222 protein-coding genes, 1 pseudogene and 2 riboswitches (2 of these 225 cut by a window edge) are annotated in these 224,670 nt (G+C 72.7%); of the genes and pseudogenes, 146 read left to right on the top strand and 77 right to left on the bottom strand.

Annotated elements, in window-relative coordinates:
* Together fusA and tuf are read left to right on the top strand one after the other, a co-directional pair.
* Positions 1-520, top strand: partial view of an elongation factor G gene (gene fusA / locus OIE69_RS17740; protein WP_326572872.1) — the final stretch only. It extends 1,610 nt beyond the left edge of the window; the window shows 520 of its 2,130 coding nt (coding positions 1,611-2,130); its start codon lies beyond the left edge, outside the window; its stop codon occupies positions 518-520.
* 160 nt (positions 521-680) lie between these two features.
* The gene (gene tuf, locus OIE69_RS17735) at positions 681-1,874 is read left to right on the top strand and encodes an elongation factor Tu (protein ID WP_089226439.1); all 1,194 of its coding nucleotides are present in this window, start codon (positions 681-683) and stop codon (positions 1,872-1,874) included.
* A 123-nt stretch (positions 1,875-1,997) separates the two neighbouring features.
* Here tuf and OIE69_RS17730 read toward each other — a convergent pair whose 3' ends face one another.
* A complete protein-coding gene (locus OIE69_RS17730) occupies positions 1,998-4,043 on the bottom strand; it encodes a PIG-L family deacetylase (protein WP_326572871.1) in 2,046 nt (681 codons plus the stop codon).
* A gap of 229 nt (positions 4,044-4,272) precedes the next feature.
* Between OIE69_RS17730 and OIE69_RS17725 the strand changes: the two genes are divergently transcribed.
* The 33 genes from OIE69_RS17725 (at position 4,273) to truA (ending at position 23,551) form a co-directional block, all read left to right on the top strand.
* On the top strand, positions 4,273-5,454 hold the full coding sequence (locus OIE69_RS17725; protein ID WP_326572870.1) for a S8 family peptidase: 1,182 nt from the start codon (positions 4,273-4,275) through the stop codon (positions 5,452-5,454).
* A gap of 392 nt (positions 5,455-5,846) precedes the next feature.
* Positions 5,847-6,155 carry a 30S ribosomal protein S10 gene (gene rpsJ, locus OIE69_RS17720; protein ID WP_014144312.1) on the top strand — a complete coding sequence of 103 codons (309 nt, stop codon included), beginning with the start codon at positions 5,847-5,849 and terminating at the stop codon, positions 6,153-6,155.
* A gap of 14 nt (positions 6,156-6,169) precedes the next feature.
* Complete coding sequence (gene rplC, locus OIE69_RS17715) at positions 6,170-6,814, top strand: 50S ribosomal protein L3 (protein ID WP_018558869.1); 645 nt, start codon at positions 6,170-6,172, stop codon at positions 6,812-6,814.
* Positions 6,815-6,818: 4 nt separating this feature from the next.
* Positions 6,819-7,469 carry a 50S ribosomal protein L4 gene (gene rplD / locus OIE69_RS17710; RefSeq protein ID WP_326572869.1) on the top strand — a complete coding sequence of 217 codons (651 nt, stop codon included), beginning with the start codon at positions 6,819-6,821 and terminating at the stop codon, positions 7,467-7,469.
* Complete coding sequence (gene rplW, locus OIE69_RS17705; protein WP_018558871.1) at positions 7,469-7,795, top strand: 50S ribosomal protein L23; 327 nt, start codon at positions 7,469-7,471, stop codon at positions 7,793-7,795. The genes rplD and rplW overlap by 1 nt, the downstream gene beginning before the upstream one ends.
* 47 nt (positions 7,796-7,842) lie before the next feature.
* Positions 7,843-8,679 (top strand): 50S ribosomal protein L2, encoded by an 837-nt coding sequence (gene rplB / locus OIE69_RS17700; protein ID WP_018558872.1) that lies wholly within the window; start codon positions 7,843-7,845, stop codon positions 8,677-8,679.
* Between the two features lie 12 nt (positions 8,680-8,691).
* Entirely contained in the window at positions 8,692-8,973 is a 282-nt protein-coding gene (gene rpsS, locus OIE69_RS17695; RefSeq protein WP_018558873.1) for a 30S ribosomal protein S19, read from the top strand.
* Positions 8,974-9,022: 49 nt separating this feature from the next.
* Positions 9,023-9,370: a 50S ribosomal protein L22 gene (gene rplV, locus OIE69_RS17690; protein ID WP_018558874.1), complete on the top strand. Its 348-nt coding sequence runs from the start codon at positions 9,023-9,025 to the stop codon at positions 9,368-9,370.
* Positions 9,370-10,194 carry a 30S ribosomal protein S3 gene (gene rpsC, locus OIE69_RS17685; protein WP_089226444.1) on the top strand — a complete coding sequence of 275 codons (825 nt, stop codon included), beginning with the start codon at positions 9,370-9,372 and terminating at the stop codon, positions 10,192-10,194. Before rplV ends, rpsC begins: the two co-directional genes overlap by 1 nt.
* 5 nt (positions 10,195-10,199) lie before the next feature.
* Positions 10,200-10,619 carry a 50S ribosomal protein L16 gene (gene rplP / locus OIE69_RS17680; protein ID WP_018558876.1) on the top strand — a complete coding sequence of 140 codons (420 nt, stop codon included), beginning with the start codon at positions 10,200-10,202 and terminating at the stop codon, positions 10,617-10,619.
* Complete coding sequence (rpmC, locus tag OIE69_RS17675; protein ID WP_018558877.1) at positions 10,619-10,843, top strand: 50S ribosomal protein L29; 225 nt, start codon at positions 10,619-10,621, stop codon at positions 10,841-10,843. Before rplP ends, rpmC begins: the two co-directional genes overlap by 1 nt.
* Positions 10,843-11,127, top strand: coding sequence for a 30S ribosomal protein S17 (rpsQ, locus tag OIE69_RS17670; protein WP_018558878.1), 285 nt, complete (start codon positions 10,843-10,845; stop codon positions 11,125-11,127). Before rpmC ends, rpsQ begins: the two co-directional genes overlap by 1 nt.
* 149 nt (positions 11,128-11,276) lie before the next feature.
* A complete protein-coding gene (rplN, locus tag OIE69_RS17665) occupies positions 11,277-11,645 on the top strand; it encodes a 50S ribosomal protein L14 (protein ID WP_004946682.1) in 369 nt (122 codons plus the stop codon).
* 3 nt (positions 11,646-11,648) lie between these two features.
* Positions 11,649-11,972: a 50S ribosomal protein L24 gene (gene rplX / locus OIE69_RS17660; RefSeq protein ID WP_018558879.1), complete on the top strand. Its 324-nt coding sequence runs from the start codon at positions 11,649-11,651 to the stop codon at positions 11,970-11,972.
* The gene (rplE, locus tag OIE69_RS17655; protein WP_018558880.1) at positions 11,972-12,529 is read left to right on the top strand and encodes a 50S ribosomal protein L5; all 558 of its coding nucleotides are present in this window, start codon (positions 11,972-11,974) and stop codon (positions 12,527-12,529) included. Before rplX ends, rplE begins: the two co-directional genes overlap by 1 nt.
* 3 nt (positions 12,530-12,532) lie before the next feature.
* Positions 12,533-12,718: a type Z 30S ribosomal protein S14 gene (locus tag OIE69_RS17650; protein ID WP_003948630.1), complete on the top strand. Its 186-nt coding sequence runs from the start codon at positions 12,533-12,535 to the stop codon at positions 12,716-12,718.
* A 196-nt stretch (positions 12,719-12,914) separates the two neighbouring features.
* Positions 12,915-13,313: a 30S ribosomal protein S8 gene (gene rpsH, locus OIE69_RS17645; protein ID WP_326572868.1), complete on the top strand. Its 399-nt coding sequence runs from the start codon at positions 12,915-12,917 to the stop codon at positions 13,311-13,313.
* A 21-nt stretch (positions 13,314-13,334) separates the two neighbouring features.
* Entirely contained in the window at positions 13,335-13,874 is a 540-nt protein-coding gene (rplF, locus tag OIE69_RS17640; RefSeq protein WP_326572867.1) for a 50S ribosomal protein L6, read from the top strand.
* A 3-nt stretch (positions 13,875-13,877) separates the two neighbouring features.
* Positions 13,878-14,261 carry a 50S ribosomal protein L18 gene (rplR, locus tag OIE69_RS17635; protein ID WP_326572866.1) on the top strand — a complete coding sequence of 128 codons (384 nt, stop codon included), beginning with the start codon at positions 13,878-13,880 and terminating at the stop codon, positions 14,259-14,261.
* Positions 14,262-14,301: 40 nt separating this feature from the next.
* The gene (gene rpsE, locus OIE69_RS17630) at positions 14,302-14,907 is read left to right on the top strand and encodes a 30S ribosomal protein S5 (protein WP_003998815.1); all 606 of its coding nucleotides are present in this window, start codon (positions 14,302-14,304) and stop codon (positions 14,905-14,907) included.
* Positions 14,907-15,089 carry a 50S ribosomal protein L30 gene (gene rpmD / locus OIE69_RS17625; protein WP_018558884.1) on the top strand — a complete coding sequence of 61 codons (183 nt, stop codon included), beginning with the start codon at positions 14,907-14,909 and terminating at the stop codon, positions 15,087-15,089. Before rpsE ends, rpmD begins: the two co-directional genes overlap by 1 nt.
* Position 15,090: 1 nt before the next feature.
* Positions 15,091-15,546, top strand: a complete 456-nt coding sequence (rplO, locus tag OIE69_RS17620; protein WP_018558885.1) for a 50S ribosomal protein L15 — start codon at positions 15,091-15,093, stop codon at positions 15,544-15,546.
* A 223-nt stretch (positions 15,547-15,769) separates the two neighbouring features.
* Positions 15,770-17,083, top strand: coding sequence for a preprotein translocase subunit SecY (gene secY / locus OIE69_RS17615; protein WP_326572865.1), 1,314 nt, complete (start codon positions 15,770-15,772; stop codon positions 17,081-17,083).
* Entirely contained in the window at positions 17,083-17,757 is a 675-nt protein-coding gene (locus tag OIE69_RS17610) for an adenylate kinase (RefSeq protein ID WP_326572864.1), read from the top strand. Before secY ends, OIE69_RS17610 begins: the two co-directional genes overlap by 1 nt.
* Positions 17,758-17,849: 92 nt before the next feature.
* A complete protein-coding gene (gene map, locus OIE69_RS17605; RefSeq protein WP_018558888.1) occupies positions 17,850-18,686 on the top strand; it encodes a type I methionyl aminopeptidase in 837 nt (278 codons plus the stop codon).
* A gap of 153 nt (positions 18,687-18,839) precedes the next feature.
* Positions 18,840-19,061 (top strand): translation initiation factor IF-1, encoded by a 222-nt coding sequence (infA, locus tag OIE69_RS17600; RefSeq protein ID WP_003956442.1) that lies wholly within the window; start codon positions 18,840-18,842, stop codon positions 19,059-19,061.
* A gap of 28 nt (positions 19,062-19,089) precedes the next feature.
* Complete coding sequence (gene rpmJ, locus OIE69_RS17595; RefSeq protein WP_003956441.1) at positions 19,090-19,203, top strand: 50S ribosomal protein L36; 114 nt, start codon at positions 19,090-19,092, stop codon at positions 19,201-19,203.
* A 188-nt stretch (positions 19,204-19,391) separates the two neighbouring features.
* Entirely contained in the window at positions 19,392-19,772 is a 381-nt protein-coding gene (rpsM, locus tag OIE69_RS17590; protein WP_089226450.1) for a 30S ribosomal protein S13, read from the top strand.
* A gap of 67 nt (positions 19,773-19,839) precedes the next feature.
* Positions 19,840-20,244 (top strand): 30S ribosomal protein S11, encoded by a 405-nt coding sequence (gene rpsK, locus OIE69_RS17585; RefSeq protein ID WP_018558890.1) that lies wholly within the window; start codon positions 19,840-19,842, stop codon positions 20,242-20,244.
* A 36-nt stretch (positions 20,245-20,280) separates the two neighbouring features.
* Positions 20,281-20,907, top strand: a complete 627-nt coding sequence (rpsD, locus tag OIE69_RS17580) for a 30S ribosomal protein S4 (protein WP_089226451.1) — start codon at positions 20,281-20,283, stop codon at positions 20,905-20,907.
* Between the two features lie 106 nt (positions 20,908-21,013).
* Positions 21,014-22,036: a DNA-directed RNA polymerase subunit alpha gene (locus OIE69_RS17575; RefSeq protein WP_326572863.1), complete on the top strand. Its 1,023-nt coding sequence runs from the start codon at positions 21,014-21,016 to the stop codon at positions 22,034-22,036.
* Positions 22,037-22,117: 81 nt separating this feature from the next.
* Positions 22,118-22,621 carry a 50S ribosomal protein L17 gene (rplQ, locus tag OIE69_RS17570; RefSeq protein ID WP_326572862.1) on the top strand — a complete coding sequence of 168 codons (504 nt, stop codon included), beginning with the start codon at positions 22,118-22,120 and terminating at the stop codon, positions 22,619-22,621.
* A gap of 72 nt (positions 22,622-22,693) precedes the next feature.
* A complete protein-coding gene (gene truA, locus OIE69_RS17565) occupies positions 22,694-23,551 on the top strand; it encodes a tRNA pseudouridine(38-40) synthase TruA (RefSeq protein ID WP_326572861.1) in 858 nt (285 codons plus the stop codon).
* Between the two features lie 41 nt (positions 23,552-23,592).
* Here the strand turns inward: truA and OIE69_RS17560 are convergent, their stop codons facing one another.
* Together OIE69_RS17560 and OIE69_RS17555 are read right to left on the bottom strand one after the other, a co-directional pair.
* Positions 23,593-25,443: a hypothetical protein gene (locus OIE69_RS17560; protein ID WP_326572860.1), complete on the bottom strand. Its 1,851-nt coding sequence runs from the start codon at positions 25,441-25,443 to the stop codon at positions 23,593-23,595.
* Positions 25,444-25,470: 27 nt separating this feature from the next.
* Complete coding sequence (locus OIE69_RS17555; RefSeq protein ID WP_326572859.1) at positions 25,471-26,511, bottom strand: hypothetical protein; 1,041 nt, start codon at positions 26,509-26,511, stop codon at positions 25,471-25,473.
* A 66-nt stretch (positions 26,512-26,577) separates the two neighbouring features.
* Between OIE69_RS17555 and OIE69_RS17550 the strand changes: the two genes are divergently transcribed.
* The 4 genes from OIE69_RS17550 to glmM all read left to right on the top strand — a co-directional run bounded on the left by OIE69_RS17550 (position 26,578) and on the right by glmM (position 30,966).
* The gene (locus tag OIE69_RS17550) at positions 26,578-28,200 is read left to right on the top strand and encodes an ATP-binding cassette domain-containing protein (protein WP_326572858.1); all 1,623 of its coding nucleotides are present in this window, start codon (positions 26,578-26,580) and stop codon (positions 28,198-28,200) included.
* Between the two features lie 276 nt (positions 28,201-28,476).
* On the top strand, positions 28,477-28,923 hold the full coding sequence (gene rplM / locus OIE69_RS17545; RefSeq protein WP_089229083.1) for a 50S ribosomal protein L13: 447 nt from the start codon (positions 28,477-28,479) through the stop codon (positions 28,921-28,923).
* Between the two features lie 39 nt (positions 28,924-28,962).
* On the top strand, positions 28,963-29,463 hold the full coding sequence (gene rpsI / locus OIE69_RS17540; protein ID WP_089229082.1) for a 30S ribosomal protein S9: 501 nt from the start codon (positions 28,963-28,965) through the stop codon (positions 29,461-29,463).
* A gap of 144 nt (positions 29,464-29,607) precedes the next feature.
* Positions 29,608-30,966, top strand: coding sequence for a phosphoglucosamine mutase (glmM, locus tag OIE69_RS17535; protein ID WP_326572857.1), 1,359 nt, complete (start codon positions 29,608-29,610; stop codon positions 30,964-30,966).
* 74 nt (positions 30,967-31,040) lie between these two features.
* On the opposite strand, the gene coaA is transcribed toward glmM, so the two are convergent.
* The gene (gene coaA / locus OIE69_RS17530; protein WP_326572856.1) at positions 31,041-32,033 is read right to left on the bottom strand and encodes a type I pantothenate kinase; all 993 of its coding nucleotides are present in this window, start codon (positions 32,031-32,033) and stop codon (positions 31,041-31,043) included.
* A gap of 161 nt (positions 32,034-32,194) precedes the next feature.
* On the opposite strand from coaA, the gene OIE69_RS17525 reads away from it, so the two are divergent.
* From OIE69_RS17525 to OIE69_RS17480, 10 genes are all read left to right on the top strand, one after another.
* Entirely contained in the window at positions 32,195-33,169 is a 975-nt protein-coding gene (locus tag OIE69_RS17525) for an ATP-binding cassette domain-containing protein (protein ID WP_326572855.1), read from the top strand.
* A complete protein-coding gene (locus tag OIE69_RS17520) occupies positions 33,166-33,972 on the top strand; it encodes an ABC transporter permease (protein ID WP_326572854.1) in 807 nt (268 codons plus the stop codon). Before OIE69_RS17525 ends, OIE69_RS17520 begins: the two co-directional genes overlap by 4 nt.
* Positions 33,973-34,070: 98 nt before the next feature.
* Positions 34,071-35,918 carry a glutamine--fructose-6-phosphate transaminase (isomerizing) gene (glmS, locus tag OIE69_RS17515; RefSeq protein ID WP_326572853.1) on the top strand — a complete coding sequence of 616 codons (1,848 nt, stop codon included), beginning with the start codon at positions 34,071-34,073 and terminating at the stop codon, positions 35,916-35,918.
* Between the two features lie 7 nt (positions 35,919-35,925).
* Positions 35,926-36,294: a holo-ACP synthase gene (locus OIE69_RS17510; RefSeq protein WP_326572852.1), complete on the top strand. Its 369-nt coding sequence runs from the start codon at positions 35,926-35,928 to the stop codon at positions 36,292-36,294.
* Between the two features lie 1,248 nt (positions 36,295-37,542).
* Positions 37,543-39,015 (top strand): NAD(P)H-hydrate dehydratase, encoded by a 1,473-nt coding sequence (locus OIE69_RS17505; RefSeq protein ID WP_326572851.1) that lies wholly within the window; start codon positions 37,543-37,545, stop codon positions 39,013-39,015.
* Positions 39,016-39,095: 80 nt separating this feature from the next.
* Positions 39,096-40,100 (top strand): L,D-transpeptidase family protein, encoded by a 1,005-nt coding sequence (locus OIE69_RS17500; protein ID WP_326572850.1) that lies wholly within the window; start codon positions 39,096-39,098, stop codon positions 40,098-40,100.
* 35 nt (positions 40,101-40,135) lie between these two features.
* Positions 40,136-41,272 carry an alanine racemase gene (gene alr, locus OIE69_RS17495; RefSeq protein ID WP_326572849.1) on the top strand — a complete coding sequence of 379 codons (1,137 nt, stop codon included), beginning with the start codon at positions 40,136-40,138 and terminating at the stop codon, positions 41,270-41,272.
* A gap of 32 nt (positions 41,273-41,304) precedes the next feature.
* The gene (locus tag OIE69_RS17490; RefSeq protein ID WP_326572848.1) at positions 41,305-42,585 is read left to right on the top strand and encodes an alpha/beta fold hydrolase; all 1,281 of its coding nucleotides are present in this window, start codon (positions 41,305-41,307) and stop codon (positions 42,583-42,585) included.
* An 11-nt stretch (positions 42,586-42,596) separates the two neighbouring features.
* Entirely contained in the window at positions 42,597-43,121 is a 525-nt protein-coding gene (gene tsaE, locus OIE69_RS17485; protein ID WP_326572847.1) for a tRNA (adenosine(37)-N6)-threonylcarbamoyltransferase complex ATPase subunit type 1 TsaE, read from the top strand.
* 124 nt (positions 43,122-43,245) lie between these two features.
* Complete coding sequence (locus OIE69_RS17480) at positions 43,246-43,416, top strand: hypothetical protein (RefSeq protein WP_326572846.1); 171 nt, start codon at positions 43,246-43,248, stop codon at positions 43,414-43,416.
* Between the two features lie 109 nt (positions 43,417-43,525).
* On the opposite strand, the gene OIE69_RS17475 is transcribed toward OIE69_RS17480, so the two are convergent.
* Positions 43,526-44,068 (bottom strand): hypothetical protein, encoded by a 543-nt coding sequence (locus OIE69_RS17475; RefSeq protein ID WP_326572845.1) that lies wholly within the window; start codon positions 44,066-44,068, stop codon positions 43,526-43,528.
* Positions 44,069-44,232: 164 nt separating this feature from the next.
* On the opposite strand from OIE69_RS17475, the gene tsaB reads away from it, so the two are divergent.
* The 5 genes from tsaB to OIE69_RS17450 all read left to right on the top strand — a co-directional run bounded on the left by tsaB (position 44,233) and on the right by OIE69_RS17450 (position 47,545).
* Positions 44,233-44,886, top strand: coding sequence for a tRNA (adenosine(37)-N6)-threonylcarbamoyltransferase complex dimerization subunit type 1 TsaB (gene tsaB, locus OIE69_RS17470; RefSeq protein WP_326572844.1), 654 nt, complete (start codon positions 44,233-44,235; stop codon positions 44,884-44,886).
* Between the two features lie 17 nt (positions 44,887-44,903).
* Positions 44,904-45,398: a ribosomal protein S18-alanine N-acetyltransferase gene (gene rimI / locus OIE69_RS17465; RefSeq protein ID WP_392567664.1), complete on the top strand. Its 495-nt coding sequence runs from the start codon at positions 44,904-44,906 to the stop codon at positions 45,396-45,398.
* Positions 45,391-46,494, top strand: coding sequence for a tRNA (adenosine(37)-N6)-threonylcarbamoyltransferase complex transferase subunit TsaD (tsaD, locus tag OIE69_RS17460; protein ID WP_326572842.1), 1,104 nt, complete (start codon positions 45,391-45,393; stop codon positions 46,492-46,494). The genes rimI and tsaD overlap by 8 nt, the downstream gene beginning before the upstream one ends.
* Positions 46,491-46,751 (top strand): hypothetical protein, encoded by a 261-nt coding sequence (locus OIE69_RS17455; RefSeq protein ID WP_326572841.1) that lies wholly within the window; start codon positions 46,491-46,493, stop codon positions 46,749-46,751. Before tsaD ends, OIE69_RS17455 begins: the two co-directional genes overlap by 4 nt.
* 140 nt (positions 46,752-46,891) lie before the next feature.
* Positions 46,892-47,545, top strand: coding sequence for an HAD family hydrolase (locus OIE69_RS17450; protein ID WP_326572840.1), 654 nt, complete (start codon positions 46,892-46,894; stop codon positions 47,543-47,545).
* A 6-nt stretch (positions 47,546-47,551) separates the two neighbouring features.
* Here OIE69_RS17450 and OIE69_RS17445 read toward each other — a convergent pair whose 3' ends face one another.
* On the bottom strand, positions 47,552-48,748 hold the full coding sequence (locus OIE69_RS17445) for a THUMP-like domain-containing protein (protein ID WP_326572839.1): 1,197 nt from the start codon (positions 48,746-48,748) through the stop codon (positions 47,552-47,554).
* 329 nt (positions 48,749-49,077) lie between these two features.
* Between OIE69_RS17445 and groES the strand changes: the two genes are divergently transcribed.
* Positions 49,078-49,386, top strand: a complete 309-nt coding sequence (gene groES, locus OIE69_RS17440; protein WP_018562788.1) for a co-chaperone GroES — start codon at positions 49,078-49,080, stop codon at positions 49,384-49,386.
* Between the two features lie 124 nt (positions 49,387-49,510).
* A complete protein-coding gene (groL, locus tag OIE69_RS17435) occupies positions 49,511-51,139 on the top strand; it encodes a chaperonin GroEL (protein ID WP_089229067.1) in 1,629 nt (542 codons plus the stop codon).
* Positions 51,140-51,205: 66 nt separating this feature from the next.
* Here groL and OIE69_RS17430 read toward each other — a convergent pair whose 3' ends face one another.
* The 3 genes from OIE69_RS17430 to OIE69_RS17420 form a co-directional block, all read right to left on the bottom strand.
* On the bottom strand, positions 51,206-51,991 hold the full coding sequence (locus OIE69_RS17430; RefSeq protein ID WP_326572838.1) for an SDR family NAD(P)-dependent oxidoreductase: 786 nt from the start codon (positions 51,989-51,991) through the stop codon (positions 51,206-51,208).
* Between the two features lie 10 nt (positions 51,992-52,001).
* Positions 52,002-52,661 (bottom strand): MOSC domain-containing protein, encoded by a 660-nt coding sequence (locus OIE69_RS17425; protein WP_326572837.1) that lies wholly within the window; start codon positions 52,659-52,661, stop codon positions 52,002-52,004.
* A gap of 71 nt (positions 52,662-52,732) precedes the next feature.
* Complete coding sequence (locus OIE69_RS17420; protein ID WP_326572836.1) at positions 52,733-53,788, bottom strand: aminotransferase class V-fold PLP-dependent enzyme; 1,056 nt, start codon at positions 53,786-53,788, stop codon at positions 52,733-52,735.
* Between the two features lie 84 nt (positions 53,789-53,872).
* Here OIE69_RS17420 and OIE69_RS17415 point away from each other — a divergent pair, with 84 nt between their 5' ends.
* Positions 53,873-54,796 (top strand): LysR family transcriptional regulator, encoded by a 924-nt coding sequence (locus tag OIE69_RS17415; RefSeq protein ID WP_326572835.1) that lies wholly within the window; start codon positions 53,873-53,875, stop codon positions 54,794-54,796.
* Positions 54,797-54,864: 68 nt separating this feature from the next.
* Here OIE69_RS17415 and OIE69_RS17410 read toward each other — a convergent pair whose 3' ends face one another.
* Positions 54,865-55,179, bottom strand: a complete 315-nt coding sequence (locus OIE69_RS17410) for a WhiB family transcriptional regulator (protein ID WP_018562793.1) — start codon at positions 55,177-55,179, stop codon at positions 54,865-54,867.
* 470 nt (positions 55,180-55,649) lie between these two features.
* Between OIE69_RS17410 and OIE69_RS17405 the strand changes: the two genes are divergently transcribed.
* The 4 genes from OIE69_RS17405 to OIE69_RS17390 all read left to right on the top strand — a co-directional run bounded on the left by OIE69_RS17405 (position 55,650) and on the right by OIE69_RS17390 (position 59,969).
* On the top strand, positions 55,650-56,261 hold the full coding sequence (locus OIE69_RS17405; protein ID WP_003948568.1) for a response regulator transcription factor: 612 nt from the start codon (positions 55,650-55,652) through the stop codon (positions 56,259-56,261).
* 261 nt (positions 56,262-56,522) lie between these two features.
* On the top strand, positions 56,523-57,137 hold the full coding sequence (locus OIE69_RS17400) for a sigma-70 family RNA polymerase sigma factor (protein WP_026251686.1): 615 nt from the start codon (positions 56,523-56,525) through the stop codon (positions 57,135-57,137).
* A 99-nt stretch (positions 57,138-57,236) separates the two neighbouring features.
* Positions 57,237-58,739 carry an IMP dehydrogenase gene (gene guaB / locus OIE69_RS17395; protein WP_326572832.1) on the top strand — a complete coding sequence of 501 codons (1,503 nt, stop codon included), beginning with the start codon at positions 57,237-57,239 and terminating at the stop codon, positions 58,737-58,739.
* A 108-nt stretch (positions 58,740-58,847) separates the two neighbouring features.
* Positions 58,848-59,969, top strand: a complete 1,122-nt coding sequence (locus OIE69_RS17390; RefSeq protein ID WP_326572831.1) for a GuaB3 family IMP dehydrogenase-related protein — start codon at positions 58,848-58,850, stop codon at positions 59,967-59,969.
* Positions 59,970-60,042: 73 nt separating this feature from the next.
* On the opposite strand, the gene OIE69_RS17385 is transcribed toward OIE69_RS17390, so the two are convergent.
* The gene (locus tag OIE69_RS17385; RefSeq protein WP_326572830.1) at positions 60,043-61,278 is read right to left on the bottom strand and encodes a nucleotide sugar dehydrogenase; all 1,236 of its coding nucleotides are present in this window, start codon (positions 61,276-61,278) and stop codon (positions 60,043-60,045) included.
* Positions 61,279-62,593: 1,315 nt separating this feature from the next.
* Here OIE69_RS17385 and OIE69_RS17380 point away from each other — a divergent pair.
* The 6 genes from OIE69_RS17380 (at position 62,594) to OIE69_RS17355 (ending at position 73,525) form a co-directional block, all read left to right on the top strand.
* A complete protein-coding gene (locus OIE69_RS17380; RefSeq protein ID WP_326572829.1) occupies positions 62,594-64,300 on the top strand; it encodes a glycerol-3-phosphate dehydrogenase/oxidase in 1,707 nt (568 codons plus the stop codon).
* 102 nt (positions 64,301-64,402) lie between these two features.
* Positions 64,403-66,019: a serine/threonine-protein kinase gene (locus OIE69_RS17375; RefSeq protein WP_326572828.1), complete on the top strand. Its 1,617-nt coding sequence runs from the start codon at positions 64,403-64,405 to the stop codon at positions 66,017-66,019.
* 121 nt (positions 66,020-66,140) lie between these two features.
* Positions 66,141-68,027, top strand: a complete 1,887-nt coding sequence (locus OIE69_RS17370) for a serine/threonine-protein kinase (RefSeq protein WP_326572827.1) — start codon at positions 66,141-66,143, stop codon at positions 68,025-68,027.
* Positions 68,028-68,108: 81 nt separating this feature from the next.
* Entirely contained in the window at positions 68,109-70,001 is a 1,893-nt protein-coding gene (locus OIE69_RS17365) for a serine/threonine protein kinase (protein WP_326572826.1), read from the top strand.
* Between the two features lie 138 nt (positions 70,002-70,139).
* Positions 70,140-71,741, top strand: a complete 1,602-nt coding sequence (locus OIE69_RS17360; RefSeq protein WP_326572825.1) for a succinic semialdehyde dehydrogenase — start codon at positions 70,140-70,142, stop codon at positions 71,739-71,741.
* Positions 71,741-73,525, top strand: a complete 1,785-nt coding sequence (locus OIE69_RS17355) for a GMC family oxidoreductase (RefSeq protein ID WP_326572824.1) — start codon at positions 71,741-71,743, stop codon at positions 73,523-73,525. Before OIE69_RS17360 ends, OIE69_RS17355 begins: the two co-directional genes overlap by 1 nt.
* A 523-nt stretch (positions 73,526-74,048) precedes the next feature.
* Here the strand turns inward: OIE69_RS17355 and OIE69_RS17350 are convergent.
* Entirely contained in the window at positions 74,049-74,327 is a 279-nt protein-coding gene (locus OIE69_RS17350; RefSeq protein ID WP_326572823.1) for a chorismate mutase, read from the bottom strand.
* A gap of 278 nt (positions 74,328-74,605) precedes the next feature.
* Here OIE69_RS17350 and guaA point away from each other — a divergent pair, with 278 nt between their 5' ends.
* From guaA to OIE69_RS17335, 3 genes are all read left to right on the top strand, one after another.
* Complete coding sequence (gene guaA / locus OIE69_RS17345) at positions 74,606-76,189, top strand: glutamine-hydrolyzing GMP synthase (RefSeq protein ID WP_326572822.1); 1,584 nt, start codon at positions 74,606-74,608, stop codon at positions 76,187-76,189.
* 90 nt (positions 76,190-76,279) lie between these two features.
* Complete coding sequence (locus tag OIE69_RS17340; RefSeq protein ID WP_326572821.1) at positions 76,280-77,071, top strand: class II aldolase/adducin family protein; 792 nt, start codon at positions 76,280-76,282, stop codon at positions 77,069-77,071.
* A 118-nt stretch (positions 77,072-77,189) separates the two neighbouring features.
* Positions 77,190-77,708 carry a DoxX family protein gene (locus tag OIE69_RS17335; RefSeq protein WP_326572820.1) on the top strand — a complete coding sequence of 173 codons (519 nt, stop codon included), beginning with the start codon at positions 77,190-77,192 and terminating at the stop codon, positions 77,706-77,708.
* Here the strand turns inward: OIE69_RS17335 and OIE69_RS17330 are convergent.
* Both OIE69_RS17330 and OIE69_RS17325 read right to left on the bottom strand, forming a co-directional pair.
* The gene (locus tag OIE69_RS17330; protein ID WP_326572819.1) at positions 77,646-77,909 is read right to left on the bottom strand and encodes a hypothetical protein; all 264 of its coding nucleotides are present in this window, start codon (positions 77,907-77,909) and stop codon (positions 77,646-77,648) included. The two genes, OIE69_RS17335 and OIE69_RS17330, sit on opposite strands and share 63 nt — an antisense overlap.
* On the bottom strand, positions 77,906-79,159 hold the full coding sequence (locus OIE69_RS17325) for a PspC domain-containing protein (protein WP_326572818.1): 1,254 nt from the start codon (positions 79,157-79,159) through the stop codon (positions 77,906-77,908). Before OIE69_RS17325 ends, OIE69_RS17330 begins: the two co-directional genes overlap by 4 nt.
* Positions 79,160-79,268: 109 nt before the next feature.
* On the opposite strand from OIE69_RS17325, the gene OIE69_RS17320 reads away from it, so the two are divergent.
* Both OIE69_RS17320 and OIE69_RS17315 read left to right on the top strand, forming a co-directional pair.
* The gene (locus OIE69_RS17320; RefSeq protein ID WP_326572817.1) at positions 79,269-80,570 is read left to right on the top strand and encodes a PspC domain-containing protein; all 1,302 of its coding nucleotides are present in this window, start codon (positions 79,269-79,271) and stop codon (positions 80,568-80,570) included.
* Entirely contained in the window at positions 80,567-81,238 is a 672-nt protein-coding gene (locus OIE69_RS17315; protein WP_018561203.1) for a LuxR C-terminal-related transcriptional regulator, read from the top strand. The genes OIE69_RS17320 and OIE69_RS17315 overlap by 4 nt, the downstream gene beginning before the upstream one ends.
* A gap of 18 nt (positions 81,239-81,256) precedes the next feature.
* Here OIE69_RS17315 and OIE69_RS17310 read toward each other — a convergent pair whose 3' ends face one another.
* A complete protein-coding gene (locus tag OIE69_RS17310) occupies positions 81,257-82,324 on the bottom strand; it encodes a C40 family peptidase (protein WP_326572816.1) in 1,068 nt (355 codons plus the stop codon).
* A 340-nt stretch (positions 82,325-82,664) separates the two neighbouring features.
* Between OIE69_RS17310 and OIE69_RS17305 the strand changes: the two genes are divergently transcribed.
* Entirely contained in the window at positions 82,665-83,018 is a 354-nt protein-coding gene (locus tag OIE69_RS17305; RefSeq protein WP_326572815.1) for a hypothetical protein, read from the top strand.
* Between the two features lie 34 nt (positions 83,019-83,052).
* On the opposite strand, the gene OIE69_RS17300 is transcribed toward OIE69_RS17305, so the two are convergent.
* Positions 83,053-84,189 carry a C40 family peptidase gene (locus tag OIE69_RS17300; RefSeq protein ID WP_326572814.1) on the bottom strand — a complete coding sequence of 379 codons (1,137 nt, stop codon included), beginning with the start codon at positions 84,187-84,189 and terminating at the stop codon, positions 83,053-83,055.
* Positions 84,190-84,197: 8 nt separating this feature from the next.
* Positions 84,198-84,355: riboswitch (cyclic di-AMP (ydaO/yuaA leader) on the bottom strand.
* A gap of 318 nt (positions 84,356-84,673) precedes the next feature.
* Between OIE69_RS17300 and pcrA the strand changes: the two genes are divergently transcribed.
* On the top strand, positions 84,674-87,112 hold the full coding sequence (gene pcrA, locus OIE69_RS17295) for a DNA helicase PcrA (protein ID WP_326572813.1): 2,439 nt from the start codon (positions 84,674-84,676) through the stop codon (positions 87,110-87,112).
* Between the two features lie 48 nt (positions 87,113-87,160).
* Here the strand turns inward: pcrA and OIE69_RS17290 are convergent, their stop codons facing one another.
* Together OIE69_RS17290 and OIE69_RS17285 are read right to left on the bottom strand one after the other, a co-directional pair.
* Positions 87,161-88,465, bottom strand: a complete 1,305-nt coding sequence (locus tag OIE69_RS17290) for a M23 family metallopeptidase (RefSeq protein ID WP_326572812.1) — start codon at positions 88,463-88,465, stop codon at positions 87,161-87,163.
* Between the two features lie 141 nt (positions 88,466-88,606).
* Positions 88,607-89,425 (bottom strand): esterase/lipase family protein, encoded by an 819-nt coding sequence (locus tag OIE69_RS17285; protein WP_326572811.1) that lies wholly within the window; start codon positions 89,423-89,425, stop codon positions 88,607-88,609.
* Positions 89,426-89,667: 242 nt separating this feature from the next.
* Here OIE69_RS17285 and OIE69_RS17280 point away from each other — a divergent pair, with 242 nt between their 5' ends.
* Positions 89,668-90,081 carry a cobalamin B12-binding domain-containing protein gene (locus OIE69_RS17280; protein ID WP_326572810.1) on the top strand — a complete coding sequence of 138 codons (414 nt, stop codon included), beginning with the start codon at positions 89,668-89,670 and terminating at the stop codon, positions 90,079-90,081.
* 91 nt (positions 90,082-90,172) lie between these two features.
* On the opposite strand, the gene OIE69_RS17275 is transcribed toward OIE69_RS17280, so the two are convergent.
* Together OIE69_RS17275 and OIE69_RS17270 are read right to left on the bottom strand one after the other, a co-directional pair.
* Positions 90,173-91,714, bottom strand: coding sequence for a DUF5691 domain-containing protein (locus OIE69_RS17275; protein ID WP_326572809.1), 1,542 nt, complete (start codon positions 91,712-91,714; stop codon positions 90,173-90,175).
* Between the two features lie 55 nt (positions 91,715-91,769).
* Positions 91,770-93,137 carry an SWIM zinc finger family protein gene (locus OIE69_RS17270; protein WP_326572808.1) on the bottom strand — a complete coding sequence of 456 codons (1,368 nt, stop codon included), beginning with the start codon at positions 93,135-93,137 and terminating at the stop codon, positions 91,770-91,772.
* A 164-nt stretch (positions 93,138-93,301) separates the two neighbouring features.
* On the opposite strand from OIE69_RS17270, the gene OIE69_RS17265 reads away from it, so the two are divergent.
* The 5 genes from OIE69_RS17265 to sucD all read left to right on the top strand — a co-directional run bounded on the left by OIE69_RS17265 (position 93,302) and on the right by sucD (position 100,343).
* Positions 93,302-94,390 carry an ATP-binding protein gene (locus OIE69_RS17265; protein ID WP_326572807.1) on the top strand — a complete coding sequence of 363 codons (1,089 nt, stop codon included), beginning with the start codon at positions 93,302-93,304 and terminating at the stop codon, positions 94,388-94,390.
* Positions 94,387-96,717 (top strand): DUF5682 family protein, encoded by a 2,331-nt coding sequence (locus tag OIE69_RS17260; protein WP_326572806.1) that lies wholly within the window; start codon positions 94,387-94,389, stop codon positions 96,715-96,717. Before OIE69_RS17265 ends, OIE69_RS17260 begins: the two co-directional genes overlap by 4 nt.
* A gap of 80 nt (positions 96,718-96,797) precedes the next feature.
* Positions 96,798-97,919, top strand: a complete 1,122-nt coding sequence (locus OIE69_RS17255) for a vWA domain-containing protein (protein WP_326581222.1) — start codon at positions 96,798-96,800, stop codon at positions 97,917-97,919.
* A gap of 345 nt (positions 97,920-98,264) precedes the next feature.
* Positions 98,265-99,440 (top strand): ADP-forming succinate--CoA ligase subunit beta, encoded by a 1,176-nt coding sequence (sucC, locus tag OIE69_RS17250; protein WP_326572805.1) that lies wholly within the window; start codon positions 98,265-98,267, stop codon positions 99,438-99,440.
* A gap of 18 nt (positions 99,441-99,458) precedes the next feature.
* Positions 99,459-100,343: a succinate--CoA ligase subunit alpha gene (sucD, locus tag OIE69_RS17245; RefSeq protein ID WP_089224403.1), complete on the top strand. Its 885-nt coding sequence runs from the start codon at positions 99,459-99,461 to the stop codon at positions 100,341-100,343.
* Between the two features lie 118 nt (positions 100,344-100,461).
* Here the strand turns inward: sucD and OIE69_RS17240 are convergent, their stop codons facing one another.
* Positions 100,462-101,370, bottom strand: a complete 909-nt coding sequence (locus tag OIE69_RS17240; protein ID WP_326572804.1) for an RNA polymerase sigma factor — start codon at positions 101,368-101,370, stop codon at positions 100,462-100,464.
* A gap of 112 nt (positions 101,371-101,482) precedes the next feature.
* On the opposite strand from OIE69_RS17240, the gene OIE69_RS17235 reads away from it, so the two are divergent.
* The gene (locus tag OIE69_RS17235) at positions 101,483-102,871 is read left to right on the top strand and encodes a cell division protein PerM (protein WP_326572803.1); all 1,389 of its coding nucleotides are present in this window, start codon (positions 101,483-101,485) and stop codon (positions 102,869-102,871) included.
* Between the two features lie 34 nt (positions 102,872-102,905).
* Here the strand turns inward: OIE69_RS17235 and OIE69_RS17230 are convergent, their stop codons facing one another.
* Positions 102,906-103,610 carry a hypothetical protein gene (locus OIE69_RS17230; protein WP_326572802.1) on the bottom strand — a complete coding sequence of 235 codons (705 nt, stop codon included), beginning with the start codon at positions 103,608-103,610 and terminating at the stop codon, positions 102,906-102,908.
* 229 nt (positions 103,611-103,839) lie between these two features.
* Between OIE69_RS17230 and purN the strand changes: the two genes are divergently transcribed.
* Together purN and purH are read left to right on the top strand one after the other, a co-directional pair.
* The gene (gene purN, locus OIE69_RS17225; RefSeq protein ID WP_326572801.1) at positions 103,840-104,454 is read left to right on the top strand and encodes a phosphoribosylglycinamide formyltransferase; all 615 of its coding nucleotides are present in this window, start codon (positions 103,840-103,842) and stop codon (positions 104,452-104,454) included.
* Positions 104,451-106,004, top strand: coding sequence for a bifunctional phosphoribosylaminoimidazolecarboxamide formyltransferase/IMP cyclohydrolase (gene purH, locus OIE69_RS17220; protein ID WP_326572800.1), 1,554 nt, complete (start codon positions 104,451-104,453; stop codon positions 106,002-106,004). Before purN ends, purH begins: the two co-directional genes overlap by 4 nt.
* 69 nt (positions 106,005-106,073) lie before the next feature.
* Here the strand turns inward: purH and OIE69_RS17215 are convergent, their stop codons facing one another.
* Together OIE69_RS17215 and OIE69_RS17210 are read right to left on the bottom strand one after the other, a co-directional pair.
* Positions 106,074-106,670: a hypothetical protein gene (locus OIE69_RS17215; protein ID WP_326572799.1), complete on the bottom strand. Its 597-nt coding sequence runs from the start codon at positions 106,668-106,670 to the stop codon at positions 106,074-106,076.
* Between the two features lie 57 nt (positions 106,671-106,727).
* Positions 106,728-107,408 (bottom strand): RDD family protein, encoded by a 681-nt coding sequence (locus OIE69_RS17210; RefSeq protein WP_326572798.1) that lies wholly within the window; start codon positions 107,406-107,408, stop codon positions 106,728-106,730.
* Positions 107,409-107,509: 101 nt separating this feature from the next.
* Here OIE69_RS17210 and OIE69_RS17205 point away from each other — a divergent pair, with 101 nt between their 5' ends.
* From OIE69_RS17205 to OIE69_RS17170, 8 genes are all read left to right on the top strand, one after another.
* Entirely contained in the window at positions 107,510-108,364 is an 855-nt protein-coding gene (locus OIE69_RS17205; RefSeq protein WP_326572797.1) for a bifunctional methylenetetrahydrofolate dehydrogenase/methenyltetrahydrofolate cyclohydrolase, read from the top strand.
* Complete coding sequence (locus tag OIE69_RS17200; RefSeq protein ID WP_326572796.1) at positions 108,361-108,804, top strand: DUF3017 domain-containing protein; 444 nt, start codon at positions 108,361-108,363, stop codon at positions 108,802-108,804. Before OIE69_RS17205 ends, OIE69_RS17200 begins: the two co-directional genes overlap by 4 nt.
* Before the next feature lie 84 nt (positions 108,805-108,888).
* Positions 108,889-110,106 carry an NADP-dependent isocitrate dehydrogenase gene (locus OIE69_RS17195; RefSeq protein ID WP_326572795.1) on the top strand — a complete coding sequence of 406 codons (1,218 nt, stop codon included), beginning with the start codon at positions 108,889-108,891 and terminating at the stop codon, positions 110,104-110,106.
* 297 nt (positions 110,107-110,403) lie between these two features.
* Positions 110,404-111,582, top strand: coding sequence for a sensor histidine kinase (locus OIE69_RS17190; protein ID WP_392567663.1), 1,179 nt, complete (start codon positions 110,404-110,406; stop codon positions 111,580-111,582).
* A complete protein-coding gene (locus OIE69_RS17185; protein WP_326572793.1) occupies positions 111,579-112,277 on the top strand; it encodes a response regulator transcription factor in 699 nt (232 codons plus the stop codon). Before OIE69_RS17190 ends, OIE69_RS17185 begins: the two co-directional genes overlap by 4 nt.
* 94 nt (positions 112,278-112,371) lie before the next feature.
* Complete coding sequence (locus OIE69_RS17180; RefSeq protein WP_326572792.1) at positions 112,372-113,220, top strand: helix-turn-helix domain-containing protein; 849 nt, start codon at positions 112,372-112,374, stop codon at positions 113,218-113,220.
* 85 nt (positions 113,221-113,305) lie between these two features.
* On the top strand, positions 113,306-114,190 hold the full coding sequence (locus OIE69_RS17175) for a helix-turn-helix domain-containing protein (protein WP_326572791.1): 885 nt from the start codon (positions 113,306-113,308) through the stop codon (positions 114,188-114,190).
* A gap of 356 nt (positions 114,191-114,546) precedes the next feature.
* The gene (locus tag OIE69_RS17170; protein ID WP_089224389.1) at positions 114,547-115,536 is read left to right on the top strand and encodes a malate dehydrogenase; all 990 of its coding nucleotides are present in this window, start codon (positions 114,547-114,549) and stop codon (positions 115,534-115,536) included.
* A 79-nt stretch (positions 115,537-115,615) separates the two neighbouring features.
* On the opposite strand, the gene pdxR is transcribed toward OIE69_RS17170, so the two are convergent.
* Positions 115,616-117,091, bottom strand: a complete 1,476-nt coding sequence (gene pdxR / locus OIE69_RS17165) for a MocR-like pyridoxine biosynthesis transcription factor PdxR (protein ID WP_326572790.1) — start codon at positions 117,089-117,091, stop codon at positions 115,616-115,618.
* Between the two features lie 49 nt (positions 117,092-117,140).
* On the opposite strand from pdxR, the gene OIE69_RS17160 reads away from it, so the two are divergent.
* Complete coding sequence (locus tag OIE69_RS17160) at positions 117,141-117,659, top strand: carboxymuconolactone decarboxylase family protein (RefSeq protein ID WP_392567523.1); 519 nt, start codon at positions 117,141-117,143, stop codon at positions 117,657-117,659.
* Positions 117,660-117,718: 59 nt separating this feature from the next.
* On the opposite strand, the gene rocD is transcribed toward OIE69_RS17160, so the two are convergent.
* Positions 117,719-118,924, bottom strand: coding sequence for an ornithine--oxo-acid transaminase (gene rocD / locus OIE69_RS17155; RefSeq protein ID WP_089224387.1), 1,206 nt, complete (start codon positions 118,922-118,924; stop codon positions 117,719-117,721).
* A gap of 131 nt (positions 118,925-119,055) precedes the next feature.
* Positions 119,056-119,142, top strand: a riboswitch (ZMP/ZTP riboswitch).
* A 30-nt stretch (positions 119,143-119,172) separates the two neighbouring features.
* Here rocD and OIE69_RS17150 point away from each other — a divergent pair.
* Positions 119,173-120,615, top strand: coding sequence for a glycine hydroxymethyltransferase (locus OIE69_RS17150; RefSeq protein WP_326572789.1), 1,443 nt, complete (start codon positions 119,173-119,175; stop codon positions 120,613-120,615).
* Positions 120,616-120,665: 50 nt separating this feature from the next.
* Here OIE69_RS17150 and OIE69_RS17145 read toward each other — a convergent pair whose 3' ends face one another.
* The 3 genes from OIE69_RS17145 to OIE69_RS17135 form a co-directional block, all read right to left on the bottom strand.
* A complete protein-coding gene (locus OIE69_RS17145; RefSeq protein WP_326572788.1) occupies positions 120,666-121,388 on the bottom strand; it encodes a hypothetical protein in 723 nt (240 codons plus the stop codon).
* Between the two features lie 116 nt (positions 121,389-121,504).
* Entirely contained in the window at positions 121,505-122,245 is a 741-nt protein-coding gene (locus tag OIE69_RS17140) for a hypothetical protein (RefSeq protein WP_326572787.1), read from the bottom strand.
* Positions 122,242-122,802 carry an RNA polymerase sigma factor gene (locus OIE69_RS17135; RefSeq protein WP_392567522.1) on the bottom strand — a complete coding sequence of 187 codons (561 nt, stop codon included), beginning with the start codon at positions 122,800-122,802 and terminating at the stop codon, positions 122,242-122,244. Before OIE69_RS17135 ends, OIE69_RS17140 begins: the two co-directional genes overlap by 4 nt.
* Before the next feature lie 145 nt (positions 122,803-122,947).
* Between OIE69_RS17135 and trpS the strand changes: the two genes are divergently transcribed.
* The 4 genes from trpS to OIE69_RS17115 all read left to right on the top strand — a co-directional run bounded on the left by trpS (position 122,948) and on the right by OIE69_RS17115 (position 127,152).
* On the top strand, positions 122,948-123,961 hold the full coding sequence (gene trpS / locus OIE69_RS17130; protein ID WP_326572786.1) for a tryptophan--tRNA ligase: 1,014 nt from the start codon (positions 122,948-122,950) through the stop codon (positions 123,959-123,961).
* Between the two features lie 170 nt (positions 123,962-124,131).
* The gene (locus tag OIE69_RS17125; RefSeq protein WP_326572785.1) at positions 124,132-124,734 is read left to right on the top strand and encodes a 2'-5' RNA ligase family protein; all 603 of its coding nucleotides are present in this window, start codon (positions 124,132-124,134) and stop codon (positions 124,732-124,734) included.
* Positions 124,735-124,782: 48 nt separating this feature from the next.
* Complete coding sequence (locus OIE69_RS17120; protein ID WP_326572784.1) at positions 124,783-126,180, top strand: pyridoxal phosphate-dependent decarboxylase family protein; 1,398 nt, start codon at positions 124,783-124,785, stop codon at positions 126,178-126,180.
* 33 nt (positions 126,181-126,213) lie between these two features.
* The gene (locus OIE69_RS17115; protein WP_326572783.1) at positions 126,214-127,152 is read left to right on the top strand and encodes a YihY/virulence factor BrkB family protein; all 939 of its coding nucleotides are present in this window, start codon (positions 126,214-126,216) and stop codon (positions 127,150-127,152) included.
* Between the two features lie 23 nt (positions 127,153-127,175).
* Here the strand turns inward: OIE69_RS17115 and OIE69_RS17110 are convergent, their stop codons facing one another.
* Both OIE69_RS17110 and OIE69_RS17105 read right to left on the bottom strand, forming a co-directional pair.
* Positions 127,176-127,748 carry a 3'-5' exonuclease gene (locus OIE69_RS17110; RefSeq protein ID WP_326572782.1) on the bottom strand — a complete coding sequence of 191 codons (573 nt, stop codon included), beginning with the start codon at positions 127,746-127,748 and terminating at the stop codon, positions 127,176-127,178.
* The gene (locus OIE69_RS17105; RefSeq protein WP_326572781.1) at positions 127,724-128,206 is read right to left on the bottom strand and encodes an ATP-binding protein; all 483 of its coding nucleotides are present in this window, start codon (positions 128,204-128,206) and stop codon (positions 127,724-127,726) included. The genes OIE69_RS17110 and OIE69_RS17105 overlap by 25 nt, the downstream gene beginning before the upstream one ends.
* A 70-nt stretch (positions 128,207-128,276) precedes the next feature.
* Here OIE69_RS17105 and OIE69_RS17100 point away from each other — a divergent pair, with 70 nt between their 5' ends.
* Together OIE69_RS17100 and OIE69_RS17095 are read left to right on the top strand one after the other, a co-directional pair.
* Positions 128,277-129,086, top strand: coding sequence for a helix-turn-helix domain-containing protein (locus OIE69_RS17100; RefSeq protein ID WP_326572780.1), 810 nt, complete (start codon positions 128,277-128,279; stop codon positions 129,084-129,086).
* Positions 129,083-129,286, top strand: coding sequence for a DUF397 domain-containing protein (locus OIE69_RS17095; RefSeq protein WP_326572779.1), 204 nt, complete (start codon positions 129,083-129,085; stop codon positions 129,284-129,286). The genes OIE69_RS17100 and OIE69_RS17095 overlap by 4 nt, the downstream gene beginning before the upstream one ends.
* A 6-nt stretch (positions 129,287-129,292) precedes the next feature.
* Here OIE69_RS17095 and OIE69_RS17090 read toward each other — a convergent pair whose 3' ends face one another.
* From OIE69_RS17090 to OIE69_RS17080, 3 genes are all read right to left on the bottom strand, one after another.
* The gene (locus OIE69_RS17090) at positions 129,293-129,652 is read right to left on the bottom strand and encodes a DoxX family protein (RefSeq protein WP_326572778.1); all 360 of its coding nucleotides are present in this window, start codon (positions 129,650-129,652) and stop codon (positions 129,293-129,295) included.
* A 66-nt stretch (positions 129,653-129,718) separates the two neighbouring features.
* Positions 129,719-129,937 carry a hypothetical protein gene (locus OIE69_RS17085; RefSeq protein WP_018561246.1) on the bottom strand — a complete coding sequence of 73 codons (219 nt, stop codon included), beginning with the start codon at positions 129,935-129,937 and terminating at the stop codon, positions 129,719-129,721.
* Positions 129,938-130,232: 295 nt separating this feature from the next.
* Complete coding sequence (locus tag OIE69_RS17080) at positions 130,233-131,693, bottom strand: D-alanyl-D-alanine carboxypeptidase (protein WP_392567521.1); 1,461 nt, start codon at positions 131,691-131,693, stop codon at positions 130,233-130,235.
* A 185-nt stretch (positions 131,694-131,878) separates the two neighbouring features.
* Between OIE69_RS17080 and OIE69_RS17075 the strand changes: the two genes are divergently transcribed.
* From OIE69_RS17075 to OIE69_RS17065, 3 genes are all read left to right on the top strand, one after another.
* Positions 131,879-132,127, top strand: coding sequence for an SCO4848 family membrane protein (locus tag OIE69_RS17075; RefSeq protein ID WP_326572777.1), 249 nt, complete (start codon positions 131,879-131,881; stop codon positions 132,125-132,127).
* Entirely contained in the window at positions 132,124-133,404 is a 1,281-nt protein-coding gene (locus OIE69_RS17070) for a metallophosphoesterase (RefSeq protein WP_326572776.1), read from the top strand. Before OIE69_RS17075 ends, OIE69_RS17070 begins: the two co-directional genes overlap by 4 nt.
* Positions 133,405-133,537: 133 nt before the next feature.
* Entirely contained in the window at positions 133,538-133,942 is a 405-nt protein-coding gene (locus OIE69_RS17065) for an ATP-binding protein (RefSeq protein ID WP_089224374.1), read from the top strand.
* 42 nt (positions 133,943-133,984) lie between these two features.
* On the opposite strand, the gene OIE69_RS17060 is transcribed toward OIE69_RS17065, so the two are convergent.
* The 4 genes from OIE69_RS17060 to OIE69_RS17045 all read right to left on the bottom strand — a co-directional run bounded on the left by OIE69_RS17060 (position 133,985) and on the right by OIE69_RS17045 (position 137,059).
* On the bottom strand, positions 133,985-134,704 hold the full coding sequence (locus OIE69_RS17060; protein WP_326572775.1) for a TetR/AcrR family transcriptional regulator: 720 nt from the start codon (positions 134,702-134,704) through the stop codon (positions 133,985-133,987).
* 10 nt (positions 134,705-134,714) lie between these two features.
* Positions 134,715-135,263, bottom strand: coding sequence for a thiol-disulfide oxidoreductase DCC family protein (locus OIE69_RS17055; protein WP_326572774.1), 549 nt, complete (start codon positions 135,261-135,263; stop codon positions 134,715-134,717).
* A 5-nt stretch (positions 135,264-135,268) separates the two neighbouring features.
* On the bottom strand, positions 135,269-135,679 hold the full coding sequence (locus tag OIE69_RS17050; RefSeq protein WP_326572773.1) for a hypothetical protein: 411 nt from the start codon (positions 135,677-135,679) through the stop codon (positions 135,269-135,271).
* 129 nt (positions 135,680-135,808) lie between these two features.
* Positions 135,809-137,059 (bottom strand): MFS transporter, encoded by a 1,251-nt coding sequence (locus OIE69_RS17045; protein WP_326572772.1) that lies wholly within the window; start codon positions 137,057-137,059, stop codon positions 135,809-135,811.
* A 68-nt stretch (positions 137,060-137,127) separates the two neighbouring features.
* Between OIE69_RS17045 and OIE69_RS17040 the strand changes: the two genes are divergently transcribed.
* Entirely contained in the window at positions 137,128-137,655 is a 528-nt protein-coding gene (locus OIE69_RS17040) for a MarR family winged helix-turn-helix transcriptional regulator (protein ID WP_326572771.1), read from the top strand.
* Between the two features lie 143 nt (positions 137,656-137,798).
* A complete protein-coding gene (locus OIE69_RS17035; protein ID WP_326572770.1) occupies positions 137,799-138,242 on the top strand; it encodes a DUF4234 domain-containing protein in 444 nt (147 codons plus the stop codon).
* A gap of 58 nt (positions 138,243-138,300) precedes the next feature.
* Here the strand turns inward: OIE69_RS17035 and OIE69_RS17030 are convergent, their stop codons facing one another.
* Together OIE69_RS17030 and OIE69_RS17025 are read right to left on the bottom strand one after the other, a co-directional pair.
* On the bottom strand, positions 138,301-138,717 hold the full coding sequence (locus OIE69_RS17030; protein ID WP_326572769.1) for a DUF3592 domain-containing protein: 417 nt from the start codon (positions 138,715-138,717) through the stop codon (positions 138,301-138,303).
* A 265-nt stretch (positions 138,718-138,982) separates the two neighbouring features.
* Entirely contained in the window at positions 138,983-140,161 is a 1,179-nt protein-coding gene (locus OIE69_RS17025) for a D-alanyl-D-alanine carboxypeptidase family protein (protein WP_326572768.1), read from the bottom strand.
* Positions 140,162-140,340: 179 nt separating this feature from the next.
* Between OIE69_RS17025 and OIE69_RS17020 the strand changes: the two genes are divergently transcribed.
* Positions 140,341-141,702, top strand: coding sequence for a DUF4132 domain-containing protein (locus OIE69_RS17020; protein WP_326572767.1), 1,362 nt, complete (start codon positions 140,341-140,343; stop codon positions 141,700-141,702).
* 177 nt (positions 141,703-141,879) lie between these two features.
* Here OIE69_RS17020 and OIE69_RS17015 read toward each other — a convergent pair whose 3' ends face one another.
* The 5 genes from OIE69_RS17015 to OIE69_RS16995 all read right to left on the bottom strand — a co-directional run bounded on the left by OIE69_RS17015 (position 141,880) and on the right by OIE69_RS16995 (position 145,958).
* Positions 141,880-142,638, bottom strand: coding sequence for a succinate dehydrogenase iron-sulfur subunit (locus OIE69_RS17015; protein WP_018561261.1), 759 nt, complete (start codon positions 142,636-142,638; stop codon positions 141,880-141,882).
* Positions 142,638-144,392 carry a succinate dehydrogenase flavoprotein subunit gene (gene sdhA, locus OIE69_RS17010; RefSeq protein WP_326572766.1) on the bottom strand — a complete coding sequence of 585 codons (1,755 nt, stop codon included), beginning with the start codon at positions 144,390-144,392 and terminating at the stop codon, positions 142,638-142,640. The genes OIE69_RS17015 and sdhA overlap by 1 nt, the downstream gene beginning before the upstream one ends.
* A 28-nt stretch (positions 144,393-144,420) precedes the next feature.
* The gene (locus OIE69_RS17005) at positions 144,421-144,891 is read right to left on the bottom strand and encodes a succinate dehydrogenase hydrophobic membrane anchor subunit (protein WP_326572765.1); all 471 of its coding nucleotides are present in this window, start codon (positions 144,889-144,891) and stop codon (positions 144,421-144,423) included.
* A gap of 8 nt (positions 144,892-144,899) precedes the next feature.
* On the bottom strand, positions 144,900-145,280 hold the full coding sequence (sdhC, locus tag OIE69_RS17000) for a succinate dehydrogenase, cytochrome b556 subunit (protein ID WP_078620037.1): 381 nt from the start codon (positions 145,278-145,280) through the stop codon (positions 144,900-144,902).
* A 126-nt stretch (positions 145,281-145,406) separates the two neighbouring features.
* The gene (locus tag OIE69_RS16995) at positions 145,407-145,958 is read right to left on the bottom strand and encodes a 2-oxo-4-hydroxy-4-carboxy-5-ureidoimidazoline decarboxylase (protein ID WP_392567520.1); all 552 of its coding nucleotides are present in this window, start codon (positions 145,956-145,958) and stop codon (positions 145,407-145,409) included.
* A gap of 301 nt (positions 145,959-146,259) precedes the next feature.
* Between OIE69_RS16995 and OIE69_RS16990 the strand changes: the two genes are divergently transcribed.
* The 5 genes and pseudogenes from OIE69_RS16990 (at position 146,260) to OIE69_RS16970 (ending at position 151,028) form a co-directional block, all read left to right on the top strand.
* Positions 146,260-147,822: a family 20 glycosylhydrolase gene (locus tag OIE69_RS16990; protein WP_326572764.1), complete on the top strand. Its 1,563-nt coding sequence runs from the start codon at positions 146,260-146,262 to the stop codon at positions 147,820-147,822.
* 239 nt (positions 147,823-148,061) lie between these two features.
* A pseudogene (locus OIE69_RS16985) lies at positions 148,062-148,587 on the top strand (RNA polymerase sigma factor).
* 51 nt (positions 148,588-148,638) lie between these two features.
* Positions 148,639-149,271, top strand: coding sequence for an RNA polymerase sigma factor (locus OIE69_RS16980; protein ID WP_326572763.1), 633 nt, complete (start codon positions 148,639-148,641; stop codon positions 149,269-149,271).
* Positions 149,268-150,314, top strand: coding sequence for a hypothetical protein (locus OIE69_RS16975; protein WP_326572762.1), 1,047 nt, complete (start codon positions 149,268-149,270; stop codon positions 150,312-150,314). Before OIE69_RS16980 ends, OIE69_RS16975 begins: the two co-directional genes overlap by 4 nt.
* Positions 150,315-150,602: 288 nt before the next feature.
* Positions 150,603-151,028, top strand: coding sequence for an SRPBCC family protein (locus OIE69_RS16970; protein WP_326572761.1), 426 nt, complete (start codon positions 150,603-150,605; stop codon positions 151,026-151,028).
* Here OIE69_RS16970 and OIE69_RS16965 read toward each other — a convergent pair.
* Positions 151,019-151,912, bottom strand: coding sequence for a L,D-transpeptidase family protein (locus OIE69_RS16965; protein WP_326572760.1), 894 nt, complete (start codon positions 151,910-151,912; stop codon positions 151,019-151,021). The genes OIE69_RS16970 and OIE69_RS16965 overlap by 10 nt on opposite strands.
* A 124-nt stretch (positions 151,913-152,036) precedes the next feature.
* On the opposite strand from OIE69_RS16965, the gene OIE69_RS16960 reads away from it, so the two are divergent.
* Entirely contained in the window at positions 152,037-153,617 is a 1,581-nt protein-coding gene (locus OIE69_RS16960) for an acyl-CoA mutase large subunit family protein (protein WP_326572759.1), read from the top strand.
* A 1-nt stretch (position 153,618) separates the two neighbouring features.
* Here OIE69_RS16960 and OIE69_RS16955 read toward each other — a convergent pair whose 3' ends face one another.
* The gene (locus tag OIE69_RS16955; RefSeq protein ID WP_326572758.1) at positions 153,619-155,079 is read right to left on the bottom strand and encodes an FAD-dependent monooxygenase; all 1,461 of its coding nucleotides are present in this window, start codon (positions 155,077-155,079) and stop codon (positions 153,619-153,621) included.
* Between the two features lie 66 nt (positions 155,080-155,145).
* Here OIE69_RS16955 and OIE69_RS16950 point away from each other — a divergent pair, with 66 nt between their 5' ends.
* Positions 155,146-155,805, top strand: coding sequence for a TetR/AcrR family transcriptional regulator C-terminal domain-containing protein (locus OIE69_RS16950; protein WP_326572757.1), 660 nt, complete (start codon positions 155,146-155,148; stop codon positions 155,803-155,805).
* A gap of 97 nt (positions 155,806-155,902) precedes the next feature.
* Here the strand turns inward: OIE69_RS16950 and OIE69_RS16945 are convergent, their stop codons facing one another.
* Positions 155,903-157,246 (bottom strand): polysialyltransferase family glycosyltransferase, encoded by a 1,344-nt coding sequence (locus OIE69_RS16945; RefSeq protein WP_326572756.1) that lies wholly within the window; start codon positions 157,244-157,246, stop codon positions 155,903-155,905.
* Positions 157,246-158,226, bottom strand: a complete 981-nt coding sequence (locus OIE69_RS16940; RefSeq protein ID WP_326572755.1) for a glycosyltransferase family 2 protein — start codon at positions 158,224-158,226, stop codon at positions 157,246-157,248. Before OIE69_RS16940 ends, OIE69_RS16945 begins: the two co-directional genes overlap by 1 nt.
* Positions 158,227-158,413: 187 nt before the next feature.
* Here OIE69_RS16940 and OIE69_RS16935 point away from each other — a divergent pair, with 187 nt between their 5' ends.
* Genes OIE69_RS16935 through OIE69_RS16920 form a run of 4 tightly spaced genes read left to right on the top strand, consistent with a single transcriptional unit; the run spans position 158,414 to position 163,109 of the window.
* A complete protein-coding gene (locus tag OIE69_RS16935) occupies positions 158,414-159,721 on the top strand; it encodes a DUF6716 putative glycosyltransferase (RefSeq protein ID WP_326572754.1) in 1,308 nt (435 codons plus the stop codon).
* Positions 159,722-159,750: 29 nt separating this feature from the next.
* Entirely contained in the window at positions 159,751-161,037 is a 1,287-nt protein-coding gene (locus OIE69_RS16930; RefSeq protein WP_326572753.1) for an acylneuraminate cytidylyltransferase, read from the top strand.
* Positions 161,034-161,990, top strand: a complete 957-nt coding sequence (locus OIE69_RS16925) for an N-acetylneuraminate synthase family protein (protein WP_018561279.1) — start codon at positions 161,034-161,036, stop codon at positions 161,988-161,990. The genes OIE69_RS16930 and OIE69_RS16925 overlap by 4 nt, the downstream gene beginning before the upstream one ends.
* 3 nt (positions 161,991-161,993) lie before the next feature.
* Positions 161,994-163,109 (top strand): hypothetical protein, encoded by a 1,116-nt coding sequence (locus OIE69_RS16920; protein ID WP_326572752.1) that lies wholly within the window; start codon positions 161,994-161,996, stop codon positions 163,107-163,109.
* A gap of 22 nt (positions 163,110-163,131) precedes the next feature.
* Here OIE69_RS16920 and OIE69_RS16915 read toward each other — a convergent pair whose 3' ends face one another.
* Genes OIE69_RS16915 through OIE69_RS16905 form a run of 3 tightly spaced genes read right to left on the bottom strand, consistent with a single transcriptional unit; the run spans position 163,132 to position 166,095 of the window.
* Positions 163,132-164,016, bottom strand: a complete 885-nt coding sequence (locus OIE69_RS16915; RefSeq protein ID WP_326572751.1) for a SecDF P1 head subdomain-containing protein — start codon at positions 164,014-164,016, stop codon at positions 163,132-163,134.
* A complete protein-coding gene (locus OIE69_RS16910) occupies positions 164,009-164,386 on the bottom strand; it encodes a hypothetical protein (protein WP_326572750.1) in 378 nt (125 codons plus the stop codon). The genes OIE69_RS16915 and OIE69_RS16910 overlap by 8 nt, the downstream gene beginning before the upstream one ends.
* A complete protein-coding gene (locus OIE69_RS16905; protein ID WP_326572749.1) occupies positions 164,386-166,095 on the bottom strand; it encodes a hypothetical protein in 1,710 nt (569 codons plus the stop codon). The genes OIE69_RS16910 and OIE69_RS16905 overlap by 1 nt, the downstream gene beginning before the upstream one ends.
* Before the next feature lie 347 nt (positions 166,096-166,442).
* Here OIE69_RS16905 and OIE69_RS16900 point away from each other — a divergent pair, with 347 nt between their 5' ends.
* The 8 genes from OIE69_RS16900 to OIE69_RS16865 all read left to right on the top strand — a co-directional run bounded on the left by OIE69_RS16900 (position 166,443) and on the right by OIE69_RS16865 (position 176,634).
* Positions 166,443-168,005 carry a glycosyltransferase gene (locus tag OIE69_RS16900; protein WP_326572748.1) on the top strand — a complete coding sequence of 521 codons (1,563 nt, stop codon included), beginning with the start codon at positions 166,443-166,445 and terminating at the stop codon, positions 168,003-168,005.
* A 298-nt stretch (positions 168,006-168,303) separates the two neighbouring features.
* Entirely contained in the window at positions 168,304-169,506 is a 1,203-nt protein-coding gene (locus OIE69_RS16895; protein WP_326572747.1) for a M20 family metallopeptidase, read from the top strand.
* 154 nt (positions 169,507-169,660) lie between these two features.
* Positions 169,661-170,716 (top strand): BMP family lipoprotein, encoded by a 1,056-nt coding sequence (locus tag OIE69_RS16890; RefSeq protein WP_326572746.1) that lies wholly within the window; start codon positions 169,661-169,663, stop codon positions 170,714-170,716.
* A 257-nt stretch (positions 170,717-170,973) separates the two neighbouring features.
* Positions 170,974-172,524, top strand: a complete 1,551-nt coding sequence (locus tag OIE69_RS16885) for an ABC transporter ATP-binding protein (protein WP_326572745.1) — start codon at positions 170,974-170,976, stop codon at positions 172,522-172,524.
* A complete protein-coding gene (locus OIE69_RS16880; protein ID WP_326572744.1) occupies positions 172,521-173,636 on the top strand; it encodes an ABC transporter permease in 1,116 nt (371 codons plus the stop codon). Before OIE69_RS16885 ends, OIE69_RS16880 begins: the two co-directional genes overlap by 4 nt.
* Positions 173,633-174,922, top strand: a complete 1,290-nt coding sequence (locus OIE69_RS16875; protein ID WP_326572743.1) for an ABC transporter permease — start codon at positions 173,633-173,635, stop codon at positions 174,920-174,922. Before OIE69_RS16880 ends, OIE69_RS16875 begins: the two co-directional genes overlap by 4 nt.
* A complete protein-coding gene (locus tag OIE69_RS16870; RefSeq protein ID WP_326572742.1) occupies positions 174,919-175,341 on the top strand; it encodes a cytidine deaminase in 423 nt (140 codons plus the stop codon). The genes OIE69_RS16875 and OIE69_RS16870 overlap by 4 nt, the downstream gene beginning before the upstream one ends.
* 15 nt (positions 175,342-175,356) lie before the next feature.
* Positions 175,357-176,634, top strand: a complete 1,278-nt coding sequence (locus OIE69_RS16865) for a thymidine phosphorylase (protein ID WP_326572741.1) — start codon at positions 175,357-175,359, stop codon at positions 176,632-176,634.
* A 72-nt stretch (positions 176,635-176,706) separates the two neighbouring features.
* Here the strand turns inward: OIE69_RS16865 and OIE69_RS16860 are convergent, their stop codons facing one another.
* A complete protein-coding gene (locus OIE69_RS16860) occupies positions 176,707-177,993 on the bottom strand; it encodes an MFS transporter (protein ID WP_326572740.1) in 1,287 nt (428 codons plus the stop codon).
* 63 nt (positions 177,994-178,056) lie between these two features.
* Here OIE69_RS16860 and OIE69_RS16855 point away from each other — a divergent pair, with 63 nt between their 5' ends.
* Complete coding sequence (locus OIE69_RS16855; RefSeq protein WP_392567519.1) at positions 178,057-179,037, top strand: LysR family transcriptional regulator; 981 nt, start codon at positions 178,057-178,059, stop codon at positions 179,035-179,037.
* A 92-nt stretch (positions 179,038-179,129) separates the two neighbouring features.
* Here OIE69_RS16855 and OIE69_RS16850 read toward each other — a convergent pair whose 3' ends face one another.
* The gene (locus OIE69_RS16850; RefSeq protein WP_326572738.1) at positions 179,130-179,915 is read right to left on the bottom strand and encodes an alpha/beta hydrolase; all 786 of its coding nucleotides are present in this window, start codon (positions 179,913-179,915) and stop codon (positions 179,130-179,132) included.
* 101 nt (positions 179,916-180,016) lie between these two features.
* Here OIE69_RS16850 and OIE69_RS16845 point away from each other — a divergent pair, with 101 nt between their 5' ends.
* Both OIE69_RS16845 and OIE69_RS16840 read left to right on the top strand, forming a co-directional pair.
* Positions 180,017-181,210, top strand: coding sequence for an adenosine deaminase (locus OIE69_RS16845; protein ID WP_326572737.1), 1,194 nt, complete (start codon positions 180,017-180,019; stop codon positions 181,208-181,210).
* A gap of 165 nt (positions 181,211-181,375) precedes the next feature.
* Entirely contained in the window at positions 181,376-181,705 is a 330-nt protein-coding gene (locus tag OIE69_RS16840; RefSeq protein ID WP_018561296.1) for a hypothetical protein, read from the top strand.
* A gap of 78 nt (positions 181,706-181,783) precedes the next feature.
* Here OIE69_RS16840 and OIE69_RS16835 read toward each other — a convergent pair whose 3' ends face one another.
* The 5 genes from OIE69_RS16835 to OIE69_RS16815 form a co-directional block, all read right to left on the bottom strand.
* Positions 181,784-181,984, bottom strand: a complete 201-nt coding sequence (locus OIE69_RS16835) for a PspC domain-containing protein (protein ID WP_018561297.1) — start codon at positions 181,982-181,984, stop codon at positions 181,784-181,786.
* An 84-nt stretch (positions 181,985-182,068) separates the two neighbouring features.
* Positions 182,069-182,557, bottom strand: coding sequence for a VanZ family protein (locus OIE69_RS16830; protein WP_326572736.1), 489 nt, complete (start codon positions 182,555-182,557; stop codon positions 182,069-182,071).
* Between the two features lie 53 nt (positions 182,558-182,610).
* Entirely contained in the window at positions 182,611-183,270 is a 660-nt protein-coding gene (locus OIE69_RS16825; RefSeq protein WP_326572735.1) for a hypothetical protein, read from the bottom strand.
* Positions 183,267-184,820: an ATP-binding protein gene (locus tag OIE69_RS16820; RefSeq protein WP_392567518.1), complete on the bottom strand. Its 1,554-nt coding sequence runs from the start codon at positions 184,818-184,820 to the stop codon at positions 183,267-183,269. The genes OIE69_RS16825 and OIE69_RS16820 overlap by 4 nt, the downstream gene beginning before the upstream one ends.
* Positions 184,817-185,494: a response regulator transcription factor gene (locus OIE69_RS16815; protein WP_026251393.1), complete on the bottom strand. Its 678-nt coding sequence runs from the start codon at positions 185,492-185,494 to the stop codon at positions 184,817-184,819. Before OIE69_RS16815 ends, OIE69_RS16820 begins: the two co-directional genes overlap by 4 nt.
* Positions 185,495-185,681: 187 nt before the next feature.
* Here OIE69_RS16815 and OIE69_RS16810 point away from each other — a divergent pair, with 187 nt between their 5' ends.
* A complete protein-coding gene (locus OIE69_RS16810) occupies positions 185,682-186,458 on the top strand; it encodes a SigE family RNA polymerase sigma factor (protein WP_326572734.1) in 777 nt (258 codons plus the stop codon).
* Positions 186,459-186,600: 142 nt separating this feature from the next.
* Here OIE69_RS16810 and OIE69_RS16805 read toward each other — a convergent pair whose 3' ends face one another.
* A complete protein-coding gene (locus OIE69_RS16805) occupies positions 186,601-187,224 on the bottom strand; it encodes a uridine kinase family protein (protein WP_326572733.1) in 624 nt (207 codons plus the stop codon).
* Positions 187,225-187,397: 173 nt separating this feature from the next.
* On the opposite strand from OIE69_RS16805, the gene OIE69_RS16800 reads away from it, so the two are divergent.
* On the top strand, positions 187,398-187,748 hold the full coding sequence (locus OIE69_RS16800; RefSeq protein ID WP_326572732.1) for a hypothetical protein: 351 nt from the start codon (positions 187,398-187,400) through the stop codon (positions 187,746-187,748).
* Positions 187,749-187,871: 123 nt separating this feature from the next.
* Here OIE69_RS16800 and OIE69_RS16795 read toward each other — a convergent pair whose 3' ends face one another.
* The 3 genes from OIE69_RS16795 to deoC are packed head-to-tail and all read right to left on the bottom strand — an operon-like array spanning position 187,872 to position 191,279.
* Positions 187,872-188,795, bottom strand: a complete 924-nt coding sequence (locus OIE69_RS16795; protein WP_326572731.1) for an aldehyde dehydrogenase family protein — start codon at positions 188,793-188,795, stop codon at positions 187,872-187,874.
* A complete protein-coding gene (locus OIE69_RS16790; RefSeq protein ID WP_326572730.1) occupies positions 188,785-190,275 on the bottom strand; it encodes an aldehyde dehydrogenase family protein in 1,491 nt (496 codons plus the stop codon). The genes OIE69_RS16795 and OIE69_RS16790 overlap by 11 nt, the downstream gene beginning before the upstream one ends.
* 8 nt (positions 190,276-190,283) lie before the next feature.
* Positions 190,284-191,279: a deoxyribose-phosphate aldolase gene (gene deoC, locus OIE69_RS16785; protein ID WP_326581211.1), complete on the bottom strand. Its 996-nt coding sequence runs from the start codon at positions 191,277-191,279 to the stop codon at positions 190,284-190,286.
* A gap of 130 nt (positions 191,280-191,409) precedes the next feature.
* Here deoC and OIE69_RS16780 point away from each other — a divergent pair, with 130 nt between their 5' ends.
* The 3 genes from OIE69_RS16780 (at position 191,410) to OIE69_RS16770 (ending at position 193,692) form a co-directional block, all read left to right on the top strand.
* The gene (locus tag OIE69_RS16780; RefSeq protein ID WP_326572729.1) at positions 191,410-191,997 is read left to right on the top strand and encodes a SigE family RNA polymerase sigma factor; all 588 of its coding nucleotides are present in this window, start codon (positions 191,410-191,412) and stop codon (positions 191,995-191,997) included.
* Positions 191,994-192,956, top strand: coding sequence for a hypothetical protein (locus tag OIE69_RS16775; RefSeq protein ID WP_326572728.1), 963 nt, complete (start codon positions 191,994-191,996; stop codon positions 192,954-192,956). The genes OIE69_RS16780 and OIE69_RS16775 overlap by 4 nt, the downstream gene beginning before the upstream one ends.
* A gap of 88 nt (positions 192,957-193,044) precedes the next feature.
* Positions 193,045-193,692, top strand: a complete 648-nt coding sequence (locus OIE69_RS16770) for a PH domain-containing protein (protein WP_326572727.1) — start codon at positions 193,045-193,047, stop codon at positions 193,690-193,692.
* Positions 193,693-193,784: 92 nt separating this feature from the next.
* Here OIE69_RS16770 and OIE69_RS16765 read toward each other — a convergent pair whose 3' ends face one another.
* From OIE69_RS16765 to OIE69_RS16755, 3 genes are all read right to left on the bottom strand, one after another.
* Positions 193,785-195,512 carry a phospho-sugar mutase gene (locus tag OIE69_RS16765; RefSeq protein ID WP_326572726.1) on the bottom strand — a complete coding sequence of 576 codons (1,728 nt, stop codon included), beginning with the start codon at positions 195,510-195,512 and terminating at the stop codon, positions 193,785-193,787.
* A gap of 281 nt (positions 195,513-195,793) precedes the next feature.
* Positions 195,794-196,627, bottom strand: a complete 834-nt coding sequence (locus tag OIE69_RS16760) for a purine-nucleoside phosphorylase (RefSeq protein WP_018561312.1) — start codon at positions 196,625-196,627, stop codon at positions 195,794-195,796.
* Positions 196,628-196,761: 134 nt separating this feature from the next.
* Positions 196,762-197,199, bottom strand: a complete 438-nt coding sequence (locus tag OIE69_RS16755) for a gamma-glutamylcyclotransferase (protein WP_326572725.1) — start codon at positions 197,197-197,199, stop codon at positions 196,762-196,764.
* Positions 197,200-197,262: 63 nt separating this feature from the next.
* Between OIE69_RS16755 and OIE69_RS16750 the strand changes: the two genes are divergently transcribed.
* Together OIE69_RS16750 and OIE69_RS16745 are read left to right on the top strand one after the other, a co-directional pair.
* On the top strand, positions 197,263-198,711 hold the full coding sequence (locus OIE69_RS16750; RefSeq protein ID WP_089224323.1) for an NAD(P)H-quinone dehydrogenase: 1,449 nt from the start codon (positions 197,263-197,265) through the stop codon (positions 198,709-198,711).
* A gap of 340 nt (positions 198,712-199,051) precedes the next feature.
* A complete protein-coding gene (locus tag OIE69_RS16745) occupies positions 199,052-200,041 on the top strand; it encodes a DeoR/GlpR family DNA-binding transcription regulator (protein WP_392567662.1) in 990 nt (329 codons plus the stop codon).
* Between the two features lie 83 nt (positions 200,042-200,124).
* Here the strand turns inward: OIE69_RS16745 and OIE69_RS16740 are convergent, their stop codons facing one another.
* Entirely contained in the window at positions 200,125-201,897 is a 1,773-nt protein-coding gene (locus tag OIE69_RS16740; protein ID WP_326572723.1) for an acetyl/propionyl/methylcrotonyl-CoA carboxylase subunit alpha, read from the bottom strand.
* A gap of 377 nt (positions 201,898-202,274) precedes the next feature.
* On the opposite strand from OIE69_RS16740, the gene OIE69_RS16735 reads away from it, so the two are divergent.
* Positions 202,275-202,736, top strand: a complete 462-nt coding sequence (locus OIE69_RS16735; protein WP_326572722.1) for a hypothetical protein — start codon at positions 202,275-202,277, stop codon at positions 202,734-202,736.
* Positions 202,737-202,794: 58 nt separating this feature from the next.
* Here OIE69_RS16735 and OIE69_RS16730 read toward each other — a convergent pair whose 3' ends face one another.
* The 4 genes from OIE69_RS16730 to OIE69_RS16715 all read right to left on the bottom strand — a co-directional run bounded on the left by OIE69_RS16730 (position 202,795) and on the right by OIE69_RS16715 (position 205,454).
* A complete protein-coding gene (locus OIE69_RS16730) occupies positions 202,795-203,406 on the bottom strand; it encodes a Maf family protein (RefSeq protein ID WP_326572721.1) in 612 nt (203 codons plus the stop codon).
* Positions 203,407-203,420: 14 nt separating this feature from the next.
* Positions 203,421-203,552, bottom strand: a complete 132-nt coding sequence (gene mmpB / locus OIE69_RS16725) for a morphogenic membrane protein MmpB (RefSeq protein WP_018561319.1) — start codon at positions 203,550-203,552, stop codon at positions 203,421-203,423.
* A gap of 90 nt (positions 203,553-203,642) precedes the next feature.
* Positions 203,643-203,849: an acyl-CoA carboxylase subunit epsilon gene (locus OIE69_RS16720; RefSeq protein WP_326572720.1), complete on the bottom strand. Its 207-nt coding sequence runs from the start codon at positions 203,847-203,849 to the stop codon at positions 203,643-203,645.
* A 15-nt stretch (positions 203,850-203,864) separates the two neighbouring features.
* Positions 203,865-205,454, bottom strand: coding sequence for an acyl-CoA carboxylase subunit beta (locus OIE69_RS16715; RefSeq protein WP_326572719.1), 1,590 nt, complete (start codon positions 205,452-205,454; stop codon positions 203,865-203,867).
* A gap of 217 nt (positions 205,455-205,671) precedes the next feature.
* Here OIE69_RS16715 and OIE69_RS16710 point away from each other — a divergent pair, with 217 nt between their 5' ends.
* From OIE69_RS16710 to hutH, 5 genes are all read left to right on the top strand, one after another.
* Positions 205,672-206,514, top strand: coding sequence for a biotin--[acetyl-CoA-carboxylase] ligase (locus OIE69_RS16710; protein ID WP_326572718.1), 843 nt, complete (start codon positions 205,672-205,674; stop codon positions 206,512-206,514).
* Between the two features lie 91 nt (positions 206,515-206,605).
* The gene (locus OIE69_RS16705; RefSeq protein WP_326572717.1) at positions 206,606-207,754 is read left to right on the top strand and encodes an adenylate/guanylate cyclase domain-containing protein; all 1,149 of its coding nucleotides are present in this window, start codon (positions 206,606-206,608) and stop codon (positions 207,752-207,754) included.
* Positions 207,755-207,824: 70 nt separating this feature from the next.
* Positions 207,825-208,628: an enoyl-CoA hydratase/isomerase family protein gene (locus OIE69_RS16700; RefSeq protein ID WP_089224316.1), complete on the top strand. Its 804-nt coding sequence runs from the start codon at positions 207,825-207,827 to the stop codon at positions 208,626-208,628.
* 98 nt (positions 208,629-208,726) lie between these two features.
* The gene (locus OIE69_RS16695) at positions 208,727-209,878 is read left to right on the top strand and encodes a sensor domain-containing diguanylate cyclase (protein WP_326572716.1); all 1,152 of its coding nucleotides are present in this window, start codon (positions 208,727-208,729) and stop codon (positions 209,876-209,878) included.
* Positions 209,879-210,028: 150 nt separating this feature from the next.
* Positions 210,029-211,579, top strand: coding sequence for a histidine ammonia-lyase (gene hutH / locus OIE69_RS16690; RefSeq protein WP_326581209.1), 1,551 nt, complete (start codon positions 210,029-210,031; stop codon positions 211,577-211,579).
* Positions 211,580-211,625: 46 nt separating this feature from the next.
* Here the strand turns inward: hutH and OIE69_RS16685 are convergent, their stop codons facing one another.
* Positions 211,626-211,916 carry a hypothetical protein gene (locus OIE69_RS16685; RefSeq protein WP_245938835.1) on the bottom strand — a complete coding sequence of 97 codons (291 nt, stop codon included), beginning with the start codon at positions 211,914-211,916 and terminating at the stop codon, positions 211,626-211,628.
* A 189-nt stretch (positions 211,917-212,105) separates the two neighbouring features.
* On the opposite strand from OIE69_RS16685, the gene OIE69_RS16680 reads away from it, so the two are divergent.
* The gene (locus OIE69_RS16680; RefSeq protein ID WP_326572715.1) at positions 212,106-212,516 is read left to right on the top strand and encodes a hypothetical protein; all 411 of its coding nucleotides are present in this window, start codon (positions 212,106-212,108) and stop codon (positions 212,514-212,516) included.
* Between the two features lie 249 nt (positions 212,517-212,765).
* On the top strand, positions 212,766-214,055 hold the full coding sequence (locus tag OIE69_RS16675; protein ID WP_326572714.1) for a L,D-transpeptidase: 1,290 nt from the start codon (positions 212,766-212,768) through the stop codon (positions 214,053-214,055).
* Between the two features lie 90 nt (positions 214,056-214,145).
* Here the strand turns inward: OIE69_RS16675 and OIE69_RS16670 are convergent, their stop codons facing one another.
* The 3 genes from OIE69_RS16670 to xylB form a co-directional block, all read right to left on the bottom strand.
* The gene (locus OIE69_RS16670; RefSeq protein WP_326572713.1) at positions 214,146-215,033 is read right to left on the bottom strand and encodes a prohibitin family protein; all 888 of its coding nucleotides are present in this window, start codon (positions 215,031-215,033) and stop codon (positions 214,146-214,148) included.
* Positions 215,034-215,181: 148 nt separating this feature from the next.
* Complete coding sequence (locus tag OIE69_RS16665; RefSeq protein WP_326581207.1) at positions 215,182-216,333, bottom strand: ROK family transcriptional regulator; 1,152 nt, start codon at positions 216,331-216,333, stop codon at positions 215,182-215,184.
* Between the two features lie 169 nt (positions 216,334-216,502).
* Positions 216,503-217,915 (bottom strand): xylulokinase, encoded by a 1,413-nt coding sequence (gene xylB, locus OIE69_RS16660; protein WP_326572712.1) that lies wholly within the window; start codon positions 217,913-217,915, stop codon positions 216,503-216,505.
* 73 nt (positions 217,916-217,988) lie between these two features.
* On the opposite strand from xylB, the gene xylA reads away from it, so the two are divergent.
* Positions 217,989-219,158 carry a xylose isomerase gene (xylA, locus tag OIE69_RS16655; RefSeq protein WP_326572711.1) on the top strand — a complete coding sequence of 390 codons (1,170 nt, stop codon included), beginning with the start codon at positions 217,989-217,991 and terminating at the stop codon, positions 219,156-219,158.
* 53 nt (positions 219,159-219,211) lie between these two features.
* A complete protein-coding gene (locus tag OIE69_RS16650; protein ID WP_326572710.1) occupies positions 219,212-219,709 on the top strand; it encodes a GNAT family N-acetyltransferase in 498 nt (165 codons plus the stop codon).
* Positions 219,710-219,918: 209 nt separating this feature from the next.
* On the opposite strand, the gene OIE69_RS16645 is transcribed toward OIE69_RS16650, so the two are convergent.
* The gene (locus OIE69_RS16645) at positions 219,919-220,764 is read right to left on the bottom strand and encodes a hypothetical protein (protein ID WP_326572709.1); all 846 of its coding nucleotides are present in this window, start codon (positions 220,762-220,764) and stop codon (positions 219,919-219,921) included.
* Between the two features lie 351 nt (positions 220,765-221,115).
* Positions 221,116-222,453, bottom strand: a complete 1,338-nt coding sequence (locus tag OIE69_RS16640) for a hypothetical protein (protein WP_326572708.1) — start codon at positions 222,451-222,453, stop codon at positions 221,116-221,118.
* Positions 222,454-222,789: 336 nt separating this feature from the next.
* Between OIE69_RS16640 and OIE69_RS16635 the strand changes: the two genes are divergently transcribed.
* Complete coding sequence (locus OIE69_RS16635; protein ID WP_326572707.1) at positions 222,790-224,238, top strand: ABC transporter permease; 1,449 nt, start codon at positions 222,790-222,792, stop codon at positions 224,236-224,238.
* A 48-nt stretch (positions 224,239-224,286) separates the two neighbouring features.
* On the top strand, positions 224,287-224,670 hold the 5' portion of the coding sequence (locus OIE69_RS16630) for an ABC transporter ATP-binding protein (protein ID WP_326572706.1). Its footprint extends 303 nt past the window's final position; the window shows 384 of its 687 coding nt (coding positions 1-384); its start codon is at positions 224,287-224,289; its stop codon lies off the right edge, out of view.

The raw sequence follows: 224,670 nt of genomic DNA, 5'->3' as shown, positions 1-224,670 counted from the left end.
CTACGAGTTCGTCAACAAGGTCACCGGTGGCCGCATCCCCCGCGAGTACATCCCGTCGGTGGACGCGGGCGCCCAGGAGGCCATGAAGTTCGGCATCCTGGCCGGCTACGAGATGGTCGGCGTTCGCGTCATCCTTCTCGACGGTGGCTACCACGAGGTCGACTCCTCCGAGCTGGCGTTCAAGATCGCCGGTTCGCAGGCCTTCAAGGAGGGCGCCCGCAAGGCGAGCCCCGTCCTCCTCGAGCCGATGATGGCCGTCGAGGTCACCACGCCCGAGGAGTCCATGGGCGACGTCATCGGCGACCTCAACTCCCGCCGTGGCCAGATCCAGGCCATGGAGGAGCGCAGTGGCGCCCGGGTCGTCAAGGGCCTGGTGCCGCTGTCGGAGATGTTCGGCTACGTCGGCGACCTCCGCAGCAAGACGTCGGGTCGCGCGAGCTACTCGATGCAGTTCGACTCCTACGCCGAGGTTCCCAAGAACGTCGCCGAGGAGATCATCGCGAAGGCCAAGGGCGAGTAACCCAGCAGTTGTTCCCGCACTAGGCTTGACCGGGAGGCTTAGGGGCATTCCGCCGCGAACCGCAAGGGGAGCGTCGGATGCCCCGGCCGCCCGTAACCCAGCAAAGATCACCCTGGCGCCGATGAAGTAAGGCGTACAGCAACTCCACAGGAGGACCCCAGTGGCGAAGGCGAAGTTCGAGCGGACTAAGCCGCACGTCAACATCGGCACCATCGGTCACATCGACCACGGTAAGACCACTCTTACCGCTGCGATCACCAAGGTGCTGCACGACGCGTACCCGGACCTGAACCCCTTCACGCCGTTCGACCAGATCGACAAGGCGCCGGAGGAGCGGCAGCGCGGTATCACCATCTCCATCGCGCACGTCGAGTACCAGACCGACGCGCGTCACTACGCGCACGTCGACTGCCCGGGTCACGCGGACTACATCAAGAACATGATCACCGGTGCCGCGCAGATGGACGGCGCCATCCTCGTGGTCGCCGCCACCGACGGTCCGATGCCGCAGACCAAGGAGCACGTGCTCCTGGCCCGCCAGGTCGGCGTTCCCTACATCGTCGTCGCGCTGAACAAGGCCGACATGGTGGACGACGAGGAGATCCTGGAGCTCGTCGAGCTCGAGGTCCGTGAGCTGCTCTCCGAGTACGAGTTCCCGGGCGACGACCTGCCGGTCGTCCGCGTCTCCGCGCTGAAGGCGCTGGAGGGCGACAAGGAGTGGGGCGAGAAGCTCCTCGGTCTGATGAAGGCCGTGGACGAGGCCGTCCCCACCCCCGAGCGCGACGTCGACAAGCCGTTCCTGATGCCGATCGAGGACGTCTTCACGATCACCGGTCGTGGCACCGTCGTCACCGGTCGTATCGAGCGCGGCATCCTCAAGGTCAACGAGACCGTCGACATCATCGGCATCAAGACCGAGAAGACCACCACCACGGTCACCGGTATCGAGATGTTCCGCAAGCTGCTCGACGAGGGCCAGGCCGGTGAGAACGTCGGTCTGCTGCTCCGCGGCATCAAGCGCGAGGACGTCGAGCGCGGCCAGGTCATCATCAAGCCGGGTACGGTCACGCCGCACACCGACTTCGAGGCCCAGGCCTACATCCTGTCGAAGGACGAGGGTGGTCGTCACACCCCGTTCTTCAACAACTACCGCCCGCAGTTCTACTTCCGCACCACGGACGTGACCGGCGTCGTGACCCTCCCCGAGGGCACGGAGATGGTCATGCCGGGCGACAACACCGCCATGACGGTCGCGCTGATCCAGCCGATCGCCATGGAGGAGGGCCTGAAGTTCGCCATCCGCGAGGGTGGCCGGACCGTCGGCGCCGGCCAGGTCACCAAGATCCTGAAGTAAGGATCCCGGCGATCTGCCGCTTGCCGTAGGCGAGTTGCACGAGGGCCCCGGTCCACCGCGTGAGCGGTGGGCCGGGGCCCTCGCCGTTGTCCCCGGACCCGTTGTCCCCGGGCCGGGACCTGGCTAGACCGGGGTGCGCAGTTCCGGTCGCCAGATCCAGGGGGACGCGTCCGTCCCGAACCCCACGACGGCCGGCCGGGCGCCGGGGCGGGTGTGCAGGGCCGGGAAGCCGTACCCGGGGGTGCCCGGGCGCAGCGCGCCGGCCGGGTGGGCGAGACCGGCCACGTGGGCGGCGCCGTCGGCGGCCCGGCCGGCGAGCAGCCCGTGGGCCCGGGCGACCGGGCCGTAGCCGTCGAAGGCCCGCGGCCGGTCCGGTCCGGCCGCCGCCCGGACGACACCGAGCCGGTGGACGAGGAGTTCGTCGCTCGCCGGCAGCCGGTAGACCAGCGACAGCGAGCCGTCGGTCTCCGCGGCGGCGGCCGGGGGATCGGCCGGGACCGGCAGTGCGGTCAGTACGCGGCAGGCGAGCGGCCGCCCCGGCGCGTCCTGGGACCAGTGGTGTACGGCGGTCCGCCCGGCGGCGAACACATGGACCCGTTCGTCGCGGTCCACGACCGCGCTCAGCCCGTCCTGGACCTCGCCGCCGCCGAGGTCCTGCCAGCCGCTCCAGATGCCGTCGGGCTCCCGTACGCGCGCGCTCAGGCCCTTGGCGGCGTTGCGTACGAACAGGTGCACCCGGCCGTCCGGGGCGGCCACCGCGACGGGCACGCCGATCCTGCGGCCCCGGTCCGGGTCGTCCTCGGGGGAGCCGAGCCCCTGCCAGTCACGGCCCTCCTCCAGCACCACCACGTCCCGGGTGTTCGCCGCCCGGTCGCTCTCCAGGGAGGCGAACCGCAGCGCGAACAGCAGCGGCCCGCCGCCGGCCGGGTCGGCGACGACGCTCAGCGCGGGGGCGAGCGGCCCGCCGCCCAGGTCCCGCGGCGGGCCCCAGCGCCCGCTGCCGGGGGCCGTCTCCCGCCAGCGCACCGCGCGCGTGCCGAGCACACCGTGGGCCACCAGCCGCCCCTGGGCGTCGGTCCCCGGGACGAGGCGGGTGCCGGGGTGACGGTAATGGGTGCTGCGCACCCAGCCCTTGCGGTTGGTGAGCGGTCTGCCCATGCCGACCTGGTAGTCGCCGCACCCGGAGGGGTCGCCGCACGGCCAGTCGGGGGCGCCGCCGTACGGGGCGAGGTAGCCGGCCTTCCGGCGCAGCAGCGCGGGCGGCAGGTTGTGGGGCCAGTGGCGGTTGTAGTAGCCGCGGTAGGCCGTCGCCAGGAAGGCGGGCGCGACGCCCTCGCTGCGGGCCACGGTGTCGGCGTGGCGGGCGATGGCCTTCCAGGCGAAGAGCGCGGCCGCCGTGTGGTCCCAGTGGTCGCTGTAGCCCAGTTGCTCGATGTCCCGCCGCCGGGTGGCCTCGTTGGCCTCCAGGTCCGGATCGGGGTCGAGGGTGTGGACGACGGTCGGCCGGTAACGCTCCAGCAGGCCGGCGAGCACGTCCACCAGGACCTCGTGCGTATAGGTGTCCCTGGTGGTGTTGGGCGAGCCCGCGGAGGCGAAGGTCGGCAGTGTCATGCCGGGCAGTTGCCACAGCTGCGGCAGCCCGACCCTGGCGGTCGTGCCGTGCATGGCGAGGTTGAGGAAGACCAGCACCGCCTCGCGGTCGCCCACGCGCAGCTCGTCGACCTCGGCGGACATGCCGTGGGCCAGCCGCATGGTGCCGCGCCGCCAGGGCGTGAAGATGTCGGTGCCGAGCATCGCCGCGTACGCCTGCCGCAGCCCCTGGTGGCGGGCGGCGGAGTAGGCGGCCTTGTCGGGTGCCGGACGCGGGCGTCCCGGCGGGCGGTTGACGCCGAGCGCCTCGCCCGCGGTGACGTACACCGACACCACGGGGACGCCCGCCTCGACGAGCTGCACGGTGTCCGGGTTCATGAAGTACAGCTCGTCGTCGGGGTGCGCCAGCACCTGGAGCAGCCGCGCTCCGCCGGCCGTGGTCCGGAACACCAGGGGAGGGGGTACCGGCTCCGGACCGGTGGCCGCACCCCCCGGCCGGGAGCAGCCGCCCACGGCGACGGCCGCGGTGCCGGTGGCGAGGGCGGAGAGGAAGCGCCGGCGGGTGGGAACGATCTTCACGCCACGCTAGAGGGCCGTTGGGCCCAGGAGGTTGCCGGGCGCCGTTGCGGCGTGCGCCACTCGGGCGACGCGCACACGTCACCGGGACGCAACCGCCCCGGCCGCCGTGACGACGCACCACCGTGCCCGCTCGCCCGATCGGCGCACTGCGCGAGCAGGGCGCGACCACTCGGTGTTACGACTTGTGACGTTCGGTGCACACCCGTACGAGTCCCCCGAGGAGCCCGCCATGCGCCTGTCCCAGCGCCGGGCAGTGGTCGCCGCCGCCGTCCTGACGGCCGTCCTGCCCGTCCTCGGCGGGGCCGCCGCGGCACCGGAGCCGCCGGGGGCCCCGCTGCGGATGGCGGCGCAGGGCGGCATCACCGGGCAGTACCTGGTGATGCTGCGGCCGGGTACGGACCCGGGCACGGTGCTGCGGAGCGTCGAGGCACGGCCCATGTTCACGTACACCAGCGCGCTGGTGGGCTTCGCCGCCCGGCTGACCGACGGGCAGGTCACCCGGCTGCGTGCGGTGCCCGGGGTGGAGGCCGTGGAACAGGACGCCGAGGTCGCGGCACCGAAGCCGGCGGCGCAGACGGCGGCGGCCGCCGCCGAGGCGTCCTGGGGCCTGAGCCGCATCGGCAGCCGGGCCCGCGACGGCGCGGCCTTCGGCGTGCGGGCGACGGGCGCCAAGGTCACCTCGTACGTCATCGACACCGGTATCGACCTCGGGCACGCCGAGTTCGGCGGGCGGGCGGCGCCCGGGTTCGACGCGGTGGGGGACGGACGTGGCGGCGCCGACTGCAACGGCCACGGCACGCATGTCGCCGGTACCGTCGGCGGCGCCACCACGGGGGTCGCCCGGGCGACGAAGCTGGTCTCGGTGCGGGTGCTGGGCTGCGACGGCCGCGGGTCGGTGGCCACGGTGGTCGCCGGGATGAACTGGGTGGCCGCCCACGCGGTGAGGCCCGCGGTCGCCAACCTGTCGACCGGTGGCGCGCACAGTGATGCGGCCGACCGCGCGGTGGAGGGGCTGGCGGCCGCGGGGGTCTTCCCGGTCGTCGCCGCGGGCAACTCCGACGAGGACGCCTGCGGGGTCTCCCCGGCCGGGGCGCCGGGCGCGCTCACCGTGGCCGCGATCGACGAGTCGGACCGCAAGGCGTCCTTCAGCAACTGGGGCGGTTGCGTGGACATCAGTGCCCCGGGGACGGGGATCACCTCCGCGGCAATGGGCGGCGGCCTGGTCCGCATGAGCGGCACCTCGATGGCCGCCCCGCACGTCACGGGAGTGGCGGCGCTCTACAAGGACACGTACGGGGACGCCGACACGCCCTTCCTCGCCTCCTGGCTGCTCGCCAACGCCACCCCCGGCGTCCCCGTCGACGCCCCGGCAGGCACCCCGCGGCTGCTGGTGTACACATCCGGACTCTGACCCTGGTTTGGGGGAGCGTGGCCGGGGGGTAGGGTACTGCGCCCCGATTGGCGTCCGGCCCGTCCGGTATGGCAGACTAGCCGGGTTGCTCGGTCGAGTGCCGATGCTGCGCGCCTCCCGTCGGGAGGACCGGAAGCGAGTCCCACAGTACTCGTCGTCACTTTCCGCCCCAGGCGGGGTGGCGGACGTACGGGAATCTTCCGGGAAGCGTCAGCGGGGTGCTCACCAGGCGCTCGGTGGGTGTCTTCTCCCACGTATCCCCTCCCTGAGGGTCTCCGCCATGCGGAGATTTAAGGGAAGGGAAGCGACACGCCCGACCGCGTGGGTCGGAGAAGACGGTCGAACCACCGAGTTCCAGAGCGTTCACTAGCAGACAGGACTACGAAGTAGCCATGGCGGGACAGAAGATCCGCATCCGGCTCAAGGCCTACGACCACGAGGTCATCGACTCCTCGGCGAAGAAGATCGTCGAGACGGTGACGCGTACTGGTGCGCAGGTCGCGGGCCCGGTGCCGCTGCCCACTGAGAAGAACGTGTACTGCGTCATCAAGTCGCCGCACAAGTACAAGGACTCGCGCGAGCACTTCGAGATGCGCACGCACAAGCGCCTGATCGACATCCTCGACCCGACGCCCAAGACCGTTGACTCGTTGATGCGCCTGGACCTTCCGGCCGGCGTCGACATCGAGATCAAGCTCTGAGAGGCGCGGAACAGATGGCTAAGCAGATCAAGGGCATCCTGGGCGAGAAGCTCGGCATGACCCAGGTCTGGGACGAGAACAACCGTGTCGTCCCGGTGACCGTGGTCAAGGCCGGTCCGAACGTCGTGACCCAGGTCCGCACGAACGACGTCGACGGTTACGAGTCGGTCCAGATCGCCTTCGGCGAGATCGACCCGCGCAAGGTGAACAAGCCCCTCAAGGGCCACTTCGCCAAGGCCGACGTGACCCCCCGCCGCCACCTGGTGGAGCTCCGCACCGCGGACGCCGCCGAGTACACCCTCGGCCAGGAGATCACCGCCGAGGTGTTCGAGGCCGGCGTGAAGGTGGACGTCACCGGCAAGAGCAAGGGCAAGGGCTTCGCCGGTGTCATGAAGCGTCACAACTTCAAGGGCCTCGGCGCCGGTCACGGCACCCAGCGCAAGCACCGCTCTCCCGGCTCCATCGGTGGCTGCGCCACCCCGGGCCGTGTGTTCAAGGGTCTGCGCATGGCGGGCCGCATGGGCAACGAGCGGGTCACCACCCAGAACCTGACCGTCCACGCTGTTGACGCGGAGAAGGGCCTGCTGCTCATCAAGGGCGCGGTTCCCGGCCCGAACGGCGGCCTCGTCCTGGTCCGCACCGCGGCCAAGGGGGCCTGAGGATATGAGCACCATTGACATTCTGTCGCCCGCCGGCGACAAGACCGGGACCGTTGAGCTCCCGGGCGAGATCTTCGACGCGAAGGTCAGCATCCCGCTGATCCACCAGGTCGTCGTGGCGCAGCTGGCCGCCGCCCGTCAGGGCACGCACAAGGTCAAGACGCGTGGCGAGGTCCGCGGTGGCGGCAAGAAGCCGTACCGCCAGAAGGGCACCGGCCGCGCCCGTCAGGGTTCGACCCGCGCCCCGCAGTTCGCCGGTGGTGGCGTCGTGCACGGTCCCGTGCCGCGTGACTACTCGCAGCGGACCCCGAAGAAGATGAAGGCCGCCGCCCTGCGCGGTGCCCTCACCGATCGGGCGCGTCACAACCGCATCCACGTCGTGACCGGCGTCGTCGAGGGCGAGGCCCCGTCGACGAAGGCCGCGAAGACGCTGCTGGGCAAGATCAGCGACCGCAAGAACGTGCTGCTCGTCGCCGACCGCGCCGAAGAGGTCGCGTGGCTCTCCGCCCGCAACCTGCCCCAGGTCCACATCCTGGAGGCCGGCCAGCTGAACACGTACGACGTGCTCGTCTCCGACGACGTGGTCTTCACCAAGGCCGCCTTCGACCGCTTCACCGGTAACGGCGCCGCCGAGACCGAAGGGAGCGACGCCTGATGGCCGAGCAGACCGCGATCACCAGCAAGACCTTCACGGACCACCGTGACATCCTGGTCAAGCCGGTGGTCTCCGAGAAGAGCTACGCGCTGCTGGACGAGAACAAGTACACGTTCGTCGTCGACCCGCGTGCCAACAAGACCCAGATCAAGCAGGCCGTCGAGGCGGTCTTCTCGGTCAAGGTCACCGGGGTCAACACGATCAACCGTCAGGGTAAGCGCAAGCGCACCAAGACCGGTTTCGGCAAGCGCAAGGACACCAAGCGCGCCATCGTGACCCTCGCTGAGGGCGACCGCATCGACATCTTCGGCGGCCCGGTCTCCTAACGGGGACCGGAACGTTCAGAAGTCCGGAATCTTCCGAGGACTGAGAAATGGGTATCCGCAAGTACAAGCCGACGACCCCGGGCCGTCGTGGCTCCAGCGTCGCCGACTTCGTCGAGATCACGCGGTCCACGCCGGAGAAGTCGCTGGTCCGCCCCCTGCACAGCAAGGGCGGCCGTAACAACGCCGGTCGTGTGACCGTTCGCCACCAGGGTGGTGGCCACAAGCGCGCCTACCGCGTGATCGACTTCCGTCGTCACGACAAGGACGGCGTGCCGGCCAAGGTCGCGCACATCGAGTACGACCCCAACCGCACCGCGCGCATCGCGCTGCTCCACTACGCGGACGGCGAGAAGCGCTACATCCTGGCCCCGGCCAAGCTGAGCCAGGGTGACCGGATCGAGAACGGCCCTGGCGCCGACATCAAGCCGGGCAACAACCTGCCGCTGCGCTACATCCCGGTGGGTACGACCGTCCACGCCATCGAGCTGCGTCCCGGCGGCGGCGCGAAGATCTCCCGTTCCGCGGGCTCTTCCGTGCAGCTGCTGGCGAAGGAGGGCTCCATGGCCACCCTTCGCATGCCCTCCGGTGAAGTCCGGCTGGTCGACGCGCGCTGCCGCGCCACCATCGGCGAGGTCGGCAACGCCGAGCAGTCGAACATCAACTGGGGCAAGGCCGGCCGTATGCGCTGGAAGGGCGTCCGCCCGACCGTCCGCGGTGTGGCCATGAACCCCGTCGACCACCCGCACGGTGGTGGTGAGGGCAAGACCTCCGGTGGTCGCCACCCGGTCAGCCCGTGGGGCCAGAAGGAAGGTCGTACTCGCTCGCCGAAGAAGGCCAGCAGCAAGTACATCGTCCGCCGCCGCAAGACGAACAAGAAGCGCTAGGAGCGGGTTTAGATGCCGCGTAGTCTCAAGAAGGGGCCCTTCGTCGACGACCACCTGATCAAGAAGGTGGACGTTCAGAACGAGGCCGGTACCCACAACGTCATCAAGACCTGGTCCCGCCGCTCGATGATCATCCCGGCGATGCTGGGCCACACGATCGCGGTGCACGACGGCCGTAAGCACGTCCCGGTGTTTGTCACCGAGTCGATGGTCGGCCACAAGCTCGGCGAGTTCGCGCCGACCCGCACCTTCCGCGGCCACGAGAAGGACGACCGCAAGTCGCGTCGTCGCTGACCTGCGGAGCGGAACAGTGACGACACAGACAGACACCGAAGGGACAACCATGGAAGCCAGGGCCCAGGCGCGGTACATCCGCGTCACGCCCATGAAGGCCCGCCGCGTGGTGGACCTCATCCGTGGCATGAGCGCCACGGAGGCTCAGGCGGTCCTGCGTTTCGCCCCGCAGGCCGCGAGCGTGCCGGTGGGCAAGGTGCTCGACAGCGCCATTGCCAACGCCGCGCACAACTACGACCACACCGACGCCCAGTCGCTGTACATCAGCGAGGCGTTCGTGGACGAGGGCCCGACCCTGAAGCGGTTCCGTCCGCGTGCGCAGGGCCGTGCCTACCGGATCCGTAAGCGGACCAGCCACATCACCGTGGTCGTCAGCAGCAAGGAAGGAACCCGGTAATGGGCCAGAAGGTTAACCCGTACGGGTTCCGACTCGGCATCACCACGGACTTCAAGTCCCGCTGGTACGCCGACAAGCTGTACAAGGACTACGTCAAGGAAGACGTCGCCATCCGCCGGATGATGACGCAGGGCATGGAGCGGGCCGGCATCTCGAAGGTCGAGATCGAGCGCACCCGTGACCGCGTCCGCGTCGACATCCACACCGCCCGGCCGGGCATCGTCATCGGCCGTCGCGGCGCGGAGGCCGACCGCATCCGCGGTGACCTGGAGAAGCTGACCGGCAAGCAGGTCCAGCTGAACATCCTCGAGGTCAAGAACCCGGAGACGGACGCTCAGCTGGTGGCCCAGGCCGTCGCCGAGCAGCTGTCCTCCCGCGTCTCCTTCCGTCGTGCCATGCGCAAGTCGATGCAGAGCACGATGAAGGCCGGCGCCAAGGGCATCAAGATCCAGTGCGGTGGCCGTCTCGGCGGCGCCGAGATGTCCCGCTCGGAGTTCTACCGCGAGGGTCGCGTCCCGCTGCACACCCTGCGCGCCAACGTCGACTACGGCTTCTTCGAGGCCCGTACGACCTTCGGCCGCATCGGCGTGAAGGTGTGGATCTACAAGGGCAATGTGAAGAACATCGCCGAGGTCCGCGCCGACAACGCCGCCGCCCGTGCCGGCAACCGCCCGGCCCGTGGTGGTGGCAACGACCGTCCGCAGCGCCGCGGTGGCGAGCGCGGCGGCCGTGGCCGTCGTCCCCAGGGTGACGCCCAGGCCCCCAAGGCCGAGGCGACCACCGCTGAGGCTCCGGCTGCGGAGACCACCGGAACGGAGGCCTGACCCCCATGCTGATCCCCCGTCGGGTCAAGCACCGTAAGCAGCACCACCCGAAGCGTGATGGCATGGCCAAGGGTGGCACCGAGCTGGCGTTCGGTGAGTACGGCATCCAGGCCGTCACCCCCGCGTACGTGACGAACCGGCAGATCGAGTCCGCTCGTATCGCCATCACCCGTCACATCCGCCGTGGCGGCAAGGTCTGGATCAACATCTACCCGGACCGTCCGCTCACGAAGAAGCCGGCCGAAACCCGCATGGGTTCCGGTAAGGGTTCCCCGGAGTGGTGGGTCGCGAACGTCAAGCCCGGTCGGGTGATGTTCGAGCTGTCCTTCCCGAACGAGAAGGTTGCGCGTGAGGCGCTCACCCGAGCCGCCCACAAGCTTCCGATGAAGTGCCGGATCGTCCGGCGCGAGGCAGGTGAGCTGTAATGGCGGCCGGTACCAAGGCGACCGAGCTGCGCCAGCTGGGCGACGAGGAACTCGTCGGCAAGCTGCGTGAGGCCAAGGAGGAGCTGTTCAACCTCCGCTTCCAGGCGGCCACCGGACAGCTCGAGAACAACTCCCGGCTGAAGGTTGTCCGCAAGGACATCGCCCGGATCTACACCCTCATGCGTGAGCGTGAGCTCGGCATCGAGACGGTGGAGAGCGCCTGATGAGCGAGAAGAATGTGACTGAGAGCAGCGAGCAGCGCGGTGACCGCAAGACCCGTGAGGGCCTCGTGGTCAGCGACAAGATGGACAAGACCGTTGTGGTCGCCGTCGAGGACCGTGTGAAGCACGCCCTGTACGGCAAGGTCATCCGCCGTACCAACAAGCTCAAGGCGCACGACGAGCAGAACGCCGCGGGCGTCGGCGACCGTGTCCTCCTCATGGAGACCCGGCCGCTGTCCGCGAGCAAGCGCTGGCGCGTCGTCGAGATCCTCGAGAAGGCCAAGTAACACCGCTCGGCCGGCCGGGCCGCGCGACCCGTTCGCGCGGCCCGGCCCCGGCCGGCACGTAATTCCTGCGGGGGGTTCCCCGCAGGACGGTTCCGCCAGGCTCTCCGGGTACGCCCCGGAGGGAACCGGCAGACGATCAGGAGATAGACGTGATCCAGCAGGAGTCGCGACTGCGTGTCGCCGACAACACGGGCGCAAAGGAGATCCTTTGCATCCGTGTGCTCGGTGGCTCCGGTCGCCGCTACGCGGGAATCGGTGACGTCATCGTCGCCACCGTCAAGGACGCGATCCCCGGTGGCAACGTGAAGAAGGGCGACGTCGTCAAGGCGGTCGTCGTGCGCACCGTCAAGGAGCGCCGGCGTCCCGACGGCTCGTACATCCGCTTCGACGAGAACGCGGCCGTCATCCTCAAGAACGACGGTGACCCCCGCGGCACCCGCATCTTCGGCCCCGTGGGCCGGGAGCTGCGCGAGAAGAAGTTCATGAAGATCGTCTCGCTCGCGCCGGAGGTGCTGTAACCGATGAAGATCAAGAAGGGCGACCTGGTCCAGGTCATCACCGGTAAGGACAAGGGCAAGCAGGGCAAGGTCATCGCGGCCTACCCCACTGAGGACCGTGTCCTGGTCGAGGGTGTCAACCGGGTCAAGAAGCACACCAAGGCCGGCCAGACCGCTCGCGGTTCGAAGACCGGCGGCATCATCACGACCGAGGCGCCCGTCCACGTCTCCAACGTCCAGCTGGTCGTTGAGAAGGACGGCAACAAGGTCGTGACTCGCGTCGGCTACCGCTTCGACGACGAGGGCAACAAGATCCGCGTTGCCAAGCGGACGGGTGAGGACATCTGATGACTGCCACCACTTCGCCTCGTCTGAAGGCGCGCTACCGCGAGGAGATCGCGGGCAAGATGCGTGACGAGTTCCAGTACGAGAACGTCATGCAGATCCCCGGTCTCACCAAGATCGTGGTCAACATGGGTGTGGGCGACGCCGCCCGCGACTCCAAGCTGATCGAGGGCGCGATCCGCGACCTCACCACGATCACCGGCCAGAAGCCGGCCGTCACCAAGGCCCGGAAGTCCATCGCGCAGTTCAAGCTGCGCGAGGGTCAGCCGATCGGCGCCCACGTCACCCTCCGCGGTGACCGCATGTGGGAGTTCCTGGACCGTCTGCTGTCGCTCGCGCTCCCGCGCATCCGCGACTTCCGCGGTCTGTCGCCGAAGCAGTTCGACGGCCGTGGCAACTACACCTTCGGTCTCACGGAGCAGGTCATGTTCCACGAGATCGACCAGGACAAGATCGACCGCACCCGGGGTATGGACATCACCGTGGTGACCACGGCGACCAACGACGCTGAGGGCCGCGCGCTCCTTCGTCACCTCGGCTTCCCGTTCAAGGAGGCGTGAGCCGTGGCGAAGAAGGCTCTTATCGCGAAGGCCGCCCGCAAGCCCAAGTTCGGCGTGCGTGGCTACACGCGCTGCCAGCGCTGTGGCCGTCCGCACTCCGTGTACCGCAAGTTCGGCCTCTGCCGCGTGTGCCTTCGTGAGATGGCGCACCGCGGTGAGCTGCCGGGCGTGACCAAGAGCTCCTGGTAACCACCAGGGGCTCTCGGTAAGCAGATGAGTGGCGGGAGCCCAGCCCTGCATACCGTAAGGTAGAAGGGTTGGGCGCCCGTCGCCCATGACCGTCTTACTACGCCGTAGGTCCCCGTGCCGCACCCGTCCCCAGTCTGATGGGGGAGAGGGATGGCGCATATAGGAAACCCCGGCGAGAGAGGCCTAAGGCCATCACATGACCATGACTGACCCGATCGCAGACATGCTGACGCGTCTGCGGAACGCGAACTCCGCGTACCACGACGAGGTCACCATGCCGTTCAGCAAGATCAAGTCGCACATCGCGGAGATCCTCCAGCAGGAGGGTTACATCACCGGCTGGAAGGTCGAGGACGCCGAGGTCGGCAAGAACCTCGTTCTCGAGCTGAAGTTCGGTCCGAACCGCGAGCGCTCGATCGCCGGCATCAAGCGCATCAGCAAGCCCGGTCTGCGGGTCTACGCAAAGTCCACCAACCTGCCGAAGGTGCTCGGCGGCCTGGGCGTGGCGATCATCTCCACCTCCCACGGGCTCCTCACCGACAAGCAGGCAAACAAGAAGGGCGTGGGTGGGGAAGTCCTCGCCTACGTCTGGTAGTCGGGAAACGGAGGTATAGCCATGTCGCGTATTGGACGGCTGCCCATCCCGGTTCCCGCCGGCGTGGACGTCACCATCGATGGCCGGACGGTCTCGGTGAAGGGCCCCAAGGGTTCCCTGACCCACACCGTTGCCGCGCCGATCGACATCGTCAAGGGCGAGGACGGCACCCTGCAGGTGTCGCGTCCGAACGACGAGCGCCTGAACAAGGCCCTGCACGGCCTGTCGCGCACGCTGGTGGCGAACATGATCACCGGCGTGACCGTGGGCTACGTGAAGAAGCTCGAGATCAGCGGTGTCGGCTACCGCGTCCAGGCGAAGGGCTCCAACCTGGAGTTCGCCCTGGGCTACAGCCACCCGATCGTCGTCGAGGCCCCCGAGGGCATCTCCTTCAAGGTCGAGAACCCCACCAAGTTCTCGGTCGAGGGCATCGACAAGCAGAAGGTCGGCGAGGTCGCCGCGAACATCCGCAAGCTGCGGAAGCCCGACCCGTACAAGGCCAAGGGTGTCAAGTACGAGGGCGAAGTCATCCGCCGCAAGGTCGGAAAGGCTGGTAAGTAAGCCATGGCATACGGTGTGAAGATCGCCAAGGGCGATGCTTACAAGGGCGCTGCCAAGAAGCGCCGCCACATCCGCGTCCGCAAGCGGATCTCGGGCACCGAGGCGCGCCCGCGTCTGGTCGTGACCCGCTCCAACCGCGGTATCACGGCGCAGGTCATCGACGACCTCAAGGGCCACACTGTGGCCTCGGCGTCGCACCTGGACACCTCCATCCGAGGCGTCGAGGGTGACAAGACCGAGCAGGCCAAGAAGGTCGGCCAGCTGGTCGCCGAGCGCGCCAAGGCGGCCGGCGTCGGGACCGTCGTGTTCGACCGTGGTGGCAACAGGTACGCCGGGCGCATCGCCGCCCTTGCCGACGCCGCCCGCGAAGCCGGGCTCGGTTTCTGAGCCGGTTCCGTAGCTAGCGGAAACAGAGAGAGGTAATCCAATGGCTGGACCCCAGCGCCGCGGTGGCGGTGCCGGTGGCGGCGAGCGGCGGGACCGGAAGGGCCGTGACGGCGGCGCAGCTGCTGCCGAGAAGACCGCGTACGTTGAGCGCGTTGTCGCGATCAACCGCGTCGCCAAGGTTGTGAAGGGTGGTCGTCGCTTCAGCTTCACCGCGCTGGTCGTGGTGGGCGATGGTGACGGCACCGTGGGTGTCGGTTACGGCAAGGCCAAGGAGGTGCCGGCCGCCATCGCCAAGGGCGTTGAGGAGGCCAAGAAGCACTTCTTCAAGGTCCCCCGTATCCAGGGCACCATCCCCCACCCGATCCAGGGCGAGAAGGCCGCGGGCGTCGTCCTGCTCAAGCCTGCCTCCCCCGGTACGGGTGTGATCGCCGGTGGTCCGGTGCGCGCCGTCCTGGAGTGCGCCGGCATCCACGACGTGCTGTCGAAGTCGCTCGGCTCCGACAACGCGATCAACATCGTGCACGCCACGGTGGAGGCTCTGAAGGGCCTGCAGCGCCCCGAGGAGATCGCCGCCCGTCGTGGTCTGCCGCTCGAGGACGTGGCTCCGGCTGCTCTGCTCCGTGCGCGTGCTGGGGTGGGTGCGTGATGGCTCGCCTCAAGGTCACGCAGGTCAAGTCCTACATCGGCAGCAAGCAGAACCACCGTGACACCCTGCGTTCGCTCGGCCTGAAGCGGCTGAACGACGTCGTGGTCAAGGAGGACCGCCCGGAGATCCGCGGCATGGTCCACACCGTCCGCCACCTCGTCACGGTCGAGGAGGTCGACTGACATGGGAGAGCAGTCTCCGCTGAAGGTCCACAACCTCCGTCCGGCCCCGGGCGCCAAGACCGCCAAGACCCGTGTCGGTCGTGGTGAGGGCTCCAAGGGCAAGACGGCCGGTCGTGGTACCAAGGGCACGAAGGCCCGCTACCAGGTTCCGGAGCGCTTCGAGGGCGGGCAGATGCCCCTCCACATGCGCCTCCCGAAGCTGAAGGGCTTCAAGAACCCGTTCCGCACCGAGTTCCAGGTCGTGAACCTGGACAAGCTGGCCGCGCTCTACCCCGAGGGTGGCGAGGTCACGGTGGCCGACCTGGTCGCCAAGGGTGCCGTGCGGAAGAACCAGCTCGTCAAGGTGCTCGGCACCGGCGAGGTCTCCGTGGCGCTGCAGGTGACCGTCGACGCGGTCTCCGGCTCCGCCAAGGAGAAGATCACCGCCGCGGGCGGCTCGGTCACCGAGCTCGTCTGACAGTGATGCCACATCCAGCCGGGGATGTTCCGCACTTTCGTGCGGGGCATCCCCGGTTGGTCATTCCGGCGACGGATGCTCGCCGGTAAGGTGGGCCGGGCTAGTCTTGCGGAGCCTGTGCGCTGACGCGGGTCAGGCAGCCCCAATCGTTTTGCAGTTCCACCATTCGTAGCTTTCAACACCGTCACCTCCCGCCCAAGAAGCGGGGGGCGCAGGAGGCACCGTGCTCACCGCGTTCGCCCGGGCGTTCAGGACGCCCGACCTGCGCAAGAAGCTGCTGTTCACGCTGGCCATCATGGTGCTGTTCCGGCTGGGAGCCCACATCCCGATCCCGGGGGTCGACTACCAGGTGGTCAACTCCTGCATCAAGGCGGTCGGGGGGAACCAGGGCCTCTTCGGCCTGGTGAACCTCTTCAGCGGCGGCGCGCTTCTGCAGCTCACGATCTTCGCGCTCGGCATCATGCCGTACATCACCGCGAGCATCATCCTGCAGCTGCTCACCGTGGTCATCCCGCGCCTGGAAGCCCTCAAGAAGGAGGGCCAGGCCGGCCAGACGAAGATCACGCAGTACACGCGTTATCTCACCGTGGCGCTCGCGGTCCTGCAGGGCACCGGCCTGGTGGCCACCGCTCGCTCCGGCAGCCTCTTCCAGCAGTGTCCCGACCGCTTCAACATCGTCCCCGACCAGTCGATCTTCACCACGATCACGATGGTCATCACGATGACGGCGGGTACCGCCCTCATCATGTGGCTGGGCGAGCTGATCACCGACCGCGGCATCGGCAACGGCATGTCGATCCTGATGTTCCTGTCCATCGCGGCCGGCTTCCCCGGCGCCCTCTGGGCGATCAAGAAGTCCGGGAACATCGCGGACGGCTGGGTCGAGTTCGGGGCCGTCATCATGGTGGGTCTGGCGATGGTCGCCCTCGTCGTCTTCGTCGAGCAGGCGCAGCGCCGCATCCCCGTGCAGTACGCGAAGCGCATGATCGGGCGTCGTTCGTACGGTGGAACCTCCACCTACATCCCGCTGAAGGTGAACCAGGCGGGTGTGATTCCCGTCATCTTCGCGTCATCGCTCCTGTACATCCCGTCACTGGTCGTCCAGTTCAGTGGATCCACCTCTACCTGGGCAAACTGGGTCAGGGACAACCTGGTCAAGGGCGACCACCCGATCTACATCACCGCGTATTTCCTGCTGATTGTCTTCTTTGCCTTCTTCTACGTGGCGATCTCCTTCAACCCCGAAGAAGTCGCGGACAACATGAAGAAGTATGGTGGGTTCATCCCGGGCATCCGGGCTGGTCGTCCCACCGCGGAGTACCTCAGCTACGTGCTCAACCGCATCACGTGGCCGGGCGCGATGTATCTGGGTCTGATCGCCCTGGTGCCCACAGTGGCGCTGGTGCTGTTCAACGCGAACCAGAACTTCCCGTTCGGCGGGACGAGCATCCTGATCATCGTGGGTGTCGGCCTGGAGACCGTGAAGCAGATCGAGAGCCAGCTTCAGCAGCGTAACTACGAAGGGTTCCTCCGCTGATGCGCATCGTCCTCGTCGGGCCCCCCGGGGCCGGCAAGGGTACGCAGGCCGCGTACCTTGCCAGGAACCTGTCGATCCCGCACATCTCCACGGGCGACCTCTTCCGGGCGAACATCAGCCAAGGCACGGAGCTGGGCCGCAAGGCCCAGGAGTACATGGATGCCGGCCGGCTGGTACCCGACGAGATCACCATCGGCATGGCCAAGGACCGCATGCTGCAGCCGGACGCCTCGAACGGCTTCCTGCTCGACGGCTTCCCGCGGAACGTGGGCCAGGCCCAGGCGCTCGACAAGATCCTCGCCGAGAACGGCATAGCGCTGGACGCCGTGCTGGACCTCGAGGTCCCCGAGGAGGAGGTCGTCAAGCGGATCGCCGGTCGCCGGCTGTGCCGCAAGAACGGCAGCCACGTCTTCCACGTGGTCTACAACCCCCCGGCGGACGACAGCGTCTGCGACGAGTGCGGTGGCGAGCTCTACCAGCGGTCGGACGACACCGAGGAGAAGGTGCGCGTCCGGCTGGAGGAGTACCACAGCAAGACCGAGCCGATCATCGACTACTACAAGCAGCAGGGCCTGGTGCGCACCATCTCGGCCCTGGGCAAGGTCGCCGAGGTGACCAAGCGGTCGATGGACGCGCTGCACGACAAGAAGGACGCGGGCGGCAGCGCCGCCTGAACACATGTGTGACCGTTGCGGCCGCGGTGTCCCCCAGGACCCCGCGGCCGTACCGTTGAGGTATCCGGTGGGACGAAGGAAGGCCAGGACCGATGGTGGAGATCAAGACCCCCGAGCAGATCGCGAAGATGCGCGCGGCGGGCCTGGTCGTCGCCGCGATCCACGAGGCCACCCGTGAGGCGGCCGTCCCCGGGGCCACCACCAAGGATCTGGACGACGTGGCGCGCAAGGTGCTCGCCGACCACGGGGCGAAGCCGAACTTCCTGGGGTACGGCGGGTTCCCCGCCACGATCTGCACCTCCGTGAACGACGTCGTCGTCCACGGCATCCCGGACACCGCGACCGTCCTCAAGGACGGCGACGTCATCTCGATCGACTGCGGTGCCATCGTCGACGGCTGGCACGGCGACGCCGCCTACACCGCGTTCGTGGGCAGCGGTCACGCTCCGGAGCTCGTCGAGCTCAGCCGGGTGACCGAGGAGTCCATGTGGGCGGGCATCGCGGCCTTCCGCAAGGGCGACCGGCTGGTCGACATCTCCCGTGCCATCGAGACGTACATCCGCCGGCAGCCGAAGCCCGGCGGCGGCAAGTACGGGATCATCGAGGAGTACGGCGGCCACGGCATCGGTTCGCAGATGCACATGGACCCCCACCTGCTGAACTACGTCTCGCGCAAGCGCGGCAAGGGCCCGCGCCTGGTGCCCGGTATGTGCCTGGCCATCGAGCCGATGGTCAGCCTCGGCACCCCGCTCACCCACGTCCTCGAGGACGAGTGGACGGTCAAGACCGACGACGGCACCTGGTCCTCCCACTGGGAGCACTCCGTCGCGCTCACCGAGGAGGGCCCGCTGGTCCTGACCGCCCGCGACGGCGGCAAGGCCAAGCTGGCGGAGTACGGGATCACGGCCGCGCCGGACCCGCTCGCCTGAGCGCCCCCTCCGTCCCGCTTATCGATCATCTTTCGCGGGCATACAACCCGGATTCGTCTTTCAGGAACGGCTGACGTAGACTGTCACGTCGGCCCAGGCATGTCTTCAGGCATGCCAAAAGCCGATCAAGGTAGCCGATCCCGAAAGCAGGACATGGCCAAGAAGCAAGGCGCCATCGAAATCGAGGGCACCGTGATCGAGTCTCTGCCGAACGCTATGTTCAAGGTGGAGCTCCAGAACGGTCACAAGGTCCTCGCGCACATCAGTGGCAAGATGCGCATGCACTACATCCGCATCCTTCCCGATGACCGGGTCGTTGTGGAGCTGTCGCCCTACGACCTGACGCGCGGACGGATCGTCTACCGCTACAAGTAGATCTCACGACCCGGAGAACCTGAATTCCATGAAGGTCAAGCCGAGCGTCAAGAAGATCTGCGACAAGTGCAAGGTGATCCGCCGTCACGGCCGGGTCATGGTCATCTGCGACAACCTGCGCCACAAGCAGCGCCAGGGCTGACGCAAGCGGACCTGCACCTCGCAGTTCTTCGCGCCACGCGAGCAACACATGTACATACGCAGCGCCCGTCCGGTCGGAACACTCCGGCTGACGGCACCTCCGGCGGGGGCCGGAGACCTGATCCGTACCTCGTACGGCGGTCGGGAACGGTGCTGCGGAAGACCCCCGGACACCACAGGAGCCATTGAATGGCACGCGTTTCAGGTGTCGACATCCCGCGCGAGAAGCGTGTGGAGGTCGCCCTCACCTACGTCTTCGGCATCGGCCGCACCCTTGCCCAGGAGACCCTCGCCGCCACCGGCGTGAACCCGAACACCCGGGTCCGCGACCTGGACGAAGAGGACCTGGTCAAGATCCGCGAGTACGTGGACGCCAACATCAAGACCGAGGGTGACCTCCGTCGCGAGATCCAGGCGGACATCCGTCGCAAGGTCGAGATCGGCTGCTACCAGGGCCTGCGCCACCGTCGCGGCCTGCCGGTCCACGGCCAGCGGACCCACACCAACGCCCGCACCCGCAAGGGCCCGCGTCGCGCCATCGCCGGCAAGAAGAAGCCGGGCAAGAAGTAGTCCTCAGCGGACGCTCGTCAGCGGTCTTCGCTGTAGGACCGACCACCTCCACCGGGAGTAACCACATATGCCTCCGAAGGGCCGTCAGGCCGGCGCCAAGAAAGTGCGCCGCAAGGAGAAGAAGAACGTCGCTCATGGGCACGCCCACATCAAGAGCACGTTCAACAACACCATCGTTTCGATCACGGACCCGTCCGGCAACGTGATCTCCTGGGCCTCCGCCGGCCACGTCGGCTTCAAGGGCTCGCGCAAGTCGACCCCGTTCGCCGCGCAGATGGCCGCCGAGTCGGCCGCGCGCCGCGCGCAGGAGCACGGCATGCGCAAGGTCGATGTGTTCGTCAAGGGCCCCGGCTCCGGCCGTGAGACCGCGATCCGCTCCCTCCAGGCCACCGGCCTCGAGGTCGGCTCGATCCAGGACGTCACTCCGACCCCGCACAACGGATGCCGCCCGCCGAAGCGCCGGCGCGTCTGATCAGCAATCCGCTGAGCAGGTAGGAGACAAACAGGAATGGCGCGTTACACCGGGGCCGACTGCAAGCGTTGCCGTCGGGAGAAGCAGAAGCTCTTCCTCAAGGGGAGCAAGTGCGAGAGCGCAAAGTGCCCGATCGAGATCCGTCCTTACCCCCCGGGTGAGCACGGACGCGGGCGCACCAAGGACAGCGAGTACCTCCTGCAGATGCGCGAGAAGCAGAAGTGCGCGCGCATCTACGGTGTCCTTGAGAAGCAGTTCCGCGGGTACTACGTGGAGGCGAACCGCAGGACCGGCAAGACCGGTGAGAACCTGCTCCGCATCCTCGAGTCCCGGCTGGACAACGTGGTCTACCGGGCGGGCTTCGCCAAGTCGCGTGATCATGCGCGGCAGCTGGTCCGTCACGGCCACTTCCTCGTGAACGGCGTCAAGACCGACATCCCGTCGGCCCGTGTCGTCGCGAACGACATCGTCGAGGTCCGTGAGTCCTCCCGTAACCTGACCCCCTTCCAGGTGGCTCAGGGGGAGGCAGGCGAGAGGACCGTCCCGGCCTGGCTGGAGGCGATCCCCTCACGTCTGCGGATCCTCGTGCACAACCTGCCCGAGCGCCCGGTGATCGACACCCAGGTGCAGGAGCAGCTGATCGTCGAGCTCTACTCGAAGTAGCAGGGCTCACGGTCCCGGGCGGTGCGGCGCAGTATGCGCCGCACCGCCCGTACCCTTGAAGCCTCGGCATCAAATAGTGGGTGCCGAAGACTGGAGGCCTTACCTCATGCTGATCGCTCAGCGCCCCTCGTTGGCCGAAGAGGTCGTCGACGAGTTCCGTTCCCGGTTCGTGATCGAGCCGCTGGAGCCGGGCTTCGGCTACACCCTCGGCAATTCGCTCCGCCGCACGCTCCTCTCCTCGATTCCGGGTGCCGCTGTCACCTCGGTCCGGATCGACGGCGTCCTGCACGAGTTCACCACCGTGCCGGGTGTCAAGGAGGACGTCACCGACCTCATCCTGAACATCAAGTCCCTGGTCGTCTCCTCGGAGCACGACGAGCCGGTCGTGATGTACCTGCGCAAGCAGGGTCCGGGTGTGGTCACCGCCGCCGACATCGCGCCTCCGGCCGGTGTCGAGGTGCACAACCCCGATCTGGTGCTGGCCACTCTGAACGGCAAGGGCAAGCTGGAGATGGAGCTGACCGTCGAGCGCGGTCGCGGCTACGTCTCGGCCGTGCAGAACAAGCAGCAGGGCCAGGAGATCGGCCGTATTCCGGTCGACTCGATCTACAGCCCGGTGCTCAAGGTCAGCTACAAGGTCGAGGCGACCCGTGTCGAGCAGCGCACCGACTTCGACAAGCTGGTCGTCGATGTCGAGACCAAGCCCGCGATGCGTCCTCGTGACGCGGTGGCCTCGGCCGGCAAGACGCTGGTCGAGCTGTTCGGTCTCGCCCGCGAGCTGAACGTCGACGCCGAGGGCATCGACATGGGCCCGTCCCCGACGGACGCCGCCCTGGCGGCGGACCTCGCGCTCCCGATCGAGGAGCTCGAGCTCACCGTCCGTTCCTACAACTGCCTCAAGCGCGAGGGCATCCACTCCGTGGGTGAGCTCGTGGCGCGTTCCGAGGCCGACCTGCTCGACATCCGCAACTTCGGTGCGAAGTCGATCGACGAGGTCAAGGCGAAGCTGGCCGGCATGGGCCTGGCCCTGAAGGACAGCCCGCCCGGATTCGACCCGACCTCCGCCGCCGACACCTTCGGTGCGGACGACGACGCCGACGCCGGCTTCGTCGAGACCGAGCAGTACTGATCAGACTGCCCCCGGGCGTCCGCCTGGGGGGCCCTGACACCGGTACCTGACACGGCCGGTGCAGATCAGAGGAGAAACACCATGCCGAAGCCCGCCAAGGGTGCCCGTCTGGGCGGCAGCGCCGCGCACGAGCGTCTGCTTCTCGCGAACCTCGCGAAGTCGCTGTTCGAGCACGGCCGCATCACCACCACCGAGGCCAAGGCGCGCCGTCTGCGTCCGGTCGCGGAGCGCCTGATCACCAAGGCGAAGAAGGGCGACATCCACAACCGTCGCCTGGTGCTGCAGACGATCACGGACAAGAGCATCGTCCACACGCTCTTCACCGAGATCGCCCCGCGGTACGAGAACCGCCCGGGTGGTTACACCCGCATCACCAAGATCGGTAACCGTCGCGGCGACAACGCGCCGATGGCCGTCATCGAGCTGGTGGAGGCGCTGACCGTGGCCCAGCAGGCCACGGGCGAGGCGGAGGCCGCGACCAAGCGCGCGGTCAAGGAGGCCGAGACCAAGACCGAGGCTCCGGCCGACGTCGAGGACAAGGCCGAGGCCACCGAGGCTCCGGCCGAGGAGTCCAAGGACGCCTGACGTCCCGACCGGACGGGCCCGCACCCAGATCGCTGGGAGCGGGCCCGTCCGCGTGTTTGAGAGGATCTGCGGGTGAGTGTGGCGAGCGATGACGTGGAGCCCGGGTACGTCCGGGTGCGGCTGGACCTGGCGTACGACGGGGCCGAGTTCTCCGGGTGGGCGAAGCAGCGCAGCAGGCGGACCGTGCAGGGGGAGCTGGAGTCGGCCCTCCAGACGGTGCTGCGGCTGCCCGACCCGGTCGACCTGACGGTCGCCGGGCGTACGGACGCCGGTGTGCACGCCAGGGGGCAGGTCGCGCACGTCGACCTGCCCGAGGAGGTCTGGGAGCTGGAGGGCGGCAGACTCCTGCGCCGGCTGGCCGGACGGCTGCCCTGGGACGTACGGGTGTGGAGGGTCTCGCGGGCCCCGGCCGGCTTCGACGCGCGCTTCTCCGCGATCTGGCGCCGGTACGCCTACCGGGTCGGCGACCACCAGGGCGGGGTCGACCCCCTGCTGCGGGGGCACGTGCTGTGGCACGACCGGCCGGTGGACGTCGACCTGATGAACGAGGCGGCGCGCAAGCTCCTCGGCGAGCACGACTTCGCGGCCTACTGCAAGAAGCGGGAGGGCGCGACGACCATCCGCACCCTCCTGGAGCTGCACTGGGAGCGGGACGCCTCGGGGCTGGCCGTGGCGACCGTACGCGCGGACGCCTTCTGCCACAACATGGTGCGCGCCCTGGTCGGATCGATGCTGCTGGTCGGGGACGGCCACCGGCCGGCCGGCTTTCCCGGCGAGGTGCTGGCGGGACGGGTGCGGCACTCGGCGGTCAACGTGGTGCGGCCGCACGGGCTGACCTTGGAGGAGGTCGGCTACCCGGCGGACGAACTGCTGGCCGCACGCAACCGCGAGGCCCGCAACATGCGTACCCTGCCGCTGCCGCGCGCCTGAGGGGCGGGCCCGCCGGCCCGGCCCCTGCGGGCCCGCGCCGCTCATCTGCGGCGGCGCAGTGCCGTGACCACCTGGATGAGGACGTAGCCGGAGCCCAGGGAGGTCAGCACCAGGGGGACCGGGCGGAACCGGTCGTGGAAGGCGCCCCACCAGGAGAAGCAGGCGGCGGGGGCGAGAAGCAGCAGGTACAGCGCCCGGGTCGCCCACCAGCGGCCCGGCAGGCGCACCGCGGTGCCCCGCGGGGAGAGCGGCATCGCGCCGTCCTCCGTGGTGAGGGTGTCCCTGACCCCGGAGAGGAAGCCGCGCGGGGCGAGCACCCGGGCGCCGGGCAGCCCGTCGAGCGCCGCGGGACGCTCCCCGAAGCCCTCCGGCAGCGCCGGCAGGCCCAGTGCCGTCACCGTGTCCGCGAGCCGCCGCCCGGGGGCGTCCATGCCGCGCAGCAGTGCGGTGAGGGGCCGTGCGTCGCGGACGCCGTAGGCCGTGGCGAGGGCGGCGGCCGTGGCACCGGCGGCCTCCAGGGACGGTACGGGCGCCCCCGGTGCCCATTCGTGCGCGGCGACCTTCCTGCCCTTGGCGTACAGCGTGATCCCGTACCGGTCGCCCGAGCGCTGGAGGACGACCGCGGGCCACTTCTCGCCCGCCGTGAACAGGTCGACCACCCCCGCCAGGCTGCCCTCCCCGGTCAGCTCGACATGGGTGAAACCCGCTCCCGCCGGGGCCAGCCGCAGCCCGGTCCGGCACAGCAGAGCCGCCTGCGCGACGGCGGTCAGGGAAGCGGACGCCACCGCCAGGGTGCGCGGCGCCCAGTCGGAGGCGCCGGCGGGGACGGGGACGGCGGGCGGGGTGCCGAAGAACGGGGTGCGGGTGGCGACCTGCATGCGCACCGCGGTGCGGAAGTCCAGGAACTGCCGGCGGGGGTCGGCGCCCAGGTAGGACCAGGGGAAGCCGGTGGCGTGCACGCCGATCTCACGGAAGACGCGCAGGGCCTCCTGCCAGCGGCCCGCGCGCGCCAGCATCAGCGCCAGGTGGTTGCGGAACCCCGCCGCCTCCGGGTCGCCGGGGTCGTACCAACCGGACAGCTCCAGGGCGCGGTCGAGGGCGGCCGTGACGCGGGCCGGCTCGATCGCGTCCGCGCCGGAGGCGTCGCCGGCGGCGGGCCCGCCCGCGACGATCTCGTACTCGACGGCGGCGAGCAGCGGCAGCGCGTTGATCTTCGAACCGGGCAGGGCCTCCTCGGCGGCCTGCTCGGCGAAGTCGAACATCTCGCGGTGGGTGCCGTACCACTTGGCGCACAGGTACTGGAGGGCGGAGGCGTGGCAGCCGTAGTGGTGCGGGGCGCGCTCGACGGCCTCGGTCCAGTACGCGTCGAAGATCTCCCGCGAGGACTGCATGCCGCGCGCGTGGGTGAGGGCGACGCGCCACGGCACGGGGTCGGCGGGGTTGAGCTCGGCGGCGGCGCCGATCACCGGCACCGCGTCCTTGAGCAGGGTGAAGAAGGCCTTGAACTGCTCCGGGGAGACCTCCGAGGCGCGGGCGCCGCCGCGTATCTCCCAGGCCTGGTGGATGCACAGGTCGGCCTTGACCAGCGCCGCGTCCGGATCGTCGGGCGCGGCGGCGAGCCAGGCGTCCAGCCAGCCGGGGTTGTGGAGGGCGAACTGCGCCAGTTCGGAGACGTAGGTGTCGCGCAGCTCCCACTGGCAGCCCAGCCGGGTCGCGGACAGCAGCTCCCGGGCGGGCCCGTGGTCGCCGGTGCCGGCCGCGGCGAGCGCGCCGCGCAGCGGGACGTCGGGTACGTCCAGGACGACGGCCTCGTCCGGTGGCAGGCCGGCGCCGACGGCGGCGCCGTGGCGGAGCATGCGGGGCAGGGTCAGCAGCGTACGCAGGGAGGGCATGCCGTTCCGGGTCCGGGTGGGGTGGGGTCAGTTGGCCGGTGAGGCGGCCTCGGAGGCCATCGCGGCGTCGGCCTGGTCCCTGCCGCGCTGGACGATGCGGTTGAAGGCGTAGTTGAAGCCGTCCTGGCCGGCCTGCCGGGAGGCGGTGTCGGCGCCGGTGGCCGCCTTGCCGCTCTTGGGGCCGGAGATGGTGAAGTACGCGTAGCGGCCCACGGCGCCCGACTTGGACCAGCACTTCACGGCGTGGCAGAAGTCGGCGACGCCGCCGCCGTTCAGCGGGCGCACGAACTTGTTGGCCTTGGCCAGCTTCTTCGCGGAGGCCGCGTCCTTGAACACGGCCACGCCGACGGTCACCGCGGAGCCACCGCGGGTGTACGTCACGCGCATCATGCGGGTGCAGCCGCCTCGGGTGAGGGCGGCGGCCAGCGAGCCGGTCGCGGCGTCGGCGCAGTCGCGGTTGTCCTTGGAGGCGCTCTTCACGTAGGAGCGGCCGCCGGAGTAGTCCAGCTTCTTGCCGGGGAAGAGGGTGCCCGCGCCGAGCGGGGCGGTGTCCTTGGCGGCGGTGGAGAGGAAGTCGAGCGGGCCGTAGGTCGGGCCGGGGGAGACCTCGGAGAAGGAGGGCTCGGGGGGCAGGGCGACCTCGGAGGAGGGGGCCGAGGCGGTCACGGTGGGGGAGGGGCCGGGGCTGCCGCCGGAGCTGACCACGGCGACCGCGACGATCCCGGCGACGGCGGCGGCGGCGAGGACGCCGCCGCCTATGAACAACAGCCGGCGGCGTCTGGCGCCGGCCTCCGCCTCGTCGGCGAGCGCCGACCAGTCCGGCTCCTCGGCGGCGCGCGGCGCGGGCTGCGGCTGCGCGGGGCCCCGGGTGCCCTGGCCGGGCTGCGGTGGCGACCAGTCGGCCGGCGGGGTCCAGGCGGGCTGCTGGGGCTGGTGGTCGGGGCCCCCGACGACCTGGCCGCGGAGTACCTGGCGTTGTTCCCCGGGGGTGCCCGGGACGCCTTGCTGTCCCGGCGGTGCGGTCCATCCCTGGTCGGGGTTGTACGGCTGCTGCGGCCCGTCAGTCATGGCGCGGAGTCTATAGAGGAGAAAACCCGTTTGGCGGCTGGCGACCGCGCTACGAGAATCCACTGCATGGGACATGTCGACGTTGCGCATCTGGAGTACTACCTGCCGGACGGCCGGGTGTTGCTGGGCGACGTCTCGTTCCGGGTGGGCGAGGGCGCCGCAGTGGCCCTCGTCGGGGCGAACGGCGCCGGCAAGACGACCCTGCTGCGGCTGATCTCCGGTGAGTTGAAGCCGCACGGCGGCACGGTCACGGTGAGCGGCGGACTGGGTGTCATGCCGCAGTTCGTCGGCTCGGTGCGGGACGACCGCACCGTGCGGGACCTGCTGGTGTCCGTCGCGCCGCCGCGGATCCGCGAGGCCGCGGCGGCCGTCGACGCCGCCGAGCTGGAGATCATGGCGCAGGACGACGAGGCCGCCCAGCTGGCCTACGCGCAGGCGCTCAGCGACTGGGCCGAGGCCCGCGGCTACGAGGCCGAGACGGTCTGGGACATGTGCACCACGGCGGCGCTGGGCGTCCCGTACGAGCGGGCCCAGTGGCGCGAGGTGCGGACGCTGTCGGGCGGCGAGCAGAAGCGGCTGGTGCTGGAGGCGCTGCTGCGCGGCACCGACGAGGTGCTGCTGCTGGACGAGCCGGACAACTACCTCGACGTCCCCGGGAAGCGCTGGCTGGAGGAGCAGCTGCGGCAGACCAGGAAGACGGTGCTGTTCGTCTCCCACGACCGGGAGCTCCTGGCGCGCTCCGCCGAGAAGATCGTCAGCGTGGAACCCGGGCCGGCCGGCTCGGACGTGTGGGTGCACGGCGGCGGCTTCGCCACGTACCACGAGGCGCGGCGCGAACGCTTCGCCCGCTTCGAGGAACTGCGGCGGCGCTGGGAGGAGGAGCACGCCCGGCTGAAGAAGCTCGTGCTGACCCTCCGTCAGCAGGCGGCGATCAGTCCCGACATGGCCTCCCGCTACCGGGCCGCGCAGACCCGGCTGCGGAAGTTCGAGGAGGCGGGGCCGCCGCAGGAGCCGCCGCGCGAGCAGGACATCCGCATGCGGCTGTCCGGCGGGCGGACCGGCATGCGCGCCGTCACCTGTCGGCGGCTCGAGCTGACCGGACTGATGAAGCCGTTCGACCTGGAGGTCTTCTACGGGGAGCGGGTGGCCGTCCTCGGTTCGAACGGCTCGGGCAAGTCGCACTTCCTGCGGCTGCTGGCGGGTGACCCCGGTGTGCGGCACACGGGGGAGTGGAAGCTGGGCGCGCGGGTCGTGCCCGGGCACTTCGCGCAGACGCACGCGCATCCGGAGCTCATGGGGCGCACCCTCGTCGACATCCTGTGGACGGAGCACGCGCGCGACCGCGGCAAGGCGATGTCCGCCCTGCGGCGCTACGAGCTCGACCGGCAGGGCGACCAGCGCTTCGACCAGCTGTCGGGCGGGCAGCAGGCGCGCTTCCAGATCCTGCTGCTGGAGCTGGCGGGGGCGACGGCGCTGCTGCTGGACGAGCCGACCGACAACCTGGACCTGGAGTCGGCGGAGGCCCTTCAGGAGGGGCTGGAGGCGTACGACGGGACCGTGCTCGCGGTCACGCACGACCGCTGGTTCGCCCGCAGCTTCGACCGGTACCTGGTCTTCGGCGCGGACGGGCTCGTCCGGGAGGTGCCGGAACCGGTGTGGGACGAGACACGGGTCGTGCGGGAGCGCTGACCGGGGGGCCCGCGGACGGGCGCAGGGGCGGGGACGGAGGGCGCGGGCGCGACCCCGCACCGGCTGTTTTGACCCGAACGGGCAGGCGCGGGTATTCTGCAGGTTCGTTATGCGTATTGGCTTGCTCGTTCTCACGTGAGAGGCCGCTACGCCGGTCCACCGGGCCGATGACCAGCGTTCGCCTCGCGGTTGCGTCACCGCAGGGCGACAGGGCTGTCGTGATCGTCCGGGTGGCCTTGTCAGTACCCACTCACTGAAGAAGCGAAGGCTACGACCGTGCGTACGTTCAGCCCCAAGCCCGGCGATGTCCAGCGCCAGTGGCACGTCATTGACGCGCAGGACGTCGTCCTGGGCCGTCTGGCGTCCCAGACCGCGTCCCTCCTCCGGGGCAAGCACAAGCCGATTTATGCGCCTCACGTCGACACCGGTGACTTCGTCATCATCATCAACGCCGACAAGGTGCACCTCTCCGGCAACAAGAAGCAGCAGAAGCTCGCCTACCGCCACTCGGGTTTCCCGGGCGGTCTGCGTTCCGTCCGCTACGACGAGCTGCTCGACAAGAACCCCGAGAAGGCCATCGAGAAGGCTGTCAAGGGCATGCTGCCCAAGAACAGCCTGGGCCGCCAGATGCTCTCGAAGCTGAAGGTGTACGCGGGTGCCGAGCACCCGCACGGCGCCCAGCAGCCCGTGCCGTTCGAGATCAGCCAGGTCGCGCAGGGCTAGTCCCGGCCACCATCACACAGAAAGCATCTGAGGAGAATCGTGGCCGAGACCACCGCTGAGACCCCTCTCGTCGAAGACGGCGAGATCGTGGAGACCATCGAGATCCCGGAGGAGTACACCTCCGAGTCCCTCGCGTCCCGCTTCGGCGAGCCCCAGCCGGCCGCCGGCACGGGCCGCCGCAAGGAGTCCATCGCCCGAGTCCGCATCATCCCGGGCTCCGGCAAGTGGACCATCAACGGTCGCACCCTGGAGGAGTACTTCCCCAACAAGGTGCACCAGCAGGAAGTCAACGAGCCGTTCAAGATCCTTGAGCTCGACGGCCGTTACGACGTCATCGCCCGCATCAACGGCGGCGGCATCTCCGGCCAGGCCGGTGCGCTGCGCCTGGGTGTCGCCCGTGCGCTGAACGAGGCGGACGTGGACAACAACCGCGGCCCGCTCAAGAAGGCCGGGTTCCTGACCCGCGACGCCCGCGAGATCGAGCGCAAGAAGGCCGGTCTGAAGAAGGCCCGCAAGGCGCCGCAGTACAGCAAGCGCTAAGCATCACGGGCGCTGCACTGCACGTACGCCCCGGAGGCACTTTGTGCGTCTCCGGGGCGTACGCATTCCGGGGGGTATAGACGTATAACCGGATGAACGCCCGACGGGTACGGGGCGGAGCACGGCAACATCTCGGAGGAAAACGTGGGACGACTCTTCGGTACGGACGGTGTGCGCGGTGTCGCGAACGCGGATCTGACGGCCGAGCTCGCGCTCGGACTGTCGGTCGCGGCGGCGCATGTGCTCGCCGAGGCGGGGACGTTCGAGGGCCACAAGCCGGTGGCCGTGGTGGGACGGGATCCGCGAGCGTCCGGAGAGTTCCTGGAGGCCGCGGTGGTGGCCGGGCTCGCCAGCGCCGGCGTGGACGTGCTGCGGGTGGGCGTACTGCCGACCCCGGCTGTGGCCTACCTCACCGGCGCGCTCGGCGCGGACCTGGGCGTGATGCTCTCCGCGAGCCACAACCCGATGCCCGACAACGGCATCAAGCTCTTCGCCCGGGGCGGCCACAAGCTCGCGGACGAACTCGAGGACCGCATCGAGTCCGTCTACGACGAGCACCGCACCGGTGCCCCCTGGGACCGCCCCACCGGCGCCGGCGTGGGCCGTGTGCGCGAGTACGACGAGGGCTTCGACCAGTACGTCGCCCACCTGATCGCCGTCCTGCCGAACCGTCTGGACGGACTGAAGATCGTCCTGGACGAGGCCCACGGCGCCGCGGCGCGTGTCTCGCCCGAGGCCTTCGCCCGGGCCGGCGCCGAGGTGATCACCATCGGCGCCCAGCCGGACGGCCTCAACATCAACGACGGCTGCGGCTCCACCCACCTGGACCTGATCAAGGCCGCCGTCCACGACCACGGCGCGGACCTCGGCATCGCCCACGACGGCGACGCCGACCGCTGCCTGGCCGTGGACCACCTGGGGAACGAGGTCGACGGCGACCAGATCCTGGCCGTGCTGGCCCTCGCCCTGCGCGAGGCGGACCGGCTGCGCAAGAACACCGTCGTCGGCACCGTCATGTCGAACCTGGGCTTCAAGCTCGCCATGGAGCGCGAGGGCATCGACCTCGTCCAGACCGGCGTCGGCGACCGCTACGTGTTGGAGTCGATGAAGGAGCACGGTTACGCGCTCGGCGGCGAGCAGTCCGGCCACGTGATCATCCTCGACCACGCCACCACCGGCGACGGCACCCTCACCGGCCTCATGCTGGCCGCCCGGGTCGCGTCCACCGGCCGTTCGCTGGCCGAGCTGTCCGCCGTCATGGAGCGGCTGCCGCAGATCCTGATCAACGTGCGGGACGTCGACAGGAGCCGCGTCGAGTCCTCCACCGAGCTGGCCGCCGCCGTGGCCGAGGCGGAGGCCGAGCTCGGCACCACCGGCCGGGTGCTGCTGCGCCCCTCCGGCACCGAGCCGGTGGTCCGCGTCATGGTCGAGGCCGCCGACATCGACCACGCCCGCTCCGTGGCAAGCAGGCTCGCCGACGTCGTGAAGTCCGCACTCGGCTAGGCCGCCCCAGCGCCGACGACGCCGCCCGCCCGGACTTCCGGGCGGGCGGCGTCGTACGTCCGGGGGTGAGGCGCTCAGAGCTTGCGCAGGGAGAGCTTCTGCACCTTGTGGTCGGGGCCCTTGCGCAGGACCAGGGTGGCCCGGCCGCGGGTCGGGAGCACGTTCTCCAGCAGGTTGGGCTGGTTGATGGCGCGCCAGGTGTGGCGGCCGTACTCCATGGCCTCCTCCTCGGAGACCTCGGTGTAGCGGTGGAAGTACGACAGGGGGTTCTGGAAGGCGGTCTCGCGCAGCTTGCGGAAGCGCGCCAGATACCACTGCTCGATGTCCTCGGTGCGCGCGTCCACGTACACGCTGAAGTCGAAGTAGTCGGCGAGCGCGACCCGGGTGCGGCCGTCCTCGCCCGGCAGGGCGGGCTGCAGGACGTTCAGGCCCTCGACGATGAGGATGTCCGGCCGCCGGACCACCAGCTCCTCGTCCGGCACGATGTCGTAGATCAGGTGCGAGTAGACGGGCGCGCGGACCTCGTCCTTGCCGGCCTTCACGTCGGCCACGAAACGCGTCAGGGCGCGCCGGTCGTACGACTCGGGGAAGCCCTTGCGGGACATCAGCCCGCGGCGCTGGAGCTCGGCCTTGGGCAGCAGGAATCCGTCGGTGGTGACCAGTTCCACCCGCGGGTGCTCCGGCCAGCGGGCGAGCAGCGCCTGCAGGATGCGCGCGGTGGTCGACTTGCCGACCGCGACGCTGCCGGCGACGCCGATGACGAAGGGCGTACCGGTCTGCGAGCCGTGGCCCTCGCCGGTGTCGTCGAGGAAGGTGTTGACCGCGCCGCGCAGGCCGTGGGTGGCGCCGACGTAGAGGTTGAGCAGCCGCGACAGCGGCAGGTAGACGTCGATCACCTCCTCCAGGTCGATGACGTCGCCGAGGCCGCGCAGCCGTTCGACCTCCTCGGCGGTGAGCGGCAGGGGCGTGCGGTCGCGCAGCGCGCTCCACTCGGCCCGCGTCAGGTCGACGTACGGCGTGGGCTCGGCGCGGCGGCGCGTCGGGTGGGGGGAAATGGTCGGCGGCACGGATTCATTGTTGCGCCGGGATGAACAGCGCTCACGTCGGGGTCGTCCGACCGCCGCCGGAGCCCTCGTCAGCGGAATGTCAGCCCGTTGTCAGTGGCGTCCGGGACAGTGGTGCGCAACGGAACAACACCGAGCGAACCACGACGGGGAGGACATCGCGGATGAGTTACGCGATCCAGGCGGAGGGCCTGGTCAAACGCTTCAAGGAGACCACAGCCCTGGCCGGCGTGGACCTGGCCGCGCGCAGCGGCACGGTGCTCGGCGTGCTCGGCCCCAACGGGGCGGGGAAGACCACGGCGGTGCGCATCCTGGCCACCCTGCTGCGGCCGGACGCCGGCCGGGCCCTCGTCGGCGGCCACGACGTGGTGCGGGAGGCCGGCGCCGTGCGCGCCCTGGTCGGGCTCACCGGGCAGTACGCGGCCGTGGACGAGATGCTCACCGGCCACGAGAACCTGCTGCTGATCGCCCGGTTGCTGGGCCTGCCCCGCCGCGAGGCCCGCGCCCGGGCGACGCGGCTGCTGGAGGAGTTCCGGCTCGCCGACGCCGGCGGCCGCGCCGCCAAGACGTACTCCGGCGGCATGCGGCGGCGCCTGGACCTGGCCGCCAGCCTGGTCGGCCGGCCGCGGGTGCTCTTCCTCGACGAGCCCACCACCGGCCTGGACCCGCACAGCCGCAACGAGCTGTGGGACATCGTCCGCGGCCTGGTGGGGGACGGTACGACGGTGCTGCTGACCACCCAGTACCTGGAGGAGGCCGACCAGCTCGCCGACGACATCGCGGTCATCGACCGCGGCCGGGTGATCGCCGAGGGCACCCCCGACGGGCTCAAGGAGCAGGTCGGCGGGCAGGTGCTGCAGGTGCGGCCGATGTCCGCGCAGGAGCTGGAGAAGGTCCACGCGATGGTCTCGTCGGTCGCCGGGCCCGCCACGAAGACCGAGTCCGGCCTGGTCACCGCTCCGGTCAACGACCCGGAGCTGATGCCCGCCGTCGTACGGCGGCTGGACGAGGCGGGGGTGCGGGTGAGCGAACTCACGCTGCGCCGCTCCAGCCTCGACGAGGTGTTCCTGTCCCTGACCGGGCACCGCGCGGTGGAGGAGACGACGACGGACGAGGACAAGACGGAGGCCCTGGTATGAGCGCCGTGACCGTGGACGTGATGCCGGCCGCCAAGGTCCGGCCCTGGGACGGGCTGCAGCAGACCTGCACCCTCGCCTGGCGCAACCTGGTGCAGATCAAGCACAACCCGATGGAACTGATGGACCTCAGCGTCCAGCCCATCATGTTCGTGCTGCTCTTCACCTACGTCTTCGGCGGCCAGATGGCCGGCTCACCGGACGCCTACCTGCAGTACGCGCTGCCCGGGATCATCGTGCAGAACGCCCTCTTCGCGACCATGAACACCGCGATGGGCCTCAACATCGACCTCACCAAGGGTGTGCTGGACCGGCTGCGCTCACTGCCGATCGCCCGCTCAGCGCCGCTGATGGGGCGGGTCGTGGCCGACCTCGGCAAGCAGCTGTGGTCGCTGCTGCTGATGCTGGGCCTGGGCATGCTCATGGGCTTCGACGTGGACGGCGGCGTGGCCGGCGTGCTGGGCGCGGCGGGCCTGCTGCTGGCCTTCGCGGTCGCCATGTCCTGGATGACGCTGCTGATCGGGATGCTGGTCTCCGAGCCCGAGAAGGTGATGACCTTCGGATTCGTCCTGGTCATGCCGCTCACCTTCACCTCCAGCGCCTTCGTGCGGGCCGACACCATGCCCGGCTGGCTCAGGGCGTGGGCGGACGTGAACCCGGTCACCCGCCTGGCCGACGCTGTTCGGGGTCTGATGACGGGATCCGGTGCGGTCGCCGGACCGGTCATGTGGTCGCTGCTGTGGGCCGCGGGGATCGCGGTGGTCTTCGTCCCGCTGGTCATGCGCGCCTACCGCGCGCGCAGTTGAACGCACGCCCCGGGATGCCCCGGACCGTCCCGGTCCGGGGCCTTGCGGCGTTCTCCGTCGGATTCGACGTCCGCCCTTCGCCGCCTAGAGTTCTCCTCATGTGCGGAATCGTTGGTTACGTGGGCGGCCAGTCCGCCCTCGACGTTGTCATCGCGGGTCTGAAGCGGCTCGAGTACCGGGGCTACGACTCGGCGGGTGTCGCCGTCCTCGCCGACGGCGGCCTGGCCTCGGCCAAGAAGGCCGGCAAGCTCGCCAACCTGGAGAAGCTGCTGGACGAGCGCCCGCTGCCGGCCGGCCTCGCCGGCCTCGGGCACACCCGCTGGGCCACCCACGGCGGTCCCACGGACGCCAACGCGCACCCGCACCTGGACAACGCGGGCCGGGTCGCCGTCGTCCACAACGGCATCATCGAGAACTTCGCCGCCCTGCGCGCCGAACTCGCCGAGCGCGGCCACGACCTGCTCTCCGAGACCGACACCGAGGTCGTCTCCCACCTCCTCGCCGAGGCCTACTCCTCCATCGGGGACCTCGCCGAGGCGATGCGCCAGGTCTGCGGCCGCCTCGAAGGCGCCTTCACCCTGGTGGCCGTGCACGCCGACGAGCCGGACGTCGTGGTCGGCGCCCGCCGCAACTCCCCGCTCGTCGTGGGCGTCGGCGACGGCGAGAACTTCCTCGCCTCCGATGTCTCGGCCTTCATCGCGTACACCCGCGACGCCATCGAACTCGGCCAGGACCAGGTCGTCGAACTGCGCCGCGAGGGGGTCACCGTCACGGACTTCGAGGGCAAGCCCGCCGACGTCCGGCCGTACCACATCGACTGGGACGCCTCCGCCGCCGAGAAGGGCGGCTACGACTACTTCATGCTCAAGGAGATCGCCGAGCAGCCCAAGGCCGTCGCCGACACGCTGCTGGGCCGGATCGACGCGAGCGGCCTGCTGACCCTCGACGAGGTGCGCATCCCCGCCGCCGTGCTGCGCGAGATCGACAAGATCGTCATCGTCGCCTGCGGCACCGCCTTCCACGCGGGCATGATCGCCAAGTACGCGATCGAGCACTGGACCCGCATCCCCTGCGAGGTCGAGCTCGCCAGCGAGTTCCGCTACCGCGACCCGATCCTGGCCCCCCGCACGCTGGTGGTCGCCATCAGTCAGTCCGGCGAGACCATGGACACCCTCATGGCCCTGCGGCACGCCCGCGAGCAGGGCTCCAAGGTGCTGGCCATCTGCAACACCAACGGCTCCACCATCCCGCGCGAGTCCGACGCGGTGCTCTACACGCACGCCGGCCCCGAGGTCGCCGTCGCCTCCACCAAGGCGTTCCTCACCCAGGTCGTCGCCTGCTACCTCGTCGCCCTCTACCTGGGCCAGGTGCGCGGCACGAAGTGGGGCGACGAGATCCTCGCCGTCATCCGCGAGCTCTCCCAGATCTCCCGAAAGGTCGAGCAGGTCCTGGAGACCATGGAGCCGGTCCGCGAACTGGCCCGCTCCCTCAAGGACAAGAACACCGTCCTCTTCCTCGGCCGCCACGTGGGCTACCCCGTGGCCCTGGAGGGCGCGCTCAAGCTCAAGGAACTCGCCTACATGCACGCCGAGGGCTTCGCCGCCGGCGAGCTCAAGCACGGCCCCATCGCGCTGATCGAGGAGGACCTCCCGGTCGTCGTGGTCGTGCCGTCGCCGCGCGGACGCTCGGTGCTGCACGACAAGATCGTCTCCAACATCCAGGAGATCCGGGCCCGCGGCGCGCGCACCATCGTCATCGCGGAGGAGGGCGACGAGTCCGTCGTCCCCTACGCCGACCACCTGGTGCGGGTCCCGCAGACCCCGACGCTGCTGCAGCCGCTGGTCGCGACCGTGCCGCTGCAGGTCTTCGCGTGCGAACTGGCCACGGCCCGCGGGAACGAGGTCGACCAGCCGCGGAACCTCGCGAAGTCCGTCACGGTCGAGTGATCACGCCGTGATCATCGGGGTGGGCATCGACGTCGCGGAGATCGACCGCTTCGAGCGGTCCCTGGAGCGCACGCCCGGCCTGGCCGAGCGGCTCTTCCTTCCCGGCGAACTCCACCTCCCCAGCGGGGCCCGCCGGGGCAGCGCCTCCCTCGCGGCGCGGTTCGCCGCGAAGGAGGCGGTGGCGAAGGCGCTGGGGGCGCCCGGGGGGCTGCACTGGTCGGACGCGGAGGTCGTCACGGAGGATTCGGGGCAGCCGCGGCTTGTCGTCCGGGGGACGGTGGCGGCACGGGCGGAGCAGTTGGGGGTACGGGCGTTCCACATCTCCCTCAGCCACGATGCGGGGGTCGCGTCGGCGGTGGTCATCGCGGAGGGGTGACCCGTTCCGGGGTGCGTTCTGTGGGGCCCGGCTGTTGTGTGCGGGTCGTCTGCGCCTGCGGCGGGCATCCCCCGCCCTCCTGCCCGATTGCCCGGCGCGGTTGGTGCGGGCCTGCGCGCGTGCGTGGTGGGCCGGGGGCGGGGCCTCCGGGGCTGGGCATTCTGTACCGCATATTTATGTGCATGACGGGCGGTCCAGGTTCTTGCCGTCTGTGCCGCACAACAAATACACGTCAGCGTCCAGAACGCCCACCCCTACGACCCCGCCCCCTCCGTATCGCGGGCGACCAACGGCCGGAGGGGGGGTGATGGGGGGCGCCCCTCCCCACACCGCCGGGAGCTGCCTTCAGCAGGGGGTCCCCCGGTCGGAGGCCGAGCGAGGGTGCGCGCACCCGTGGCCGGGGGTGGCACCTCCCAGTGGACGGCTGGCGCACCTCACCCACCGGTGCTCGCAGGGCTTGCCTGTGTCACGGCGACGCCTAAGGTCGCCAGGCGGCAGATCGCGACGATTGCCGATGGGGGACGACCCCTGACCTCCGGCGGGCGGCCGACTCGCAACCAGGTTCAGCCTTGGAACCACACCGCCCGCACCGAACCAGCCCGCCCCTGACCGAAGGCCGAAAAAGGGCAGGAACACGCACACAACAACAGGCCGCTCAGCAGAGCGATCAGCGCCCGCGCGCCCTTCCGCCGGCATCAGCCCGAGCGCCCCGAAAGCCCCCCTGGCCCAGGGCGCCTGACGGCCGTGGGCGTTCAGTGAGACGGGTGCGGCAACCCCGGACCGCGCTCTACCCCCCTCCGGCCGTCGGTCGCTCACGGATTCGGAGGGGGTGGGGTCGTAGGGGTGGATGTTCTGGACGCTGCGGGATATTTGTGTGCGGCATCCGGGGCTCGGACTTGGACCGCCCGTCATGCACGTAAATAACCCAGTCCAGGACGTGCAGCCCCGGAGGCCCCGCCCCGGCCCACCACGCACGCGCGAGGCGGTCACTGACCGCGCCGGGCAATCGGGAGGGAGGGCGGGAGAACCGCCCGCCGCAGGCGCAAACAACCCGCACACAACAACCGGGCAGCCCGGGGCACCCGGCCCGCAACCACAACGCACCCGCACACAACCACCGGGCAGCCCGGCGCAGCCGCCCGCAGGCGCAGACAACCCCGCACACAACCAACCGGCCGCAACCACAACCGTGCCGCACACACGCGCGCACCGCGCGCAACCGCGCGCCCGCGGTGGGAACATGGCCGCATGCGGGTGGCGTACAGCGTGGAGACCGTACGGGCGGCGGAGCGGGCGCTCATGGCGCGGGTTCCGGAGGGGGCCCTGATGCAGCGGGCGGCGGCCGGCCTCGCGGCGGCGTGCGCGAACGCGCTCGGCGCCGGGGGCGGGGTCTACGCGGCCCGCGTCGTCGTGCTGACCGGGAGCGGGGACAACGGCGGCGACGCCCTGTACGCGGGGGCGCGCCTGGCGCGGCGGGGGGCGGGGGTGACCGCCGTCCTGCTGGCGCCGCAGAAGGCGCACCGCGGCGGCCTGGCGGCCCTGCGCGCCGCGGGCGGCCGTGCCGTCACCCCGGAGGACGTGGACGCTGTGGCCCTGGTCCACCGCGCCGACCTCGTGCTGGACGGCATCGTGGGCATCGGCGGCAAGGGCGGCCTGCGCCCCGGGGCGGTGCCGCTGGCGGAGGCCGCGCACGCGTCCCGGGCGGTCGTGGTCGCCGTGGACCTGCCCAGCGGTGTGGACGCCGACACCGGCGAGGTCCGGGGCGCGGCGGTGCGCGCGGACATGACGGTGACGTTCGGCACCTACAAGCCGGGCCTGCTCGTGGACCCCGCCGCCGAGCACGCGGGCGCCCTGCGCCTGGTCGACATCGGCCTCGGCCCCGAACTGGACGGCACCCCGCCCGGCCTGGAGGCGCTGCAGCACGCCGACGTCGCCGCCCTGCTGCCGGTCCCGGACGCCGAGAGCGACAAGTACCGGCGCGGGGTGGTCGGCGTCGTCGCGGGCTCGGAGCGCTACCCCGGGGCCGCGGTGCTCGCGGTGGCCGGGGCGCTGCGCGCGGGCGCGGGGGCGGTGCGGTACGTGGGCCCGGGGGCGCAGGCCGTGCTGGCCCGCTTCCCGGAGACGCTGGTGTCGGCGGGGCCGCCGCACAAGGCCGGCCGGGTGCAGGCCTGGGTGGTGGGCCCGGGGCTGGGCGACGGGCCGGAGGCGCGGCGCGCGGTGGACGACGTGCTCGCCTCGGACGTGCCCGTGCTCGTCGACGCGGACGGCCTGCGGCTGCTGGACCGGGCCGTCGTGCGCTCCCGCACCGCGGGCACCGTGCTGACCCCGCACGCGGGGGAGGCTGCGGCGCTGCTCGGCGTGGCCCGCGAGGAGGTGGAGGCGGCGCGGCTGGACCACGTGCGGCGCCTGGCCGACGCCTTCGGGGCGACGGCGCTGCTGAAGGGCTCCACGACGCTCGTCGCGTCCCCGGAGCCGGGGGTACCGGTCCGGGTCAACCCCACGGGGACGTCCTGGCTGGCCACGGCGGGCAGCGGTGACGTGCTCTCCGGGATCACCGGGTCCCTGCTGGCCGCCGGGCTCGCCCCGCGTGACGCGGCCTCGGTCGGTGCCTACCTGCACGGACTGTCGGCGCGGGTCGCCGCGGGCCCGGTGGGCGCGCCGGTCGCCGCGCACGACGTGGCCGCCGCCCTTCCCGGTGCCTGGCGCGACATCAGGTCCTGAGCCGCCGTCAACTGGGCGAAACGGGTGGAGTCCGCCGACGCGGCGTTCCGCCGGGCGGCCGCGGGTCAATTTGTGTGTTCATGGGAACGTATGCCAGAAGTAGGGCCCGGCTGCTCACCGCGGCGGTGATCGCCCTGGCGGGACTCGGTGCGCACACGACGGCCGTCGCGGACGACGGCGACCGGCCGGTGCCGGTCGACCGCCTCGTCCCCGGGGTCCCCTTCGGCCCGGTGGCCTCCCGGCAGGTCGACACCCCCGACCAGGGCGCCCCGCCCCGCCGGATCGGCATGCCGGCCGCCGAGCCCCAGCGCAGCGCCGCGCCCGCCGAGGACGAGGACGAGGACTGGGTGGACCCGCAATTGGTGGAGTTCGTGCCGGCCGAGGACGTCGAGCGGGCCCGGAAGTTCCAGGAGGAGCGGGCGGCGGCGGAGAAGAACGAGGACCCGTACTACGACGAGGGGGACGGGGAGAACCCGGAGGGCGGCGAGTACTGCACGTCCTTCACCGGCCCCTACCAGCGCGAGGCGGAGAAGCGGCTGCGGCTGCCCGTGAACGGCAGCCAGTCCGCGGCCGACTGCGCGGAGATCCGCCGCTTCCAGAAGTCCAGGGGCATCGTCCCCGCCACCGGCTTCGCGGGACCCACCACCTGGGGCTACCTCCGCCTCGACGAGGCCACCACGAAGGGCCCGAACGCCTCGCGCCGCTGCCCGGCCCCGGCCCGGGGCAAGCGCATCGTCTGCATCGACCTCAATCGCCAGCTGCTGTGGGTGCAGAGCAGCAGCACCAAGGTCGTCTTCGGCCCGGTCGCCATCCGCAGCGGCCGCAAGGGCTACCTCACCCGCACCGGCCGCTTCTCCGTCTACTGGCGCCACAAGAACCACGTCTCGGACATCTACGACGCCCCGATGCCCTACAGCCAGTTCTTCAGTGGCGGCCAGGCGATGCACGCCACTCCCGGGAGCGTCTACAAGGCGCCCGGATCGCACGGCTGCATCAACCTCTCCAACCGCAACGCGCGCCTGCTGTGGAACGTCCTGAAGATCCAGGAGGCGGTGTACGTGTGGGGCGCCAAACCCGCCACGTGACGGTGGCACAGGGCCGGCCTGAGACACTGGGCGCGATGGATGAGACGAATCTGCGCGCCCAGGCCACGGTCGACCTCGCCGCCCTGCGGTCCAACGTCGCGGCGCTGCGCGCCCGCGCGCCCCGCTCCGGGCTCATGGCCGTGGTCAAGGCGGACGCCTACGGCCACGGGATGGTGCCGTGCGCCCGGGCCGCTCTGGAGGCGGGCGCCGGCTGGCTGGGCACGGCCACGCCCGAGGAGGCGCTGGCACTGCGCGCGGCCGGGATCACGGCCCCCGTGCTGTGCTGGCTGTGGACGCCGGGCGGGCCGTGGCGGGCCGCCGTGGAGGCGGACGTCGACGTGACGGTCAGCGCGCTGTGGGCGCTGCGCGAGGTCTCGGAGGCCGCCGCGGCCGCGGGCCGGACCGCGCGCGTCCAGCTGAAGGCGGACACGGGCCTGGGCCGCAACGGCGCCCAGCCCGCGGAGTGGCCCGACCTGGTCGCCGCCGCCCGGGCCGCCGAGGCCGAGGGCCTGGTCGAGGTCACCGGACTGTGGTCGCACTTCGCGTGCGCCGACGAGCCCGGTCACCCCTCCATCGCGGCGCAGCTCGCCGTCTTCCGCTCCGCCCTGGAGACCGCCGAGCGCGCCGGACTGCGCCCCGAGGTCCGGCACATGGCGAACTCCCCGGCCACCCTGACCCTGCCCGAGGCGCACTTCGACCTGGTCAGGACCGGCGTGGCGATGTACGGGATCTCGCCGGTCCCGCAGGTCGGCGGCCCGGCCGAGTTCGGGCTGCGGCCGGTGATGACGCTGTCGGCGCGGCTGGCCTCGGCCAAGCGCGTCCCCGGCGGCCACGGGGTCTCGTACGGGCACCACTACACGACGCCCGGCGAGACCACCCTCGCCCTGGTGCCCGTCGGGTACGCCGACGGCGTCCCGCGGCACGCCTCGGGCACCGGCCCGGTGCTGGTGGCGGGCAAGTGGCGGACGGTCGCCGGGCGGGTGGCGATGGACCAGTTCGTGGTCGACCTCGGGGGCGACCGCGCCGACGCCGGTGACGAAGCGGTACTGTTCGGCCCCGGTGACCGCGGTGAGCCGACCGCCGAGGACTGGGCGCGGGCGGCGGGCACCATCGCGTACGAGATCGTCACTCGGATCGGGACCCGGGTGCCGCGCGTCTACGTGGGTACGTAAACGCGTAGCCGAGGGGAAGCAGCGGTACGACCATGACCGAGAGCGGTAAGGCAACGGGGGCGATCGAGGCGGTGGCCGAAGCGGCCGCCGCTTCCGGGCGCTGGCAGCGCGCCGGGATCGTCGGTGCGGCCATCGGCGTCGTGGCGGCGGGCGCCGCCGCCGGTGTGGCGCTGGAGCGGGCCACGGTCGGCCGGGGCATGCGCAAGCGCGCCCGGCTCGCCCTCGACCTGGCCGGGCCCTACGGCTCGCTGCGCGGGATGCCGGGCCGGGCCGTCGCCGAGGACGGCACCGAGCTCTACTACGAGGTCGAGGAGGCGGACCCGGCGGTGGCCGACGCGGCCGTGCCGCCGCGCCGCTGGCAGTTCTTCCGCCGCGGCGGCCAGGCGCCGCCGCTGACCGTGGTCTTCAGCCACGGCTACTGCCTCAACCAGGACTCCTGGCACTTCCAGCGCGCCGCGCTGCGCGGGGCGATACGCGCCGTCTACTGGGACCAGCGCAGCCACGGCCGCTCCGGCCGGGGCAACGACCAGGCGGACGGCGGGCCCGCCACGATCGACCAGCTCGGCCGCGACCTGAAGGCGGTCCTGGACGCCGCCGCGCCGGAGGGCCCGCTGGTGCTCGTCGGGCACTCCATGGGGGGCATGACGGTCATGGCCTTCGCCGACCAGTTCCCCGAGACGGTCGCCGAGCGGGTGGCCGGCTTCGCCTTCGTCGGCACCTCCTCCGGCAAGCTGGCCAGCGTGACGCTGGGTCTGCCGGCGGCGGGCGCCCGGGCCCTGCGGGCGCTGGCGCCGGGGGTGCTGCGGATCCTGGGCACCCAGGTCGACCTGGTGGAGCGGGGGCGCCGGGCGACGGCCGACCTCTTCGCCGGGATCATCAAGCGCTACTCCTTCGGCTCGGACGTGGACCCGGGCGTAGCGCGCTTCGCCGAGCGGATGATCGAGTCGACCCCGATCGACGTCGTCGCCGAGTTCTACCCGGCCTTCACCGAGCACGAGAAGAGCGAGGCCCTGGACGTGCTGGACGGCCTGCCCGGGCTCGTACTGGCCGGGGACAAGGACCTGCTGACGCCCAGTGAGCACAGCAGGTCCATCGCCGAGCGCCTGCCGGACACCGAGCTGGTGGTGGTGCCCGGTGCCGGGCACCTGGTCATGCTGGAGCACCCCGAGCTGGTCAGCACGCACCTGGCCGCGCTGCTCGCCGAGGCGGCCGACGCCTCGCGCGCCCCGGTCCCGCAGGCGCTGCGCGAACTGGCGGTGCCGCCGCCCGCGGGGCCGGGCAGGGCGGACCGGGTGGCCTCCGGCGGCGCGTAGCATTCGGGCACATGGGCATGGAAGCCATCGGCATGGAAGCGATCCGGGTCACGGTCAAGACCCCTGAACAGATGCGCGAGCTGGGGCGCCGTCTCGCGCCGCTGCTGCGCGCCGGCGACCTCGTCGTCCTCAGCGGTGACCTGGGCGCGGGCAAGACCACGCTGACCCGAGGCCTCGGCGAGGGCATGGGCGTCCGCGGCGCGGTGACGTCGCCGACCTTCGTGATCGCGCGGGTGCATCCCTCGCTGTCCGGCGGCCCGGCCCTGGTGCACGTGGACGCGTACCGGCTGGCCGGCGGCCTCGACGAGATGGAGGACCTGGACCTCGACGTCTCGCTGCCGGAGTCGGTGGTCGTGGTCGAGTGGGGCGAGGGCAAGGTCGAGGAGCTCTCCGACGACCGGCTGCAGCTGGTGATCCACCGCGCGGTGGGGGAGGTCGCGGGGAACGGGCAGGAGGACCACGACGTGCGCGAGGTCGTCGTCACCGGCGTCGGCGCGCGCTGGGCCGGTGAGGACCTGGCGGGGCTCGGCGTCTGAGCGCGTAACCGTTCCGACAAGGTGTCGGGAAGATGTTGCGTGCGGCACGTCCCACGTGTTCTTCTGGAGTCCAGGAGCTGGTTAGGGCTGCCTAACCCGACCCCGTCGGACCCAGGAGGCATCCATGTCGGCCCACACGGCCCCGGAGCCGGAGCCGGGTTACTCGGTGCAGGCGCTGCTCGCGGCGTCCGCGGCGGCGAACGCGGTGTGCACCCCGCCGGGGGAGCACGAGGAGCCGGAACCGGACGCGACGCAGGACGAGCCCACGACGCGGCCCCAGGCGGACGCGGCCTGAGCGGGAGCGATCCGTGCTGCCGGGCCGGACCGGCAGCACAGCGGGACGCGGGGTGCCCGCTACCCGCCCGTCGTACGAGCCCCGAGGGCGTTCACTCCTCCGGGGGAAATCAGCGGACGACGACGATCTTGCTGCCGATGGTCGCGAACTTCCACAGCGCCGCGCCGTCCTTCCGCTTCTCGCGGATGCCGCCGGTCTGCTGGCCCGGGGGCGGGGCGTCGGGCAGGGAGCCGTCCTTCGCCGCGCTGAAGCCGATCACCACGCTGTCCACGGTGGTGAACCGCACCACGTTCTCGACGGCCACGCCGTCGCCGCCGACCCCGGTGGCGCTGCGGGAGGCCACGGAGTAGGTACCGGGGGCGGGGTCGACGGTGCCGGGGACGACCACGTAGGTGGTGCGCGCCTTCCCGTCCTCGCCGACCAGCCACACGCGGTCCGAGCGGAGCGAGTACACGACCCTGGTGCCGCTGCCGGAGGCCGCGGGGAGCTCGTTCTTCCTCTCCGGCGAGGGCGAGGCGGAGGCCGCCGCGGTGGTGCCGGTGCCGCCGGCGGCCGCGGGGCGGACGCTCTCGGGCATCTCGTCGGCGGAGCCGGAGGCCTGGACGGCGAGTACGCCGACGGCGGCCAGGGCGGCTGCGGTCAGTCCGGTCACGATCGTCCCTGAACCGATCCTTGCCACGGCTTTCCTCCGGAGGTGGGCGTCACGCTGGGTTGACGTTAGCAGCCGTGCCGCACGGCGACGGGAGCGCCGTCCCGGGCCGCGGCGGCGCCCCCGTCCTGGCGGGGCCACCCCGGTGAACGCCGTAGGCTGAACGCGTGCTGCTGCTTGCCTTCGATACCGCAACCCCCGCCGTGACGGCCGCCCTGCACGACGGCCGGCGCGTGCTCGCAGAGTCGACGGAGATCGACGCGCGACGGCACGGGGAACTGCTGATGCCCGCCGTGGACCGCGTGCTGCGGGAGGCCGGGACCGCGCTGGGCGACGTGACCGGGATCGTGGTCGGCGTCGGCCCCGGCCCGTACACGGGGCTGCGCGTCGGACTGGTGACCGCGGTCTCCTTCGCCGACGTCCTCGGCGTCCCCGTCCACGGGATCTGCACCCTCGACGGACTGGCGTACGCCGCCGGCGTCGAGGGTCCGTTCGTCGTGGCGACGGACGCCCGCCGCAAGGAGGTCTACTGGGCCCGGTACGAGGGCCCGCGGGCCCGGGTGACCGACCCTGCCGTGGACCGGCCCGGCGACATCGCCGACGAGGTCGCCGGGGTGCCCGCGGTCGGCGCCGGCGCCGCCCTCTACCCCGAGGTCTTCACCGACGTCCGGCCGCCCGCCGACCAGTCCGCCGCCGCGCTGGCCGCGCTGGCCGCCGTGAAGCTGGCGGACGGCGAGGACTTCCTCCCCGCGCTGCCGCTCTATCTGCGCCGCCCGGACGCCCAGGTGCCCGCCGGCTACAAGGCGGTCCTGCCGAAGTGACCGCGGTGATGCGCGAGATGCGCTGGTGGGACCTGGACCCGGTGATGGAGCTGGAACACGGGCTCTTCCCGGACGACGCGTGGTCGCGCGGGATGTTCTGGTCCGAACTGGCCGACGCGCGACACCCTTCGGCGACCCGGTACTACCTCGTGGCCGAGGACGGCACCGGACGGGTCGTCGGCTACGCGGGCCTGGCCGCCGTCGGCGGCACCGGCGACGTGCAGACCATCGCCGTCGCCACCGAGCAGTGGGGCACCGGCCTCGGCGCCCGGCTGCTCGCCGAACTGCTGCGCCGGGCCACCGCATTCGAGTGCCACGAGGTGCTGCTGGAGGTGCGCGTCGACAACGTCCGCGCCCAGCGGCTTTACGCGCGCTTCGGCTTCGAGCCGATCGGCTTCCGGCGCGGCTACTACCAGCCGGGCAACGTCGACGCCCTCGTGATGAGGCTCGGCGAGCTGCCCGCCTCCCCTGACGTACCGGGACTACAAGGAACAGAGACCACCCATGGCTGACGAGCCCCTTGTCCTCGGCATCGAGACGTCCTGCGACGAGACCGGTGTCGGCATCGTGCGCGGGCACACCCTGCTCGCAGACGCGGTCGCGTCCAGCGTCGACGAGCACGCCCGCTTCGGCGGCGTCGTGCCCGAGGTCGCCAGCCGCGCGCACCTGGAGGCGATGGTCCCCACGATCCAGCGCGCGCTGAAGGAGGCCGGCGTCGCCGCCTCCGACCTCGACGGGATCGCCGTCACCGCGGGGCCCGGGCTCGCGGGCGCCCTGCTGGTCGGCGTGTCCGCGGCCAAGGCGTACGCCTATGCGCTCGGCAAGCCGCTGTACGGGGTCAACCACCTCGCCTCGCACATCTGCGTGGACCAGTTGGAGCACGGGCCGCTGCCCGAGCCGACGATGGCGCTGCTGGTGTCCGGCGGCCACTCCTCGCTGCTGCTGGCCCCCGACATCACCGGCGACGTGCGCCCGCTGGGCTCCACCATCGACGACGCGGCGGGCGAGGCCTTCGACAAGGTCGCGCGTGTGCTGGGCCTCGGCTTCCCCGGCGGCCCCGCCATCGACCGCGCGGCCCGCGAGGGGGACCCGGCCGCGATCCGCTTCCCCCGCGGCCTGACCGGCTCCCGCGACCCGGTCTACGACTTCTCCTTCTCCGGCCTGAAGACCGCGGTGGCCCGGTGGATCGAGTCCAAGCGCCGGGAGGGCGTGGAGGTGCCGGTCGCCGACGTGTCCGCGTCCTTCCAGGAGGCCGTCGTCGACGTCCTCACCCGCAAGGCGATCCGGGCCTGCAAGGACAACGGCGTCGACCATCTGATGATCGGCGGCGGCGTCGCGGCCAACACCCGGCTGCGCTCGCTGGCGCAGGAGCGCTGCGAGGACGCGGGGATCCTCCTGCGCGTGCCGCGGCCCAAGCTGTGCACCGACAACGGCGCCATGGTCGCGGCCCTCGGCGCGGAGATGGTGGCCCGCGGCCGGCCGTCGTCCACGTGGGACCTTCCGGCGGACTCCTCGCTGCAGGTCACGGACGTGTCCGTGCCCGGGCACACGCACGACCACGATCACGACCACGTCCACGAGCTCAGCAAGGACAACCTCTACTCGTGACCGTCGCCCTGATGTGGGAGGCCCGCGCAGTCGAGGGGCGCGGGCCCGAGCTGCTGGCGTGGGCCCGCTCGCGGTCGCTCTCGCCGGCCCCGCTGCGCCGGGAGACCTTCTCGGCCCCGCAGGACCGGGTCCTGGTCATCACCTGGTGGGACGCCCCGTACGACGCGCGACTGCCCGAACTCCCCGAACCGGACGAGGGGCTGGCCCGGCGGGCCGTCCACCGCTGGCGCTTCGAGGCGGTGGGTGAGGGGGCGTAGGCCCAGGTCAGGGGAGGGCCGGTCGTATGATGAGTCCGGCGTCGATCGCAACCGGGTTTCTGTCTTGGCGTCCCCGAGCAGGCGTCCTGCCGGACGGCCGGTGTCCGGGAGGCGTTTCCGGCAGGTGGCGAGAAGACCCGATGACCAACTCCGGCTGTGCCGTCCTCTTCGATCTCGACGGCGTCCTCCTCGACAGCCGGCGGGCGATGCGGCAGGCGATCCTCGACGTCGCCCGCGCGGCCCTCGGCGAGCACGTGGACGAGAGCCGGCTGCCGGCCGGACTCGACCACCTTCCCCATCACCAACACCTGGCACGGCTCGGCGTGACCGACGAGGCGACGGTGTTCGGTGCCGCCTGGGAGGACGCGCTCGCCCTCGCCACGTGGGGTGCGTCCCCGTTCCCGGGCGCCGCGGGCGTGCTGCGCGACCTCGCGGCCTCCGGCACGGCGATCGGGGTGGTGACCATGCAGCCCGCGAGCCGGGTGGCGCGGCTCGTCCCCGCGGAGCTGTCCGCCCACTTCGGCGCGGTGGTCGGGTGGGGCGACGCGGCGCCGAAGCCCTCCGGGGAGGGGATCCTGCTCGCGCTCGACCGGCTCGGGGTGCCACCGGGGCGCGCCTGCTTCGTGGGCGACAGCCCTTCCGACGTCGCCGCCGCGGCGGCCGCCGGGGTCCCTTCGATCGGCGCGGTCTGGGGGTACACCGGCCCCGCCCTGGAGAGCTGTGGACCCACCGCCCTCGCCGGTGCCCTCACCGACGTGCCGGGCGTCGTGGGGAGCCTTCTGGGGCCCGCGTAGCCCCCGTCAGGCGCGTGCGGGGCCGCTCGTCCCGGCCGGGCTGCCCAGCAGCATGCTCGGGGCGCCCGCGACACGGGTCAGGAAGACCGTGGCCGCGTGCGGGCCCTGGGGCTTGACCCGGCGGCGCACCTCCTCCGGTTCGACGGCCGAGCCGCGCTTCTTCACGGTCAGCACGCCGACCTCGCGTTCGCGCAGCAGCGCCTTGAGCCGCTTGAGGTTGAAGGGCAGCACGTCGGTGATCTCGTAGGCGGTCGCGTACGGCGTCGTGTGCCGCTCGTCCGAGGTGACGTAGGCGATGGTCGCGTCGATCAGCCCGCCGCCGACCCGCGCCGCCACGTCGGCCACCATGTGCGCCCGGATGACCGCGCCATCCGGCTCGTACAGCCAGCGACCCACGGGGCGCACCTGCGGGTCGGGGAGCCCGGCGGCGGGCAGCGTGGCCCCCGACGGCAGGAGGGTCGCGCGGCGGGTGCCCGGCGCGGTGCCGAACCACAGCACGGCCTCCTTCACGTCGCCGTGGTCGGAGACCCACTCCGCCTCGGCGTCCTCCGGCACGGCCTCGTGCGGGATGCCCGGCGCCACCTTCAGGGCGGCCAGCGGCGCCTTCCGCGCCGCCGCGACCGCCCACGACAGGGGCGGGGAGTAGGCCTCGGGGTCGAAGATCCTGCCCCGCCCGCCGCGCCGGGCCGGATCGACGAAGACGGCGTCGCAGCCGTCTGCGGCGATCTCCGTCACATCGGCGCAGCGCACCTCGATCAGGCCCGCCAGCCCCAGCGCCTCCGCGTTCGCCCGCACCACCGCGCAGGTCAGCGGGGAGCGGTCGACCGCCAGCACCTCCACCCCGGCGCGGGCCAGCGGGACGGCGTCCCCGCCGATCCCGCAGCACAGGTCCGCCAGCCGCCGCACCCCGAGGGCGGCGAACCGCTCGGCACGGTGCCGGGCGACGGAGGCCCGCGTCGACTGCTCGACCCCGTCGGGCGTGAAGTACATCCGGTAGGCGTCCCCGCCGAACTTCGCCACCGCCCGCTGCCGCAGCCGCGCCTGCGTCAGCGCGGCCGCCACCAGCCCGGCGTCGTGCTCCCGCCGCAGCCGCGTCGCGGTCGCCAGTTCGGCGGCGGGGTCGTAGTCCCGCAGGGAGGCCAGCAGCGACTGCCCCTCGTCGGTCAGGAGAGCCGAGAACGCGTCAAGATCCACGCCGTCCATTGTCCCGCGGCACCGCCGCGCGCCGGACCGGCCGGGTGCACGTGCTCGCAGGTGCCCGACGGCGCCGCCCTTCGCCGGCCGCGCCCGGTGCGTGCCGGGCCCGGAACCGTACGTCCGGGCACACCGTTCCCCGGAGGGAGAGCGGCTCGTACGGCGCGGCGTTGGCACTCCGCTTGACCGAGTGCTAAGCGCGTCCTAGTCTCGGACCTGGCACTCAGCCATGCCGAGTGCCAGCACAAACGCGACGGGCAGGTCCGGCACCCGCGACGACGGGCCTACCAGGTCGCCACCCAGACTCCCGTGAGCCCTTTGAAGGGGGAGGTCGGATCGTGACGACCGCCAGCACCAAGGTTGCCATCAAGCCGCTCGAGGACCGCATCGTGGTCCAGCCGCTGGATGCCGAGCAGACCACCGCCTCCGGCCTGGTCATCCCGGACACCGCCAAGGAGAAGCCCCAGGAGGGCGTCGTCCTGGCCGTCGGCCCGGGTCGCTTCGAGGACGGCAACCGCATCCCGCTCGACGTCAAGGTCGGCGACATCGTGCTGTACAGCAAGTACGGCGGCACCGAGGTCAAGTACAGCGGCGAGGAGTACCTCGTCCTCTCGGCTCGCGACGTCCTCGCGATCGTCGAGAAGTAGAACCGGCGCCGCTCTTAACCGAGAAATGCCGTGACCACGCCCCGGGCACACCGAGTCCACGCACGGACCGGGGACCCGGGGCGCGGTCTTTGACGAGAACCCAAAGACGAGGAAATCCGCCGGTATGGCCAAGATCCTGAAGTTCGACGAGGACGCCCGTCGCGCCCTCGAGCGTGGCGTCAACAAGCTCGCCGACACCGTGAAGGTGACCATCGGCCCCAAGGGCCGCAATGTCGTCATCGACAAGAAGTTCGGCGCCCCGACCATCACCAACGACGGTGTGACCATCGCGCGTGAGGTCGAGATCGACGACCCGTACGAGAACCTCGGTGCGCAGCTGGTGAAGGAGGTGGCGACCAAGACCAACGACATCGCGGGTGACGGCACCACCACCGCCACCGTGCTGGCCCAGGCGCTGGTCCGCGAGGGTCTGCGCAACGTCGCCGCCGGCGCTTCCCCGGCCGCCCTGAAGAAGGGCATCGACGCCGCCGTCAAGGCCGTCTCGGACGAGCTGCTCGCCACCGCCCGCCCGATCGAGGGCAAGGAGGACGTCGCCGCCGTCGCCGCCCTGTCCGCCCAGGACAAGCAGGTCGGCGAGCTGATCGCCGAGGCGATCGACAAGGTCGGCAAGGACGGTGTCATCACCGTCGAGGAGTCCAACACCTTCGGGCTGGAGCTGGACTTCACCGAGGGCATGGCCTTCGACAAGGGCTACCTGTCGCCGTACTTCGTGACGGACCAGGAGCGCCAGGAGGCCGTCCTGGAGGACCCGTACATCCTCATCACCCAGGGCAAGATCTCCTCCATCCAGGACCTGCTCCCGCTGCTGGAGAAGATCCTGCAGGCCGGCGCCTCCAAGCCGCTGCTGATCATCGCCGAGGACGTCGAGGGCGAGGCCCTGTCGACCCTGGTGGTCAACAAGATCCGCGGCACCTTCAACGCGGTCGCGGTCAAGGCCCCCGGCTTCGGTGACCGCCGCAAGGCCATGCTGGGCGACATCGCCACCCTCACCGGCGGCACCGTCGTCGCCGAGGAGGTCGGCCTCAAGCTCGACCAGGTCGGCCTGGACGTGCTCGGCACCGCCCGCCGCGTGACCGTCACCAAGGACGACACCACCGTCGTCGACGGCGCCGGCGAGTCCGCGGAGATCAGCGGCCGGATCAACCAGATCAAGGCCGAGATCGCCGCGACCGACTCCGACTGGGACCGCGAGAAGCTCCAGGAGCGCCTCGCCAAGCTGGCCGGCGGCGTGTGCGTCATCCGCGTCGGCGCGGCCACCGAGGTCGAGCTCAAGGAGAAGAAGCACCGTCTGGAGGACGCCATCTCCGCGACCCGCGCCGCGGTCGAGGAGGGCATCGTCTCCGGTGGTGGCTCCGCGCTCGTCCACGCGGTCAAGGTGCTCGACGACAACCTCGGCAAGACCGGCGACGAGGCCACCGGTGTGGCGGTCGTCCGCCGCGCCGCGGTCGAGCCGCTGCGCTGGATCGCCGAGAACGCGGGCCTGGAGGGCTACGTCATCACCTCCAAGGTCTCCGAGCTGGAGAAGGGCCACGGCTTCAACGCCGCGACCGGCGAGTACGGCGACCTGGTGAAGTCCGGCGTCATCGACCCGGTCAAGGTCACCCGCTCCGCCCTGGAGAACGCCGCCTCCATCGCCTCCCTGCTCCTCACCACCGAGACCCTCGTGGTGGAGAAGAAGGAGGAGGAGCCCGCCGAGGCCGGTCACGGTCACGGCCACGGCCACTCCCACTGAGCTGGACCGCGAAGGCCCCCGTTCCCGCCCGGGAACGGGGGCCTTCGGGCTGCCGGGAGACCGGCCTCAGTCGCGGGGATAGGCAGGCCCGAAGCGCCGCCCCGCCTTCGCCGAGAACCGGCCGAGCGCCCCGCTCGGCGCCAGCCTGGCCGCGGCCACCGCGGCCTTGTAGCGGGGGTCGGGCACGCTCAGGGACCGGCCGCGGGCCAGGTCGCGCACGGCCGCGGCGACCACCTTGTCGGCGTCCAGCCACGCCCAGGAGGGGATGCTGCCGGTGTCCATCCCGGCCCGCCGGTGGAACTCGGTACGGACGAAGCCCGGGCACAGCGCCATCAGCCGCACCCCGGTGCCCGCGAGCTCCCGGGCCACGCCCTGGGTGAAGCTGACGACCCACGCCTTGCTCGCCCCGTACGTGCCGCGCGGCACGAAGGCCGCCACCGAGGCCACGTTGATCACGAAGCCGCGCCCGCGCTCCCGCATGGCCCCGGTCGCGGCGCAGGTCAGCCGCAGCACCGCCTCGCAGTGCACCTTGAGCATGGTCAGCTCGTCGGCCACCGGCACGTCGCCGAAGCCGCCCCGGTTGCCGAAGCCCGCGTTGTTCACCAGCACGTCCACGGGGCGCTCGCGGTCCCGCAGCCGTGCCTCGACCGTCTCGATGCCCTTGTCCGCCGACAGGTCGGCGGGCAGCACCTCCACGGTCACCCCGTACGCGTGCCGCAGCTCCTGCGCGCACTCCTCCAGCCGCTGCCCGTCGCGGGCGACCAGGACCAGGGCATGACCGTCCCCCGCCAGCCGGCGTGCGAACGCCGCGCCGATCCCCGCGGTGGCTCCCGTGATCAGTGAAGTCGTCATGCCCCGCAGGCTAGTGAGCCCCCGTGCGTCTGCGGGCCGCGGCGCGCACATCCTGCGGGAGCGCGTCCGCCGCCAGCAGCCGGGGGAGCAGCGCGGGCTCCAGGGTGACCGCGCGGAAGGTCAGCGCGACGGTGACCTCGTGGTCCGGGCGGTGGACGACCTCGACCGGGTCGCCGGCCCGGACGTCACCGGCTTCGGCGACCCGGAGGTAGGCGCCGGGCAGCGCGGCCCGCGTGAACGTCCTGATCCAGCCGCCCTGTTCCAGCCAGCCCTGGAAGGTGGCACAGGGGATCCGCGGGCAGGACACCTCCAGGACGGCGCCGCCCGGCCCGCCGATCCGCCAGCGCTCGCCGATCAGGGCCTCGTTGACGTCCAGCCCCGAGGTGGTCAGGTTCTCCCCGAACATGCCGTTGCGCAGCGGCAGGTCGAGCTCGCGTTCCCAGGTGTCGAGGTCCTCGCGGGCGTAGGCGTAGACCGCCTGGTCGGAGCCGCCGTGGTGCGCCACGTCGTACACCCGGTCGCCGGCGAGGCCGACCGCGCCGGTGCCCTTGGGGCCCGGTGCCGTCACCGCCACCGGGCCCGGGACCGGGTGCTTGTCGATGCCGGTCGTCCCGGTCGTCTTCCAGGGGTTCGCACGCGGCCGGCCCACGTTCACCGAGAGCAGCTTCATCCCGCGACGGTACGGCTCCCGCCCGGCGGCCGGCGAGACCTTTTCCGGCGATCGGGACCGCCCGGCGGTCCCTAGCCCGCGAGCACGCGCAGCAGCCGGTCCACGTCCGCCTCGGTGTTGTACAGGTGGAAGGCCGCCCGCAGGTTCCCCGCACGGGCCGAGACCCGGATGCCGGCGGCGGCCAGCCGCTCCGCCGCGTCGCCCAGGCCCGGGACGGCCACGATCGCCGAGGCCGCCGCGCCGGACGGCACGGGCTTGTGGCCGAGCCGCAGCAGGCCCGCCCGGAAGCTCTCGGCCAGCGCGACGTCGTGGGCGCCGATGGCCTCGACGCCCAGCTCCTCGACCAGTGCCAGCGAGGCCGCCCCCGCCAGGTACGGCAGCAGCGGCGGCATCACGTCGAACCGCCGGGCGGACCGTGCGAGGTGCGCGACCGGCCCGTAGCAGTCGCCCCACGGGTCCTCGGCCGCGTACCAGCCGGCGAACTGCGCCGACAGCCCGTCCTCGGCGCCCTCCCGCACGGTCAGGAAGGACACCCCGCGCGGGGCGAGCAGCCACTTGTAGCCGCCGCACACGACGTAGTCGAGGCCGTCCGTGCGCAGCGGCAGCCAGCCCACCGCCTGCGTGGCGTCGACGAGCACGCGCGCCCCGTGCCGCGACGCGGCCTCGCGGACCGCCGCGAGGTCGGCGACCCGGCCGTCCGCGGACTGCACCGCGCTGACCGCGACGAGGTCGGTGGTGGGACGTACGGCGTCGGCGACGCCCTCCAGGGGCACAGCGCGCACCGCGACGTCGGCGCGGGAGGCGAAGGGGTTGACCAGCGAGCTGAAGTCACCGTCGGCCAGCACCACTTCGGCCCCGGCGGGGAGCGCCGCGGCGATCATGCCGACGTGTGTGGTGACCGAGGATCCGATCGCGACGCGGTCGGCGGCGACCCCGGTGAGGCGGGCGTAGGCGGCGCGGGCGGCGCCCAGGGCGCGCTCGTCGCGCACCCAGTTGTCGGTGCCGTCGGACCAGGCGGCCACGGCGGTGCGCAGCGCCTCGACGGAGCGCAGCGGGCCGATGCCCGACGAGGCGGTGTTGAGGTAGCTGATCCCGGCGTCCAGCGCGAATTCCCCGGTGATGTCCATGGTTCCTCAGCCTGCGCCCAGGACTGCCCCAAGTCCACCATCGATCACTGAACGCGACCCCCAAGGAACCCTTATGCTCGGAGCGTGTTCGAGGCCCGCCACCTTCGTGTGCTCCGCGCCGTGGCCCGGTCCGGCTCGCTGTCGGGCGCCGCGCGACAGCTGGGCTGCACCCAGCCCGCGGTCAGCCAGCAGATGAAGGCGCTGGAACTCGCCGCGGGCACCCCGCTGCTGGTCCGCGGCGGGCGGACGACCCGGCTGACCGAGGCGGGCGAGGCGCTGGCCCGGCACGCGAGCGGCATCCTCGCGGGGCTGGCCGCCGCCGAGGAGGAGGTCGCGGCCATCGGGGGCCTGCGCGCCGGGCGGGTGCGCATGGTGTCGTTCCCGAGCGCGGGCCCGTCGCTGGTGCCCACCGCGCTGGCGGCGATGCGCGCCGCGCACCCGGACGTACGGATCACGCTGGCCGAGGCGCAGCCGCCGCGCGCGGTGGAGATGCTGCGCGCCGGGGAGTGCGAACTGGCGCTGGTCTACCGCTACGAGGACGAGGCCGGCGGGGTGGACGCGGCCGCGTGGGGGGGATTCCTGGTGCGGCCGTTGCTGTCCGACCGGCTCTTCGCGGTGCTGCCGGCCGGGCACGCGCTGGCGCGCGCCGGCGGCCCGGTGCGGCTGTCCGACCTCGCGGACGAAGCGTGGATCGCGGGCTGCCCGTACTGCCGCCGGCACCTGGTCGAGCTGTGCGGGCGGGAGGGTTTCGAGCCGCGCATCGACTTCGCCACGGACGACTACCCGGCGGCGGTCGGCCTGGTGGCGTCGGGAATGGGCGTCTCGGCGCAGCCCGGCCTCGCGCTGGAGGCGGTGCGGCTGCGCGGGGTGGCCGTGCGCGAACTGCGCCCGTCCGTACGCCGGGACGTGGCGGCGCTGACGCTGCCCGACCTGGCTCAGGTGCCGGCCGTCGACATGATGCTGGGCCGGCTGCGGCTGGCCGCTCTGCGCGACCCGTCGACGGTCTGAGTCCCCGGCACCGCGGGTACCCGGCCGCTTGTGGTGAAACGTTTCCTCGTCGGCTGATGTCCGGTGCGTCAGTGACCGCCGGTGGCGTGCGAGCTCATGACCCGGTTGCGGGACCGGCCCATCATCTCCTCGCGCTCGTCCTCGGTGAGTCCGCCCCAGACCCCGTAGGGCTCGCGGACCGTCAGAGCGTGCGTCGCGCACTCGGCGCGGACGGGGCAGCGCATGCACACCTCCTTGGCCGCCGCCTCACGCGCGCTCCGGGCGGCACCGCGCTCTCCCTCGGGGTGGAAGAACAGGGAGCTGTCGACGCCGCGGCAGGCGGCGACCAGCTGCCAGTCCCAGAGGTCGGCGTTCGGGCCCGGGAGGCGGGAGAAGTCTGCCATTGCTCATCTCCTCGAGAGGTGGGCTGCAGGGACACCGTCCAGGCGCGAAGCTCTGGGAAGGTGCTGTCGACGGTACATCTACTGTCGAAGTAGATGTAAATATGATTCATCACAAAATTGCCAACGAACTCCCGCCATGCGGGTAAAAAGCCTCCAAACAGGCAAAATCTGACATTGCCCCCCGGTCGGCGGCTGCCCTGTGCTGCAAGCGGGCGCCCGTTGTGCCGCTTTTTGGGGCTCGGTGAACGGCTGCGACCTGCGACGTTGCTGATCCGTGTCGGTCCGGGCACGGAGAGTGCGGGAGTCGCCCGCCAAACTCCGTAACTCTTTCGAGTGAGGGTCGTTGAAGGTGCGGAAGTGGTTGGCGGTCGAACTAATCGGGCAGGCGCCCGAGGCCGTCATCCCCACCGGTGAACGATTCGTACAGCCTGGAGGCTCAACGTGACGCGGATCAGCTGCGGAGGACGGTCATGACTTCCGTTCTCGTCTGCGACGACTCCCCGCTTGCCCGAGAGGCCCTGCGCCGCGCGGTTGCGACCGTGCCCGGCGTGGAGCGTGTGACGACCGCGGCCAACGGCGAGGAAGTCCTCCGCCGCTGGGGCGCCGACCGCTCGGACCTCATCCTCATGGACGTCCGGATGCCCGGCCTCGGCGGCGTCGAGACCGTACGGCGGCTGCTGTCCGCCGACCCCGGCGCCCGCATCATCATGCTCACGGTCGCCGAGGACCTGGACGGGGTGGCCCTCGCGGTCGCCGCCGGTGCCCGCGGATACCTGCACAAGGACGCCTCGCGCGCCGAGTTGCGGGCCACGGTCACCCAGGCGCTGGCCGACCCGACCTGGCGGCTCGCCCCCCGCCGGCTGCGCTCGGCCGAGATGGGCGCCGCCCCGACCCTGACCGCCCGCGAGATCCAGGTGCTGGAGGGCATGAGTCATGGCCGCTCCAACGCCGAGATCGGCCGCGAGCTCTTCCTCTCCGAGGACACCGTCAAGACGCACGCGCGACGCCTCTTCAAGAAGCTCGGCGCCTCGGACCGGGCCCACGCGGTGGCGCTCGGCTTCCGCTGGGGCCTGGTGCGCTGAGGCAGCGGCTTTGAGGGCTGAGGGGCCGATGAGCTGTGGGGCGGCTGTGCGGCTGCCCCGCTCGTACCGGTTTCCGCGCCGAGGGCGCATGCTTGAGGTATGGACTCTCGGGGAAACGGTCGGGCGGGGCGGCGGGTGCATGACATGACTACGGCCGGTGCGGCCCCTCGAAACGCTCCGCACGGCACTCCGCATAACGCTTCGGAGCACAACCACGGGTGTGAGGCCACGGAGCGGCCCGCGGCGATGCACTATGGACGGATGCGCGACGAGGCCACCGGCAATGAGACAGCCATAGGGGCACTCGTACGTCGAGCCGTGGACGGCGACGAGCAGGCGACGCACGATCTGCTCGCCCATGTGCACCCACTCGCCCAGCGCTACTGCCGCACCAGGCTGTCGCGGCTGCCGGGTGACGCGCGCCACTTCGTGGAGGACCTCGCCCAGGAGGTCTGCCTCGCGGTGCTGTGCGCCCTGCCCCGCTACCGGGACCAGGGCCGGCCCTTCGAGGCCTTCGTCTTCGGCATCGCGGCACACAAGGTCGCCGACCTCCAGCGGGCCGCCATGCGCGGTCCCGGCTCGACGGCCGTGCCCTCCGACGAGATGCCCGAGCAGCCGGACGACTCGCTCGGGCCCGAGGAGCGGGCGCTGCTCAGCAGCGACGCGGAGTGGGCCAAGAAGCTGCTCGCCAACCTCCCGGAGCACCAGCGGGAGCTGGTGCTGCTCCGCGTCGCCGTGGGCCTCACCGCGGAGGAGACCGGTCAGGTGCTCGGCATGTCGCCGGGCGCCGTCCGTGTCGCCCAGCACCGCGCGCTGTCCCGGCTGCGGGCGCTGGCGGAGGAAGCGGCCGCGGGCGCCCCCGGGTTGAGCGCCTAGCGCACCCCTGCCCGGCCCCCGCCCCGGGGGCGGAACTGGTTTCCCGCGGGAGCCATTAGCATTGAACATCTCGCCGGGCAAGACCATGGGGAAGGTGTCATGACGCTGAACGCCGACGGAGTAGCCGACAAGTTCGGGCTGCTCGGACTCACCTACGACGATGTGCTGCTGCTCCCAGGTGCGTCGGACGTCGTGCCGAACCAGGTCGACACCCGCTCGAAGGTCTCCCGGAACGTCAGCGTGAACATCCCGCTGCTGTCGGCGGCGATGGACAAGGTCACCGAGGCGCGGATGGCCATCGCGATGGCCCGCCAGGGCGGTGTGGGCGTGCTCCACCGCAACCTGTCCGTCGAGGACCAGGTCAACCAGGTCGACCTGGTGAAGCGGTCCGAGTCCGGCATGGTGACCGACCCGATCACCGTCCACCCCGACGCCACCCTCGCCGAGGCCGACGCCCTGTGCGGCAAGTTCCGCATCAGCGGCGTCCCCGTCACCGACGCCTCCGGCAAGCTGCTGGGCATCGTGACCAACCGCGACATGGCCTTCGAGAGCGACCGCTCCCAGCAGGTCCGCGAGGTCATGACGCCGATGCCGCTGGTCACCGGCAAGGTCGGCATCTCCGGCGTCGAGGCGATGGACCTGCTGCGCAAGCACAAGATCGAGAAGCTGCCGCTCGTCGACGACGAGGGCCGCCTCAAGGGCCTGATCACGGTCAAGGACTTCGTGAAGGCCGAGAAGTACCCCAACGCCGCCAAGGACGCCGAGGGCCGGCTGCTGGTCGGTGCCGCGGTGGGCGTCGGCGACGAGTCCTTCGTCCGTGCCCAGCGGCTGGTCGAGGCCGGTGCCGACTTCCTGGTCATCGACAGCGCGCACGGCCACAGCCGCGGCATCCTCGACATGGTCGCCAAGGTCAAGGCCAACATCAAGATCGACGTGGTGGCCGGCAACGTCGCCACCCGTGACGGCGCCCAGGCGCTGATCGACGCGGGCGCCGACGGCATCAAGGTCGGTGTCGGCCCCGGCTCCATCTGCACCACCCGTGTGGTCGCCGGCGTCGGCGCGCCCCAGGTGACGGCGATCTACGAGGCCTCCCTGGCGGCAGGCCCGGCCGGCGTCCCGCTCATCGGCGACGGCGGCCTGCAGTACTCCGGCGACATCGCCAAGGCCATCGCGGCCGGCGCGGACACCGTCATGCTGGGCAGCCTCCTCGCGGGCTGCGAGGAGTCGCCGGGCGAGCTGCTCTTCATCAACGGCAAGCAGTTCAAGTCGTACCGCGGTATGGGTTCGCTCGGCGCGATGCAGTCGCGCGGGCAGGCCCAGTCCTACTCCAAGGACCGCTACTTCCAGGACAACGTGCTCTCCGAGGACAAGCTCGTCCCCGAGGGCATCGAGGGCCAGGTGCCCTACCGGGGCCCGCTCTCCGCGGTGGCCCACCAGCTCATCGGCGGCCTGCGCTCCTCCATGGGGTACGTCGGCTCCGCGACGATCCCCGAGCTCAAGGAGAAGGGCCGCTTCGTGCGGATCACCGCCGCAGGGCTCAAGGAGAGCCACCCGCACGACATCCAGATGACCACCGAGGCGCCGAACTACCACGGGCGCTGACGGTACGAGCGGACGATCCGGAGCCCGCGGCCCCGCACGGCCGCGGGCTTCCGGCTGCCCTGCCTGGGATACTGGACGGGCAGGCCACGAAGGAAAGGCATAGCGACAGTGACTGAGATCGAGATCGGGCGGGGCAAGCGCGGCCGCAGGGCGTACGCATTCGACGACATCGCCGTCGTCCCGAGCCGCCGTACGCGAGACCCCAAGGAGGTCTCGATCGCGTGGCAGATCGACGCCTACCGCTTCGAGCTGCCTTTCCTCGCGGCCCCGATGGACTCCGTGGTCTCCCCGGAGACCGCGATCCGCATCGGCAACCTCGGCGGCCTCGGCGTGCTCAACCTCGAGGGCCTGTGGACCCGCTACGAGGACCCCGAGCCGCTGCTCGCCGAGATCGCCGAGCTGGACGACGCCTCCGTCACCCGGCGCCTGCAGGAGCTCTACGCGGCGCCGATCAAGGAGGAGCTGATCGGGCAGCGCATCAAGGAGGTACGCGACGCCGGTGTGGTCACGGCCGCCGCACTCTCCCCGCAGCGCACCGCGCAGTTCTCCAAGGCCGTGGTCGACGCGGGCGTGGACATCTTCGTCATCCGCGGCACGACGGTCTCCGCCGAGCACGTGTCGGGCTCCCACGAGCCGCTCAACCTGAAGCAGTTCATCTACGAGCTCGACGTCCCGGTCATCGTCGGCGGCTGCGCCACCTACACCGCCGCACTGCACCTGATGCGCACCGGTGCCGCGGGCGTCCTCGTCGGCTTCGGCGGCGGCGCCGCCCACACCACCCGGAACGTCCTCGGCATCCAGGTGCCGATGGCGACCGCGGTCGCCGACGTGGCCGCGGCCCGCCGCGACTACATGGACGAGTCCGGCGGCCGCTACGTGCACGTCATCGCCGACGGCGGCTTCGGCTCCAGCGGCGACCTGCCCAAGGCGATCGCCTGCGGCGCCGACTCGGTGATGATGGGCTCCCCGCTGGCCCGCGCCACCGACGCGCCCGGCCGCGGCTTCCACTGGGGCATGGAGGCCACCCACGAGGAGCTGCCGCGCGGCAAGCGCATGAACCTGGGCACCGCCGGCACGACCGAGCAGATCCTGCTCGGCCCCTCCCACGCGCCCGACGGCTCCATGAACTTCTTCGGCGCGCTGCGGCGCGCGATGGCCACGACCGGCTACTCCGAGCTGAAGGAGTTCCAGCGGGTCGAGGTCACGGTGTCGCCGACGCACCACCGCTGACCGCCGCCCGGCCGCCACGGCACGGCACAGGGGCCCGGACCGCCACACGCGGTCCGGGCCCCTCGGCGTCTCCTCACAGCCGTGCGGCCGCCCCGACCGGGGTGGCCCCGCGGGTGTCCAGCATCAACTGGGCCTTCACCGCCAGGCCTTGCATGTCGTAGGTGCGGTGGTGCTGGAGCAGGACCGTCAGGTCGGCGTCCGCCGCGGCCTCCCACAGCGAGTCGGCGCGGGGGACCGGGCGGTCGAGCACCCGCCACTGCGGGGCGTACGGGTCGTGGTAGCTCAGCTGCGCCCCCAGCTCGAGCAGGCGGCCGCCGATCTCGCCGGCCGGTGAGCGCTCCTGGTCCGGCAGGTCCGGCTTGTACGTCACGCCCAGCAGCAGCACCCGCGCCCCGCGCAGCGACTTGCCGTGCTCGTTCAGCAGGGCCGCGGCGCGCTGCACCACGTAGCGCGGCATGCGGGCGTTGACCTCCTGCGCGTACTCGACCAGACGCAGCGGATGGCCGGGCACCCGGCCCTGGTACGGCGGATGCCCGGGGTCCAGCGGCATGCTGTGGCCCCCGACCCCGGGGCCGGGGCGGAAGGCATGGAAGCCGTGGGGGCGGGTCTCGGCGCACCGGATGACGTCCCAGACGTCCACGCCGATGTCGTGGCAGAACACGGCCATCTCGTTGGCCAGCGCGATGTTGACGTGCCGGTAGTTCGTCTCCAGCAACTGCACGGCCTCCGCCTCGCGCACGCCCCGGGCCCGGACGATCCGCTCGGTGAACCGGCTGTAGAAGACGGCCGCGGCCTCCGTACACGCGGGGGTCAGGCCGCCGATCACCTTCGGCGTGCCGGGGTGCCGTGCCGGGGCGTACGCCAGGTGGAAGCCGTGGCCGGCCCGCAGTCCGGACCCCTCCTCCAGCAGTGGACGCAGGAAGTCCTCCGTCGTGCCCGGGTACACCGGTGACTCCAGGACCACCGTGCTGTGCGGCCGCAGTTGCCCGCCCAGCGCGCGGGCCGCCTCCGCCAGCGCCGTCAGGTCCGGCTCCCCGCGCTCCCCGAGCGGGGTCGGCGCGCACAGCACGGCCGCCCGCGCCCGGCCCAGGGCGGCCGTGTCCGCGGTCGCGCGGAAGCCCCCCGCGAGCATCCGCCGCACATCGGCGGCGGCCAGCGCGCCGCAGGGCACCCGGCTGCCGGCGTTGATCGCCTCCACCACGCGCTCGTCCGGGTCGTACCCGATCACCCCGAGGCCGGCGGCGCTGGCCGCCTGCGCAAGGGGCAGGCCGGCGTGGCCGAGTCCGATGACTGCGAGGTCTGCGGGCATGGGGGTCCTCTCCTGCGACGGGGGGCGTCCTGGTACCCAAATGGCGCGAAATAAGGCTAACCAGACAGGTAGCTGATATGACTGCACGCCACGCGGGGGGCCTTCCGAGGGCGGCTCCGTCGCCTCGGGCCGCGTTCTGTGTGGCCCGGGTCTTTGTGTGCGGGTTGTTTGCGCCTGCGGCGGGCGGTTCTCCCGCCCTCCCTCCCGATTGCCCGGCGCGGTCAGTGACCGCCTCGCGCGTGCGTGGTGGGCCGGGTGCGGGGCCTCCGGGGCTGCACGTCCTGGACTGGGTTATTTACGTGCATGGCGGGCGGTCCAAGTCCGAGCCCCGGATGCCGCACACAAATATCCCGCAGCGTCCAGAACATCCACCCCTACGACCCCACCCCCTCCGAATCGTGGGGCGACCAACGGCCGGAGGGGGGTAGAGCGCGGTCCGGGGTTGCCGCACCCGTCTCACTGAACGCCCACGGCCATCAGGCGCTCCGTGGGCCAGGGGGCTTTGGGGCGCTCGGGCTGATGCCGGCGGAAGGGTGAGCGGGCGCTGATCGCTCTGCTGAGCGGCCTGTTGTTGTGTGCGTGTTCCTGCCCTTTTTCGGCCTTCGGTCAGGGGCGGGCTGGTTCGGTGCGGTCGGTGTGGTTCCAAGGCTGAACCTGGTTGCGAGTCGGCCGCCCGCCGGAGGTCAGGGGTCGTCCCCCCATCGGCAATCGTCGCGATCTGCCGCCTGGCGACCTTAGGCGTCGCCGTGACACAGGCAAGCCCTGCGAGCACCGGTGGGTGAGGTGCGCCAGCCGTCCACTGGGAGGTGCCACCCCCGGCCACGGGTGCGCGCACCCCGTCTCGGCCTCCGACCGGGGGACCCCCTGGTGGGGCAGCTCCCGGCGGTGTGGGGAGGGGCGCCCCCCGTCACCCCCCTCCGGCCGTTGGTCGCCCGCGATACGGAGGGGGCGGGGTCGTAGGGGTGGGCGTTCTGGACGCTGACGTGTATTTGTTGTGCGGCACAGACGGCAAGAACCTGGACCGCCCGCCATGCACATAAATATGCGGTACAGAATGCCCAGCCCCGGAGGCCCCGCCCCCGGCCCACCACGCACGCGCGCAGGCCCGCACCAACCGCGCCGGGCAATCGGGCGGGAGATGCCCGCCGCAGGCGCAGACGACCCGCACACAACAACCGGCCGCAACCACAACCGGCACACAAGAACCCGCCCCGGCCCGGCGAAGCCCGACGTGCCGCGCGCCACGACACGGGTAACGATCGTGGGGACGGGGAATGCGCTCAGGCGCGACCCCGCGTCACGACGGGAGGCCAGGATGCTGACGGCGACACTGGGACCGGCGGAGCGTTCCTCCGCGCTCGCCCGGATGGCGGAACAGGAACTCGACGTACTCGTGGTGGGCGCGGGCGTCGTGGGCGCCGGGACGGCGCTGGACGCCGCGACGCGCGGGCTGGCGACCGGCATCGTGGAGGCCCGCGACTGGGCGTCCGGGACGTCGAGCCGGTCGAGCAAGCTGATCCACGGCGGGCTGCGCTACCTGGAGATGCTGGACTTCGCCCTGGTCCGGGAGGCCCTCAAGGAGCGCGGTCTGCTGCTCCAGCGCCTGGCGCCGCACCTGGTGAAGCCGGTGCCGTTCCTGTACCCGCTGCAGCACCGCCTCTGGGAGCGCTTCTACGCGGGTGCCGGTGTGACGCTGTACGACACGATGGCGCTGTCCTCCGGGTACGGCCGCGGCCTGCCGCACCACCGCCACCTGAGCCGCAAGAGCGCGTTGCGCGTGGCGCCGTGTCTGCGGAAGGAGGCCCTGGTCGGGGCGCTGCAGTACTACGACGCGCAGATGGACGACGCCCGGTACACGATGACGCTGGTCAGGACGGCCTCCGCCTACGGCGCGCTGGCCGCGAACCGGGCCCGGGTGATCGGGTTTCTGCGCGAGGGCGAGCGCGTGGTGGGCGCCCGGGTCGAGGACGTGGAGGCCGGGGGCGTCTACGAGGTGCGCGCACGGCAGATCGTGAACGCCACCGGGGTGTGGACGGACGACACGCAGGCGCTGATCGGGGAGCGCGGGCAGTTCCACGTGCGGGCGTCCAAGGGGATACACCTGGTCGTGCCGAAGGACCGGATCCACTCCGCGACGGGGCTGATCCTTCGGACCGAGAAGAGCGTGCTCTTCGTGATCCCGTGGGGCCGCCACTGGATCGTCGGGACGACGGACACCGACTGGAGCCTGGACAAGTCGCACCCGGCGGCGTCCAGCGCCGACATCGACTACCTGCTGGAACACGTCAACTCGGTGCTCGCCGTACCGCTGACGCGGGACGACGTGGAGGGCGTGTACGCGGGACTGCGCCCGCTCCTGGCGGGGGAGTCGGAGGCCACCAGCCAGCTGTCGCGCGAGCACACCGTGGCGCACCCGGTGCCGGGCCTGGTGGTGGTGGCGGGCGGCAAGTACACCACGTACCGGGTGATGGCCAAGGACGCGGTGGACGCGGCCGTGCACGGTCTGGCGCACCGCGTCGCGGAGTGCGTCACCGAGGAGATCCCGCTGGCCGGCGCGGAGGGCTACCACGCGCTGTGGAACGCGCGGGCCCGGATCGCGGCGCGCACCGGTCTGCACGTGGCGCGGATCGAGCACCTGCTCAACCGCTACGGATCGCTCTGCGAGGAACTGCTGCAGCTGATCGAGGACGACCCCTCGCTGGGCCGTCCGCTGGCCGGGGCCGACGACTACCTGCGCGCCGAGGTCGTCTACGCCGCCTCGCACGAGGGGGCGCGGCACCTGGACGACGTGCTCACCCGGCGCACCCGCATCTCCATCGAGACCTTCGACCGCGGCACGCTCAGCGCCCGTGAGGCCGCCGAGCTGATGGCGCCCGTCCTGGGCTGGGACAAGGAGCAGGTGGAGAAGGAGGTCGAGCACTACGAGAAGCGGGTCGAGGCCGAGCGGGAGTCCCAGCGCCAGCCCGACGACCAGACCGCGGACGCCGCCCGCCTGGGCGCCCCGGACATCGTCCCGCTGTAGCCGCCACCGGTACACCGGGTGAGGCATGGGCCACGGCCTTGACGGGTTCCGTGGCCCGGCCGGATATCGTTCCTTCTCGTACGTGGCAGGAAGGGGCGCGCGATGTCCGATCTCGGACGCCTGGTGGCCGGGAGGTACCGGTTGGTCGAGCGGATCGGTCGCGGTGGCATGGGCACGGTGTGGCGGGCCGAGGACGAGTTGCTGGGGCGTGCGGTGGCGGTCAAGCGGCTGCATCCGCCGCAGCCGCATCTGCAGGACGACGAGTTGGAGACGTTGTTCGAGCGGACGCGGCGGGAGGCGCGCAGTGCGGCGCGGATCAGTCATCCCAATGTGGTGGTGGTTCATGACGTGGTCGATGACGAGGGTCTGCCGGTCATCGTGATGGAGTACGTGCCGTCGACGACGTTGGGTGATCTGCTGAAGGAGCGGGGTCCGGTGGGGCCGGGGGAGGCGGCGCGGATCGGGCGGGGGATGGTGGCGGCGTTGCGGGCGGCGCATGCGGCGGGGGTGCTGCATCGGGATGTGAAGCCGGGCAATGTGCTGTTGTCGGAGTCGGGTCGGGTGGTGCTGACGGATTTCGGGATCGCGCAGGCGTCGGGGACGTCGACGTTGACGCGGACGGGTGAGTTGATCGGGTCGATCGATTTTCTGGCTCCGGAGCGGTTGACCGGTGGTGCGCCGGGGCCGGGGGCGGATCTGTGGGCGTTGGGGGCGACGTTGTTCCAGGCGGTGGAGGGGCGTTCGCCGTTCCGTCGGGACACGGCGATCGAGACGGCGTATGCGATCGCGACGGACGAGGTGCCGGTGGCGGGGCGTGCGGGGGCGTTGGGGCCGGTGATCGCGGGGTTGCTGGTGCGGGAGCCGGAGGGGCGTCTGTCGGCGGAGGAGGCCGAGCGGTTGCTGCGGGCCGGTGCCGCCGAGACCGAGACCGAGAGCGTCCCCCGCGACAGCCTCACCCTGTCGCACAACGCGCCGACCGCCGTCGTCCGGTCCCGGACACCCGCCCCGCAGCCCGAGCCGCCGCACGCCCCCACGGTGCCGTCGGGGGTGGCGGCCCCGCCGGCGGCCCCCGGGCGCCGGCGTCGCACCGGCGTACGGGCGCTGGTCGCCGTGGCGCTGGCCGTCGCCCTCGCCGGCGGCGGGTTCTACGCCGCCCAGCACTTCGGCGGCTCCACCGGCACCCAGGGCGACGGGGCGGGGCCGAGCCACTCGGCGACGTCCTCGTCGCCGTCCACCCCGTCCCCCTCTCCGTCCCCGTCGGCTCCGGGCCCCTCGCCCGTGCCGGCCGGGTACCACCTGGCCGAGGAGCCGCAGTACGGCTTCTCCGTCCCGGTGCCCGACGGGTGGACCCGTCAGGTGCAGGGCGATCAGGTCATCTACGTCGATCCGAGTGAACTGGCCGGCCTGCGGATCGGCACGCTGGACTACGCGGCGAGCGACCCCCTGGAGCACTTCGAGGAGGAGGAACAGCAGACCATCCCCAAGCTGGCCGGATACGAGCGGCTGCGGATGCAGAGCACCCGCTGGCGTGATCGCCCGGCAGCCATATGGGAGTTCACCTTCCAGGGCAAGGCCCGCGACTTCCGGGCCATCGACCTCGGCTTCGGGGAGCCCGGTGGACGCGAGTTCGCCGTCTACCTCTCCGCGCCGACGGCCCAATGGGGCGATTTCCGGCCGGTCTTCGACAACGCGGTGGCCGGACTCGTCGTTCACGACTAGCACACGGCGGGGCCGGGGTGGGACCACGGCCCCGAGTCAGGGATGATGGAAGTCTCCATCCCGCGGTCGCCGCAAGCAGGCGATGAGGGAGCTTCATCTTCAGCGACTGCAGAGGGAATTCATGGGCCAGGCGCACGACACCGACCAGCGTCTCATCGCCGACCGGTACCGACTCGGCGCCGTCCTCGGCAAGGGCGGCATGGGCACCGTCTGGCGGGCCGTCGACGAGACGCTCGGCCGTACGGTCGCCGTGAAGGAGCTGCGCTTCCCGCACAACATCGACGAGGACGAGAAGCGCCGCCTGATCACCCGCACCCTGCGCGAGGCCAAGGCGACCGCCCGGATCCGCAACACCGGCGCGGTGACGGTCTTCGACGTCGTCGAGGAGGACGACCGGCCCTGGATCGTCATGGAGCTGGTCGAGGGCCGCTCGCTGTCGGACGCGATCCGCGAGGACGGGCCGCTCTCGCCCAAGCGCGCCGCCGAGGTCGGTCTGACCGTGCTGGACGTCCTGCGGGCCGCGCACAAGGAGGGCATCCTCCACCGTGACGTGAAGCCGTCCAACGTCCTGATCGCCGATGACGGCCGCGTCGTGCTCAGCGACTTCGGCATCGCCCAGATCGACGGCGACCCGTCCGTCACCTCCACCGGCATGCTGGTCGGCGCTCCCTCGTACATCTCGCCGGAGCGGGCGCGCGGCCAGAAGCCGGGCCCGCCCGCCGACCTGTGGTCGCTGGGCGCGCTGCTGTACGCCTCGGTCGAGGGCCGGCCGCCGTACGACAAGGGCTCGGCCATCGCCACGCTCACCGCGGTCATGACCGAGTCGCTGCAGACCCCGCGCAAGGCGGGCCCGCTGGCCGACGCGATCCACGGGCTGCTCAACAAGGACCCGGAGCTGAGGCTCGACGACGCGGGCGTGCGCCCGCTGCTCACGGGTGTCGCCCACGCGCCGGACGTCCCGGTGGCGGAGGCCACGCGGACCATGCCGCTGCCGCCCTCCGACCCGCAGCCGACGCCGACCGACGCGCCCCCGGCCACCCGGGCCGCCGCGGCCGACCAGGCGGCGCTGCGGGCCGCCAAGGCCAAGCCGGAGCCCGAGGCCACCCCGGCGACCGCCGCCACGCCGGCGACCGCCGCCACCCCGGCGACCGCGTCCGCGCCGGTCGCGCCGGTACCGGTGCCCGCCGCCCCGGCCGCGGCCCCCCGGCTGCCGCTCCTGGCGTCGATGGACGAGCGCCGCCGCCGCGCAGTGCTCTTCGCGGCGATCTTCGTCGTCCTCGTGCTGCTCGGGACCGGCATCGGCATCTGGGCCGGCCAGGGCGACGACGACCCGGGCGCCCGTCAGCCCGCCAATCCGTCCGCCCCGGCCAGTGCCAAGTCCGGTGACGACGGAGTCCAGGACGGCAAGGGCGGCGACGACAAGGGCAAGGGCGGCGACGACAAGGGCGGCGACGACTCCGGCAAGGGGAAGGACGACGACTCCGGCAAGGGCTCGGGCAGTTCCTCCTCCGGCTCCTCCGGCGACGGCCCCGGCAGCGGGAAGAACGGCTCCTCCGCCGTCCCGGCCGGCTGGACGACCTACACCGACTCCGAGGGCTTCTCGATAGCGCTGCCCAGTGGCTGGGCCGAGAACAAGGAGCGGGCCGGCAACGGCTGGATCTTCAACGCCCGCCGCAGCCCCCGGGTGCAGGTCGACTGGACCCACACCCCGGGCAGGAGCGCCGCGGACGCCTGGCGCCAGAACGAATCCGCCACCGCGGCCAGGTTCCCCGGTTACCGGAAGGTGGTCATAAAGGACGTGGACTACCGCGGCTACCGCACCGCCGCCGACTGGGAGTTCACCTACACCTCCGGCGGGACGAGGATGCACGCCGTCAACCGCGGCTTCGTCGTGGACGACGGGCACGGTTACGCCATCCTCTTCTTCGCGCCGGACGCCGAGTGGAACAGCAAGAAGACCACGGAGATGCGCGAGGCGCTCTTCAACACCTTCAAACCGGCCAAGTGACCCCGCTCGAGCACGTATCGTGAGTCATTGCGGACTGTCCGCATCCACAACGGATCGGATCTGACGCTTTGGGGAGGCGTCGTGGACGACTACGCGGGACGCGTACTGGCCGACCGCTACCGCCTGCCGCGGCCGCCCGCCGACGAGTTCGAACTGGTGGAGACCCGGGCCTGGGACACGTACAGCAACCAGGAGGTGCTGATACGCCAGGTCCTGCTGCCCGAGGTCGTCAGCGCCGAGCCCGGGCCGCACCCCGGGGACGGCGGGGACACCGCCGACCGGGCCCTGGAGGCGGCGCGGGCCGCGGCCGCGATACCCGACCACCCCCGGCTGGTGCAGGTCTTCGACATCTTCGTCGAGGACGGCAGCGTGTGGATAGTGAGCGAACTGGTCGCCGCCCGCCCGCTGGCCGCGGTCCTCGCCGACAAGCGGCTCAGCCCGTACCGCGCCGCCGAGGTGGCCTCCGACGTGCTGACCGCGCTGCGCGTGCTGCACGCGCAGGGCTGGGTCCACCGCAACGTCACCGGCCGCACCGTACTGGTCTGCGACGACGGCCGGGCGATGCTCTCCGGCCTGGCCGTGGGCGCCGCCCAGGAGGCGCTGTGCGGGTACAACCCGGTGCCGGTGCCCGCCATGGCGGGGGGCGGCGAGGCGCCCGGCGGCGGCTGGGAGGGCCCGCACTCCGCGCTGGAGCTGGAACGCGCCCGGCAGGCCCGGCTCACCGTGATCGGCCCGGTCACCGAGCGGTGGGCCCCGGAGCAGGCCACCGAGGTCCACGAGAACTGGCAGCTCGCCCCGCCCGTCGGTCCGGCCGCCGACCTGTGGGCGCTGGGGTCGCTGCTCTTCCGCAGCGTCCAGGGGCATCCGCCGTTCCCGGAGGAGAACACCGCGGAACTGGTCCAGCTGGTCATCGCCGAGCCTCCCGCGTACGCCGAGGAGTGCGGCCCGCTGCGGCCCGTCGTGGAGTCCCTGCTCCGCCAGGACCCCGAGGAGCGGCCCGACGCGGAGGAACTGCGCGGCTGGCTGCGCTCGCTCGTCCGGTCCGCGCCGGAGCCGGACCTGGGGCTGAGCACGGTGCCCGTGCCCGCCGACGATCCGCACAAACTGCCCGTCGTACGGCGCCGGGGCGAACTGGTGCGCCGCCGCAAGGCCGCCGCCGACCCCGTGCCCGCTCCTTCCGCGCACGGGCGCCACAAGCGCGCCAAGGAGCGCAAGCAGCGGTCGGCGCGCGGGCCGCGCAGCCTCGGGGTCACCCTGGTCGGGCTGGTGCTGCTGCTGATGGTCGCCGCCGTGCTCTACGCGGTGTTCTTCATGCCGCGCGGCGGGGCCGGGGACGACGAGGGCGCGGCGGGCGCCACGCGGACCCTGCCCGCGCAGGTGCCCGGCGGTGACGAACGGCCGCAGTCGACGAAGCCGCGGGGCACCGGGTCGCCGGCCACCGAGGCCCCGCGGAGTTCGGCCCCCGCCACGAGCGCCCCGCCGCCCACGCGGTCCACCCCCGCGGACGACGGCGCCGCCACCGGTCTCGGCGGCGACTTCCGGCTGCGCACCGATCCGGAGGGCTTCCGCCTCGCCGTCCCCAACGGCTGGCAGCGCACGGGAAGGAACGCCGACGGGCAGGTCCGCTACACCGGCGGCGACTACCAGCTGCTGGTCGTGCCCGGCCGCGACACCGTCGCCGACAAGGGCAGCGACCCGATCGTCTACCAGAACGACGAGCCGGAGCTGGCGGGCTTCCGCGCCTCCGGCTGGTCCTCGGCCTCCGGGCTGCGCCGCCTCGACATGGGCGGGATCTCCGCCGCGGAAGGCGAGTTCAGCTGGAGCGACGGCTCCGGGCGGCAGCTGTTCGCGCGGAACCTGGTGATGATCCGCGACGGCAGGTACCACGTCGTCCTGGTCGTCGGGCCGGACGGCAGGCGCGCCGACGTCAAGCGGTACTTCGAGAAGGCCGCGGAGACCTACCGCACCACCTGAGCGCGGCGCCCGGACGCAACCGCGCGGGGCGGGGCCGGGCACGGGTCGCGGCGTTCCTGCCAGCTTTTGCTGGCGTAATTGTGAAAACCGGCTACTGACGGGTATGCACGCGGTGCCGCCCCGTCGTACGCTCCCGCCATGACGGACTCTCCTACTGCCGGTAACGGCAATCCGGTCGCCCCCTCCGGCACCAGGACCGCCGCGGACGTGGTGACCCCGGACCTCGTGGCGCGGCTGACGCGGGGCGTCGCCGGCAGCGGCCGGACCGTGAACCACACGCCGCTGACCGGCGAGAAGCTGGCAGAGCTCCCGGAGTCGACCCCGGAAGACGTGGCGGCGGCCTACGAGAGGGCGCGGGAGGCGCAGAAGGCCTGGGCGGCCACGCCGGTGCGCAGGCGCGCAGCGGTGCTGCTCCGCTTCCACGACCTCGTGCTGGCCCGCCAGTCCGAGGTGCTGGACCTGATCCAGCTGGAGACCGGCAAGGCGCGGCTGCACGCGCACGAGGAGGTGCTGGCGGTCGCCGTCGCCGCCCGGCACTACGGTGTCAAGGCCCCGTCGTACCTGAGGCCCAAGCGGCACACCGGCGCCATCCCGACCCTCACCAAGGTGCGGGAGCTGCGGCACCCGCGCGGTGTCGTCGGCCAGATCGCGCCGTGGAACTACCCCCTCGAACTCTCCGTCGGCGACGCGCTGCCCGCCTTCGTCGCCGGCAACGCCGTGGTGATGAAGCCGGACACCGAGACCGCGCTGACCGCCCTGTGGGCGCGCGAGCAGCTGATCGAGGCCGGGCTGCCCGCCGACGTCTGGCAGGTCGTCATCGGCGAGGGGCCGGTCGTCGGCCCGGCGGTCGTGGAGCACGCCGACTACGTGTCCTTCACCGGTTCCACCCGTACCGGCCGGGACGTGGCGGCCCGGGCCGCGGCCCGCCTGATCGGCGCGTCCCTCGAACTCGGCGGCAAGAACGCCCTGCTGGTGCTGGAGGACGCCGACCTCGACAAGGCGGCCGAGGGCGCGGTCCGCGCCTGCTTCTCCTCGGCGGGCCAGCTGTGCATCTCCATCGAGCGGCTCTTCGTCCACGCCTCGGTCGCCGACGCCTTCCTGGAGCGCTTCACCGCGCGCACCCGGGCCCTCAAGCTGGGCACCGCCCTCGCCTACGGCGCCGGGATGGGGTCGCTGGCCGGCGAGCGCCAGCTGGAGACCGTGACCCGGCACGTGGAGGAGGCCGTCGCCAAGGGCGCCACCGTCCTCACCGGCGGCAGGGCCCGGCCCGACGTCGGCCCGTACTTCTTCGAGCCGACCGTCCTGGACGGCGTCGAGCCCCCGATGGCCGTGTGCGCGGAGGAGACCTTCGGCCCGGTGGTGTCCGTGTACCGCTTCACCGACGAGGAGGAGGCGGTCGAGCGCGCCAACGCGACGCCGTACGGCCTCAATTCCAGCGTCTGGACCAAGGACACCCGCCGCGGCGCCCGCGTCGCCGCGCGCCTGCGCAGCGGCACCGTCAACGTCAACGAGGGCTACGCGCCGGCGTACGGCAGCGTGCAGTCCCCGATGGGCGGCATGAAGGACTCCGGCCTCGGGCGCAGGCACGGCTCGGAGGGCATCCTCAAGTACACCGAGGCGCAGACCGTGGCGACGCAGCGGCTGCTGCCGATGGCCCCGTCGCTGGGCATGGACGACTCGGCGTACGCGGCCCTCATGAGCCGCAGCCTCCGCGTGATGAAGGCGCTGAGGCTGCGCTGATGGAGGGGGAGCGGATGTCCTACGACTACGACGTGATCGTGATCGGGTCCGGCTTCGGCGGATCCGTGTCCGCACTGCGCCTGACCGAGAAGGGCTACACGGTCGGCGTCCTGGAGGCGGGCCGCCGTTGGACCCGGGAGTCGCTGCCGAAGAACTCCTGGCACATCAGGGACTACCTGTGGGCCCCGGCGCTCGGCCTGTACGGGATCCAGCGCATCCACCTGCTCGACAACGTCATGATCCTGGCCGGCGCGGGGGTCGGCGGCGGTTCGCTGAACTACGCCAACACCCTCTACGTCCCGCCCAAGGCCTTCTTCGAGGACCGCCAGTGGGGCCGCATCACCGACTGGCAGGAGGAGCTGGCCCCCTACTACGACCAGGCCAAGCGCATGCTCGGCGTGCGGCTCAACCCGACCATGACCCCCTCGGACGTCCACCTCAAGGCGACCGCCGAGCGGATGGGCGTCGGCGACTCCTTCCACATGGCCCCGGTCGGCGTCTTCTTCGGCGACGGCCGGGACGCCGCGGGCGACGCCGCGGCCGCGCCCGGCGGCGAGGTCCCCGACCCGTACTTCGGCGGCGCCGGCCCGTCCCGGCGGGCCTGCACGGAGTGCGGGGAGTGCATGACCGGCTGCCGTCACGGCGCCAAGAACACCCTCAACGAGAACTACCTCCACCTCGCCGAGAAGGCGGGCGCCGAGATCCACGCGATGACCACCGTCACCGCCCTGTCGGAGAACCCCGAGGGCGGCTACGACGTCACCGTCGTCCCCACCGACGGCCGCCGCAAGGCGAAGCCGCGCGTGCTGCGTGCCGGGCACGTGGTCGTCGCCGCCGGGACGTACGGCACTCAGACGCTGCTGCACCGTATGCGCGACGCGGGCCGGCTGCCGGGCCTTTCCGCCCGGCTCGGCGAGCTGACCCGCACCAACTCCGAGGCACTGGTGGGCGCGCAGACCGACAGCCGCCGCTACCGCAGGCGCACCGGCGAGCCGAGGGTGGACTTCACGCGGGGGGTGGCCATCACGTCCTCGATCCATCCCGACGCGAACACCCACATCGAGCCGGTCCGCTACGGCAAGGGCTCCAACTCGATGGGCGGCCTGTCCATCCTGCAGGTCCCGCACGGCACCCGGCTGCCGCGCGGGCTCGCCTACCTGGCGCACTGCGCGCGCCACCCGGTGCTGCTGATGCGGTCGCTGTCCAACCGCCGCTGGTCCGAGCGCACCATCATCGGCCTGGTCATGCAGTCCCTGGACAACTCGCTGACCACCTACCGCAAGCCCAAGGGCCTGGGGAAGGGACTGCTCACCGCCCGGCAGGGGCACGGCGCGCCCAACCCCTCCTTCATACCCGAGGGCGCCGAGGCCGCGCGCCTGCTCGCGGAGGAGATCAACGGCTTCGCGGGCAGCAACGTCGGCGAGTTGATGGGCACCCCGCTCACCGCCCACTTCCTGGGCGGCTGCGCGATCGGCGAGGACGCCGAGCACGGCGTGATCGACCCGTACCACCGGCTGTTCGGGCACCCGGGCATCCATGTGGTGGACGGCGCCGCGGTCTCCGCCAACCTGGGGGTCAACCCGTCGCTCACCATCACCGCGCAGGCCGAACGTGCCATGTCGCTGTGGCCCAACAAGGGCGACGCCGACCCGCGCCCGGCCCAGGGCGAGGCCTACCGGCGCGTCGCCGCGGTCGAGCCCCGGAGCCCGGTCGTCCCCGAGGAGGCCTTCGGCGCGCTGCGGCTGCCGGTGCTCCCCGTCCCGCCGGTGCCGCCCAAGGGCTGACGCCGCCGGACGCCCGGACGCCGTGGGGGCCGCACCCGCTCGGGACGCGGCCCTCCCGGCCGTGTCCCGGGCGTGTTCCGACCGGGCACCGGAACGCGCGGAGAGCGCCATGTGCGGCCCGACTCACTCGATCGAGGGTCGGATACCTGCTCAAGTGCCGCGAAATGAGTAGTGTGTTCCTCGCAGAGCGGCCGGTCCCGGGCGTCCCCGGAACCGACCGCCACTTTGAGTCGTGACCGGGCTGCTGTCCCCTGCCGTCCGGTCACTATCACCGGAGCGAGGTCCCACGGCGCGACCGCATTGCTTCCACTCGCGCGGGCGCGCCTCATCGCTCCGGTGGCACCCCGCCCAGCTGCGACTGAGCGGTGTCCACGCGTGGTCTTCGACGTCCTTGCTTCCCTGGCCCAGGGTCACCGCGCCTGGCTGGCACGGACACCGGATTCAACGAAGGCGTCCGTAGGCGGTCACGTGCCGTACGGGTGATGCCCCCCGAACGGGTCATACGGCCGGTGCCGCGGGGGTTTCAGACCCGGCCGCGGCACAGCTCCAGCAGGGTCATGGCGAGTGCCGTGCCGGGCCTGCCCAACTGCTCGCTGTAGCGGCGGAGGATGTCCATCTCGCGGGAGAGGTGCACGCGGCGGCCGCCGGACTCGATGCGGGCGCGCTGGATGCCCGCCGAGACGGCCATCCGTTCCCGCACCAGCGCGACGATCCTCGCGTCGAGGTCGTCGATCCGCTCGCGGGCGTCCGCGATGACGGCGCCGGGGTCGGTGGTCCGCGGTGCCGCGGGGGTGCTGCTCATGGGGTTCCTCCTCGGGGGCCGGGCCCCCGGGCCGCCCGGGACGGGAAACGCCAGGCGCCCCGGGCCGTGTGGCCCGGGGCGCCTGGTGACGTCTGGATGCGTTTCCTCGCTCAGACAGCACGACCATGGCAGCCGGACCAGCCGGTGCCATAGGTAAACGCGAAGCGCGTGCCGTGGAGCATGCGGCACAGTGTGCGCCTCCGGGGCGGGGAAGTAAAGCCGCGGGCCCCGGTAGAATCGGCAGGGACCCCACGTTCGACACCGCCGGAAGGCCCACCGTGGCATCAGCGACCCCAGCCGCCCCCGACACCGTCCTCGTCGTTGACTTCGGGGCGCAGTACGCCCAGCTCATCGCCCGCCGTGTCCGCGAGGCCCGGGTCTACAGCGAGATCGTGCCGAGCACGATGCCGGTCGAGGAGATGCTGGCCAGGCGGCCCGCGGCGATCATCCTGTCGGGCGGCCCCTCCTCCGTGTACGCCGAGCACGCCCCGCGGCTGGACCGCGCCCTCTTCGAGGCGGGCGTCCCGGTCTTCGGCATGTGCTACGGCTTCCAGTTGATGGCGATCACCCTCGGCGGCACCGTCGACAACACCGGGGCGCGTGAGTACGGCCGCACCCCGCTGCACGTCGGCAAGACCGGCTCCACGCTCTTCGAGGGGACCCCGGCCGAGCAGTCGGTGTGGATGTCGCACGGCGACACCTGCACCGCCGCCCCGGAGGGCTTCACCGTCTCCGCGGCCACCGACCTGGTGCCGGTGGCCGCGTTCGAGGACGACGAGAAGAAGCTCTACGGCGTCCAGTACCACCCCGAGGTCCTGCACTCCGACCACGGCCAGCAGGTGCTCGAGCACTTCCTCTACCGCGGCGCCGGCATCGCCCCGGACTGGACCACGCACAACGTGGTCGAGGAGCAGGTCGCCGCGATCCGCGCCCAGGTCGGCGACAAGCGCGCCATCTGCGGCCTGTCCGGCGGGGTGGACTCCGCGGTCGCCGCGGCCCTGGTCAACAAGGCCATCGGCGAGAAGCTGACCTGCGTCTACGTGGACCACGGCCTGATGCGCAAGGGCGAGTCCGAGCAGGTGGAGAAGGACTTCGTGGCGGCCACCGGCGTGCAGCTGAAGGTCGTCGACGCGCAGGAGCGCTTCCTGACCGCGCTCGCCGGGGTGTCCGACCCCGAGGAGAAGCGCAAGATCATCGGCCGGGAGTTCATCCGGGTCTTCGAGCAGGCCGCGAGCGAGATCGTCGCCGAGGCCGGCGCCCACGGCGAGTCGGTGGAGTTCCTGGTGCAGGGCACCCTCTACCCGGACGTCGTGGAGTCCGGCGGCGGCACCGGCACCGCCAACATCAAGTCCCACCACAACGTGGGCGGCCTCCCCGAGGACCTGCAGTTCCAGCTCGTCGAGCCGCTGCGCAAGCTGTTCAAGGACGAGGTCCGCATGGTCGGCCAGGAACTCGGCCTGCCCGAGGAGATCGTCCAGCGCCAGCCCTTCCCGGGCCCGGGCCTGGGCATCCGCATCGTCGGCGAGGTCACCAAGGAGCGCCTGGACCTGCTGCGCGAGGCCGACGCCATCGCCCGCGAGGAGCTGACCGCCGCCGGTCTCGACCGCGACATCTGGCAGTGCCCGGTGGTGCTGCTCGCGGACGTCCGCTCGGTGGGCGTGCAGGGTGACGGCCGCACCTACGGCCACCCCATCGTGCTGCGCCCGGTCTCCAGCGAGGACGCCATGACCGCGGACTGGTCGCGGCTGCCGTACGAGGTGCTGGCCCGGATCTCGACCCGGATCACCAACGAGGTCGCCGACGTCAACCGCGTCGTGCTGGACGTCACCAGCAAGCCCCCGGGCACCATCGAGTGGGAGTAGCCCCCTCACGTGGGGCAGGCTTGGGGCGATACCGGGGAAACCTGGTATCGCCCCTGTTCATCTGCGGTACCTCGGGGTAACTTCCGCGCCATGACCGACACCGCGCCGCAGCCCGTACCGCCCGATCGGCTCCATTTCGCCCTCCCGCCCACCTTCGAGGACCCCGTGGAGGAACGCCGCCACCGCAAGGAGCGGCTGGTGGTGGCGCTGCGGGCGTTCGCGGAGCTGGGGTTCGAGGACGGGGTGTCGGGTCACATCACCGTGCGCGATCCGGAGCTGCCGGACCATTTCTGGGTGAACCCCTTCGGGGTGCCGTTCCGGCACCTCACCGTGGGCGAGCTGATCCTGGCCAACCAGCACGGCGCCGTCGTCGAGGGCCGGCACCACGTCAACCAGGCGGCCTTCACCATCCACGCCCATGTGCACACCGCACGGCCCGACGTGACCGCCGTCGTGCACAGCCACTCGACCTACGGCCGGGCGCTGGCCGCGCTGGGGGAGCGGCTGGAGCCGATCACCCAGGACGCCTGCGCCTTCTACGAGGACCACGCCCTCTTCGACGCCTACACCGGGGTCGTCGTGGACGAGGCGCAGGCGCGGCGCATCGCGGTGGTCCTGGGGGCGTACAAGGCGGTGGTACTGCGCAACCACGGACTCCTGACGGTCGGTGAGACCGTGGACGCGGCTGCCTGGTGGTTCATGACGATGGAGAAGTCCTGCCAGGTGCAGCTGAGCGCGAAGGCGGCGGGCAAGCCGGTGTGGATCACGCACGATGACGCGCTCGCCACCCGTGAGCAACTGGGACACGATCTGGTCGCCTGGATCAACTACCAGCCCACATACGAGCGGATAGCTCGCGATAATTCAGAGCTTTTTGATTGAACGGCGGCCGCTTCGCCTACGTATCCCCTAGGGCGCTCCTGGAGAATCGTCCGGGAGGGGGTCCACGACGGGTGCGTGCGAGAGGGCGGACGTCATGAGCGTGACGGGTATAACGGGCATGAGCGGAACGAGGGACACGGAGCGGTACCCCAGCCAGGGACCGTGGCGGGACACGGCCAGGCGCTACGCGCTGCTGCCGCTGCGCATCTTCCTCGGCGTGACCTTCGTCTACGCCGGGTTCGACAAGCTGATGTCCGACACCTTCTTCAACGACAGCGCGCCCGGCTCGCTCGTCGCCACCCTCAACGCGGTGCGCGGCTCCGCCGCGATCCCGGGCATGATCGACCTGGCCATGGAGAACCCGCACGGCTTCGGCTACGCCATCGCCATCGGTGAGATCGCCGTCGGCATCGGCACCCTCGTCGGCCTCCTCAGCCGGATCGCCGCCCTGGGCGGGGCGCTGATCTCACTGAGCCTGTGGCTGACGATGAGCTGGTCCACGCAGCCGTACTACTACGGCAACGACCTCGCCTACCTGATGGCCTGGCTGCCGCTGGTCCTCGCCGGCGCCCCGCTACTCTCCATCGACGCGATGATCGCCGGACGGCGCGGCCGGGGACGGCGCGGTCTGGCCTGAGCGCCGGGCGGCCCGCCCCCGGAACATCCGGGAGGCGACCGAGCCGAGTGCCGCGAGCCCCAGACCCGCACAGGTCAGGGGCACCGCGGCCGCCGGGGTCAGCGACACCTCGCCCGCGGCGTCGAGCAGGAACACCGCGGCCAGTCCCAGCAGGACCAGCCCGGTCAACAGCGCCGAGGGCGCGAACGGATGCCGTCTCACGGGAACTGCACCACCTTCACCTGTCCGACGCCCACTTCCACGTCCAGCTCCACCGTGCCCCCGGACTTCCGTCCGTCCACCGGGCCCAAAGTCACCTTCCGGTCCAGCCCGGGCTGGACGTCGATGTCCTTCTCCTTCTCGCCCGGCAACTGCACGTCGCCCACGCCCACCTGGACGTGCATCCGCAGCGTGAGGTCCTCCGGGATCCTGACCACCAGCTGCCCCGCGCCGATCTGGGCCCGCGTCGCGACGGTGCGGCCGCCGGGCCGGAGCTTCGACAGGTCGAGCGTCGCCCGGCCGGTGCCCAGCTCGTACGAGTCCTGCACCGCCGAGAGCGTGGCGGGCGTCCAGGTGCGCTGCTTCCAGTCGGTGCCGACCGACCGGGGCAGCGTCGTGGACCCCACCAGCAGCGCGGCGGTCAGCAGCACCAGGAAGACGGTGCCGCCCCCGAGCCGCCCCCACCAGGTGCTCACCAGGAAGCCCAGACCGAAGACGGCCAGCGCGGAGCCGAGGCCGATCTGCACGCTGGTGGCCAGCGGCTGGGACGACCAGGACGCGGCGAGGCCGCACGCGGCCGCGGCCGCCGCCAGGAAGAACACGAGCACACCGAGCCAGGCGCCCTCGCGCCGCACCGCCCGGCGCCGGTCCCGCCACTCGCGGCGGTCGCTTTCCACGTCCGAGGGACCGTCGTCCGGGCCCCACAGGTAGCCGCCCGGCCCCGGAACCGGGGGCGCGTCCTCGACCGCGGTCTCCTTCCACCACGCCGCCGTGGCGGGCTGAGGCGGCGGCTGGGTCGGCGGCGGCGCGACCGGCTGCGCGGGCGCCTCGGTCGCCTGCCGGCGGTGCACCGACCAGTACACGGCGCCGGCGAAGGCCGCCAGCAGCCCCAGCGAGAAGGCCAGGTTTCCGCCGCTGCCCAGCATCGACAGGAACAGCCCGCAGCCGACCAGCGCGACCAGCACCGCCGTCAGCGCGGTCCCCTCGACCCGTCCCGACAGCAGCCGGTGCGCCTCGCTCTCGGTCTCCCCCTCCAGCGGGACGAGCAGCCACGCCAGGCCGTAGGCCACCAGCCCGAGGCCGCCGGTGAGCGCCAGCACGCCGAGCACGATCCGGAAGACCACCGGGTCGATGTCGAAGTACCGTCCCGCGCCCTCGCAGACGCCGGCGATCACCTTCCGCTCACGGCAGCGCGCCAGCCGCCGGCCCGGCGGTGACCCGGCCGCCTCCGTCTCCGTGTACTGCTCCGTCATGGCTCCATGGTGGCGGTCCGGGGCGGGTGCCGGTATCCGGAACGACCCTGACCCCGCATGGGGGCCAACCCTGATACCCACCGTGCGCGAAACATGTGACGATCGGGACATGCCAGCCGCCGGACCACCGACCAGCCCGCCCGACGGGGCGTCGTACTTCGCGCCGCCGGACCCGGCCGGATCCCGGGTCCGCAAGCTCTACCGCAGCTCCGAGGGCCGGATGATCGGCGGTGTCGCCCGAGGGCTGGCCGGGCACCTCGGACTGCCGGTGGCATGGGTGCGGGTGGTGTTCGTCGTCCTGGCCACCATCCAGGGCCTCGGCGTCCTGCTGTACGCGGTCTTCTGGTTCGTGGTGCCGCTCGGCGTCGGCGGGGTCGTCGAGGCCAAGGAGCCGCGCGACGCCCGCTCCTGGCTCGCCGGACGCAGGCCCGACCGGGGCCAGATCGTCGCGCTCATCGCGCTCGCCATCGGCCTCGGCATCCTGCTGGACAACCTCAACCTCGGCAGGGCCAACGCCTATGTGTGGCCGCTGCTGCTGATCGGGCTCGGCGTCGCCCTGGTGTGGCGGCAGGCCGACAACGCCCGCCGGGCCCGCTGGGCCGAGCTGAGCCGCCGCAAGAGGCTGCTGCCCTTCGCGCGCGGCGCCGCCGGGGTGATCCTCGTCGGCGTGGGCGTGACCGGCTTCCTCGTCGTGCAGGGTTCGGTCAGCCACCTGGGCACCATCCTGCAGGCCGCGCTCGCCGTCCTGGTGGGCGCGGCGCTGATCGCCGGACCGTACCTCGTGCGCATGACCCAGGACCTGTCCGCGGAGCGGCTGGCCCGCATCCGCGCGCAGGAGCGGGCCGAGGTCGCCGCGCACGTCCACGACTCCGTGCTGCACACCCTGACCCTCATCCAGCGGCACGCCGAGGACCCGCGCGAGGTCGCGCGGCTGGCCCGCGCGCAGGAACGGGAGCTGCGGGCCTGGCTCTACCGGCCCGAGGGCAACGGCAGGGACGACGAGCCGGCCACCCTCGCGGAGGCGGTGCGCCGGGCGGCGGCCGAGGTGGAGGACGCGCACGGCGTCCCCGTCGAGGTGGTGTGCGTCGGCGACTGGCCGCTCGACGAACGCCTGGTGGCGCAGATGCAGGCCGCCCGCGAGGCCATGGTCAACGCCGCCAAGTACGGTGGGGACGAACCCGTGCAGGTGTACGCGGAGGTCGAGGAGAGCAAGGTCTTCGTATCGGTCCGCGACCGCGGCCCCGGCTTCGACCTCGAGGACGTACCGTCGGACAGGATGGGCGTCCGGGAGTCGATCATCGGCCGGATGCGGCGCAACGGTGGCGAGGCGCGGCTGCGCTCCGCACCGGGCGGGGGGACGGAAGTGGAGCTGGAGATGGACAGGGCCCAGGGACCAGGGAGGTCGTCATGAGCACGGAACGACGCGTGAGGGTCGTCCTCGTCGACGACCACCGGATGTTCCGCACCGGGGTGCAGGCCGAGATCGGCGAGACCGAGCGGACCGGGGTCGACGTGGTCGGCGAGGCCGCCGACGTGGACCAGGCGGTCTCCGTCATCACCGCGACGCGGCCCGGCGTCGTCCTGCTCGACGTCCATCTGCCGGGCGGCGGCGGGGTGGAGGTCCTCAAGCGCTGCGCCGGGCTCATGGCCGACGCCGAACACCCCGTGCGCTTCCTGGCGTTGTCGGTCTCCGACGCCGCCGAGGACGTCATCGGGGTGATCCGCGGCGGCGCCCGCGGCTATGTGACCAAGACCATCACCGGCCCGGACCTGGTCAGTTCGGTGTTCCGGGTCGCCGACGGCGACGCCGTCTTCTCGCCCCGGCTGGCCGGCTTCGTCCTCGACGCCTTCGCCTCCACCGACGCCCCGCCGGTCGACGAGGACCTGGACCGGCTGACCCAGCGCGAGCGCGAGGTGCTGCGGCTGATCGCACGCGGCTACGCGTACAAGGAAGTCGCCAAGCAGCTCTACATCTCGGTGAAGACGGTCGAGTCGCACGTCTCGGCGGTGCTGCGCAAGCTGCAGCTCAGCAACCGGCACGAACTCACCCGCTGGGCGACCGCCCGCCGGCTGGTCTGAGGCACCGTGGCGGGGGCGTCACGCCGGCCGCGTGGCGCCCGCGAAGGGCATCTGGTCGACCGGGGCGAGTTTGACGACGTCACCGGTGCGGGGGGCGTGGATCATCATGCCGTTGCCCACGTACAGGCCGACGTGGCTGATTCCCGAGTAGAAGAACACCAGGTCGCCGGGCTCAAGTTGGGAGCGGGAGACCCGGGTGCCCGCGTTGATCTGGGTGTACGTCGTGCGCGGCAGGGACACCCCGCCCGACCGCCACGCGGCCTGCGTGAAGCCCGAGCAGTCGTACGCCGACGGCCCGGTGGCGCCCCAGACGTAGGGCAGACCGAGGTTGTCGTAGGCGAAGGAGACGGCGCGGGCGGCCCGCGCGTTGGGGGCGGCGGCGGGCGCCAGGCCGGTACGGGAGCCGGTGGCGGCGCGGCCGGCACGGGCCGGGTCGGCGGAACCGTGGCCCCCGGAGGACAGCACCTCGGCGCGCCGGCCGGCGGTGAGACGGCCGAGCAGCTGCCGTGCGGAGGCCAGGCGCTGCTCCACGGTGCGCTTGTGGCGGGCGAGTTCGGCCCGGGTGCCGCGCAGTTCCGCCAGCTCGCCCTCGGTCTCGGTGCGCAGCTGCTCGATGTCCCGCCGCTGGGCCGACAGGGCGCGCAGCGCGGCGTTCTGGCGGCTGCTCATCCGGTCCAGCATCCCGGCGCGCTCCAGGTAGTCGCCGGGGGAGGAGGCGAGGGCCAGCTGGACGGCGGGGTCGATGCCGCCGCTGCGGTACTGGGCGGTGGCGAGGGAGCCGAGGCCGTCCCGGGTGCCGTTGAGGCGCTCGGTCCTGCGGGCGAGTTCGTCCTGGAGGCGCTCGATGCGCCCGGTGGCCGTGTCCGCCTTCTCCTTCGCGCCGTTGTACCGCTCGGTGGCCTGCTCGGCCTCCTCGTACAGCCGGTCCACCCGGGCCCTGGCCTCGTCCGCGGTCAGCCGGGGCTCCGCGTGCCCGGCCTCCCCGAACACCGTCACGGAGGCCGCGCCCGCCAGGGCGAGACCTGCGGCGGTGCGCGCGGTCGTGCCTGCCCGACCGCGATCCTTGGGCCTTCTGTGCGACGCCACGCGACGCCACTCCTTCCGGGCTGTCCGTACGCCCCCCGGCGGTCCGGCGGCGGGCGGACGGGGAGCCGTCCACCGCCGGACCTTTCGGCGGGGGCGGCCGTGCCGGGGACGGGGTCCGCGCGGCAGTGGGGATCGGCCACCTGGGGCAGGACGCTAAACCTGGACGCCGCGAGGGGGCTCCGCACTGTGCGGGACTGGTCAGATTCGGCCGTGGACTGCCCACGGATGACCGCTGTTCGACGGGTGACCTGGTCACTTCCGGTCCGGCCGTGACCGATGTGACGGAAGAGTGCGACCTCGGTGCCGGACGCTGGTATGAGCCTGGCTAGGGTCCTGAGCCATGGACGTACTCATCAACCTGATCGTCGGCCTGCACATCATCGGCATCGCCGCGCTGCTGGGCGGCTTCCTCACCCAGATGAAGGCCATGGGCCGCGGCGAGGCCCGTTTCGTGCCGGGCATGCTGCACGGCGCGCTGACCATGCTGGTCACCGGCGCGCTGCTGGTCGGCCTCAACCAGGCGGACGACCAGCCGGTGAACAACATCAAGATCGGCGTGAAGCTCGCGGTCCTGGTGGTGATCCTCGGCCTGGTCTACGTCAAGCGGGACGAGGAGAAGGTGCCGGCGGCGGCCTTCGGCACCGTGGGTGCGCTGACCACCGCCAACATCTTCATCGCGGTGCTGTGGACCTGAGCCCGGCCGCGGACGGCCGGGCGGGGGCTCAGGCTCAGGCCATCCGGGCGTAGCCGTAGATCGGCATCTCCGTGATCGGCGCGATCTTCACCACGCTCCCGGTGTGGGGGGCGTGGATCATCTGGCCGCCGCCGATGTAGAGGCCGACGTGGGTGATGTCCGAGTAGAAGAAGACCAGGTCGCCGGGTTGCAGCTGGTCCGCGCTCACGCGGCTGCCGAAGTCGACCTGGTCGTAGGTGACACGGGGGATCGAGACGCCCGCCGCGCCCCAGGCGGCCTGGGTCAGGCCCGAGCAGTCGTAGGAGTTCGGGCCGGTGGCGCCGTACACGTACGGCTTGCCCAGCTGGGCCCGCGCGAACTCGATCGCCTTGGCCGCCTTGGCGGCGTAGGTCCCCGACGCCGGAGCCGTCGAGCCCGAGGAGCCGGCGGACGAGCCCGACTCCTTCGCCGCCGCCTCCTGCGCGGCCTTCTCCTTGGCGGCGATCTCCGCTGCCTTCTCGGCGGCCTCCTCCTGGCGCTTCTTCTCCAGTGCCGCCAGCCGCGCCTTCTCCTGGGCGGTGAGGCTGTTCAGCAACTTCTGCGCCGCGGCGAGCTTCTGCTTGACCGCGGTCTTCTCCGCGCTCAGCCGCTGCTGCGCCTCGGTCAGCTTCTGCAGGCTCTCCACGGCCTCGGAGCGCTTGGCCGTCGTCTCGGCCTGCTCGGAGCGGAAGGTCTCCAGCGCGTGCTCCTGGCGGTCGGACAGGCGGTCCATCAGGTGCGCCTGGTCCAGGAACTGCTGCGGGTCGGAGGTGAGCAGGAAGGTCGTCGTCCCGTCCAGGCCGCCGCCGCGGTACTGCGCCGCGGCGTACTCGCCGATCGTGCGGCGGGCGGCGTTGAGCGTCTCGGTCTTGCGGGCCACCTGGTCGAGCAGCGCGTCGGCGCGCGTGCGCTGCTGCCCGGTCTGCTCCTTGGCGCCGTTGTAGCGCTCGGTGGCGGCCTCCGCCTGGTGGAAGAGCTTGTCGACCTGGGCCTTGACCTCGGTGATGGAGGGCTTGTCGGGTGAGGCGGGCGCCGCGCTCGCGCTCTCGCCGAAGAGGGTGACGGTCGCCAGTGCGGCGGTCGTGAGTCCCACCGCGGCGCGGGGGCCGGGGACGGTCAGCGCGCGCGGGCGCGGCTTGCGGTGCGTCGCCAAGTCAGGCGGCTCCTTCCGTGGACCGCCTACCGGGTTAGCTGTCGGGTTCGGGCTTCGGAAGGCCGCCCTACGGTCCGTGCGGGCGCGTCGCGCTCGTACCGACCGATTCACCCCAAGGTCGTGGGTCCCCGGCTCCGGCGGTCGCCGGACTCAGCGGAGGCGGCCCGTGACGGCACGGTCGCCGCCGCGTGGAGCGGACCGCCTGATCCGGCACGGTAGTCAACTGCGGGGGTCCGTGGGAACCCTGGTGTTCGAATTGTCCGCAATCATTTCGTGACCTTCACCATTCGGGGCCGTGACGGGCCCTGTTCCGCCCGGTCGTGACGGGACGGGGCCGGACGGGGCCGGACCGGGAAAGGGGGGACCGCGGGCGCGCGCGGCGGCCGGCCCGGGACGGCACCCGGGGCGCCCGGTGCGTCCGGGGCGTACGGGCTCGGGCAAGCGGCGCAACGTTGTCCGTCCCACGGCCTAGACTCGGGAGGCGATGAGCAGCCTCTTTGACGACAGCTTCCTGGCCGGCCTCGAACCGAGGGAGGAGGAGCCCCCGCCGCCTCCCGAGGACGGGCCCGAGACGGTTCCCGACGACCTCTTCGAGGGGCGCTTCGACGCGCCCGTGGACCGGGACGCGTACTACCGCGACGGCGCCCCCCGCCCGGCCGTGGACCCGGCCGCGCTGCTCGAAGGCCTGAACGACGAGCAGCGCGCCGCCGTCGAGCACTCCGGCTCCCCGCTGCTCATCGTCGCCGGCGCCGGCTCCGGCAAGACCCGGGTGCTCACCCACCGCATCGCGTACCTGCTGGGCGCCCGCAAGGTGCACCCCGGCCAGATCCTGGCGATCACCTTCACCAACAAGGCCGCCGGGGAGATGAAGGAGCGCGTCGAGCAGCTGGTCGGCCCGCGCGCCAATGTGATGTGGGTCTCCACCTTCCACAGCGCGTGCGTCCGCATCCTGCGCCGGGAGTCCAAGAGGCTCGGCTTCACCTCCAGCTTCTCGATCTACGACGCGGCCGACTCCAAGCGCCTGATGGCGCTGGTCTGCCGTGACCTGGACCTGGACCCCAAGCAGTTCCCGCCGAAGTCCTTCAGCGCCAAGGTCTCCAACCTCAAGAACGAGCTCATCGACGAGGAGACCTTCGCCGACCAGGCCGAGAACCCCTTCGAGAAGAAGCTCGCCGAGGCCTACGCGATGTACCAGTCGCGGCTGCGCGAGGCCAACGCGCTCGACTTCGACGACATCATCATGACCACGGTCAACCTGCTCCAGGTCTTCCCGGACGTCGCCGAGCACTACCGGCGCCGCTTCCGGCACGTCCTGGTCGACGAGTACCAGGACACCAACCACGCCCAGTACACCCTGGTGCGCGAGCTGGTCGGCACGGCGACCGGGGACGCGGCCGAGGGTGAGGAGCCCGCCGAGCTGTGCGTGGTCGGTGACGCCGACCAGAGCATCTACGCCTTCCGCGGCGCCACGATCCGCAACATCCTCCAGTTCGAGGAGGACTACCCGCAGGCCCGCACCATCCTGCTGGAGCAGAACTACCGCTCCACCCAGAACATCCTGACCGCCGCCAACGCCGTCATCGAACGCAACGCATCGCGCCGGCCGAAGAACCTGTGGACCGAGGCCGGACAGGGCCCGGTCATCACCGGCTACGTCGCCGACCAGGAGCACGACGAGGCGCAGTTCATCGCCGACGAGATCGACCGGCTCACCGACGCCGGGGACGCCCGTCCCGGTGACGTGGCGGTCTTCTACCGGACCAACGCGCAGTCCCGTGTCTTCGAAGAGGTCTTCATCCGCGTCGGCCTGCCCTACAAGGTCGTCGGCGGGGTCCGCTTCTACGAGCGCAAGGAGGTCCGGGACGTCCTGGCCTACCTGCGCGTGCTCGCCAACCCCGAGGACACCGTCCCGCTGCGCCGCATCCTGAACGTGCCCAAGCGCGGTATCGGGGAGCGCGCCGAGGCGATGGTCGACGCCCTGTCCGCGCGCGAGCGGATCTCCTTCGCCGCCGCGCTGCGCCGGGTCGACGAGGCCTTCGGCATGGCCGCCCGCTCGGTCAACGCCGTCAAGCGCTTCAACGAGCTGCTGGAGGAGCTGCGCACCGTCGTCGACTCCGGCGCCGGACCCGCCACCGTCCTGGAGGCCGTGCTGGAGCGCACGGGCTACCTGGCCGAGCTCCAGGCCTCCACCGACCCGCAGGACGAGACCCGCATCGAGAACCTCCAGGAACTCGCGGCGGTCGCTCTGGAGTTCGAGCAGGAGCGCACCGAGGAGGAGCCCGGCACGCTCGCCGAGTTCCTGGAGCGGGTCGCGCTGGTCGCCGATTCCGACCAGATCCCGGACGACGACGAGGGCGGTGGCGTCATAACGCTGATGACCCTGCACACCGCCAAGGGCCTGGAGTTCCCGGTGGTCTTCCTGACCGGCATGGAGGACGGGGTCTTCCCGCACATGCGCGCGCTCGGCCAGACCAAGGAGCTGGAGGAGGAGCGGCGGCTCGCCTACGTCGGCATCACGCGGGCGCGGCAGCGGTTGTACGTGACGCGGTCCACCATGCGCAGCGCCTGGGGCCAGCCCTCGTACAACCCGGCCTCGCGCTTCCTGGAGGAGATCCCGGAGCCGCTCATCGAGTGGAAGCGCACGGGCGCCTCCGCGGCGCCCTCCGCCTCGGTGTCGGCGGCGGCCTCGATGCTGTCGCGTTCCTCCTCGAAGAGCGGCCCCTCCGGTTTCGCGACGCGGCGCACCCAGGACCGTCCGGTCATCTCGCTGGCGGTGGGGGACCGGGTCACGCACGACACGTTCGGGCTGGGCACGGTCGTCGGGGTCGACGGCAGCGGGGACAAGGCCAAGGCCGTCATCGACTTCGGCGACGAGCGGCCGAAGGTGCTGCTGCTGCGGTACGCGCCGGTGGAGAAGCTCTAGCCGGGTCCGGGTCCGGGTCTTGGCCTTGGTCGGTCCGGGGCCCGGGGTTCAGCGCGGGTCGACCCCGTGGTTCAGCAGCCACTGCAGCGGGTCGACGGCTGAGCCGCCGGCAGGACGTACCTCGAAGTGCAGGTGCGGTCCGGTGGAGTTGCCCGAATTGCCGGAGTAGGCGATGACGTCGCCGGCCTTGACCGAGCCCGAGCGGATCTTAGTGCTGCTCAGATGGCAGTACCAGGTCTCGGTGCCGTCGGGGGCGGTCACTATCGCCATGTTGCCGTAGGCGCTGTTCCACTGGGTGCGCACGACGCCGTCGGTCGCGGCCATCACCGGCGTGCCGTAGTCCACCGGGAAGTCGATGCCGGTGTGGACCGACATCCAGTTCACGCCCGCCTGGCCGAAGTAGGCGCTCAGGCCGTGGTTCTTCACCGGGAGCATGAACTTGGGGCGCAGCTGCTCCTTGAGCGCCGCCTGCGCCGCCTTCTTCGCGCGCTCCTGTGCCTGGCGCTCCTTGAGGTCGATGCGCTCCTGGCTGCGGCTGGCGCGGTCGGTGAAGTCGTCGACGTCCCGGTTGACCCCGGCGAGCTGCTGGTCGAGCTTCGTGGTCGGGGCGTTGGCCGCCTCCGGGGCGCCGTCGGCCTGGGTGCGGCTGCTGTCGGCGGCGTCCTCGGTGTTGACGGTGACGGCGGCCGCGCAGGCGACGCCCATCACCGCCACGGAGGGGACGGCGACGGTGAGCAGGGCCGAACGCCGGGCCGGGCGGCGCCTGCGGTTCCCGCCGCCGCTTCCGCCGCGTGGGCGCGGAAGGGCGGCCGCGGGGGTGCCTTCCGCGGAGTCGTGCTCCGGTTCCGGCTCGGCGTCGTCCTCGGTGTCGTCGTAGGACTCGGGCTCGTAGGACTCGGGCTCGTAGTGCTCGGCCTCGAAGTGTTCGGGGGCGTAGGCCTCGGTCCCGTACTGCTCCGGCTGCTCGTAGAGGGCGGCCTCGGGCGCGTGGCCGTGGGCGGCCTCGGGCTCCCCGTAGGCGGCGTGGACGGCAGTGTGCTCGTACTGCGTGTAGTCGTAGGCCGCCGTCGGCTGCGGCTGCGAGGGGTCCAGGTACCAGGTGCCGGTGGTCGCGCCCGTGTGGTCGCCGTAGCCGGCGCTCTGCCCCGAGGGCCAGTGGCCGGTCGCCGTGGTGTCGTACGAGACGGTGGCGTAGGAGCCCGTGTCGTAGGCCGGGTAACCCTGGCAGGAGCCGAAGAGGGGATCGTCATTCGCGTGAGCGGCGCCCGTGGGCGCGTACGAGGCGTCGGAATGTCCCTCGTACCCATAGCCGCTGTACTCGGGGGCGTACCCCGCCGGATGACGGTCGTTCACCGCTTCTCTTTCGCCTCGGCAGCAGGAGAATTAGCGGCGACTGTATCCCCCAGCGGGCGACGCCCACAATCTTCGGCGGGATTCAGGGATCCCCGATGCCTTGTGTTCGATGGCCTTTCGATGCTTATGGGGGCAAGGCCGTCAGGCGGCGTCCGCGGCTCCCGACGCCAGTTCCTCGCCCAGCAGCGCCTGCCGGATGCCGGCGGCGATGGCGGCGTGGACCGGCATGGTCAGATGCCCGACCCCCGCGACGTGGACGTTGCGGGCGATGAGGTCCGGGTGGTCGAGCCGGGCGGCCTCGACCGGGCTCATCAGTTCGTCCAGATCGCTCCAGAACGCCACGAAGCGGGTGCGGCAGCCGGTCGCCGGCTTGGCCAGCTCCTCGATGAGGTCGGAGTTGGGCCGCATCTGGCGGACGATGGGGTGCGGGTTCAGCAGCGGCGCCGCCCGGGTCCCGGCGTGCGGGGTGCCCAGGGTGACCACGGTGCGCACCCGCGTGTCGCCGCCCAGGCGCTGGGCGTAGTAGCGCGCGATGAGCCCGCCGAGGCTGTGGCCCACGATGTCCACCCGGCGGTGCCCCGTCTGCTCGCAGATCTGTTCGACGTGGCGTCCGAGGAGGGCCGCCGCCGTACGGATGTCGCAGGTCAAGGGCGAGTAGTTGAGCGCTTGCACATGCGGCCAGCCGTGCCGCCGCAGCGACCGGCGGAGCATCGCGAACACCGAACGGTTGTCCACGAAGCCGTGCAGCAGGAGCACCGGGGGGTGGCTCCGGCCCGCGGTGGGGAGCCGGGGCGGGTCCTCGGAGTCACCGGCCGCCGGCTGCGGCCCGCGTTCCTGGAAGATTCCGGTCGGGTAGAGGAAGACATGACCGGTCAGGATGGCGATCTCGATCGCCGCGGCTCGTACGTAGGCCGCCTGGCGTACCAAGCGGTCTCCGACACCGAAAGACAGGACGCCCATGGCCTACCTCCCGTGGGCACACGGAGACGGCCCTGTCCCCCGTGCGCCGAGAACGCGACGGCCCGCGTCGCCTGCTGAACGAAGGACGACCACGGGCCGAACGCGTTTCTAACGTGAACGTGTCCCATGTGTGATTTCCCCCTCGGGGCCCTTCGTGAAACTGTCCGCACGGGGGATGCTGGCGATAACGTTCGTTCACACATGTGCCCGCTGAGCGCAGCAATCGTCTATGGAGGCAGTGAATGGGAGTGTCCGGACCGATCCGTGTGGTGGTCGCCAAGCCGGGGCTGGACGGTCACGACCGCGGGGCCAAGGTCATCGCCCGGGCGCTGCGGGATGCCGGCATGGAGGTCATCTACACCGGTCTCCACCAGACGCCCGAGCAGATCGTGGACACCGCGATCCAGGAGGACGCCGACGCCATCGGCCTGTCGATCCTCTCCGGGGCCCACATGACGCTCTTCGCCAAGGTGATCGAGCTGCTCCGCGACCGTGAGGCCGAGGACATCAAGGTCTTCGGCGGCGGGATCATCCCGGAGGACGACATCGCCCCGCTGCGGGAACTGGGCGTGGCCGCGATCTTCACCCCGGGTACGTCGACCACCGACGTCATCACCTGGGTGACCGACAACATCCGCCATCCGGCCGAAGCCTGATCGTCCCGGACGGCGGTGCGGGCTCTCCCCGCACCGCCACCGGCCGGCCCAGGGGCGCGGACGGTGGCCACGGCGCGCAACGGCCGCCTGATCAGGTCAGCTCCGCGAGCATCGTGGCCCGCAGCCGCAGGGTGCCGACCAGTCGCTGGAAGGCCTCCGCCCAGTACGCCCCGGCGCCCGGCGAGGTGTCGGCGGACTCCGCGGGCACCGCGGCCAACGGGGCCGCCCGGTCGGCCTCCGCGGGGTCCATGCAGCGCTCGGCCAGGCCCATCACCCCGCTGAAGCTCCACGGGTAGCTGCCCGCGTCGCGCGCGATGTCCAGGGCGTCCACCACCGCCGCCCCCAGCGGCTCGGCCCAGGGCACGGCGCAGACCGCCAGCATCTGGAACGCCTCCGACAGGCCGTGCGCCGCGATGAAACGGGCCACCCACTCCGCCCGCTCCGGGGCCGGGAGGATCGACAGCAGCTTCGCCGGGTCCCCGACCGGGCTGACCGCCGTCGCGGGCGCCGGGGCGGGGCCCAGCAGGGCGCGTGCCCAGGCGGCGTCCCCCTGGCGCACCGCCGCCCGGCACCAGGCCGCGTGCAGATCCGCCTGCCAGTCGTCGGCGACGGGCAGCGCGATGACCTCCTCCGGGGTCCGGCCGCCGAAGCGCTTCCGCCAGGTGGCGAGCGGCGCCGCGTCCACCACTTGGCCGAACCACCACGCCCGCTCTCCGCGCCCGGCCGGCGGTATCGCCACCACGCCGTCGCGTTCCATGGCCGCGTCGCACTCGTAGGGCGCCTCCACGCCGATCCGGCCGGCCGTCGGGTCCCACGCGACGCACGTCCTGGCCCGTGCGGCCATCCGGGCGGCGAGGGCGGAGCCGGGGAGGGCCGACAGCAGCTCGGCGGCCGTGGCCCGCACATTGCGGCTGCGGTCGGCGAGGGCCTGTTCCAGGAACGGCTCGTCCTGCGGCGACAGGCCCTCGCGGAGCGAGTCCAGGAACATCAGCCGGTCCTCGGCGCGCTCGGCGGCCCATCCCGAGCGCAGCAGCTCCAGTGCCCGGCGCGGGTCGCGGGCCCGCAACCGGGCCAGCAGCGCCACCCGTTCGGCGAAGAGCCCCTCCTCCCACAGCGTCCGCACAGCGCCCGGGTCACCGGTGTCCGGGACGACGCCGGGCGCCCCGGCGCGCAGCGCGAACCGCCAGTCCGCGTTCAGCTCCGCCAGCCACAGGCCGCGCGGTCCCGCCAGGGCCAGAGCGTCCGGGCGCAGGTCGGTGCGCGCGCGGGCGGCGTCCAGCAGCGCGGGCAGCAGCTCCGGCGGGGCGGCCCAGCCGCGGGCATCGGCCTCGGCGAGCCACTGGGGCAGCAGCTCGGGGAGGTTGGGGGCGGCGCCGCGCCGGCTGCCCCCGCCGCCCCCGGCCGAGCGTTCCGCCAGCAGCAGGGACAGGCGCCGTCGCGCCGCCTCGGGCAGCGGTGGCCGCGGGTCGTGGGGTGCCGTGGCCGGGAGTGCTCCCGCCGTGGCCGTCCGCACCCCGGCGCGGCGCCGTACGACGGCGAGCGCGGCGGCGTCCAGCAGCTCCTCGGGTGTGCCGCCCCTGCGGCCGGTGCCGAGGAGCGCGGTGCCGACCAGCTCGGCCCAGGTCGTCGTCATCGGTCCCCCTTCGTCGTCGTCTCCACGCGGCCGCCGGCGGGGATCCCGGCCGGGATCACACCGTCAGCGGCACCGGCTCCGTGTCCGTACCGGCCCAGGCCGTGAACGGGCGGAAGCCCTGGTGCCCCAGCTCGCCGAACACCGTCACCGGGTGGCCGCCGGAGACCGCCGCGAGGCGCCACAGCCCCGCTCCGGCACCGGCGCCGCCCGCCACGACCGGGACGGCGTCGCTCCCGTCCGCGTCCGCCACCTGCCAGCCCGCCCCGCCGGGTATCGGCACGACACCGGCGAGCACGACCGGCCAGGCGTCCAGCCATGGATCGCCGGCCACAGCCCGCCCGTACCTGTCGAGCGCCGCCGCCACCGGTACGCCCGGTGGCACGCGGCCCGGCAGGGGCGCACTGTGCCGCGGCCCGAGCACCGCCCGCAGCGGACGGGCCGCCGGATGGAAGGCCAGCTCCGCGTCGAGGCCGAGGCCGACCGGCAGCCCGGGCTCCGGCGCTCTGCCCGCCGCCCCGAAGGACAGCAGCAGCGCGGTGCGGCCGGTGGCCTCCCCGTACAGCCAGGTCCTGCGGGTGGTGAGACGGTCGTCGGCGGTGTCGTGCCGCGCCAGGACCAGCCAACGGTCGCGCACCGTCGGCCCGGCGAGGAGTTCCGCCGAGTCCACGGTGAATCCGACCCGGGACCGGACGGTGGCCGCCAGCGGCTCGGGAAGAGAGTCCTGCCGCAGGCAGCCCCTGGCCAGCAGGTGCAGCAGCGCCGTCTCCTCCAGCAGCCGCGACGGCCAGTCACCCCCCGACCCCGCGAGCGCGCCCAGCTCGCGCACCCGCGAGGCGAGACCGGGGGCCTGGGCGTCGACCATGCGCGCCGCCGTCTCCTCCCACCGCCGGTATCCCTCGCGGTCCGCGCCCGCCAGGCCTCCCCGCAGCAGGTCCGCCAGCCGCCGCTCCAGCTCCGTCGCTCCGGCGGCGACCCGCCCCGCCCGGCGCTCGGCCCTCCTGCGCGCCGCCTCCCGGTCACCGCCGGACGTCCCGCGCTCGCCCCGCTCCGTCCGTTCCTCGCGCGCGCGGCGCGCGTCCAGCCATTCGGTGACCCAGTCGGGCCGGCCGCCCCCGTGTGCGGCCGGCCCGACCTCGCCCCCGGCCCACAACAGGAGCAGCGCGAGCGCGTGCTTGCACGGGAACGCGCGGCTGGGGCAGCTGCACCCGAAGGCGGGCCCCGCGGTGTCGGCCACCGCCCGGTACGGGGCGCCGCCGCTGCCCGCGCACAACCCCCACACCGCAGTGCCCGAGCTCCCCGTGCCGGACCAGCGGGCAGCCGTCGCCAGGACCGTCCCGGCCTCGCGTGACGACGTGTCGGACGCGAGTGCCAGGACCTGGTCGGCCGTCCACCGCTCCGCTCGCCGTCCATCCGTCCCGTTCATGGCCACGACGCTACGGGCAGGCACTGACAAACCGCCCTGAGCTGCGACTTCCTGACGGGGGGACGGGATTGTCAGTGGGGTGCGCGATGGTGGGAACGCGGACGCCCCGCGGGGGCTGACGGGGCGTCCGCGCCATCGGCTCCATGGGAGAACAGGGGAGAACCATGTCCGTGGACACCGCACTCCGGCCGCATGCCGAAGACGCGTTCGCCCATGAGCTCAAGGCTCTCGCGGCGGCCGACGACCGGCCGCGCCCGGCCCGGTGGAACCTGTCGCCGTGGGCGGTCGCCACGTACCTGCTCGGCGGGGAGCTGCCCGACGGCACGGTCGTCTCCCCCAAGTACGTGGGTCCGCGGCGGATCGTGGAGGTCGCGGTCAGCACACTCGCGACCGACCGGGCGCTGCTGCTGCTCGGCGTCCCGGGCACCGCCAAGACCTGGGTCTCCGAGCACCTCGCCGCCGCCGTCAGCGGTGACTCCACGCTGCTGGTGCAGGGCACCGCGGGCACCCCGGAGGAGGCCATCCGCTACGGGTGGAACTACGCCCGGCTGCTCACCGGCGGCCCGAGCCGGGAGGCCCTGGTCCCGAGTCCGGTCATGCGGGCGATGGGCGAGGGGCGCATCGCCCGTGTGGAGGAGCTGACCCGCATCCCCGCGGACGTCCAGGACACCCTCATCACGATCCTCTCCGAGAAGACGCTGCCGATACCGGAGCTGGGCACCGAGACCCAAGCGGTGCGCGGGTTCAACGTGATCGCGACGGCCAACGACCGCGACCGCGGCGTCAACGACCTGTCCGGTGCGCTGCGCCGGCGCTTCAACACGGTCGTGCTGCCGCTGCCCGCGACCGTGGAGGAGGAGGTCGACATCGTCAGCCGCCGCGTCCGCCAGCTCGGACGCTCGCTGGAGCTGCCCGCCGCTCCAAAGGGCGCGGACGAGATCCGGCGGGTGGTCACCGTCTTCCGCGAACTGCGCGGCGGGGTGACCGCCGACGGGCGCACGAAGGTGAAGTCCCCCTCCGGCACGCTCTCCACGGCCGAGGCGATCTCCGTGGTGACCAACGGACTCGCCCTGGCCGCGCACTTCGGGGACGGTGTGCTGCGCGCCGGGGACATCGCCGCGGGGATCCTCGGGGCGGTGGTCCGCGACCCGGCCGCCGACCGCGTGGTCTGGCAGGAGTACCTGGAGACCGTGGTCCGCGAGCGGGAGGGCTGGAAGGACTTCTACCGCGCCTGCCGTGAGGTGACGCCGTGACCGCCGCGGACGGGGTGGCGCTGCTGGGGGTGCGGCACCACGGCCCGGGGTCGGCCCGCGCCGTGCGGGCCGCACTCGACCGGCTGGAGCCGCGGATCGTGCTCGTCGAGGGCCCGCCGGAGGCCGACGCGGTGCTGGGGCTCGCCGCCGATCCCGGGATGCGGCCGCCCGTCGCGCTGCTCGCCCACGTGGTGGACGAGCCGTCCCGAGCCGGCTTCTGGCCGTTCGCCGAGTTCTCCCCCGAATGGGCGGCGATCCGCTGGGCGGCCGGACACGGGGTGCCGGTGCGCTTCATCGACCTGCCCGCCGCGCATTCGCTCCTGCTGCGCGACGAGAGGGACGCTCCGCAGGGACCACAGGTACGACGGGAAGGAGAAGAAGGAGTCCGGGGAGAAGAGGAAGCCGGGGCGGCGGACGCGCGCATCGACCCGCTCGCCGTGCTGGCGCGGACGGCCGGCCACGACGATCCGGAGCGCTGGTGGGAGGACGCCGTCGAGCACCGCGGCCGGGACGGCGAGGGGGACGGCGACCCGCTGGCCGCGTTCGGGGCGCTCGCCGAGGCCATGGGTGTGCTGCGCGAGACCTACGGCGACGGCGGACACCGGGGGGACGCGGTACGCGAGGCCCACATGCGGCTGCGGATACGGGAGGCGCGCCGGGCGCACGAGCGGGTGGCCGTGGTGTGTGGGGCCTGGCACGTGCCCGCCCTCGCCCGGACGGGCGGGGTCACCGCCGACCGGGCCCTGCTCAAGGGCCTGCCCAAGGCGAAGGTGGAGGTCACCTGGGTGCCCTGGACGCACCGCAGGCTCTCCCGGGCCGGCGGCTACGGAGCCGGCATCGACTCGCCCGGCTGGTACCGCCATCTGTTCACCTCGCCCGACCGGCCCGTCGCCCGGTGGATGACCAAGGTCGCCGGCCTGCTGCGCGAGGAGGACCTCCCGGTCTCCTCCGCGCACGTCATCGAGGCGGTACGGCTCGCCGACACCCTCGCGGGCCTGCGCGGCCGCCCGCTGCCCGGACTCGGCGAGACCACGGACGCGGTACGGGCGGTGATGTGCGACGGATCGGACGTTCCGCTGGCGCTGATCCGGGACCGGCTGGTGGTGGGGGACGTGCTGGGCGAGGTCCCGGAGGGCGCGCCCGCGGTGCCCCTCGCCCGCGACCTGGCACGCGAGCAGCGCAGGCTGCGGATGAAGCCGGAGGCACCGGAGAAGGAGGTGGACCTGGACCTGCGCAAGGACACCGACGCCGCACGCAGCCGGCTGCTGCACCGGCTGCGGATGCTCGGGATCGGCTGGGGGCAGCCGAGCCGGTCCCGCACGGCCGCCACCGGCACCTTCCGGGAGAGCTGGCGGCTGCGCTGGGAGCCGGAACTCGCCGTGGCGGTCGCGGAGGCCGGGGTGTGGGGCACCACGGTGGAGTCCGCGGCGGGCGCCCGGGCCGAGGACGCGGCGGTGAACGCGCGGGCACTCGCCGAGGTGACGGGCCTCGCCGAACGCTGCCTGCTCGCCGGGCTGCCGGACGCCCTGCCGACGGTGATGCGGGTGCTCGCCGACCGGGCGGCGCTCGACGCGGACGTCGCGCACCTCGCGCAGGCACTGCCCGCGCTCGTGCGCTCGCTGCGCTACGGCGACGTGCGGGGCACGGACGCGGGGGCGCTGCGCGAGGTCGCCGAGGGGCTCGCGGAGCGCGTCCGCGTCGGGCTCCCGCCCGCCTGCGCGGGGCTCGACGCGGACGGCGCCGCCGAGATGCGCGGTCATGTCACGGAGGTGCAGCAGGCCCTGGTCCTGCTCGGTGACGACGCGCTGCGCGACCGCTGGGCCGGCGCGCTGCGGAAGCTGGCCGTGCGCGACCGCGGCATACCGGGGCTGCTGCGCGGCAGCGCCGCACGGCTGCTCCTCGACGACGCCCGCCTGGAGCCAGGCGAGGTGGCCCGGCTGATGGGACTCGCCCTGTCGCACGGCACGGCGCCCCAGGAGGCGGCCGCCTGGGTCGAGGGATTCCTCGCCGGGGGCGGGATGCTGCTGGTCCACGACGAGCGGCTGCTCGCGCTGGTCGACGGCTGGCTGTCCGCGGTGCCCGCGGCGGCCTTCGACGACGTGCTGCCGCTGCTGCGGCGCACCTTCGGCGGCTTCGACCCGGGGGTGCGGCGCACGGTGGGGGAGCTGGTGCGGCGCGGCCCGGGAGGCGGGGGCGCGGGTGGCCCCGCGGGGGAGGGTCTGCCGGGCTTCGCCCCGCGGCTCGACGAGGAGCGGGCGGAGGCGGCGCTGTCCACCGTGCGGCTGCTGCTGGGGCCCGGCGGAGCGGACGGGGGTCAGGACGCGTGAAGGGCACGGACGAGGGCCCGGGCAGCGACGAGCGCCCGGGCACGGGTGCGGACGCCGACGAGCGGCTGCGCCGCTGGCGGATGGTGCTCGGCGGCGGGCCCGCCGACGGCACGGGGCGGCGCCTCACCGGCCGGGACGCCGCGATGGACCAGTCGCTGGAGGCGCTGTACGGCACCGCGCCGCCCGGCGAAGGCGGGGCACCTCTCCCGCGGAGCGGCGGGCTGGGCGGCTCGGCGCCCCAGGTCGCGCGCTGGCTGGGGGACATCCGCAGGTACTTCCCCAGCAGCGTCGTGCAGGTGATGCAGCGCGACGCCGTCGACCGGCTCGGGCTGTCCGCGCTGCTGCTGGAACCGGAGATGCTGGAGGCGGTCGAGCCCGACGCCCACCTGGTCGGCACGCTGCTCTCGCTGAACAAGGCGATGCCCGCGACGACGAAGGAGACCGCGCGTGCGGTCGTCCGCAAGGTCGTGGAGGACCTGGAGCGCCGCCTGGCGACCCGGACCCGGGCCGCCCTCACCGGCGCGCTGGACCGTTCGGCCCGGGTGGACCGCCCCCGGCACCGGGACATCGACTGGGACCGCACGATCCGTGCCAACCTCCGGCACTACCTGCCCGAGCACGGCACGGTCGTGCCCGAGCGGCTGATCGGCCACGGCCGCGCCTCGCGGGCGGTGCGTAAGGACGTCGTGCTCTGCATCGACCAGTCGGGCTCGATGGCGGCGTCCGTGGTCCACGCGTCCGTCTTCGGCGCCGTACTCGCCTCCGTGCGCAGCCTCGACACCCGGCTCGTCGTCTTCGACACGGCGGTCGCCGACCTGACGGAACATCTGGACGACCCCGTCGACGTGCTGTTCGGCACCAGCCTCGGCGGCGGCACCGACATCAACCGGGCGCTGGCCTACTGCCAGTCCCTCGTCAGCCGGCCCGCCGAGACCGTCGTCGTCCTCGTCAGCGACCTGTACGAGGGCGGCATCCGCGAAGAGATGCTCAAGCGGGTCGCCGCGATGAAGGCGTCCGGAGTGCAGTTCGTGGCGCTGCTGGCGCTGTCGGACGAGGGCGCGCCCTCCTACGACCGCGAGCACGCGGCGGCGCTCGCGGCACTGGGGGTACCCGCGTTCGCCTGCACCCCGGACCTCTTCCCCGAGGTCATGGCGGCCGCCATCGAGAAGCGGCCGCTGCCCGTGCCCGAGCCCGGCGGGTGATGCCGGGCCGGGCGGGCGGCGGCGGCCCTGTCACTCTCGGTGAGCGATCCTGCTCCGGCCGGGACGCCGCCGGGAGGCCGTCCGCCCTGCGCGGGCGGCGCTTGCGCTGTCAAGGAAAGCCCCCCGTTCGGCTGGTCTGTGACCGTTCTCACCGCTCCTGCGCCATCTCCGATTTACCCGTGCCGCCCGTGCGGCGATAACCTGCGAGACGGACATGCCGCGTGCTTCGGCCGACGTGTGCGCCCCCCGTACGACCGTTCGTAGGGTTCGTTACGAAGACGTCAGCGACGACCGCCCCCGGCACGCACGCAGACAACGAACCGCGATTACCAAGGACGGACGCGCGTGGACCTGTTCGAGTACCAGGCGAGGGACCTCTTCGCCAAGCACGGTGTACCGGTGCTGGCCGGTGAAGTCATCGACACGCCTGAGGCGGCGCGCGAGGTCGCGGAGCGACTCGGTGGCAAGGCTGTCGTCAAGGCCCAGGTGAAGACCGGCGGCCGCGGCAAGGCCGGCGGCGTGAAGGTGGCGTCGGACCCCGAGGACGCGGTCGCCAAGGCCGGCCAGATCCTCGGCATGGACATCAAGGGCCACACGGTCCACAAGGTGATGCTGGCCGAGCTGGCCCCGGAGATCGCCTCCGAGTACTACGTCTCCTTCCTCCTCGACCGCGCCAACCGGACCTTCCTGGCGATCGCGTCCGTCGAGGGCGGCATGGAGATCGAGGAGGTCGCGGCCACCAACCCCGCGGCCGTCGCCAAGATCCCGGTGGACGCCATCGAGGGCGTGACCCCGGCCAAGGCCCGCGAGATCGTCGAGGCGGCCGCCTTCCCGGCCGACGTCGCCGACCAGGTCACCGAGATCCTGCAGACCCTGTGGAAGACCTTCCTCTCCGAGGACGCGCTCCTCGTCGAGGTCAACCCGCTCGCCAAGGTCGCCGACGGCCGCGTCATCGCGCTCGACGGCAAGGTGTCCCTGGACGAGAACGCCGACTTCCGCCAGCCGGAGCACGAGGCGCTGGTCGACCACGCCGCCGCGAACCCGCTGGAGGCCGCGGCCAAGGCCAAGGGCCTCAACTACGTCAAGCTCGACGGCGAGGTCGGCATCATCGGCAACGGCGCGGGTCTCGTCATGAGCACCCTGGACGTCGTCGCCTACGCCGGTGAGGGCCACGGCAACGTCAAGCCCGCCAACTTCCTCGACATCGGTGGTGGCGCCTCCGCCGAGGTCATGGCCAACGGCCTCGAGATCATCCTGGGCGACCCGGACGTCAAGTCCGTCTTCGTCAACGTCTTCGGCGGCATCACCGCCTGCGACGCGGTCGCCAACGGCATCGTCCAGGCCCTGGAGCTGCTGAAGTCCAAGGGCGAAGAGGTCACCAAGCCGCTCGTCGTCCGCCTGGACGGCAACAACGCCGAGCTGGGCCGGCAGATCCTCACCGACGCCAACCACCCGCTGGTGGAGCAGGTCGACACCATGGACGGCGCCGCCGAGCGCGCCGCCGAGCTGGCTGCGAAGTAAGGGACAGGTCACCACATCATGGCTATCTTCCTGACCAAGGAGAGCAAGGTCATCGTCCAGGGGATGACCGGTTCCGAGGGCACCAAGCACACCCGGCGCATGCTCGCCTCGGGCACCAACATCGTCGGCGGCGTGAACCCGCGCAAGGCCGGCACCAGCGTGGACTTCGACGGCACCGAGGTGCCGGTGTTCGGCTCGGTCGCCGAGGCGATGGAGAAGACCGGTGCCGACGTCACCGTCATCTTCGTCCCGCCGAAGTTCGCCAAGGGCGCGGTCATCGAGGCCATCGACGCCGGCATCGGCCTCGCGGTCGTGATCACCGAGGGCATCGCCGTCCACGACACCGCCGCCTTCTGGGCGTACGCGGGCAGCAAGGGCAACAAGACCCGGATCATCGGTCCCAACTGCCCCGGTCTGATCACCCCCGGCCAGTCCAACGCGGGCATCATCCCGGCCGACATCACCACCTCCGGCCGTATCGGCCTGGTGTCGAAGTCCGGCACGCTGACCTACCAGATGATGTACGAGCTCAGCGACATCGGCTTCTCCTCCGCGGTCGGCATCGGCGGTGACCCGATCATCGGCACCACCCACATCGACGCGCTGAAGGCGTTCCAGGACGACCCCGACACCGACCTGATCGTCATGATCGGCGAGATCGGCGGCGACGCCGAGGAGCGTGCCGCGGCCTTCATCGCCGAGCACGTCACCAAGCCGGTCGTCGGCTACGTCGCGGGCTTCACCGCGCCCGAGGGCAAGACCATGGGCCACGCCGGCGCCATCGTCTCCGGCTCCTCCGGCACCGCCCAGGCGAAGAAGGAGGCCCTCGAGGCCGCCGGCGTCAAGGTGGGCAAGACCCCGTCGGAGACGGCCCGCCTCGCGCGCGCCATCCTCCAGGGCTGATCCCCGCCTCCGTACGGAGGCACGCACGCGGGCCCGCTCCCTCCGGGGGGCGGGCCCGCGTGCGTACGCGGGGACGGGCGGCCAGGGCGGTGACGCACGCGGACGGGGCGCGGCACCCTCAGGGCGCGGGGGCGGAAGTGCGCTGCCCGACCGGGTCGCGGTCGGCCGCGACCCGGTCGGACAGCGGCCCGAAGACCAGCCCGACCGCGGTCACCAGCGCGATCAGCACCGTCGCCCCCACAGCGCCCACCGTGCGGATGCGCAGCCACTGCTCGCTCAGCTCGCGCACCATGGCCGCCGGGTACTCGGGCTGCGGCTGCTCGTCCAGCAGGTCGCCGAGCCGGACCGCGGCCGCCTCGCCCAGGGCCTCACGCCCCCGGACGATGCGCCGCCTGGTCATGGAGGTGGTGGCCAGGCTCTCCGCCGCGGTGCGCCGCAGGCTCAGCCCCAGGCCGTCGTGGAGCAGCACGGCGTGCCGGGTGCCGCGCGGCAGCCGCTGGAACGGGCTGCGCTCCCGTGGCGGTGTGCGGAACCAGGGCAGCAGCTGCTGCCAGGGCGCGAGGGCGTGGTGGTGCGCCTCCGCGCGGATCCACCCGGCCGGGTCGGGGTCGACGGCGACCTCGGGCCAGCGCTGCCAGGCCAGGTCGAAGGCGCGGTGCACGGCGTGCCGGGCCAGCGGCATGCTCCCGGTGAGCAGTTCGACCTGGCGGAGCAGGGCGGGGGCGTTGCGGGTGTACAGCCCGTCGAAGGCGGCCTGGGCGGCCTCGGCGATCCGTACGGCCTCGACCGCCGGGTCCTGCGCCCGCGGTTGCGGGAGTGCCTGCCCGCCGGGCGGAGCGGACGCGGAGGCGGACGCCGGGTCGGTCGGGCGGGAGCCGGGGCCGGGGTCGTGGGGCGCCGCGAACTCACCCGGACCGGCCGTCCGTGCGGCCTGCGGGTCCTGCGCGGCGTCCCCGGCCTTCGCCGACTGGTGACGCCTTCGCCTCTTGCCGGCCTTCGCGGCCTTCGTGGTGGATGTGCGGCTCATGCGATCGACCACTCGGATCGAATGAAGAAACGCATAACGCCATATTCCGCGACACGACGGGCATTCGCATGCTGCCACGTCGAAAGGGGGTGTTCTTGGCAGCATGAGATCCGTGAGTGCCGCAAGCGCCCTGAGTCGTGCCGTGCAACGGATCCGGGCCGCCCACGCGACCCTGCGCTCCTCCGAATCGGCCCCCGCCTTCACCGGCGGCGTGGTCGCGGCGGGCCTGGGCCTGGGCGGCTTCGCCATGCTCGTGCTCTTCCTGTGGGTCGTCTCACCGTTCCCCGACAGCGGGCTGAACGGCGCCCTGCACGTCGCCGCGGACTGCTGGCTGCTCGCCCACGGGGGCGACCTCGTGCGCACCGAGACCCTCTCCGGGGTCGCCGCGCCCATCGGCGTCACGCCGCTGCTGCCCATGGCGTTCCCGGTCTGGCTGCTGTACCGGGCCGGGGCGGACGCCGTCGCGCCCGCCTCGGACGGCAAGGTGGCGCGGTCCGCCGTCGCGTGGCTGATCGGCGGCTACCTCGCGGTGGGCGCCGGGGTGGTCGTGTACACCTCGTACGGACCGGTGCGCAGCGACGCCCTCGCCGCCGCGCTGCACCTGCCCGTCGTCGCCGCGCTCGCGGCGGGCGCCGGGGCCTGGGCGGAGCGGGGGCGGCCGCGGATCCCGCCGCCCGCCTGGCTGTCCCGGGTGACCGCAACGGTGACGGTGCCGCTGCGGGAGCCCGTGGCCGTGCTGCGTTCGGCGGCGGCGGGGGTCTGCGTCCTCCTCGCGGGCGGCGCGGCGCTCATGGCGGTGACCCTGGCGCTGCATCCCGGCGCCGCGGGGGCGTCCTTCACGCGGCTCAGCGAGGCGCTGTCCGGGCGGCTGGCGGTGCTGGCGGTGGCGGTCGCGCTGATCCCGAACGCCGCCGTGTGGGGAGCGGCCTACGCGATGGGCCCAGGTTTCACGCTCGGCACCCAGGCCGTGGTGCGTCCGGCCGGGGTGGTGGGGGAGCCGGTGCTGCCGGACTTCCCGCTGCTCGCGGCGCTGCCCCAGGCCGGTCCCGGGACGTCGCTGACCTGGGTGGCACTGGTCGTGCCGGTGCTCGCCGGGGTCGCGGTGGGGGTGCTTGCCGTCGATCGCCGCGAGCCGTGCGGCCTCGGGCGCACCGCGGCGCACACGGCCCTGGGCGGGCTGGCGTGCGGGATCGCCATGGCACTGCTCACCGGGTTCGCGGCGGGGCCGCTGGGCACCGGGGCACTGGAGGAATTCGGGCCGTCGTGGTGGCTCGTCGGGGGCGTGGCGGCCGGATGGACGGCGACCGTCGGCACGCCGACGGCCCTGCTGGTGCGCTGGGTGCGGGTACGCCGCGCGTCCGCCGGGACGGAGCGCGAGGAGTCGGAGGCCCCGAAGACGGTGACCCCTGAGGCGGAGGCCGCGAGGGCCGAGACCCCGAAGACCGAGGGCCCGGAGGCGGGGGGCCGGGCGGCGGCCGACGCCGCCCCGTCGGAGGCCTGAGCCTCCGCCCGGGGCGGGGCGGCGATGCGATGCGTCAGGGCGTGTTGAGGATGTCGCGGAGCGGGGTCGGCAGCAGCTTCTCGCACGCGTCGCGCGACGAGGAGGTGAGCGCGTCGCGTGTGCAGGAGTAGTAGTCCTTGTAGACCACCTGGGTCGTGAAGGTCACCGCCACGACGCAGAGGGCGAGCCCGCCCATGATCAGACCGCCGAGGGCGGCCGGGCGCTGCGGCTTGCTGCGCGGGTCGGTGGGCCGCGGCGGCGTCGGGGCGGCCCCGCCCTCGGCCAGCAGCGTGGCCGCCTCGGCGCGGGCCTTGGCCCGCTCCTCGGGCTTCATCCGCAGCGCGTTGACGCTCCAGTACAGCGCGAGTGCGCCGAGCAGCAGCCCCACGTACGTCCAGCCGAGGAAGAGGGCGAAGAAGAGCCCCCACATGCCGCAGATCATGGCGTAGCGGGCACGCCTCTGGGCGGGGTCGGTGGGGTCGAACCGGGGCCCGTCCGGGCGCCGCCCGCCGTAGCCGCCACCGGGGCGGTCGCCGTAGCCGCCGTCCTGCCGGTTGGGCTGCCGGTCGCTCCACTGGCCGCCCCACGCCGGGGGCGGCGGAGGCGGAGTGGGCGTGGGCGGCTCGTCCCCGGAGCCGGAGGGCTGCTCCGGCCGGCGCGGCTGCCAGGGCTGCTCGGGCGCGTTCTCCGGCGGCGGGGCGAACGGGTTGTCCTGCTCGTGGCCTCGGCCACCGCTCATGTTTGCCTGGGTCATCCCCTTGCCGTCGACTCCTCGTGTTGTCGGACGCGTGACTTCGCCGTTCTCACCCCAGACGCTACCGCCCGCGCGCTCCCCCGTCCCGTGGGGGCGGGTGGGTGTGCCGGTATCGTTGCTGACGGTCGACGGCCTCGTAGAGTTCCCCGGAATTCCGGCGATCTTCGAGTCGTACGATCCTCCAAAGCGCCGGATCCCCGAGAGATGACCCGCAGTGGCCACAGTCTTTCCGCCCCTTTCCCGCCCCGCCCGACTCGTCGTGCTCGTCTCCGGTTCGGGTACGAACCTGCAGGCGCTGCTCGACGCGGGACTGCACGTCGTCGCCGTCGGCGCGGACCGGTCCGGCATCGCCGGGCTGGAGCGCGCCGAGCGCGCCGGGGTGCCGACGTTCGTCTGCCGGGTCGGCGACCACGGCGACCGCGAGGCGTGGGACGCCGCGCTGACCGGGGCGGTGGCCGAGTACGAGCCTGACCTGGTCGTCTCCGCGGGGTTCATGAAGATCGTGGGCAAGGAGTTCCTCGCCCGGTTCGGCGGCCGCCTCGTCAACACGCACCCGGCGCTGCTGCCGGGCTTCCCGGGCGCCCACGGGGTGCGCGACGCCCTCGCCTACGGCGTGAAGGTCACCGGCTGCACCGTCCACTTCGTCGACGACGGCGTCGACACCGGCCCGATCATCGCCCAGGGCGCGGTCGAGGTCCGGCAGGACGACACGGAGGAAGCGCTCCACGAGCGCATCAAGGAAGTCGAGCGAACGCTGCTCGTCGACGTCGTGGGGCGGTTGTCCCGCGACGGCTATCGCATTGAGGGACGAAAGGTTCTGTTGCCGTGAGTACCAAGCGGGAGATCCGTCGCGCACTGGTCAGCGTCTACGACAAGACCGGTCTGGAGGAGCTGGCCCGCGGCCTGCACGAGGCGGGCGTCGAGCTGGTCTCCACCGGCTCGACGGCCGGGCGGATCGCCGCCGCCGGGGTGCCGGTCACCAAGGTGGAGGAGCTGACCGGGTTCCCCGAGTGCCTGGACGGCCGGGTCAAGACCCTGCATCCGAAGGTTCACGCCGGCATCCTCGCCGACCTGCGGCTGGAGGACCACCGCCGGCAGCTGGAGGAGCTGGGCGTCGAGCCCTTCGACCTGGTCGTGGTCAACCTCTACCCCTTCCGCGAGACGGTCGCCTCCGGCGCCTCGGAGGACGAGTGCGTGGAGCAGATCGACATCGGCGGCCCCTCGATGGTCCGCGCCGCCGCCAAGAACCACCCGTCCGTGGCGGTCGTGACCAGCCCCGAGCGGTACGCGGACGTGCTCGCCGCCGTCCGTGAGGGCGGCTTCGACCTCGGCACCCGCAAGCGCCTGGCGGCCGAGGCGTTCCAGCACACCGCGGCGTACGACGTCGCGGTCGCGAGCTGGTTCGCGGGCTCTTACGCCCCCGCCGACGACAGCCCCTTCCCGGACTTCATGGGCGCCACCTACGAGCGCAAGAACGTGCTGCGCTACGGCGAGAACCCGCACCAGGCCGCCGCGCTGTACACCGACGGCGGGACGGGCCTGGCGAACGCCGAGCAGCTGCACGGCAAGGAGATGTCCTACAACAACTACGTGGACACCGAGGCCGCGCGCCGGGCGGCGTACGACCACGAAGAGCCCTGCGTCGCGATCATCAAGCACGCCAACCCGTGCGGCATCGCGGTGGGCGACGACGTCGCCGAGGCGCACCGCAAGGCGCACGCCTGCGACCCGCTGTCGGCCTTCGGCGGCGTCATCGCCGTCAACCGGCCGGTGACCGTGGCCATGGCCGAGCAGGTCGCCGAGATCTTCACCGAGGTCATCGTGGCGCCGGACTTCGAGGAGGGCGCGGTCGAGGTCCTCGCCCGGAAGAAGAACATCCGCGTGCTGCGCTGCCCCGAGGCGCCCGTGGCGCAGACGGAGTTCCGTCCCGTGGAGGGCGGGCTGCTGCTGCAGGAGAAGGACCGCCTCCAGGCCGCCGGCGACGACCCGGCCACCTGGACGCTGGCCACCGGCGAGCCGCTGACCGCCGACGAGCTGGCCGACCTGGCGTTCGCCTGGCGGGCCTGCCGGGCCGTGAAGTCCAACGCCATCCTGCTGGCCAAGGGCGGCGCCACGGTCGGCGTCGGCATGGGCCAGGTCAACCGGGTCGACTCCGCCAAGCTCGCCGTCCAGCGGGCCGGCGAGGAGCGTGCGACGGGCTCCTACGCCGCATCCGACGCCTTCTTCCCCTTCCCCGACGGGCTGGAGGTGCTCACCGGCGCGGGTGTCAAGGCCGTGGTGCAGCCCGGTGGTTCGGTGCGCGACGAGGCCGTGGTCGAGGCCGCGCGCAAGGCAGGCGTGACCATGTACCTCACCGGTACGCGGCACTTCTTCCACTGACCGGCCCGAGTGCCGGAACGCCGAAGGCCCCCGCTCGCGCGGGGGCCTTCGGTCTGCGAGCGGACCCGCTCAGTACTGCGGGCGCTTGAACCAGGCCGTCGTCTCGGCCTTGGCCGCGAAGACGATCAGCAGCACGCTGAGCGCGAGCGGCGCGAGCAGCACGAAGGCGCCGCTGAACATGGTGGCGACGCTGCTCAGCGCGACCAGCACGCCGATCACGATGGACCCGATCCGGGTGCCGTTGCCGCCGGTCCTGTACTTGGCGCCCATGCCGATCGACAGGACGGCGAAGGCGAGGAAGAGCACCCCCATGACATAGACCAGGCCGATGGGCATGGCCAGTTCGTCGGTGTCGTCGATGCTCTTGAGCGCCGCGGCCCCGAGCAGGAGCAGCAGACCGCCCAGGATCTGCATCCCGCCGAGCACGAAGAGCATCGCCCGGGCCGCCCGCGCCGACGACGGCATGACCTCCGGCCCGCCCGGGTAGGCGGCGAACGGCGTCTGCGTCTGCGGCTGCTGCGGGTATCCGTACGGCGGCTGCCCCTGTGGCCGGGGCTGCGCCGGGTAGCCGTAACCCGGCTGGGCCGGGGGCTGTTGCGGATATCCGTAGGGCTGCTGCGGTGGCTGCCGGCCGTAGGGATCGCCGGGACCGGGCGGATAGCTCACTTCTGACTTCCTTCGCGCGGACGGGACCGGGGACGTGGGCTCATTCTCGCCCGGGGCCTACTGGGTCTTGACGACGACCGTGTTGAGGATCTTGTCGGCGAAGGTCTGCTTCTTGTCGTCCCACAGCGGCCACAGGTAGCCGATGTAGCAGGCGGCGCCGTCCAGGCCGTGGCACAGCCGGCGGACGAAGGCCATGCCGAAGCCGAGCGGGCGGCCGTCCAACTCCCGCAGCACGCTGATGCCGAGGGCCTTCTTGCCCGGGGTCTGGCCGGTCTTGCCCTCGCGGTAGCAGAGGAACAGGCCGCCGAGCACGGACAACACGAAGCCGAGGCCGATCAGGGCGAGGGCGCCGCCCGGCATCGCGGGTGGGTCGCAGGGGCCGGCGGTCGCGTTGCAGCGGTCCGCCTCGTCGATCACCGCGGCGATGAACTGCCCGTAGCCGATGCCGATGAGGATCATCGGCACGAGACCGGTGACCAGGAAGTCGATCAGCGTCGCGCCCACGCGCGCGCCCCAGCTCGCGAAGGGCGGCATGCCCGGGACGGGACCGGCGGGACCTCCCGGGTAGCCGTAGCCGTACGGGCCCTGGGCCTGCGGCGGAACGGCGCCGTAGGGCGGTTGGGGCTGCGTCGGGTAGCCGTAACCGGGCTGGGCCGGGGGCTGCTGCTGGGGGTAGCCGTAGGGCTGCTGCGGGGGCTGCTGGCCGTAGGGATTGCCGGGACCGGGCGGGTAGCTCACTGTGGCTTCTTTCGCGCGGATGGGACTGGGGACGGCCACATCGTCGTGGGCGGCGTCATCCGCTGTCCAGCGTTGGTGTGCGGACCTGAGAAGATGGAGGTATGACCGCCCAGATTCTCGATGGCAAGGCCACTGCCGCCGCGATCAAGTCCGAACTGTCGACCCGCGTCCAGGCTCTCAGGGAGCGGGGTGTCACCCCGGGGCTGGGCACGCTGCTGGTCGGTGACGACCCGGGCAGCCGCTGGTACGTCGCGGGCAAGCACCGCGACTGCGCGGAGGTCGGCATCGCCTCCATCCAGCGCGAGCTGCCGGAGACCGCCACCCAGGAGGAGATCGAGGCGGTCGTCCGCGAACTGAACGACAACCCCGAGTGCACCGGCTACATCGTCCAGCTCCCGCTTCCCAAGGGGATCGACACCAACCGCGTCCTGGGGCTGATGGACCCGGCCAAGGACGCCGACGGACTGCACCCGACGAACCTCGGGCGGCTGGTGCTGGGCGAGCGCGGCCCGCTGCCCTGCACCCCCAACGGCATCGTGGAGCTGCTGCGGCGGCACGGCGTCGAGATCAACGGCGCGCACGTCGCCGTGGTCGGCCGCGGAGTCACCGTCGGCCGCTCGATCGGGCTGCTGCTGACCCGCAAGTCGGAGAACGCCACCGTCACCCTCTGCCACACCGGCACCCGTGACCTGTCCGCCCAGTTGCGGCAGGCCGACATCATCGTGGCCGCCGCGGGCGTGCCGCACCTGGTGAAGCCGCAGGACGTGCGGCCGGGCGCCGCCGTGCTGGACGTCGGTGTCAGCCGCGACGAGAACGGCAAGATCGTCGGCGACGTACACCCGGGCGTGGCCGAGGTCGCCGGCTGGATCTCGCCGAACCCCGGCGGCGTCGGCCCGATGACCCGGGCCATGCTGCTGGCGAACGTCGTGGAGGCCGCGGAGGGCCGGTACGCATGACCGGCACGGGCCCCCGTACGGATGCGGCGCCGCCGGAGGAGACCGGCGACGCCGGCCGCAGCCGCCGCTTCCAGGTGCTGACCCGCGGTACCGCGCGCCCCGAGGGCGGCGGCCGGGCCATGGGCGCCCACGCCCCCGCCCCGGCCCGTCAGTGGCCGATCCTCGTGGTCTGCGGAGCGGTGCTGCTCGGCCTGGTGCTGGTGGCGGCGGACGTCACCCGGGCCGGCCTGGTGCTGGTCGGCTCGGCGCTGCTCCTGGGCGCGGTGATGCGCCGGCTGCTGCCCTCGGTGGGCATGCTGGCGGTCCGCAGCCGCTTCACCGACATGATCACCTACGGTGTGCTGGGGGCCCTGATCGTGCTGCTGGCGCTGATGGCGCAGCCGCACCCGGTGCTCGAGATCCCCTTCCTGGAGGACGTCGTGCGTTTCTCCGTGCGTTGATCCGGTTACGCTGTGTGGCGAGTGTCCTGACGTACGACGTGTACCCCGGGCACACGTCACGGCGTGAGAGGGAGAACGACTCCCATGACCAAGATCAAGGCAAGGAACCCTGTCGTCGAGCTCGACGGCGACGAGATGGCGCGGATCATCTGGCGGTTCATCAGGGACGAGCTCGTCCTGCCGTACCTCGACATCGGACTGGTCCGCTTCGACCTCGGCATCGAGCACCGGGACGCCACCCATGACCGGGTGACGGCCGAGGCGGCGGAAGCGGTCGTGCGGCACGGCGTCGGCGTGAAGTGCGCCACCGTCACGCCGGACGAGGCGCGGGTCGCGGAGTTCGGCCTCAAGGGGATGTACCGCTCCCCGAACGCCACCATCCGCGACCGCCTCGGCGGCGGGATCTTCCGCGAACCCGTCGTCCTGCGGAACGTGCCGCGGGCCGTGCCCGGGGGGACCCGGCCCGTGGTGATCGCGCGGCACGCCTTCGGGGACCAGTACCGGGCCACCGAGCTGCGGATCCCGGGGGCGGGCACCCTCGCCCTGAGCTACACCCCGGCCGACGGCTCCGACCCGGTCGACCTGGAGGTCCACCACTTCCCGGGCCCCGGCGTGGCGCTCGGCATGGTCAACCTGGACGAGTCGATCCGCGAGTTCGCGCGCGCCGCCTTCCGCTACGGGCTGGCGCGCGGGCTCCCCGTTCACCTGTCCACGAAGAACACGGTGCTCAGGAAGTACGACGGCCGCTTCAAGGACCTCTTCCAGGAGGTCTTCGACAGCGAGTTCCGGCGCGAGTTCGAGGCGTCGGGCCTGGGCCACGAGCACCGCCAGGTCGACGACATGGCGGCCTCGGCCCTGAAGGGCGCCGGCGGCTACGTCTGGGCGTGCAAGAACTACGACGGCGACATCCTGTCCGGGGTCCTCACCCGCGGCGTCGGCTCGGCGGGCCTGATGACCTCGCTCCTGATGACCTCCGACGGCAGGACCGTCGTTTCGGAGGCGGCGCACGGCACGGTCACCCGCCACTACCGCAGGCACCAGGCGGGCCGGCCGACCTCGACCAACCCCATCGCCATGGTCTTCGCGTGGAGCCGCGGCCTGGCCCACCGCGCCCGGCTGGACGACACCCCCGAGCTCGCCCGGTTCGCCGGGACGCTGGAGAGCGCCTGCCTGGAGGTCGTCGAGGCCGGCCAGCTGACCCAGGACCTGGCGGTGCTGGTCAGCCCGGAGCAGCCGTGGCTGACGACCGAGCAGTTCCTGGCAGCCGTCGACGAGAACCTGCGCAAGCGCATGTCCGGCTGAGGGCGGACGTCCGGCGCCGCGCGGCACCCTCCACGACCCGGTGCCCCGTCCTCCCCCCGTCGGAGGACGGGGCACCGTCGTGTTGGGGCGCCCCCCTCTGGCCCCCGGCCGCGACGCTACGGCCGGCGGGCCCGCCAGGTCGTCCCGTGCCGGTTTGACCTTTCGGAAGAGGACGTACAACTTCCGCGGTACGGCGGGGGACTGACGCCCGCCCGCACGGCCGCGGCCTACGCTGCGCCCGTGGGGAACAAGGGGCTGGTCGACGTCCTGCTGGCGGTGGGCTTCACCGCCGCCAGCATGCTGCTGGGGCACGAACGGCCGCCCGACGACTGGATACGCCTCGACCTGTTCGGCTACGCGCTGACCGCCCTGGTCAACCTGCCGATCGTGGTGCGCCGCTGGGCGCCGGTCGGCGTCTGCGTCTTCGTCTGCGCCGCCTGGGCGCTCTACGTCGCCGCCGGGTACTGGCCGGTCGTCAACTCGATGGCGGCGCTGCTCGCGCTGTACACCGTCGCGGCCCTGCGCCCGGTGCGCACCGCGCTGGCCTGTGCGGCGCTGACCGGCGCGGTCTGGGTGTACGCCGGGCTGACCGCGGCGCAGGGCTCGATGGCCACGGTGGCCGCCCAGGCCGTGGTGTTCCCGCTGGTGATGTGCCGCTTCGGGCGCTCCGCCCGGGTGTCGGCCAAGCGCGAGGAGCGGCTGGCCCGGCTCACCGAGCAGCTGCGGACCGAGCAGCAGGACCGGGCCCGGGAGGCGGTGGCGGAGGAGCAGGCACGGATCGCCCGTGAGCTGCACGACGTCGTCGCCCACCACATGTCGGTGATCTCGGTGCAGGCGGGCATGGCCGCGTATGTGTTCCACACCTCCCCGCAGACCGCCCGCGGCGCGCTCGACACCATCTCCGACACCAGCCGCGAGGCGCTCCAGGAGATGCGCCGCATGCTCAAGGTGCTCCGCGCCGGGCCGGGAGAGCCGCAGGAGGGCTGGGCCTCGTACGACCCCATGCCCTCGGTGACCCGGCTGGGCGAGATGATCGAGCGGGTGCGGGCCGCGGGGCTCGCCGTCGAGCTGCGGATCGAGGGCGAGCCCCGGCCCGTCGCCCCCGGCGTCGGCCTGTGCGCGTACCGGGTCGTGCAGGAGGCGCTGACCAACGTGCTCAAGCACGCCCCCCTCGCCCGGGCCCGGGTCCTGGTCGTCTACGAGCCGCACCACCTGGCGGTGACCGTCACCGACGACGGCCCGGGCACCACGGGCGCCACCGGCACGGGCGGCGGCTCCGGGGCGCCACCGGGCCGATCCGATCCGGCCACAATCGGCCGGGGAACGGGCCACGGGTTGATCGGCATGCGGGAGCGCGCCAGGCTCTACGGCGGGACGGTGGACATCGGCCCGCTCGGCGAGGGTTTCGAGGTACGGCTCGTGCTCCCCACGTCCGCGCGGGGGACAGAGCGGCGAGGGGACGCATCGGACGCATGACCAGGGTGCTCGTCGTCGACGACCAGTTCCTGATCCGGGCCGGCCTCGCCGCGCTGCTGCACGCGGCCCCCGGCATCGACGTGGTCGGGGAGGCCGGCGACGGCGAGGAGGCCGTGGAGCGGGCGGCGCTGACCGCGCCCGACGTGATCCTCATGGACATCCGGATGCCGGGGATCAGCGGGGTCGTCGCCACCGAGCGGATCCTGGCCGCCGCGGCGGACCCGCCGCCCCGGATCCTCGTCCTCACCACCTTCGACCTGGACGAGTACGTCTACACCGCGCTGCGCGCCGGGGCCTCCGGCTTCCTGCTCAAGGACGCCGGCCCCGACCGGCTGATCGCCGCCGTCCACGCCGTCGCCGGAGGGGACACCCTCTTCGCGCCGAGCGTCACCCGGCGGCTGATCGAGGCCTACGCGCCGCCGCGCCCCGGTCTCCCGCGTTCCGGCGTCCCGCCCGCCGGCGCGGACCGCGCCCCGCCCGCCGAACTGGCGGCGCTGACCGCGCGGGAGGTGGAGGTGCTGCGGCTGATCGCCCGCGGCCTGTCGAACCCGGAGATCGCCGACCTGCTCTTCATCAGCGAGGCCACCGTCAAGACCCACCTGAACCGCACCATGGCCAAGCTCGACCTCGGCAGCCGCGCACAGGCCGTCGTCCTCGCCTACGAGACCGGACTCGTCACCCCGCGCGGCGCGTGAGGATTCTCCGGATTCCATGCATCGAGCGTATGTGCGTCGCTACCGTGGGTTGATCGACGGAGCCGGGGGGTGCGTGGTGGCGCGTTGGGAGCCATTGCCCGAGACATTGGACGGTGCCGCGCGCCGTCTCGCCGTGCATCTGCGCCGGATGAAGGACCGCAGCGGGCTGAGCGTCCCGGCGCTGGCCGCGCGCACGGCGAGCAGCACGGGCGCCTGGGAGCGGTACCTCAACGGCGTGAGGATCCCGCCGCGTGACGCCGTCGAGGTGCTGGGGCAGCTCAGCGGTGCCGACTACGACCGGCTGATGGCCCTGTGGGAGCTGGCCGACCGCGGGGTCGCCGACACCATGAAGGGCTTCCCGTACGCCGATCCGCTCGACCCGCTGGCCCCCGTCGAGGGGATGCCCCGGCACGCCCTGAGACGGCGCCGCAAGGCCCTGCTGGCGGTTGCGGGCGGGCTGGTGCTCGGCGGGGTGTTCACGCTGCTCGTGGCGACCGGGGTGGCCACGGACGGGACCGGGCGCGCGCAGGCGCCGCCGGCGGCCCGCCCCACCGCCGGCGCGCCGGTCGGCCCGGTGCCCTCCGCCCCCGGCCCGGCGGGCTCCGCCGTCACCTCCTGGCCCGGATCGGCTCCCGCGGCGGAGGCGAAGGACGCGGCGGCCTCCCGCACCGCGGGCGCCATGTCCCCGGACGGCGGCACCCCCGCGGCGCAGGTGGCGCAGACCGGCGCGGTGTCCTCCGCCCCGGGGCGCGGCCCGCACACGGCGGCACCCGGCACGGGCGGGCCGACGACGGCGGCGCCCGGTGGCGGCGCACCCACGACCAAGGCACCGCCGCCCGCGACGAGCGCCCCGGCGGCGCCGGCGCCCTCCGCGTCCCCGAGCCGCAGCCCCGGCAAGGGGCTCTGCCTGGGCCTGATCATCCTGGGCATATGCATCGGATGACGGGCGCAACCGGACGGGCCGCCCGAAGCATCCTCATCGGTAGCCTTTCGGGAGGGAACGGCAACGGCAAGAGGGGGAACGGGAGATGGCCCGCTGGCGGCCACTGGCCGACGACCTGGACCCGCGGGTACGGGAGTTCACCGAGCAGCTGCGGCGCCAGGTCGACCGCGGCGGCCTGAGCGTCGCGGCGCTCGCCGAGGCGACCGGGTACAGCAGGAGTTCCTGGGAGCGGTACCTGGGCGGCCGGCTGCTGCCGCCCCGTTACGCCGTGGTCGCGCTCGCCGAGGCGACGGGTGCCGACCCGGCGCACTTCACCACGATGTGGGAGGTCACGGAGCGGGTCTGGAGCCGCGCCGAGGGCCGCCACGACGTGACGATGGAGGCACTGCGGATCGCCGAGGCCCGTGCCGCGCTCGGGGAGTTCGGCCCGGCACCGGCCGCGGCGCCCTCCCCGGCCCCCGCCGCCCCGGCGGCACGGCGCCGTCCGGTCGTGCTCTTCGTGGTGGGCGTCGTGGCCGTCGTGCTGGCGGTGGTCGGCGCCACCGCCCTGACCGGCGGCGACGGCGACGACCGCGCCCGGCCCGGCCCGTCCCGTACCGCCCGGGCTGCCGGTCTGCCCGCGGGCGTGAAGTGCACCGGCCGGGAGTGCACCGGCAAGGACCCCGAAGGCATGGGCTGCGGAGGCGGCAACGCCCGTACGGCCGCGGCGGCCTGGGTGGGCGGCGCGTACGTCGAGATGCGCTACAGCCAGGTCTGCGCGGCCGTCTGGGCCCGTATCTCCGCCGGAGCCCCGGGCGACACGGTCAGCGTCACGGAGGCGGGCGGGGCCCGCCGCTCCCAGCGCAGCCGCATCGGCCGCGACCCCGCCGCGTACACCTCGATGCTCGCCGTCCGCACCCCCGGCGCGGCCCGCGCCTGCGCCACCCTCACCACGGGCTCCCACGGTTGCGCCGCACCCCCGCCCGGCTGACGACCGCCGCGCGCGTCGGCCGCCTCCCCGGCGGACGCCGGCGGGGGCCGGGCCTCGGACGGCCCTCGTGGCGAGGGCCCGGCGGTGGCGATCGAGGACGCCCGGCCGATGGCGCACGAGGAGCCGTCGCGCTTCGCGCCCGGCGTCGGCGCGGCGTTCGCCGGGACCTGTGGCGAGCGCTGCGCCCGAGGGGTGCGTGCGGGGCGGTGACCGGGGCCACACCGAGTGTGGCTTCCGCCGCGACGGCACGGGTATAGCCTGGCGTGGGTCTCTTGACGCCGAGAGATCCCCGTTCCGGGGCATGGGACGCTGCCGGGGCGGCATGGGATCCAGCAGGAGAAGGCCAGGAGAAGGCAATGACTCGCACTCCCGTCAACGTCACCGTAACCGGAGCCGCCGGCCAGATCGGCTACGCGCTGCTCTTCCGCATCGCCTCCGGCCACCTGCTCGGCCCCGATGTCCCGGTGAAGCTGCGGCTGCTGGAGATCACCCCGGCGCTGAAGGCCGCCGAGGGCACCGCGATGGAGCTGGACGACTGCGCGTTCCCGCTGCTCAAGGGCATCGACATCAGCGACGACCCGAACGTCGCCTTCGACGGCGCCAACGTGGGCCTGCTCGTCGGCGCCCGTCCCCGCACCGCCGGCATGGAGCGCGGCGACCTGCTGGAGGCCAACGGCGGCATCTTCGGCCCGCAGGGCAAGGCCATCAACGACCACGCCGCGGACGACATCCGCGTCCTCGTCGTCGGCAACCCGGCGAACACCAACGCGCTCATCGCGCAGTCCTCGGCCCCGGACGTCCCGGCAGACCGCTTCACCGCGATGACCCGCCTGGACCACAACCGCGCCATCTCGCAGCTGTCGAAGAAGACCGGCGTGCCGGTGAGCGAGATCCGCCGCCTCACCATCTGGGGCAACCACTCCGCCACCCAGTACCCGGACATCTTCCACGCCGAGGTCGCCGGCAAGAACGCCGCCGAGACCGTCAACGACGAGAAGTGGCTGGCCGAGGAGTTCATCCCGACCGTCGCCAAGCGCGGTGCCGCGATCATCGCGGCCCGTGGCGCCTCCTCCGCCGCGTCGGCGGCCAACGCCGCGATCGACCACGTCTTCACCTGGACCAACGGCACCGCCGAGGGTGACTGGACCTCCGCCGGTGTCGTCTCCGACGGCTCCTACGGCGTGCCGGAGGGCCTCATCTCCTCCTTCCCGGTGACCGCGAAGGACGGCCGTTTCGAGATCGTCCAGGGCCTGGACGTCAACGAGTTCTCCCGTGCGCGCATCGACGCGTCGGTCGCGGAGCTCGAGGAGGAGCGCGAGGCGGTCCGCGGCCTCGGCCTCATCTGATCCCGGGACACCGAGTCCCACGAGCGGCCCTTTGCCGCGCCCCCGCACGGGCGCGGCGGAGGGCCGCTTCGCGTGCTCCTCAGGCCGTGTGCGCGGCGAGCAGCGCGCAGAGCACGTCCAGGGAGCCGGCGAAGGCGTGCTCGGGCGGGGCGCCGTAGCCGACGACGATCGCGTCGTCGTCCGTGCCGCCGAAGTCGGCGACGCTCTGCAGGGCGAGGCCGTGCTCCCGCGCCCGTGCGACCAGCGCGCCGGCCGAGGTGCCCGGCGGCAGCCGCAGCACGGCGTGGAGGCCGGCGGCGATGCCCGAGACCCGCACGGCGGGGGCGCGGGCGGCGAGCGCGGTGACGAGGCGGTCGCGGCGGCGGCGGTAGTGCAGCCGCATCCGGCGCACATGGCGGTCGTAGTTGCCGGAGACGATCAGTTCGGCGAGGGTCAGCTGGTCGAGCACGGGGGACTGGTGGTCGGCGAGGAGCTTCTCGGCGAGCACGGGCTCGACGAGTGCGGGCGGCAGGGCGAGCCAGGCCAGCCGCAGCCCGGGGGCGAGGCTCTTGCTGGCGGTTCCGGCGTAGACGACGTGCTCGGGCGCCAGGCCCTGCAGGGCGCCGACCGGCTGCCGGTCGTAGCGGAACTCCCCGTCGTAGTCGTCCTCGACGACCAGGCCACTGGTGTCGCGGGCCCAGGCCACGGCCGCCGTGCGGCGCGCGGGGGAGAGCGGGGCGCCGTACGGGAACTGGTGCGCGGGTGTGAGCAGCACGGCGTCGACGCGGGTGTCGAGGGCGGAGACCTGCGCGCCGTCGTCGTCGACGGTCAGCGGGACGGTGGTGAGCCCGGCCCTCCGCAGGATGCGCAGGGTGTGCGGGTAGCCGAGCGCCTCGACGGCGACGCGGTGCGACCCCATGGTCCGCAGGGCGCGGCCGATCAGCCCGGCGGCCTGGACGAAGCCCGTGCACACCACGACGAGCTCCGGGGCGGTGCGCACCCCGCGCACCCGGCCCAGGTACGCAGCCAGGGCCTCGCGCAGTTCGGGGCGGCCGCGCGGGTCGGTGTAGCCGAGGGCGTCGTTGGGCGCGGCCGCCAGGGCGCGGCGCGCCGCGGCGGACCACGCGGCGCGGGGGAACGAGCCGAGGTCGGGCGAGCCGGGCCGCAGGTCGTACGGGAAGTGCTCCCGGTGCCACGGCGGCCCGGCCGGCGGCTCCGGGGCGCGGGCGGGGTCCGTGGCGCCGTTCGGGTGCGGCGCGGTGGCGCGGGGGCGGCCGCCGCGGGGCGGGGCGGCGGGCGGCCCGGTCGGGCGCCAGCCGTCTCCGACCCGTGTGCCGGAGCCCTGGCGGGCGGTCAGCCAGCCCTCGGCCACCAGTTGTCCGTAAGCGTCGGCGACGGTGTTACGGGCGACGCCCAGGTCCTTGGCGAGCGTCCGGGAGGACGGCAGCCGGGTGCCGGGGGCGAGCCTGCCGTCGCGCACGGCCCCGCGCAGCGCGTCCTCCAGCCCGGCGCGCGCACCGGTGCCGCCGGCGAGGTCCAGATGGAGGTCGACTCCTGAAATGGCCCACTCGTTCACCCTCCAAGTGGACCACGGGCCGAGGCCACCCCGTCGCTAGGTTGGTTCCATGACGATGATCACGACCTCCGCCGGCATGCCTTCCGGCCTGGGCCCTGACGACCTGGTGCCCGCCCACGCGCCGCGCATGGTGCTCGGCAAGGCCGCCCCCGACTTCTACAAGGCCATGATCGCCCTGGACGCCGCGGCGTCCGCCGGCCTCGACCCCGTGATCACGGAGCTGGTCAAGGCCCGCTCCTCGCAGCTCAACGGCTGCGCCTACTGCGTGGACCAGCACCTGAACGACGCCCGCGAGCTCGGGCTGGCCGAGCAGAAGCTCAACGCGCTCACCGTGTGGTGGGAGACCCCGTTCTTCACCGTGCGCGAGCGTGCCGCGCTGGCGCTGGCCGAGGCGGTGACCCGGCTCGGGGAGCGTGGCGTGGCGGACGAGGTCTACGACGAGGCCGCCCGGGTCTTCGACGAGGAGGAACTGGCCCGGCTGATCGCCATGTGCGTCACCATCAATGCCTGGAACCGCATCGGCGTGACGACGCGGATGTCCCCGGCGGCCCGCCCCGACGGCGTCTGACCGCCGGGGCGCACCCGCCACCAGGCTTCGGCCCCGGTTCCGGCTCCGGATCCCGGGGCTCAGGCCGACAGCACGGCCCGCAGCTGGTCCAGGCCCCAGTCCAGATCCTCCTTGGAGATGACCAGCGGCGGCGCGAGCCGGATCGTGGAGCCGTGGGTGTCCTTGACCAGGACACCCCGCTCCAGGAGCCGTTCGGAGATCTGCCGGCCGGTGCCGTGCTCCGGGGCGATGTCCACCCCCGCCCACAGACCGCGGCCGCGGACCTGCGTGACGGCCCCGCTGCCGGTCAGCAGCGCCAGCTCGTGGTGCAGGTGGTCGCCGAGTTCGGTGGCCCGCTGCTGGTACTCGCCGGAGCGCAGCATCGCGAGGACCTCCAGCGCCACCGCGCAGGCCAGCGGGTTGCCGCCGAAGGTCGAGCCGTGCTCACCGGGCCGGTAGACCCCGAGCACCTCCGCCGAGGACACGACCGCCGAGACCGGGACGACGCCTCCGCCGAGCGCCTTGCCCAGCACATACATGTCCGGGACGACGCCCTCGTGCTCCGACGCGAAGGTCCGGCCCGTGCGGCCCAGCCCCGACTGGATCTCGTCGGCGATGAAGAGGATTCCGCGCTCCTCGGTCAGCCGGCGCACGCCCGCCCAGTAGCCGGCCGGCGGCACGAGCACCCCCGCCTCGCCCTGGATGGGCTCCATCAGCACGGCCACGGTGCGGTCGTCCAGGGCCGCCTCCAGCGCCGCCAGGTCGCCGTACGGGACGACCTCGAAGCCCGGGGTGTACGGGCCGAAGTCCGCGCGGGCCTCGGGGTCGGTGGAGAAGCTGATGATGGTCGTCGTCCGCCCGTGGAAGTTGTCCGCGGCGACGACGATCTTCGCCTGGCCGTCCGGCACGCCCTTGACCCGGTAGCCCCACTTGCGGGCCGTCTTCACCGCCGTCTCGACGGCCTCCGCGCCGGTGTTCATCGGCAGCACCATCTCCATGCCGCACAGCTCGGCCAGCTCCGTGCAGAAGCGCGCGAAGCGGTCGTGGTGGAACGCCCGCGAGGTGAGCGTGACGCGGTCGAGCTGGGCCTTGGCGGCCTCGATGAGGCGGGCGTTGCGGTGCCCGAAGTTCAGTGCCGAGTAGCCGGCGAGCATGTCGAGGTACCGGCGGCCCTCGACGTCCGTCACCCAGGCGCCTTCGGCGGAGGCGACGACGACCGGGAGGGGGTGGTAGTTGTGGGCGCTGTGCGCCTCGGTGGCGGCGATGTGCTCGGCGGCGGTCGACACGTGAGTGCTCCGTTCGTGGTACGTCGGGAGTTGTGGCGCTGGGGCCCGGTGGGGCCCCTTTCTATCGTCGCTCGTCCCGGATGCGAAGAAACCTCGTGCCGGGCGGCGCCCCGACCGGCGTTGCTAGGCTGGCCACGGGTCGTGACTGGCGCGCTGGGATGGGATTGACCATCGGGGAGCGGCCCGTGAACTGTGTGCCGTGCGCCTGGGCCGTCCCGTATGCCGTGCCGTGCAGCAGGAGGTCTGACATGCCGAGTGGTTCCACCGAATCCACCGCCTTCCGCAGTGCCATCGAAGTCATCAGGGGTGTCGAGCCGCGCGTGGCCGACGCCATCGGCCAGGAGCTCGAGGACCAGCGCGACTCGCTCAAGCTCATCGCCAGCGAGAACTACGCCTCCCCGGCCGTGCTGCTGGCCATGGGCAACTGGTTCAGCGACAAGTACGCCGAGGGCACCGTCGGCCGCCGCTTCTACGCCGGCTGCCGCAACGTCGACACCGTCGAGGCGCTCGCGGCCGAGCACGCGCGCGAGGTCTTCGGAGCCCAGCACGCCTACGCGCAGCCGCACTCCGGCATCGACGCCAACCTCGTCGCCTTCTGGGCCGTGCTGGCCGCCCGGGTCGAGGCGCCGGCGCTGGAGCGGGCCGGGGCCCGCCAGGTCAACGACCTGAGCGAGGAGGACTGGGCGCGGTTGCGCCACGAGCTCGGCGACCAGCGGATGCTCGGCATGTCCCTGGACGCGGGCGGGCACCTCACCCACGGCTTCCGGCCCAATATCTCCGGCAAGATGTTCGACCAGCGCAGCTACGGCACCGACCCCGCCACGGGCCTGCTGGACTACGAGGCGCTGCGCAAGACCGCCCGCGAGTTCCGGCCGCTCGTCCTCGTGGCGGGCTACTCGGCCTACCCGCGGCTGGTGAACTTCCGGATCATGCGGGAGATCGCCGACGAGGTCGGCGCCACGCTGATGGTCGACATGGCGCACTTCGCGGGCCTGGTCGCCGGCAAGGTCCTCACCGGCGACTTCGACCCCGTGCCGCACGCGCAGATCGTCACCACCACCACGCACAAGTCGCTGCGCGGCCCGCGCGGCGGCATGGTGCTGTGCGACTCCTCGCTCGCCGAGCAGGTCGACCGCGGCTGCCCCATGGTGCTCGGCGGCCCGCTGCCGCATGTCATGGCCGCCAAGGCGGTGGCCCTGGCGGAGGCCCGCCGCCCGGACTTCCAGAGCTACGCGCAGCGCATCGTCGACAACTCCCGAGCCCTGGCCGAGGGGCTGCTGAGGCGCGGCGCCACGCTGGTGACCGGTGGCACGGACAACCACCTCGTCCTGATCGACGTCGAGTCCTCCTACGGGCTCACCGGCCGGCAGGCCGAGGCGGCGCTCCTGGACTCGGGCGTCGTCACCAACCGCAACTCCATCCCCCAGGACCCCAACGGAGCCTGGTACACCTCCGGCATCCGCATCGGTACCCCGGCGCTGACCACGCGCGGCCTCGGCACGGGAGAGATGGACGAGATCGCCGGACTGATCGACCGGGTGCTCACCGCCACGACGGCGGGTGTCACTTCGGCCGGCAAGCCGTCCAAGGCGCAGCACGTGCTGGACGCCAAGGTCTCCGACGAGATCGCGCAGCGTGCGACGGACCTGCTGGCCGGCTTCCCGCTCTACCCCGGGATCGACCTCGGCTGATCCGGCGCCCGCGCGGGGTGCGTGCCGTCGCGGCGCGCACCCCCGTTGCGTCAGGCGTCGACGAGCTCCTGGCGGGGCCCCTCCTCGGGCGTGTGCCCGGATATCCGGCGCAGGACGAGGAAGGTGCCGGCGCCGCCGACGAGCAGCCCGGCGCCGAGCCCGGGCAGGGACAGCCACCAGCCGTCCGCTCCACCACCGTCACCGGCCGCCGCGGCCTGCGGGGCGGCGGTCGAGCCCTCGGGTGCGGCCGCCGGGGTCTCCTCCACGGCCGCGGCGTCGTCCGGGCCGGGCAGGTAGTCGGGGGCGCTCACACCGAGGCCCCTGTCGTCCCCCATGAGGCCCAGCCGGCCGAGGAGGCGGCGGAGGTCATCGGATTGCGCCGCCTTGCGCCACACACCCTGCTCCGGCAGACCCGTCTCCATGACCGAGCGGGAGTGGACCCAGGCGCCGTCGGGGCCGTCCGGGTAGACGTAGTCCACCTTCCAGACCGACACGTCGTGGATCAGCCAGGTGAGGGTGACCTGGCGGTGCCGGCCGGTCGTCACGTCCGAGAGCGACTTCGGTGCCTTCTGCTCCGGCTCGTTCCCGATGGACTGCTCCAGTTCCCGGTAGTCGGGCGAACTGGTGTAGATGCCCGCGGCCTTGCCGCTGCCCGGAGCGACCAGCATCACGCTGGTCGGCCCGCCCGCGGCGGCAGGCCCCGATCCGCCGACCACGGCGGCGAGCGCCGTCACGGTGACTCCGGCCCAGGTGACGAACCTTCTGATCCGCATCCGGTCCCCCTCTCGCTCGGTCCTGCCCCTGTTACACCGCCCGAGCCCGCCGGGTTCCCGGCCGTCGGCAGGAGTTCCCGACGAAAAGAACCCGACGAGAAGAAGGGGGAGAGGGCTCAGCGCTGCCGGGCGGACTTCGCGACGGCGAGCGCGCGCGCCAGGTCCGGCACGCCCTCCAGGCGCAGCGTCGTCCGCCCGCGCTGCCAGACCAGGGTGGGGCCGGCGGCCCGGGGCGCCTCACGGCGGGTACGGCCGTCGGGGCCGACCAACTGCACGTAGTGCGGCTTCGCGAACCACACCCCGTAGTCGCTCCCGGTGCCCACCTCGACCCATTCGGACGCGTCGCCGACCCTTTTGAGGAAGACCATGTCGATCGTGGCCCGGAACTGGTCGAGCCGTATCGTGCGCCCGTCCACCCGCCAGCTCATCGACAGCACGCGCCCCCCGTCGACGACCGCCACCCCGTCCGGCTCGCCCAGCTCCTCCGGCACATACGCCCCGTCCAGCCGCGCGTCCCCCCGCACGGGCGGAGGGGCGCCCGTGGCGGGGCGGGCGGAGGGGTCCCGGTGCACGACGACGCCGCCGACGCCGAACCAGTCCGCGACCGCGGCCCGCACCGGCGGCGTCAGCACGAGCACCACCAGCAGCCCGCACAGCAGCGCCGTCAGTGCCCGCCACCGTGCCGCGGCCCACGCCCGCGCCCGGGTGCGGCGGCCCGGCGCGGGGACGGCCGGGTCCGGCACCGCCTCGGCCAGCAGCCGGGCCAGCACCTGCTCGGCGACGGAGTCGGGCGACGGCGCCGGGATCTCCAGCCACCGGCCCGTCTCGCGCAGCTCCTCCGGGAGCCGGTCCGTCATGGGCGCCGCCCCCCGTCCTCGCACCCGCCGGCCGGCACCGGCTCGCCGAGCCCCGCCCGCAACCGGGCGAGGGCCCGGTGCAGCCGGGACTTCACCGTGCCACGCGGCCAGCCGAGCACCGTCGCCGTCTCCTCCTCGTCCAGGTCCAGCAGATACCGGCAGGTGACCACCAGCCGGTGCGGTTCGCTCAGTGTCTGCACCGCGGCCAGCAGCTCCGCCCGGCGCTCCCGCGACACCGCCAGCGACTCCGGGTCGTCCGCCGCGGGGGGCAGGGCCTCCAGCACGGCGTTGCGCTCCACCGCCGACCGCAGACGGCGCGCCGCCCGCCCGGCGTTCCTCGCCTCGTTGGCGACGATCCGCAGCAGCCACGGCCGGAAGGCCGCCCCGTCCCGGAAGGTCGCGAGCGCGCGGTACGCCTTGACGAACGAGACCTGCACCACGTCCTCGGCGTCGGCGCCCGCGCCGAGCAGCACGGCGGTGCGGTGCGCGACGTCCGCGTGCAGGCGCACCAGCTCCGCGTACGCCTCCCGCTCACCGGCGCGTACGCGCGCGATCACCGCCGCCTCCCCCTCCGTGGCGGACCCCCCTCCGGTCGCCCGGCGCCGCCCCCGTGCGGCTCCCGTCACCCCTTCTACACCGCCGGCCGCCCCCGGGTTCCCACCGCGGCCATGGAATCCGCGCGGACCTGAGAGAATGAGTGCCATGGCTCTCGATCGTCCGCGTGTGCTCTCCGGTATCCAGCCCACCGCAGGTTCGTTCCACCTGGGCAACTACCTGGGCGCGGTCCGCCAGTGGGTGGCGCTGCAGGAGTCCCACGACGCCTTCTACATGGTCGTCGACCTTCACGCGATCACCGTGCCGCAGGACCCGGCCGAGCTGCGCGCCAACACCCGGCTCGCCGCCGCCCAGCTCCTCGCCGCGGGGCTCGACCCGGAGCGCTGCACCCTGTTCGTCCAGAGCCACGTCCCCGAACACGCGCAGCTCGGCTGGGTGTTCAACTGCCTCACCGGCTTCGGCGAGGCGTCCCGCATGACGCAGTTCAAGGACAAGTCCGCCAAGCAGGGCGCCGACCGGGCCACCGTCGGCCTGTTCACGTACCCGATCCTGCAGGTCGCGGACATCCTGCTGTACCAGGCGAACGCCGTCCCCGTCGGCGAGGACCAGCGCCAGCACATCGAGCTCACCCGCGACCTCGCGGAGCGCTTCAACGGCCGCTTCGGCGAGACCTTCACCGTCCCCGACGCCTACATCGTCAAGGAGACGGCGAAGATCTACGACCTGCAGGAACCGCTGTCGAAGATGAGCAAGTCGGCGGCGTCCCCGAAGGGCCTGATCAACCTCCTGGACGAGCCCAAGGCCTCCGCGAAGAAGATCAAGAGCGCGGTCACCGACACCGACACCGTGATCCGCTACGACGAGCAGGAGAAGCCGGGCGTCAGCAACCTGCTGACCATCTACTCCACCCTCACCGGCACCGGAATCCCGGAACTCGAGCAGAAGTACGAGGGCAAGGGCTACGGTGCGCTCAAGACCGACCTCGCGGAGGTCTTCGTGGAATGGGTCACGCCGTTCCGCGAGCGCACCCAGGAGTACCTGGGCGACCCGGAGACCCTGGACTCGGTCCTCGCCAAGGGCGCCGAGAAGGCCCGGTCCGTCGCCGCGGAGACCCTGGCGAAGGCGTACGAGAGGATCGGCTTCCTGCCCGCCAAGCACTGACGGCCCCTTCCGCTCCCGGGACGCCCGGGAAGAGGGGCCTTAGGTCCCGCGCAGGTGTGACGGACGACGCTCGCGCGGGAGGCCGCGCGCGCGTCACACTGGCACTGACGGAGTTGTGTCGTACGGCGTGCGTACGATGCCGCGAACCGACCCGGGGAAGGGGTGAACGCGTGGGAAACCGCATGATCGGCGTGTCGATCGCGGTCCCCGAGCCTTACGGCAGCCTGCTGCAGCAGCGCCGTGCCGGCTATGGAGACCCGCTGGCGTACTGCATCCCCACCCACGTCACGCTGCTCCCGCCCACCGAGGTGGACACGGCGCTGCTCCCGGCCTTCCGGGAGCACCTCGCCGAGGTCGCCGCCACCGGCCGCGCCTTCCCCATGCGGCTGGAGGGCACGGCCAGCTTCCGGCCGGTCACCCCGGTCGTCTACGTCGATCTCGTCCAGGGCGGCCTCCACTGCGCCGAGCTGCAGGAGCGGGTCCGCTCCGGCCCGGTCCGGCGCGAGCTCCAGTTCCCGTACCACCCGCACGTCACCATCGGCCACGGCATCCCCGACGAGGCGCTGGACCGCGCCGAGACGGAGCTCGCCGACTTCGCCGCCGCCTGGACCGTCAACTGCTTCTCGCTGTACGAGCAGGACGACGAGGGCGTCTGGCGCAGTGTGCGGGACTACCCCTTCGGGGGCGCCGCCGGGCATTCCCTCGTGCCGCACCAGCCGGGTGCGTGCGAGCCGCTCAGCCCGGCGCCCGCGGGTGGCCCGCCGCACGGGTGAGCACGCGCCGGGTGGGGCCGCGCGGGACGGCCCGCCTAGGCTGCCGCCATGCACCCCACGCTCGCCGCGGACCGCGCACACCTCCCCGAACTCCTCCAGGCCGTACGGGACCTGGCCGCCCGTGAGCTGGCATCGGTGGACGAACGCCCGGCCGCCCGCCCCGGGCCCGCGCCCGAGCCGCAGCCCCTCCCCCTCACCGGGACCGGTGCCGACGGCGCGCTCGCGCTCTTCGAGCGGCGCTGGGCACCCGGTTTCTCGGGCAGCGCCGGACCGCGCTACCTGGGCTTCGTCACCGGGGGAGCGACGCCCGCCGCCGTCGCGGGCGACTGGCTCACCAGTACCTACGACCAGAACGTCTCGGCGGGCGGCGACTCCTCCGCCGCCGCCCTGGAACGCGAGACCGTCGGCTGGCTCCGCGCGATGTTCGGTCTCGGCGAGGAGCACAGCGGCGCCTTCGTCACCGGCGCGACCGTGTCCAACACCGTGGGCCTGGCCGTGGCGCGCGAGTGGCTCGGCGAGCGGCTCGGGCTCTCCGTCTCCCGTGACGGGCTGGCCGCGCTCGGCCCGGTGACGGTGCTGTCCGGCACCCCGCACTCCAGCGTCGACAAGGCCCTGTCCGTGCTCGGGCTCGGCCGGTCGTCCCTGACCTCCGTGCCGGTGCTGCCCGGTGGCCGCGAGGCGGTGGACGTCGACCGCCTCGACGCGGCGCTGACGGCGCTGGAGGGCCGCCCGGCCGTCGTGGTCGCGAACGCCGGCACCGTCAACACCGTCGACTTCGACGACCTGCGCGCGATCGCCGCGCTGAAGGAGCGCCACGACTTCTGGCTCCACGTCGACGCCGCGTTCGGCGGCTTCGCCGCGCTGTCGCCCGCGTACGCGCACCTCACCGAGGGTATCGACGCCGCCGACTCCGTCTGCGTCGACCTCCACAAATGGCTGAACGTGCCCTACGACGCCGCCGTCCAGTTCACCCGCCGTCAGGACCTCCAGGTCCGGGTCTTCCACAACGCCTCGCCCTACCTGGGCCTGCCCGCACTCCCCGACCCCGACTTCCTCCACCTCACCCCCGAGAACTCCCGCCGGCTGCGCGCCCTCGCCGCGTGGTTCGCCCTCACCGCCTACGGCAGCGAGGGCCACCGCGAGGTCGTCGAACGCAACGCCGCCTGCGCCCGGCGCCTCGGCGCGCGCATCCAGGCTGACGCCCGCCTGCGGCTCCTGGCCCCCGTCCGGCTCAACGTCGTCTGCTTCACCCTGGCCGACCCCACGGCCGAGCGCGTCGGCGCGTTCGTCCGCGCCGTCGCCGCCTCCGGCGAGGCCTTCCTCACCCCGACGGTCCTCCACGGCGTCCCCGCCGTGCGGGCCGCCTTCAGCAACTGGCGTACATCGGAGGCCGACACGGACCGTGTCCTGGACGCGATCACCGCCGCGACGACGACCGCCACCTAGAGTGCACGTCGTGACGGAGGGTAGGCGCGCGGTATGGAATGGCTGACTCGGCTCCCAGTGATCGGACCGTGGATCGCGCGGCTCATGCGCACCCACGCCTGGCGCACGTACGAGCATCTGGAGGACGTGCACTGGACGCGGCTGGCCGCCGCCATCACCTTCGTCAGCTTCGTCGCGCTCTTCCCGCTGCTGACCGTCGGCGCCGCCGTCGGCGCGGCGTTGCTGTCCCCCGGTCAGCTGAAGGAACTCGAGGGCAAGCTGGCGGAGCAGGTGCCGGGCATCGCCGACCAGCTCAACATCGGCGGGCTCGTCGACAACGCGGGCACGGTGGGTGCCATCGCCGCCGTCCTGCTGGTCCTCACCGGTGTCAGCTGGGTCGGCGCCCTGCGCGACTGCCTCAGGGCGGTCTGGCACAAGGACGACGAGCCCGAGAACCCGTTCCTGCAGAAGCCCAAGGACTTCGGCGTCCTGGTCGGTCTCGGAGTCGTCGCGCTGCTCTCCGTCGCCTGCTCTGCCCTCGCCGGGACGGCCGTCGGCCGTCTCGGCGACGCCATCGGCCTCGACGAACACGGACCGGGGCGCGCCCTGTTGTCGGTGGCGGGCTTCTGCATCGCCGTCCTGGTGGACCTGCTGATCCTCGTCTACCTGCTCACCCTGCTGCCGGGCGTCACCCCGAACCGCCGCGATGTCGTCGTGGCGAGCCTCATCGGTGCGATCGGCTTCGAGCTGCTGAAGCTGCTCATCAGCGGCTACCTGCAGAGCGTGGCCACCAAGAGCATGTACGGCGCCTTCGGCGTGCCCATCGCGCTGCTGCTCTGGATCAACTTCACGGCGAAGCTCCTGCTGTACTGCGCGGCGTGGACGGCCACCCCGCACAGCGCGGAACTGGCCGCCGCCGCAGCGCAGAAGGGCCGGCAGGACCCGCCGGGCGAGCCCGAGCGCGGTCGGCCCGAGCGGCCCGGGACCGCCTGACTCCGGGAAGCCGCCCCGGCGGGTCAGAAGGCCGGCGTCGCCGGCCAGGCGCCCCGCTGCGACAGGTCGACGACGAGGGCGGCGACGTTCCACGCGTCGTCCTCGCCGCGGTGGTGGCGGCCTTCCAGGGGCAGTCCGACGAGCCGGAGCGCCTCCGCCATGCCGGGGCGCTTGGTCAGGCGGTGGGCCTGGGTGAAGAGCGTCTTGACGTTGGTGTGCCGGCTGCCGAAGGGGTACGTGGTGTCGATGGCCCGGCACTGGCGGTTGAACTGGTGGCGGTCGTAGTCGCCCCAGCTCGCCCACGGACGCGTTCCCGCCCGGTGCTCGACGGCGAGCAGCTTGCAGGCGTCCGCGAAGTCCAGCCCCGAGTCCACCTCGGCCTGCGTCAGACCGGTCAGTTGGCTGCAGAAGGGACTCACGGCGGAGCGTGCGGGCCGCACGAGAACGCGGTGGCGGGCGACGCGCTCGCCCGCGACGAGGTCCACGACGGTCAGCCCGATCTCGATGATCTCGCTCACCGAGCCCTGCGGCGGCTCGCCGTCCCAGCACGTCGCCTCGACATCGATGACGTTCAGGAGTCCCAGGTCACTGTCCATGGCGCGAACCCTACGTCGAGATCCGGCCACTGGTCACTACTGTTTACGCATGCTTTTGTCACTCTGAGTTCGAACCAGACCGTCTTGCCGATGCCGTACGGCCGAGGTTGAACGTTCCAGGCGTCGGCGAGCAGTTCCACGAGCGCCAGCCCGCGTCCCGACTCGTCCGTCGCCGACGCCTGCCGCGGCACGGGCGGGTCGTCGCACGCGTCGCAGACCTCGACCCGCAGCACCCCCGAGGCCAGGGCGGCCCGAGCGGCGATCCGCCGGCCCGGCGGGACCCGCGCGTGGCGGACGGCGTTGCTCATGAGCTCGCTGAGCAGCAGGACCGCGGTGTCCGTCGTTCCGGCGGCGAGGCCCCACACGAGGGCCTGTTCCCGCAGCCTGGCCCGCGCCCGGCCGACGCTGCGCGGGTGGCGCGAAAACCACCACTCGACAGGGGGAGTTGTCTCGTTCATGGCTCAAAAGTGCAGGTCGCGACGTACGGTCGGGAGTATCGGCGCGAGTACGGAGGGTGGTTGTACCCGAGTGGCGAGTGACGTGTCCCCGCCCCCGATGGCGTGGCGGTACTGCGGCAACCAGGTCAAGCTCTGGCGCGAACACGCTGGCGTCACGCGCGAGCGGCTGGCCGACGAGGCGGGGTACGGCTACGAGACCGTGAAGTCGATGGAGCAGGGGCGCCGCCGCCCGACGCAGCGGCTCCTTGAGGTCGCCGACGGGCTGTGCGGGGCGCAGGGCAAGCTCACGGCGGCGGAGGCGTTCCTCGCCCCGGAGAAGTACCCGACCTACGCCCGGGAGTACATGCGGTACGAGGCCGAGGCGATCGCCGTCAACTGGTACGAGAGCCAGTACATCCCGGGGCTCCTCCAAAGCGAGTCCTACGTGCGCTCGTTGCTCTCGTCCCACTGGCCACCGCTCGACGAGGAGACGCTCGCAGAACGCGTGGCGGCACGGCTGGAACGCCAGTTGATGCTGGACAACGGCACCCGATCGTTCAGCTTCGTGGTGGAGGAGTCGGCACTGCGCTCCTTCTCGGACCCTGATGCGCACCGGGAGCAGCTGCGGACGCTGCTGGCGCGAGGGCGGGCCCGGAACATCACCATCCAGGTCATGCCCGCGGACCGGGGTCTCCACCCGGGTTTGCACGGCCCGTTCGTGCTGCTGGAGACCGCCGAACACCGGCACCTCGTCTACGAGGAGGGGCAGACCACGGGAATCCTCTATGCGGACCCGGCCCGGGTCAGTATCGTCATGCGGCGCCACGACATGATCACCCGCCAGGCCCTCGGCCCCGAGGAGTCCGCGCGGTTCATCGACGACTTGGCGGAGAGGCCATGACCGACGGGCTCGTGTGGTTCACGTCCAGCCACAGCAACTCCGAGGGCGGCGCGTGCGTCGAGGTCGCGTTCGGTCCGGGCGCGGTCCTGGTGCGGGACTCCAAGGACCGGGCCGGGGCCCGGCTGACGTTCACGCCGGGGGCGTGGGCGGACTTCGTGGCGTACGCCGTCACGCGTGGCGCAGCCGACGCCGGGCGATGACGCCCATCAGGGCCGCGACGACGATCGGCGTCGCCGCGTTCTCGCCGTCGAAGCGGTCGACCGGACGACCTGGACGGTCCACGCGCCGGCCATCAGCCCGATGAAGGCCACCGCCGCGACTCCGGCCGGACGCGGGACGACGAGGCCGAGGGCACCGGCGAGTTCGAGCGCGCCGATGAGGTACATGAACCAACTGCCGTAGCCGATGGCGCCGAAGCTCTCGACGGCCGAGGGATGGGCGACCAGCTTCGGCATGGCGCCGGCGATCGCGAAGAAGAGGGCGAGCAGGACCTGCGGCGCCCACACGGCGGCGTCCGCGCGGCCGCGGCTGCGGTCGCGGGACGGGACGGTGGTGGTGGCGGTCATCGCGGTCTCCTCCGGTGTCGGGTGTACACGGAGGTGGACCGGTGGGGCCGCCCGGAACTCAGCGGTTCAGCGCAGGAAATGCGCGGCGGTGAACCATGCGGCGGCCAGCACCAGCACGGTGATCAGGATGTAGCCCACCAGGTAGACCCCGGCGAGCACGGCCGCCGGGGCGGCGATGAGCCAGCCGGCGCGTCCTGCGGGGGTCTTGGCCCGGAAGGCCGAGCGGAGGCAGTAGGCGACCGCGACGAGCCCGAGGACGAGCCCGATGACCGACAACATGCCCATGGCGTGCTCCCTTCCCGTACCGGTTTCCCTGGTTCCTGGGTACTGGCCGGGCCGTCCGCGCGGCAGGGGGCGGTCGCAGCGGGGTGGGCGCACGAGCCGCACGTGCGCCGTCGAGCGCCCCCCTGGCCGGGGCATGTGCGCTTGGCACGGGACGACTGCGGCCGGTGGCGGGTGCCACCGGCCGCAGTCGGGCCGCAGGACCGACGGGAACGATCTTCCGGCTCGGGTCGACCCCAGTGGGACGCGGCCGGCGGGCGAAGCGGGACACGGCGGCTCGGGCCGCGCCCTCCGGGAGTCAGACCGGGCGGTCCGCGGTGGCCTCGGTCTTCGCGGTGCCTTCCTCGGCCGCGCCCTCCTTCGGCGGCGTGGCTTCGTCCGTCGCCGCGGCGTCGTCCTCCGCTTCCGTCTCCGCGGCGCCGCTCTTCACCGTGTCCGCCTCCGCGGGCTTCGCGGCCGCGTCGTCGCCCGGCTTGGTCGGGGCGGGGATGGCGGCCTTCGCCGTCCGCTGCGGCAGGGGCCAGCGGCGCCGTACGAGGTAGGCCAGGGCGGCGACGACCAGGACTGAGCCGCCGGTGAGCGCGAGGGCCGTCCACGCCCCGCCGCCGCCACCGGAGGAGGCGGGTGCGGCGACCTGCTGCCGGGGCTTGTCGCTGGGGGAGGCGGAGGGCGAGGGCGAGGCCGACGCGATGGCGGACTTCGGCGGCACCAGCATGCCGACGGGGGTGACCATGCCGTCCGCCTTGAAGCCCCAGTCGAGCAGCTTCGCCGCCTCCTTGTAGGCCATGTTGTGGCCCTCGCCGGGGTGCATGACGGTCGCCAGGAGCGTACGGTCGCCGCGCTGGGCGACACCGGTGAAGGTGTTGCCCGCCTTGGTGGTGTAACCGTTCTTCACGCCCGCGATGCCCTGGTAGGTCGGGATGTCGTAATCACCGGAGAGCAGCCGGTTGGTGTTCTGGATCTCGAAGGTCGAGCGCTTCTTGGTGGCCTTCTTGCCCTTCTTCCCCTTGGTCTTCTTCCACTCGCCGGGGAACTGGGCGCGCACGGTCGAGCAGTACTCGCGGAAGTCCGCGTTCTGCAGGCCGGAGCGGGCGAAGAGCGTCAGGTCGTACGCCGAGGAGACCTGGCCGGGCATGTCGTAGCCGTCGGGGGAGATCACCGTGGTGTCGTCCGCCTGCAGGTCGTCGGCCTTGCGCTGCATCTCCAGGACGGTCGCGTCCACGCCGCCGTTCATGGAGGACAGGACGTGGACGGCGTCGTTCCCGGAACGGAGGAAGACCCCGAGCCACAGGTCGTGGACGGTGTAGGTGAGGTTCTCCTTGATGCCCACGAGGCTGCTGCCCGCGCCCACGCCGTCGAGGTCGGAGGGGAGCACCTTGTGGGTCTGCGCCTTGTCCAGCTTGGGCAGCACCGTGTCCGCGAACAGCATCTTGAGCGTGCTGGCGGGGGGCAGTTCCCAGTGGGGGTTGTGGGCGGCCAGCACCTGCCCGGTCTCGGCGTCGGAGACGATCCACGACCGCGAGGTGAGCTTCCCGGGCAGGGCGGGAGCGCCGGTCAGCGGGCTGACCTGGGTGCCTGGCTGTCCCAGCCGATCCCCGCCGACCGTCGACATCTGCGCGGGCGGCGTCGGTGTGGCGGACGGGGAGGGGGGCTTCGCGTGCGCGACGGGCGCGGTGGTCAGGGCCGTACCGCCGAGGAGTGCGAGGGCGGACAGCACCATGGCGGAACGGCGCGCGGCGCGGGGGGAGGAGTTCGGCACGATGTGAAGTTACAGTCCGTCCGGGACATGCGGCAGGCGTGGGGGGCCGTTCGGGCCGTGACCGATCCCACGTGCCGGATGTGCAACCGGGCGGTGTCCACGGGCGTCTTGGGCGGCGGCCCGCTGTGCGGGCGGTGGGGCGACCCTGTGGGAGGGGGCCGCGCGGCGGCCCGCATACTGGTCGCATGAAGCTCAGCCGCCCCGTGTCCTGGTTCCTGACCGCCTTCGGGGTGTGGAGCTGGATCGTATGGACGACGTTCGTCAAGAACCTGTGGAAGGACGCCAGCGGGCTCGCCTTCGAGGGCGGTGACCACGGCTCGCCCACCGCGTACTTCTGGGTGCACCTGGCGCTGGCGGTCACCTCGCTCGTGCTCGGCACCGCGATCGGCGTCATCGGCGTCCGCGGTCTCAGAGCGCTGCGGGCTGCCCGGTGATCCTTGTGGTGGTCGCCGTCGTCGCGGCCGTCCTGGCCCTCCTCGGCGGGGTGCACTACTACCTGTGGCGCAGGCTGGTCCGCGACGTGTCCGCGCCGGGCGGCTGGTGGCGGCGGACGGGGACGGTCCTGGCAGTCGTCCTGCCGCTGCTGAGCGTGGGCGCGCTGACCGGCGGGCGGGCGCTGCCGCTGGCGGCCGAACGGTGGCTGGCCTGGCCGGGCTACCTGTGGCTGGCGGTGCTGCTCTACCTGACGCTGGCGGTGCTGGCCGGCGAGGCCGTACGGCCGCTGCTGCGGGGCGTGCTGGAGCGCAGGGAGCGGTCCCGGGGCGTGCGGGCCGCCGAGCCCGCCCGAGCCGGAGAACCGGTCGAGCCGGCCGAGGACGCGGCCGAGCCCGCCGGAAAGGCGTCCGAGGCGTCGCCGGAGCCGCGGCCCGAGCCCGCTTCCGCCGGGCCGACGAGGCGGCTGTTCGTCGCGCGTACGGTCGGCGCCGCGGCCGCCGTCGCCGCGGGGGTGACGGTCGGCCAGGGCACGTACGGCGTGCTGCGCGGCCCGCGCCTGAAGTACGTCACCGTGCCGCTCGCCAAGCTCCCCGCGGCCGCGGACGGTTACCGGATCGCCGTGGTGAGCGACATCCACCTCGGCCCGATCCTCGGCAGGGCGCACACGCAGCGGATCGTGGACACGATCAACGGGGCCCGCCCGGACCTCGTCACCATCGTCGGCGACCTGGTCGACGGCTCGGTGCCGGAACTGGGCGCCGCGGCCGAGCCGCTGGCCCGGCTCCGGGCGCGGGACGGGAGCTATTTCGTCACCGGCAACCACGAGTACTTCTCCGGGGCCGCGCCCTGGATCGACTTCGTGCGCGACCTGGGCGTCCACCCGCTGGAGAACGCCCGCACCGAACTCGCCGGCTTCGACCTGGCCGGGGTCAACGACATCAGCGGCGCGGACCACGACCACGCCCCCGACTACACGACGGCGCTCGGCGACCGGGACACCTCGCGTGCGGTGGTGCTCCTCGCCCACCAGCCGGTGATGATCCACGAGTCGGTCCGGCACCACGTCGATCTGCAGTTGTCCGGGCACACCCACGGCGGGCAGCTGTGGCCCGGGAACTACATCGCGGAACTGGCCAACCCCACGGTGGCCGGTCTGGAAACGTACGGCGACACCCAGTTGTACGTGACCCGTGGTGCGGGGGCGTGGGGCCCGCCGGTCCGCGTGGGCGCGCCCTCGGACATCACGATCGTGACCCTCGCCTCGCCCCGGGCCTGATGGCCGCGCGTCTGAATTTGGCCGGAAACCTCTCACCGAGTGCGAACAATCTGGCACGGAGCGCATTCCCCGTGTCGAAACTGGTAAGGGATGGCGCAACGGAAGGGGGGCGTTCGCTCATGGGGAGAGTGACCTGTTGAGGCGCAGTGCGTTCCGGCTGCCCCGGCATCCGACGTCGGTCGGGCTGGCCCGGCACAGGGTACGTGACCACCTCGAGGGCTGGGAGCAGGAGGGCGAGACCGTCGAGTCCGTCGTCCTGGTCGTGTCGGAGCTGGCGACCAACGCCGTACGGTACAGCCCGCTCCTGGAGCGGGAGTTCGAGGTGGCGGTGACCGTGCACTCCGACGGCTCGTGCGTCGTCGAGGTCTCCGACGGCGGCGCCCAGTCCCGCCCCGTGCCGCGCGACGCGGGCGACGGCGACGAGTCGGGGCGTGGTCTGCGGCTGGTGCAGGCGCTCTCGGACACCTGGGGCGTCCGGGAGCGCGGCCGGTACGGCAAGACGGTCTGGGCGGTGCTGGCCGAGCCCGCCGTGGGCTGATCGGGGCGGTGCCCCCGGCGGGCGCGCGGGCGGCGGGCCGGCTCAGCGCCGGAAGAGGAACTCCGAGAGCAGTTCGCGGATCTCGCGCACGATCGGCCGCAGCAGCCGGTAGCGGGAGAGCCTGAGGATCCGCGCGCCGAGCGGCGCGGTGCGGGCGACCAGCCGGCGGGTGCGCTCGGTGTCGGGGGAGTGGTCGAAGACCCAGTAGACGACGATGCCCATCTGGTACATCCACATCAGTTCGGGCAGCACCTCGGCGAGTTCCGCGTCGACCTTGATGTCGGAGCCGGAGAGCACCCGTTCGTGGATGGAGATGGCCGCGTCGCGGGCCGGGTGCGACTCGGGGGAGAAGGGGCTGAGCGGGCTCGCCGGGTCGGCGGCGTTCTTGAAGAACTGCGCGGCGAACTGGTGGTAGGGACGGGCCACGTCGATCCAGGCGGTCATCACGGTGAGCAGCCGCGCCGCCAGGTCCCGGTCCCCACCGCCGTCCAGGATTCCCCGGACCGCGGCCTCGTGCTCGGCGGCGAGGCGGTCGTAGAAGCCCTGGACGAGGTGTTCCTTCCCGTCGAAGTAGTAGTAGGCGTTGCCGACCGAGACCCCGGCCTCCTTGGCGATGGCGCGCATCGTCGTCTTGTCGTAGCCCCGTTCCTCGAACAGCCGCATGGCCGTCTCGAGGATCAGGGCGCGCGTCTGCTCGCTCTTGGGGGGCCGGGGTGTCCCGGGGATCGCGCCGGGGGCCGTGCCCGGGGGTGCTTCTTCCACGTCCGTGAGCCTAACCGGGCGGGGCGCAGCCGTCCGCGCAGGCGTCGGGGGCCGTATGCGGGGCGGCGTCCCGGGCGGTGTGCGTCCAGCCCTCCTTGGGGTCGTAGGACCAGCCATCGCCGCTCGTGTACATCCGGCCGCCCCAGCCCGTCGCGGCGGCCCCGCGGCCCCACTGCGCCTCGCGGTAGCGGGCGGCGGCGAGCACGGCGGCCCGGGCGACGGGCGCTCCGGCGCGGGTGCCGAGGCGGTGCGCCGTGGGCCGGTACTCGGCCAGGGCCCACAGGCAGACCAGCCAGGCGGCGTCGTCCCGGTAGACCTGCCCCGAGTCCCCGACGACGGTGATCTCGCGCAGGGTCGCGGTGTGGTCCAGCTCGGGGAACCGGCGCCGGGCCTCGTCGGAGCCGACCGGGACGAGGTCCAGCGGCACGATCTGCCGCTGGCGTTCCAGCCAGCGGCGGACGAAGGAGCAGAGCGAGCAGTCCGGGTCGTACAGGACGGTCAGCAGGCGGACCGGCACCGGGGCCGCCGGAGCGGCCCCGGTCGCTGGGGTGCGGTCCATCGCCGTCACGCCCCGGGCCGCGCGGGGGCGGTCCAGCCCTGCGGGCGGACGGGCGGGACCTGCTCGCGGTCCATGACGCCCCGGCGGCGGATCTTGTTGAGGACGTACACGTTGCCCAGGTGCAGCACCCCGAGGACGAGCAGGACGACACCGAGCTTGACCGACAGCGCCTCGAAGAGCTCGCGGGCGTTCCCGACCCGGTGGGCGTTCTTCAGGTACAGCGCCACGAAGCCGAGGTTCACGAGGTAGAAGCCGACCACCAGGAGGTGGTTGACGGCATCGGCCAGTTTCTCGTTGCCGTGGAGCACGTCTTCGAGGAAGACCTTGCCGGCCCGGCTGAGGGTCCGGGCCACCCACACCGTCAGCGCGACGCTGACGAGCAGGTAGATGACGTATGCGACGACCGTGAGGTCCATGGGTCCCACCCTTTTCGAACGTGTTCAAAACCCGTTGCCGATGACTGTAGACCCGTTTTTGAACATGTTCAAGCGAGAAGTGCGGTCCCCCGCAGGGGCCGTGGAGACCGGTGCGCCGCCGCGCCGCCGTCAGCCCTTCGCGGCCCGGTCGCCGACCGGGACCGGCGCGGCGGGCTCCGTGCGGACCACGCCGATCGCCCGCACCCCCGGTACCGCCGCGGTCGCCAGGCAGGCGGCCGCCACCAGCGCCGCCGACACCGCCAGCGGGACCGCCGGGCCCCACAGGGCGGTGGCGAGCGGGGCCAGCGCGTAGCCCGCGGGCATCGCGGCGAGCGACAGCAGCCAGTCGTAGGAGGTGACCCGGGCCAGTGCCTGCGGCGGCACCTGCTGCTGGACGACCGTCTCCCAGACCGGGTTGAGGTAGCCGAGCGCCGCCAGCGCCAGCCCGTACGCCGCGATGAGCAGCGGGGCCGGCGCGGCCAGGGCCAGCAGGACCAGCGGCAGGGCGTACGTCGCCAGGCCCAGGTTGGCGACCAGTACGGGGCGGCGCGGCCGGGCCCGTGCGGCGAGCAGGGAACCGAGGACGAGACCGATCGCCCCGGCCTCCAGCACCCAGAACCACACGCCCTCGCCGCCGAGCCGGTGGATCGCCACGGCCGGGCCGAGGGTGGTCAGGACCGCTGCCGCACCGTTCCATGCGGCGTGCGCGACCAGACTCGTCCAGTACCAGTCGCGTGAACGGACCTCGTCCCAGCCCTCCTTGAGGTCGGCGAGCATCGACGCGCGCGGCAGCGTGGTCCGCTCGACCCGCAGCACCGTCAGCAGCGCTGCGCTCACCGCGAAGGAAGCGGCGTCCAGCACGAAGGCGAGGCCGGGGCCGGCGGCCCAGATCAGCGCCGCGGCGAGGGCCGGGCCGCACAGCCGGGTCGTGCTGTTCGCGACCCCCATCAGGGAGTTGGCCCGCTGCCGCGCCGCCCCGTCGGTGACGGTCCCGGCGACGAGCGGCGACTGGGTCGGCATCGCGAAGGCGGAGGCGGTGCCGCCCACCGCCTCGGCGAGCGCGATGGGGGCCAGCGACGGGTCGCCGCCCAGCAGTTCCAGCCCGACGAAGAGCTGGGCGGCGCAGCGTACGAGATCCGCGGCGACCGCCACGCGCCGGGCGTCGAAGCGGTCGGCCACCACCCCGCCGAGCGGGAGCAGCAGCAGCTTCGGCACCATCGCGCAGGCCAGGACGAGGGCGAGGGCCGTGACGTCGCCGGTCGCCCGGGTGACGGCGATGACCAGTGCGGCGGGTACGACCCCGTCGCCGAGCAGGGACAGCGTGCGCCCGGCGAACAGCAGGCGGAAGCCGCTGAGCCGGAGGGGGTGTGTGGGCGTCATGGCACCGCAATGTATTTCGGTGTCGAACCATTCGCCACCGAAATATATCCCGCCGTAGGATTCGGGCCATGGAAGCCGATGCCGACGCCGACACCGAGGACACCGTGGTGGAACGGGACTGGACCGACGGACACGTGGAGCGCTGGCTGCCCCTGCTGCCGGACCTCGACCCGGACGTCGAGGGCGCCGTCACCCGCATGAAGCTCGTCACCAGCCATCTGCGCAAGGTCCGCGAGCAGTCGCTGGTCGACTTCGGCCTGCAGCGGCACGAGTTCGACACCCTGCACGCCCTCGCCGGGCGCGGCGGCCGTGCCGCCCCGTCCGAACTCGCCGCGGATCTCGACCTGGCCCCCGCCTCCGTCACCGGCCGCCTCGACGCGCTGGAGGCCCGCGGCCACGTCCGGCGCACCCACTCCATCACCGACCGCCGGCGCATCGACGTCGAGCTCACCGACGCCGGCCGCGCCACCTGGCTCGGCGCCATGGACGTGCTCGGCCACGAGGAGTACCGGCTGCTCGGGGCCCTCGACGCCGACGAACGCCGGTACCTCTCCGACCTGCTGCGACGCGTCATGGTGGTGGCCGAGGGCGACTGAACACAGGATCCGGGAAGATCCGACATCCTGTGCGAAATTTGTGAGCGTTCCCCGCTGACAGGCCGCCGAACCGCCGAGTAGCTTTACCTTCTCCTCGGCACGCAACGGCTCCGTCACTGCCGAAGGCACGACCTGGGGGCAGCATGTTCAACGAGGACCGCTACCGGACCCTGCCCTACCCGCGGGGGCCCTTCCCGGGTTTCCCCGTCTCCGGGGGCGCGGGACTCGCCACGCCGTCCGGCGACATGCGCCGCCCCGAGGCCGTATGGCTGCTGGGGCCGCTGACCTTCGGCGTGTACTGGCTCGTCTGGTACTACCGGGCCAACAAGGAACTGCGGGAGTTCGACCCCGGCATCAAGGTCCGGCCCGCCCTCGCCGTGCTCGCCGTCAGCCTCGGCGCGCTGCTGCTCGTGCCCGCCGTCGTCTCGGTCTACAACACCGGCTGCCGCATCGCCCGCGCCCAGCGCCGCGCGGGCCTCCACGACACGGTCTCCGGCCTCAAGGGACTGCTGCTGGCGCCCGCGTTCGGGCTGACCTCGTTCTACTACCAGGAGCAGCTCAACCAGGTCTGGGTCGCCCGCAACTGACGGCCCGAGCCGTCGCGCGGTCGCGCGCCCAGGTTCCCGGCGTGGGGGTCGGGCCGGATCACATGCTTTCCATGGCCATCCATGCCGCGATGCAGCACAGGGCCGCGCCACCCAGAGCGGCATATACGTCGCCCGGACTTCTCCAGATCGCTTTGTGCAGGGCGAGGGCCGTCATCGACGTACCGGGATCCGCCGGGTCGTAGATTATGGTCGCGGTCGACTCGCCGGTGAAGCCGGGAGGGAGTGCCGTGCTCGAAAAGGCCGCGCGAAAGGTCCTTCCTTCGAGTGTCGTGTAAATCAAGACGTAATGGGGCCTGCCCGGTTGGCTCCACGTACGGTCCACGCATTCGCCTTCGACCGCGACCCCGTTGCGGGAGACGGCTCTCCTCCTGAGCACCTCCATTGCCGTCAATCGGACGAGGATCAATCCGAGCACGAATAGGCAGGCCGCCATGAGCAAGGTGAATGCGTGCATTTCTTCTCCGGAGTCAGTGAGCCCGGCGCGGTAGCGTAGGCGTAGTCCCGGGTCTCGGTCCACAGCGCGATCCCGCCCTGCTCCTCCCACGCGCCGACCGGACCGACAAGGTGCCGGGGGAGCACGAGGACCGCCATGAGGCGCCGGAGCGTTCCCGCAGACGCGGCCGCCGCGGCTGCGCCCGCCCGGTAGCCGGCAACCGGCCGTCGCCTCCTGCGGGATTCTCGCCCGGTGAGCCGCGTGCCCCGGCCGTGGGACGGCGAACTCAGCGGGCGCGGCTCGAGCCGCGCCCGCGGCGCCGCGCGTCGTCCGCCCGGGCTGCCGCCGCGCGCTGCGGCAGCGGGCGGCGCCTGATCGCCAGGACGAACGCCGCGACGGCCGCCACCAGGACGGTCTCCACGGCCGGGCCGATCCACGAGGACCCCTTCCCCTCGGCCGCCGCAGCGGGCCGCGGACCGGGGCTGTCGCCGGGCGGGCCGCCGGCCATCGCGCGCACCTGGCTCAGCGTCGGCACCAGCTCTCCGACCGGCTCGACGCGGCCCGCCGCGTCGAAGCCCCAGTCCAGCAGGTCGGCCGCCTCCTGGTACACCTCGTCGTATCCCGACTCCGGGTGCATCACGGTCACCAGCAGCGTCCGCCCGTCGCGCTCCGCCGCGCCGGTGAAGGTGTTCCCGGCGTTGGTGGTGTAGCCGTTCTTCACCCCGATCATGCCGTCGTAGTCGCCGAGCAGCCGGTTGGTGTTCTGGATCTCGAAGGTCTCGCCCTTCTCCCCGGGGAAGCGCGCGACCTGCGTGCGGCAGTAGTGCCGGAAGTCCGGGTTGCGCAGCCCCGCCCGGGCGAAGAGCGTCAGGTCGTACGCCGAGGACAGCTGACCGGGCGTGTCGTAGCCGTCCGGGCTCACCACGTGCGTGTCGTTCGCCTGCAGCTCCCGCGCCCGCGCCCGCATGTCCCGGACGGTCTTCTCCATGCCGCCGTTCATCGAGCAGAGCACGTGCACCGCGTCGTTCCCCGACCGCAGGAACACCCCGAGCCAGAGCTGCTCGACCGTGTAGGTGATGCCGGCCTCGATCCCGACCAGACTGCTCCCGGCTCCCATGTCCGCCAGGTCCGCGTGCGTCACCTGGTGCCGCTTCCCGCGGTCGAAGCGGGTCAGCAGGGTGTCCGCGAACAGCATCTTCAGCGTGCTCGCCGGCGGCAGCCGCCGGTGCGCGTTGTACGACGCCAGCACCTCACCGGAGTCGGCGTCCGCCACGATCCACGACAGGGAGTTCGTCTCCGGCAGGCTCGGCGCCCCCGCGGTCACCTGTACGCCGTGCCGTCCCAGCCGCTCGCCCCCGACCACGGATCTGCCGGCCGCGACCGCCTTCCCGGCGGGAAGCAGCGCGGCAGCCACGCCGAGCCCGAGGACGGCACGTCGCGGCGGTGTGGGGGGTGTCGCGGCCATGGGGGGACGGTACAAGCTGCGACCCCCCACAACCGAACCGGGGCCACCGCCGTGGACGCCGGTCGGCCCAGCGCACCCGGGGTGCCTGCGCCGAACGGGGGAAGCGCGGTGCGTTGTCAGAGGGCGGTCCTACGCTCGGCGGAGATGGGGGACGTGGGGTCGCCGCATGGGGGTGGACGGTGAGCGTGATCGGGTGGGGGGACGTCGAGGGGCCGGCCGTGCCCGGGTACGGGCTCGGGGTGGCGCAGCGGCTGGGCGGGGTCACCGCGGAGCTGAGGATCCGGGACGGGCGGGCCGTGCTGGGGTGGCGGAGCGCGACGGGCAAGGCCCTGAAGGGCGCCCCGGCAGTCGTGCGGCGCGACCACGCGGGGGAGTTGACGCGGCTCAGGACGGCCGTCAGGGACATCGACCGGACACTGGCGGCGCAGGCCGGCCGGCTGGACCGGCAGTTCCCGGAGCGGCGCGCCCTGCCGTACGCGGTCTGGCGGCGGGGACTCGCGGACCACCCGCTGCTCGGCACCCTCGCGCGGCGCCTGCTGTGGACGGTCGACGGGGTCGCCTGCGGCTGGGCCGAAGGCGGTCTGCGGGCCCTCGACGGCGAGCCGGTCCCGGTCGCCGGCGGCCGGGCCGTCGCACTGTGGCACCCGCTGGGGCGCGAGCGCGCGGAGATCACGGCCTGGCGGGAGTGGCTGGAACGGCACGGTGTCACACAGCCCTTCCGGCAGGCCCACCGCGAGGTGTACGGCCCCGCCGACGCCGCGCGCCTCTTCGCCACCCCCCACGTCCTGAGGCAGCGCCCGTTCGCCGCGCTGGCCACCGCCCGCGGCTGGCGGTACCGCCCGCCCCTGCCCGGCGAGCATGCCTTTCCGCCCGCCACGCGTGAACTCCCGCGGTGGGGGCTGCGCGCGGAGCTGCCGATCCAGGACGTCGGCGGGGACGAAGACGGGGCCGAAGGCGGGGTCGACCTCGGCCACTGCGACGGCCCCGCGCACATCGGCACGGACCAGGTGCGCTTCCTCCCACTGGACGGCCCCGCCTCCGGCAGGCGGACCGACCCGCTCCCGCTCGCCGACGTCCCGCCGCTCGTCCTCAGCGAAGTCCTGCGAGACGTCGACCTCTTCGTCGGCGCCGCCGGCATCGGCAACGACCCCACCTGGCAGGACGGCGGTCCCGACGGCCGCTTCCGCGCCTACTGGGCGTCCTATGTCTCCGGCGAGCTGACCCCCTGCGCCGAGACCCGCCGCGAGGTGGTGTCCCGGCTCGTGCCGCGTCTGGCCATCGCGGGCCGCTGCGCCGTGGAGGGCCGCTTCCTGCGCGTCCGCGGCGACCGGCACACGTACCGGATCCATCTGGGCTCCGGCAACGTCCTGATGTCCCCGGACGACCGCCATCTGTGCGTCGTCCCGCCCGCGACCGCCGGCGCGATCCCGGGCCCCCTGCCCTTCGAGGGCGATCCCATGCTGCCGGTGATCCTCGCCAAGGCGCTGCTCCTCGCCCGCGACACGGAGATCACGGACCCGACGATCGTGAGCCGGCTGTGAGACGTGCGCGGACCCCCGGCGCCGGCCGGGACGAGTTGCGCAGGCCCTCGCGGGGTGCGTCGACCACACGGTCACCCGCCGGCAGATCCACCGTGCGCCGACCCCGTGAACGCCCGAGGGCCCCGCACCCGGTGGAGACCGGGTGCGGGGCCCTCGGGAGAGCCTCGGCGGAGGGGATCAGAAGCGACGCGTGATGAGCGCGCGCTTCACCTCCTGGATGGCCTTGGTGACCTCGATGCCACGCGGGCAGGCGTCGGTGCAGTTGAACGTGGTGCGGCAGCGCCACACGCCGTCCTTGTCGTTCAGCACCTCGAGCCGCTGCTCGCCACCCTCGTCACGCGAGTCGAAGATGAAGCGGTGGGCGTTGACGATGGCCGCCGGGCCGAAGTACTGGCCGTCGTTCCAGAAGACCGGGCAGGACGACGTACACGCGGCGCACAGGATGCACTTGGTGGTGTCGTCGAAGCGCGCGCGGTCCTCGGCGGACTGCAGGCGCTCGCGCGTCGGCTCGTTGCCCTTGGTGATCAGGAAGGGCATCACGTCCCGGTAGGCCTGGAAGAACGGGTCCATGTCGACGACCAGGTCCTTCAGCACCGTCAGGCCCTTGATGGGCTCGACGGTGATGGGCTTGTCCGGGTTGATGTCCTTGATCAGGGTCTTGCAGGCCAGCCGGTTGCGGCCGTTGATGCGCATGGCGTCGGAGCCGCAGATGCCGTGGGCGCAGGAGCGACGGAACGTCAGCGTTCCGTCCATGTCCCACTTGATCTTGTGGAGACCGTCGAGGACCCGCTCCTTGGGGTCGATCTCCAGCTCGAAGTCCTGCCAGGTGGCCTCGTCCGAGATCTCCGGGTTGAACCGGCGGATCCGGAAGGTGACCGTGATGTAGGGCGAGGCCTGGGCCTCGGCCTCGACCTTGTCGAGGGTCGCGGTGCTCATCAGTACTTACGCTCCATCGGCTGGTAGCGGGTCTGCACGACCGGCTTGTAGTCGAGCCGGATCGACTCGGCGCCGTCGGCACCCGCTTCGCGGTACGCCATCGTGTGCCGCATGAAGTTGACGTCGTCGCGGTTCGGGTAGTCCTCGCGGTAGTGGCCGCCGCGGGACTCCTTGCGGGCCAGGGCCGAGACCGCCATGACCTCGGCGAGGTCGAGCAGGTTGCCGAGCTCGATGGCCTCGAGCAGGTCGGTGTTGAACCGCTTGCCCTTGTCCTGGACCGACACGTTCCGGTACCGCGCGCGCAGCTCGCCGATCTTCTCGACGGCGGTCTTGATGGTCTGCTCGGTGCGGAACACCATGACGTTGGCGTCCATGGTCTCCTGCAGCTCCTTGCGCAGCTGCGCGACCCGCTCGTTGCCGGTGGAGGCGCGGAGCCGCTCGACCTGGTCGACCACGAACTGCGCCGGGGCCTCGGGGAGCTCGGCGTAGTCGTGGTCCGCCGAGTACTCGGCGGCGGCGATGCCGGCCCGGCGGCCGAAGACGTTGATGTCCAGCAGCGAGTTGGTGCCGAGGCGGTTGGCACCGTGCACGGAGACGCAGGCGACCTCGCCGGCGGCGTACAGGCCCGGGACGACGGTGGTGTTGTCCGACAGGACCTCGCCCTGGACGTTGGTCGGGATGCCGCCCATGGCGTAGTGCGCGGTCGGCTGGATCGGGATCGGGTCCGTGTAGGGCTCGATGCCGAGGTAGGTCCGCGCGAACTCGGTGATGTCCGGGAGCTTGGCGTCGAGCTGCTCCGGCGGCAGGTGGGTCAGGTCGAGGTAGACGTGGTCGCCCTCGGGCCCGCAGCCGCGGCCCTCGCGGATCTCGGTGTAGATCGCCCGGGAGACGACGTCACGCGAGGCGAGGTCCTTCATGACCGGCGCGTACTTCTCCATGAAGCGCTCGCCGTCCTTGTTGCGGAGGATGCCGCCCTCACCGCGGGCGCCCTCCGTCAGCAGGATGCCCATGCGCCAGATGCCGGTCGGGTGGAACTGGAAGAACTCCATGTCCTCCAGCGGCAGACCGCGGCGGTAGACGGCGGCCTGGCCGTCACCGGTGAGGGTGTGCGCGTTGGAGGTGACCTTGAAGAACTTGCCGGTGCCGCCGGAGGCGTACACCACGGCCTTCGCCTGGAAGACGTGGATCTCGCCGGTGGCCAGTTCGTACGCGACCACGCCGGCGGACTTCTTGACGCCGTCCTCCTCGACGAGGATCTGGTCGAGGACGTAGAACTCGTTGAAGAACTCCACACCCTCCTTGACGCAGTTCTGGTACAGCGTCTGGAGGATCATGTGGCCGGTGCGGTCGGCCGCGTAGCAGGCACGGCGGACCGGGGCCTCGCCGTGGTTGCGGGAGTGGCCGCCGAAGCGGCGCTGGTCGATCCGGCCCTCGGGGGTGCGGTTGAAGGGCAGGCCCATCTTCTCGAGGTCGAGGACCGCGTCGATGGCCTCCTTCGCCAGGATCTCGGCGGCGTCCTGGTCGACCAGGTAGTCGCCGCCCTTGATCGTGTCGAAGGTGTGCCACTCCCAGTTGTCGTCCTCGACGTTCGCGAGGGCCGCGGCCATGCCGCCCTGGGCGGCGCCGGTGTGGGAGCGGGTGGGGTAGAGCTTCGTCAGCACGGCGGTGCGGCTGCGCTTCGTCGCCTCGATGGCGGCGCGCATACCGGCGCCGCCCGCGCCGACGATGACGGTGTCGTACTTGTGGATCTGCATGAGGGGTCGCTTCCCTGTCCAGCCCTGGCTAGCGGATGTTCGGGTCGAAGGTGAAGATCACCAGCGTGCCGAGGACGATGGTGAACGCGGTCGCGGTGTAGACCAGCATCTTCAGCCAGAACCGGGTGTTGTCCCGCTCCGCGTAGTCGTTGATCACGGTGCGCAGGCCGTTGCCGCCGTGCAGCATCGCCAGCCACAGCATGACCAGGTCCCAGGTCTGCCAGAACGGCGAGGCCCAGCGGCCGGCGACGAAGGCGAAGCCGACCTTGGTCACGCCCCCGTCGAGGACCAGCTGGATGAGAAGGTGACCGATGACCAGGACGACCAGGACGATGCCGGACAGGCGCATGAAGAGCCAGCCGTACATCTCGAAGTTGGTCCGGGTGCTGCGCGGCGTGCGCTTGGTACGGGCGCGCGGCGGCTCGATGACCGGGGCCGGGTTGTCGGGGCCGTAGGCGGCGCTGGAGGAGCTGAGCTCCACGTGTTCGGTTGCGGACATGACTTCGCTCAGCTCCCGAACAGCACTCGTGCGGCGTGGCCGAGGACGGGGTAGATGGCCCCGATCATCAGCACGACCCAGATTCCGACGACGGTCCACAGCATCTGCTTCTGGTACTTGGGGCCCTTGGACCAGAAGTCGACGGCGATGACGCGCAGGCCGTTCAGAGCGTGGAAGAGGACAGCCGCGACCAGCCCGTATTCGAGCAGGCTGACGATGGGCTGCTTGTAGGTGTTGACGACCTTGTCGTAGTCCTCGGGGGAGACACGCACCAGTGCGGTGTCGAGGACGTGGACGAACAGGAAGAAGAAGATGAGGACACCGGTGACTCGATGAGCCACCCATGACCACATGCCTTCCCGGCCGCGGTACAACGTTCCAGCCGGCACGGAAAATACCCTCCGGGAGCGGATGTGGGGCCTGCCGGCTTCGTTGGTCGGTCGGCCCGGCCGGGTACGGTCCACCGGCCCTGGCCATCGTAGCGACGGCTTGTCGGCTACGTCCTGCCGGGTCCTTCAGGTGTGATCGATCCCGCACGTGTGGGTGTATCGGCCGGGAACCCCCGGCCCGCCGGATGCGTCCCCGAGGGCCAGCCGCGTCAGGCGGGACCGGGTCACCCGGCGCAGTTCCTCGGCGGCCGTGACCCGCTCCTCGTCCGGGTCGTTGCCGAGCCGCTGACGGAGTGACGCCAGCATCCGGTCGAGCGACTCTCCGGGGTGCACCCCGGCGAGGGACAGCACGAAGACATGGCCGAAGCGCGCCTCGTACGCGGCCTGCGCGGCCCGCAGCGCCGTGTGCGCGGCGAGGCTGCCGCGGGTGGGGGCGGCGTCCGGCGGGGCGCCGGACGCCTCGGCGGCGAGGGCCTCGGCGAGGTCGGCGGGTGTGAGGTCGTAGGCGGCCTCGTCGGCGGCGGCCAGCAACGCGTCCAGGTCGGGGTAGGGGCGGTGCGCGGCGACCCGGCGGGCCCAGCGCAGGCTGCCGCAGCAGGTCAGCAGGACGGACTCGGCCGCCCCGGGCGAGGCCTCGTTGAGCCGCCGCAGGCCGTGGGGGAGGCCGGGGCGGGCCACCGGGGCAGGCCGGGGCACCCGGCCGCGCGACTGCGCGGGGAGGTGCGCCGGTGCCCGCGGCGGGACGGCGGGAGTGTCGCTGGACAGCGGTGGGCTCCTGGGAGGGAACGGTGGCGGTGGGGGGAACCGCTGGGCGGCTGCGCGGCGTGAACCACAGTGGGACGACGAGTGACGACCACCGTATCGGCCTATGTTCGGCCCTGTCCGACGGATGCACGAATTTCACTCGTACGGGAACGAAAGTGCACGACTTCTCCTGGTCCGCACGGCGAGATCCGCATAACGGGCATAAATTTGGATCATGTGGCAGAAGCGGGCGAAACGTGCGTCGGCGTGCGCGGCGACGGCCGTACTGACCGCTGTGCTCGGGGCCGGTCCGGCACTCGCCGCACCCGCGGGGGCCACCGCCGCCGGCACCCCGCAGGCGGGGGATGCGGGCACGTCCGCCGGGTTCCCGTCGATCCCCGCCGTCCGTTCCTTCGTTCCCGACGCCGGTACCGCCGCCTTCGTGCCGGGACCCGGCTCGCGGGTGGTGGCGGCCGCCGGGAGCACCGTGGAGGACGAGGCGCGGCTGCTCGCGGAGGAGCTCCGACGGCCGTACGCCAGCGGGCCGGCCAGGCCGGGGGACATCTCGCTTTCACTCGAACGGAGTAATTCGGGACCGGAGTCGTACGAGATGACAACGTCGGTCGACGGGGTGACAGTACGCGCCGGCACCGACACCGGGGTCTTCTACGGCACCCGCACCCTCCTGCAAGCGGTGCGCTCGACCGGACGGGTGCCGGCCGGCACGGTCGAGGACCGCCCGGACCGCCAGGAGCGCGGGCTGATGATCGACATCGGCCGCAAGTACTTCACCCGCGAGTGGCTGGAGGCCAGGGTCCGCGAGCTGGGGGACCTGAAGTACAACCAGCTCCACCTCCACCTCAGCGACGACCAGGGCTTCCGCGTGCAGAGCGACAGCCACCCCGAGATCGTCTCGGCCCGGCACCTGTCCAAGGAGGACGTCCGCGCCGTGGTCGACCTCGCCGCGCAGCGGCACATCACCGTCGTCCCCGAGATCGACAGCCCCGGCCACATGGGCGCGGTGCTCGACGCCCACCCGGACCTCCAGCTGCGTTCCGTGGACGGCACGCCCGTGCGCGGGGCGCTCGACATCTCCCGGCCCGGCGCGGCGGACGTCGTGGACGACCTGATCAAGGAGTACGCGCCGCTCTTCCCCGGTACGTACTGGCACATCGGCGGGGACGAGTACGGACCGCTCGTGGCGGACGACCCGGAGGCGTCCTTCCCGCAGATCACCGCGTACGCGCGCGAGCGGTACGGCCCGGACGCGGGCGTGGCCGACGCGGCGGCCGGCTGGCTCAACGACCGCGCCGCCACGCTGCGGTCGCTCGGCAAGCGGGTCGAGGCCTGGAACGACGGCTTCTCCGACGGCGCCCGGGTCACCGCGGACCCGGACCGGGTGGTGGCCTACTGGTCCAGCAACAAACTGCGCGGCCGGCTGCCCGAGGACTACCTGCGCGAGGGCCGGCAGCTGCTCAACCTCAACTCCTGGTACCTCTACTACGTCCTCGGCGCACCGGAGAACTTCCCCTACCCCAGCGGACGGCGCATCTTCGAGGAGTGGACCCCGGCCGTCGTCTACCGGGACGCCGCCGTGCCCGCGGAGTTCGCCGGACCCGACCGCATCCTCGGCGCGCGGCTGGCCGTCTGGTGCGACCGGGCGGACGCCCAGACCGAGGACGAGGTCGCGGCCGGTATCCGGATGCCGCTGCGCGCGCTCACCCAGAAGCTCTGGGACCCCGGACAGCCCGCCTTGAGCTGGCAGGACTTCGCCGCCCTCGCCGACAGGGCGGGCTGAGCGGCCGCACCGGGCGCACTCAGGTGAAGCGGCCGAAGTCCGCCTCCCCCCACAGGAGCGTCTTCGGCCGCTTCTGATTGTTAAAGCGTCTACGAGGCCGAAAATGTCACACCCATCGCCAGGGCGGCCCGACAGGTGTGACGATTCAGTGCGAATCCGCGCTGTGCAGGATGCCGGCGACCCGAGGGGACGGTGTGGTCAGCAACGGGGGGCGCCACGATCGGCGGACCGACCGCGACATGGAGCTCGGGGCCGCGGTGCTGCGCGCCCAGGGCGGGGACGAGGACGCCTTCGCGGTGGTCTACCGGCTCCTCCAGCCGTTGCTGTTCGGTTATGTGCGCGGCCTCGTCGGCGACGACGCGGAGGACGTCACCTCCGACGCCTGGCTCGAAATCGCCCGCGACCTCGGCCGGTTCCGCGGCGACGGGGCGGGCTTCCGGGGCTGGGCGGCGACCATAGCCCGGCACCGTGCCCTGGACCACCTGCGGCGCCAGGACGCCAGGCCACGCGCCCGCCCGCTGGACGCCGAACTGCTGGACCTCCCCGCGGCCGAGGACACCGCCGACCGCGCTGGAGGCGCTCGCCACCGAACGCGCGCTCTTCCTGATCGCCTCGCTGCCGCCCGACCAGGCGCAGGCGGTCCTGCTGCGCGTCGTCGTCGGGCTCGACGCGGCGTCCGCCGCCCGGGTGCTGGGCAAACGGGCGGGAGCGGTCCGTACGGCGGCGTACCGCGGCCTCAAGCGGCTTGCCCGGCTGCTGTCCTGACCCATGGTGACCGGCGGGTAGCCGCCCCCGGGGGCCCTGCGGGCGCCCACGATGGGGCAGTATGGTGCGCGATTCCGTGGGGGAGGCTCGAACGTGGATTTGGCGACCGCGGTACGCGCGGCGCAAGAGGGGGACGAGGACGGCTTCCGGTTCGTGTACCGAGCGGTGCAGCCGCAACTGCTGCAGTACGTACGCTCACTGGTCGGCGCGGCGGACGCCGAGGACGTGGCGTCGGAGGCGTGGTTGCAGATAGCGCGCGATCTGCCGGGCTTCCGCGGTGACGGCGACGCGGTGCGCGGCTGGGCGGCCCGGGTCGCCCGCAACCGGGCGCTGGACCACCTGCGGTCGGTCGGCCGCCGGCCGCTCGCCGCCGCCGGGGTGGAGGAACTGCTCGACCGGCCCGCCGTCTCGGACACCGCCGAGGAGGCGGTCGCCGCGGTGGGCACCGGCGCCGCGCTGGCGGCCATCGCCGCCCTTCCCCAGGACCAGGCCGAGGCCGTGCTGCTGCGCGTGGTGATGGGCCTGGACTCCCGGTCGGCGGCCGAGGTCGTCGGCAAGAGGCCCGGTGCGATGCGCATGGCCACCAGTCGAGGCCTGCGCCGTCTCGCCGAACTGCTGGATTCCGGCGGCGGGTCGTCGAGTGTGACGTTTTCGGCGCCCCGAACGCTTGAGGACATGAGATGAGCGATAACCGAGGACACGACTGGCTGGACGACGCCACCGCCGAGCGGTTGCTGCGGGGTGCCCACGGTGACGATCCCGCGGAGCGGACCTGGCGCGACGAGCGGGCCGCCGCCCTGGCAGGACTGCTGGCCGCCGCCGCGGCTCCCGCGCCCGTCGACCCGGAACGCGAGGAGGCGGCCGTCGCCGCGTTCCGCGCCGCGCGCGACGACGCGCTCACTGCGGGCTCCCCGGGCGTCCGCGCCGGGACGGCAGACGACTGGTCGCCCGGTGCGGGCGCGGGTGCGGTGTCCCGGCGCGGGCGGAGCCGGACGGCCCGGCACTCCAGGTCGCTGACGGGGACGTTGATCGCGACCGCCGCGGTGGCGGGGGTGGGCGTGGCGGCCGCGGCCGGCGCGCTGCCCGCCCTGCTCGGCCACGGCGTGCCGGACCCGGCACCGGTCCACACCCAAGGTGCGGCCACGGCGGCCTCGGACAGCGGTTCGCCGTCCCCCGGCCGTACCACCCCGCCGGCCTCGACCACCCCCGGTCCCGGCTCCGGCCCGGGCCGCGACCGCCCGGCGGGCGGCGCGGGCGGCACCCACGGCACCGTCCTCCCCGGCCGGCCCGCCGGGACGCCGCCCTCCCCGCCGGCCGTGGACCACAAGGTGCTGTGCCGTGCGTACGCCGCGGCGGGACGGCACCGCAAGAGCGCGGACGAACAGGCCTACAAGCAGCTGCGCGAGGCGGCGGGCGGCGGGCGGCACCAGGTCCGCCGCTACTGCGCCGGGGTGCTCGGCTGGAACCCCGGGCACGGGGGGAAGGCCGGGAAGGCCGGGAAGGGGAACGAGCGGGGCGACGACGACTCCCAGGACGGCCGCGGCCGTCTGAGGAATCGTTCCGGCGGACACCACCGCCACGGGGACCACGGCCCGCGCGGCAACGCCAGGAGCGCACCGGCGTTCCGGGCCGACCCGTCCGCCCCGGCACCCCGTGCCGTCCCGACCTCCCGAGCCGCCCCGTCCGAGGGCCGGCCGGGACCGCGTCCCGGCCACGGCGGCGGGTGACACCTCCCGGCTGCCGCGCGCCCCTGCCGGCGGGCCGGCCGGTCGTCGGCCGCGCGGATCCGGGCTCTGCCCGTCCCCACCGGTCCGCACAAGGGCGCGGCGGGTCCGGGGTGTGACACTTTCGGCCTCCCGGGCGCTTTAACCAGTAGACCGACTGGTCATCGGTCGAGGGGTCGCCCGGTCCCCCCGTATCGGGCCCCCAACGAGGGACGTGGGCGGAGCGCTTTCCCCCCGCTCCGCCCGCGTCCTCACGTGGCGCCGCAGGGTCGGCGGCGTAGGGTCGACGACGTGATCTTCCGGATCGAGCGGCACTCCCCGCTCCCCGCCGCCGAGGCCTGGCGCCGGGTCACCGACTGGGAACGCCACGCCGCGCTGGTCCCGTTCACCACCGCCGTCGTCACGGGGGAGCGGTCGTTCACGGCGCGCACCGGCCTCGGGCGGGTGGCCGTCGACGACCCCATGGAGATCGTGCGCTGGGAGCCGCCGGACGCGGGCCGCCCCGGGCGGTGCCGGCTGGAGAAGCGCGGCCGGACCGTGCTCGGCTGGGCCGAGATCGAGGTGTGGCCGCGGCAGGACGGGGGCTCCCGCGTGGTGTGGCGCGAGGACCTGCGGGTGCGCCCGCTGCCGGGGGCGTTCGACCGGCCCACCGCGTGGGCCGGCCGACTGCTCTTCGGGCGGGCGCTGGACGGGCTCCTGGCCCGGGCTCACCAGTAGACGACGACCTTGTCCCCGACCCGCACCTGGTCGAAGAGCGCCGAGATCCTGCCGAGGTCGCGCACGTTGACGCAGCCGTGCGAGGCCCCCGCATAGCCGCGGGCCGCGAAGTCGGCGGAGTAGTGCACCGCCTGGCCGCCGCTGAAGAACATCGCGTACGGCATGGGCGTGTGGTAGATCGTCGACACGTGGTTCCGGCTCTTGGCGAAGACGCTGAAGGTGCCCTCGCGGGTGGGCGTGTACTGGGAGCCGAAGCGGACGTCCATCGCCGAGACGACCTTGCCGTTCACGACCCAGGCCAGGGTGCGGCTGGTCTTGCTCACGCACAGCACGCGGCCGGTCATGCAGCGCGGGTCGAGCTTCGCGACAGGGTTGCGGGTCGGCGGGTACATGGCGTCGCGCGTGGGCTGCCGGGTGACCGAGCGCAGCTTCGCCCAGGTCCTGTCGGTGACGGTGCCCGAGGCGGGCAGCTTGTTGCGGGACTGGAAGGCGCGCACCGCGGCGGCGGTGACGTCGCCGTAGTAGCCGGTGGGATTCTGGCCGAAGAGGCCGAGCTGCTTCAGCCGGGCCTGCAGTTCGCGCACCCGGGCGCTGTTGCTGCCCCGCGCGATGACGACGACCGCCCGGGGGGTGCGGTCGGCCTTCGGCTTCTTGGTGGCGGACGGCGAGGCCGTCGGCGAGGGGGAGCCGCTGCCCGGCGCCGCGCTCGGCGTCGCGCTCGGGCTCGCGGAGGGGCCCGCCGTGGAGCCGGAGGTGTCCTGTGCCGCGGAGGCCCTGGCCGTGGGCTCGCTCGCCTGGGCCGTGCAGCCGGCGAGGAGGGCCCCGGTGAGAAGCGCGGCGGCCGCGGCCGCCGCGCGTGATCTCGTGACGGATATGAGTGCCACTGCGTCCCCCTGGAGGTGAGTCGGTACCCCCTTTGACTGATTTCCCCGGCATGTAGTTGCACGGGCCAGGTCACGGTTCGCCGCACACTGAGGAAAGGGGGCCGAGTCGCTGGAGGCATGACGCATGGCACGCGAGTCCGAATCCGGTCTGCCGATCGAGCCCGTCTACGGCCCCGACGCCCTCGACGGCTGGGACCCGGGCGCACGGCTCGGTGAGCCGGGCGGCTACCCCTACACCCGCGGTGTCCACCCGACGATGTACACCACCCGGCCCTGGACGATGCGCCAGTACGCGGGCTTCGGCACCGCCGCCGAGTCCAACGCCCGCTACCGGCAGCTGATCGCCCACGGCACCACGGGCCTGTCCGTCGCCTTCGACCTGCCGACCCAGATGGGCCACGACAGCGACGCCCCCCTCGCCCACGGCGAGGTCGGCAAGGTCGGCGTGGCCGTCGACTCGGTCGAGGACATGCGGGTGCTGTTCGACGGCATCCCGCTGGACCGGGTCTCCACCTCGATGACGATCAACGCGCCCGCCGCCCTGCTGCTCCTGATGTACCAGCTGGTCGGCGAAGAGCAGGGGGTGCCCGCGGACCGGCTCACCGGCACGATCCAGAACGACGTGCTCAAGGAGTACATCGCCCGCGGCACCTACATCTTCCCGCCCAAGCCTTCGCTGCGGCTGGTCGCGGACCTCTTCCGCTACTGCCGGGCGGAGATCCCGCGGTGGAACACCATCTCCATCTCCGGCTACCACATGGCCGAGGCCGGCGCCTCGCCCGCGCAGGAGATCGCCTTCACCCTCGCCGACGGCATCGAGTACGTCCGCACCGCCCTCGCCGCGGGCATGGACGTCGACGACTTCGCGCCGCGGCTGTCCTTCTTCTTCGTCTCGCGCACGACCCTCCTGGAGGAGGTCGCCAAGTTCCGCGCCGCCCGCCGTATCTGGGCCCGCGTGATGCGCGAGGAGTTCGGGGCGCGGAACCCCAAGTCGCAGATGCTGCGCTTCCACACCCAGACCGCGGGCGTCCAGCTCACCGCGCAGCAGCCGGAGGTGAACCTGGTGCGGGTCGCCGTCCAGGGGCTGGCGGCGGTGCTGGGCGGCACGCAGTCGCTGCACACCAACTCCTTCGACGAGGCGATCGCGCTCCCCACCGAGAAGTCCGCCCGGCTCGCGCTGCGCACCCAGCAGGTCCTGGCATACGAGACCGACGTGACGGCGACCGTGGACCCCTTCGCCGGGTCCTACGTCGTGGAGTCGATGACCGACGAGCTCGAGACGGCGGCACTGGAGCTGATGGCGAAGGTGGAGGAGTTCGGCGGGGCGGTGAGCGCGATCGAGGGCGGCTTCCAGAAAGGTGAGATCGAGCGCAACGCGTACCGGATCGCCCGGGAGACCGACTCCGGGGAGCGGGTGGTCGTCGGCGTCAACCGCTTCCAGCTGGAGGCGGAGGAGCCGTACGAGCCGCTGCGCGTCGACCCAGCGATCGAGGCGGCGCAGGTGGAGCGGCTGGCCGCGCTGCGGGCCGGCCGCGACGGACGTGCCGTGGACGCGGCGTTGTCCGCGCTGCGGAAGGCCGCCGAGGGCACGGAGGACGTCCTGTACCCGATGAGGGACGCCCTCCGTGCCCGCGCGACGGTGGGCGAGGTCTGCGGCGCGCTCCGCGAGGTCTGGGGGACGTACGTCCCCTCGGACGTGTTCTGAGTCACCCGGCGAAGCGGGCGAGCCAGGCGGTCACGCGCTCCGGGGCGCGCGTGGCGAGGCCGACGTAGCCGTCCGGGCGGATCACGAACAGGCCTTCGCCGTAGGTGCGGTGGACCGCGCTCCCGGGCCCGGCGCGGTGCGCGAGGGCGAAGCCGGGCAGTGCCGCGGGCGGTTCGGCGCCGACGGCCAGCACCATGAAGTGAGGGCCGCGCAGGACGTCGAAGAGCCGCCTTTCGCCGGTGAGGGGTGCGTCGGGCGCGCGGTCCCCGGCCCGCAGGGTGTCCTCGGCGAGGCCCTCGCGGGTCTCGGCGGTGAGCGGGCCGTCGCGGTAGCCGAGACCGAGCTGGTGGACCTCGGCGCCCCGCTGGTTCATCGGCCGGCCCCGGCTGATGGTGCTGCGGTGCAGGTGGGTGCTCATGCCGAGGACGTCGGCGGCGACCGGCAGCCGCTCCTGCTCGTAGCTGTCCAGCAGCCCGGCCGCGGCGCCGTGCCGCAGCACCTGGCCGAGCTTCCAGCCGAGGTTGTAGGCGTCCTGGATGCCGGTATTGAGGCCCTGGCCGCCCGCGGGGGAGTGGATGTGGGCGGCATCCCCGGCGAGCAGGACCCGGCCCTCCCGGAAGCGCTCGGCCAGGGCGGCGCGCGGCCGGAAGTCGGAGCTCCACATGACCTCGAGCACGTCGTCGGCCGACAGGTGGGTGCGCCGCTCGACGGTCTTGCGCACGCCGTCCGGTGAGGTGTCGGGGCGCTCCGCGCCGGCCGGGTACGTCGCGACGAACTGGAAGTCCCGCTCGGTGCCGCCCATCGGGAAGGCGACGGCGCCGGTGTCGTCCGGGCCCCGCCACACGTGGGTGTGCTCGCGGTCCAGGGCGGTCAGCCGCACGTCGGCGACGAGCATCGGGGCGGGGTCGACCGTCTCGCCGTGCATGGCGATGCCCACGGCCCTGCGCACGGCGCTGCGCCCGCCGTCGGCGGCGACCAGGTACGCCGACCGCACGGTCGTGCCGTCGGCCAGTTCCGCGGTCACGCCGTCCGCGTCCTGGGTGAGGGCGGTGAGTCCGGCGCCGAAGCGGACGGATCCGCCCAGCTCGCGCAGCCGCGCGTACAGGATCTCCTGGGTGCGCCACTGGGGGACCATCCACGTCGCGCCGTAGGGGGCGGCGGGGGTGGCGGGCACCCGCTCGAACATCTCCCACTCGTGGACCGGGCGGCCGTCCTGCCAGACGCGGCCCTGCGGGTAGGGGCCGCCCGACGCGAGGAGGGACCCGACCACGCCGAGGTCGTCGAGCACCTCCAGCGAGCGGGGTTGCAGGCCCTTGCCCCGCGAGCCGGGGAACAGCCGGTCGGAGCGCTCCACGACGAGCGCGGGCACGCCGCGGCGGGCGAGGTCGATGCCGAGGGCGAGTCCGGTGGGGCCGGCGCCGACGATGAGGACGCCCGTTTCCTTAACGCTGTTAAGTGCCATGGCCCGAGAGTCCCCTTAACGGTGTTAAATTGTCAAGGGGTACCGGCTGACCGACAGGATGGACACGTGGCAGCGACGCGACTGGACTGCGACAAGGTGGTGGAGACCGCCCTCGGCCTGCTGAACGCCGAGGGGCTCGAAGGGCTGACCCTGCGCCGGCTCGCCAAGGAACTCCAGGTGCAGGCACCGGCCCTGTACTGGCACTTCGCCAACAAGCAGGCCCTGCTCGACGCCATGGCCACCCGCATGCTGCGGCAGATGCTGGAGCGCGGCATGGGTCAGGAGGTCCCCGGCTCCGACTGGCGGGACTGGATCGCCACCGCCTGCCGCGGGACCCGTCGGGCCCTGCTGGCTTACCGGGACGGCGCCAGGGTGTTCAGCGGCACGCACCTCACCGACGACAGCCACGCGGGCGCCCTGGAGCGCTACCTGGGCGCCTTCGTCGAGCAGGGGTTCCGCGTCGAGGACGCCGTCAACGCGTGGTTCACCGCGTACACCTTCACCATCGGCTTCGTGATCGAGGAGCAGGCCGTGCAGCAGCTGCCCGGCCGGCGCGACCCGCGCTACGACACCGACGAGCGGCAGGCCCGTCTCGGAGGGGAGTTCCCGCTGGTGGGCGAGGCCGGCCGGGAGATGTTCGACCACTACGACGCGCGCTTCGAGACCGGGCTGCGGATCCTCGTCGCGGGCATCGAGCGGACCCTCGCCCCGGACGGCGCGCGGTAGTCACCCACGCGGTCGTCATGGCCGATCGCCGGCACGTTGAGGGGCCGGCGCGGCGCTCCGCGCCGGCCCTCGTGGCCCCGGCCCCGCCCGCCCGGGGTCAGCGCCGGGACGCGACGCGCTTGATGCGCCGGGCGACCCTGCGCACGGCCGGGTTGTCCGGCAGGAAGGCCAGTTGGGAGGGCACCGCTCCCGGCAGTGCCAGCGACGCCAGCCGGCGCCGCCTGAAGTAGCGCCAGGTGCCGGCGTCCAGACTGTCCGTCAGGTAGCGGACCGCGTCGTCACGCAGGCGCGCGTACGTCTGGGGCTGCATGCAGTAGCCCACGGCGCGCACCAGGGGCGTCAGGTCGCGTGCGACCTGCTCCGCCGTCGGCGGCCGCCAGATCCGCGTCGCCTGCAGGTCCTCCAGGTCCGGCAGGAGGCGGTCGGCGATCGTGACGGGCACGCGGTTGCTGTTCGGGTACGGCGACAGCCGCTCCAGCACCAGTCCGGTGCCGACGCGCGCGACCGGCAGCCCGTACAGGGCGGACGCGGTGAACAGCGCGGTGGAGAAGCAGCCGGCGACCAGCCGCGGGCGGACCCGCAGGAAGAGCACCTCGGCCGGCTCCGACGCCCCGGCGACGGTCAGCTCGGCGCCCAGCGCCTCCGCCTCCCGCTCCAGCCGCCGCGACCAGTGCGCGGGCGCCGTCGGGTGCGGCTTGAAGACCACCGTCCGGTGCCCCGCCGCGACCGCCCCGCGCACCATGCCGACGTGCAGTTCCTCCTCCTCGGCGGCGGTGAGGATGTCCAGCGCCGACAGGTACTGGCCGAGCAGCAGGGCGCCGCCCCCGGGGAGCGGGGCCGGGGCCGCGTCGTGCTCGGCGATCTCCGCGAGGACCGCGGTGAAGGCGTCCGCGGGGACGAGCTCGGCCGGGACGTCGTGCTCCGACAGCAGCAGCGGCCGCAGCCCGGGGACCAGGTCCAGGTGCAGCACCCGGTCGACCCGGGTCGTGACCAGCGAATCCAGCCGGTCCCGGGTCGGGCCGTAGACCATCAGCCCGTCGGCGTACACCTCGACGGGCGCGCCCGGGAAGACGTTCACCAGCGCCAGGGCCGGCTCGACGTGCAGCGACTCGACGACCAGCTCGACCTCGTCCTCGCCGAGGTCCCACAGCCGCCGCAGATGGCGCTCCCACAGCGGTACGTCCTCGGGGCGGGGGGACCAGCCCGACGGGTGCAGCGGGGCGATCGTGTCGTTCCACGAGAGCACCCGGTCGAAGCGGCCGCGCAGCGCGCCGAAGCCCGGCGCGGTGTCCAGCGCCGGCGAGATCTCGGGTACGGGGGCGTTGTTGCTGACCAGCAGCAGCCTGCGGTCGGCCGGGGCGAACAGTCCTGCGTCCAGCGCGGCCGCCACCGTGGCGGCGCCGAACAGCGTCGACGCCAGGAACACCTGGGTACGGGACATCAGGCGGCCACCGCCCCGGCGACGCGAAGACGCCTGCGCGTCCGCCGCAGCAGCACGCTGCGCTTCATGTCCATCGAGTCCAGCACCTCGTTCAGGATCTCCTGCGGCATCCGCCTCAGGGCGGCCGCGCTCATCGCCTTCAGTCTGCGCGCGACCTGGGGCTCGTAGCGGCCCATGGCGCCCAGGTGGTGGGCGATCACGGCGCAGTAGGTGCGCACGGCCTTGGGAAGGAAGCGGTCCGCGTCGGGGTCCGCCGCGGTCTCGGCGAGGACCTGGTCGAAGGAGCGGACGAAGTCCAGCTGCCGGACGTCACCGATCTGCGTGAGCGAGGTGGCCACGCCGCGCCGGTAGAAGACGCCCAGCAGGCCGACCACCGCGAAGGACTCCGCCTCGCGGTGCAGCCGCCAGATCCACGGCCGGTCCTCGGCCGTGCGCAGCCCGTCGGGGAAGTGCAGCAGCCCCGCGTCGACCAGCCGCCGGTGGTAGATGCCGGCCCAGGCGTAGGGGTAGTCGACCGAGGTCGTGCGGTCGGCGGGGAGGATCGCCTCGCGCGGGTCGAGGGCGACCCCGCGGCGGCCGTGCGGCACCCGGGCGACCGTGCGCCTGCGCCCGTGCGAGACGACGTGGTCGGTGCGCACGAAGTCGGTGCCGAGGGTCTCGATCGCCTCCAGCAGGCGGGGCAGGTAGCCCTCGGCCAGCCAGTCGTCGCCGTCGAGGAAGGTCAGGTACTCGCCCCGGGCGGCGTCGATACCGGTGTTGCGGGCGGTGGCGAGTCCGCCGTTCCTCTCGTGGGAGACGAGTATCGCCCCGGGCAGGTCGGGCAGCGCGCGCTCGAGGATTCCCGGGGTGTCATCCGTTGCGCAGTCGTTCACGAGAATGAACTCGAAATCCGCGCGGGCGTTCGCGCGAAGGCTCCTCAACATGTCAGGAGCGAATGCCTGCACGTTGTAGAACGGGACGATGACGGAGAGCTTAACCACGTCGCGCACCCTATGGGCCGGCTCGTCCCCTGCTCTGACGCCTCCCCCACCCCGAGATGAACGGAAGATGGCTGATTCGTGAATCCGCCGCCCCGGGCGGCCGATTCTTCATTCGGCGGTGCGTTGTTAACCGTCCGTTGGCGTTGCGTTGGAGACCCGCTCGGAATGCATTCCTAGCGTCTGCGGCGTGCCAGCAAGTACCGCCGACCCGATCAGGGTCACCGTCCTCGCCGACTCGGACACCCGATGGAAATGGGGTGCGCTGACGGCGCGCCGCATCGCCCCGGAGGCGCGGCTCGACGCCCGCCTGCTCCGTGGCCGGGCGACTCCGACCGAGCGCCAGCTCGCCGAGGTCGGCATCCCCGCGGACTCGATGCGCGAGGTCACCGCGGCGCAGTTCCTGGCCGGGACCTCCCGCGACACCGCGGACGTCGTCGTGCTCTCCTGCGTCGGCGGCACCGTCCAGGCCATGCTGCACGGTCTCGCCCGCGCCTGGCAGGGCGCCCCCCGCCGTCCGGTCGTCGTCACCGGGTACGTCGGGGTCGTCTACGAGAAGCTCGCGGACGGGCTCCTGCTGCGGGCCGGCGCCGACGCGGTGCTCGCCAACAGCGCCCACGACGCGCAGCGCTTCCGCGAGGTCTACGGGGGTGTCGGCGCCGACGCCGGGACGGTCGTCGAGACCGCTCTGCCCTTCCTGGAGGGCACGCCCTACGAGCCCTCCGGGGACCGGCCGTTCACCGTGGTCTTCGCCGTCCAGCCCTCCGTGCCGGACAGCCGCAAGGACCGCACGTACCTGCTGCGCCGCGCGGTGGACCACGCGCGCTTCCACCCGGAGCGCGAGGTCCTGGTCAAGCTGCGCAGCAAGCCGGGTGAGCACACCACGCACATCGAGGAACAGCCGTACCAGAAGCTGGTGTCCAAGCTGGACCCGCCGAAGAACCTCAAGCTCGTCTACGGGCACATGGGCGAGGTCCTGGACCGCACCGACCTGCTGGTCACGGTGAGTTCGACGGCGGCGCTGGAGTCCATGCACCGCGGCATCCCCACGGCCGTCCTCACCGACCTGGGGATCCGCGAGGCGCTGGGCAACCACCACTTCCTCGGTTCCGGGGCCTACGCCTCCTGGGACCAGATCGACTCCGGCGAGGTGCCGAGGGTGCACCCCGAGTGGGCCCGCGCCCAGGGCATCGCCTCCGGCGGCGACCCCTTCCGGACCGTGCGCGAGCGCGTCACCGAACTGGCCGCCGCCCCCGAGCTCCCGCCGCTGGCGCCGTACTACACGACCGTCACCGCGCCCGGTTACCTGCCCGGAGTGCTCGCCCGCCACGGCCTCGACCCGAAGGGCGAGCCCCTGCCCGGCGCCGCGACCGAGCCCACCGAGTCCAGCGCCCTGCGCCGGACCGTGCGCGACATCGCGCGCAACTCCGCGCGCGCCGCGTACCGCCAGGGCGTGCAGCGCGTCGCGCCCGTGATCCGCAGGTGGGGTCAGCTGTGAACCCGCCCCCCAAGTCGCAAGGAGCCACCATGCCAACGGTGTTGGCCGTCATCCCCGCCCGCGGCGGCTCGAAGGGCGTACCCGGCAAGAACCTCGCCACGGTCGGGGGTGTGCCGCTGGTCGCCCGCGCCGTGCAGGCCTGCCGTGAGGCCGGGCTCGTCACCGACGTCGTGGTCTCCACCGACGACCCCGCCATCGCCGACGCGGCCCGCACCGCCGGCGCCGAGGTCGTCCTGCGCCCGGCCGCCATCGCCGGGGACACCGCGACCAGCGAGGCCGCGGTCCTGCACGCGATGGACGCGCACGAGGCGATGACCGGGCGCGGCGCCGACGTGGTGCTGCTCGTCCAGTGCACCAGCCCGTTCATCACCACCGAGGACGTCAACGGCGTGGCCGCCGCGGTCGTCGAGGACGGCGCGGACACGGCCGTGACCGTGGCCCCCTTCCACGGCTTCATCTGGCGCGACGCCGCCGACCAGATCGGTGCCGCCGCCGCGGCCGCCGACGAGGCCGCCGAGGGCGGCCGGTCCCGTACGACGGTGGCCGCCGCGACCGGCGGCTACGGCGTCAACCACGACAAGGCCCACCGCCCGCGCCGCCAGGACCGGCCGCAGGACCTGCTGGAGACCGGCGCCGCCTACGCGATGCGCGTCCCGGGCTTCCGCGAGGCGAGGCACCGCTTCTTCGGCCACACCGCGCTGGTGCGCACCGACCCCGCCAAGGTCCTGGAGGTCGACGAGCCGGACGACCTGGCCCGTGCCCGCGCCCTGGCCCCGCTGCTCGACCCCGCCACGGAGACCGCCACCGAGGCTCCGGCGCACCCGACCCGCGACGACGTCGACGCGGTCGTACTCGACTTCGACGGCACCCAGACCGACGACACGGTGCTGGTCGACTCCGAAGGACGCGAGGCCGTCACCGTGCACCGCGGTGACGGGCTCGGGATCGCCGCCCTGCGCGACAACGGACTGCCCGTCCTGATCCTGTCCACGGAGACCAACCCGGTCGTCGCCGCGCGGGCCCGCAAGCTCAAGGTCCCCGTGCTCCACGGCATCGACCGCAAGGACCTCGCACTCAAGCAGTGGTGCGAGGAGCAAGGAATCGCCCCCGAGCGGGTCCTGTACGTCGGCAACGACGTCAACGACCTCGGCTGCTTCGCGCTCGTCGGCTGGCCCACGGCCGTCGCCAACGCGCACGACATCGTCAAGGACGCCGCCCGCTCCGTCACCGCAACGCCCGGAGGACGCGGAGCCATCCGCGAGATCGCCTCGTGGATCCTCGGCCCCTCTCTTTCCCGAAGGGAACTCTCCCAGTGACCACCACCAACGCCCGCCTTCGTCCGATCGGCGACCGCCTGGTCGGCCCCGGCCAGCCCGTCTACGTCACCGGCGAGATCGGCATCAACCACAACGGCTCCCTCGAGGACGCCTTCGCCCTGATCGACGCGGCCGTGGAGGCCGGCGCCGACGGTGTGAAGTTCCAGAAGCGCACCCCGGAGATCTGCACTCCGCGCGACCAGTGGGACATCGAGCGGGACACCCCCTGGGGCCGGATGACCTACATCGACTACCGCCACAAGGTGGAGTTCGGTGAGGACGAGTACCGCGCGATCGACGAGTACTGCACCAAGAAGGGCATCGACTGGTTCGCCTCCCCGTGGGACGTCCCCTCGGTCGAGTTCCTGGAGAAGTTCGAGAACGTCCGGGTCCACAAGGTCGCCTCGGCCTCGCTCACCGACGACGAGCTGCTGCGCGCCCTGCGCGCCACCGGCAAGACGGTCATCCTCTCGACCGGCATGTCGACCCCGAAGCAGATCCGCCACGCGGTGGAGGTGCTCGGCAGCGAGAACATCATCCTGTGCCACGCCACGTCGACCTACCCGGCGAAGCACGAGGAGCTCAACCTGCGGATGATCAACACCCTGCAGAGCGAGTTCCCGAACGTGCCGGTCGGCTACTCGGGTCACGAGATCGGCCTGCAGACCACCCTCGCGGCCGTCGCCCTGGGCGCCGTCTTCGTCGAGCGTCACATCACCCTCGACCGTGCCAACTGGGGCTCGGACCAGGCCGCTTCCGTCGAGCCGCAGGGTCTGGACCGCCTGGTCCGCGACATCCGCATCATCGAGCAGGCGCTCGGCGACGGTGTCAAGAAGGTCTACGAGGGCGAGCTCGGCCCGATGAAGAAGCTGCGGCGCGTGCCCGGCGTCATCGCCGAGCAGGAGGCGGCCCAGGCCGCGGCCGCCGCCGAGCCCGAGACGGTGTCGGCCTGATCCATGGGCGACAGCGGCACTCTGGCACTCGTAGAGAGCCCCGTTCAGCTGCTCAACGTGCTGGAGTGGGCGCATGTTCACCCGCCCGCGGTGCCCACACCGCGGCCCGGGACGGCGAAGGCCGTCCCGGGCCCGGTGGCGCCGGGGCGGCCGCTCACCATCGTCGCCCTCGCCCCGCGTGACCCCATGACGCGAGGTCAGCTCCGCCGTATGACGGAACTGGCGATGGACGAGGGCATCACCGTGCGCTGGTGCGAGGCCCGCTCCTCCCGGGGCTCGCTGCTGCGCACCGCCGCCGAACTGACCCCGGCCCTGCGGGCCGCGGGGCGGGTCGTCCTCGGTGACCCCTTCTCCCGGCTGGTGCAGGTGCTCCTGCCGCTGAGCCGGACGAAGGAGATCACCGTCGTGGACGACGGCACGGCGACCATGGAGTTCACCGAACTCCTCGCCAAGGGTGCCCGGCTCGTCCGGTGGCACCGCAGCGGCCGCCGGCTGTCGCCGGCGGACGCGGCCTTCGGCGTCTTCGCCTCGGCCGCCCGGCGCCGCCTCACCCCAGGCGCCGGGCGGCGTGTCGAGCTGTTCAGCTCGATGCCCGCCTCACCTCCCCCCGGGATGGCGCTGCGGGCCAACCGCTTCGCCTGGACCCGGGCGCGGTTCGGCCCGCCCACCATCAGCGCCGGCACCGACATCGTCGGCACCTCCCTGGTGGAGACCGGGGTGGTCGACCCCGAGCGCTATCTGGCCGCCGTCGCCGCCCTGACCCGGGCGCACGGTGCAACCCGCTACTTCGCGCACCGCCGGGAGAGCGCCGAGAAACTGCACCGGCTGACCGCGGAGACCGGGCTGCAGATCGTCCGGCCCGATCTGCCGCTGGAACTGATCGCCCGCCGCGGCCCGATCGGCCACACGGTCCTGAGCTTCCCCTCCACGGTCGTGCACACCCTGCCGCTCGCCCTGGAGGGGACCGGCGTCAAGATCACCGTCTGCGACGTCGATCCGGAGTGGCTGACCGACCAGGCCTCGCCGCGGGCCCAGAGCTTCCTGTCCGGGATCACGGGCAGCGCCCGCGACCTGCACGGTCTGGCCTCGGTGGCCTCGGGCACGGCCCCGGCCAACTGAGGCCGGCCGGGCCCGCCGGGGGTCAGGGCGTCACGGAGGTGACCTCCATCTCCGTCGGCAGGCTGCCGCCGCTCAACTGGGCGGCCAGCCGGCCGGCGGAGCTGCGGGTGTAGTTGCCGGTGATCACGGCGGTGCCGCCGGTGATGGCCGAGCTGACCAGCGGCGCCGAGAGCACTCTGCCGTCCAGCACCATCGCGCACTGGTTGGCCGGGCTCAGCTGCGCCGCGAGGCGCCCGGTGAGGTCGGCGAACTTCCGCGCGCCGCCGCTGCCGAAGGTCAGCCGGATCTGCCATCCGGTGGTGTTCTGCGTGTCCAGCACGGCTTCCGCGTCACTGATCTCGGTGCCGCTCAGGGCGGCCGGGCCGAGCAGATACTTCGCCCAGGTGCCGCTCTCGGCCCGCTCGGCGCAGGCCACGGCCCACCGTGTGCCGCCCCGCTGGTGGTCGACCCGCTGGGCGGGCACCGAGCAGTCCAGGGCGGCGTACTCCGCGCTGCCGGGCACCGGGCCGGATCCGGAGCCGTCTCCGGGACCGGACGGTGGCGCGGATGTGCCGCCGCCGGAGGCCTCCACCAGCACCACCGGCCGGAAGACCAGGACCGCGGGTTTCCCCAGTGAGGCGATCGCCTGCTCGCTCCCTCCGCGCAGGGAGACGGTGACCCGCCCGGCGTCCGCCTTCACGGTGACGTCCTCGTAGCCGAAGCCCTCGGCACGCCGGCCCATGAGGTCGGCGATCTGCCGCAGCCGCGCCGCGTCCACGGGCTCGCGCGGGGTGAACACCGCCGTCGTACGGGGCCCTTCGGCGGACGCGCCCGAGCCCTCTCCCGGCAGCGAGCACCCCGCTGCCAGCGCGGCACAGCAGACCGCCAGCGCCGCCGTCCGCCGCCCGCGGCGTGGCCGCTCACCCACCGGTGATCGCCCGTACGCTCTCGTGGACCGCCGTGACCAGCCCGGTCAGCGCGGTGGCGTCGCCGACGAGGGCCCGCAGCCGGGTCAGGCGCTCGCCCACCCGTCGCCCGTCGACACCCTCCGCCTCCCCGGCCAGGAGGTCGTCCGCCAGGGCGTCGGCCTCCTCCCGGGCGGCCTGCGTGCCCTCCGACGCGTCCAGTCGCCGGCGCAGTTCGGCGATCGCGGCGAGCGCCGCACGCAGCGCCTCGGCGTCCGCGCCGTCCTTGCGCGCGTACGCCCCGCGCCCGGCGGCCAGGGCCGAGTCGCTGACCCGGGCGTCGCCCCCGATCACGATGCCGTGGTTGATTCGCGGAGCCGGATCCTGCGGCATCACTTCGCGCTCCCCTCGGCGCCCGCCCCGGCCGGGGCGGGCCGACCGCCGGTGGAGATCGCCGCGGCGCCGGAGCCCGCCGCGATGCTGCCGCTCATGGAGCCGCCGGTCATCATGATCCCCTGGTTCAGGATCACGTTGCGATGCTGCGTCAGATCCCCTCGCTCCAGGCGGTGTTCGGCGAGGAACTCGGAGAGCGTGCCGAGGATCTGCAGCTCGATCTGCTTGCCGACACGCGTGACGTCCACCTTCTGGAAGAAGTCGCGGTAGGCGTGCGAGGAGGCCAGCTCCCGCAGGCTGATCCGGGCCCCGAAGTCGTAGCGGCGGTCGTCCGTGATGGCCGTCCGCTGCGTCTGCAGGGCCCGTTCGCGCCGGGCCGAGGTGCGCAGCTCCGCGTAGGCGTTCGGGAGCGCGGACATCAGCACCGAGCGGCTGTGCAGCAGCGCGTCGGCGAGGCCGGGGGCGGCCTCCTCGGCCTCCTCGGGACGGGAGACGGAGTCGGCGACCCGGTAGGCCTCCCGGACAGGGGTCAGCACCAGGGTGTTGGCCTGCAGATACAGCGTCGCCCCGCTCACCGCCGTCTGGACGAGGACCGACAGCACCAGGTCCGTCCCCCAACTGCGCACCTGCGCGGCCAGGCAGTGCCGCACGGGGCCGTCGACGACGCCCCGGGCCGCCGCGATGCGCTCCGAGGAGAGCTGGTCGGCGGGCCTGCCCTCGGGCGGCCACCGGCCCGCGGCGCCGGGCCAGAACACGGCCTCGCCGAAGAGGGCGTTCTGCCGCAGTTCCGTGCCGTGGACGAAGACCTTCTCCGTGACCTCCAGGCCGGGGATCCGGTCCACCGGGGAGGCCGCGGCCGCGCGCAGGGCGTCCAGGTCGTCGGCCAGCCGGCGGACCAGCCCGGCCGTGTCGAAGGGCACCGGAGGCGGCTCCTGCCCGGAGCCCGGTTGGTGGCCCTCGGGGGTGAGCCGCATCGCGAAGGACCACGAGGTGACCTCGTCACCCGCCCCCACGAAGGGCCGGTAGCCGCTGTAGACGACCAGGTTCGCGTCACCGCCGACGGAGGACTGCGGCAGTCCCGCCGCCCCGGGGTCGCGGGGCGGCTCCTGCGCGGAGGAGCGGAAGGCCTCACGGGTCAGCTGCTCGCGGATGGCCTTCCACGCCGCGTTGCGCTGCTCCCAGGTGAGCAGCCACGGCCAGCCGACCAGCAGCACCAGCGTCAGCAGGAAGGTCACCACCGGTCCGGCGCTCGGCCAGAACGGCACCAGCGCACTCAGCCAGGAGGCCGCCAGCAGGACGGCGAGCTGCACCGCCAGGGCGCGCAGCACCGCCATGACGGCCGGGTCGCGCTGCCCCTCCCGGAGCCGGCGCCGCCTCGGCACCACCGAGCCCGTCTGCGCGCCGCCGCCGGGAAGGAAGGACGTGGCGAACCAGTAGGCGAGCGTGGCCACCGGGGAGACCAGCAGCGACAGGAGGAAGGCGGCGCCGACGGCCAGATCCCGTTTGCGCAGGTCGCGCAGGGTCTGCTCGGCGTGCGCGCCGACCCGGTCGAGGTCGACGCCGTAGGACGGGGCGCAGGCCCGGTAGCGCTCGTGCCGCAGCTCGTGCACCACCCGGCGCGCGAAGCCCTCGTCCAGGCGCGCCCCCGCGCACATGTACCGGGTCGACGCGCTCCAGTCCTCCTCGGCCCCGTACGGCGCCGCAGGCACCCCCCGCGGTGTCCGCGCGCCGCCCGGCGCGTGCGCGGGGCGGGGCGGCGGTACCGCGGCCGCACTCCCGTCGTCCGCGCCGTACGCCTCCGTGTCCCCGGTGGCCCCCGTGTTCCCGGCGCCCGGGTATCGCGATGTCACACGCCCCACCCCATTTCCCCTCGTCACACCAGTCTGGAGGCCGGTGACGAACTCCCGAAAGGCGTGGCAAGGGGGAAAACCGGCCGCGCCGGGGCGCGTTGAAGTGCGGGGGCGCGCAGGAGCGCGCGGGCCGGCGGCCGGTGTCGTTCCGCTCTCCGCAAGATCCACTTCACCGAGCGGCCACCCGAACCCGGTTGTCTTGACCCATGGCAACGGCACCGAGGTCCGCGCCGCGCATCGCGGTCCTCGCGGACAGCGCGCTCGACGGTGACTCCCGGGCGCACCGTGTGGCGGTGGCGGCGGTCGCCGCGGGGTACGAGGTCACGCTCATCGGCCGCGCCGCCGAGGGGCCGGCCGGCGCGACCGGCACCGCGCCCGCGGGCGTGCGGCTGCTCCGCGTCACCGTCGCCGAGACGCTCCACCGCAGGCGGCTGCAGCGCCCCCGTCCGGGCCCGCGGCACGTCCTCGCCTACCGCAGCGCCGATACGCACGCCTTCCGCAACGCGCTGCTCGCCGCCCACGCGGCCCTGCTGGCCTCCCGCGGGGCCGAGCTGGACGTGATCCACCGCCCTTTACCGCTGAAGGCCGGCGCCCGCCTGGTCCACGCGGGCGGCCGGTTCCGGCACGTGCTGCGCCGGGCCTGGACGGCGCTGCGTTCGGCGCAGTACCGCGCCGCGGTCCACCGCCGCGCCACCCCCGGCGGAGCCCTCGAAAGCGCCGCCGCCACCGCGACCCGGCTACTGCTCGGCAAGCGCTGCTGGCGCCGGCTCGACCCGCTCCTGCTCGACCTGGAGATCGCCTACGGCCCGGTGCTCGACGAACTGCGCCCGCACCTCGTGCACGCCCTCGGCCACCGCACCCTGGGCACCGCCGTGCGGGCCGCGATGCGCGCCGAGGGAACCGGCCACCGGGTGGAGGTGGTCTGGGACACCACCGCCGAGGCCGAGGCCTCCCGCCGTGCCGCCGTCGCCCGCGACGCCCACGAGCGCAGTTACGCGCCGCTCACCGACGGCGTCGTCACCGTCGCCGACACCTATGCCGACCGCCTCCGCGAGCGCCACGGGCTGCCCGCGCGCCCCGCGGTGGCCCGCAACACCCCGCCGTACGAGCCGCTGCCCTCCCCGCCGCCGCCCGGGGTCCGCGACCGCTGCCGCCTCGCCCCCGAGGTCCCGCTGCTGGTCCACAGCGGATCCGCCGGCCCCGCCCGCGGCCTGCTCACGGTCGTCGACGCGCTGCCCAAGCTGTACGACCTGCACGCCGCGCTGATCGTCCCCGACCCCGAGGACCCCTGGATCCGCACCCTCGCCGGCCGCGCCGCCGAGCTGGGCGTGGCCCGCCGGCTGCACGTGCTGCCGTACGTGCCGCCCGCCGAGATCCCGCGCTTCCTGTCCTCGGCGGACATCGGCGTGCTCCCCGTGCACCGGCTCCCCGACCGGCAGGTCGCGCTCCCGGCCCGCTACTTCGAGTACGCGCACGCCCGGCTGCCCGTGGTGGTCAGCGACGTCCGCGTGCTGGCCCGCCCGACCCTGGAGATCGGCAACGGCGAGGTCTTCCGCTGCGGGGACACCGCCGACTTCGTCCGGGCCGTCGGCGCCGTGCTCACCAACCCGCGCCGCTACCGCAAGGCGTACGAACGCGGGGACGTCCTGCGCGAGTGGTCCTGGCAGCAGCAGGCCGAGCCGCTCATCGACCTCTACGCGCGCCTTCTGGGCCCGCGCCGCCCCTCCCCGGAGCTGTCCGCCCCCGACGCCCCCGTCGCCCTGGCCTGAGTCCACCGGCCAGGGAGGTCGGCCGCCCGCACCCGCTACTCGCCTGGGCCGTTCCGGGCCGCTCACAGAGCGTTGCCTCGCGGCCGGGCGATCGTTGGGCCACTATGGAGTGGCGAGGGATAAACCAGGTTCTTACCCCTGTACGGGGCGGGGTACGCGCCGAACGGGGGAGTTTTTCTTCCTCGCGCGGCATGAATTTACGGCGATCTAGCGATCGGGAGTACAGATGCGGTCTAGCCTGTCGGAGGTGAACGACTCAGCCTCCGAACCCTCCGAACCGTCCGAAAATCCCGTGCCAGTGGCGCCCACGGTTCCCGCCGCACCCGAAGGTGCGCTGCTGGGGGTGGTGCCCGAGCGGCTGCGGGCCGAACTCGTGGCGTTCCGGCGGGACCTGCACATGAACCCCGAGCTGGGCCGGCAGGAGTTCCGTACCACCGCCGCGGTGAAGGCGCGCCTGGAGCAGGCCGGTCTCAAGCCCCGTGTGATGCCGGGCGGCACCGGGCTGCTGTGCGACATCGGCGCCACCGACCCCGAGCGTCCGCGGCTGGCGCTGCGCGCGGATCTGGACGCGCTTCCGATCCCGGACACCAAGCGCGTGGAGTACCGCTCGACCGTGCCCGGCCGGACGCACGCCTGCGGCCACGACGTGCACACCACGGTGGTGCTCGGCGCCGGCCTGGTACTGGCGGAGCTGGAGCGCGAGGGCAGGCTGAGGCGTCCGGTGCGGCTGGTGTTCCAGCCGGCCGAGGAGGTCATGCCGGGCGGCGCGCTGGACGCCATCAAGGCGAAGGCGCTGGACGGCGTGGGCCGGATCCTGGCCCTGCACTGCGACCCGAAGGTCGAGGTCGGGCGGATCGGGCTGCGGCAGGGGCCGATCACCTCCGCCGTCGACCGGCTGGAGCTCTCCCTGGACGGCGCGGGCGGCCACACGGCCCGCCCCCACCTCACCACCGACCTGGTGACGGCCGCCGCCAAGATGGCCACCGAGCTGCCGGCCGTGCTGGCCCGCCGGATCGACCCCCGTGCCGGGATGAGCATCGTGTGGGGCCGCATCGAGGCCGGCCACGCCGCCAACGTCATCCCGCAGCACGCCGAGCTGGAGGGCACGGTCCGCTGCCTGGACCTGAACGCCTGGCACGAGGCCCCCGACCTGGTCCACGAGGTGATCGACCAGGTTGCCGCGATGTACCGGGCGAAGTGGGAGCTGACCTACCACCGCGGGGTGCCGCCGGTGGTGAACGAGGCGGACTCGACCGAGCTGCTGCGCGACGCCATGACGGCCCGTTACGGCGCGCACACGGTCGAGGACACGGAGCAGAGTCTCGGCGGCGAGGACTTCTCCTGGTACCTGGAGCAGGTTCCGGGCGCGCTGGCGAGGTTGGGCGTACGGCCCGTTGGGGACACGTCAAAGCGTGATCTGCATCAAGGTGACTTCGACGTCGACGAGGGCGCGATCAAGGTCGGCGTGGAGCTCTTCACCTCCGCTGCGCTGCTGGCATGACGGTGGGTGACCCGGCCGACACGGCCGGGTCACCTGGCCGAAATGCGACGATCCGATAACGGGCGGCCAACCCCCCTTTACCTGACATCTACGCGCGTTAAGCTCCGGTTAAGCCAGCGCCGGACGGGGCGCTCAGAGTTGAAGGGGTACCCTCTTGCGCCGGGTAACCAAGATCGCCGCCGCGGGTATAGCCTCCGCGGCTCTCGCGCTCACTGCGACCGCTTGCGGCAGCAGCTCCAAGGACAGTGACACCACCAGTGGCGGCAGCGACAGCAGCAAGCTGAAGGTCGGCGTCGCCTACGACGTGGGTGGCCGTGGTGACCACTCGTTCAACGACTCCGCCGCCGCGGGCCTGGACAAGGCCAAGGCCGACTTCGGCGTCGAGGTGAAGGAGCTGACCGCCAAGACCTCGGACACCGAGGCCGACCGCGAGCAGCGCCTGGAGGACCTGGCCGACGCGGGTTACAACCCGGTCATCGGTGTCGGCTTCGCGTACGCCGAGTCCATCACCGCCGCGGCCAAGAAGTACCCCAAGACGACCTTCGCGATCGTCGACTCGGTCGTCGACGCCAAGAACGTCGACAGCATCGTCTTCACCGAGGAGCAGAGCTCCTACCTCGCCGGTGTCGCCGCCGCCCTGAAGACCAAGGACAACAAGGTCGGCTTCATCGGTGGCGTGGACATCCCGCTGATCAACAAGTTCGAGGCCGGTTTCCGCCAGGGCGTGGAGGAGACCAACCCGAAGATCAAGGTCACCACCCAGTACCTGACCCCCGGCTCGGACCTCTCCGGCTTCTCCGACCCCGCCAAGGGCAAGGCCGCCGCGCAGGGCATGCTGGACAACGGCATCGACGTGATCTACTCCGCCGCCGGCTCCTCTGGCAACGGCGCCATCGAGGCCGTCGCCGGCAAGTCCGGCGCCTGGGCGATCGGTGTCGACTCCGACCAGCACGAGCAGCCGGGTCTGGCCAAGTACAAGGACTCGATCCTGACCTCCGCGCTGAAGAACGTGAACGTCGCTGTCTACGACGCGGTCAAGTCCGTCAAGGACGGTGCCCCGCTGACCGGCACCCACGCCTACGACCTGGCCAAGGACGGTGTCGGCCTGTCCACCAGCGGTGGCTTCATCGACGACATCAAGTCTCAGCTGGACGAGGCCAAGAGCAAGATCGTGAGCGGCGACATCAAGGTCAAGACGACCGTCAAGTGACGTCCGGTCTCTCATGAGCGCCGGGCGCGAGGCTCGGGAGGGGACAGCCCAGGCTCCCCCCCTCCCGGGCCTCGCGCCTGCGTTCAGCCGGGTGTCGCGCACGCGGTATCCGTTGTGACTCATCCCCTTATGGATCTGGCAACGCTACGCGTGTAGAAGCCCATCCTCGCGATACGTTCGCCACACCCCGCCCACCCCGCTCTTTTCCGCGAGGAGAGTGCGCCATCGACGCGTCCAGCCCCCCCAGCCAGAATGCCGTGGAGCTCCGCGGCATCACCAAGCGATTCCCAGGCGTCGTGGCCAACCACGACATCGACATCACGGTTCGCCGTGGCACGGTGCACGCCCTCGTGGGCGAGAACGGCGCCGGCAAGTCGACGCTGATGAAGATCCTCTACGGCATGCAGAAGCCGGACGAGGGCACCATCACCATCGACGGCGAGCGGGTCACCTTCCACGACCCGGGCGACGCCATCGCCCGCGGCATCGGCATGGTGCACCAGCACTTCATGCTCGCCGACAACCTCACCGTCCTCGAGAACGTCGTCCTCGGCAGCGAGAAGCTGTACGGCATCGGCGGCAGGGCCCGGGCGAAGATCAAGGAGATCTCGGACGCCTACGGCCTCGGGGTGCGCCCGGACGTCCTGGTGGAGGACCTCGGTGTCGCCGACCGTCAGCGCGTCGAGATCCTGAAGGTCCTCTTCCGCGGCGCCCGTACGCTGATCCTCGACGAGCCGACCGCGGTCCTCGTCCCGCAGGAGGTCGACGCGCTCTTCGACAACCTGCGCGAGCTCAAGGCCGAGGGCCTGACGGTCATCTTCATCTCCCACAAGCTGGGCGAGGTGCTCTCCGTCGCCGACGAGATCACCGTCATCCGCCGGGGCACCACGGTCGGTTCCGCCGACCCGGCGACCACGACCCCCAAGCAGCTCGCGGAGCTGATGGTCGGCAGCGAGCTGCCGTCCCCCGAGACCCGCGAGTCCACGGTCACCGACGTCCCGATGCTGACCGTCGACGGTCTGCACCTGTCGGAGACCGACCTGGAGGGCATCGAGCGCGTCGTCCTGGACCGGATCTCCTTCACCATCCACAAGGGCGAGGTCCTCGGCATCGCGGGTGTCGAGGGCAACGGCCAGGCGGAACTCGTCGAGGCGATCATGGGCATCCTGCCGCCCGACGCGGGCCGGATCGGCCTGGACGGCGACGAGATCACCCAGCTCCCGACGCGCAGGCGCCGCGAGGGCGGCATCGGCTACATCCCGGAGGACCGGCACCGGCACGGCCTGCTGCTGGAGGCCCCGCTCTGGGAGAACCGCATCCTGGGCCACGTCACCGAGCGCCCCAACAGCAAGGGCGGCTTCCTCGACCCGGCCGCGGCCCGCCGCGACACCGAGCGGATCGTGCGCGAGTACGACGTCCGCACCCCCGGCATCGAGGTGACCGCCGCGTCCCTGTCCGGAGGCAACCAGCAGAAGCTGATCGTCGGCCGCGAGATGAGCCACCGGCCCAAGCTGCTGATCGCCGCGCACCCCACCCGGGGCGTGGACGTCGGCGCCCAGGCGCAGATCTGGGACCAGATCCGCGAGGCCCGGCGCGAGGGCCTGGCCGTACTGCTGATCTCCGCCGACCTGGACGAACTGATCGGCCTGTCCGACACCCTGCGCGTCATGTACCGCGGCCGCCTGGTCGCCGACGCCGACCCCGCCACCATCACCCCGGAGGAGCTGGGCTCCGCGATGACCGGCGCGGCCGCCGGCCATCTCGAGCACGAGGACGGCGACACCGGCCACGGGGGAGAGGACCGATGAAGAAGATCGACAAGGAGCGCGTGCTCCTCGGCATCGCCGCCCCCGTGCTGGCGCTCGTGGCCGCGTTCGTGATCACGGCGCTGGTGCTGCTCGCCACGGGCAAGGAGCCGTTCGGCGCCTTCGGGACGATGTTCGACTACGGCTTCAAGAGCGACAGCCAGGTCGAGATCATCAACAAGGCGACCACGTACTACATCGCGGGCATCGCGGTCGCCGTCGGCTTCCGCATGAACCTGTTCAACATCGGTGTCGAGGGCCAGTACCGCCTGGGCGCCTTCTTCGCCGCGGCCGTCGGCGGCGCGGTGTCGCTGCCGGGCTTCCTGCAGATCCCGCTGATCATCGTGGTCGCCATGACCGTCGGCGCGATGTGGGCCGGTATCGCGGGTGTGCTGAAGACCTCGCGCGGGGTCAGCGAGGTCATCGCGACGATCATGCTGAACGCGATCGCCCTGTCCATCGTCGGCTACCTGCTCAAGGACGGCCGGCTCGGCCACCTCGACAAGGCGCAGACCTCGGTGTCGACCACGCCGCTGCCCTCCTCCGGCCACCTGTTCAACTTCGACATGGGCGAGGACATCGGCCAGATCTACGGCTTCGTCGTGCTCGCCGTGATCATCGGCGTCGGCTACTGGTTCGTGCTGGGCCGCACTCGCTTCGGCTTCGACCTGCGCAGCGTCGGCCTGTCCGAGAGCGCCGCCACCGCCAGCGGCGTCAGCGTCAAGCGCATGGTGGTCACCAGCATGCTGATCTCCGGCGGCCTGGCCGGTCTCACCGGCCTGCCGCTGCTGCTGAACGACACCCACGCCTACGGCGCCGACCTCTTCCCGGCCGGCATCGGCTTCACCGGCATCTCGGTGGCCCTGCTCGGCCGCAACAACCCGGTCGGCGTCGCGCTGGCCGCGCTGCTGTGGGGCTTCCTGGAGCGCGGCTCGGGGCGCCTGGAGTTCGAGGGCTACGACAAGGAGATCGTCGGCGTGATGCAGGGCGTCATCGTCCTGAGCGTCGTCATCGCCTACGAGGTGGTCCGCCGCTACGGCCTCAAGCGCCAGCAGCAGAAGGTCGGCGAGGAGCTCGCCGCCCAGGCCCGCACCAAGAAGGAGGTGACGGCGTGACCGCCACGACGACCCAGACCCCGCCGCCCGCGGCTCCCAAGGCCCCAGGGGCCAAGGGCCGCAAGGGCCGCCTCTCCTTCCCGGTGATCCTGCTGATCATCGCCGCCGCGATCGCGCTGGTGTCGGTGGTGCGGATCATCACCGGCCAGGACCAGCTCACCGCCCAGGGCCAGATCACCGCCGCGCTCGGCCTCGCCGTGCCGATCGGCCTGGCCGGTCTGGCCGGCCTGTGGTCCGAGCGGTCCGGCGTGGTCAACATCGGTCTCGAGGGCATGATGATCCTCGGCACCTTCTTCGGCGCCTGGGCCGGCTGGCAGACCAACCCGTGGATCGGCGTCCTCGCCGGTGTCGTCGGCGGTGCGCTCGGCGGCCTGATCCACGCGGTCGCCACCGTCACCTTCGGCGTCGACCACATCATCTCCGGTGTGGCCATCAACATCCTGGCGCTCGGTGCCACCCAGTACCTCGCCAAGCTGTGGTTCTCCACCGGCGACGCGGCCACCAAGGGCGGCAACCCCAAGCAGTCCCCGCCGGTCGACTCCCTGCCGTCGTTCGACATCCCCGGGCTGTCCGACGGGCTGTCGAGCATCGAGAAGCACGGCTGGTTCTTCGTCTCCGACCTCGCCGGCATCCTCGGCGGCCTGGTCACGGACGTGTCCGCGCTGACGCTCGTCGCGGTGGTGCTCTTCGTCGGCAGCTTCTTCCTGCTGTGGCGCAGCCCGTTCGGCCTGCGGCTGCGCTCCTGCGGTGAGAACCCGGTCGCGGCCGAGTCGCTCGGCGTCAACGTGTACCTGTACAAGTACATCGCCGTGATCGCCTCCGGCGGTCTCGCCGGCCTCGGCGGCGCCTTCCTGGCGATGGTGCCCGCGCACATCTACCTCGAGGGCCAGACCGGCGGCCGCGGCTACATCGGCCTCGCCGCGATGATCTTCGGCAACTGGCGCGTCGGCGGCCTCGCCACCGGCGCCGGGCTCTTCGGCTACTCCGACGCGCTCCAGCTGCGCAACGGCGGCCCGACGGTGCACGCGCTGCTGCTGCTCCTGGTGGTCCTGCTGGTGCTGCTGGCCGCCTGGAAGCTGTGGAAGCGGAGCTTCTGGCAGGGCGGCGTCAGCCTCGTCGTCGGCGCGCTGGTGCTGGCCTGGTACCTGTTCACCGACGAGGTGCCCGGCGAGTTCGTGGGCGCGACCCCGTACGTCGTCACCCTGCTGGTGCTCTCCCTGTCGGCACAACGTCTGCGGATGCCCAAGGCTGACGGTATGAGGTACCGGAAGGGCCAGGGCAAGTGAGCGACACCGCGGGCCGGGTCGGCGTCGACGACGTCGACTGGGAAGGCCTGCGGGCGCAGGCCCGGGACGCCATGTCCCGGGCCTACGTCCCGTACTCCCACTTCCCCGTCGGCGCGGCCGCGCTGGTGGACGACGGGCGGGTCATCTCGGCGTGCAACGTGGAGAACGCCAGCTACGGCCTCGGCCTGTGCGCCGAGTGCGGCCTGGTGTCGACCCTGCACGCCACCGGAGGCGGCCGGCTCGTCGCCTTCACCTGCGTCGACCGCAAGGGCGACCAGCTGATGCCGTGCGGCCGCTGCCGTCAGCTGCTGTGGGAGCACGGCGGCCCCGAACTGCTGGTGGAGATGTCCGACGGCATCCGCACGATGCGCGACGTCCTCCCCGACGCGTTCGGCCCGGACGACCTGATCAATCGCTAAGAAGGTACGTGAATCATGGACGCGATTTCCGTCATCCGCACCAAGCGCGACGGCGGCCGCCTCGGCGACGACCAGATCGACTGGGTCATCGACGCCTACACCAAGGGTGAGGTCGCCGACGAGCAGATGTCCGCGCTCGCGATGGCGATCCTGCTCAACGGCATGGACCGGGCCGAGATCGCGCGCTGGACGGCCGCGATGATCGCCAGCGGCGAGCGCATGGACTTCTCCTCGCTGCCCCGCCCGACCGCCGACAAGCACTCCACCGGTGGCGTCGGCGACAAGATCACGCTGCCGCTCGCGCCCCTGGTCGCGGCCTGCGGCGCGGCCGTCCCCCAGCTGTCCGGCCGCGGCCTCGGCCACACCGGCGGCACCCTGGACAAGCTGGAGTCCATCCCGGGGTGGCGGGCGCTGCTGTCGAACGACGAGATGCTGCGGGTCCTGGGCGACAGCGGCGCCGTCATCTGCGCCGCGGGCGACGGCCTCGCCCCCGCCGACAAGAAGCTGTACGCGCTGCGCGACGTCACCGGCACCGTCGAGGCGATCCCGCTGATCGCCTCCTCGATCATGTCCAAGAAGATCGCCGAGGGCACGGGCTCGCTCGTCCTCGACGTCAAGGTCGGCTCCGGCGCCTTCATGAAGAACCTGGAGCAGGCGCGGGAACTGGCCTCCACGATGGTGGGCCTGGGCACCGACCACGGCGTGCGGACGGTGGCGCTGCTCACCGGGATGTCCACCCCGCTGGGCCTGACCGCGGGGAACGCGCTGGAGGTCCGGGAGTCCGTCGAGGTGCTGGCGGGCGGCGGCCCGGCCGACGTGGTCGAGCTGACCCTCGCCCTGGCGCGCGAGATGCTCGACGCGGCGGGCCTGAAGGACGCCGACCCGGCCAAGGCGCTCGCCGACGGCTCCGCCATGGACGTGTGGCGCCGCATGATCTCCGCCCAGGGCGGTGACCCGGACGCGGAGCTGCCCGTCGCGCGCGAGCGGCACGTCGTCATGGCCGAGCGTTCCGGTGTGCTCACCGGCCTGGACGCCTACGCCGTCGGTGTCGCCGCCTGGCGCCTCGGCGCCGGCCGCGCCCGCAAGGAGGACCCGGTGCAGGCCGGCGCGGGCGTCGAGCTGCACGCCAAGCCGGGTGCCACGGTCACCCAGGGCCAGCCGCTGCTCACCCTGCACACCGACACCCCGGAGAAGTTCGGCTGGGCGCTGGACGCCCTCACCGGCGGCGTCGAGATCTCCCCGGCGGGCACGGCGTTCACGGCGGACCCGATCGTGCTGGACCGCATCGCCTGAGCGCGGCCTTCCCCCGCGACACGGAACGGGACCGGTGGACTTCCACCGGTCCCGTTCCGTGTCGTACGGCCGTCAGACCGTCCGCCTCGCCGGGACGGTGGGCCGCCGGTCCGCGACCGCGCGCCGGGTCGCGTGCAGGGTGATCCCCGCGACGCCCAGGACGGCGGCCAGGCACAGGGCGACCGTGCCGTCCCAGCCGGCGGAGTGGAAGGCGGAGGCGCCGAGGGTGCCGCCGACGCTGTTGCCGATGTAGTAGGCGGTCAGATACAGCGCGGAGGCCTGGGCGCGGCCGGTGGTGGCGGTGCGGCTGACCGCCCCGGAGGCGATGGAGTGGCCGGTGAAGAAGCCGGCCGTGATGAGGACCAGGCCGGTCAGCACGGCGGCGAGGGAGTCCGCGAGGGTGAGGAGCAGCCCGCCGGCGGCCAGCACCACGGCGACGTACAGGGCACCGCGCCGCCCGAGGCGGCCGTGCAGGACGCCGGAGGCCGCGGAGGCGCCGGTGCCGACCAGGTAGACCAGGAAGATGAGGCCGATCGCGGTCTGCGACAGGCCGAAGGGCTCGGCGGCGAGCCGGTAGCCCAGCACGTTGTAGACGGCGCCGAAGACCGCCATGAACAGCAGCCCGATCAGGTAGAGCCGGCGCAGCAGCGGGGTGCCCAGGTGACCGGTGACCGTGCGCCACAGGGCGACGGGACTGACCGGCCCGGGACGGAAGTTGCGGGCGGTGGGGATCAGCAGGCGGAAGGCGACGGCGCACAGCACCGCCATCGCGCCGGCGGCGAACAGCGAGGCGCGCCAGCCGAAGGCCTGCGCCACGGCACCGGTCAGGACCCGGGAGCTCATGCCGCCGATGCTGTTGCCCGCGACATAGAGGCCGATCGCGGAGGCGACCGCCTTGGGGTGGATCTCCTCGCCGAGGTACGCCATCGCGGTCGCCGGGAGCCCGGCGAGGGCCACGCCCTGCGCGGCGCGCAGCACGACCAGGGTGGTCAGGTCCGGCGCGAACGGGATGACCAGGGCCAGCGCCGAGGCGCTGAAGACCGACGCCGTCATCACGGCCGTGCGCCCGTACTTCTCGCTGAGCGCGCTCACCGGCAGCAGGGCCAGCGCCAGCGCGGCGGTGGTGGCCGAGACGGTGAGGCTGGCCTGGGCCGGGCTGAGGGACAGCCCCGTGGACAGCACCGGCAGCAGGGCCTGCGTCGAGTAGAGGAGGGCGAAGGTGGCGAGACCCGCGGCGAACAGGGCCAGTATGGCGCGGCGGTAGCCGGGCTCACCCGGCCGGAGCGTGGCGGCTGGGGAGGCGGAGGGGGCGGCGCCCGGCCGTGTCACGGTGGACGCCCCTGTATCGGCGGGAGACATGCCTTCACGCTAGGCCGGGCCCGTTTCATGCGTCCAATGCATGGAGTGGCCATAATCGTTCCCATGGCGCATGAAGCGAGGTCAGCCCGATCGCCGTCGCCGTCCCGTGACGCAACAGACATGCGGGCGGAGCTGGACAGCGCGTCCTGGGCGACGGTGCTGGCACCCCGGCTCGCCCAGTTCGCCGCCGTGGCGCGGCACGAGCACGTCACCCGCGCGGCGCGCGAGCTGGGGGTGCCCCAGTCCACGCTCAGCCGTGCCATGGTCCGGCTCGAACTCGACCTGGGCGTCACGCTCTTCGCCCGTCAGGGTCGTACGGTCTCGCTCACCCCCGCGGGCCACGGCTTCCTCGCCTCCGTGGAGCGGGCGCTGGGCGAGGTGGAGCGCTCGGCCGAGTCCGTGCGCGCCGACGCCGACCCGCAGTCGGGACGGGTCGCCTTCGGCTTCCTCCACACGCTCGGCCCGGAGACCGTACCGGCCCTGCTGCGGGCCTTCCGCGCCGACCACCCGCGGATCCGCTTCCAGCTCGTGCAGAACTACGGCGAGGCGATGCTCGCCGGGCTGCGCGCGGGCGAGCTGGACCTCTGCCTGACCTCTCCGGTGCCGGACGCGCCCGACCTGGTCGTCCGGCGCCTGGATGAGCAGCGGCTGCGGCTGGTCGTCCCCGCCGACCACCGGCTCGCCTCCCGCCGCCGGGTGCGCCTGGCGGAGGCGTCCGGGGAGCTGTTCGTCAGCCTGGAGGCGGGATACGGGCTGCGGCGCATCACCGACGCCCTGTGCGCGGAGGCGGGCTTCACCCCCCGGGTGGCCTTCGAGGGCGAGGAGGCCGAGACCCTGCGCGGGCTGGTCGCCGCCGGCCTGGGGGTGGCCCTGCTGCCGCCCCCGCTCGTGCCGCGCCCCGGTGTCGTGGAGCTGACCGTCACCGCCCCGCGCGCGGCCCGGGAGATCGGGGTGGCCTGGCTCGGCGGCCGCGCCGACACGGCCCCCGTCGCCGCGTTCAAGAAGTTCCTGCTCGGCAGGCGCGGGCAGCTTCTCCCCGACTGACGGCGCCGGCCGCGCCGGCCGGGTTCACCCGGGTCGCCGACCTCGTCGGACGGAGGGGCGGGCAGCGGTGAGCCCGGTGGTCGCCGGCCGGCTCAGCGCAGTTGGGGGGACCGGCCGAAACCGGAGGCCAGGGGCATGCGCAGGCCGAGCGGGGGAGGGGCGGCCAGCGCGTCGGCGACCGGGCGGGCGAAGGACCGTCCCAGCAGGGTGCCGAGGACGAAGTCGGACGTCAGCGAGGCGACTTCGGCCCGGTGGTCGTGGAGCAGATGGCCGTCGGTGTGCACCTCGAACCGGCACACGTCCCGGTTGACCTTCTTCACCCGCTCGGCCAGCCGGTAGGAGAGGTCGGGGTGGGTGGAGCCGTCGTTCGTGCCGTGCACGATCAGGACGTGGCGGCCTATCAGCTGCTTCACCGGATCGGGCTCGGGCGCGTCCGGCAGCCACGGGGCTATGGCGACCGCGGAGTTGACGGCCGGGTGGCCCGCCGCCCGCAGCGCGGCGCGGCCGCCCATGTCCATGCCGACCAGCGACACCGGTACGTCGCCGTAGCGGCGGACGACCTCGTCGACCGCCCACCGCGCGTCCTCGGCGGGGTGGGCGTGACCGCCGTTCCAGCCGCGGAAGCGGTAGTGCACGACGTGCACGGCCAGGCCCTCGCCGCGGCCCGCCGTCCGCATCAGCCGACGTGCCAGCGGCACCATCGCCGCGGCGGCCACGGGGGAGCGCCGACGGGTGCTCAGCGCACTGCCGCCGGGCAGGAGCAGCACGGCGGCACGGACCGCCTCGTCGTCCGAATCCCGCCGGGCCGCCGGGTTCAGACCCGGTGTCACTCTCTTTCCCAACCGCGCACCACGCACCGGTAAAGCTTGCGAAGCCATGGCGTAACCATGGCAGACGGGAAGGTGTGCACGACCTGGCCAGGAGGTCAATATTCGGCATCATCCAAGAGTTCTACGCGCGTAGGGGGTATGTTTCGGAAATGACGAGCTCAAGCACGCTCCCCTTCCCCGCGGGCGCTGCGGGGGCCACCCCCACGCCCGAGCAGATCCGCCGCGCACCCAAGGTGCTGCTCCACGACCACCTCGACGGCGGCGTCCGCCCCGGGACCGTCGTCGACCTGGCCCGCGCGTCGGGCTACGACGGCCTGCCGGAGACCGACCCGGACAAGCTCGGCATCTGGTTCCACGAGGCCGCCGACTCCGGCTCGCTGGAGCGCTACCTGGAGACCTTCTCGCACACGGTCGGCGTCATGCAGACCCGCGAGGCGCTCACCCGGGTAGCCGCCGAGTGCGCCGAGGACCTCGCCGCGGACGGCGTCGTCTACGCCGAGGTGCGCTACGCCCCCGAACTCCACGTCGAACGCGGGCTCTCCCTCGACGAGGTCGTGGAGGCCGTCAACGAGGGCTTCCGCGAAGGCGAACGGCGGGCCCGCGAGGCGGGCGGCCGGATCCGGGTGGGCGCCCTGCTCACCGCGATGCGGCACGCCGCCCGCTCGCAGGAGATCGCCGAACTCGCCATCCGGTACCGCGACCGGGGCGTCGTCGGCTTCGACATCGCGGGCGCCGAGGCCGGCTTCCCGCCCACCCGCCACCTCGACGCCTTCGAGTACCTCCAGCGGGAGAACTTCCACTTCACCATCCACGCTGGCGAGGCCTTCGGCCTGCCCTCCATCTGGCAGGCCCTGCAGTGGTGCGGCGCCGACCGGCTCGGCCACGGCGTGCGCATCATCGACGACATCGAGATCGCGGAGGACGGTACGGTCTCCCTCGGTCGGCTGGCCAACTACGTGCGCGACAAGCGCATCCCCCTGGAGATGTGCCCCACCTCCAACCTGCAGACCGGCGCGGCCGCCTCGTACGCGGAGCACCCCATCGGACTGCTGCGCCGGCTGCATTTCCGGGTCACGGTGAACACCGACAACCGCCTGATGAGCGGTACGAGCATGAGCCGCGAGTTCGCCGAGCTGGTGGCCGCGTTCGGCTACACGCTCGACGACATGCAGTGGTTCACGGTCAACGCGATGAAGTCCGCCTTCATCCCTTTCGATGAACGTCTCGCGATGATCAATGACGTGATCAAGCCCGGATACTCGGAGCTGAAGGCCGAGTGGCTGTTCCGCCAGACGGCCGCCGCCACGGCCGTGGCCAGCGATTCCTCGCCGGAAGAGGGATGAGGCCCGGGCCGGCCCGCCGTGCGGCGGCGGGCCGGCCCGGGCCCGGGGCGGCCGTTCGCGGTGCTTGCACCGCCCCGCGTTCCGTCGCTACGTTCCGATATCCCGCGAACACCATCCGTGTGTGCCGCGGCGGACGCACCATCCCCCATCACGAGGATCGCAACCATGAAGACCGGAACCGTCAAGACTCTCGGTGCCGCCGCGCTGGGCGTGGCCTTCGTCGGGGCCGCCGCGGGCGTCGCCTCCGCCGCTCCGACGGACACCAACCTGGGCCTGCCGGACGCCTCGGCCCTGCCGGCCTCCGTGCCGGTCGCCAACGTCGCGAAGTCGGTCCCGGTCGGAGCCGTCACCAGCGGCCTGCCGAAGTCGACCAACCTCGTCCCCGGTGTGCAGAACGCCCCCCAGGGCGTGAGCACGCTGCTCGGCGGCCTCCCGGTCGGCGGCCAGCTGCCGCTGGGTCAGCTCCCGCTGCAGGGCCTGCCGATCGGCGGCTGAGCGCCACCCGGACGAACGGCGGACGGGCCGCGCCCCCTCGGGGTGCGGCCCGCCGGTGCTTCTCCGGGGCCCGTGGCGTCACACCGCGGCCTTCGTGCTCCCCTCGTTCGGCAGCAGCAGCCACAGCGCGAGGTAGAGCAGGAACTGCGGCCCGGGCAGCAGGCACGACAGCAGGAAGATCACGCGCATCGTGGTGGCGGAGGTGCCGAACCGGTCTGCGAGCCCGGCGCAGACCCCGGCGATCATCCGGCCGTGACGGGGGCGGACCAGTGCGGACATGGCGGGTGCTCCTTCGGGAGTCCAGGCCGGTCTCTCCGGCCGATGACATCACCGTACGAGCGCATAACACCGCGAACCATCGCTCTACGGTGCGATCCCGACCCTGGGAATCCTCGGGGTCCGCCCCTGAGTCCCGGTCAGCCGGTCCTGCCGGCGGACGCTGCGCCGGTGCACCCACGCGCGCGCCGCGGGCACCACGGCGAGGTGCGCCAGCGCGACCCCGGCCGTGTTGAGCAGCAGGGCGTCCACGTCGAAGATCTGCCCCGGCACCCCGGTCTGCACGAACTCCAGGGCGAGCGAGATCATCAGCCCCGCGAAGACCGTGCGTGCGAACGACCCCGTCGCCGACACCCGCACCCGGCCGCCGGCCATCGGCAGCAGCACGCCCAGCGGGGCCAGCAGCGCCATCCCCGAGGCGATCCGGCCGGCCGCCTCCGCGGGCCCCATGGCGAGGTCGGAGCGGATGGTGGCGAACGGACGGAGATTGGGGGCGTCCACCCAGGGCACGTACTGCGGACGCAGCATCAGCCACCCGACCAGAGCCAGATGCACCGCGGCGAGTACCAGGCCCACCGCGCGCACTTTCGGGAGAGAGCCGTCGCGCCGCACGCCTGGAAGGACGTCTGTCACTTCACGGCGGTTCCAGCGGTCTCCGCCGCCTCGGGGTCGGTGCGCAGGTCGCCGCTGCAGGTGAAGCGGCGCACCGGGGCGTCGTCGGAACCGCCCAGGAGCACCCCGCCGCTGCCGGCGCTCGCGCCCGTACCGGCGTAGGTGCACACCAACTGGGCGAGCGCGAACGGCGGCAGGTCGCCCAGCGGCGCGCTGATCCGGAGCGATCCGCGGGGGTCGCCGCGGCGCGGTCCCTCCACCGCCAGGTCGCCCTGCACGGCCGTGGTGAAGCCGGCCGACGACTCGCCGCCGCGCGGCTTGCGCTGCAGCTCGCGCAGGAGCAGCACGGCCACGCCCAGCTGGTCCAGGCCCTCGGTCCGCACGGAGCGGTTCACCCCGGCCACCTGGGCGCTGCACACCAGGTACACCCGGGCGGTCAGCCCCCGGGGCGACGCGGAGGCCGTCGCCGAGGCGCTCGCCTCCTCGTCCGGCACCGCGCAGGAGACGCGGGAGGGCGCCGGTCCGGCGTCCACCGGCACCGAGGTGGTGCGGATGCCGCAGCCGGCCAGCAGGACCACGCCGAGCAGGGCGAGGAGCGGGCCGCGCCGGCGACGGGCGGCGCCCGCGGACGGCAGACCCGGGGCGTCCGGGGCGGCGCCCCGGGACGGCTGCGTCACGTGCCCTCGTTTCCTTCCTCGGTCTCCGCCGCCTGGCCCGCCCCGGTGCGCATCGGCAGCCGCAGGGTGAACACCGCCCCGCCGGCGGGGTCGTTGGCCGCGGCGATCTCTCCGCCGTGGATGTGCGCGTTCTCCAGGGCGATGGACAGGCCCAGGCCGCTCCCCTCGGAACGGGCCCGGGAGGCGTCCGCCTTGAAGAACCGGTCGAAGACGTGCGGCAGCACGTCCTCCGGGATGCCGGGGCCGTTGTCGGCGACCTCGACGACGAGCTCGTCGCCGTCCTGCCTGACCTTGACCCGGACCGGCGAGCCGCCGTGCTTGAGGGCGTTGCCGATCAGGTTGGCCAGGATCACGTCCATGCGGCGCGGGTCGAGCAGCGCGATGATGCCGCGCGGCGCGTCCAGTTCCACCGCGTCCAGCCAGGCGCGGGCATCGATACAGGCGGTGACCAGGTCGGAGACGTCGACGTCGTCCATGACCAGGCGCGCGGTGCCCGCGTCGAAGCGGGTGACCTCCATCAGGTTCTCCACCAGCTCGCCCAGCCGCTTGGTCTCGCTCACCACCAGCCGTACCGCCGGGGCGATCATCGGGTCGAGGGAGTCCGCCTCGTCCTCCAGCACCTCGGTCACGGCGGTGATCGCGGTCAGCGGGGTGCGCAGTTCGTGCGACATGTCGGCGACGAAGCGGCGGCTGGCCGCCTCGCGCTGGCTCAGCTCGTCGACCCGCATCTCCAGCCGTTCCGCGGTGCGGTTGAACGTCCGCGACAACTCGGCGAGTTCGTCGGTGCCGGTGACCCGCAGCCGGGTGTCGAGCTTGCCCTCGCCGAGCCTCCTGGCGGCGTCCCCGAGGCGGGCCACGGGCCGCAGCACGGTGGAGGCCGCGGCCTGGGCGAGCAGGGCCGCGCCGATCAGGGCGAGGGCGGTGGCGATGCCGAGCGACCAGGCCAGCGAGTTGAGGTCCTTGCGCTCGGCCTCCAGCGACTTGAACATGTAGCCGGTCGGCCCGCCGCCGATCACCTTGGCCCCGCCCACCAGGTACGGCTGGCCGTTGAGGGTGACCCGCTGCCAGTACAGGTGGTACTCGGCGGGATCGCCCGTCTTGGGGTTGCGCTTGCTGACGGCCTTGCGCAGCGTCGAGGGGACGGCGTCCAGCGAGAAGCCGTCGCTCAGCGACTTGGTCGCGCAGCGCTCGCCGTCCGGGCCGGTGCCGATCAGCAGCACCTGGTACGTCTGGGTGCTGGCGCCGATGCTGCGCGCGGCGTCGGCCAGTTTGTCGCAGGACGGGTACCGCGGCAGGGAGCCCGCGTTGCGGGTCATCGAGGCGCGGAAGTCGTTGAGGGCGGCGTTCTGGGCGCGCGTCAGCACCGCGTCGCGGTTGAGCCAGTACGCGATGCCGGAGGCGGAGACGGCGGCCGCCAGCGCCACGGCGGCGAAGACGGCGACCAGGCGCAGCCGCAGGCTGGTGAGCCGCAGCAGCCGTGACCTCCAGCCGCTCAGCCGCCGGTCCGTCCCGTTGTCGGCGGCCGGGTACTCGTCGTGCGGTGGATTCACGCCGGCGCGTCCAGGCGGTACCCGACACCCCGGACGGTACGGATCAGGGTCGGCGACGAGGGCACGTCCTCGATCTTGGCGCGCAGCCGCTGCACACAGGCGTCCACCAGACGCGAGTCGCCGAGGTAGTCGTGCTCCCACACCAGGCGCAGCAACTGCTGCCGGGACAGGGCCTGACCGGGGCGGCGGCTCAGCTCCAGCAGCAGCCGCAGCTCGGTCGGCGTGAGCTGCAGGTCCTCGCCGTTCTTCGTGACGGTCATCGCCGAGCGGTCGATGACGATGCTGCCGAAGGCCGCCGCGTCGGTGCTGTCCCGCTCGCCGCGGCGCAGCACGGCGCGGATGCGGGCGTCCAGCACGCGCGGCTGGATGGGCTTGACGACGTAGTCGTCCGCCCCCGACTCCAGCCCCACGACGACGTCGATGTCGTCGCTGCGCGCGGTCAGCAGGATGATCGGCAGCTGGTCGGTGCGCCGGATGCGCCGGCACACCTCGAAGCCGTCGATGCCCGGGAGCATCACGTCCAGCACGATCAGGTCCGGCCGCTGCTCGCGCAGCAGCTTCAGCCCGTCCTCGCCCGTCGCCGCGGCCACCACACGGTGGCCCTGGCGCGACAGGGCGAGTTCGAGGCTCGCTCGGATGGCGTCGTCGTCCTCGATCAGCAACAGGAAAGGCACGCTCGCATTCTCTCCCAAGAGGACCCGTGGAAGGTACCGCCGTGGTCTGTGACGGGGCTGTGACACTCGGCGGACAGCGTCATGAAACTGGCGCGGCAGGCTATTGCTCATCGACGGGGACGCCACCGGGCGGCCCTCGCCGGACAGGTATGAAGACCAGACCGGCTCCACCCACGGGGGGCGCGAAATGAACGCACTGCACAGCACGACGACCACCGCAGTCCTTCAGCCGCGCCTGCACACCGCGGGCCGGGGCGTCGAGAAGTCCGGTGCCACGGGCGGGCGGGGGTGCGCTCGTGGCACCGGGCGTCAGGTGGTCCGCAACCGGCCGCCGTACATCACGGCGATCGAAGGGGGTCACGGGGGAGACGGGGGGCACGGGGGTGTCGCCCACGGGGAGGCCACGGGGGCCCGGGAGATCCCGGCGGAGCGGTGCTTCACGGCGGACGCGGACTTCACCGCCTACGTCCAGGAGCGCCGGGCCTCCCTGTACGCGACCGCCTACCACCTGACGGGCGACCGCTACGAGGCGGAGGACCTGCTGCAGAGCGCGCTGTTCTCCACCTACCGGGCCTGGGACCGGATCAGCGACAAGGCCGCCGTCGGCGGCTACCTGCGCCGGACCATGACCAACCTGCACATCAGCGCCTGGCGGCGCCGCAAGCTCAACGAGTACCCGACCGAGGAGCTGCCGGAGACGGCCGGCGAGACGGACGCGATGCGCGGCACCGAACTGCGGGCCGTGCTGTGGCAGGCGCTGGCGAAGCTCCCGGAGCCGCAGCGCACGATGCTGGTGCTCCGTTACTACGAGGGCCGCACCGACCCGGAGATCGCCGAGATCCTCGGCATCAGCGTCGGCACGGTGAAGAGCAGCATCTGGCGCTCCCTGCGCCGGCTGCGCGAGGACCAGACGCTCAGCGCGGGCGTCGACGAGGAGGCGGCGTTCGGCGAGCTGGTGGCCTGACGCCGGGGGGGAACGGGGAAACGGGGGGCCCACGGGGGGAACGGGGAACCGGGGGAGGCAAGAGGGAGCGGTCGCGCCCAGCGGGGGGTCTGTGCGCACCGCTCCCTCACGCATGTCCTTACGGACCCGCGCGCCGCTTCGTTCAAACCCGGACGGCGATCGATGGAAAAGTTGCGCGACCGATCCGTTCCAATGCCTCGTCCCGGTCGCACACATGCGCCCCGAGCTCCGCGTGCCGGGCGACGATGCCCCGCTCGGCGCGCATCAGGTTCCAGCCGCGGCGCAGCAGGAAGGGCAGCGACTTACGCCCCTCGCGCAGGTCGCGGACGAAGCGGCGGCGAGCGGTGGTGACCGCGCCGCGGCTCAGGCACAGCGCGTCGGCGAGCAGGCCGAGTTCGGCGCAGCGCGCGACGATGTCGGCGGCGAAGATGCCCTCGGCGATGAAGAGCGGCGCCCCGTCGATGTCCACCTCCGCCCGTCCCGTCACGGAACTGGTGGAGAGCTCGTACACCGGGACGGCGGTCCGGCCCGTGGCGCACAGCTCGGCGACGGCGGCGACGGCCGCGTCGGTGTTCCAGGACAGCGGGGAGTCCCAGTCGGCCCCCACGCCGCTCGGCAGCATCGGGAGGGACGGGTCGTCACCCTCCTTGTAGAAGTCGTCCAGCCGCAGGACCGGCAGGCCGGTGCGGGCGGCGAGGGAGGACTTGCCGGACCCGGAGGGACCGGTCAGCAGGATCACGCGGGCGGCGGGAGGGCGAGAGCTCACGGGACACCAGTGTGAGGCATTCCGTCTTTGGAGTGACCCGCCGGGACATGCTTTGGATACGTGATGTTCAACCAACTACGGTGAGTGACGTCATTGTCGCGTACGGGGACGGCCGTCAACGCCGTTCCGGGACCGGTCCGTGAGCGGGCCGGCGACCAGGCAGGTGGATCCTCATGCCGCAGTTCTCCCGCACTCTTCTCCGCGCCGCCGTCCTCGCGGTGTCGTCCGCCGCGGCCGTCGCCTCGGCGGGGGCGGCGCACGCGGACGCCCAGAGCGAAGGGGCGGCCACGGCCGCCAAGGCCGGCCGGGCGGCGACGTCGGCCCTGATCGGCACGGTGAACCACCTGCCGGTGAACCCGTTCGCCCAGACCAGCGTCAACCCGCTGGACAACTCGGTGGGTTCGCAGGTCGCCGACTTCAAGCCGGTCTCCACCGCGGACGTCACCAAGCCGGTCGCCGACAGCCGCACGGTCTCCGACCTGCCGCTGATCGGCGACACCGTCAGGACCCTGCAGCGCGGCTGACGCGGCGCCGGAACGCGTACGGCGGCGGGCCCCCGCGGGGACACATCGTTCGCGGGGGCCCGCCGCCGGGTCGTGCGGGCACTGCCGTCCCCCGGCGGCGGGACGGGCCGCCGGGGGACGGGATCAGTACGCGGAGCCCGAGGCCGCGCCGGCTCCCGCGGGGTGCCAGACGGTCTTGGTCTCCAGGAAGGCCGTCATGCGGTCCGTGCCGGGCTCGGCGGCCCAGTCCACAGCCTGTGGACGGAGTACGCGCTTGAGGTTGTCCGCGGCCGCGATCTCCAGCTCCTTCGCGAGCGCGGCGTCGTCCACCGTGCCCGCCAGGTCCAGGGCGTTGACGTCCATGTGCGCGGCGAGCGTCGGCGCGACCTCGGAGGTGCGGCCGGACAGGATGTTGACGACCCCGCCCGGCAGGTCGGAGGTGGCCAGCACCTCGCCCAGGGACAGCGCGGGCAGCGGGGCCCGCTCGCTCGTCACCACGACCGCGGTGTTGCCGGTGGCGATCACCGGGGCGACCACCGAGACCAGGCCGAGGAAGGACGACTCCTGCGGCGCGACGATCGCGACGACACCGGTCGGCTCCGGGCTCGACAGGTTGAAGTACGGCCCCGCCACCGGGTTGGCGCCGCCCACGACCTGGGCGATCTTGTCGGTCCAGCCCGCGTACCAGACCCAGCGGTCGATCGCGGCGTCCACCACGGCCGCCGCCTTGGACTTCGACAGCCCCTCGGCCTCGCCGACCTCGCGGACGAACTGCTCCCGGCGGCCCTCCAGCATCTCCGCGACGCGGTAGAGGATCTGCCCCCGGTTGTACGCGGTCGCGCCCGACCAGCCCGCGAAGGCCTTGCGGGCGGCGGACACCGCGTCACGGGCGTCCTTGCGGGAGGACTGCGGGGCGTTGGCGAGCCACTTGCCCTTGGCGTCGGTCACCTCGTACACCCGCCCGCTCTCGCTGCGGGGGAACTTGCCCCCGACGAACAGCTTGTAGGTCTTGAAGACGGACAGCCGCGCTGCTTCGGCCTTCTCGAACTTATCGGACTTATCGGACATCGAGGTACGCCTCCAGACCGTGGCGGCCGCCCTCGCGACCGAAGCCCGACTCCTTGTAGCCACCGAAGGGCGAGGTCGGGTCGAACTTGTTGAACGTGTTGGCCCACACCACACCGGCCCGGAGCTGGTTCGCGACCGACAGGATGCGCGAGCCCTTCTCCGTCCAGATCCCGGCCGACAGGCCGTACGGGGTGTTGTTGGCCTTCTCCACGGCCTCGGCCGGGGTGCGGAAGGTCAGCACCGAGAGCACCGGGCCGAAGATCTCCTCGCGGGCGATGCGGTGCGCCTGGGTGACCCCGGTGAAGAGCGTCGGCGCGAACCAGTAGCCCGCGGAGGGCAGTTCGCACGCCGACGACCAGCGCTCGGCGCCCTCGGCCTCGCCGGCCTCGGCGAGCGCGGTGATCCGGGCCAGCTGCTCTGCGGAGTTGATGGCGCCGATGTCGGTGTTCTTGTCCAGCGGGTCGCCGACGCGCAGCGTCGACAGCCTGCGCTTGAGGGCGTCCAGCACCTCGTCCGCGACGGACTCCTGGACCAGCAGGCGGGAGCCCGCGCAGCAGACCTGGCCCTGGTTGAAGAAGATGCCGTTGACGATGCCCTCGACGGCCTGGTCGATCGGCGCGTCGTCGAAGACGATGTTGGCGCCCTTGCCGCCCAGCTCCAGGGTGAGTTTCTTCCTGCCGCCGGCGACGGTGCGGGCGATCTGCTTGCCGACGGCGGTGGAGCCGGTGAAGGCGACCTTGTCGACGCCCTCGTGCGCGACCAGCGCGGCGCCGGCGTCCCCGTAGCCGGGGAGGATGTTGACGACGCCCTTGGGCAGGCCCGCCTGGCGGCAGATGTCGGCGAAGAACAGCGCCGACAGCGGGGTGGTCTCGGCCGGCTTGAGGACGACCGTGTTGCCGGTGGCCAGCGCCGGGGCGATCTTCCACGCCAGCATCAGCAGCGGGAAGTTCCACGGGATGACCTGGCCGGCCACGCCCAGCGGGCGGGGGGCCGGGCCGAAGCCGGCGTGCGCGAGCTTGTCGGCCCATCCGGCGTAGTAGAAGAAGTGCGCGGCGACCAGCGGGAGGTCGGCGTCGCGGGTCTCCCTGATCGGCTTGCCGTTGTCCAGCGACTCCAGGACGGCCAGTTCGCGCGAGCGCTCCTGGACGATCCGGGCGATGCGGAACAGGTACTTGGCCCGCTCGGAGCCGGGCAGCGCCGACCACGACTCGAAGGCCTTGCGGGCGGCCCTGACGGCGCGGTCCACGTCCGCCTCGCCGGCCTGGGCGACCTCGGAGAGGACCTCCTCGGAGGAGGGGCTGACGGTCTTGAAGACCCGGCCGTCGGCGGCGTCGGTGAACTCGCCGTCGACGAACAGGCCGTAGGAGGGGGCGATGTCGACGACGGAGCGGGACTCCGGCGCCGGGGCGTACGCGAAGGCGGAGCCCGGCTTCGGCTGCGCGGCCGGCTGGGACTGCTGGTTCTTCTTGGTCTGTGTCATCGGAGTTCTCAGTCCACCGTCACGTAGTCGGGACCGGAGTAGCGGCCGGTGCTCAGCTTCTGGCGCTGCATGAGCAGATCGTTCAGCAGGCTGGACGCGCCGAAACGGAACCACTCGTTGCTCAGCCACTCGTCGCCCACGGTCTCGTTGACGAGGACCAGGAACTTGATGGCGTCCTTGGAGGTGCGGATGCCGCCGGCGGGCTTCACACCGACCTGGACCCCCGTGGCGGCGCGGAAGTCGCGCACGGCCTCGAGCATCAGCAGGGTGTTGGCGGGGGTGGCGTTGACCGCCACCTTGCCGGTGGAGGTCTTGATGAAGTCGGCGCCGGCGAGCATGCCGAGCCAGGAGGCGCGGCGGATGTTGTCGTACGTCGCCAGTTCGCCGTTCTCGAAGATGACCTTGAGGTGGGCGGAGCTGCCGTCGGGGCGGCGGCAGGCCTCCCTGACCGCCTTGATCTCCTCGAAGACCTTCAGGTAGCGGCCGGCGAGGAAGGCGCCGCGGTCGATGACCATGTCCACTTCGTCGGCGCCCGCGGCCACCGCGTCGGCGGTGTCGGCGAGCTTCACCGGCAGTGCGGCGCGGCCGGCCGGGAAGGCGGTGGCGACGGACGCGACGCGCACACCGGAGTCACCCAGGGCCTCCTTGGCGGTCGCGACCATGTCCGGGTAGACGCAGATCGCGGCGACCCTGGGGGTCGTGCGGTCGGTCGGGTCCGGATTGACGCCCTTGGCGGACAGCGCCCGGACCTTGCCCGGGGTGTCCGCGCCTTCGAGCGTGGTGAGGTCGATCATCGAGATCGCCAGGTCGATGGCGTACGCCTTCGCCGTGGTCTTGATCGAACGGGTGCCGAGGCTTGCGGCGCGGGCTTCGAGGCCGACCGCGTCGACGCCGGGCAGCCCGTGCAGGAAGCGGCGCAGCGCGGCGTCGGAGGCCGTGACGTCGGCCATGGACGCCAGCCGGGCCGCGGCGTCGGGGCCGTGAGCGGGAACAGTGGTGGGCATGGTCACCAGCCCAGCATATCTACGCGCGTAGCGAATGTCACCGGTCCGGGCGGATCCGTCCGTCCCCTTACGGGTGGCCCGGCAACCGAATCGGCGGAACCGGTGGTCTGGTGGGTGAAGGGGGTCATCGATGAATCCAGACGACGAGGCGGAGTTCCAAGGCTACGTCCGTGCCAGATGGGCCCATCTGGTCAGGACCGCCTATCTGCTCACAGGTGACGGGCATCACGCCGAGGACCTCGCGCAGACAGCGCTGGCCAAGGCCTACCGATCCTGGCGGCGAGTGCAGCGCAGCGACAACCCGGACGCGTATGTGCGACGGATCCTGATCAGCTGCAACAAGGACCGGTTCCGCAAGAAACGCGTGGCCGAACGGCTCACGGACGTACCGCCCGAGGGCGCCGGCGCCGATCCCACGGCGCGGGTGGCGCAGCGCGAGGAACTGCTGGCGGCGCTCGCCGAACTGCCCGCGCGGCAGCGGGCCGTGGTCGTGCTGCGGTACTGGGACGACCTGTCGGAGACCGAGGTCGCCCACGCGCTGGGCTGCTCGGCGGGGACGGTCAAGAGCCAGGCGGCCCGCGGCCTGGCCAAGCTGCGGGCCCGGCTGGGCACAGCCGTGATGGCCGCGGAGCCCGTCGGAGCCGGGGCCGGTGCGGGGACGAGGACAGGGCCGTGGGGCACGGCGAAGCACACGAAGGCAGAAGGAGGGGCCCGATGAGGGACATGGGAGACGCGACGGGGTACGGCCCCGCGGACGGCGACACGGAGTTCGAGGCGCGGCTGCGCGAGCTCCTCGAGGAACAGACGGACGGGCTGCGCACGAGCGAGGCGCCCTACGCCACGATCCTGCGTCAGGGCAGGACGAGCCGCAGGCGCCGGGTGTTCGCCGCGGGGGCCGGGCTGGCGGCACTGGTCGCGGTGCCCGGCACGGCCGTCGCGATGCACTACCAGCCCGGCGCCGGCGGCCAGGCCGCCCTGCCGGCTCAGGACGCGCGGCCCTCCGCGCAGGCGAGCGCCACCCAGCTGCAACCCTCCGCCCCGGTGCGGGCGAGCGGGCCCGAAGGCCCTGCGACGCCGGGGCAACTGGCGGACGGGATCACGCTGGAGCGGGCGGCCGAGGCGCTGGAGGGGTGTCTCTCCTCCGAAGCGAAGCACCGGCGGGCGGACTCTCCCATGGGGTACGACCTCGGAAAGCCCGGGGACTACCGGGTGATCCTCGCGCTGAACGCCACGGGCGACATGAACTCCCCCGGTGACGGCATCCGGGTCGTGGCGGTCGGCACCCTCGGCGGTACGCCGGTACGGCTGATCTGCACGGACAAGGGCGATGAGAGGCCGGGCATCAACACCAGCATCGGCGACGTCGTCGATCCCGCACACCGCGCCGTCGTCCCGGACGACAACGCCCACCGGCTCTACCAGCAGGACGGCGCCACCGGGCCGGGGCTGCCGTACCACTTCCCCTTCCGCTGGGGCAGCGTCGGCACGGTCGAGCCCGGGGTCGCCAAGGTCACCGTCTCCTGGGGCGGCGTCACGCAGCAGGCCGCGCTCGACCACGGCTACTTCGCCGCGACCGGGGTCCTCGCCGCGTCGGAGGATTCCCTGCCGCACATCAAGGGCTACGACGCGGCGGGCAAGCTCGTCTACGACTCCGCGCAGGACAAGGCGTACCAGTAGGCGGCGAGTGGCCGGCGCTGCCGCCGATGCACTAACGCAACCTCCGCCCCGCCGGGCGCGGGCCCGGGGTCAGGCACAATCTGATCTCATGACGAGCTCCGAGAACCCCGCCCCCGAACCGCAGCCCGACCCCGGGCAGCCGAAGTACGCCGAGCGTTCCTACCGCTCGGCGGCCGGCGTCGCCGGTGGCGTGATCATGCTCGCCATCACGCTGTGGCTCGGCATCGACGCGATCGTCCGCGGTACGGGGAACACCCCCTGGCTGGCCCTCGCGTTGATGCTGCTGATCGTGCCGCTGGTCTTCGCGTTCACCCTGCGTCCGGTCGTCCGGGCCGGGGACGACCGTCTGCTGGTCCGCAACCCCTTCCGCACCGTCACCGCGTCCTGGGGCGCCGTGGAGGGGCTGCGCTCCGGCTACTCGACCGAGCTGTTCGTGGAGGGCAAGAAGTACCAGCTGTGGGCCGTCCCGGTGTCGATGCGCGCCCGCAAGCGGGCCGCGCGGGCCAGGACGCGCGCCGCCGCGGGCGACCCGGGCGCGACGCCGGGGTCCCGCCCCGGCGCGGACGCGACCCGGGCCTGGTCCGACCGCGTGGTGGACGAGCTGCGCGAGCTCGCGGAGCGGCACGGCGGCGGGGAGGGCGTGCGGAGCGAGGTCACGGTCCGCTGGGCGTACGAGGTGATCGCCCCGGCGGTGGCGGGGGCGGTCGTGATGATCGTCCTGCTCGCCATCGGCTGAGCCGGAGGCAGGGCGCGACGACGCGCGCGCCGACGACGCCGCCCCGACCGTGCCCGGGCGGGCACGACCGGGGCGGCGTCGTCGGCGGGGCGTCAGGCCTGCACGGCCTCGTCCCGCGGGAGTCCGGCGGCGGTGGCGAGGTCGGCCTTGACGGCCGCCAGCACCTCGGTGGCCTGGGCGCGGACGGCGGCCAGCCGGTCGGCGCCCGGCACGGGAAGGACGGCCTCCAGGTAGCACTTCAGCTTGGGCTCGGTGCCGCTCGGGCGCACGATCACCCGGGCCGACTCCACACCGGCGCCCGGAGAGCCGGCCAGCCGGTAGCGCAGGCCGTCGGTGGGCGGCAGCTCGGCGCTGCCCTTGGAGAGGTCCTCGGCGGTGACGACGGCGAGACCGGCCAGCGAGCTGGGCGGCCGCTCCCGCAGCCGGCTCATCGCGTCGTCGATGACCGACAGGTCCGCGACCCGCACCGAGAGCTGGTCGGTGGCGTGCAGCCCGTACTCGAGGGCGATGTCGTCCAGCAGGTCGGAGAGCGTACGGCCCTTGGCCTTGAGCTCGGCGGTCAGTTCCGCCACGGCCAGGGCGGCGGTGACGCCGTCCTTGTCGCGCACGCCCGCGGGGTCGACGCAGTAGCCCAGCGCCTCCTCGTAGCCGAAGCGCAGGCCCTCCACCCGGGAGATCCACTTGAAGCCGGTCAGGGTGTCGGCGTAGGGCAGCCCGGCGCGGGCCGCGATGCGGGAGAGCAGGGAGGAGGAGACGATGCTCGCCGCGAAGGTGCCGCCGGCCCGGCGGTGCACCAGGTGGGTGGCGAGCAGCGCGCCGACCTCGTCGCCGCGCAGCATCCGCCAGCCGCCCTCGGCGGCGCGGTCCGGCACGGCCACGGCGCAGCGGTCGGCGTCGGGGTCGTTGGCGATGACGATGTCGACGTCGGGGCCGAGCGCCCGGGCCGCGGCGAAGGACAGGTCCATCGCCCCCGGCTCCTCCGGGTTGGGGAAGGCGACGGTCGGGAAGTCCGGGTCCGGCTCGCCCTGTTCGGCGACGACGTGCGGGGCGGTGAACCCGGCGCGCTCGAAGGCGGCGGTCAGCACGTCGCGGCCGACCCCGTGCAGCGGGGTGTAGACGACCGAGAGGTTACGCGGGGTGTGCCGGTCCACGACGGAGGCGGCGCGGTCCAGGTAGGCCTCGACGACCTCCTCGCCGAGGACCTGCCAGCCGCCGTCCGCCAGCGGCACGTCGGCCAGCGGGCCGATCGCGGCGATCTCGTCGGCGATCCCGGCGTCGGCGGGCGGGACGATCTGCGAGCCGTCGCCCAGGTAGACCTTGTAGCCGTTGTCCCGCGGGGGGTTGTGGCTCGCGGTCACCGCGACGCCCGCGACGGCGCCGAGGTGGCGGATCGCGAAGGCCAGCACCGGCGTCGGCAGCGGTCCGGGCAGCACGGCCGCCCGCAGACCCGCGCCGACCATGACGGCGGCGGTGTCGCGCGCGAAGTCCAGCGATTTGTGGCGGGCGTCGTGGCCCACGACGACCAGCCCGTCGCCCTTGCCCTGCGCCGTGAGGTACGCGGCGAGACCGGCGGCGGCCCGGATGACCACGGAGCGGTTCATGCGCATCGGGCCCGCGCCGACCTCCCCGCGCAGCCCCGCCGTTCCGAACTGCAGGGTGCCGGCGAACCGTTCCGCGAGGTCGCCGGCCGCCGCCGTGTCACCCGACTCGACGGCCGCGAGCAGGGCCTCGAGCTCGGCGCGGGTGTCGGGGTCCGGGTCCTCTGCCAGCCAGGTGCGCGCCTGAGGGATCAGCTCCGCGTTCTCGCTTGCGCTTGCCACGTGATGCTCCTGCGATGTCTCGGTCTTCGGTGCCGCCCGTGCCGCGCGCGGGTCGGCCTGGGGCCTTCGGCCCGTCATGCCCGCGACCGGTGCCGCAGCGGGAGGCCGCGCGGCGGGATCCCGTCCGGCCGGGCGGCGGCGGAGCGGGCCGCCGCGACGAGCGCCGCCCGGTCACCTCCCCGTAGGTCGCCTTCCCTAACCAGGGTGCGGGCACCCCTGGGATCGCGCGCGGTGTGCCGGCGCGGGGGTGCCGGTCCGCCCCATTCGGGGGCGTGGGGCGGTCAGATGCGCTCGAGCACCTGGGCGAGCAGGCTGCCCATCCGCGCGGCGGAGTCGCGGCCGGCCTCCAGGACCTCCTCGTGGTTCAGCGGCTCGCCCGTCATGCCGGCGGCGAGGTTGGTCACCAGGGAGATGCCGAGCACCTCGGCGCCCGCCTCGCGGGCCGCGATGGCCTCCAGCGCGGTGGACATGCCGACGAGGTCGCCGCCGATGACCCGGACCATGTTGATCTCGGCCGGGGTCTCGTAGTGCGGGCCGGGGAGCTGGACGTAGACACCCTCCTCCAGGGAGGGGTCGACCTCCTTGCACAGGGCGCGCAGCCGCGGCGAGTACAGGTCGGTGAGGTCGACGAAGTTGGCGCCGACGATCGGCGAGGCGGCCGTCATGTTGATGTGGTCGCCGATCAGCACCGCCTGGCCGGGGCGGTAGGTGGGGCGCAGCCCGCCGCAGCCGTTGGTCAGGACGACGGTCTTGCAGCCGGCGGCGACGGCGGTGCGCACGCCGTGCGCGACGGTGGCGACGCCGTGGCCCTCGTAGAAGTGGTTGCGGCCCAGGAAGACCAGCGCCCGCTTGTCGCCGATCCGCACGGAGCGCACCTTGCCGGAGTGCCCGGCCACGGCGGGGGGCGGGAAGCCCGGCAGCTCGGTCACCGCGAACTCGTGATCGGCCTCGCCGAGGGCGTCGGCGGCAGGCACCCAGCCGGAGCCCATGACCAGGGCGACGTCGTGGGTCTCGCCGCCGGTCAGCTCGCGCAGGCGGGCGGCGGCGGCCGTGGCGGCGGCGTACGGGTCGCCCAGCGGGGTGCGGGCGGCGTGGGGAGTTGCGGAAGAGTTCACGCCGATGAGAGTAGCCGGTTATCTCCTACGCGCGTAGACGTCCCAGGTCACGGTCTGCGGAATTTCGGAGGATCCCCCGATTGACGGGGCCCGCGGGGCCGTGGAGAGGCCGCCGCGCCCGGGCTGCCGCCGGGTCAGCAGGGGCGCTTGCGCAGTTCCATGACGTAGTCGTGCGGAGCGCCCGCGGACTCCGCCGCGTCCGCGATCTCGCCGAGGTAGCGCGCGGACGGCAGACCGCCCTCGTAGTCGTTGAGGACGTAGATCCACGCGGACAGGTCGCCGTCGAGCGTGTGCGCCCGCACCATGTGGCGCCGGTAGATGCCCAGCGGGACGCCCTCCCAGCGGTCCATCGGCTCCTCGTCGACCGGGGCGATGTCGTACAGCCCGACGAAGACCTGGTGCAGCGGATCCTCCACCAGGGTGGCGAGCGCGCCCTCCCAGCCCATCTGCTCGCCGCCGAAGGTCAGGCGCCAGCCGCTGAGCCAGCCGGTGCCGCGCAGGGGCGAGTGCGGGGCGCGGCGCGTCATCAGCCGGGCGTCGAGGTTGCCGGCGTAGGCGGCGTAGAGCGACATGGTCATGAGAGTACGACAGCGGGACACCGCCCCCGTAAGTGATCACTTGGCGCGTGCGGGACAATGGGGTACGTGAATCGGATCGTGATCATTGGTGGCGGACCCGGCGGATACGAAGCGGCCCTGGTGGCCAGCCAGCTGGGCGCGGAAGTGACCGTCGTCGACTGCGACGGCCTGGGCGGGGCTTCGGTTCTCACCGACTGCGTGCCGTCGAAGACCCTGATCGCGACGGCCGAGGTGATGACCACCTTCGACTCGTCGTACGAGGAACTGGGCATCATCGTGGCGGACGACACACCGCACATCGAGCAGGCCGCCCGGGTCGTCGGCGTCGACCTCGGCAAGGTCAACCGACGGGTGAAGCGCCTGGCGCTCGCCCAGTCCCACGACATCACCGCCTCCGTCACCCGTGCGGGCGCACGGGTGATGCGCGGCCGCGGCCGGCTGGAGGGCATGCAGGCGATCGACGGCTCCCGCACCGTCATCGTCGAGGCGGCCGACGGCACCTCCGAGACCCTCACCGCCGACGCCGTGCTGATCGCCACCGGCGGCCGCCCCCGCGAGCTGCCCGACGCGAAGCCGGACGGCGAGCGGATCCTCAACTGGACGCAGGTGTACGACCTGGACGAGCTCCCCGAGGAGCTCATCGTGGTCGGCTCCGGCGTGACCGGCGCCGAGTTCGCCGGCGCGTACCAGGCGCTCGGCTCGAAGGTGACCCTGGTCTCCTCCCGCGACCGCGTCCTGCCCGGCGAGGACCCGGACGCCGCCGCCGTCCTGGAGGACGTCTTCCGCCGCCGCGGCATGAACGTCATGGCCCGCTCCCGCGCCGAGGCCGTCAAGCGGGTCGGCGACCGGGTCGAGGTCACCCTCTCCGACGGCCGGGTCATCACCGGCAGCCACTGCCTCATGGCGGTCGGCGCGATACCGAACACCTCCGCCATGGGCCTGGAGGGCGCGGGCGTCAAGCTCAAGGAGTCCGGGCACATCTGGACCGACAAGGTCTCCCGCACCTCGGCCCCCGGCGTGTACGCGGCCGGTGACGTCACGGGCGTCTTCGCGCTCGCCTCGGTCGCGGCCATGCAGGGCCGGATCGCGATGTACCACTTCCTGGGCGAGACGGTCGGCCCGCTCAACCTCAAGACGGTCTCCTCGAACGTCTTCACCGACCCCGAGATCGCGACCGTCGGCTACACCCAGGCGGACGTCGACTCGGGCCTCATGGACGCACGGGTCGTCAAGCTCCCCCTGCTGCGCAACCCGCGCGCCAAGATGCAGGGCATCAGGGACGGCTTCGTGAAGCTGTTCTGCCGTCCGGGCACCGGCATCGTGGTCGGCGGCGTGGTCGTCTCGCCGCGCGCCAGCGAACTGATCCATCCCATCTCGATCGCGGTCGACAACAACCTGACCGTCGAACAGATGGCGAACACCTACACGGTCTACCCATCGCTGTCGGGTTCGATCGCCGAAGCGGCACGGCAGTTGGCGACCCGCAAGGCGGCCGGGGAGCTCTAGGCCGTGTCGTCACATGCCCTCCCCCCAGCCTTCGGCCGGGGGGAGTTGTCGAATCGTCCGAGTAGCCCACTACGAGGACGACTCTCCGCCTTGCGATGCACCGCACCTGGGGGCACCTCCCAGCGGTAGCTGGGGGAGCTCATGTGACGACACGGCCCAGCAGGGCCTTCGGCACCGGCTCCGGGTCGTCACCGGAGCGGAAGCCTTCGCCTATATAGCACGGGGCGTCCGAGCCTGCGAACAACTTCTGTTAATCGGTGCAAACTGCTGATAGCGGAAGGTCATTGGCGTTACTGTCAGTTTCGTGTTCGCAGCAGAACGTCGCCAACTGATCCTCGAAATGGTGCGTGCCAACGGAGCGGTTTCGCTCCGTGAGCTCGCCCGTGTCGTCCAGACCTCGGAAGTGACCGTACGGCGTGACGTGCGGGCGCTGGAGGCAGAAGGACTGCTCGACCGCCGGCACGGCGGTGCGGTGCTGCCAGGGGGCTTCACCAGGGAGTCCGGCTTCCCGCAGAAATCCCATCTATCGACCGCGGAGAAGACGGCGATCGCCGATCTCGCCGCCGGTCTCGTCGAGGAGGGCGAGGCCATCGTCGTCGGCGCCGGCACGACCACCCAGGAGCTGGCACGCCGGCTCGCCCGGGTGCCGGGGCTGACCGTCGTCACCAACTCCCTGCTGGTGGCGCAGGCCCTGGCGCACGCGAACCGGGTCGAGGTGGTCATGACCGGTGGCACGCTCCGCGGCTCCAACTACGCGCTGGTGGGCAGCGGCGCCGAACAGTCCCTGCAGGGGCTGCGGGTGTCGCGGGCCTTCCTGTCCGGGGCGGGGCTGAGCGCCGAACGCGGGCTGTCCACGTCCAACATGCTCTCCGCCAGCGTCGACCGGGCCCTGGTCCAGGCGGCGGCGGAGGTCGTGGTCCTGGCCGACCACACCAAGCTGGGCACGGACACCATGTTCCAGACCGTGCCCACGGACCTGATCACGCATCTGGTCACGGACGAGCCACCGGCGGGCGACGACCGCGCCGCCACGGAGCTCCAGGCGCTGGCCGACCGCGGTGTGCAGGTCGCCGTCGCGTCGACGGACGGGGCTGACAACGGGATGTCCCACGGGCGGCAGCGACGGGAGATGCCGCCCGTGCCGGGGCCCCGGCGCCACCAGCACCCCTCCGGCAACTACCCGGGCGGTACGGCTCCCGGTGAGCCGCGCGCCAGGGCCGCCGGCCAGTCGGCCGGCGGCGTGTCGGGGATGTCCCCGCTGCGCACCGCCCAACTGGCCGGGGAACAGCAGGCCGCCCGGATCGCAGATCTGGCGCCGCGCCGACGCTAGACGGTGACGGCGGAACGCCGCGGGCCCCGGCCGAGTGATCGGCCGGGGCCCGCGGCGTTCGTGCTGCCGTCCGCGGACGGGCGTCAGTCCTTGATCTCGCAGAGGAGGGCGCCCGAGGAGACGGACGAACCGACGTCGGCGGTGAGGCCCTTGATGGTGCCGGCACGGTGGGCGTTGATGGGCTGTTCCATCTTCATCGCCTCGAGCACCACCACGAGGTCGCCCTCTTCGACGTGCTGGCCCTCCTCGACGGCGATCTTGACGATCGTGCCCTGCATCGGGGATGTCAGGGAGTCGCCGGAGGCCGCGGAGCCGGCCTTCTTGGTGGCGCGGCGCTTGGGGCGGGCACCGCCGGCGGCGGCGGTGCGGGCCAGGGTCATGCCCAGCGAGGCGGGCAGGGAGACCTCCAGCCGCTTGCCACCGACCTCGACCACCACGGTCTCGCGGCCGGGCTCGGTGTCCTCCTCGGCGTCGGCCGGGGCGGCGAAGGGCTTGATGTCGTTGACGAACTCGGTCTCGATCCACCGGGTGTGGACGGTGAACGGACCGGTCTTGCCGTTGACCTCGGGAGCGAACGCCGGGTCGGTGACCACCGCGCGGTGGAACGGGACGGCGGTGGCCATGCCCTCGACCTGGAACTCGGCCAGGGCGCGCGCCGCGCGCTGCAGGGCCTGCTGCCGGGTGGCGCCGGTGACGACGAGCTTGGCGAGCAGGGAGTCCCACGCCGGGCCGATGACGCTGCCGGACTCGACGCCCGCGTCCAGGCGGACGCCGGGGCCGGTCGGCGGGTCGAAGCGGGTGACGGTGCCCGGAGCGGGCAGGAAGCCCCGGCCCGGGTCCTCGCCGTTGATGCGGAACTCGAAGGAGTGGCCGCGCAGCGGCGGGTCGTCGTAGCCGAGTTCCTCGCCGTCGGCGATGCGGAACATCTCGCGGACCAGGTCGATGCCGGTGACCTCCTCGGTGACCGGGTGCTCGACCTGCAGACGGGTGTTCACCTCCAGGAAGGAGATGGTGCCGTCGGTGCCCACCAGGAACTCGCAGGTGCCGGCGCCGACGTAGCCGGCCTCCTTGAGGATGGCCTTGGACGCCGCGTAGAGCTGGGCGTTCTGCTCCGGGGTCAGGAACGGCGCGGGGGCCTCCTCCACCAGCTTCTGGTGGCGGCGCTGCAGGGAGCAGTCACGGGTGGAGACGACCACGACGTTGCCGTGGCTGTCCGCCAGGCACTGGGTCTCCACGTGCCGCGGCTTGTCGAGGTAGCGCTCGACGAAGCACTCGCCGCGGCCGAAGGCGGCGACGGCCTCGCGGACGGCCGACTCGTACAGCTCGGGGACCTCGTCCAGGGTGCGGGCGACCTTCAGGCCGCGGCCGCCGCCGCCGAAGGCGGCCTTGATCGCGATCGGCAGGCCGTTCTCCCGCGCGAAGGCGACGACCTCGTCGGCGCCCGAGACGGGGTCCGGGGTGCCGGCGACGAGGGGGGCTCCGGCGCGCTGCGCGATGTGCCGCGCGGCGACCTTGTCGCCGAGGTCGCGGATGGCCTGCGGCGGGGGGCCGATCCAGGTGAGCCCGGCGTCCAGGACGGCCTGGGCGAAGTCGGCGTTCTCCGACAGGAAGCCGTAGCCGGGGTGGACGGCGTCGGCCCCGGACTCGGCTGCGGCCGCCAGCACCTTGGAGATGTCCAGGTAACTGGTGGCCGGGGTGTCACCGCCCAGCGCGTACGCCTCGTCGGCCACGCGCACGTGCAGCGCGTCCCGGTCCGGCTCCGCGTAGACGGCCACGCTGGCGATCCCGGCATCCCGGCAGGCACGGGCGACGCGGACTGCGATTTCACCGCGGTTGGCGATGAGCACCTTGCGCACGATGGCTCCCTCCTTGAAACAAGCAGAGTTTAGGTACTGGCGACACTTCGTGCCGAGGCACCCCTGGGGGTGAGCTTGCCCACACGGAGGGTGATACGGGCCCCCAATCAGGACCCGGATGCCTAGGCTTCCTACGGTAAAGCCCCATTTATCCCGGTGCTTGTGGCCCTGGGGTGTGGGCCGGGTCACCGTCCTCCACCGTGACCGACGTGGCGCTTTTTTTGTGGGAACTCCACGAAGGCCCGGGTAAATCTTTGCCGGACCGGCGCCCCATACGGGTGGTGCCGCGCGGACTCTTGCCGCAACTCCTACCCGTTAGTAGCGTTCGGCCCACGAAATACCGCCGGTAATAGGGGTCCTGGGACAGGGGGCGCGCAGTGCGCAGAAGTGTCGCCGTGGCGGCGGCTGTATTGCTGATCCTGGAGGCGTTCGGCTTCGCCTTCGTCAACTGGATCATGGGTATCGCCGTACGGCATCAGCAGATGTCCCTGGCCGGGCTCGATCCGGGTGCGATGGCGGTGGGCGCGTGGGCGGCGGGCGTGCTGATGGCGCTCTTCCTCATCGGCTGCGCGGTCGTCCTCGTCCGTATGGCGCAGCGCGACCGGTCCCCGGGCCGCTTCGGCCGGATCCTGCTCATCGTGTGCGCGGTGACCCACGGGATCCTGGGCGCGGGGCTGGCCGCCCCGGTGGGCTGGGCCGCTTTCGTGGGGATGATGGTGATCCTGGCGTGCGTGGTGCTCACCCTCGTGCTCTACGCGGGAGAGGCGCCCGCCTCCGCCCCGGACGGCGAGCCCGGCGGGAGCACGCCCCCGCCGCCCGTCGCCCCCGCCGCCGTCTGACCGGGCGGAACGCACGGGCCGGTCGGCACCCGCCGGCCGGTCCGAACCAGCCGGCCGGTCAGACCCAGAAGTCGGTGATGCGCAGGTCCAGCTGGGCGAAGAGCCGGCGCAGCAGCGGCAGCGAGATGCCGATGACGTTGCCGTGGTCGCCCTCGATGCCCTCGACGAACGGCGCCGAGCGGCCGTCGAGGGTGAAGGCGCCGGCCACGTGCATCGGCTCGCCCGAGGCGACGTAGGCGGCGATCTCGGCGTCGTCCGGGGTGCCGAACCGCACCGTGGTGGAGGCGGTCGCCGAGACGCGGCGGCCGGTGGCGAGGTCGATGACGCAGTGCCCGGTCCGCAGCACACCGGAGCGGCCGCGCATGGACTTCCAGCGGGCCGTGGCGTCCTCGGCGTCGGCCGGCTTGCCCAGCGCCACTCCGTCCAGGTCCAGGACGGAGTCGCAGCCGACGACGACCTCGCCGTCGGAGAGCCCCGCGGCGACCGTGGAGGCCTTGGCCTCGGCCAGCACCCGGGCCAGCTCGGCGGGGCTGCCGGCGCTGATCGCGTCCTCGTCGACACCGCTGACGACGACCCGCGGGTCGAGCCCGGCCTGCTTCAGCAGCCCCAGGCGAGCGGGGGAGGCGGAGGCGAGGACGAGCGGGCGGGGGCTGCGGCTGCTGTCGGTCATGACCGTCATCGTAGTCAGCAGCGCCAGGCCACCAGGGCGGTGATCAGGGGGACGGCGACGGCGATCACGAGCATCGCGCGGCGCAGCATCGCCTGCGCCTGCCGCATCTCCTCGGGGGGTTCGTCGGACGGGTCTGACCACAGCATGCCGTCCAGGTTGCGCCGTGGAGAACGCCCGCGCCTGAGTACGGGTACTCAGGCGCGGGCGGGCAGGCGGACCATTTGCGTCCGGCCGGGTCAGTGCGGCCAGTAGGTGCTGCGCCAGGACGCCGGCGCCGGGCGCGGCATCCGGCCGGGCACGTTGCGCGCGGGGGAGGCCCACTCGTCGGCCGCCCGCGGGCCGTCGACGGGCCCCGCGGCCGCCGCGGCCCGGGCCTGGACGAGGGCCACGACGGCCGCCAGCTCCTCGGGGGTCGGGTTGCCCCGTTCGACCTTGATCACCATGGCTGGGCGGGCTCCTTACAGGGGGATGTTGCCGTGCTTCTTGGGGGGCAGGCTCTCGCGCTTGTTGCGCAGCGTCCGCAGCGCCTTCACCAGGTGCATACGGGTCTCCGACGGCAGGACGACCGCGTCGACGTAGCCGCGCTCCGCGGCGACGTAGGGGTTGAGCAGGGTGTCCTCGTACTCCCGCATCAGCTGGGCGCGCAGCGCCTCCGCCTCCTCCGGGGAGCCCGCCTCGGCCAGGGTGCGGCGGTGCAGGATGTTGACGGCGCCCTGGGCGCCCATGACGGCGATCTGGGCGGTCGGCCAGGCCAGGTTGAGGTCCGCGCCGAGGTGCTTTGAACCCATGACGTCGTAGGCGCCGCCGAAGGCCTTGCGCGTGATGACGGTGATCAGCGGGACGGTGGCCTCGGCGTACGCGTAGATGAGCTTGGCGCCGCGCCGGATGATGCCGTTCCACTCCTGGTCGGTGCCGGGCAGGAAGCCGGGGACGTCGACGAAGGTGACGACCGGGACGTTGAAGCTGTCGCAGGTGCGGACGAAGCGCGCCGCCTTCTCGCTGGCGTCGATGTCCAGGCAGCCGGCGAACTGCATCGGCTGGTTGGCGACGACGCCGACCGGGCGCCCCTCGATCCGGCCGAAGCCGGTGACGATGTTGGGCGCGAACAGCGCCTGGGTCTCCAGGAACTCGCCGTCGTCCAGGACGTGCTCGATGACCTGGTGCATGTCGTACGGCTGGTTCGCCGAGTCCGGGATCAGGGTGTCGAGCTCGAGGTCCTCCGCGGACACCTCGGACTCCGCCTCCTGCGGGAAGGCGGGGGCCTCCTGGAGGTTGTTGGACGGCAGGTAGGACAGCAGCGCCTTGACGTACTCGATGGCGTCCTTCTCGTCGCCGGCCATGTGGTGCGCGTTGCCGGAGACGGTGTTGTGCGAACGGGCGCCGCCCAGTTCCTCGAAGCCGACGTCCTCGCCGGTGACGGTCTTGATGACGTCCGGGCCGGTGATGAACATGTGCGAGGTCTGGTCGACCATCACCACGAAGTCGGTGATGGCGGGGGAGTAGACCGCGCCGCCCGCACAGGGGCCGAGGACGAGGGAGATCTGCGGGATGACGCCGGAGGCGTGGGTGTTGCGCCGGAAGATCTCCCCGTACAGGCCGAGCGAGGTGACGCCCTCCTGGATGCGCGCGCCGCCGGAGTCGTTGATGCCGATGACCGGGCAGCCGGTCTTCAGCGCCCAGTCCATGACCTTGACGATCTTCTCGCCGAAGACCTCGCCGAGCGCGCCGCCGAACACGGTGAAGTCCTGCGAGAAGACGGCCACCGGACGGCCGTCCACGGTGCCATGGCCGGTGACGACGCCGTCGCCGTAGGGGCGGTTCCGCTCCAGGCCGAAGTTGGTCGAGCGGTGCCGGGCCAGCTCGTCCAGCTCGACGAAGGAACCCTCGTCCAGCAGCAGTTCGATGCGCTCACGCGCGGTCAGCTTGCCCTTGGCGTGCTGTTTCTCCACCGCACGCGCCGAGCCGGCGTGGGTCGCCTCGTCGATACGGCGGCGCAGGTCCGCCAGCTTGCCCGCAGTGGTGTGGATGTCGATCTCCGGCTCGGCCATGGGAGGCGGCTCTCCTGCTCTCGTCGGGTCGTGCTGAGGGTGTGACGTGACTGGCGAGTAATACTGTTTTCGTAGCGTAACCGCGTGGATGCTGCCCGGTCAGTGCGGCGTTGGCCACACTCCACTCCCAGGGTCCGCCTTCCCGGCCGCCGCGTCGTCCCGGACCCGGACGGGCCGCGTCCACGGCGATCCGGAGGGCAGACCCTAGGCTGGACACATGACCTCGAACCGCTGGTCCGACCTGGAGCGACCGCCGCTCAACGCGGCCGCCCTGCGCCGCGCGATCGTCACCCCCGACAGCCTGTGGACCGACCTGGACGTGGTCGGCTCCACCGGTTCCACCAACAGCGACCTGGGCGCCCGGGCCCGGGAGGGCGCCGCGCAGGGCGCGGTTCTGGTCGCCGAGGAGCAGTCCGCGGGGCGCGGCCGCCTGGACCGCCAGTGGCAGGCCCCCGCCCGCTCCGGGCTCTTCTTCTCCGTGCTGCTGCGGCCGACCGCCGTCCCGCCCCGGCGCTGGGGCTGGCTGCCGCTGCTGGCCGGCGTGGCGACGGCCACCGCCGTGGCGCGGACGGCGGGCGTCGACACCGGGCTGAAGTGGCCCAACGACGTGCTCGTCACAGTCGGCGGCGAGGAGCGCAAGACCGGCGGCATCCTCGCCGAGCGCGTCGGCGACGACGCCGTGGTGATCGGCATCGGCCTCAATGTCACGCTCCGCGAGGAGGAGCTGCCCGTCCCCGCCGCGGGCTCGCTCGCGCTCGCCGGGGCGAAGGGCACCGACCGCGATCCGCTTCTGCGCGCGGTGCTGCGTTCGCTCGCCGACTGGTACGGCGAGTGGCTGCGCGCCGACGGCGACCCGGCCGCCTCCCGGCTGCAGCAGGCGTACGCCGCCGGCTGCGTGACGCTCGGCCGCACCGTGCGCGCCGAACTCCCGGGCGGGGGCGAGGTCAGCGGGCGCGCGGTGGCCGTCGACGACGACGGGCGGCTGGTCGTCGCGACCGCGGAGGGCGAGCGGGCGGTCGGCGCCGGCGACGTCGTCCATGTACGCCCGGCGGGAGAGTGAGCCAGGACACACCTGCCGTATTGTTGAGGCGGCAGCCTCCGACGCGGTGATCGGAAGGGCCGGTGCGCAGGGACTCAGGAGGGGGCGGGCGGTGACCGTGGACGACGCGAGCGGCCTCCCGCCGCACGAGGAGCCGGGCGAGCCACACGGCGGGCAGCCGGAACCCGACGAGCGCGAAGAGCCCGAGGAACGGGGCGGATCCGCCCGCGCGCACGCCGTCGAGGAGGACCCGATCGCGCTCCGCCTGGAGCACTTGATCCTCGGCTCCGGACGGCACTACACACCCTTTCAGGCGGCCCGCAGCGCCGGCGTCTCCATGGACCTCGCCGCCCGGTTCTGGCGCGCGATGGGCTTCGCCGACATCGGCCAGGCACGCGCGCTGACCGAGGCCGACGTCCTGGCGCTGCGGCGCCTGGCCGGCATGGTCGAGGCCGGGCTGATCAGCGAGAGCACGGCGATCCAGGTCGCCCGGTCCACCGGTCAGACCACGGCCCGGTTGGCCGAGTGGCAGACCGACTCGTTCCTGGAGGAGCTCACCGAGCCGCCCGAACCCGGCATGACCCGGGGCGAGGTGGCCTATCCGCTGGTCGAGCTGCTGCTGCCGGAGCTGGAGGAGTTCCTGACGTACGTGTGGCGCCGGCAGCTCGCCGCGGCCACCAGCCGGGTCGTCCGCTCCGACGACGAGGAGGCCGTGGACCGCCGGCTCGCGGTCGGCTTCGCGGACCTCGTCGGCTTCACCCGGCTCACCCGCCGGCTGGAGGAGGAGGAACTCGGCGAGCTGGTCGAGGCGTTCGAGACCACGGCCGCCGACCAGGTGGCCGCGCACGGCGGCCGGCTCATCAAGACCCTCGGCGACGAAGTGCTGTTCGTCGCGGACGACGCCGGCACGGCCGCCGAGATCGGCATACGGCTCATCGAGACGATGAACGGCGACGAGACGATGCCGGCGCTGCGCGTCGGCATGGCCTTCGGCACCGTCACCACCCGCATGGGCGACGTCTTCGGCACCACGGTGAACCTGGCGAGCCGGCTGACCTCGATAGCGCCCCGGGACGCGGTGCTCGTCGACGGCGAGCTGGCGCAGGCGCTCGTCGCGGCGGGCGAGGCACCCGAGTCGGAGGCGGAGATCGCGCCCGGGTCGGAGGAGAAGTACCGCTTCGGGCTGCAGCCCATGTGGCGGCGGCCGGTGCGCGGTCTCGGCGTGGTCGAGCCCTGGCTGCTGAGCCGCCGGGGCGGCTGAGCGGGCGCGCCCACTACGCTGGCCGTCGACGGTTCACGATCGTTAACGGCGACCCGGAGGTGGCGGCGCGATGGCCGAGCAGCGGTTTGGCGAGTGGGTGGCGGTACGCAGGCACGGTGACGCCGGGCGGGTGGCGGAACTGGTGCTGGACCGGCCCAAGGCGATGAACGCCATCTCGACGGACATGGCCCGGGCGGTCACCGAGGCGTGCGAGGCGCTGTCCGGCGACCGGTCGGTGAGCTGCGTCGTGCTCACCTCGACCCACGAGCGGGCGTTCTGCGTGGGCGCCGACCTCAAGGAGCGCAACTCCTTCACCGACGCCGACCTCGGGCGGCAGCGCCCGTACACGCGGGCCGCCTACACGGCCGTGCTGGAGCTGGCGATGCCGTCGGTGGCCTCGGTGCACGGCTTCGCCCTCGGCGGCGGCTACGAGTTGGCGCTGGCGTGCGACGTGATCGTCGCGGACCCGACGGCGGTCGTGGGGCTGCCGGAGGTCACGGTGGGTGTGATCCCCGGCGGCGGCGGCACGCAGCTGCTGCCGCGCCGGGTGGGCGCGGCACGGGCGGCGCAGCTGATCTTCACCGGGCGCCGGGTGCCCGCCGCGGAGGCGCTGGCGCTGGGCCTGGTGGACGTGCTCGCGGAGGAGGGCCAGGACCGCATGGAGGCGCTCGCGCTGGCCGCGCGGATCGCCGCGAACTCGCCGGTGGGCCTGCGGGCGGCCAAGCGGGCGATGCGGCTGGGCCAGGGCACGGACCTGCGGACCGGGCTGGACGTCGAGGACGCCGCCTGGCGCACGGTCGCCTTCTCCGGGGACCGCGCCGAGGGCGTCGCGGCGTTCAACGAGAAGCGCGACCCGGTGTGGCCGGGTGAGTGATTGAGGCGGAAAACGACCGTGCCGCCGGTGTGTAACGTGCGGGGCCGTGCGAACGTCGCAAACTGGTAAAAAGTTCTGCTGCGACAGGAGACGGGCGCATGAACGGCACCGGCGGGGACGCTCGACTGCGCGCCGTCGCCGAACTCGCGCGGGCGGTGGCGGCGGCGAAGTCGCCCATGGAGGCGGCCGTCGCCGCCGCGTCCTCGGCGCGGGTCGCGCTCGGCGGTTCCATGTCGGCGATCTCCCGCTGGGAGCGCGACCGGGGACGGCTGCGGGTCCTGGTCAACGACGGGGACCTGGCGCCCGGCGAGGAACCGCAGCCCGCCGAGGAGGTGTACTCGGTCGCGGACTTCCCGGAGATCGTGGAGTTCCTGCACGCCAAGTGGACCGAGGGCGGCGAGCCGCACGCCTGGATCGAGACCGCCGAGGGTTCCGCGGAGGGCCGCGGCGGCGCCTACTGCCACCAGCGGGTGGCCACGCTGCGGCGGCGCGGCCGCACCTCCTGCGTCGTCGCCCCGATCCTGCTGCACGGGCTCGCCTGGGGCGAGCTGTACGTGGCCCGGGGAGCGGGGCGGCCGGTCTTCGACCGGGACGACGCCGAGTTCGCGACCGTGCTCGCGACGCTCACCGCGGCCGGGATCGCCCAGACGGAGCGGCTGGCCGAGGTGCGCCGACTGGCCTTCAGCGACCCGCTCACCGGGCTGGCCAACCGCCGGGCGGTCGACCAGCGGCTGGAGGAGGCGGTGGAACGGCACCGGGCCGACGGGACCCCGGTGAGCCTGGTGGTCTGCGACCTCAACGGGCTCAAGCGGGTCAACGACCAGCTCGGGCACGCGGTCGGCGACCGGCTGCTGGTCGGCTTCGGCTCCGTGCTGTCGCTGTGCGGGGCCGCCCTGGAGGGCAGCCTGGTGGCGCGGCTGGGCGGCGACGAGTTCTGCCTGCTCTCGGTCGGGCACCGCGCGGAGGAGGTCGTGGCGGTCGCCGAGGAGCTGTGCGTGCGCACCAAGTGGCTGGGGCTGGGCGACGGGGTCGCGGTCGGGGTGGCGTCCACGGACGCCGAGATCGGCGTGGTGACCTCGGGGCGCCGTCTGTTCCGGCTGGCGGACGCGGCCCAGTACCGGGCGAAGGCCCTGCACTCGGTGGAGCCGGTGGTCGCCGGGCGCGGGGCGCCCGAGGATCCGGTGGTCCGGCTCGCCGACCAGCCCGCGGGCCACGACGTGGAGCGGCGCCGCTTCCGGGGGCGGGGCTGAGCGGCCGCCGGGCGGCCCGGCGGCCGCGGACCGTGGGCAGGGGAGCGGGCCGCGGGACCGGGCCCGGTGGGTGCGGAGCGGCCGCGCGGAAGAGGCCCGTCCGGCACGTGACAGGTAGCGATTCAGTCCGTAGGGTTCGTGAATATGAGTATGCATAACGTGGTGATCGGGGCCCACGGGGTCGCGGCGGAGGACGTGCTGGCGGTGGCCCGCGGCGGTGCGCGGGTCGAACTGTCTGCGGAGGCGCTGACCGGGATCGCCGCGGCGCGCGAGGTCGTGGAAGCCCTGGCGGCGAAGCCGGAGCCGGTGTACGGCGTGTCGACGGGCTTCGGCGCGCTCGCGGTGCGGCACATCAGCCCAGAGCTGCGTGCGCAGCTCCAGCGCAGCCTGGTGCGCTCGCACGCCGCCGGCATGGGCCCGCGGGTGGAGCGCGAGGTGGTGCGCGCGCTGATGTTCCTGCGGCTGAAGACGCTGGCCTCCGGTCGTACCGGTGTCCGTCCCGTCGTCGCCGAGACGATGGCCGCGCTGCTCAACGCCGGCATCACGCCCGTCGTCCACGAGTACGGCTCCCTGGGCTGCTCGGGCGACCTGGCGCCGCTGTCGCACTGCGCGCTGGTCCTGATGGGCGAGGGCGAGGCCGAGGGCCCCGACGGCGTCGTGCGCCCCGTCCCGGAGCTGCTGGCCGAGCACGGCATCGAGCCCGTCGAGCTGCGCGAGAAGGAGGGCCTTGCCCTCATCAACGGCACCGACGGCATGCTCGGCATGCTCGTCATGGCCATCGACGACCTGCGCCGGCTGTTCACCGCCGCCGACGTCACCGCCGCGCTCTCGATGGAGGCGCTGCTGGGCACCGACAAGGTGCTCGCGCCCGAGCTGCACGCGATCCGCCCGCACCCCGGCCAGGCGGCCAGCGCCGAGAACATGCGCCGTGTGCTCGCCGGCTCCGGGCTCACCGGGCACCACCAGGACGACGCGCCGCGGGTGCAGGACGCGTACTCGATCCGCTGCGCCCCGCAGGTGGCCGGCGCGGGCCGGGACACCGTGGCGCACGCCATGACGGTGGCCGACCGCGAGCTGGTCTCCGCCGTCGACAACCCGGTCGTCCTCCCCGACGGCAGGGTCGAGTCCAACGGCAACTTCCACGGCGCGCCCGTCGCCTACGTGCTGGACTTCCTGGCCATCGCCGCGGCCGACCTCGGCTCGATAGCGGAGCGGCGCACCGACCGGCTGCTGGACAAGAGCCGTTCGCACGGCCTGCCGGCCTTCCTGGCCGACGACCCGGGCGTGGACTCCGGCCTGATGATCGCGCAGTACACGCAGGCCGCGCTGGTCAGCGAGAACAAGCGGCTCGCGGTGCCCGCGTCGGTGGACTCCATCCCGTCCTCGGCGATGCAGGAGGACCACGTCTCGATGGGCTGGTCGGCCGCCCGCAAGCTGCGGCAGGCGGTGGACAACCTGGCCCGGATCATCGCGGTCGAGCTGATGGCGGCGTCGCGTGGCGTCGAGCTGCGCGTGCAGGGCAGCGAGGTGCTGGTGGCCGCCCCGGCGACCCAGGCGGTGCTGAAGGCGGCGCGCGAGGCGGGAGTGGGCGGCCCCGGTCCGGACCGCTTCCTGTCCCCGGACCTGGCGGCGGCGTACGACTTCGTGCGCGGCGGCGGTCTGGTGGCGGCGGCCGAGTCGGTGACCGGCCCGCTCGCCTGATCCCGGCCCCGTCCCGGCCTTCGGGCCGGGACGGGGTGGACACGGCCTAGTACACGTCGCGGGTGCGGCGGCTCGCGTTGATCACGAGAGCCGCGCCCAGGCCGAGGAAGGCGGTTCCGCCGACCAGGTACGGCGTGGTGTCCACGCTTCCCGTGTCGGCGAGGTGCTGCCCCCCACCGGTGCCCGACCCGGTGGTGGTGGCGGTGGAAACGGACGACTGCGTGCCCGTGTTCGCCGTGTGCTCGGCACTGGCGGACGCGTTGGGCACGAAGTACAGGGCGCCGAGGACGGCGGCCGCCGTGATGGCGACGAAGGCGGGCGGACGGTGCGAGGTCAACGGATCCCCCAGCGGTTGCGGCGACTTGACCGTGAAAGCAGATGGTAGTGAGACAACCGCCGCGGAGGGAAGTTCGACCCCGGAACCGGAGCTTCCACGGGTTCCCGGAGGGCAGCCGCGGGTATCCTTCGGCGCCGGAAGCGGACTGCCTGCGCAACGGGGGCCGTTCCCCCGCATACGCTCCGTCACATGAGCACTACTGACATCCCCACCGGGGAGAGCGGGCCGCGCTACGTGCGGCTCCAGGTGGAGCTGGTCCTGGAGATCACCGGGTCCGGCGAGCTGACCGACGCCGCGCTGGACCAGATCGGCGGCGACGAGTACATGCCGGACGACGAGCGGCAGCACGCCGAGGCGTCGGTGCGGCAGGACGAGTCGGAGGCGCTGGCGTACCTGGTCGATCCCTTCGACCTGGTCACCAGCGTGCCGGGGATCGAGCTGGTGCAGGCGTCCTGGTCCTGCGCCCACACCGAGTACGACCCCGACTCCGACGAGTGGGACCTCTACGACGACGAGGCCGACGACGAGGCGGACGACGAGGCGGACGAGGAAGTCGACGAGGAAGCCGACATCGACGAGGAGGAACCGCGGGGGCGCTGAACGCGTCTTCGCCAGTGCGTGACTCACTTGCCCCGGGCCCCTCACGGGTCCGGGGTTTCGCACGGGCCGCGAGACCGCGCCCATGTCACGTGCGTCACGCACGTGTTCTTCCCCACACTTCCCGATGTGGGGGAACGGACCAAAGACCCTGGCAGTTCCTGGACGTACGAGTGAGGCTCGATCGAGGGCCGTGGCCTGCGACGCAAGCGGGCCGGGGGAAACGCGTACCGGACGACATTGGAGATCTGTGTGAAGCGCGCCGAGACCGGCACAGCCACCGACACGAAGCTCTCTCGCAAGCGGCGAGCCGGGCTGGCAGCTCTGGCGCTGCTCGCCGTCGGGGCGATCACGCTGACCGCCTGCGGGGGAGACAAGGCGGGCAGTGCCGGTTCCGACAACAACGCCAAGTCGCAGGCCTCGGTCGACGAGCAGGCGGCCAAGGACGCGTCGGACGCCCGAATATCGATCACCCCGAAGACCGGCGCCGACAACGTCAGCATCAACACCGGCGCCAAGGTGCAGGTGGCCGAAGGCGAGCTGACCAGCGTCACCATGACCTCGGTCGCCGACGGCTCCGACGTGGAGGGCACGATCTCCGCGGACGGTGCGAGCTGGGCCCCCAATGCCCCGCTCGAGCGGGCCACGAAGTACAAGATCGCCGCCCAGGCGGAGGACGGCAAGGGCCGCAAGGCCGCCGAGAACTCCACCTTCACCACCGTGAGCCCCGAGCACAGCTTCATCGGCTACTACACGCCCGAGAACGGCCAGACCGTCGGCGTGGGCATGCCGGTCTCGATCAACTTCACCAAGGCGATCGAGGACAAGAAGGCCGTGCAGTCGGCGATCGCGGTGAGCTCCAGCAGCGGCCAGGAGGTCGTCGGCCACTGGTTCAACTCCACCCGGCTCGACTTCCGCCCCGAGGCCTACTGGCAGGCCGGCTCCACTGTCACCCTGAAGCTGAACCTGGACGGTGTCGAGGGCGCCGACGGCGTCTACGGCGTCCAGGAGAAGACCGTCAGCTTCAAGATCGGCCGCAGCCAGGTCTCCACGGTCGACGCCTCCACCCACCGGATGAAGGTCGTCCGCGACGGCAAGGTCGTCCGCAACATCCCGATCTCCGCCGGCTCCGACGAGAACACCACCTACAACGGCCAGATGGTGATGTCGGAGAAGTTCACCGAGACCCGGATGAACGGCGCCACCGTCGGCTTCACCGACGACGACGGCAAGGGCGAGTACGACATCAAGGACGTGCCGCACGCCATCCGCCTGACCACGTCCGGCACCTTCATCCACGGCAACTACTGGGGTGCCGACTCGGTGTTCGGCAGCGTCAACACCAGCCACGGCTGCGTCGGCCTGAACGACACCAAGGGCGCCAAGGACACCTCCACCGACGCCTACTGGTTCTACAACAACTCGATCGTCGGCGACGTCGTGATCGTGAAGAACTCCAAGGACAAGACCGTCGACCCGGCGAACGGCCTCAACGGCTGGAACATGAGCTGGAGCGCCTGGAAGGCCGGCAGCGCGGTCTGAGACCGCTCCCGCCCCGAACGGTGACAGGGGCCCGGAACCTCACGGTTCCGGGCCCCTGCGGCGTTCCCGGCGCCTTTCGCGGGCGGGCCGTCAGTTCTTCGTGCCGTCCACGATGACCGGGGAGCCGTTCGCGTTCGTGCCGCAGGGCACCGCGTACACGGGGTGGGACTTCGCGGCCTCGCGGTAGGCGTCCAGGCACTGGTTGTAGAGCACCTTGTCGCTCAGCGACTTGGCGATGATCCGGTTGGCGCTCGCGATGCCCTCCGCCTCGATCCGCTTGCGCTCCGCCTCCGCCTTGGCCGTCCTGGCCGCCTCGACGGCCCGCTCGGTGGCCTGCTGCTGCTGGATCTTCTTGTCGATCTGCTCCTGCAGCTGCTCCGAGGGCCGCACGTTGCGCAGGTTCACCGCGGCGACGTCGATGCCGCGCGGGGCGAGGCGCTGCTTGATCAGGGAGTCGATCTCCGAGCCGATCAGCTCACGGGCGGAGGCGTACCCCTCCTCGCTGGTGTGCCTGGCGAAGACGTTGCGGATGATCTCGCGGCTGTCCGGCATCACCAGCCGCGACTGGATGGCCTCCTCGTTGCCGGCCAGCCGGTAGAGCTCGACGGCGTTGGCGGGCACCACGGCCCACTTGATGGTGACGTCGGCGTAGAGCACGCCGCCCTGCGAGGAGCGGACCTCGACCACGTCCTTGTCGTGCAGGTCGAGGTCGACCGGGCGCGTGGAGAACGACGTGACGTCGGTGAACGGCGACCTGAAGTGGATGCCGGAGGTCAGCGGCGAGCCGACCTTGCCGAAGGTCACCGGGACGCCGACCTCGTAGGCGCTGACGACGTGGACGCAGGCGAAGACGCCGGCCAGCACGCCCGCCAGGGCGCTGAGCGCCGCTCCCAGCTTCCAGCCGCCGGAGCTCTGGCCCCGGGCGACGAAGAACAGCACGACCGCCGCCACGAGCAGCAGGATGGACAGCACGAACACAGGGATCCCCCTCATGAGCACGGACCGGCGCCGCCCCCCCCGGCCGCGCCGCGCAGCGCAGCGTAACGGCCGGGGGCGACGGCTCGGTGCGCCGCGTGACGAGCTGTTGCGAGGCTGTTGCGAGGGTGTCGCCGGGCTGTCCGGGGGGTTACCGCGAGCGCAGCGCCTGCGGGTCGTCCAGGACGGCGCGCACCACGCTGTACGCCGCGCCGAGCAGCACGCCCTCGCGGCCCAGCCGGGACACCCGCACGGCGTCCGCCCGCCATTGACGGTCCGTCACGCGTCGGCCCAGCTCGCGCTCGACGGCCGAGCGCAGCCACGGCGCCAGCGAGGCGAGCGTGCCGCCCAGCACGACGGCCTGCGGGTCCAGCAGGTTCACCGCGCCGCTCAGCGCGATCCCGAAGGCCTGTCCGGCGGCCGCCAGCGCCTTGAGCGCCGCCGGGTCCTCCTGCGTTGCGGCCGCCTGGAGCGCCTTGAGCGCGTCCGGTCGCTCCGGGGCGATGCCGGCGGCGCGCAGCACGGCCTCCTCGCCCGCGTACTGCTCCAGGCAGCCGCGCGCCCCGCAGGAGCAGCGCGGGCCCGTCGGGTGCACGGGCACATGGCCGAGCTCCCCGGCGAAGCCGCGCGCCCCGCGGAACAGCCGGCCGTCGACGACCAGCGCCGCGCCGATGCCGATCTCCGCCGAGACGTGCACGAAGTCGGTGACGCCCTCGTGGCCGCCCAGCCAGAGTTCGGCCAGGGCACCGAGGTTGGCCTCGTTCTCGACGGTGACCGGGACGGGGGAGGCGGCGAGGCCGCTGCCCCCGGACCGCTCGAACCAGCCCGCGGCGTCGACGTCCTCCCAGCCGAGGTTCGGCGCCCGCATCACGACCTGCCGGTCCCGGCCGACCAGGCCCGGCACGGCGAGCGTCAGCCCGGCCGGGGCCAGGCCGGCGGCCCGCGCCTCCCGCCGCACCTCGGCGACGAGCGCCGCGAGTTCGCGCAGCACCTCCGGTGCCGGGCGGCCGCGGTTGTCCGCCTCGACGCGGGCCCGGGCGCGCACGGTGCCGCGCAGGTCGACCGCGACGGCGGCCAGGTGGTCCACCCCGACCTCCGCGCCGAGGCCGGCGGGACCGGTGTCGTTCAGCGCCAGGGCGGTGCCCGGGCGGCCGACCGTGCCGGGGCGCTGGGTGCCCAGCTCCACGAGCAGGCCGGTCGCCAGCAGCTCGTCGACCAGGGTCGACACGGTGGCCCGGGTCAGGCCGACCTCAACGGCGACGGCCGCGCGGGAGACCTCGCCGTGGTCCGCCACGGCTCGCATCACCAGCGCCAGATTCCGCCGCCGCAACCCTGCCTGCGACCCCGGCCGTTCCGCCACGCCCCGGTCCCCTTCCGTGCTCGTCCGTCATCCGTCCTGGTCAACGTCCTGCCCCCACCCTCGCACGCCCCGCCCGCCGGACGGGCGACGGGCCCCGGGCGAGGCGAGCGGCTCACCGCACGTCGAACGCGTCGGCCAGCGCCGTCGCGAGGCGGTCGAGCGCGGCGTCGTCGCGCGGGACGGGGTCGTAGGAGGGACCGGCCGTGGTGTCCCAGCGGCGGGCGACGGCCTGCGGGGTCTCCCCGGTGAGCAGCCCGGCGGCCTGCGCGGCCGCGCCCAGCGCGACCAGCTCCTCCGCGACGGGGATCCGTACGGCCCGCCCCGACAGGCGCCGTACGGTCTCCCGCCACGCGGTGCCGCGGGCGCCGCCGCCGATGAGCAGCAGCGGCTCGTCCGAGCCGGTGCCGTCGACCGCGAGCACCTGGTCGAGGGCGGTGAGCAGGGCGTACGCCGCGCCGTCGTAGGCGGCCTGGAGGATCTGCCCCGGGGTGGTGTCGTGCCGCAGCCCGGTGAGCAGGCCGGAGGCGTAGGGCAGGTTCGGGGTGCGCTCGCCGTCGAGGAACGGGAGCAGCACCGTGCTGCCGCCCGCCTCGACCGCCTCGCGGTCCAGGGAGAGCAGCCCCGCGATCTTGTCGACGGCCAGGGTGCAGTTGAGGGTGCAGGCCAGCGGCAGCCAGTCGCCGTGCCCGCCCGCGAAACCGGCCACGATGCCGGTGGGGTCGGTGGGCCGGGTGGTGGCGGGGGTGTAGACGGTGCCGGAGGTGCCGAGGCTGAGCGCGGGCTGGCCGGGGAGGAGCCCCAGGCCCAGGGCGGCGGCGGCGTTGTCGCCGGTGCCCGCGCCGACCAGGACGCCCTCGCGCAGCGGCAGCCCGGGCAGGGTGACGCCGGCGGCCTCGCCGGGGCCCAGGACCCGGGGCAGCAGGGCCGGGTCGAGGCCGATCTCGGCGAGCAGTGCCTCGTCGTACGTCTCGGTGTCCGTGGCCCACCAGCCGGTGCCGGAGGCGTCGCCCCGGTCGGTGACGCCGGCGCCGCCGAGCCGCTCGGTGAGGAAGTCGTGCGGGAGGCGGACGGCCGCGGCGGCCTTGGCCGTCTCGGGCTCGTGCTCGGTGAGCCAGGCCCACTTGGTCACGGTGAAGCTCGTGCCGGGCACGCTGCCGAAGCGCCGCGCCCAGTGCGCGGCGCCGTGCCGCTCCACCAGGGCGTCGGCCTGCGGCGCGGACCGCACGTCGTTCCAGAGCAGGGCCGGCCGCAGGGGCCGGCCGACCGCGTCGAGGACGACCAGGCCGTGCTGCTGGCCGCCCACGGAGACGGCGTCGGCGCGCTCCGCGTACGGCCCGATCTGGGCGAGGGCGGTGCCGAGCGCGCGCCACCACACCTCGGGGTCGGTCTCGCGGCCCGCGCCCTCACTGACCGTGTGCCGGGCCTGTCCTCTGGCCAGTACCTCGCCCGTCTCCACGTCGACTGCGAGCACCTTGGTCGACTGGGTGGAGCTGTCCACACCCAGCGCGATCGGTCCGTTACCCATCCTGCGGCTCCCTTCACAAAGCGGCGATGGCATATTAATTTGTTCAGTGGTCTTACGAATAGGAGCCGCCGCGATGAGTTTCACCCCCACCCCCGAGGACAAGTTCACCTTCGGTCTCTGGACCGTCGGCTGGCAGGGCCGCGACCCCTTCGGCGACGCGACCCGCCCCGCCCTCGACCCCGTCGAGAGCGTCAACCGACTGGCCGAGCTCGGTGCGTACGGCGTCACCTTCCACGACGACGACCTGATCCCCTTCGGCTCGGACGACACCGCGCGCGAGGGCCACATCAAGCGGTTCCGCCAGGCCCTGGACGCCACCGGCCTGAAGGTGCCGATGGCCACCACCAACCTCTTCACGCACCCGGTCTTCAAGGACGGCGGCTTCACCGCCAACGACCGCGAGGTGCGGCGCTTCGCACTCCGCAAGACCATCCGCAACATCGACCTCGCCGCCGAGCTGGGCGCCAAGGTCTACGTCGCGTGGGGCGGCCGCGAGGGCGCCGAGTCCGGTGCCGCCAAGGACGTGCGGGTCGCCCTCGACCGCTTCAAGGAGGCCTTCGACCTCCTCGGCGAGTACGTCATCGAGCAGGGCTACGACATCCGCTTCGCCATCGAGCCCAAGCCGAACGAGCCGCGCGGCGACATCCTGCTGCCGACCATCGGCCACGCGCTGGCGTTCATCAACGAGCTGGCCCACCCCGAGCTCGTCGGCCTCAACCCCGAGGTCGGCCACGAGCAGATGGCCGGGCTGAACTTCCCCCACGGCATCGCCCAGGCGCTGTGGCACGGCAAGCTCTTCCACATCGACCTCAACGGCCAGACCGGCATCAAGTACGACCAGGACCTGCGCTTCGGCGCCGGCGACCTGCGCTCCGCGTTCTGGCTGGTCGACCTGCTGGAGACGGCCGGCTACGAGGGCCCGCGCCACTTCGACTTCAAGCCCCCGCGGACCGAGGACATGGACGGCGTGTGGGCGTCCGCCGCCGGCGGCATGCGCAACTACCTCATCCTCAAGGAGCGCGCCGCCGCGTTCCGCGCCGACCCGGCCGTGCAGGAGGCGCTGAAGGCCTCCCGCCTGGACCAGCTGGCGCAGCCGACCCTCGGCGAGGGCGAGACCCTGGCCGGCCTGCTCGCCGACCGCGGCGCCTACGAGGAGTTCGACGCCGACGCCGTCGCGACCCGCGGGTCCGCCTTCGAGCAGCTGGACCAGCTCGCCATGGACCACCTGCTCGGCACCCGCTGAGACCGCGGGAAACAGGGTTGCCGCCGGGTCCGTCCCGGCGGCACCCTGCGGGGGTGATCGAACTGCGCGTGCTCACCCCCGACGACTGGCCGCTCTGGCGCGAGCTGCGGCTCGCCGCGCTTGCTGACGCGCCGCACGCCTTCGGCGCCCGGCTCGCCGACTGGCAGGGCGACGGCGACCGCGAGGAACGCTGGCGCGACCGGCTCGCCCTGCCCGGCTCGTACAACCTGGTCGCGCTCGTCGACGGCAGGCCCGGCGGCATGGCCAGCGGCGTCCCCGGCGAACTGCCGGACAGCGCCGAACTGATCTCCATGTGGGTGGCGGGCGAGGCCCGCGGCCGGGGCGTCGCCGACCTGCTGATCCGGGCCGTCGAGGAGTGGGCCCGGGGCACGGCGGGCGCCGCCCTGCTCCATCTCGCCGTCGCGGAGGGCAACGCGGTGGCGACGGCGCTCTACGTGCGCAACGGCTTCGCGGACGACGGGGGGCCCGGCGGGGTCATGCCGGACGGCCGGCCGGAGCGCGTCATGACGAAGCGGCTCGCGGCGGCGTAGCGTTCCCGCGGATCACCGGGCGAAGGCCTCCGGGGCCGGGCCCGGTCCGGGGAGGATCTCGTCGAGACCCGCTGCCCAGGACGATGCGGCTGACCTTCAGGCCGGTGCGGCCGAGGTGTGTGTACCTCATCGGGTACCGGCGAACGCCTTCGAGCGGGCTCACGGCACGGGCGTTCCCGGCGGGGGCCGGGGGTTCGGGCGTGACGGCGTCATGCCGCTTCGGCCAGGCACTCCCGGCAGGTGGCCGGGGCGTGCCCGCGGAAGGGGCGCTCGCAGGAGTCGCAGGCCTGCCAGGGGACGGCCGCTCGGGGCGGCGGCGCGGCGGCGGGCGGCTCCCATGCGCGCAGGCGGTGGGCGAGCAGGCCGGCCGGACGGTGGGTCAGGGTGGAGGGCAGGTCCGCGGCGAGGGCCTCGGCGATGCGCCGGGGCTCGGCACCGAGGCGGAGCCACGCGGCGACACCGGGGGACAGGCGGGCGATGTCGCGCCGGGAGAGCAGCAGGCGGGAGTCGCGCACGCGGAGGGAGGCGAGGACGGCCTCGGCGGCTTCGCCGAGGGCGTCCTCACCGAGGGCGTGCGCGCCGGGAGCCGTGTCCGGCACGGCCTCCTGGGCTGCGCCGGGGGCTTCCTCGGAGGCTTCGGCCGGGGCGGGTCCGGGTGCGGGTGCGGGCGCGGCTGCGGGGCCGTCCGGCGCCGCCGGTGTGTCCGCCCTCGGCACGTCGTGGACATAGGTCCGGGTGCGGATCCGCCCGTTCTCCTCGCGCACCACGACCCGCTCCAGGAATCCCTCCGCCTCCAGCTCGTTCAGCGCCCGGGCGAGTCGCTCCCTGCTCTCCGTGAAATGCGCGCGCAGCGCGTCGATGCTGACGGGCACGCCGTCCGGGACGGAGAGGAGATAGGCGCCGACGCCGACCGTGACCGCGCTGCCCGGGCGCTGGGCGAGGCGGTTGGAGAGGATCGTGAAGTTCGCCGTGAGGCGGCGGCGTACGTGGACCACGCCGGCCGCCGGAGTCCCGGCGCGGGTGCCTGAGGGCGCACTAGAATGGGTGTCAGCCATGGGGAAGGGTTGTCTTCCTTAACTGGTCAGGCCCCGGCCGGGATTGCCGTCCCCGCCGGGGCCGTCGTGTATGCGGTGTCGTCTGCGGCGACCATACCGCCCCTTCCCCGCATGCTCGGCCCATATCACCTGATCAGGTGATGGGTTGGGGCAGGGGGGAGTCCCAGTCCTTCTCAAGACGGTCCTTGAGGGGTCCGCTGCGCCACCGGCCCCCGGCCGCCGCCATCCCGTACCGGACCACCGGCCCCCGGCCGCCGCCATCCCGTACCGGACCACCGGCCCCCGGTGCTCCGGCGTCCGGTGCGTTCCGCCCCGGACCCGCGGCGGGGGGGAGGTGCCCCGCCGTGCCGCTCAGGCCGCCTGACCGTCCACGACGCCCCTGGCGAAGTCCGCTCGCAGCCGGGCGAGTTCGGGGTCCGGCACCGCGCGCGCCCAGGCGTCGGGAAGCCCGCGGACGGTGTGGTTCTTGGTGGTCGCGGCACTGTAGGTGGCCGTGCAGGTGAGCGACACGGTTCCGGAGGGCTTCATCTTCCGCTGGAAGGTGCAGGTCTTCACCTTGCGGCCGTCGAGGGTGATGGCGATGCTGATCTCCGCGTAGACGGGGTCGTCGGAGGCCTCCTCGTCGCCCAGGCCTTCGTAGACCGAGTTCTGGAGGGTGAACCGGGCCGTGCAACTGCTGTTGCCGCAGGGGGAGAAACGGGCCTTCCCCGTGGTGCTGAAGTTGACCGCCGGGTCGACGGCGGACTTCAGGGCGGAGAGGTCGCGGTCGTAGGCGGTCGTGAACGTCTCGCGATCGGCGCCGGTGAGCGCGCCGACCGTGGTGTCCAGGCCGTCGGGAAGGGGCAGCGGGCCCGAGGCGGCGGGGGAGTCGTCGGCGGCGAGGCGCAGCAGGGTGCGGGGGACGGAGTCGCTGATCCAGAAGCGGCCGTTGGCCGTGGTCAGCACCTTGACGGGCCGTCCGGCGACCCTGGAGGACGTGATGGCGTCCGGGCGTCCCCGGTCGGCGGCGTCCCGCAGCAGGTCGGAGACGTTGGCCGGGTCCAGAGGGGTCGTCAGGTCGTCGATCTCGGGCAGGTCGGCGGAGGAGTCCATCCAGCGGCCGTCGATCCGGTCGAGGAGGTCGCCCGCGTACCCGCGGTCCTTCCAGTACGCCTTGCCGGCCTTGGTCAGACGGTGGTCGTCGGTGGTCAGCAGCCGTACCGTGGCGCCCTCGTCCTGCAGCGAGCCGCGGCCCCAGCCGCCGGGCGTGGTCTGCAGGTCGAAGGGGGTGCTCGCCCCGCTGTCGAGGGCGAAGTCGCCCCGGTAGGCGACGACCTGGGTGTTGCTCATGGTCTCCGCGGCCTCCCGCAGCATGCGTTCGGCCTCGGCGGCCGGGTCCTTGGGCGCGGTCGCCGACGGGCCCTTGCCGTCGCCGGAGCCGTCACCGCCCCAGGGCGCCCATATGAGGAGGCCGGCGACCAGGGCCGCGGTGGCGAGCCCGGCCACGGCCAGCAGCGGGCCGCGTCGGCGGGGCGGAGTCGGGTGGCCGGGGTGCGGCGGGTACCAGGGCGCTCCCTGGTAGGCCTGGGGCTGCGGGGGATACGGCGGCGCCGGCGGGGGCGGCGGTCCGAAGCCCCCGCCCCCCGTGCCGCCGCCGGTTCCGTGACCGGGGCCCCAACCGCCGCCGCCCCACGGCGTTCCGTCCGTCATATGCGCGTCTCCCCACCTCGTGCGGCCACTCGTGCCCCCGCCGATGTCCCGCCGATGTCCCCGTCAGGACGTTCCCCGCCAGGCGCCGACTTCTGATCCGGCCCGCGTCCCCGCCCCGGCCTTCCGCACAGCCTCGGCAGGCCCGGCCCGTCGGGCGTACGGCCGGTCCAGGGCAAGGTACTGCAGTGGCCGCGGGGCCCCGGCGGAGGGGTTTCTCATGCGGCTCTCATCGGCCGCTCAGGCTCCCATCACGGCTGGTTCCTACGGTCGCGGCAGCGGGGTGGGAGGCATGGTCCTCCCCCCGCTTCCCGTTCTCCCGACCCGGCGAGGAATCGCATGTTCTTCACGTATCTCCGGCGCGAACTCCGACGCCGCAGAAAGGCGGCGCTCGTCATCGCGATGGGCCTCGCACTGGGCATCGCCCTGGTGATCACCGTCAACTCGGTGTCGGCCGGCATGACGCAGGCCCAGGGCAAGGTGCTGGAGTCGCTGTACGGCCTGGGCACCGACATGACCGTCACCAAGGCCGCCGACCCCGACTCGGCCTCCGCCGAACGGCCGCGCTTCCAGTTCGACGCGCGCGGCGACGAGAAGGAGCAGAGCAGCGACCGGGTCATGGTGCAGGGCTTCCAGTCGCTGAAGTCCTCGGTCGTCGACCAGGTCTCCGGGCAGAACGGGGTCAAGGACGCGGTCGGCGGGCTCAGCCTGGTCGTCATCAAGGTCAACGGACAGTTCCAGCGCGGTGAGTTCCAGCAGGCGCCGGGCAGCGGCAACCGGCAGCGTGGCGGCGGCGGCCAGCCGCAGGGCTCGGTGCGGGGCGGCGGCGCCAACTTCGACATCAACAACTTCACCGTCTTCGGCACGGACGTCGCGCACCCCGGCCTCGGCCCGCTGACCTCGTCGAAGATCACCTCGGGGAAGACCTTCACCAGCGCGCAGGGCAACGCCAAGGTCGCCGTGCTCGACAGCGCGTACGCGAAGCAGAAGAAGCTGACCGTCGGCAAGACGCTCACGATCTCCGGCACCAAGTTCGAGATCATCGGCATCGCGACCGCCGACAGCGGCTCCTCCTCCGCCAACGTCTACATCCCGCTCCAGCAGGCGCAGACGCTCGCGGACGCCAAGGACAAGGTCACCACGATCTACGTCCAGGCGAGCGACTCCCAGAAGATCGGCTCCGTCAAGTCCGCGATCCAGAAGAACGTCTCCGGCACGACGGTCACCACCTCCTCCGACCTGGCCTCGACCGTCTCCGGTTCGCTGTCCACGGCCTCGAACCTGGCGACCGACGTCGGCAAGTGGCTGTCCATCGCCGTCCTGATCGCCGCCTTCCTCGTCGCGGGGCTGCTGACCTCTTCCGCGGTCTCCCGCCGGGTGCGTGAGTTCGGCACTCTCAAGGCGCTGGGCTGGAAGAGCGGCCGGGTTACCCGCCAGGTCATGGGCGAGGCGATCGTCAACGGTCTGATCGGCGGCGCCCTGGGTATCGCCCTGGGCCTCGGCTGCGCCTACCTCATCACCACGATCAGCCCCACGCTGGACGCGACCGTCGGTGGCGGCGGGAGCGGCGGCGGAGGGGGCGGCCTCGGTGGCCCCGGTGGCTTCGGCGGCCCCGCCCGGCGCGCGGCCGGTGACGCCGTCGAGATCGCCCTCCAGGCGCCGGTCAGCGTCAACACCATCGTCCTGGCGGTGGTCCTGGCGGTCGCGGGCGGCCTGGTCGCCGGGACCTTCGGCGGCTGGCGGGCCTCGCGGCTGCGTCCCGCGGACGCCCTGCGCCGCGTCGAGTAGTCCGCACCCGCCCCCCGCCCTTCCCTTCAGGACTTCAGGAGTCACCTCATGTACAAGCTGAGCGGCGTGACCAAGCGCTACTCGCGCGGCAAGGACGTCGTGGACGCGCTGCGCGGCGTCGACCTCGTGATCGAGGACGGCGACCAGATCGTCATCCAGGGCCCGACCGGCGGCGGCAAGTCGACGCTGCTGCAGATGCTCGGGGGCCTGGACCGCCCGACCGAGGGTTCGGTGGAGCTGGACGGCACCGACCTGGCCCGGCTGAGCGAGGCCCGGCTGACCAAGGTCAGGTCGCAGAGCATCGGCATCATCTTCCAGAGCTTCAACCTGATCCCGACCCTGACCGCCCAGGAGAACGTCGAGACCGCCCTCGTCCCGCTGGGCGTCAGGGCCTCCGAACGCCGTACCCGCGCCGCCGAGGCCCTCGCCTCC

The sequence above is a fragment of the Actinacidiphila glaucinigra genome, assembly GCF_035918135.1.
GTDB classification, from domain to species: domain Bacteria; phylum Actinomycetota; class Actinomycetes; order Streptomycetales; family Streptomycetaceae; genus Actinacidiphila; species Actinacidiphila glaucinigra.
This window is presented reverse-complemented; position numbering and strand designations above follow the sequence as displayed.

Coding starts and splice junctions, on each gene's coding strand:
- OIE69_RS17725 (WP_326572870.1), top strand. CDS start 4,273: ATGCGCCTGTCCCAGCGCCGGGCAGTGGTCGCCGCCGCCGTCCTGACG.
- rpsJ (WP_014144312.1), top strand. CDS start 5,847: ATGGCGGGACAGAAGATCCGCATCCGGCTCAAGGCCTACGACCACGAG.
- rplC (WP_018558869.1), top strand. CDS start 6,170: ATGGCTAAGCAGATCAAGGGCATCCTGGGCGAGAAGCTCGGCATGACC.
- rplD (WP_326572869.1), top strand. CDS start 6,819: ATGAGCACCATTGACATTCTGTCGCCCGCCGGCGACAAGACCGGGACC.
- rplW (WP_018558871.1), top strand. CDS start 7,469: ATGGCCGAGCAGACCGCGATCACCAGCAAGACCTTCACGGACCACCGT.
- rplB (WP_018558872.1), top strand. CDS start 7,843: ATGGGTATCCGCAAGTACAAGCCGACGACCCCGGGCCGTCGTGGCTCC.
- rpsS (WP_018558873.1), top strand. CDS start 8,692: ATGCCGCGTAGTCTCAAGAAGGGGCCCTTCGTCGACGACCACCTGATC.
- rplV (WP_018558874.1), top strand. CDS start 9,023: ATGGAAGCCAGGGCCCAGGCGCGGTACATCCGCGTCACGCCCATGAAG.
- rpsC (WP_089226444.1), top strand. CDS start 9,370: ATGGGCCAGAAGGTTAACCCGTACGGGTTCCGACTCGGCATCACCACG.
- rplP (WP_018558876.1), top strand. CDS start 10,200: ATGCTGATCCCCCGTCGGGTCAAGCACCGTAAGCAGCACCACCCGAAG.
- rpmC (WP_018558877.1), top strand. CDS start 10,619: ATGGCGGCCGGTACCAAGGCGACCGAGCTGCGCCAGCTGGGCGACGAG.
- rpsQ (WP_018558878.1), top strand. CDS start 10,843: ATGAGCGAGAAGAATGTGACTGAGAGCAGCGAGCAGCGCGGTGACCGC.
- rplX (WP_018558879.1), top strand. CDS start 11,649: ATGAAGATCAAGAAGGGCGACCTGGTCCAGGTCATCACCGGTAAGGAC.
- rplE (WP_018558880.1), top strand. CDS start 11,972: ATGACTGCCACCACTTCGCCTCGTCTGAAGGCGCGCTACCGCGAGGAG.
- rpsH (WP_326572868.1), top strand. CDS start 12,915: ATGACCATGACTGACCCGATCGCAGACATGCTGACGCGTCTGCGGAAC.
- rplF (WP_326572867.1), top strand. CDS start 13,335: ATGTCGCGTATTGGACGGCTGCCCATCCCGGTTCCCGCCGGCGTGGAC.
- rplR (WP_326572866.1), top strand. CDS start 13,878: ATGGCATACGGTGTGAAGATCGCCAAGGGCGATGCTTACAAGGGCGCT.
- rpsE (WP_003998815.1), top strand. CDS start 14,302: ATGGCTGGACCCCAGCGCCGCGGTGGCGGTGCCGGTGGCGGCGAGCGG.
- rpmD (WP_018558884.1), top strand. CDS start 14,907: ATGGCTCGCCTCAAGGTCACGCAGGTCAAGTCCTACATCGGCAGCAAG.
- rplO (WP_018558885.1), top strand. CDS start 15,091: ATGGGAGAGCAGTCTCCGCTGAAGGTCCACAACCTCCGTCCGGCCCCG.
- OIE69_RS17610 (WP_326572864.1), top strand. CDS start 17,083: ATGCGCATCGTCCTCGTCGGGCCCCCCGGGGCCGGCAAGGGTACGCAG.
- map (WP_018558888.1), top strand. CDS start 17,850: ATGGTGGAGATCAAGACCCCCGAGCAGATCGCGAAGATGCGCGCGGCG.
- infA (WP_003956442.1), top strand. CDS start 18,840: ATGGCCAAGAAGCAAGGCGCCATCGAAATCGAGGGCACCGTGATCGAG.
- rpmJ (WP_003956441.1), top strand. CDS start 19,090: ATGAAGGTCAAGCCGAGCGTCAAGAAGATCTGCGACAAGTGCAAGGTG.
- rpsM (WP_089226450.1), top strand. CDS start 19,392: ATGGCACGCGTTTCAGGTGTCGACATCCCGCGCGAGAAGCGTGTGGAG.
- rpsK (WP_018558890.1), top strand. CDS start 19,840: ATGCCTCCGAAGGGCCGTCAGGCCGGCGCCAAGAAAGTGCGCCGCAAG.
- rpsD (WP_089226451.1), top strand. CDS start 20,281: ATGGCGCGTTACACCGGGGCCGACTGCAAGCGTTGCCGTCGGGAGAAG.
- OIE69_RS17575 (WP_326572863.1), top strand. CDS start 21,014: ATGCTGATCGCTCAGCGCCCCTCGTTGGCCGAAGAGGTCGTCGACGAG.
- rplQ (WP_326572862.1), top strand. CDS start 22,118: ATGCCGAAGCCCGCCAAGGGTGCCCGTCTGGGCGGCAGCGCCGCGCAC.
- OIE69_RS17560 (WP_326572860.1), bottom strand. CDS start 25,443: ATGCCCTCCCTGCGTACGCTGCTGACCCTGCCCCGCATGCTCCGCCAC.
- OIE69_RS17555 (WP_326572859.1), bottom strand. CDS start 26,511: ATGACTGACGGGCCGCAGCAGCCGTACAACCCCGACCAGGGATGGACC.
- OIE69_RS17550 (WP_326572858.1), top strand. CDS start 26,578: ATGGGACATGTCGACGTTGCGCATCTGGAGTACTACCTGCCGGACGGC.
- OIE69_RS17525 (WP_326572855.1), top strand. CDS start 32,195: ATGAGTTACGCGATCCAGGCGGAGGGCCTGGTCAAACGCTTCAAGGAG.
- OIE69_RS17520 (WP_326572854.1), top strand. CDS start 33,166: ATGAGCGCCGTGACCGTGGACGTGATGCCGGCCGCCAAGGTCCGGCCC.
- glmS (WP_326572853.1), top strand. CDS start 34,071: ATGTGCGGAATCGTTGGTTACGTGGGCGGCCAGTCCGCCCTCGACGTT.
- OIE69_RS17505 (WP_326572851.1), top strand. CDS start 37,543: ATGCGGGTGGCGTACAGCGTGGAGACCGTACGGGCGGCGGAGCGGGCG.
- OIE69_RS17500 (WP_326572850.1), top strand. CDS start 39,096: ATGGGAACGTATGCCAGAAGTAGGGCCCGGCTGCTCACCGCGGCGGTG.
- alr (WP_326572849.1), top strand. CDS start 40,136: ATGGATGAGACGAATCTGCGCGCCCAGGCCACGGTCGACCTCGCCGCC.
- OIE69_RS17490 (WP_326572848.1), top strand. CDS start 41,305: ATGACCGAGAGCGGTAAGGCAACGGGGGCGATCGAGGCGGTGGCCGAA.
- tsaE (WP_326572847.1), top strand. CDS start 42,597: ATGGGCATGGAAGCCATCGGCATGGAAGCGATCCGGGTCACGGTCAAG.
- OIE69_RS17480 (WP_326572846.1), top strand. CDS start 43,246: ATGTCGGCCCACACGGCCCCGGAGCCGGAGCCGGGTTACTCGGTGCAG.
- rimI (WP_392567664.1), top strand. CDS start 44,904: ATGCGCTGGTGGGACCTGGACCCGGTGATGGAGCTGGAACACGGGCTC.
- tsaD (WP_326572842.1), top strand. CDS start 45,391: ATGGCTGACGAGCCCCTTGTCCTCGGCATCGAGACGTCCTGCGACGAG.
- OIE69_RS17450 (WP_326572840.1), top strand. CDS start 46,892: ATGACCAACTCCGGCTGTGCCGTCCTCTTCGATCTCGACGGCGTCCTC.
- OIE69_RS17445 (WP_326572839.1), bottom strand. CDS start 48,748: ATGGACGGCGTGGATCTTGACGCGTTCTCGGCTCTCCTGACCGACGAG.
- groL (WP_089229067.1), top strand. CDS start 49,511: ATGGCCAAGATCCTGAAGTTCGACGAGGACGCCCGTCGCGCCCTCGAG.
- OIE69_RS17430 (WP_326572838.1), bottom strand. CDS start 51,991: ATGACGACTTCACTGATCACGGGAGCCACCGCGGGGATCGGCGCGGCG.
- OIE69_RS17425 (WP_326572837.1), bottom strand. CDS start 52,661: ATGAAGCTGCTCTCGGTGAACGTGGGCCGGCCGCGTGCGAACCCCTGG.
- OIE69_RS17420 (WP_326572836.1), bottom strand. CDS start 53,788: ATGGACATCACCGGGGAATTCGCGCTGGACGCCGGGATCAGCTACCTC.
- OIE69_RS17410 (WP_018562793.1), bottom strand. CDS start 55,179: ATGGCAGACTTCTCCCGCCTCCCGGGCCCGAACGCCGACCTCTGGGAC.
- OIE69_RS17405 (WP_003948568.1), top strand. CDS start 55,650: ATGACTTCCGTTCTCGTCTGCGACGACTCCCCGCTTGCCCGAGAGGCC.
- OIE69_RS17400 (WP_026251686.1), top strand. CDS start 56,523: ATGCGCGACGAGGCCACCGGCAATGAGACAGCCATAGGGGCACTCGTA.
- guaB (WP_326572832.1), top strand. CDS start 57,237: ATGACGCTGAACGCCGACGGAGTAGCCGACAAGTTCGGGCTGCTCGGA.
- OIE69_RS17385 (WP_326572830.1), bottom strand. CDS start 61,278: ATGCCCGCAGACCTCGCAGTCATCGGACTCGGCCACGCCGGCCTGCCC.
- OIE69_RS17380 (WP_326572829.1), top strand. CDS start 62,594: ATGCTGACGGCGACACTGGGACCGGCGGAGCGTTCCTCCGCGCTCGCC.
- OIE69_RS17375 (WP_326572828.1), top strand. CDS start 64,403: ATGTCCGATCTCGGACGCCTGGTGGCCGGGAGGTACCGGTTGGTCGAG.
- OIE69_RS17370 (WP_326572827.1), top strand. CDS start 66,141: ATGGGCCAGGCGCACGACACCGACCAGCGTCTCATCGCCGACCGGTAC.
- OIE69_RS17360 (WP_326572825.1), top strand. CDS start 70,140: ATGACGGACTCTCCTACTGCCGGTAACGGCAATCCGGTCGCCCCCTCC.
- OIE69_RS17355 (WP_326572824.1), top strand. CDS start 71,741: ATGGAGGGGGAGCGGATGTCCTACGACTACGACGTGATCGTGATCGGG.
- OIE69_RS17350 (WP_326572823.1), bottom strand. CDS start 74,327: ATGAGCAGCACCCCCGCGGCACCGCGGACCACCGACCCCGGCGCCGTC.
- OIE69_RS17340 (WP_326572821.1), top strand. CDS start 76,280: ATGACCGACACCGCGCCGCAGCCCGTACCGCCCGATCGGCTCCATTTC.
- OIE69_RS17335 (WP_326572820.1), top strand. CDS start 77,190: ATGAGCGGAACGAGGGACACGGAGCGGTACCCCAGCCAGGGACCGTGG.
- OIE69_RS17325 (WP_326572818.1), bottom strand. CDS start 79,159: ATGACGGAGCAGTACACGGAGACGGAGGCGGCCGGGTCACCGCCGGGC.
- OIE69_RS17320 (WP_326572817.1), top strand. CDS start 79,269: ATGCCAGCCGCCGGACCACCGACCAGCCCGCCCGACGGGGCGTCGTAC.
- OIE69_RS17315 (WP_018561203.1), top strand. CDS start 80,567: ATGAGCACGGAACGACGCGTGAGGGTCGTCCTCGTCGACGACCACCGG.
- OIE69_RS17305 (WP_326572815.1), top strand. CDS start 82,665: ATGGACGTACTCATCAACCTGATCGTCGGCCTGCACATCATCGGCATC.
- pcrA (WP_326572813.1), top strand. CDS start 84,674: ATGAGCAGCCTCTTTGACGACAGCTTCCTGGCCGGCCTCGAACCGAGG.
- OIE69_RS17285 (WP_326572811.1), bottom strand. CDS start 89,425: ATGGGCGTCCTGTCTTTCGGTGTCGGAGACCGCTTGGTACGCCAGGCG.
- OIE69_RS17280 (WP_326572810.1), top strand. CDS start 89,668: ATGGGAGTGTCCGGACCGATCCGTGTGGTGGTCGCCAAGCCGGGGCTG.
- OIE69_RS17275 (WP_326572809.1), bottom strand. CDS start 91,714: ATGACGACGACCTGGGCCGAGCTGGTCGGCACCGCGCTCCTCGGCACC.
- OIE69_RS17270 (WP_326572808.1), bottom strand. CDS start 93,137: ATGAACGGGACGGATGGACGGCGAGCGGAGCGGTGGACGGCCGACCAG.
- OIE69_RS17265 (WP_326572807.1), top strand. CDS start 93,302: ATGTCCGTGGACACCGCACTCCGGCCGCATGCCGAAGACGCGTTCGCC.
- OIE69_RS17255 (WP_326581222.1), top strand. CDS start 96,798: ATGGTGCTCGGCGGCGGGCCCGCCGACGGCACGGGGCGGCGCCTCACC.
- sucD (WP_089224403.1), top strand. CDS start 99,459: ATGGCTATCTTCCTGACCAAGGAGAGCAAGGTCATCGTCCAGGGGATG.
- OIE69_RS17240 (WP_326572804.1), bottom strand. CDS start 101,370: ATGAGCCGCACATCCACCACGAAGGCCGCGAAGGCCGGCAAGAGGCGA.
- OIE69_RS17230 (WP_326572802.1), bottom strand. CDS start 103,610: ATGAGCGGTGGCCGAGGCCACGAGCAGGACAACCCGTTCGCCCCGCCG.
- OIE69_RS17205 (WP_326572797.1), top strand. CDS start 107,510: ATGACCGCCCAGATTCTCGATGGCAAGGCCACTGCCGCCGCGATCAAG.
- OIE69_RS17200 (WP_326572796.1), top strand. CDS start 108,361: ATGACCGGCACGGGCCCCCGTACGGATGCGGCGCCGCCGGAGGAGACC.
- OIE69_RS17195 (WP_326572795.1), top strand. CDS start 108,889: ATGACCAAGATCAAGGCAAGGAACCCTGTCGTCGAGCTCGACGGCGAC.
- OIE69_RS17190 (WP_392567663.1), top strand. CDS start 110,404: ATGCTGCTGGGGCACGAACGGCCGCCCGACGACTGGATACGCCTCGAC.
- OIE69_RS17185 (WP_326572793.1), top strand. CDS start 111,579: ATGACCAGGGTGCTCGTCGTCGACGACCAGTTCCTGATCCGGGCCGGC.
- OIE69_RS17175 (WP_326572791.1), top strand. CDS start 113,306: ATGGCCCGCTGGCGGCCACTGGCCGACGACCTGGACCCGCGGGTACGG.
- OIE69_RS17170 (WP_089224389.1), top strand. CDS start 114,547: ATGACTCGCACTCCCGTCAACGTCACCGTAACCGGAGCCGCCGGCCAG.
- OIE69_RS17160 (WP_392567523.1), top strand. CDS start 117,141: ATGACGATGATCACGACCTCCGCCGGCATGCCTTCCGGCCTGGGCCCT.
- OIE69_RS17150 (WP_326572789.1), top strand. CDS start 119,173: ATGCCGAGTGGTTCCACCGAATCCACCGCCTTCCGCAGTGCCATCGAA.
- OIE69_RS17145 (WP_326572788.1), bottom strand. CDS start 121,388: ATGCGGATCAGAAGGTTCGTCACCTGGGCCGGAGTCACCGTGACGGCG.
- OIE69_RS17140 (WP_326572787.1), bottom strand. CDS start 122,245: ATGACGGACCGGCTCCCGGAGGAGCTGCGCGAGACGGGCCGGTGGCTG.
- trpS (WP_326572786.1), top strand. CDS start 122,948: ATGGCTCTCGATCGTCCGCGTGTGCTCTCCGGTATCCAGCCCACCGCA.
- OIE69_RS17120 (WP_326572784.1), top strand. CDS start 124,783: ATGCACCCCACGCTCGCCGCGGACCGCGCACACCTCCCCGAACTCCTC.
- OIE69_RS17115 (WP_326572783.1), top strand. CDS start 126,214: ATGGAATGGCTGACTCGGCTCCCAGTGATCGGACCGTGGATCGCGCGG.
- OIE69_RS17110 (WP_326572782.1), bottom strand. CDS start 127,748: ATGGACAGTGACCTGGGACTCCTGAACGTCATCGATGTCGAGGCGACG.
- OIE69_RS17105 (WP_326572781.1), bottom strand. CDS start 128,206: ATGAACGAGACAACTCCCCCTGTCGAGTGGTGGTTTTCGCGCCACCCG.
- OIE69_RS17095 (WP_326572779.1), top strand. CDS start 129,083: ATGACCGACGGGCTCGTGTGGTTCACGTCCAGCCACAGCAACTCCGAG.
- OIE69_RS17090 (WP_326572778.1), bottom strand. CDS start 129,652: ATGACCGCCACCACCACCGTCCCGTCCCGCGACCGCAGCCGCGGCCGC.
- OIE69_RS17085 (WP_018561246.1), bottom strand. CDS start 129,937: ATGGGCATGTTGTCGGTCATCGGGCTCGTCCTCGGGCTCGTCGCGGTC.
- OIE69_RS17075 (WP_326572777.1), top strand. CDS start 131,879: ATGAAGCTCAGCCGCCCCGTGTCCTGGTTCCTGACCGCCTTCGGGGTG.
- OIE69_RS17055 (WP_326572774.1), bottom strand. CDS start 135,263: ATGGACCGCACCCCAGCGACCGGGGCCGCTCCGGCGGCCCCGGTGCCG.
- OIE69_RS17050 (WP_326572773.1), bottom strand. CDS start 135,679: ATGGACCTCACGGTCGTCGCATACGTCATCTACCTGCTCGTCAGCGTC.
- OIE69_RS17045 (WP_326572772.1), bottom strand. CDS start 137,059: ATGACGCCCACACACCCCCTCCGGCTCAGCGGCTTCCGCCTGCTGTTC.
- OIE69_RS17040 (WP_326572771.1), top strand. CDS start 137,128: ATGGAAGCCGATGCCGACGCCGACACCGAGGACACCGTGGTGGAACGG.
- OIE69_RS17035 (WP_326572770.1), top strand. CDS start 137,799: ATGTTCAACGAGGACCGCTACCGGACCCTGCCCTACCCGCGGGGGCCC.
- OIE69_RS17030 (WP_326572769.1), bottom strand. CDS start 138,717: ATGCACGCATTCACCTTGCTCATGGCGGCCTGCCTATTCGTGCTCGGA.
- OIE69_RS17025 (WP_326572768.1), bottom strand. CDS start 140,161: ATGGCCGCGACACCCCCCACACCGCCGCGACGTGCCGTCCTCGGGCTC.
- OIE69_RS17015 (WP_018561261.1), bottom strand. CDS start 142,638: ATGAGCACCGCGACCCTCGACAAGGTCGAGGCCGAGGCCCAGGCCTCG.
- sdhA (WP_326572766.1), bottom strand. CDS start 144,392: ATGCAGATCCACAAGTACGACACCGTCATCGTCGGCGCGGGCGGCGCC.
- OIE69_RS17005 (WP_326572765.1), bottom strand. CDS start 144,891: ATGTCCGCAACCGAACACGTGGAGCTCAGCTCCTCCAGCGCCGCCTAC.
- OIE69_RS16990 (WP_326572764.1), top strand. CDS start 146,260: ATGTGGCAGAAGCGGGCGAAACGTGCGTCGGCGTGCGCGGCGACGGCC.
- OIE69_RS16980 (WP_326572763.1), top strand. CDS start 148,639: ATGGGGCAGTATGGTGCGCGATTCCGTGGGGGAGGCTCGAACGTGGAT.
- OIE69_RS16975 (WP_326572762.1), top strand. CDS start 149,268: ATGAGCGATAACCGAGGACACGACTGGCTGGACGACGCCACCGCCGAG.
- OIE69_RS16960 (WP_326572759.1), top strand. CDS start 152,037: ATGGCACGCGAGTCCGAATCCGGTCTGCCGATCGAGCCCGTCTACGGC.
- OIE69_RS16955 (WP_326572758.1), bottom strand. CDS start 155,079: ATGGCACTTAACAGCGTTAAGGAAACGGGCGTCCTCATCGTCGGCGCC.
- OIE69_RS16945 (WP_326572756.1), bottom strand. CDS start 157,246: ATGTCCCGTACCCAGGTGTTCCTGGCGTCGACGCTGTTCGGCGCCGCC.
- OIE69_RS16930 (WP_326572753.1), top strand. CDS start 159,751: ATGCCAACGGTGTTGGCCGTCATCCCCGCCCGCGGCGGCTCGAAGGGC.
- OIE69_RS16920 (WP_326572752.1), top strand. CDS start 161,994: ATGGGCGACAGCGGCACTCTGGCACTCGTAGAGAGCCCCGTTCAGCTG.
- OIE69_RS16910 (WP_326572750.1), bottom strand. CDS start 164,386: ATGCCGCAGGATCCGGCTCCGCGAATCAACCACGGCATCGTGATCGGG.
- OIE69_RS16900 (WP_326572748.1), top strand. CDS start 166,443: ATGGCAACGGCACCGAGGTCCGCGCCGCGCATCGCGGTCCTCGCGGAC.
- OIE69_RS16880 (WP_326572744.1), top strand. CDS start 172,521: ATGAAGAAGATCGACAAGGAGCGCGTGCTCCTCGGCATCGCCGCCCCC.
- OIE69_RS16865 (WP_326572741.1), top strand. CDS start 175,357: ATGGACGCGATTTCCGTCATCCGCACCAAGCGCGACGGCGGCCGCCTC.
- OIE69_RS16860 (WP_326572740.1), bottom strand. CDS start 177,993: ATGTCTCCCGCCGATACAGGGGCGTCCACCGTGACACGGCCGGGCGCC.
- OIE69_RS16855 (WP_392567519.1), top strand. CDS start 178,057: ATGGCGCATGAAGCGAGGTCAGCCCGATCGCCGTCGCCGTCCCGTGAC.
- OIE69_RS16850 (WP_326572738.1), bottom strand. CDS start 179,915: ATGGCTTCGCAAGCTTTACCGGTGCGTGGTGCGCGGTTGGGAAAGAGA.
- OIE69_RS16845 (WP_326572737.1), top strand. CDS start 180,017: ATGACGAGCTCAAGCACGCTCCCCTTCCCCGCGGGCGCTGCGGGGGCC.
- OIE69_RS16840 (WP_018561296.1), top strand. CDS start 181,376: ATGAAGACCGGAACCGTCAAGACTCTCGGTGCCGCCGCGCTGGGCGTG.
- OIE69_RS16835 (WP_018561297.1), bottom strand. CDS start 181,984: ATGTCCGCACTGGTCCGCCCCCGTCACGGCCGGATGATCGCCGGGGTC.
- OIE69_RS16810 (WP_326572734.1), top strand. CDS start 185,682: ATGAACGCACTGCACAGCACGACGACCACCGCAGTCCTTCAGCCGCGC.
- OIE69_RS16800 (WP_326572732.1), top strand. CDS start 187,398: ATGCCGCAGTTCTCCCGCACTCTTCTCCGCGCCGCCGTCCTCGCGGTG.
- OIE69_RS16795 (WP_326572731.1), bottom strand. CDS start 188,795: ATGTCCGATAAGTCCGATAAGTTCGAGAAGGCCGAAGCAGCGCGGCTG.
- OIE69_RS16790 (WP_326572730.1), bottom strand. CDS start 190,275: ATGACACAGACCAAGAAGAACCAGCAGTCCCAGCCGGCCGCGCAGCCG.
- deoC (WP_326581211.1), bottom strand. CDS start 191,279: ATGCCCACCACTGTTCCCGCTCACGGCCCCGACGCCGCGGCCCGGCTG.
- OIE69_RS16780 (WP_326572729.1), top strand. CDS start 191,410: ATGAATCCAGACGACGAGGCGGAGTTCCAAGGCTACGTCCGTGCCAGA.
- OIE69_RS16775 (WP_326572728.1), top strand. CDS start 191,994: ATGAGGGACATGGGAGACGCGACGGGGTACGGCCCCGCGGACGGCGAC.
- OIE69_RS16770 (WP_326572727.1), top strand. CDS start 193,045: ATGACGAGCTCCGAGAACCCCGCCCCCGAACCGCAGCCCGACCCCGGG.
- OIE69_RS16755 (WP_326572725.1), bottom strand. CDS start 197,199: ATGTCGCTCTACGCCGCCTACGCCGGCAACCTCGACGCCCGGCTGATG.
- OIE69_RS16750 (WP_089224323.1), top strand. CDS start 197,263: ATGGGGTACGTGAATCGGATCGTGATCATTGGTGGCGGACCCGGCGGA.
- OIE69_RS16745 (WP_392567662.1), top strand. CDS start 199,052: ATGGTGCGTGCCAACGGAGCGGTTTCGCTCCGTGAGCTCGCCCGTGTC.
- OIE69_RS16730 (WP_326572721.1), bottom strand. CDS start 203,406: ATGACCGACAGCAGCCGCAGCCCCCGCCCGCTCGTCCTCGCCTCCGCC.
- mmpB (WP_018561319.1), bottom strand. CDS start 203,552: ATGCTGTGGTCAGACCCGTCCGACGAACCCCCCGAGGAGATGCGGCAG.
- OIE69_RS16720 (WP_326572720.1), bottom strand. CDS start 203,849: ATGGTGATCAAGGTCGAACGGGGCAACCCGACCCCCGAGGAGCTGGCG.
- OIE69_RS16715 (WP_326572719.1), bottom strand. CDS start 205,454: ATGGCCGAGCCGGAGATCGACATCCACACCACTGCGGGCAAGCTGGCG.
- OIE69_RS16710 (WP_326572718.1), top strand. CDS start 205,672: ATGACCTCGAACCGCTGGTCCGACCTGGAGCGACCGCCGCTCAACGCG.
- OIE69_RS16700 (WP_089224316.1), top strand. CDS start 207,825: ATGGCCGAGCAGCGGTTTGGCGAGTGGGTGGCGGTACGCAGGCACGGT.
- OIE69_RS16695 (WP_326572716.1), top strand. CDS start 208,727: ATGAACGGCACCGGCGGGGACGCTCGACTGCGCGCCGTCGCCGAACTC.
- hutH (WP_326581209.1), top strand. CDS start 210,029: ATGCATAACGTGGTGATCGGGGCCCACGGGGTCGCGGCGGAGGACGTG.
- OIE69_RS16680 (WP_326572715.1), top strand. CDS start 212,106: ATGAGCACTACTGACATCCCCACCGGGGAGAGCGGGCCGCGCTACGTG.
- OIE69_RS16665 (WP_326581207.1), bottom strand. CDS start 216,333: ATGCGAGCCGTGGCGGACCACGGCGAGGTCTCCCGCGCGGCCGTCGCC.
- xylB (WP_326572712.1), bottom strand. CDS start 217,915: ATGGGTAACGGACCGATCGCGCTGGGTGTGGACAGCTCCACCCAGTCG.
- xylA (WP_326572711.1), top strand. CDS start 217,989: ATGAGTTTCACCCCCACCCCCGAGGACAAGTTCACCTTCGGTCTCTGG.
- OIE69_RS16645 (WP_326572709.1), bottom strand. CDS start 220,764: ATGGCTGACACCCATTCTAGTGCGCCCTCAGGCACCCGCGCCGGGACT.
- OIE69_RS16640 (WP_326572708.1), bottom strand. CDS start 222,453: ATGACGGACGGAACGCCGTGGGGCGGCGGCGGTTGGGGCCCCGGTCAC.
- OIE69_RS16635 (WP_326572707.1), top strand. CDS start 222,790: ATGTTCTTCACGTATCTCCGGCGCGAACTCCGACGCCGCAGAAAGGCG.